Genomic DNA, 203480 nt, shown 5'->3' with positions numbered 1-203480 from the left:
AACCTTTACATTATACAATCCTAATTTATTTAACATAATGTTCATTTTTAATTAATATTTAAGCTTAATTAGCTGATTACGAGGGAGATTAATTTTAAACGAATGTTTAGGGATTAGGTAAGAGGTAGCGGGTAGCAGGTTTTGAGTGGGTGTGTTTGAGGGTATAAGGGTTGGAGAGTGAGAGAATTGGAGGGAGTTTATTGGGGTTGAAGGGATTTTTGAGGGATAAAGTGAAACCTCTTAGGTTTTGGAAAGTTATGAGGTTTGAGTGGAGATGAATAGGATTGGGTAAATGAAAGGTAGAACTTATTATATAGGTAGAATATTATTGAATCGTCTTCAAATAAACCACCTCGTCAAAAATTCTACGAATTTTGACACTCCTCCTCTGGAGGAAAATTTTTATGAAGGTGACACTCTTTTTAAATAATATAGTGTATAAAATAGTGCGGAAGGACAACTTCCCTAGCCCCGATAGAAATGACATCCTTTTTTGTGGCGGGCGGAGCGGAGCGCAGACCGCAACAAAAAAGATATAATGGAGAGCGGGAAATAGCTACTGAAAAAAATTGGAAAGTGGGAGTGTTGGAGAGTTGGAGCGTTTGAGCGTGTAAAGGTTGAAGGGGTTGGAGATTGCTTCGTCGCTACGCTCATCGCAAGGAGAGAAGTTTAGAAAAATCTTTTGATAAGAAATTTGTAAGTATAATAACCGATAAGACAGCCGATGGTGTCTGCGACAATATCTAATGTCTCCATAGATCTGCCGAGCCCCATTTCTTCCTGAAGAATTTCGGTTAGAAAAGCATAGATAAGTATGATCTGGAAGAAGTACGAGAATTTAATTTTTGGAAAAGTGGCGATAAAGCAAAATCCAAGAGCTGCAAATATGCTCAGGTGTAACACTTTATCAAGACCATTGAACATAAACCAATATTCCTGGTTTTCTTCTCCGGGTTTTAGAAGCATATAAGTAAGAAATGCCCAATAAATGGGCAGTATCTTACTAAATATTTTTGAAATTTTATCCAATGATAGCCTGATATTCTTCTGCAGAAAGTAATTCTGATTGATCTGCACCGTCAGCAATTTCTAATTTGATGATCCATCCGTCTCCATAAGGATCTGAGTTTAGTGTTTCCGGAGCATCTTCTAATTCTGAATTAAATTCAATAACCTTTCCTGCAATTGGCAAGAATAGATCGGAAACCGTTTTTACAGCTTCTACACTTCCGAAAACTGCACCTCCTTCTAAATCATCATCTACAGTATCTACATCTACATATACGATATCTCCAAGCTCTCCTTGTGCGAAATCTGTAATACCAATGGTAGCCACATTACCTTCGATCTTAATCCATTCGTGATCTTTAGTGTACTTTAATTCTGATGGTGTGTTCATTTTTAAATTTTTATTTTTACAAATGTATTCAAAATTCTATAAGCTTCAAATACCCCGATATAAAAAATGTCCCTCTACATTGAAGGGACATTTTTTTGATTTAATTATTTGTTTTAGAAACCTCCTCCAGTTTCACCAAATGTGAAGGTTGCGGAGATTCCGGCTCTTACTGTTGATAACGGGAATGCCGTAGAAATCTTGTATTTCGAGGTCATCTGCTCGTAGAATACTCTTAGGTTTAGATTTTCAGAAACGTTATAGTCTGCGGAAACTTTTATGTTTAATAATTTCTGTCCGCCCGTGATCTGAGAATCATCCAACAAAATATTCGTGATGCTCGTTTTGCTATCTCTTAGTGAGAAGTCCCCTCTAATATTAAGATCGCTTCCTTTTCCTCTTCCTCTACCTCTTACATTGGTCATTCCTAATCTGAAGTTACGGATGATATATCCAAGTCTTACCACATATTCTGTATTAGCATCTTCGGTTAACGTATGGTTTACCAATCCTAACAATAGCATTCTGTTTTTGTTGTACTGAATACCAAACTGCATATTGTTTCTCATTGTAACATCAATCCCGATAAGCGGTGAGAATGATTCAACATAACCAACCTGAGAGAATGTGTAAGGATTGATAAAATCTCCATTTACATCTAATCTCTCTCCCGTAGAAGTTGCATTGTAATAATCGATGCTTGATTGAATTCCCGTTGCTGTATACGTTGCATTGTATGAATGTAAAATATCAAACTTGGAGAATTGCCCGCTGATAATCGGAATATTTTTTAAACCTGAATATGTGATCTTCCAGTTTGGAAGTGGCATTCCAGCTTTTTTAGCATTTCCGATAGGTTTTGCAGATTTACCTTCGACCGCAGCTCTAAATGCAGGGATCAATACATATGCATTAGCAATACTGTAGCCTTGTGTGAATCCATTATCACCTGGTATCCCTAACATGCCTTGAGAAATTGCTCTTGCATTTTCTCGGATCGCCTGATAAACCGCCGCCCCATCTTTAAATGAAGTTTTCAGCAACATTACAGAGTTCGAGTACGTCACAATATCACTTGTAAAGGCATTGTTGAAGCCAAGCGTTTCCGGACGGCTAGGATCATCCACAATAGCATCTACATTATACCCCGATTGAGAAAGGTTTCGGTTATAATTATGCAACGCATTAATATCAATTCTAAATTCGGTAAACGGCATCACTTGCAAGCTCGCCCTTAATTCTTTTGTTGACATTTGAATATAAGGATCCGTCATGTAAGCCGAATTACTCAACCATCCGTTTTCAATAGCCGTTCTTCTGATATCTGCCTGAGATCCCAAAAGGAATCCAAGTGTAGGACCTCCCAATGTCTGACCATACCCATAAAAGTTCGGTGCAGAAAGTAGGCCTGGAAGAACCGTACCATTATTTTCAGAATAACTAACATCTAACTGCTTGAATGAAGTTAAGAAGAAAGCCATACTTTGTAAAACGGTAAGCTTATTTTTGAATTTATAGCTCTTATACTTAAATCTTTTCTTCTCCCATTGTTGCGTGTAAACGTTATTCAATGAATCAATTTCCTGCTTACGTTTCTGAAGTTTTGATGAAATATCTTTGAAATATTTAAACTGACTAAAGAATTTCGGAAAATCTGCAGTTGCCGTTGCCTGAATGACATTCGTATTCTGACCAATAGACCCTAAACTCGCCGGCTTGTTGGTATCCGGATCGATGAAACTCAACATTGAAGTAGATCTTGCATTCCAGTTGTACGTAAATCCGTAGCCTACCTCAGCATCAATAAAATCTAAATATGGTAGATACTGGAACGGCAATTTATAATTCAGCTGAACTCTGTGGTTGTAAAGAACCGGCCTACCCGATCTGAATACATTTCCAAAGATTGCGCTGTTATCCATTGTGTTTACATCTACATTATCATTCAACGTTCTGGTTGCCGAGTTGATTTCTAATTTCAGTGATTTTGTAAAGTTGAATCCTAAACCATACTGCCATCCGAAGTAGAAGTTTCTGTTTCTGATCGCTCCGAAATCATCCGCTACATTTCCGCTTAAAATAGATTCAATATTTCTAAATTCAAGCTCGTTGTAATTTCTATCAATTTCAGTTCTGAAAGACAATCTTGTAGGAATTGGGTTGATGTTAAATTCTTTTGCCCACTTCAGATACTTCGTAGACTTCGCCGTATCGCTGATCATTTTATTGAAAGGCTTCAGAACCCAAGGCTTGAACGTATAGTTGTAATCTACATATCCTCTCAGATATTGTCTGTAATTTCTTTTCGTATAAATATCTCTGTAGTAATCATCATTGTAAACTGCCGTTACAGAAACGTTTTCTATATCATAGAACTTGGGTTTCTTATTAGCATTTACTCTTTCTTTATGCATATTCACAACACCGATACTTCTTTGCTGCGTGTACGTTCTTGCTACTTTTTTCAGCTGTTCTTTGTTGGCTGCTTTGCTAAATTCAACATCGGTATCCAAAGGATTGTATTTCGGATCTTCGATGGTTTGTGAATAAGAATAATTCAACGGAATCTTCACCCCTGTTTTTTCAGGAAGCAATTTATCTACATTCACCGCCGCATTAATACTGAAGGCCGATTGTGTAGACTGGCTTCTCTCGGCAGGTTTAGAATCTATATTTCCGAAACCAACCGAAGTATAAGATGCGCTTGTATTAATAACCGCAAAATCTCCTAAGTTGAAATTTAAACTTGCATTTCCTGCGTAACCTCCATCATTTTCAATTTCTGAAAGACGAATTTCGTTTACCCAAAGCGTTCTACGTATTGATGATGTTCCTGCATTTCGAACACCAATCACTATTGTAGTTACATTTCCTAAACTCGGGCGACCTTTAATATAGATTTTCTTAAAATTATCTCCAGAATCAAATGCAGGATCCTCAACCCTTTCAGAAATTTTAGTAGGTTTATCTTTATCTCTTCTGATTTTAGCATCAACAAAGTCTTGAATATTTAGATCAACATTATTTTCTAGTGGCCATATTTCTAAAGGAGTTGTGGCCATTCTTGGAGTAATATGTAAAGCTGCTTCATATTCATAGTAGTTGTCTGTAGCATCATTACCGAAACGGATGAAAAATTTAGTCTTTGGATCGAGACCATTCTCTCTTTCCATTAAATCTTCCGCATGAACAAAAAGTTTTAACTTTTTATATCTTCTCATATCTAAGCTAGTATTCTTAAATACACCACGGGCTTCTGCCTGAGGCAATGGATCAACTTTCATATATAATGAAGATTCATTTTGTCTTTGAGCACCAGCATTTCCACTTAACACCTGTCTGTCAATTCCCGGGGGCAATACATAAGGAGGCTGATTTAAAGCATTTTCCTCGATATTTACACTTCCTATTTCAACTTTTGAATTATCTACAGATGATTGTCCTTCATTTTTAGCTGGATCAGGAGTTATTGAATTCTCTGTAAATTTAGCAATATTATTAGGGTAAGTTCTCCAATCAGATCTTACCAAATCCATTGTTCCGAATCTCAAAGTTGAAGTCTGGTCAAACCCAGTTAGCATCATTCTTGCAAATCTTACATTATTCAAAACCTCATCCTTATGATCACCTTGCGTCTTATCATAATTTTTAACCGGAATTCTGAATAAATACCATTTCACATCCGCAGACTGACCATTTTGGAACTGAGCTTTTACTATTTTTTGATCAACAATTTTATTGTCTAATCCCGATGCTAAACTTGCCTGATCCAGTTTAATTTCATATTCATTATAACTTTCTGTTTGATCTAAGTTGTAATCTTTGTTGATATCTTCTGCATCCGGCGTTTGCGTAGCAACCTCCAGAGAATTTGCCTGCGAGTTTCCTTCCGGGTTTCTAAAGTATTTATATCTCTGCACAACCGACGCTGCCTGACTTCCCGTAAATTTATCCGAAAGATAGAATACAAAGTCATCCACAGCAGGGTCAGCAAGATTAGTAACAGGGTTTACGAAAGTATTTCCGAACCTCATCGCTTCCTGATCTGAGCTTAAACCATCATACCCCAAATCCTGCATCAATCTATCATCACCTTCACTCGAGAAAGCATATAAAATCGGCGGCTGTTTTGGCTGAGTTCCCCAGTTTGAACTTGTCGTAGTAGATGGTGTAGAACCTGTTGGCAATCCGTTTTCATACTGCATATATCCGTCTTTCAAAACATCCTCGGAAACGTTTCCTAAGTGAAGTAATAATTTAGGATCAGCTCCAAGAGTTCCTCCATCCGCATAAGGATCCATCAACCAGAATTCAACATATTCAATATTAGAATTAATAAAGTTTGAAACGCTGATCGGCCTCATAATACCCGCCCATCTCTGCTGAGTCGTTTCGCTGTTCGGATTTACGTTATAAGGACCTTTTTCTTGTGGATAATACGAAATATCGAAAGTATTGGTATACGTTTGTTCACCTGCAACGAAATCTCTGTTGTTATAGATCTCAGAATACATTACCCTTCTCGAAGCGTGGTTGGAAACCGACTGTGGCGTTATACCATTTGGCGCTCTTCCCGCCACTCCCCAGAATCTTGAATCAATATTATACCAAGATAATAATCCTCTTCCGTAACCTTCTGTAAGATCGTTTGTTTTTCCAGCTCCGGCAAAAACACCACCTGATTTTTCAGGCTTTGATGCTAAGCTCCAAGCTAAAGGTTCTTTTAGTGAAATTTTAGAAGTGGTTTGTTCAAAATCATCAATATAAGACTGGTCATTGGTTCCTTTATTCAATCCCGGAAGCAAGTAAGCTGCTTCCATTTTGAAGTTTAGATTCGATGGTGCTTCTGTTTTCACCATCGGAATTTTATTGGTAAGTCTTGTAAGGAAAGGCAACTGATTATTATACATCATGTTGATTCCCGCCATGGTATTGCTTACCGCTTCCTGACCATAATTTACTTTTTGGGTAAGTGGCTGTTCAGAATATCTTACAACCGTTCCACCCAATGTAAAGTTTTCGTTGAACTTTCTTTCTAAGTTGATTCCGAAGAAGCTTTTTCTTTGCGTATTAAAGGTTAACTGATTTTCTAATGAAATATTAATCGCCTGCCCAGACTGTTTTACCTGCTCATTGATAATGGTAACGGTTCCCAGCATATAGTCAACGGTATAGTCAACTCCTTCGGTTAACTGTACGCCGTTTGCTGAAACTTTTACCGAACCTTGAGGCACGTTTACCGCACCTAAAGAAATACCTTGCCCCTGAGTTCCTTTGTAACGTCCTTCAATCGTATATCGCTGAGCCAAATTACTTGAAGAAGCAACCTGCTTTTGTTGGCTATACAAATCTGAGAAAACGTACTGAGGATCATTACTTCCCAAAACCTGAGCCATATACGAACCGAATGGCTGCGCTTTCGTAAAGATCACTCTTCCACTTTCTGGCCTAATGGTAATTCCGTTGACAAAGTCGAAAATACCATCCCCCGTAGTGCTTCCGTTGTTCTGTAAATCTCCATTTACATTCAGACGATCCCAGTTGAAGAGTTTTAACAAGTTAATATCCTTAACGGTAGTATCCGGAAGATAATTTACTTTACCTCCTGTTTTAGGATCTCTGTAGAATACATTCAAAATAAATCCATCCTGATTCACCTGGCTTGCGTCCATAGAATAGATGTTTTTCATCATCAAATCCCACATTGGCGATGCCGTATTGATCGTAGAGTTCGGTCTTAATACTTTCGTAATAAGCACAGGGCTCTCTTCTGAGAATTCCCCAACTTTATAAACCTTTTCACTTCCGCTCATCGTATAAGAGTACGAAACTGCTAAAAGCTGATTGTCATTCAATCTTTGGTTTAATGAAATATACCCTAACTGCGGCTGGAAAATAAACTCGTTTGAATTTAATCTTCTTGCTTTTGTATTGTAGATAAAATGTTCACCATTTTGGTAAGGGTCGGTGCTTCCTGGAAAAGTTTGTCCCTGGAAAGTTCCCGCATAATTTTTCCCCTGCTCTCTCGTTCCCATAGCATTGGAAACAGCTGTATAAAGGCCGTTTTGAGAGTTATCTGGAAAGCCTGCCGCAACTTCACCCAAATCTCTAATCCCGACAATACTTTTTTGGTTCTGCAGATTACTGTTCCCTTGATCGAGTACCCAAACTTCAATTCTTGTAATATTAATTTTAGAATTAAGCTGAGGGTAATTAATTAAAGCATTATCATAGTTTTTTAAGAAATAATGATCTAAGAAGTAGTGCTGATTGTCTTCATAGTCCAAAGCATTGAACTTAAAGGTATTCATCACACCTCCTCCCTGAACAACGATATTTCTAGCCTCCCCTCTTTGTTGGGAAAGCACCACTGTTCCGTAAGTCTTCCCAAGCTGGAATTCAGTTTTAACCCCAAATAAAGACTCAGAACCACGAATCAAACTTGTGGAAAGCGGCATATTCACATTACCGAATTCTACCCTTTTAATAATCTTATCTTCTCCGCCGGCATTGGGTGCATTTACATCATTCAAGCCTTTTTGCTGAAGATCTTTCCAGCTTCCTTTGGCCTGCCAAACGAGGTTCATTCTGTTTTCAAACGCAAAACCACTTTGGGTATCGTAGTTAGCCTTCAATTGCAAATTTTCCCCTACTTTACCCAACAAACCCAACTGAATTCTCTGATCTATATCAAAGGTAAAACTCGTTCTGTTTTGTGGTAAAATAAGCGGATTGTCTATCTTTTGGTAAAGACCTGCGAGATCGAAAGAAGCATATCCTGATGGGATAATTTCAATTTTGTTACTTCCGAAAATGGTTTCAAAAAGCTTATTTCGAATCATTAATGAAGGAATCAAACCTTTTTTGGCAGCATCTCCTTTATCTTTCCTGTAAAGTAAGCTGTATTTGTCTGATTTTTCTTTATAATAAGCCTTTGTTTGCGAGGCCATCATAAATTCTTTATAATCTTCGGGAGACATTGCCGTAGGTGGCCCCGTAATTGTATTACCTACCTTAGGATATACGTAGTACATACCCGTTTTTATGTCGTAAAACGCCTCATAGGTTGTAGGGTCAGCAAGCTGATAATCCTTCTTTATGATTGCAGTATCACGCACTGGTGCTGCTGGACGCCTCTGTGCAAATGTATTGAATGAAATACACAGGAACGACAGGAACAAAAATATTTTCAGATACTTATTATTTTCCACCAAATGTTAAATGTTTTTTAAAATTTGTTTCACCAATTCCTCTACCGAGATACTTGGATTTTGTTTTATTATTCTGTCTGCAAGCTTCTCGCTCATACGTTTCGGAATACCCAAAACTTCTAATGCAGATAACGATTCTTCCTTGATTTTATTATCTACAAACGTAGAAATATTTTCATCCGGATTGCTGAATTTCTGTACCTTATCTTTAAGGTCTACAATAATTCTTTCAGCAGTTTTAGCACCGATACCTTTCGCTTTTTGAATCACTGCGCTGTTCTTGGAAAGTATGGCAGCAGCAATCTCATCAAGACTTAAAGTTGATAGCAAAATAAGAGCGGAAACAGCACCCACGCCATTAACGCTTATTAACAGATTGAACATTTCTTTTTCCGAACGAGTATTAAACCCAAAAAGTAAATGCGCATCTTCTCGAATAATTTGTTGAATAAAAAGGAAAGTCTCCTTATTTAAAGTCAGTGTCTGTGAGGTCATTAGGCTAATACCTACATAGTAACCAACTCCTTGTACGTTGATTACTGCGTAAGTAGGCGTAAGTTCCTGAACATTGCCTTGAAGTGAAAATATCATTATTAATTTTTAAAACTCCCAAATATAGCAAATTAAACTAATTAATATTTTCATTTAACACAGGAATGCTTTTTAACTTAATTTTAGGTGATGATTTTAAAGATTTTACGAAAAAACAAAAGACTTCAAAATTTTGAAGTCTTTTTTGATAGGCTGGAAGTGGGAAGATTGAGGCTGGAAGTATTTTCGGTTATCACAGCCACGCATCGAATGATGTTTTAAAATGAAACCTTTTTAAATTTCAAACCTACTCTCCTTGTCTCTTTTCACTTTTTACTTGCCTCTTTATTTAATTCAAATCAATATTAGTATAATCATGGATTACGAAAGTACAACCGTTGTCCATCAATTCTTCTTCGGAATGCGTAGTTGTAATTCCAACGACTTTTAAACCTGCATCTTTTGCAGATTTTATTCCGCCCATTGAGTCTTCAACGGCTAAGGTATCTTTTCCGTCGACCTGTAATTTTTCAACCGTTTTCAGGAAAATATCAGGATTCGGTTTTCCTTTTAAAACCTCGATTCCGCCTGTGATTTCGTCAAAATAATTTTTGATATTCAATCCTCCTAAAATAAAATCAATACTAGCAGGAATTCCCATAGTGGCAAGACCAATTTTGATGTTATTTTGTTTTAATTTTTGAAGAAAAGGAGTTAATCCATTTACTTCTTTAATGTGTGGTTGATATAAATTCTGATAAGCATTTTCTTTTGCCAATCCCAACTCATGAATTCTTTCTTTAGACAAATCATTTCCAAAAAAACGGATAATCATTTCGTCCAGCGTTCCATGGTTTTGAGCTGAGAAGTTTTCAGGCTCTATCATAATTCCGTATTCCTTTAAAAATACGATCCAGGATTCTTCATGATAAGGGATGTTATTTACCAAAGTTCCATCCATATCAAAAATAATCGCCTTTGCATTAAAATTCATCTTTTTTCTATTTGTATTTAAAGTTAAAATTAAAAACCTTCAAGGTTTTGAAGTCTTGAAGGTTTAATAAAGCTTAATTTATTTTTATTTTTTCTCTCTTCTCTGAGCATCAAGAACAGCAACCGTTGCTAAGTTTACGATCTCATCAACGCTTGAACGCATCTGTAAAACGTGAACCGGCTGACTTAGTCCCATCAAGATTGGTCCGATAACCTGAGCTACTTTCATTCCTCTGATGATTTTGTAAGATAAATTTGCAGATTCCAAATTCGGGAAAACAAAGGTATTTGCCGGAGTATTTCCTAATTTTGAGAAAGGATAATCGCTTAAATGATCTGCATTCATCGCAAAATCTGGCTGAATTTCTCCATCCACAATCATTTTCGGGAATTTTTCGTGAAGAATACTTACTGCTTTTGCTACTTTTTTAGAAGTTTCAGAAATTGCAGAAAAGTTTTCAAAACCTAACATTGCAATTCTTGGTTCAATCGCAAAAGTTTTAACGGTAATCTCAGCCATTTTAGCAATATTTACCAAATCTTCCGCTGTAGGATTTTGGTTGATCGATGTATCGGCGAAGAAAATAGGTTTCTTTTCAGATAAAATCATCATCATTGCCGCTACTTTATCAACTCCTTTATCTTTTTCGATGACTTCTAAAACTGGTCTTAACGTAGAAACATAGTTTTTAGAGAAACCAATGATCAAACCATCTGTATCACCATGTTTCAACATCAATGGCCCGAAATAATCTCTCTGACGAACGAATCTCTTCGCTTTGTACTCGTTCATTCCTTTTCTCTGACGAAGTTTCCAAAGTGTTTCTCTGTATCGTTTTCTGTTTTCTTTTTGATCATCATCGCTTGGATCGATAATCGGCACATCCAACTGGATTCCGAAACGTTCCATTTGCTCTTTGATGTATTTTTTGTTTCCTAGCAAGCTTGGAAAAGCAATACCTTCCTCATAAAGAATCTGAGCCGCTTTTAATACATTATATTCTTCAGCATTTCCTAGAGTGATTCTTTTCGGGTTAGATTTTGCACGGTTCTGCATCATTCTTACCAACTTCTCATCTCTTCCCATTCTGTCAAGAAGCTGATTTTCGTATTCCTCGAAATCTTCGATGGTTTTTCCAGCAACACCACTTTCAATCGCCGCTTTTGCCACAGCGCTTGATACTTTAGTGATCAATCTGTTATCGAATGGTTTCGGAATGAAATACTCTCTACCAAACTGAAGATTCTGAATATTATACGCTAAAATTACAGCTTCCGGCACTGGTTCTTTCGCCAAATCAGCAATGGCGTGAACGGCTGCCAATTTCATCGCTTCATTGATTCCTTTTGCCTGAACATCCAATGCCCCACGGAAAATATATGGGAAACCAAGCACATTGTTTACCTGATTAGGATAATCACTTCTACCCGTTGCCATGATCACGTCTTTACGAGTTTCAAGCGCAAGATCGTAAGCAATTTCCGGATCTGGGTTTGCCAATGCGAAAACGATAGGATTCTCGTTCATGCTTAACAACATTTCAGGAGTCATTACGTTTCCTTTAGACAATCCGATGAAAACATCAGAACCTTTTACGGCATCTTCTAATGTATCGATATCGGTTTCAACAATGAAATCTAATTTTTCAGGCGTAAGGTTTTCTCTTTTATGGTTGATAACTCCTTTACTGTCGCACATCAACACGTTTTCTCTCTTCAGACCTAAAGAAATATAAAGGTTGGTACAAGCAATTGCCGCTGCTCCTGCTCCGTTTACCACCATTTTTACTTCTGCAATATTTTTATTGGCAATCTGCAAAGAGTTGATCAAAGCGGCAGCCGAAATAATCGCTGTTCCGTGCTGATCATCGTGCATCAAAGGAATATCTAATTCTTCTTTTAATCTTTGCTCAATATAAAAAGCTTCCGGAGCTTTAATATCTTCAAGATTGATTCCCCCAAAAGTAGGAGCAATACCTTTTACAATATCGATGAATTTATCCGGATCTTTTTCATTGATTTCGATATCAAAAACATTAATATCTGCGAAGATCTTGAATAAAAGACCTTTCCCTTCCATTACCGGTTTTGAGGCTTCTGCTCCGATATCTCCCAACCCAAGAACGGCTGTACCATTAGAAATAACTGCTACCAGATTTCCTTTTCCCGTGTAATCATAAACTGTTTCCGGCTTGTTGTGGATTTCCATACAAGGAACTGCAACCCCCGGTGAGTATGCCAATGACAAATCTCTCTGAGAAGAGTGTGGCTTTGAAGGGATAACTTCGATTTTTCCTTTAGGTTCGGCTTTATGGTAATCTAACGCGGCCTGATTAAAGTTCTTTTCGTCGCGGTGGGTTTTACTTGACATAGAATTTTATTTTTTGTTTAAAGTATATATTTAATATGGTAATCGACTAAACTTTCTATTGGTTTTTGTACGATTTGCCCCACATTAAGGTTAAGCTCTGCTGCCGCAGAACGTAGAATATTTTCGTAATAATAAGCAATGGAGCCGATAAAACTAACTTCGGCGTCTTTTGATTCTTCATAAGGAAGAACCTGATAATCGAAGAAATTCAGCATTTCTTCGTGCACCATTTTTTGAAGATAAGGATGATCTTTTCTATCGACCACAAATCTGTTGAAGTCTGCAAGAAAGGCATTGGGTCTTGTCTTGTGATACATATTTTTCAGCGCTTCATCAATCGTTAAATTGTATGTTTGGTGAAAATCATCATGAAGATCTTGTGGAAGTTTCTGCATAAAGAATCTTCTCACCAATTGTTTTCCGATAGCGCTTCCGCTTCCTTCGTCTCCCATCAGGAAACCCAATGAAGGTAATTTGATCGTTAAATCTTTACCATCGAAATAGCAAGAATTGGAACCTGTACCCAAAATACAAACGATTGCAGGCTTACCCTGATAAGCAGCATACGCCGCCGCCATAAGATCTTCTCTTACGGTAATTTCTGCATCTAAAAATACTTTGCTTAATTCCTCAACAATGGTATCGCAGTTTTGCTGAACACCACAGCCTGAACCATAGAAAAAGATCTTGGTAATGGAATTTTTAACGGAAGTTAAGCTTGTATTTTTTTCGATTTCCGGAACAATAAGTTCTTTGCTGATAAAATTCGGGTTGAAACCAATGGTTTCCGTTTTCAGGAAAACTTTCTTAAAGTCGTCGAGTATTACCCAATCTGTTTTGGTAGAACCACTATCAACAATAGCAACCATATCTTTCATTTTAGTTTAAGGATGCTAAATTATGAATTTATCTTGTAAGATGTGAGATATTCGACATGACATATATGTTATTTCTGGTCTCGTCGTTGTCTCCTTTATTTTGGAATATTCTTTATTTATTTTAGAAAGCGCTCCTTTTATTTTGGCGCACGTGTGTTTTGGTTTAAATATTTTCATCAGTGTTTTTAAGTTGTTATTATATTTAATTTTGATTTAATATACAAATTTTTAAATTAATGACTAAAACCCTAGCCCCGCTTGAAGCTTTGTTTGAGCTCATTTTTTTGTTTTCGGCTCGGGCTGGCTTTGCCAGCCCGAGCCGAAAACAAAAAAATAGCGAGTGCGGAAAGCGGGAAATAGCTCCTTATAGAGTTTTAGAGTTTTAGAGTTTTATTAAGAAACAAAAAGAAGCACTCGACTGAATGCTTCCATATATTTTAAAATGCATAATGCATTATTAATGTTTTGTTTCAGTTTTTTTATCATTAAACTGTATCAACCAATCTTCGATCTCATCTTCTAAATAAGAGGTCTGAAGTATCATTGCATTGATAAAATCATCCGGCACAGGTTCCCCAGTAGAGTTTTCAAGATTCCAAAGTTCATTGGACATATTTTCATACTCAGAATATACGCGTTTGAAGCGTGTACTTTCTTTTTCTAGTGCTTCAATATTTTTTTGCTGAAGCCGGAATTTTCTGTATTTGTTTTGATTTTTCATACAAATAATGGTAGTTAAGTGGGTAAAAAGCGGTAATAAATTTTTAATTGCAAGACGATGCGCCCAGCTTACAAGATAGAAAAACCAACAGCACAATAAGCTGAAAATGAATTTATTATCAGGTAGTTTCGTTCCGTATTAGTTAGATTAAATTTAGAAATTAATTTTAATTCACAAAAATATTTAACATCTTTTTTTAAGGGTTTAACATATAGTTATAAATTTGCACATCATATATATTAGATGAAAGAATTAGTACTACGTCATAAACAGATTTTATTCTTCATCATTGCAGGAGGACTGAGTGCAGTGGTTGAAATCGGGAGTTTTAAAACCTTCAGCACGCTTCTTCCTCAGATATTTCCGCATGAGCCGGATTATCATGGAATACATTATCCTCTCAGTAATATCTTTTCTACAAGTTGTGGAATCATCACCAATTATTTCCTGAGCATCTGGTTTGTTTTTGAAAGAGGAAAACATTCGAAGAGAAAAGAATTTGCTTATTTTATTTTAGTATCATTTATTTCGACCTTATTTAGTCTTGGTTTCTTCCAGATATTTTACAGTTGGATATTTAAAGATAATATAGATCTTGGGTTTTATACGTTAAGTCCGGAAATGATTAGTAAAATTGCTGCAATTTTATTAGTTTCGGTTCTGAATTATTCGGTGAAAAAGAAAGTAATTTTTAATGGATAACGTGTGGGAAAGATCTTAAATTATTTTTGGAGATTTTGGTTGATATTGTTGGCATTTGTTTTAACAATCATTTTTGGGATTCCGGTTTATATCTTATCGTTTAATAAAAAGCATTATAAATATGCTTATCAATTCATCCGCTTCTGGAGCTACGGAATGTTCTACGGAATGGGTTTACGGTATGAGCTCATCAACCTTTCAGATCAAATGATAGATAAGAACACCCAATACGTTATTATCTCTAACCATACTTCGATCATGGATATTATGCTTACCTGTATTCTGTATCCGCACCACCCGATTTGCTTTGTTGGAAAGAAAGAGTTGGTAAAGATCCCGATTTTTGGAACCATATATAAAAGGATATGCGTAATGGTAGACCGAAGCAGCGCAAGAAGCCGCGCAGATGTGTACCGAAGATGTGCCGAAAAAATGGAGGAAGGGAACAACATCGTTATTTTTCCTGAAGGTGGTGTTCCGGATGATACTTCTGTAATTTTAGATGAATTTAAAGATGGTGCATTTACACTTTCTTCGAAACATAATTCCCCAATCGCAATTCACACTTTTATCGGATTAAAGGAAATTTTTCCGTTTGATAACTCAAAAGGTTATCCGGGTAAAGTAAAAGTATATTTTAACGGAATTTTACCCGCTTCAGATTCCCCGAAAGAACTGAAAACAAGGGCTTTTGACGAAATAAAAAAAACTTTGGTAGATCACATTAATTAAAAGAAATAATATATATTTGTTGTTAAGAAATTTTTAACAAACATGTCAAATTATTCAAAGCAAACTAATTGGGGGCAATTTATTCCATTAGTTACTGTATTTTTTTTCTGGGGCTTTATTGCGGCAAGTAATGACATCCTGATCCCGGTTTTCAAAAAGGCATTTAATTTAACCCAAACCGAAAGTATGCTCGTACAAATATGCTTTTATGTGGCATATACGGTAGGTTCTTTAATTTATATGGCGGTTTCAAAAGGATTGAAACAAGATTTAATTAATAAAATCGGCTACAAAAACGGGCTTATCATAGGTCTTCTTATTTCAGCAGCTGGTACTTTATTGTTTTATCCAGCAGCCAATATGGGATCGTTCCCACTCATGATCGCCGGTCTTTTCATTGTAGGACTTGGATTTTCCTTACAGCAGATTGTTGCCAACCCATTGGCTATTGAAATAGGGCCTGCAGAAACAGGATCTCAGAGATTAACAATGGCTGGAGGTATCAACAACTTAGGAACAACGATAGGACCACTTATTGTTTCTTTCGCCATCTTCGGATCGGCTACCGCAGCCAGTACAGATATAAGTATTGAAAGTGTGAAAGTACCATACCTTATTTTAGGTGCCGCTTTTGTTTTGGTGGCCATTATGTTGAAGTTTTCTTCTCTGCCATCGGTAACGCCAACAAATATTGAAAATACAGAAGATTCTACTCCTGGAGAACACCGAAAATCGGCTTTCCATTATCCACAGTTGATTATGGGGATGATCGCGATCTTTGTTTATGTAGGTGTTGAAGTTTCCACAGCAAGTAATCTTCCTGCTTATATGGAAAAAGATCTTGGCTTTGAAACTAAAGATGTTGCTCCGTACATATCATTATATTGGGCTTCGATGATGATCGGCCGTTGGACCGGCGCTGTTGATGCGTTTGATTTAAGCGCAGGATTTAAAAAGATTTTAAGATTTTTAGCACCTTATCTAGCTTTTGCAGTATTCTTATTAGTAAATGCAATTGCGCATCATGATTTGAAACCTTTCTATGTATATGGTTTAATTATCATCGCCATGATTATCTGTGATATTTTAAGTAAAGGAAACCCTGCGAGAATGTTACTTATTTTCTCTGTAGCCGGAATTGCCGCTTTATTAATTGGTATGTTTACAAAAGGAATGGTTTCCGTATACGCTTTCACAAGTGTCGGATTATTTTGCTCTACCCTTTGGCCATGTGTTTTTGCTTTAGCAATCAATGGTTTAGGAAAACACACCAATCAAGGTTCAGGCTTGCTTGTCATGATGATCATGGGAGGTGGGATTGTAAGTTTGATTCAGGGATATGTGGCAGATTTGGCAACGATTCACGTAAGTTATATCGTAGGTGTTATCTGTTTTGCTTATCTTGCATTCTATGCGATCCGAGTTACCGGAATTTTAAAATCTCAGGGAATTGATCTTGATAAAATCACCAAAGGAAGTGGTCATTAAGAATACAAAAATAATATATAAGAAGAGATTTTGGGCAGGTTTATTACTTGCCCAATTTCTTTTGTTCTTTATCTTCTCCAAACTGAAATTCATGATTTCTTTCTTTGAGTATTTTTTCGAAATTCAGAAGAGTTTTCATCAGATCTTATTTTCATGGATTCCGTTTTCGATGGGCGATGTTTTATATGCTTTATTGGGAATTTTTATTCTCTATTTCATTATTACATCTTTTAAAAAGAAAACCCGAAATAAAAGTCTTTTAAAGTTATTGATTGGCATTAATTCATTCTACTTTATTTATCAGATTTTTTGGGGAATGCTGTATTTCCAAACTCCAATTATTGCTAAACTTAAAAAAGGAAACATTTCAGACACTTCGCTGGAAAGAAGAAAAGAATTAGCTTTAAAGTATCTTGAAAAATGTAAAGCCACTCGAAAACTTGTCAGTCAAGATAAAAACGGGATTTTCATTGTGACAGATTTAAAATCGATACAAAAAGAAATTCTCTATCAACAATCACAACTCCCGAGTTTTATTTCCAGTAAAAAAGCTCCACAGATCAACTCTTTTAAACCTAGTCTGTTTAAAAATATCATGAGCTTTACTGGAATTTTGGGATATTACAATCCGTTCACCGCAGAAGCACAATATAATTCTGAATTACCTTCTACTTTTCTTCCTTTTACTTCAGCACACGAAAGTTCGCATCAATTGGGCTTTGCAAGAGAGCAAGAAGCCAATTTTGTAGGTTATTTAATAGGAGTACATTCTCAAAATCTCGATCTGAGATATAGCACAGAATATTATACTCTGAAAAGTTTGTTGAATTCAATTGCGTATGAAGATGAAAACTTTGTAAAAAATGCTTTAAAAAATTATTCTCAGGAAATGAAAAAAGACAGATTGTACGAAAGAGCATTTATTTACAAACACCAAGGCTTATTAGATGACTTTTTTGGATTTACTAACAATCTGTTTTTAAAGAGTAATCAACAGGAAGGTTCTGTCACTTATTCTTATTTCATTGATTTATTACTTCACTACGAAAAATAGCCTAAAAAACAAAAGAATCGTATCAGGCGATACGATTCTAAAAACACAAATGATGAAAAAAAATTTATTACCTTGACTTGTTCCCTCATTCAAGGCGTTGTAAAAGTACAACATATTTTGTAATTACAAAAACATTTTACTTCTTTTTTAAAACTTTATGAAAACTTTAAGAATTTTTAAGTAGATGTACAACAATCATTGAAAATCTCACAGTTGAATGACATTCTTAAAAACATTATAATTAATGATAAAAAATCATTCGATATGTAAATTTAACTACAATAATTCACAAAATCAAACAAATGTTTGATTTTGTGTTTTTCTTATATACTCAAATTGAGATAGATCGTGAAATTGAAAATATTTTGATCTTAATAAAAATTTAAACTAAATGTTCTTAAATCAATTTAAATTAAAAATCCTACTACAACAATTAAACCTTTAACCAACTCAATTTTGAGTATTTTGAAAGAAAAGGGTTTTATAGTAACGATGTAGATAATCATTTCAAACAATCTCTGATCAGAAACAAATATTCTGTTGACATGCATATGAAATAGGCTTCGGACAATGCTTTCCAGCATTTTGCCTTCTGCTTTAGAAAGGATATTTTGTATTGAGAATTCGCTTTCTTTTAAATTCTTTTTTATTAAATTTTTGAAATCTACAAAATCTTCCGGTTCCAGAAAATCAACATATTTGGGCTTGAAAGTTCTGTATTTATATTCAACCTTAAAAATTGACAAAAAAAGGATTGAAATTGATCATAATATTATTGAATTTGACTTCTCAAGAAAGAAATCACTTTTTTCACTGAACTTATAATTTAAATAACACTTTATTTATCCAACAATAAATAAGCACTTAATTTCCATCAAATCCAAAATAAATACAAATATTCCCCTTACTCACACACCTTAAAACACACTAAAAACATAAAATAAATAAAAAAACACTACACGTTAAACCATTGAAAACAAATGAATTACCTCTAAAACATTTCTAAATTTATAAATCTAGAGTAGCTTTTCTTTTTTCACACAAGAGTGTTGTGTATGTTTGCAATGGGTAAAGACACAACTAATAATTTTTTATTTTTTACACCGGTAAAAAATAATGAAACTCAAATGAATCACAAAACGTGGGAATGCATTTCTAGATTATTTAATAGTTAGAGATGGTTCAACAAAAAGGAGGAATTTTTTCCTCCTTTTATATTTAATTCACGGCAATTTGCAACAAATTATTAACGATTTTAAATAATTTATTAAAATAAGTCACTTGTAAAAGAAAAATATTTGTTTTTTTAAAACATCTGCGTATTTTAGTTGAAAATATTAACATGATCTTCGATAAACTAATACACTACTTAAAACTAGATAAACAGGAGTTTTTGTTCCAGTTTAATTCTCACCCCAATTATCCGTCTGCTTTGGCATTTAGTGATACTTTAAATTTTATGGGCGTACGAAATGACGCCTACGAACTGGAAAAACAATATTGGGATGAACTGCCAGAAGAATTTATTGCCATTGTTGATAATTCTTTTTCGTTAGTAAAAAAAACAGGAAATAATTATTCAATATATTCAGAAAAGGCGAAAACTTTAAACAAAACAGAACTTCATAAAAGCTCAACAGATTTTGTACTTTTATTTGAGAAAACAGAAAATGCAGAAAGTAAATCTGGGCTGAATATAAAACCTCTTCTCTACCTTGCTTTAGCTCTCATCGCTGCATATACTTTATTAACACATACCTGGTATCAAAGTATTTTTAACCTACTTTCTCTTGCGGGAGTTTATATTTCTTTGGAAATTTTTAATCAAAAATTCGGAAATACATCAACGGTTATCGGAAGCATTTGTGGAGATACAGTCGGCGGAAAACAGGCTGTAAATTCTTGTAATAAAATAATCACACAGGATAAAACCAGCATTTTAGGGCTAAAATTTTCCGACTTTTCATTAATTTATTTCATAGGAATTACCATTTTGGGATTATTCCTTCCGTCAACATCATACATCATTAAAGGATTTACCTTTGTTTCCGTTTTAGCTATCGGATATTCACTTTACATTCAAGGATTTGTAGAAAAAACATTTTGCAGAGTCTGTCTATTGATTATTTCGGTGTTAGTTGCTCAACTGGTCATCAGCTTTCTATTGTTTGAAAATGTATTTATTGAAATAAAAACGGTTTTATTAAGCCTTGTTTTATGGATTGCCACTTTTACATCAATCCTTTATCTAAATAATACACTTGAAGAAAAAGAAAAATTACAAAAATCGAATGCTAAAAATTTAAGATTCAAAAGAAATTACGACTTATTCAAAGGGCAATTGCTGGAAAACGAAAAAATTGCTTTTCAGGATAATCAAACATTTTCATTGGGAAATCCTGAAGCTAAACTTCATATTTCGATTGTTTCCAATCCTTACTGCGGTTTTTGTAAAGACGGACACAAAATTGTGGAAGATATTGTAAAGAAATATCCAAACGAAATTTCAGCACAATTAAGATTCAATTATTTTCCAGACAGAAGCCCGGAAAAATACACCGGATTAATATCAGATTTCGTTCACATTTACAAAAACAAATCTCATAAAGAGTTTCTTGAAACTGTTGAAGAATGGTTTGAAACTAAAAATGAAGATCAAATTCATGCAAAATCCGGAAGAGGAGATCATGCTGAAGACCTTAATCCGATTATTGAAATGTCCAAAGACAATACAAATAACGGATTGAATTTTACCCCTATCATTATTATTAATGGTCATCAATTCCCAGATAAATACGATCGCGAAGATATCTGGTTCTTTATTGATGAATTATTGTACGATGATGAATTGTAGAAATTAATTTTTTGTAATTCAAACTAAACTAAATCAAATAACATATAAATTAGAGGCTATATATGTATAGTCTCTAATTCTACAAGAGTTAATGAAGAAAAAATTCCCTAATTACATCCAGCCAGACTCCAAAGATTGCGGACCAACCTGCCTGAGGATTGTAAGTAAATATTATAAAAGAAGCATCTCTTTACAACAGATTCGTAACCTTTCTGAAACCACAAGAGAAGGAAGCAGCTTGCTTGGTTTGAGCGATGCCGCCGAAGATCTTGGATTTCGCTCACTGGGTGTGCAAATCGATTTTACAACACTTAAAGAAGAAGTTCCGATGCCGTGTGTTGTGCATTGGAACAAAAATCACTTTGTGGTCGTTTACGATGTAGATAAAAATGATAAAGTATATATTTCAGATCCCAGCTATGGGCTTATAACTTATACCAAAGAAGAATTCATCAAAAGTTGGATTGGTGAAAATGCCAACGAAAATACCGAAGAAGGAATTGCCTTAATTCTTGAAACAACTCCTGCATTTTTCCAGACAGAATTTGAAGAAGAAGAAAGCAAAGCCAGTTTTTCATTTCTTTCAAAATATTTGTTGAAATATAAAACACTTGTTATACAATTAGCGATTGGGCTTTTGGCAGGCAGTTTACTTTCTTTAATATTCCCTTTTCTTACCCAAAGTATTGTAGACGTCGGAATTCAGAATCAGGATTTAAATTTCATCTACCTTGTTTTGCTTGCCCAAATCATGCTTTTCTTAGGAAGAATGGGAATAGAAATGATCCGCAGCTGGATTTTATTACATCTTTCAGCAAGAATCAATATTTCGATCATCTCAGATTTTTTTATCAAATTAATGAAGCTGCCCATCAGTTTCTTTGATACCAGAATGACGGGAGATATCATGCAGAGAATCAACGATCACCATAGAATTGAACAGTTATTAACGAGTTCTTCTCTTAATACATTATTTTCTTTGGTGAATCTTATTATTTTCAGCATCGTATTGTTGATGTATGATTATCAACTATTTATAGTTTACATCATTGGAGCAGCGCTATACATCGGCTGGATTACTTTCTTCCTTAAAAAAAGAAAAGAATTAGATTATAAAAGATTCTCACAGGTTTCTCAGGAGCAAAGTAAGGTGATTGAGCTCATCAACGGAATGCAGGAAATCAAAATGCATAACGCCGAAAAACAAAAACGTTGGGACTGGGAGTTTCTTCAGGTGAAATTATTTAAGCTTAGAATAAAATCTCTTTCGCTAGAACAATGGCAATCTGTGGGTGGAAATTTTATCAACCAAATGAAGGATATTCTGGTAAGTTTTTTATCTGCTAAACTAGTTTTAAGCGGAAATCTTACATTAGGGATGATGCTTTCCGTTCAATATATTATCGGACAATTGAACAGCCCTTTGCTACAATTAATAGATTTCATCAAACAAACCCAGGATGCTAAAATTTCGTTGGAAAGATTAGGTGAAATTCATGATAAAGATGATGAAGAAAATAAAGATGAACAATACGTTCATGAAGTTCCTCAAAAGGACATTGAGATCTCAAATGTTTCCTTCAGATATATTGGTTCGGATGTTTTTGTTTTTGAAAATTTAAACTTAAATATTCCTTATCAAAAAACCACAGCCATCGTTGGAGCCAGCGGAAGCGGAAAAACCACTCTTTTAAAATTATTAATGAAATTTTATGAGCCCAACGAAGGTGAAATTAAAATTGGCAATACAAAATTAAACAGTGTTTCGCCAAGATTTTGGAGAGATCACTGCGGCGTCGTAATGCAGGAAGGTTATGTTTTCAATGATACTATTGCCAATAATATTGCTATTGGAGAAGATCATATCGATAAACAAAAATTAAGAAAAGCTGTAGAAATTGCCAATATTAAAGACTTTGTGGAAAGTTTACCGCTAAGTTACAATACCAAAATCGGGAATGAAGGCGTAGGTGTAAGCGGTGGTCAAAAACAAAGACTTTTCATTGCGAGAGCCGTTTATAAATCTCCAGAATACATATTTTTCGATGAAGCAACGTCTGCATTAGACGCCAACAACGAAAAAGTGATTATGGAAAATCTAGAACAGTTTTTTAAAGGCAAAACGGCAGTGGTCATTGCGCACAGACTTTCTACTGTGAAGCATGCCGATAAAATCATTGTTTTAGACAAAGGAAAATTGGTAGAAGAAGGCAACCATGCAGAATTGGTAGCTTTAAAAGGTGAATATTACAGACTTGTAAAAAATCAGTTAGAACTTGGAAACTAAAAAAGATATACTCGATAATATAGAACTTCGTTCTGAAAGCGTTCAGGACATTCTTACCCAGCCGCCACATTGGATGATCCGATGGGGAAATAGTGTCATTTTCATTATTCTTATTTTAATTTTGATCATGAGCTACATTATAAAGTATCCCGAATTTATTGCGGCTCCCATTGTGGTTACTTCACAAAACCCACCTGAAAAAATTGAAGCAAGAAACAATTTAAAAATTGAAAAAATTCTTATCAAAGATCATCAGGATGTAAAAAAAGATCAGGTTTTAATGGTAATGCAGTCTACGGCTAATTATACCGATATTTTAGCCTTAAAAAAATATGTGGATAATATGACTCCCAACAACCTTTATTCTTTCCCTGTAAGTGAGGTTTCGCACTTCAAACTGGGCGAGTTGCAGGGAGATTATAATAATTTTGCTAAAGCTTTTCAGGATGAGCAGCTTTTTACAAGACTACAACCTTATGCACCGGAAAATATTGCCGCCAACCAAAGTATTTCCGAATATCGAGGAAGAATTATCAACTTGAAACAACAAAAAATTCTGGAGCAGGCTAAATATGATCTTACACGAAAAAATTATCAACGTTCTCAGGAACTTTTTAACCAAGGTGTGATTGCTTCCGTAGAACTTGAAAACGAAAAAATAAAATATCTGCAGGCTCAGCAAAATGTGGAAAACATTAATATTTCTTTGTCTCAGATGGAAGAGGCTATTTCAAATTTCAACAAAACAAAAAGCGGAGCTGCCATTAATACTGAAAAAGATAAGATTACCTACTCTTCTCAAACACTTCAATTATTTGAGCAGTTAAGAAAATCGTTGAAACAATGGGAGCAAACTTATCTCATCATTTCTTCAACAGATGGGATGGCTAGTTTTCAGCAGTTTTTTGGTGAAAATCAATTTGTAAAAATGGGTGATGCCATTGTTTCTATTCTTCCGAAAAATAAAGATAAATTAGTGGGAAGAATGTCTGTTCCTGCTACCAATTCGGGAAAAGTAGTTCCTGGAGAAAAAGTTTTAATTAAACTAGACAATTATCGTTATCAGGAATTCGGAATCGTTAAGGGTAAAGTTCAAAATATATCTCTTTCGCCCGATAAAGACGGAAATTATTATGTAGACATTGTTCTTCCACAAGGATTAAAAACATCTTACAATAAAAATTTAACTTTTGATAAAGAACTTCGTGGAAGCGCCGAAATTGTAACCCAAGATTTAAGGCTAATTGAGAGGTTTTTCTATCAAATACGACAATTATTAGGCTATCAAGTTTAAACTAGTATAAAGCCCGTAAAATAACTTTTACGGGTTATTTTTTACGCGATAGTTATAGCTTAATTTTTGAAAATTATTTTTTGGGTATTAATAAAACTGTTGTGATTAGTGATATTGATTTTTAGATTTTAGATTAATCACAAAGAGTCATAGAGGTTTTATTTGCAACAAAACTGAGAAACAATATTAATTGCTAATTGCTTTTTATTTATAGCCACAAATAAACCAATATTAATGCAGAAAGTAAATCTCTAAATTTTTGTTTGAATTCTACGTATTGAAAATGAGATTTAGAAAAATTATCGAAATATATAAAAACAAAAAACCGAAACAAATGTTTCGGTTTTTCTCGCTATTGTAGCGAAGACGGGAATTGAACCCGTGACCTCAGGGTTATGAATCCTGCGCTCTAACCAACTGAGCTACCTCGCCGTTTTGGTGGTGCAAATATAGAAAATATATTTGAACCTCCAAAATTATTTTAACTTAAAATATTCTAAAACATCGCCAACATGATCTGGCTTGCTGATTATCTTATTGTTAGCATCTAAAATAAAATACGTCGGAGTTGCATGAACATTGTAAGTTTCCGTATAACTACTGTTCCATCCTCTTAATTCCGAATCATTGATCCATGGGAATGCAGCAATTTTTTTAGTGTAAGAATCTTTATCTACATCTAAAGATAAACCTATAATCTGAATATTTTTTGCCTTCAGATCATTATATTTTTCCAATAATTTAGGTAATTCACTTTCACAGTGAGAACATGTAGATGACCAAAAAACGATGACTTTTTTATCAGCTTTCACATCATAAATTGACTTAGCAGTTGTATTTACAGGAGACTGAAATTTATTGTTCGGGAAAGTAGATCCTATCTGTACGTTTGCATTAGATTTTAATGTAGAAGCCAGTCGATCTGTAATGGTACATTTAAGATTTTTAGCAAGATTAAGATATTTATCTTTAAGATCTTTCATCTCATAAACATCAAATATATCTATTAACTCAGAAAGCACCGTTTGCCCTCTTGGCGTTTCAACCTTTAATTTATCTAATAATTTGTCTACAGATGCCCCAACATTTGCGTTTCCACCGGCATTTAAATAAGCTACTAAAACTGGCCTTAACAAGGAAGAAGTTTCAAGCATATCATTAGACTTATCTATAAAGTTTACGATATCATCCTGAGAAACCTTTTTAGAAGGGTCATTTGCGATATATTTCGCGTAATTGGTATTGTAATAAGAAATAAACGGATGTTTGGCAGGATCGATCTCATTTGACGTTCCTGTTAATCGGCTTATTTCTGTTTTTAATGCTTTACCAAAATCTGTATTATCTTTATAATATTCTTTAATCTGAGTTAAAGCGGGTAAAATAAGTTCTTTTTTCTGAGAACCTTCCTGCTGCTTACTCATTAGATCATTGGCTTCATCCTGATAAACAATATTATTAATTTTATTATTTTGAGCTTCAATCTTGATATTTACATTTTTATTTTCAGAAATAAAGCTGAAAGTATTATTAGATCCCGGAAAATAAATTTTCATCATTCCCGAATAACTTGTAGGATACTTAAAAGTAAGCACACCATTCTTTACTTTTTCTGTGGAAGCTATAATATCTCTCGAACCATTTAAGCTATATAAAATAGCATCTTGGTTGGTAAAATCAGCTGGAGTCTGAACTGTAACTGTAAACTGTGCCTGTATAGAAAATGCAGCCAAAAATGCCGCTAGTATAGAAATCTTTTTCATATAGTAAAAATAAAAAAACTCTCTGACTAAATCAGAGAGTTTATCATATTTTAATAAAAATTTTATATTTTTTGAGTCTTGTATTTTTTTGCAAAAAATACAGTCAACATAATTGCCACAACTCCTAAACCAATGATATACATATCAATTGGTGAAGATGGATTTCCTGGCCCTACCGTACCATCACCTCCATCACCTCCCGGAGCTGGCATAGCCGGCATATCAGAAGCATAACTTAAAGTAATAACAAATAGAAAAAGCGCTGATAATAGTTTATTTATGGTTTTCATATATTTTATTTTAAGATTTTAGTGTTAACAGTTTCACCTTTTTCAGAAACAACTTTTACAACATACGAAGCTTTAATTGCTTTATTCAATTCAATTACAAAGTCCGTAGATGCATCAACTGATTTCTTAGAAAGAACTAGTTTACCGCTCATATCATAAACCTCAATATCTGCTTTTTTCCAGCTAGGGTCGAATCTAACAATATAGTTAGTAATATCCGGGTTATAAACCACGATTGTTTTAGAAGGCTTAGTAGAAGCTCCCGGCTCAACAGCCAATACATTTCTATCAGGCATTCCGTAATATAAGTTATATTTATCAATACTTGATGTAACTGGAATAATATCACCTTGTTTAGCTTCCGTTACGCTTCCGTTTGGAGCTTGATAATAGAAACCAGTACCTGCTGATAATTGATGTTGACCATCATTAATTAAAGCAGCATCTTCACGAATTTCAAATTTATAAGACTTTACTCTATCAGGATTTATTTCTAATACAATATTTTTACCTTTGAAATTTGTTTCGTTAGCTTCATTAATGTATAACCAATAATCATTACTATGATTAGGATCAGCCCCTCCTGTAAGAGCCTCTTCATAAGTACCGATAGGATCAGCAGTATTAGGATTCCCCCCTCTTGCAGTAACTTGTGTTTTAGAGTTACTAGAATACCCACTCACTCCATTAGGATAAACAACATAATATGTTCTTCCCACTTCATTTCCATTAGCATCTAACCCGATAACTCCAAGCTGTTTTACAGTACCAACTTTAGAAGCATTCTTATTGGCTGTTACACTATAATCTGTACTTGCTCCTCTACTGTAATAATTAAATCTTCTTAGATTAGCAAAGTTCAATACATCTGTATTGTTATTGTTATTAAGCTTAATTTGGAAAGTTCCCATAGGTCTGATCATCATATAATCAACATCCCCAGTAGGCACCCCTGCATTAAAAGTAATATATTTTCCTGCTGTCGTAGCACCCGTACCTGAACTATTTGTAGTAACTTGACCTGGCTCTAATCTTACTCCGTAAATATTTGATAGATTAACTCCATCACCGTTAGCTGCAGGCTCGTTATATGCAATATTTCTTAAATCTAAATTCGTCAAGAAAGGGTTGGCAAACTGATAGATATTTCTGCTATAGTTACCTTGCCAAGAGGCACCTCCGGAAGCAATCTCAAACCTATCCTGAGAATAGGTGTTATACTTCTCTCCATACATGTTTTGATTATTACCTCCAGTTCCGAAGTTAATACCATTACCCGCATTACTTAGCGTTACTGACTGTCCAATATCACTTAAAGGACGCCCTTTTAATGTTCTAGTAGTAGTACTTACATCTAATCCTGAAGCTCCTACCATATAATATAGGTAAGCTGGACCTGCTTGTCCCGCAACACTGTTTCCTCCGATTCCTAATTTGTAATTCGTAGGGACAGTATAGCTTACAACAGCACCATTTCCATATTGAAGAACTTCATTTTGAGATCCTCTTACATTGGAGAAATTTTTCCCTAAATCAGCACTTAAGGTAGATACCGTTTTATCATAAAATGGTAGACCTATTTGTTGATAAGTACCATGCTGTATAGATCTGTATTCCTGATCTACAATACCTGTAATGTTAGCTTGTGGAATTCCCGAGATGTAAAGCTGTCCGTAAGTATATGCTGGAGTAGCTGACGAAGAATTCGTGTTTGGAGTAGCATAAGCTGTAGGCTCATTAAGTTTGTTAACAAAATTAGCCGTTACAGAACCTTCTGGCTTGTCTGCGCCGCCAGTAGTGATCGTTTTAAAAGAATCGGTACTAGCACCGCTTACCATGATGTTTCCATGATTTTCGATTACCCCGTTCCCTCTCATTTGTAAGCCCCCGCCGTTATAAACCAGCGTTCCCTTGCTTACATACGTAGTAGCAGCGTCATCTACGTGTAATAGAACATTCTGCGCCTGAACAGAACTAGCTGCTGCTAATAAACCAATAGCAAATAAACTTTTTCTCATTGTATATAATTATTTGTGTGTTAATACAATCTTCACCCGCAAAGGTAGTTTTTTTTTTTGGAAGAAAAAAAAATATTTTATTTATTAACAAAAATATTATCTTCGGTTAATATTATTTCCTTCTCTTCACCTATTGCAAACATATAGTCTTCAAGCACCTTTTCCGTGGTTCCTCGTAATCCTCTGGCGCCTAAACCTTTCTCAATAGTTTCATCCACAATTTTAGCAATTGCACCATCTGTAAACTCTAATTTCGTACCATCCATTTTGAAAAGTTCCACAAATTGATTCACAATTGAATTTTTTGGCTCTTTCATAATTCGGATCATCGTCTCTTTTGTGAGTTTATCGAGATAAGTGATGATTGGAAATCTTCCTAAAAGTTCGGGAATTAATCCGAAAGAACGAAGATCAATTGCATTAATATTTGTTAATACATAATCGTCCTCCTCTACTTTGTTAATCTTTTCTGCGCTGAAGCCTATTGCCTGCTTGTTCATTCTTCTTTCGATGATCTCTTTGATCCCGTCAAAAGCTCCACCGGCAATAAATAATATGTTTTGAGTATTTACCTGAATATATTTTTGGTCAGGGTGTTTTCTTCCTCCTTGAGGCGGAACATTCACAATACTTCCTTCCAACAATTTCAATAAACCTTGCTGAACCCCTTCCCCGGAAACATCTCTTGTGATACTTGGGTTATCAGATTTTCTTGCAATTTTATCAATTTCATCAATAAATACAATTCCTTTTTCCGCTTTTTCAACATCATAATCAGCAACCATTAATAGTCTAGACAAGATACTTTCAACATCTTCTCCTACATATCCTGCTTCTGTTAAAATTGTTGCATCTACGATACAGAAAGGAACATTCAATTCTTTAGCAATAGTTTTAGCTAAAAGCGTTTTACCCGTTCCCGTTTCACCAATCATGATGATGTTCGATTTCTCCAACTCTACTTCTCTGTTTTCGTCCTGAGCATGAAGTAATCTTTTATAATGGTTATAAACCGCGATAGAAAGCTGTTTTTTAGCCTGATCCTGCCCAATAACATATTGGTTCAGAAATTCTTTTATCTCTTTCGGTTTTTTTAGATCGTCTATATTTTCTGCCGGTGAAAATCCGTTCTTAGAAGTTGAGTCTTTTACAATCGTATGTGCCTGCTCAATACAATTTTCACAAATAAAACCAGTCTGACCAGAAATCAACATCTGTACTTCATTTCTTTTTCTTCCGCAGAAAGAACATTGGTTTGAATTCATTTTTTATATAATATATATAAGGTATATGATTAAAGAAACTCGTAAAAGTTAATTTTTACGAGCTTCTGTATTTTTTTAAGAATTAATAATTGAGTTCTGAATCTCGGTGTACTCTTCGCCCGTTAATTTTAATCGTTCATTTCTAAAATTCATATCTTCCATTTTATTGAGAGGAATCAAATGAATATGAGCATGAGGAACTTCTAATCCCACAACTGCCACACCTACTCTCACACAAGGGATTGCATTTTTCACTTTCTTGGCCACCTCCTGAGCAAAACCCCAAAGTTTTTTATACTCTTCGCTTTCCAGATCAAAAATTAAATCTACTTCCTTTTTAGGAACTACCAATGTGTGACCTTTTACCAAAGGCATCGCATCCAAAAATGCAATAAAGTTTTCATCTTCGGCAATTTTATAGGAAGGAATTTCTCCGTTGATGATCTTTGTGAATATTGTGCTCATTTTTATTAGAAATTAGTTTAAAATATCCGTTCTAAAAATTCAATTATTAATTGTTAATCTTTAATTATAGAGTAATGTCTAATACTTCGAAAGACAATTTGTTTCCGTTTGGCAACGTGATGTCTGCAGTTTCACCTACAGCTTTTCCTAGCAAACCTTTTGCAATTGGTGTGTTTACAGAAATTTTTCCTGTTTTAAGATCACTCTCGTTATCAGGTACTAATTTAAATACTTGTTCCTGATTTGTTGCATTATTTTTAAGCTTTACCGTTGTAAGGATTGAAACTTTTGAAGTATCTAATTGACTTTCATCTATGATTTTAGAAGTAGAAATAACATCTTTAAGCTTAGAAATTCTCATTTCAAGCATACCCTGAGCCTCTTTAGCCGCATCATACTCTGCATTTTCAGACAAATCTCCTTTGTCTCTAGCTTCCGCGATTTGCTGGGTGATCTTTGGTCTCTCTACAGTTTCTAACTGTTCCAGCTCAGCTTTCATTTTCTCTAATCCCTCCTTTGTAACATAGCTTGCCATAATTTTCAAAATTTAGTTTTAGTATAAAAAAATAATCCGACATTTGCCGGACAATGTTTTCGTGTTGTAATCGTTTAATTTTTACAAATATATAAAAATTTAAATTCAAATGAAAAAAACTTTTTCAATACTATCTATAATCACTTTATTGATTTTCAATAATTTAGCAATAAATTCTTGCGGAAGCCGAGAAGATACTGTAAGTTGTTTCCCAAGCTCTCCCATCAATGTTACTTTAAATCTAAACCTTCCGGCATACTTTAATCTGAACCAAGTTGGTGGCTGGGTTTATATTGATGAGCAGCAATCCGGAACAAGAGGTTTAATTCTTGTTCGTGCTTCGGGTACAACTTTCAAAGCTTACGACAGAAATGCTCCACATATTTGTCCGGACACCAATACAACGCTGGAGGTGAAAGACAATATCAGCATCCTTTGTCCTAAAGATAATACCAAATGGATTTTACTTACAGGGCAACCCACAGACGGAAGTGCAACAAGTCTTCCTCCCAAAACATATCCTGTAAACTATGATTCTTCGAGTAACACAGTTAATATTTATTTCTAAAAAATGAAGGCAGTAATACAGAGAGTTTCCGAATCGAGTGTAAAAGTTGACGGAAAAATTGTCGGGGAAATCGGAAAAGGATTAATGCTTTTAATTGGTATTGATGAAAATGACGAAAAATCAGATGCCGATTGGTTGGTTCAGAAAGTTTTAAACTTAAGAATTTTCGGAGACGAAGATGATAAATTAAATCTTTCGGTAAAAGACATCAATGGAGAAATCCTTTGTATCAGTCAGTTTACATTAATTGCAGATTATAAAAAAGGAAACCGACCATCTTTCATAAAAGCATCAAAACCGGATAAAGCCATTCCTCTTTTTGAATATTTTAAAGAAGAAATTTCAAAATCGGGTTTAAAAACAGAAAGTGGTATTTTTGGAGCCGACATGAAAGTTTCATTAATAAACGATGGACCGGTAACAATCGTGATGGATTCCATTACAAAAGCTTAAATTTACAACAGAAAAATAATTAATTCAAAAAATGAAAAAAACCTTAATTACTTTAGTTCTTTTAACAGGAGTTAACTTTGCATTTGCTCAAACGGCAAACTATACAGATGAGCAGAAAGCATCTTACTATATTGGTTTAGATATCGCTCAAAACTTAAAAAGACAAGGGTTTACAATAGATGCTAACCTTTTGTCTCAGGCAATAAAAGACGAATTTGCAGGTAAAGCAACGGCTCTTCCGAAAGAAGAAATGGGAACTTTCTTACAAGGCTTCATGCAAAAGCAAGCTGAAAAAAAGCAGGCTGAAGCAAAAGTACAAGCAGAAGAAAACAAAAAGAAAGGCGCTGAATTTTTAGCTAAAAACAAGCAAAACAAAAAAATTGTAACAACTGCAAGCGGATTACAATATGAAGTTTTGAAAGAAGGCGATAAAAAAGCAAAACCAACAGCAGCAAGCACTGCAACCGTAATCTATACAGGAAAATTGATGGACGGAACAGTTTTCGATTCTACTGAAAAACAAGGTGGTAAACCAATCGAGCTAGGTCTTTCCAATGTTATCAAAGGTTGGACAGAAGGTATGCAGTTAATGAGCAAAGGCGCTCAATACAGATTCTATATTCCATCTGATCTAGCATACGGTGATAACGGTGCAGGTGGTGTAATTCCTCCGGGAGCAACTCTTATCTTTGATATTGAATTGGTAGATTTTAAGTAATCAGTAATGAGGCGGGAAGATGGATGAGGGAGGTTTATTATTATTCGTCTTAAAGAAGTTTAGATTAATCTAGATTCCTCTTCGATTTCGAGCTTATCATACAAAATAAAACGTCTTTCAAATTTTTTGAAAGACGTTTTCCCCTTAAATAAACTTTTATAAAAACTATTTTGCAGGCACGCTGCTAAAATTAAGTGCGATTTTTAAGTTCATGTCTGAACTTGTCTGATTTTTTAGTTCATAAACAGTTCTTACCGTTAATCCTGAACTTTTAACCACTGAATCTAAGAACCCTGTATCATTCAGATCAAGATTTAAGCTTGATGAATTTGAAGAAATATTAGATCTTGATGCCACCAATTTTTCTCCCGTTCCGCTGGACGAAATAAATACTTTTATCGATTTTAAAGCGCTTAAATTACCTCCTGAAGGTGAGACTACTGAGATTTTAGCATCCGAAATTCTTACGTCTTTAATCTGTGCATTATTGTTTCCGCCAAACCAAGTTTGAACATTGGAAGCCGTGGACGTAGAAGAAACTTCTTTATCTGCAGGAACTCCCGTAGAAACCAACACATTAGCAGTATAAGGAAATGTATTTTGTACCAGCGACTGCACCGTACCGCAGCTCACAAGAGCAACTGAAGCAACCATAGCGGTCAAAAATATATTTTTCATAATATTTAAATTTAATAGAAAGTACTTTGCAGAAATTATACCAAAATACTTGAAATTATTCTACACTTACTGTAAAACTTCCTGTAGTATTTCCTGAAGCCATATTGCTTTTTCCGATGATTAACCAAACTTCACCTTTTCCTTTCACATCGTAAGTAATTTCTCTGCTGAAAGGCCCGTCATAATCACCGTTTGGCAACTTTATCTGATTAAATCGAATATTGAAATCTTTTTCTTTTGTTGCAATTGAAGCTTTGATCGTTGGTTTTGTATAATTGGTTAATTTCAACACCAACTCCTGACCGTCTTTTGTAAACTGCTCGCCTAATTTGAAAGGAAGTTGTTCAGCATCGGCAGTTCTCACGATTTGTCCCTCTTTTTCGTTTCTCATCACTCCTTTTTTCAAAACTTCTTTGGTTACCGGAGCGTTGTTTACAATAGAATCTCTTTTTCTAATCGCCACAGAATCAATTCCTGAATCTGGATTTTTTTGCTCAGAAACCGCCACAGAATCCTGACTCGGATTTTCTAAAACCGGAGCGTCTTTTTTACATGAAATGATTAGTAATGGGATTAGTAATAAGATTTTTTTCATAATAATTATTTTTTAATGATGAGTCTAAAACTCACGATCCAATTTTACTACCAAAACTGTTCCATTACCTTTGTGGGAACCTATTCTATTGCAGATTTATGAGAGAAATCATTCAATTGTTGATTCTTTCAGATAAAATCAGCTTAATAATGGTTAAAATTTAACAAATTCGTTATTTTACCGTTTGATAATAAATAACTTTTGAAAGAAATTTCTCATTTTTATCAGGCTGAACCTTTTCTAAAATCTCTTTTCTTAATTTTCCGTCATGTTTTTCTTCAGCATATTCTAGCAACTGTTTTTTATTGAAGAAAAATTCTCTAAAGTGATAATCTAAATCAAAATCTTTACGATCCATATTATAAGAAGTGATGATTCCGCCCCAATTGATGAAACTTATAATTAACAATGTTCCGTAAAAATACCACGCCATAGTATTGAACAGAAAAGCATTTTTCTTTTGCTTCTGAATTTTAATAAACGTAAGAATTAAACCAATTAATGATAAAATAAGAAAAGCATACACACCCAATCTTTTATACGTCATTCCATAATTAATAATGTATTCGGTATTTTTTGCCATAGCTGAGAAAACCAAAACCGCATTTAAAACAATCCAGATCTTTGCTAAAAGTTTCATTAAACCTGCTTTCGGATCAAAATTGAAATTCGATTTAAAATAAAACATAATAACCAAAATCGCCATAATAATAGAACCAATCACCGCTCCTACTCTTTCGTGCGTTTCTTCCGACAATTGATTCGGCGTTTTGGTAACTTCATAAAATTGTTCATAATTAAAGGTAATAATGAAAAATATCAACAATACATTTAATGAAAGAAAAGAAATCACACCGCTCATTCTTTCGGAATCTAGATCTAGGAAAGAATAGGTTGGTTTCTGAATTTTATCTTTCTCCTGAAAATGATGATCCAAAATGTGATTTTGTTTGTAGATATATTTTTCTACAACATAATTCCAGTAATTAAAAGCAATGAAAAAACCAATCGCAGAAAGACAAATGACTTCCCAAAGATTAAGATCTAATTCGTAATCACTGAAAAGGCTGGCAAAATGATCGCTTCCTGCCGAATAAATTCCGAAGAAAATACTTACAAAAATTAATGGAATTAAGATGAATGCCAACGTTTTCTGCCAAACGCCCGAGATATTTCTTTTCGGAAGCCAATCATCAAAACTGAAAAACCGGCAGATAAAAGTGAAAAAATTGGTAATAAAAATCGGGATCAACAGTAAAGGTTTTGTTCTTCTGTTTCTCGATAAAAATGACAACAGCAAAAGCGAAAATGCAACTGCCAAAAACGATGGAAAATCACCGTACCAAGCAAACGCAATACTAGACAAAATACTTGTGGTAAACAGAGTAAGAAAAGTTCTTGTCCTGTTTTTTTCGGAAGTTCTGTAAAGCGTGAGACAAGCGTAGACTACGCCAAGAATTCCCAGATTTAAGCCTATACTTTGTTCATAAAATAGTACGGTGACCAACAATGTTGTAAGAAATATATAGTGATGTGTTTTCATGTTTTTTTGTTTAAAAGATTAAAAAATTAGAAGATATTGAGATTCAGTTTAATATAAAACCGGAGATTGTTTTTGTTGAATAAAATCTTTCACATGTTCGAAATTCTGCCAAAGCAAGGCTTCAAAATCCATGTGATGGAAGGTTCTCATATTTTGACCTTTTCGATAAGCTTTCAGATATATTTTGGCATATTCCGGAAGAATAATAGCTCCTAAAACAATAGCTGCCAGCAAATGAGCATTGAGTTTTCCGTTTCCTAACAACAAAAACTGCATGGCAATTTCATCTTCGAAGTTGGTTCCGCAATCCGTCAATAAATGATGAACATCGTGATTTTCTATTTTGGGAATCATTGTAAAACCGTGTTTTTTATAAAATTCGCCAAGCTTTCGACCTAAGGAGTCTTTATGAAATTCCAGCAATTGTTTTTCGTTGAACTGCCATTGCCTTTTCTTCTTTTTAAAATATTTTCTGTATAGTTTTTGAGTTTTATCGTAAACAAAAAGCAAGAATTGAACGCGTATTTTTTTCATCGTTTATAAATTTAAATTGTTACTATACTCATTCCGATTACAATGTAAATGATGGCAATTGGTATATTTAATAATATTATTCCCACAGATTTTAAACAAACATCAAGTTTCGATTTATTAAAAATTCCATAAATAATTAACAGTAAAACTACCGCAAGATTGATAACGAACCCCCATCCTACAACCAAAAGACCACCTACAACGAAATAATCAATTTTTGTAATCAGATATCCAAACAGGCATATATTTCCGAGTATAAATGAAATCCAGAAGAAGAACTTTCCGATATCCATAATTGTTTTATCATTCATCGTTTATAATTTTTAAGCTTGAGTTAAAGTAAAAACTGTAATTTCTGGACGCACCATAAACCGAACCTGAAAAGAATGTCCCAAAGCACGGTTGATGTAAAGCATTCTGCCATCCTTCAAATCTATTTCCCCCGAAACATATCGTTTATTTTTTACCGGAAGAATGGGAGTAACAATACCAGGAATTCTGCATTGTCCGCCATGTGTATGGCCGCTGAGAATCCAGCCTTGATACCCGTTCCAGACATTTTTATCACAAACATCGGGATTGTGACAGAGCACAATATTGGCAATAGAGCGATCATAATCTTTCATCACCTTCATCGGATCAAAATTCGGTGACCACAGATCTTCAAAACCGATAAAATTCAATCCGTGACTTTCCTGTTGTGCATTATTTAACATGGTAATTCCATGATTTTCCAGAATTTCACAGATTTTTTCTGAAGATTTTACGTTTTCCCAACGAGCTCCATAATCATGATTTCCAAGGATTCCAAAAGTTGCTAATTTTCCATGAACGGCATGCTGCATTACTTTTTGCAGATGAAGATGATCTTCTGTACTTCCGTGATTTACAAAATCTCCGGTGTAGACTACAAAATCGGGATTGAAGTTTTTAGCTTTTTTAAAAGAATCAATTAAAAAATTCCAATCAAAACGATTTCCGACATGCAGATCTGAAATTTGCATTAAAATTTTACCATTCAATTCTTCAGGAAGATTTTTGATCGGTAATTTTCTTTCCACAAATTCCAGCCAAAATGGTTCTATCTTCCATGAATACAAAAGCGGGAAAGCTCCGATCACAGAAAGCTGAAAAAGCCGCTTTAAAAATGTTTTTCTATTCATTTCAATTTCATTTAAAACAAAGAACTTTGAATTACAAAGTTAAAAAGCAAAAAAAATCTACTATTTATTTTCCTAATAATTTTTCAAGTGCATTCAGGTGTTCGGTAAAAGCTTCACGTCCACTCTGAGTCACACGATAAGACGTTCTCGGTTTTTTACCTACAAATTCTTTCTTCACTTCAATATATCCTACCTTTTCCAAAGCATTGCTGTGACTCGCCAAATTACCGTCTGTAATTTCTAATAAACCTTTCATTTCTGAAAAATCAACCCAGTCGTTCACCATGAGAACGGACATAATGCCCAATCTTACACGGCTTTCGAATTCTTTGTTGAGTTGATTTATATTTATCATAATAAGGTAATAGGTTGTAGGTTGCAGATACTAGTTCCCACTTACAAAATTTATATTTATTTATACTTTTTATGCATAATTAGGCCATATACAATATGCAAAATTCCAAACCCGATTGACCAAAAAAGCAATCCCCATCCTAAAACGAATAAGGCAATTAAACCTAATACGATCTGGCAATATCCTAAATATTTCACATCTGTCAGCGTATATCTTTCTGCGCTTACCAAAGCTAATCCGTAGAAAATCAAAGTTGCCGGCGCAATCCAGACGAACAAATGATGAAGAATTAAGGCTAAGCAAAAAATACCTCCTGTGGCTAACGGGACTGCAAAAGTAATCAAAAGTCTTTTAGTAGTCGCATCCCAAATCTTCAACCCTTTCTTTTTACTTTTATTGGCGGTAAAAACATATCCACTCAAAACTGCTACTACCAGAACAATAAGTCCGGTAAGAATCAATTCATTGGTAAGATCTGCGTTATAATTTAATCGTCCTTCGTTGATGTAGCTCACTTTTTCCCTTTCCATAGCGTAATATGCATAACCTGCTCCTAAAAGTGCGACCAACCCCGCGACAACACCAGATAATCCGCTCAACGAAATAAATCGGGAAGAACGCTCCATCATGGAACGAATATGTGATAAGTCTTCGTGATAGTTTTTTGAATCCATAAAAAGAACTTTGAATTACAAAGTTATAATTTATTTTTAATCTGCAAAATGTTTTTTTTGAATTCCGATATTTTTTAATTAAATACTAAAGCCTCACAAAATTGCGAGGCCTTGTAAAAAATATATTAAAAATTATTAGAATGTTCTGCTATAAAGGATTTTGCTCAATCAAAGGATTTGCATCAATCTCTTTCATCGGAATTAAAAATTCCCAACGTTTATCTGTATTTGACACCGTCATTACATTATTATCTACTACCGAAGAATGGTTAGCTCCTGTTCTATCTAAGTTTTGATTCAATCTTTTTAAATCTAAAAACCTGAAGCCTTCTCCCCAAAGTTCAATTCTTCTACTATTTAAAACATCATTAACATAAGCCGTTCCAGTATTGGAAGATGCGGTATAAGAAGAGTTTCTATTGAGCATTAATTGGTTAAAAATTAATTTTGACTCAGCTTCATTTCCTTGTCTTGCCTGTGCTTCAGCTTCTATTAAATACATTTCAGCTGCTCGCATGTAAGGAACATCCATTCTACTATCAGAAAGACTCACCGAAAGGAATTTCTGACTGGTATAAGGAAATTTAGAATAGTTGGAAGGCAAGCTCAATGATGTATGATTTCCTGTAGGATCTACCAACTGTCGGCGAACATCTGTAGCAGGGAATAAGCCATACAACTTACTGTTCATCGCCTTTGGGGCCTGACGGATATTGGTAGAATTATAGTTTCTCGACATATATGCTCCAAAATTTCCGAAATAATCGGTCTGATCTGAAACAATAGTTGCTCCCCAGATCCATTCACCATTACTTAAATTATTGAAACCAGCAGCGTAAGTTGCTTTATCCATCAAACCGTAGCCCGCTCTTGCCAATTTTGCTGAAGAAACAGCTAAAGGATAATTTCCTTGTGTTAATGCAACTCTCGCTTTTAATCCAGAAATAACATTCGCATCAAAATGTGATTTCGCAGCTCTTGTAGTTCCAATTAATCTTGTATATGCTTCATCTAAATCTTTATTAACCTGATTATAAACTTCTTCTACTGTATTTCTTTTCATCGGAACCTCATCAGCCAATAATCGTAAAGGAACTCCAAGCTGCGTATTATTTGCTCCTGGAACATATCTTTTGCCATAAATCTGAACCAACATATAATAACAAAATGCTCGGAACGCATAAGCTTCACCAATTGCCTTTTTTATAGTAACATTATCAGCATCTGTAGGTGCAGGAACGCTAGGCCCGTTAGCAATTACCATATTTGCATTTCTAATTAATGCATAGTAAAACTGATAAGGATAAAACGTAACATCACTCGTAGCATTTGCCTGATCCTGCCATCTTACGGTAGAAATGTACCAGCCATTTCCCGTGGAAGGAAAAACAAGATCTTCGCCTAAAGCATCTAGAATAATCATCATTCCACCTTGTCCGTTTTGCCCTTGACTGTTATTTTGACGGTAATACATATCTCGATGCATCCCATTGATAATCGCCATAAGATTGGAAGCACTGGAATATGCCGCACTTTCCGAAACAGCTGTCGTAGGATCTGTCTCTAAATAATCGCTATGACATGAACTTAATGCAAAAGCTAAGAAAAGAGATGAAAAAATGGTAAGTTTTTTACAATGTAATTTTATATTTTTCATTTTGTATTTTTTAGAATGAGATATTAGCACCTAGTGTTATAATTCTTGCCGGCAAGTATCTGTTGGTAGTTGTTCCGTTGAAAGACTGAACAGGTTCCAACCCTTTTCTTGCTGTTTTGCTCCAAAGATTTTCTCCGGAAACTGTAAATCTTAAACCAGACAATCCGTATTTTGAAATGTCGCTCGTATTAAAACTATATCCTAAAGTCAGTTGTCTGAAAGAAATAAAGTCTGATTTTATAAGCCATCTACTGGATCCTGCATTTGAACTTGTATAGGTTGAAGAATTAAGAGCAGGAACATCTGTAATCTGCCCCGGAGTTGTCCATCTGTCTAAAATATCAGTACTCAAAGCTCCTCCTTGCGGATATGCAGACATTAGCGCCTGATAATTTGAATCATACGTTTTTCCTCCGATCTGATAAGTAAACATTGCCGATAAAGACCATTGTTTAAAATTAATCGAGGTTCCAAAACTTCCGAATAAATCAGGAATTGCAGATCCTGAATAATCATATTTTGCTTTATTAAAATTGGTTGTCACCAACGTTCCGTTTACTGTTCTAATATCAGAAGCTGTAGTATTGGCAAATTTATCATCCAACAAAAACAAAGGCGAACCATCGGAAGAATCTACCCCATACCATTGTCTCAACCAATAATCGTAAACAGAATGCCCGACAGAAACTTTTTTCGTTCCGTTAATAATCTGAGTAATTCCGTTTGATAATTCTGTAATTTGATTTTTAAGAGTTGAAGCATTTACGTTGATACTCCATTTAAAATTTTCATTTTTAAGGATATCTGCATTTAATCCTAATTCCCAGCCTCTGTTATACATCGTACCAATATTCTTATTGATAACATTTCCCGGAACTCCGGCAGAAACAGGAAGAGGAACCGGAAATATTAAATCTTTTGTAATTCTGTTGTAGTATTCAATGCTACCGGTAATTCGATTATTAAAAAATCCGAAATCAAGACCTACATCCGTTTGATCATTAGATTCCCAGGTAATCCCCGGATAGGCTAAGAAATTAAATAGTATTCCTGCTTCCTGAGCATTATTATATCCTAAACTATATGTGTTTTGGTACATATAATAAGAATTGGTATTGTCATTCCCAACTTGTCCGTAAGAGCCTCGCAATTTCAATTCATTTACAACTCTTGAATCTTTTAAAAAGTTTTCTTCTTTAATTCTCCATCCCGCACCAACAGACCAGAAAGAATGCCATCTTACATCCTTACTAAATCTCGACGAAGCATCCCAACGAATAGATCCCGATAATAGATATTTCGATTTATAATCATAATTTAATCTGGAAAAAACACTTTCTTTTCGGTAATTATCCGTTTGAGAAGTTAAGGAAGTAGGAGTCACAAAATTGATTAATTCATCATTACCATCTACTACTTGTCCCTGTTTGTAGCCATACATATACTCGTACATATATTTGTAGTTTTCATGGCCGAGTAAGAATTCAAAATTATGAGAATCAAACTTTCTTTTGTAATTTAATAATTGATTAAATGTAAGCGTTTGTTCTATTATAGAAGTTCTGTCTGCCGCACCAGCAGGAGCTGCATCACCAATAATCTTATTTACATATCTGCTTCTCCTGTTGTTTCGTACGTCATATCCTACATTTGTGGATAACGTTAAATAAGGATCAACCTTAAATTCTGCATACGCTCTTGAAATAATATAAAAATTCTTCGAAATATCTTTATTTAATAATGTTTCCTGAATGATGTTTCTTCCCGAAGCCGCATCCGCACCTCTTTGTCCACCATCGTACATTACATTTCCATTTGCATCATATAATGTTGCATTGGTATTTGGATTGTGAGCATATGGGCTGTATATTGGCCCCATCAACCTAATTGCTCTGTAAGGATTGATATATGATGAGTTATTATCAGCACCGTCTACCGCATTATTTCCGTAAGATGAAACTCCGTTGATGCTGGTTCCTAATTTCAACCAACTTTTAAGCTGCGAATCGATTTTTAATCTTCCCGTAAATCTTTCAAAATCTGATTTTGCTAAATACCCCGCTTCGTTGGTATAGCTTACAGAAGAAAAATAAGATGTTTTCTCACTTCCTCCGCTATAATTTAATTCATAATTTTGTCTGAATCCTGTTCTTAATAAAGGTTTTTCCCAATTCAGATCGGTATACTTAAGTTTAGCATCAGGATTCAAAATACCATTAATAACCAACTGATTATCCGGGACATCATAAACATTATTCTTTAAAATTCCTGAAATCAAATTATTGCTTGCATACGCATTCGCATCAGCCAACGTAGAACCCGTTGCCAATCTTCCGTTTCTCATTGCTTCCCAAACCAAAGGATAATATTGAGAAGTACTGACTCTGTTATATTCAGGAATAGACCTTCCAACATATCCTGTGCTCATGCTAAAGTTAAGAGCATCTTTCGCACCTCTTCTCCCCGATTTTGTCGTAATTAAAACAACTCCGTTTGCCGCAGCAGAACCATACAATGATGTGGAAGCTGCATCTTTTAAAATGTTGAAAGATGCAATATCATTAGGATTAAGCGCAGACAAAGCTCCAGTATATATAACACCATCTACCACGTACAAAGGATCTGTAGAAATTCCGTAAGAGCCGATTCCTCTCACCTGAATATTAGGTGCACTCCCCGGCTGTCCCGAGCCCGTACTCACTTTTACCCCAGGGCTTGCTCCATCCAAAGCTTGTCCTATATTCGAAATCGGACGATCGGCAAACTGTTTAGATTTAATTTCGGTGTTAGAACCTACTACTGTTTCTTTTTTCTGAGTACCATAAGCAACAATGACAACTTCGTCTATTTGTTTTTCTTTAGGTAATGTATCCTTTTTCTGGGCTGAAAGATGTTGCCCAATAAAGAACAGGGCTGCTACGCTGAGCGTACAAGCTTTTAGATTCATCATTTAAGTGCTTTTTTATTGGGATCAAATTTGTTAATAATATTTAATTAAACCAAAAAAAATATTAATTCCACAGCAAAGTTTCATCAAAAAGTTCATTTTAACACAAATAAAATAAAATCAATATATATTTACAAAACTGAATATCGAAAACGGTAAAATAAAATGTAAAATATTCTTAATTCTACTTCTACATATTTCAAAAAAGAAACCCGTTGAAAAAACAACGGGTTTTATTATTTTATGATTGAAATTTTACTTCGCTCTCAATCTTTCTTTAATTGCTTCGATATTTTTCTTTGCAGAATCTTCCAAAATTAAGCTTGCACTCATGTGAATTCTTGCTGGCATTAATTCATTGAAATGATCTGTACCTTCCCAAGACACTTTTTTAATTAAAGCTAAAGCTTCTTTACTTCTTGAAGCCAACGTTTGAAGGAATTTTTTCAATTCGGCATCCATCTCTTCGATTGTTGGAGAAACTGAATGATAAATATTATGCTGTTCTGCCCATTCTGCTGATCTGAAGTCGGCGTCAATAGCCATTGCCGAGAATTGAGATTTTCCGATTTTTCTTTCCACATAAGGGCCGATCACGAATGGTCCGATTCCTAAATTAATCTCCGTTAAAGCCAATGCAGAATCTTTTGTTGCAAAACAGTAATCTGCTCCACAAGCAAGACCTACTCCGCCTCCTGTTGTTTTTCCCTGAACTCTTACTGCGACAATTTTACCGCAGTTTCTCATCGCATTCAAAACTTTTGCAAAACCACCGAAAAATTTCGTCGATGCTTCTAATTCTTCAATTGCCAATAATTCATCAAAACTGGCTCCGGCACAGAAAGCTTTTTCACCTTCACTTTTTACTAAGATTGCTTTTACCTCATCTTTTGCGCCTTCATCAAGGATGGTTTGGGCTAATTTTTCAAGAATTGCTCCCGGCAGAGAATTACTTTTTGGGGTTCCGAAAGTGATTTCGGCGATATTGTTTTTAAGTTCTGAAACTACGAATTCGCTCATTTTTAATTTTAATTGGATTTATACAAAAATACGAAATACACTGCTATTCAGGAAAACAAAACCTACAAATTCCTTTATCATTTCAGCCATTACGTAGAAATACGGATCCCTCAATTTGGTATTTTCTACTCTAGTTCTTCCTTTATAGATGTTGTTCCTTTGACTTGTCATTAAGACATAAAAATTTAACCCAAACGGTGATCTCCGAAAAACCGAAAGAGAGTAGGAATATTTAAAACTGAAAAAAATAATATTATGGAAGAAATGTTAGGAGTAATCAAGCTATTTGCAGGAAACTTTGCACCAAGAGGATTTTTGCTATGCAATGGCGCTTTATTAAGCATTGCTCAAAATCAAGCGTTATTTTCACTTTTAGGAACGACTTACGGAGGCGACGGTATTACAACTTTTGCTTTACCAAACTTAAATGGTCGTGCACCAATTGGTCAGGGAAGTTCTACAACGGGAAGATCATACGTTTTAGGAGAAATGGGAGGTACACCGCAAACTACTTTATTAACTTCAAACTTACCTAGCTTTGCAAGCCAACTGAAAATCGCGAACACGAATGCTACGAGTGTAACGCCTTCTGCCACTTCATCTATTGCTATTACAGGTCAGCCAAACGGAAGACAGTTTGATGCTATTCCGAGTTTTGCAGACGCAGCTCCTACCCTGCCAATCAATGCAATGTCTGTTACTTTTACAGGTCAGAATGCACCCGTTAATACAATGCCTCCTTATTTAGGACTTAATTATATTATCTGTGTGGAAGGTATATATCCTTCAAGACCATAATTTACAAAAGTTTTTAACATTAAAAATTAGAATCATGGAAGAATATTTGGGAACCATTAAAATGTTTGCCGGCGTCTTTGCTCCTAGAGGATTTATGTTTTGTAATGGCGCAATATTAAGCGTCAGAACAAATACACCCCTTTTTGCCATATTAGGAAACGCATACGGAGGTGATGGAATAACAACTTTTGCCTTACCTAACCTCAACGGGCGCGCTCCGTTTGGTGCAGGAAATTCAAACACAGGGAAAAATATTGCTTTGGCAGAAGCCGCAGGAACTCCCCAGGCGACTATTTTACCCCAAAATCTTCCAAGCATTGTAAATCAATTAAAAATTTCAAATACAAATGCTACGAGTGTTACCCCTTCTACAAATTCTTCTATTGCAATAACAGGTTTACCGAACGGAAGACAGTTTGATGCAATCCCAAGTTTTGTAGATGAAGTACCTACGACTCAGATTAATGCAAATTCAGTGTCTTTTACAGGGCAAAATGTACCTGTAGATACGATGGCTCCTTATTTAGGAATGAACTACATTATCTGTGTTGAAGGTCTTTTCCCACCAAGAACTTAATATACAAACCTAAATTACTTTAATCATGAAAAGAACTACTATTTTACTAATCTGTAGTCTGCTCATTTCTACTTTTACATTTGCCCAGACGAGTACAGAACATTTTGAAACCGAAACGAACGGAAGCACCAGCTTTACGGATAATGGCGTTATTTTTAACATTTTATCTACCGTTGCAACCTATGACATTCTTACCGCATCAGGATTTGGATGGAACGGGACTACTGCAGATAACAAGTTTATCGACAATACAGGAACTGCTACTTCACAATATGCAGATTCATCGATGAGCATAAAAACAACTTCGAATTTATTTAAAGTTAATAGATTCTGGGTGTATTTATCAGACAGGCTTAACGTACTTTCTGCTCCAGGAACACTTACCATCACAGGGAAACTTTCCGGGGTTACCAAGTTCTCTCAGACAAAAACCACTGGTTTTGCGACTTCATTAGGTTCTACCAACGGATTTACGTTAATTGATATGACCAACCTGAACGGTCAGAATTACTCTAATATCATTATTGATCAGCTTACATTAACCATTGGAGGAGATTTTCGTTATATGGCATTCGATGCCTTTACTTGGGTAAAAGACAGCAATCTTGTTTTAGCAACCAATGATATAAAGGCTTCGAAGAAAGAGTTGAGCATCTATCCGAACCCAACCAATGGCTCTTTACATATAAAAACAGAGCAAAATACAAAGGCTGAAGTTTACAGTATAGACGGTAAACTGGTAAAGGCAATAGATCTGAAGAAAGGTGAAAATGAAACGAATATTTCTGAGCTTACCAATGGAACTTATATTCTTAAAACGCCTTCAGAATCAACAAAAATTATTAAAAAATAAAATTTACACAGCATTATAATCAAACTAAAAAACTAATTATCCATGAAAACTTCTGTGTTTATTTACCCGAAAGATTCTAATGCATAAGTGTGATGAAATCCCCTGATTTGCTTCAGGGGATTTTTATTTTAAAACCAATCATCAAAATATTAATAAAATCATGGAAAATTACGCCACACACAATTGGATGAGCTACATCGATAATGATAAAAAGCTTACAGATTTAACGATTCCTGGTACACACGATAGCGGAACCTATCCCTCAAATTATGGTCCTGCCAAATGCCAGACAATGAACTTTCCAGACCAATTAAATTCCGGCATCAGATTTTTAGATATTCGTTTGAAACGAGGCTATGATGCAGATAAAGACCATGTTTTATGGGTTTATCATGGGATCGCAAGTATGGATATCAGCTTCATCGGTAAAGTATTGGGAGACTGTAATCAGTTTCTTTCTCAGAACCCATCGGAAACCATTATCATGTCTATTAAAAATGAATCTAATCCGGGAAATGATTCGGATATAGAGAAATTTTATGATGATTTGAAAATCGCAATGGCCCAATTTCCCAATCTTTTTTATACTGAAAACAGAATTCCTTCATTAAAAGAAATAAGAGGAAAAATTGTGTTGGTAAGAAGGTTCGGGTTAGGAAGCAGAGCTCCAATCGGACTAAACCTTTATGATAACTGGCCGGATGACTCTTCTAACGGTTTTATAAACAACGGAATCAGCTATTATGTTCAGGATGTATATTACAGCTGGTCATCCGGTACGGATAGAGCCAATAAATTTAATGAATATGTAAAAGATGCCCTAAACATCGCAAAAGATGGAAGCCGAGCAACTCTTTTTTTTAATTTTTCCAGTGCAACGGGAGTTACAGGAGGTGTTTTGCCATTTGCATCTACGCCCAGAGATTTGGCAGATGCCGTAAACCCTCTGTTTATAAAATATATGCAAAATTATCCTAAAGGCAGATACGGAATTATCCCAATGGATTTTCCGGAAACCCCTTCCAACAAAGAGCTTATAAAACAGATTATTGCAAGCAATACTTTCATTGCAGTTGCTCAACCCATATAATGAGAGTACGCTAAAAAGATTCTAATTACATAAATGACTAAATCCTTTGAAATATTTTTTCAGGGGATTTATTTTTTCAACGCCAAAATATACTTATCAATATACAACTCCTTCTCTTTCGATTTATATTGCTGAATATATCGAGGATGTTCCAACACTGTCATTTTATCAAAAAGCTGGGCTTCTTTATTTAATTTTGAAATAAAATCGGCATTCTTTTTACCTAAAATAAAAACTTCTGAAGTATCAACATTTAAACTGAGATGAAACTGTAAAGATTCAATCATAAAATCTTTTACATCGTTGAAAAGTTCTTTATCATCATAATAATTGGCATTCACCGAACCTTTTTTGGTTTCTCTTACAATCGCCAAAGGAAACGGTGAGTTGATATAAACATCATGATAAAATTCTTCCGCTCCGCCATATTCTTCAATCATATCATACATAAAAACGGAAGAAACTTCGTGGGTTCGGGCAGATTCCATTTTTATTCCGCAAACACCTTCCAAACGTTTGGTATCGGTAAACGGAACTCCGGTAACACCTGCTCCGTGGCGACTTGGATTAATTCCGATTAAAAATTTTCTCTGATGAGAATCGTTATAATATTTTTCATAAAACTTTTGCATGACCACTAACGTTTCGGGATTATCCAAATACGGATTAAGCACCTGAAAACCATCGGGAAGATTTCCGGAGTATTTCAAGTTTTTATTGAAATCAATAATCTGATCAGCAAAAGTTTTATTCATATTTACATTTTAACGGAGAAAAATAAAATTTTCGGGTTGATCCTCTTCATTGCCATCTACATCGTCTTCATCTCCTTCTTCACTTAAAGCCAATTCAATATCGATAAACTGAATATACAGACCGCAAATATTATCATTCGCATCATATGCGAAATACACAGGATAGGTTCCATCTCCAAAACCACTGGCAAACATAGGAATCTGAAATTCTGTATTCGGAACCTTCCAATTGATCCAGTCGCCAGCCTCTCTCTGATTGCTAGGATTTTCCTGATAATTTTGGGCGAAAAGTTCCGCAAAATAATCATCGTACATATTATCTACATTTGATTCCTCAACAAATTGATCTACAAAAGGAAGTACTTCTTTATCCGTAATACAGCCTAAGCCGGCATCCACTCCAAAACCGAAATAATCGTCTTCAGTTACGCCTTCGAGCTCTTCAATCCCGATTAAAGCTTCTCTGTAAATAACAGGTTTTTCTTTTGTAAACTCAACTTTTACAACTGCATACCTGTCGCCCCAGTCTTCAGATTTCACTACAGAAACGGTCACCGGAAAATTTCCTTTTGGCGCCTGAATAAAATAAGGAGATTGATGGTTATCCAAAGAAACCAAGGGGTCTCTCACCACAATTTTTCCGGAAGGCAAAGAAACACTTCCGATTTCAATAGTTTCTAGTGGCTGACCTTCAATTTCATTTAAAGTAAAATAAGACTCAAGGTCTGTTGGGCAAATCAAAATATCTTTTACTTCTTCATACTTCTGCATCCAGTTTTCGTTCATATTTAAATATTTTTTTGAATTGATTTTAATTTTTTAAAAATAAGGATGATTTATTCCAAATCAAAATTCAAGACATAAAAAAAGCAGTCTCAAATTGAAACTGCCCATGTCTTTCTATTGAAATGAAAATTAATTAATATCAACATTCATTATGGTTCCAACATAATTCAAATCCATTGTGATTCCACCCGCTACAATATGATTGGTTCCGGCTCCGCTACAGTCGAGTCCTAAAGTATAAGAACCTGTTGGTGTAGTAATGGTAATCTGCTTCCATTCTACCTCATCGGTAATACTTTGATCGATACTTGTTGCAGGAATATTATAAACTGTATTAGTCCCGTCTTTTGCAAGCACTCTCCATTGATTAATCGGGAATGATGCATCATACGTAGAATTATGATCTTTGTAGAATTCTCCTCTCTCAGAAGGTAAAAGAACAGGTACGTCATTGAAAATCATAGGAAGGCATGTTCCTGGATTTTGTGTGTTAAAGCTTTTTAATGTAAAAGTAATGTCTACGGCAGAGCTATTATTTACTTTTACCTGATTTTGTTGAGCATAAGAGAATGAGCTTACCAACAGTAAGCAAAATAATGAGATGTACTTCATGATTAAGTTTTTAATTGATTTTGTGTTTAAAGTAAAATTTTGTGTATAAATTAATTTCTTGAATGACAGAAAACGGACCTTCGCGAATGCAAAAAGTCATAAGATTTGATTTTTTCATGTAAACATTAATTTTTTTGGTGTAATAAAAATAAAAAATTTCAGTCAATATTTCTATTAAAAGTGAAAAATAATATTGATTTTTTAAAATTCACATAATACTATTGAAAAATAATAATCCCTTTCAGTAAAAACCAAAAGGGATCGTAAATTTATATTTTATTTCGAATTAAACTAATCCAAACTGCTCAAAATGATGCGTAAAATGTTTTTTGTGCATCAATTCCCACATTTCTTTATTCAGTTTTCCGAAGACAAAGTTCATGTGTTCTGCATGAGGATTTTCTTTATAATAAATCGAAAATCTCTTTAAATTATCTAAGAAAGACTGTTTCGCAGCATCCAGATTTTTATGTTTCAATTCTAATAGCGTTTCATCTTCAGCCAAAAACGGTGCAGGGAAATCTTTCGGCATTTTTCTGTGATTATACAAAGAATCCTGCCATTTTTCCAACTGCTCTTCCAGAGTGAAACATTTGTCTGCTTCCGGCTCGCCAAGACTTACCAAAACGCCATGTTCCAAATGCTCTATCATTTGCTGAGGAGACATTTTACCCCAATTTGGTTGAGTAGATTCCGTTAAACCATTTAACGTTTTCTGAATATTTTTCACATTTAAATCTATGAAAGGAGAATGTTTTGCCACCAAAGTTAAAATTGTAGCTACACAAACAATCTCATCTCTTTGGTTTACAACCTCAACCAACCATTTCACAACTCCAGAAGGAATATTTCTTCCTTTAACTCCACGGTTGATTTTTTCTTTTGCCGTCAAATAAACCGTAATGGTATCTCCCGCGTAAACAGGCTTGAAGAACGAACAGTTTTCCAATCCATAATTCGCGATAACTGGGCCTTTTTTACCAGAAACAAACAATCCAGCCGCCGCAGAAAGGATAAAATATCCATGAGCAACGGTTTTATCAAATATAGTTCCCGTTAAGCTTGTTGCATCTGTATGTGCGTAGAAATGATCCCAAGAAACATTAGAGAAATTCACGATATCTGCATCAGTTACCGTTCTTCCTGCTGTTTCTAAAGAATCGCCAACCTCAACTTCTTCAAAATATTTCTGGAAAGGATGTTTGTCTGAATATTTTTTCTCAGCACCTTGCTGATAAATTTTAGTAATAGCCGTCAACGTATCCGGAGAACCCTGAATCGCTGTTTTTTGAAGGAAGAAATGAAGACCGCCTAAACCGCCCATTTCCTCACCACCACCCGCTCTTCCGGGACCACCGTGCATCAACGTCGGAAGCGGAGAACCATGACCTGTACTTTCTTTTGCATTGTCTCTGTTTAACACGAAAATTCTTCCGTGTTGAGAAGCCATTTTCCATGAAGTTTCTGCTACAAAATTGTTATCGTAAGAAACAATAGAACCTACCAAACTTCCTTTTCCTCTCTTTGCTAATGCTGCAGCTTCTTCCGCATCTTTGTATGGCATCAACGTAGAAACCGGGCCGAAAGCTTCGACATCATGAGAGATATTTTTTTCGAAAGGTTTGTCATTTAAGAACAACTTCGGGCTCATAAATGCTCCTTTTTCATAGTCCGCATCTACCAATTCATGTTTTCCGTCATAAATCAGTTCTGTTTCAGCCTTTAATAAATTAACTTTTCTTACCACCTCATCATACTGCTGTTTTCCAACCAAAGATCCCATTCTGGTTTCTCTGCTCAATGGATTTCCGATTTTTGTCTGATCCAAAGCTTTAGATAAAGCATTCTGAACATCACCGATTAAGTTTTCCGGAACGATAATTCTTCGGATCGCCGTACATTTTTGTCCGGCTTTCGTGGTCATTTCGTTACGAACTTCTTTGATGAACAAATCAAATTCCGGAGTTCCCGGTTTTGCATCCAAACCAAGAATCGAACAGTTCAAAGAATCTGCCTCCATGTTGAAACGAACCGCATTTCCAGCAATTGATGGTAAAGATTTTAATTTTCTACCTGTTGTCGCAGAACCTGTAAATAACACGGAATCTCCATCCTGAACATAATCCAAAATATTTCCGGGTTCGCCACAAACCAATTGAACAGCACCTTCAGGAAGAATTCCGCTTTCAATCATATCCTGAAAAACTGCGTTCGTTAAATATGAACCAAACGGAGAAGGTTTCACAATTGACGGAACACCTGCCAACAAAGATGTGGATAACTTTTCTAACATTCCCCAAACCGGAAAGTTGTACGCATTGATTTGAACTGAAACTCCTTCACTCGGTGTTAAAATATGAGTTCCCAAGAAAGTACCGTTTGCAGAAATTTTCTGAGTATCTCCATCCACCCAAAACGGAGTGTTCGGAAGCATTCTTTTCGCCAAACCTGAGTAAGTAAAAAAAGTACCGAAACCTCCCTCGATATCTACCCAAGAATCAACATGAGTTGCCCCTGTTTTATATGATAATTCGTAATATTTTTTCTTTCTTTCTAAAAGGTAAAGTGCTACTTTTTTCAACATTTCTCCACGATCGTAGAACGTCATCGAAGAAAGGTTTTTATAACCTACCGTTCTTCCGTAATCCAATGCCTGCTCAAAATTCAGACCTTCGGTGTCGGAAATGGCAACCTGTTCTCCTGTCACTGCGTTGTATAAAGGAATTCCGTTTCCGGTACCTTCAATCCATTCGCCGTGGATATAATTTTTTAACTTTTCCATATAGTTTTTTATTTTTTACTAATATTTTATCTTTTGATCTTTATTTACTTGAGGATGTTTATCCAATAAATAAAGAACTCTGTCAGATTTAGAAAAAGGAATGTTATGAGTAATACAAGCTTCTTTTAAATCAATCAGATACTTTTTATACAATTCAAATTTCTTTGATTTACTAAATGGAATTTTCAAATTTTCTCCATATAAGATTCTGTAAACCCTTTGATCAATAATTTGAAAATAATCCGAATCAATAAATCTTAAAAAAGTCGAAGCCATTGGCAAATCAAAGCCTTTTGAATCTAATAATTTAATTAAAATATTATCTGATAAATCCTCATCATATCCTTTCCTTAAAGCATTAATTTTTACAATTAAATCGTTATCAATTTCCGGGAACCGATTAGTTTTCCAAAGAACAATTTCCAACATAGTTTCATAAGTGAAATCATCTTTTTTATTATCAAGTTTATCCGTTAATCCTTTTTGATATTTAAATTCGGGAAGCTCAAGAAGAAGATCCTGAATATTTTCTAAATTCTTAATACTTTTAATTTCATCGTTTTTCATGAAATAAAATTATTTAGGCTCTTGATACGGAAACAATTTCACCAAACCTTCATACAAACTTCTGTGAAGAATAGTTGCATGATTGTCTGTTTCCATCATTTTATAATCTAAAGTCCAATTTTTCTTGTTGGCTTTTTTCAGAACATCAAATAAATCTTCAGCATCTTTTACCATCACAGGGTGTTCACCTTTTCCGACAGAAACATAAATAAATTTCTTGGAATCCGGAATTTTGGTTAATAATTGAGGCGCCTGTTTTAACAAACTTTCGTCATCCCACCACAAACTCGGACTGATGATAAAATAATGATTGAACATTTCAGGTTTTTTTAGCAAAATTTCAGTTGCTAAAAGTCCGCCCAATGATTGTCCGAATAAATATTTATCAGTTGTTTTAAACTGACTTTCGATATAAGGTTTTAATTCTTTCTCCAAAAAGCTGATGAATTTATCCGAATGTCCCGTCGTAGGATAATCTTTCTGTAAGTCTTTCAAATCTGTATGAAAAGTGAAGTCTCTTTTTCTATCAACATTAGCAATTCCAACCACAATTGTTTCTGGCATGGAATACATTTGATTAAAGAATTGAATCAATCCCGTAACGTGAATAAAATCTTCATTCATGCTTCCATCCAAAAGATAGATAATCGGGTAGGATTTTGTCTTGTCGAAATTTTGCGGAAGATAGATGTTCAAAATTCTGTCTTCATTTAAAACTTTAGACTTTATGGTTCTGATTTCTCCAATAGTCAATGGTTTTACATTTCCTGTCTGGGCAAAAACCACCGATTGAAATGTAAAGAGAATACTGCAGAAAATGAGAAGTTTTTTAATCATAGTTAAATTTTGTCTGGTAATTTATTTCACGTCATCCCAAATGCTGTAATCAACAACCTTCGTAGGAATCTGTTGAACATATTCTGTAAAAGGTTCGCAAGGTAAAATCGCGTCTTTACCTTCTCTTGCCAATTCCTGATACAATCTCGTTCCTTCCGTTTTCCATTTAATCATTTCATCAGAAACATCACGGATAATTTTTGCCGGACTTCCAACAATCAGTTTTCTTGATTCACATTTGAAATTTGCGGGAACGAAAGCCAAAGCTCCGATAATACATTCATCACCGATAACAGCTTTGTCCATCACTACAGCATTCATTCCAACCAGACAGTTTCTACCGATATGTCCGGAATGAATAATTGCACCGTGACCGATGTGTGCTGATTCTTCTAAAATAGTTTCAATTCCCGGAAAAACATGAAGTGTACAGTTTTCCTGAACATTCGCACCGTCTTTGATGATAATTTTACCCCAGTCTCCACGAATAACCGCGTTGGGACCGATATAAACTTCTTCGCCGATTTCAACATTTCCGATGATCACCGCTTGTGGATGAACGTAAGCGGAAGGTTTGATGATGGGACGAATTCCGTGATATGAGTAAATATTCATAAATTTAATTTTAATATTAAATTCTTTTGTCTTGAAACAAAAGAACCAAAAATTCAAGACTGTAAACTTTTATGCTACAAATTGAAAAATTTCCTAAAAAGTTTAAAACTCGCTTTGCTCAAACATAAAACTTTTCTTAACGGCAATTTTGAAATTTGCTTAACGCTAAAAGTTTAGATGTCGTTTTTAGACACGCTCAATTACCATGGCATAACCTTGTCCGACACCAATACAAAGGGTACACAATGCATATTTTTTATCTTGTTTTTGAAGTTCTATAGCAGCAGAACCAACGATTCTTGCTCCTGAAACTCCCAGAGGATGACCAATTGCAATAGCTCCTCCGTTTGGATTCACTCTTGAATCATCATCTTTTAAACCTAAAGTTCTAGTTACCGCCAAAGCCTGAGCTGCAAACGCTTCATTCAATTCAATGATGTCCATATCGTCTAATGAAAGATTCAGTCTTTTTAATAATTTCTGAGTCGCTTCAACAGGTCCGATTCCCATAATTCTTGGTTCAACACCGGCAACAGATGATCCTAAGATCTTAGCTTTTGGTTTTAAACCATATTTTTTTACTGCTTCTTCGCTTGCTAAAATTAAAGCAGCTGCTCCGTCATTCATTCCTGAAGCGTTTCCAGCTGTTACTGTTCCTTCTTTTCTGAAAGCAGGACGAAGTTTTCCTAAACCTTCCATAGATGAGGTTGGCTTAATGAATTCATCTGTATCAAAAATTTTCGGTTCGCCTTTTCTTTGTGGAATTTCAACTTTTACAATTTCTTCAGCCAATCTTCCACTTTCCTGTGCTTTAGTGGCTTTTTGTTGAGACCAAAGGGCAAATTTATCCTGATCTTCACGGCTGATATTGTGCATTTCTGCTAAATTTTCAGCAGTATCTCCCATTGTATCGACACCGTATAATTCTTTCATTTTCGGATTGATGAATCTCCAACCGAAAGTGGTATCAAACATCTGACTGTCTCTACCAAAAGCCGCACTTGGTTTTGACATCACATAAGGCGAACGCGTCATATGTTCTACTCCACCTGCGATGTAAATTTCACCTTCTCCTGCTGCAATCGAACGGAAAGCGTTTGCCACCGCCGACATTCCTGAAGCACAAAGTCTGTTGACTGTTTCACCTCCGATTTTATATGGAAGCCCAGCCAATAAAAGTCCCATTCTGGCTACGTTTCTGTTATCTTCACCCGCCTGATTGGCACATCCGAAAATAACATCTTCAATTTCCTCAACCGGAACTTCTGGGTTTCTTGCTACGACTTCTTTGATAACAATTGCCGCCAAATCATCGGCACGAACTTCAGAAAGTCCGCCAGCCAATTTTGAGATGGGTGTTCTTACATAATCTATGATATATACGTTGTTCATAATTAAATTAATTTAACAATATAGCAATGTAACAGTATAACAATGCTAAATGCCATGGTTTTTATTTAAACTTGTACTTAATATTTTATAAATAATTTTTCCAATCTCCGTAATCTGAAGTTCTAAACTTTCATTGAAAGGATAATTTTTAGAATGCTTACAGAGATAAAGCCAATATTTTGTTTCTTCTAATTCTTTCGCCGCAATTTTAATTTTATTGATAAAATCATTTTTGCTGTGAGGGTTTTGAGCTTCAAATGCATTCGCGCTCCTACACTTGTTCCAGAACACAACAATTGTGTAGCAATAACAAATTTTCTTTTTTCTTCTAACAATTCACAGAATTCAATGATATCTAAAGAAAATTGAACAGTCTTAGTGATTAATGGGTTGTTTTCAAAATTTATTATTTGTGTTAATTATTTTATTTTAAAATTGGTAAACTGTTAGACTGATACATTGCTAGATTGAGCTAAAGCTCTGTTACTTTTTTTCCAATTTTATAAACCGTTCCGACAAACTTTGCTACCTGATCGTTATTTTGATTGGTAATTTTAATGTCGTAAATCGCAGTTTTTCTGGTATTATTTACCAAAACACTTTCTGCTCTGAAAATATCGCCTTCTCTTCCGGCTTTGATAAAATTGATGGTTACACTTAATGCAACGGCTGCATTTCCGTCATTGTTTGATGAAAAAGCAAATGCAGAATCTGCAAAAGCGAATGTTACTCCTCCGTGAACCGTGCCCAATCCGTTGAGCATTTGTTTGGTAATTTCCATTTCAATCAAAGAATAATTTTCTTTAATATCAATGATTTTTATTCCTAAAAATTGGGAGAACTCGTCTTTCTCCATCATATAATCTACAACCTGTCTCGGATTCATACTATTATATATTTGTTATTTGTTCATATAATTCATCAACCAGTTTGTCATAAATACTCATGGTTTTGCCAAGAATTATCTGCTCGTATGTTAGGTTATCTGATGAATTTTCATGGGCATAAAAAGCATTTAAATCAATTCCATCTTCATGGGCGATTCTTTTAATCAGCTCTTTATATTTTTCATTGAATTTCCCTAATAATTCTAATTTTTCCTGATCATCATTAATCAAAGAAAGCTCCTGAATAATATATTCCTTTTCAATGATGAGCCTTGTCTCTAATTCGGCTCTAAATCCGTCAATATCCATGCTATTAATGTAACAATTTAGCAATGTATCGATTTACCAATGTTTTTAAATATTGTTACATTGACAAACTGATACGCTGGTATATTTATAATTTACGCAGCAACGGGCTTTGTCTATATCTTTCTTCCTGATATTCTTCATAAAGATTTTGAAGGGTTTCAGAGATTTTTGCATATCCTATTTCTTTTCCCCAAGTCAATAATCCTTTTGGATAGTTTACGCCTTTCTGCATTGCCAATTCTAAATCTTCATCGTTGGCAACTCCTAATCTTTTGGCTTCAACCGCTTCATTAATCAACATTGAAATAATTCTCAGGAAAATTTGTTGATAAAGCGCATCGTCTTTTTCGGCAACAGGTTTTTCTGCTCCTTCAGAATAATCGTAGAATCCTTTTCCTGTTTTTCTGCCGTGAAGTTTGGCTTCCGACATTCTTTGCTGAAGAAGAGAGGGCTTGTATTTCGGATCGTAGAAATATTCGTTGTAAACCGTTTTTGTTACGGAGAAATTGACATCAACACCAATTAAATCCATTAATTCAAAAGGTCCCATTTTGAAGTTTCCGATTGTTTTCATGGCATCATCAACCTGTTCTACGGTTGCAATGTTTTCTTCAACCAATCTCAAACCTTCACCGTAGTATGGACGAGCAATTCTGTTAACGATAAATCCTGGAATATCTTTAGCAATAACTGGAGTTTTACCCCAATCTTTCATGAGATTGTAGATTTTTTTCGCTAAGCTTTTTTCTGTTAATAAAGAGGGAATAACCTCAACCAAAGGCATCAAAGGAGCCGGATTGAAAAAGTGAATTCCGATGAAACGCTCCGGTTTTTGTAATTCCGCACCGAGAGAGGTGATGGAAATGGATGATGTATTGGAACCAATCACACAGCTTTCTGAAACGTGTTTCTCTAATTCTGTGAAAACTTTGATTTTTATGTCTTTATTTTCGATGATGGCTTCAATGATTAATTCGCAATCTTTGAAGTCCTTCAATTCTGTAGCAATGGAAATATTAGCTAAAATTTCAGTCATTTTCTCTGCTGAAATTTTCTGCTTATCAACCAATTTGGTTAATGTTTTTTCCAGACCTACGGTTGCTGTTTCTACTTGTTTCGGATTGGCATCGTAAACCCAAACCTTGCATCCGTTCGTCGCGGCTACTTGTGCAATGCCGATTCCCATTGTTCCGGCACCGATAATTCCTACATTCGTCATAATGTAACAGTGTATCAATGTAACAATGTAACAATCGTTGTCATGCTGAGCCTGTCGAAGCATTTCACTGGTAAACTGCTACATTGGTACATTGTTATATTAATTCTTATTTTCCTTTATAATTAGGTTTTCTTTTTTCTAAAAAGGCATTTACCCCTTCGATAAAATCTTCTGTTTCTGCTGCTTCCTGTTGAAGATCGCCTTCCAGTTCCAATTGTTCTTTTAATGTATTGTTGTAAGAATTGGCGAAGGCTTTTTTGGTTAATTTTAAACCGACAGTTGGCATATTTGACACTTTTTCAAGAATTTCTAAAGATTTAGAATTGAATTCTTCTTCCGTAAAAACTTCAGCCACCAATCCATAAGATTTTGATTCTTCAGCCGATAATCTTTTCCCTGTAAATGCTAAATAATTGGCCAATTGTCTTCCCAAAAGTTTTGGTAAGAAATAGGTACCTCCCGTATCAGGAATTAAACCTATATTAGAAAATGCCTGCGAGAAATAAGCCTTTTCATTCGCTAAAACGAAATCACAGATTAATGCCAACATCGCTCCAGCACCTACTGCCGGACCATTTACCAAAGCAACAACCGGTTTTTTGCAACGTGTAATTTCCGTTACCAGCGGATTATAATAATCTACCACAATTTTTCTGATGATATCATTATCGTGGTGCTCTTTTCCCGTTACAAAAGCATCATCAAGGTTTTGACCAGAGCAGAACGCTCTTCCTCTTCCTGAAATCGCAACGCATCTTACCGTAGGATCATTGCTACACTCTTTCACAAAGTCTTTTAAATCTGATAAAGCCGGTTTTGTAAGCGCATTCATGGTGTCTGGTTGGTTCAGATAAGCAATTTTTAGCTTTCCGTCGAAATGCGATTCAATATCGAGTTGTGTGTACATGGTTTTTTAATTTAAAGATTAAATTATTTAAAAATTCAAAGATTTAACAATGTTCTAATTTAACAATATTAAATCATGTAGCAATGTATCATTTTAATGACATTTAAAATAGTCAAAAGGCTCTAAACAGTCTAAACACTGATACGAAGCCTTACATAATGTAGACCCGAATCGGCTGATCTGTTTTGAATTCATAGAACCGCAACGAGGACATTTTTTCGGTTTCCCAATGTGATGTTCGTCGGCTCCTTTTTCGGGAGGTGTAATTCCGTAAACACGAAGTTTTTCTCTCGCTTCATCCGTCAACCAGTCTGTTGTCCAAATCGGAAACATTTTGGTCACTACTTTCGCATCCCACCCGTTTTCCTTCATGATTTTCATGATGTCTTCCTCAATGGTAAACATAGCGGGACAGGCAGAATAAGTCGGCGTAATGGTTACTTCACAAGAATTCTCGCTCGTAATTTTCGCTTCTCTCACAATGCCCAATTCCACAATATTGATTACCGGAATTTCCGGATCGGGAACGAGTTCTAATATTTCTAAAGGATTTTTCAATCTTCTTTTTATCTGAAATTTTTTTTAAACGCAAAGTGCGCTAAGTTTTTTTTGACTACTAATTGTTTTTAAGTTCGCAAAGGCGTTTCACTCAACTAAGTCAATAAAATATAAATCTAACAGTTGTAAATCATCTATAAATAGAGTTATCATTCGCATCGACTAAATCGTGAAACTGATGTTCGCAATGCCTTACATAATCTCCAATTATAGCTTTTTCATTTCTCCCAACTTTTCTTCTAGGAATTACTCCTATATAATTGTTTTCATCTTCAAGAAGAAAATAATCATTATAAATCTCTCTACTTCTGATTTTTTTCCTAAATGTTGTTGAATGAAAAACCAGATATTCACCAATTTTTGGTTGTTCTTTGTGACCTATTGGAGAGATTTTATACAGTCTGATGTTTTTTCTTCTCTATTTTTAAGTACTTCGGAACTTAATGGATTTTTAGAATTAATATGTGAAAAAACTATCTCTTCATTATCAAAACGTTTTTCTTCAAGATTTTCAATAATTCTTTTTTCAATTTCCCAAAATAAATTTGAATCTACAGATTTTAAAACCGCTTTTAAAACTGGAAAACCGTTTTCAACATTATCTAATTCTACAATTATCCCATAATTTGCGAGAATGTTTGAATTAATAACTTGATGTTTTATTTTGGAATCCATATTAATCTTACCAAGTACAACCAGGATACGCTCTCTGCATATACTGCAGTTCACAAAGGATAAATCCAAAATATTCTGTGTGATATCCCGTTCTTGATTTTGGCTGCATGAAAGGATTTGTAGGATATTCTAAACCGAAACCTTCAAAATCTTTCTGCGTAATTGAAACAAATTCTTCGTAAAGAGCATCTGAATTCGGAGCAATATTTAAAGCTACCAAATCATCTTCTCCTTCAGTTTTTGCGAATAGACCTTTCGTGTATTCCCAAATATTTTCGATTGATTTTTCTAAACGAGATTTACTTTCTTCCGTTCCCTGAGCAAAAATTTTCATCCAAGATGCAGCGTGAGTATAATGATATCTTACTTCTTTCAACGATTTCTGAGCAATGGCAGAAAGTTCTTCATTCGTAGAATTTGATAATGCTTCGTACATCAATTTCTGATACACCGCGAAAACGTATACTTTTAAAATCGTCTGAGCATAATCTTCGTTTGGAAGTTCTGTCCAATGTGCATTTACATATTCGTGTTCGTATCTTAAAAATGCCAAGTCATCTTCACTTTTACCGTTATCAATCACCCTTGAAGCATAAACATAAAAGTTATTTGCCTGTCCAAGTTCATCCAACGCGATATTCGTTAATGCAATATCTTCCTCTAAATAAGGACCTTCACCGCACCACGCAGACAAACGTTGTCCCATAATGAAACTGTCGTCTGCTAGTTTTAATAAATAATTATATAATGGGTTCATTGTTAATCATTTTGAAGACCAATAGATGATAGACTGATAGAAAATAGATTGTAAAGTCTTTTATCTATTCGTCTATTATCTCCAAAGTCTTAATTACATATTTTTTACATCATTTGGAATCTCGTAGAACGTCGGGTGACGGTATAGTTTGTCATCAGCCGGATCGAAGAAGGCTTCCTTATCCACCCCTTCCGAAGTCACTATATATTTACTTGGAACGACCCAAACAGAAGTCCCTTCTTTTCTTCTTGTATAAACGTCTCTTGCGTTCTGCAAAGCCATTTCTGCTGTTGGCGCCTGCACAATTCCAACGTGTTTGTGAGATAATCCCGGTTTAGTCTGAATAAACACTTCCCACATATCTAAATTTGCCATAGTCAAATTTTAATTTTTATCTAAATTTTAGATTTTGAATTATTTTAAACTTTTATTTTTGAACCATTAAGGACAATTAAGTTGTTAAGAATATTAAGTTTAGCTTTAAAATCAGAATGATTTATCTTAATTAAACTAAACTTCTAAACAAAATCTTAATGGTTTAAATTAAATAATTAGTTAACCTTTTCGTTTTGCTTTTCCGCAAAAGCTGCCGCTGCCTCTTTTACCCAAGAATTTTCTCTCTGCGCTTTTCTCTTGGTTTCAATACGCTTTTTGTTGGCAGGGCCATTTCCTTTTAAAATTTCCATAAATTCATCCCAAGGAAGCTCTCCGAAATCGTAATGTTGTCTTTCTTCATTCCATTTCAGATCTTTATCCGGAATCGTTAATCCTAAAAATTCAGCCTGAGCAACCGTAACATCGATGAATCTCTGACGAAGACTGTCATTACTTTCTCTTTTCACTCTGTAGTTCATAGAAATTTTAGAGTTTGGAGAGCTGTCATCATTTGGACCAAACATCATCAAAGCCGGCCACCAGAAACGGTTTAAAGAAGCCTGAGCCATTTCTTTCTGCTGTTTTGTTCCACGGCAAAGCGCCATTAAAATCTCGTAACCCTGTCTTTGGTGGAAAGATTCTTCTTTACAGATTTTCACCATCGCTCTTGAATAAGGACCATAAGAATTTCCCATTAACATTACTTGGTTCATGATGGCTGCACCATCAACTAACCAACCGATCGCACCGATATCTGCCCAACTTAGCGTCGGATAATTGAAAATACTTGAATATTTTGCTTTTCCTTCCAACATATCTTCATACGTCGCATCTCTATCCGCTCTGATACTTCCGTCTCCTAAAGTTTCAGTTGCAGAATACAAGTATAAACCGTGACCTGCTTCATCCTGAACTTTAGCCAAAAGAGCCATTTTTCTTCTCAATGAAGGTGCTCTGGAAATCCAGTTCGCTTCCGGCAGCATTCCTACAATTTCAGAATGTGCGTGCTGTGAAATCTGACGAACCAATAGTTTTCTGTAATCATCCGGCATTACATCTTTTGGTTCTACTTTATTTTCGTCGTGTACGTATTGTACAAATTTTTCTAAGTCCATAATTTTTAATTTGAAAATTAATTAATTTGAAAATTTGAGAATTAGGCAATCTGAAAATTAAAACACGATAATGGCATATTCAAATTAGCACATTGACTCATTTTCAAATTGATTTAAACATCATAATTAAGCATCACCACATTCGTTGTCGGGTGACATTGACAGGTAAGAACATAGCCTCTGGCTACTTCTTCTTCGGTAAGCGCGTAGTTTTTTTCCATGAAAACTTCCCCTTCCAAAACTTCGGCTTTACACGTACAACAAACTCCTCCTTTACAAGCGAAAGGTACAGGAAGATTGTCTTTCAATGCTTTATCTAAGATACTCTCTTTTTTTGAATTCAGGTGGAACGAATATTCATCATCATCGATGATTACCGTTACCATACTTTCAATGTTGGCAATAGCTTTGAATTCGTCGCTCATTTCCTCCGTATTCTCTTCATCGGGAGCAGTGAAATATTCAAATAAAACCTGAATTGCCGGTACTTTTTTATCTTTCTTTAAATAATCTGCAATCCCTTTAATCATTTCTGAAGGTCCGCAAATGAAGAAAGTAGATTCTTTTACATCGATATCAGCATATCTTTCAAACAAATGATCTAATTTTTCCGGAGAAATTCTTCCTTCAAAAATAGGGTCTTCATGTTTTTCACGGCTTACCAAATAAACAACTTTCAGTCTTCCGTTAAAAGTTTCCACTAACTTATCGATTTCAGCCTTTTTCATCACGTGATTCATGCTTCTGTTGCTGTAGAACAAATAAGCGTTTGAATTCGGCTCCTGATAAAGACTTTCTTTGATATTCGACAAAACCGGAGAAATTCCGCTTCCTGCCGCCAAACCAACGTAAGTTTTCACGTTTGTCGGGTGATAAGACGTATTGAAACCACCCATAGGAGGCATTACCTCAAGAATTTCATCCATATGAAGATGCTCATTGAAATAGCCTGAAACTTTTCCGTTTTCCAATAATTTCACCAATACTTCCAGCGTGTTGCTTTTTTCACTTGGCGCATTGCAGATAGAATAAGAACGTCTCTCTTCGTTCCCGTCAATCATCATTTTAAAGTTCAGATACTGACCTTGTTTGAATCTGAATTTATCTTTCAGCTCTTCAGGAATTTCCACCGCTACATTTACTGCTTCGGGAGTATCTTTCTGAACCTTAACGGTTTTAAGTTTATAAAATGAATTCATTATTTTTTTAGTATTCTATTAATTTTTCCGCCTTCACACTTTGGAAGACTGTCTTGAGCATGGATTTTCACTTTCGTTGTAATTCCTACTCGCTTTTTAATTTCGTTTTCTATGCTTTTTCCAAAATTCCCGACAAAAATAGTATAATCATCGGTATCTTGTTGTAAATTTTGAGTCGTTACCAATTCATCATCAATTTCAACATCAATATCAAGCGCAACACACATCTGCTCTTTCTCGATTGGCGTTAAATAATAATTAGGAATCACCCCTTTTACATGAGAAAACGCTTCTTCAATCTGGCTGGGATAAACATTTACGCCTCTTACGATCAGCATATCATCGGCTCTTCCAAGGATCGGACGCATTTTTACCATCGTTCTTTTTCCGCTTTCATCGTAATAAAGACTTGTAATATCGTTAGTCCAGTAACGTAAAAGCGGCATTGCTTTCTTCGTTAAAGTAGTAATCACCAAAACACCTTCTTCCCCAAACGGAACGGGTTCTTTTGTAATCGGATCTAAAATTTCAGGATAAAAATGATCTTCCCAAATGTAGGCTCCGCCTTTTTCCTCAAAATCTTCCATCGAAACTCCGGGACCGATAATTTCACTTAACCCATAAATATTGGTTGCATGCACACCCAATCTTTCTTCAATATGATGTCTGATAATTTCCGTCCACGGTTCTGAACCTAAAACGGCATATTTTAAACTGATCTCATCTGCAGAAATTCCACGGTTTGCGAATTCATCCGCGATGGTTAATGCGTAAGAAGGCGAACAGCAGATTACTTCCGGTTTAAAATCCATAATTAAATCTACCTGTCTTGACGTCATCCCTCCTGAAATTGGGAGAACGCTCATTCCTAATTTTTCCGCTCCGTAATGAAGTCCAAGTCCGCCTGTGAAAATTCCATAGCCGTACGCGTTGTGCAACTGCATTCCTGGTTTTGCTCCCGCAGCGTTCAAAGATCTTGCTACTACTTCGCTGAATAAATCAACATCCTCTTTTGTATATCCTACTACCGTTGGTTTTCCTGTTGTTCCGCTTGAACAGTGAATTCTTTGTAATTCATCTTTAGGAACCGTGAATAATCCAAACGGATAGTTATTTCTTAAATCTTGTTTATAAGTAATCGGAAGTTTCGTAATATCTTCTATCGACCTGACATCCTGCGGAGATATTCCCAATTCATTAAATTTTCCTCTATAAAATTCTGACTTCTCTCCAAGATAGTCTACCAAATCAGCCAATCGCGTAGACTGAAGCTGTCTCAATTGGTCGAGCTTTAAATATTCAACTGAAAAATCCATATCTTTAACTAACTAACATTTGTTAGGTAAATTTAAAAAGATTTTGGAAGCTGACAAAAATTTTTATGACTTTCGTCATATTTTGAATGATTCTAAATAAGATTTAAGTTGAGGCTAAGGTTTAGACGGAGGGAAATAATAGGTAAGGTAAATATTTTATTGTATACTTCATCACAACAATCAAAATTACTACGAAATGATAAACATTCCGGATAGAATTTATAAAAGTCCCCAATTAACTATCTATCTTGATTTCCAAGTAGTCCAAAAAGGATTTTATCTCTGATTTCATCGGTAATTTCAGTTCCTGAATCAATATTTCTTTTGAACCAGAAATAAGAATTGTTTAAAGTATGAAGAATAAAACGTGTGGTAAAAGCCGGAGATTTGAGTTCCCAATTTTCTGCCTGATAAATTTCAGATATCAAGTTTTCAACTTCCTGCTGATAATTCTTTCTTAATTCCACAAATTCGGGAAGTCTTTCTTCCAAATGTTTCCATTCGTTGGAATAAATGTGAGTGACATCTCGGTTTTTCAACACAACTGATAAATGCTTATCCAAAAAAAGATCAAGTTTTTCTCTCGGCGGAAGATTTGTGTTTTTTACCTCTTGAAGTTCATCAAAAAACTCCTGAGCAATGCCAAAACAAATCCATTCCAGAATTTCTTCTTTCGAACGGATGTGTGCATATAAAGAAGCCGCCTTAATGTTGAGTTTCGTTGCCAAGTCCCTCACAGAACTGCCCAAATACCCTTTCTCTTTGAAAAGTTCAACTGCTACTTCTAATATTTTCTTTTGTTTTTCTTTAAGCTCCATTTGGTAAAACGCAAAAGTACTTATTTTGATTTTAATATTTTGATTTTGAGAGGATGATTTTTAACTCAAGAATTAGAAGCTAAATACTTCATTATACATTTTAAAAATAATAAATCTCAAAAATTTATTTAAACCACTAAGAAAATTTAAGGTATGAAGTTCAATTAAGAAAAAATCAAACAGATTTTTAATAAACCTTTCTCTAAAAGCAAAGCTCATCTTAAATATTGTAAACCTCTTAATGAAAATCTTAATGGTTTAACTCAAAAACAAGAGGAGTTGTATTTTATTAGTTAACCAAATCGGACGGTTCTTCCGATAATTTTTATTCAATTTAAGGATAATCGGAAATTTTGTCTTTTTCAATCGAATTAAAAATACACAATTCGGAAAATTTGTCCAATATTTTTAAAAATTCAACAATTGAACACTTTTTGCGATATACCCATCAGAATTAAATGATTAAATAAGATTGAAGGCATCAGAATTTAGAAAATCAGATTTAAAAATTAACATTTATTTACGTCTTATGGTCTGAAATCTGATGTTTACAATCTAAAATTGAAAACTAAAGATTAAAGAATCAAAAAAAATATAAAATATGAACTTAAATCAATATACTGTAAAATCACAAGAAGCCATCCAAGCTGCACAACAAGTCGCAATGGAATTTGGTAACCAACAAATAGAACCTCAACATTTACTTGAAGGAATTTTTCAGGTGGATGAAAATATATCGCCTTTCTTATTAAAAAAATCTGAAGCAGATGCCACTTTGGTAAGAGAGCGCAACCGTGAAAATTTAGAAAAACTTCCGAAAGTACAGGGAGGAAATATTTACCTTTCACAATCGGCGAATAAAGTTTTGCTTGATGCCCCCAACATCACTAAAAAAATGGGCGACGAATTTGTAACGATTGAACATTTATGGCTTTCCCTATTAGAGACCAATTCAGAAGTTTCAAAAATGCTGAAAGATATGGGTGTTACGAAAAATCTTTTGGAAGGAGCAATTAAAGAATTAAGAAAAGGTTCGAAGGCGACTTCTGCAAGTTCTGAAGAAACATATCAGTCTCTAAATAAATATGCCAAAAACTTCAACGAATTAGCGGCAGAAGGAAAATTAGATCCCGTAATTGGTCGTGATGAAGAGATCAGAAGAGTTTTGCAGATTCTTTCAAGAAGAACCAAAAACAATCCGATTTTGATTGGTGAACCCGGTGTTGGTAAAACCGCCATCGCAGAAGGAATTGCACACAGAATTATCAATGGCGATGTTCCTGAAAATTTGCAGGATAAAACCTTGTATTCACTAGATATGGGTGCGTTGATTGCTGGAGCAAAATATAAAGGAGAATTTGAAGAACGTTTAAAATCTGTGGTCAATGAGGTTATTAAATCAGAAGGACAAATTATTCTTTTCATTGACGAAATCCATACTTTGGTGGGAGCCGGAGGTGGCGAAGGCGCAATGGATGCTGCGAATATTCTGAAACCAGCTTTGGCAAGAGGAGAATTAAGAGCGATTGGTGCAACCACTTTGAATGAATATCAAAAATATTTTGAAAAGGATAAAGCGTTGGAAAGACGTTTCCAGAAAGTGATGGTGGAAGAACCGGATACAGAGTCGGCGATCTCCATTCTTCGTGGAATTAAGGATAAATACGAGGCTCACCATAAAGTAAGAATCAAGGATGAAGCGATTATTGCGGCGGTGGAAATGTCTCAACGATATATTTCGGACAGATTTTTACCGGATAAAGCAATTGATTTGATTGATGAAGCTTCTGCAAAACTGAGAATGGAAATCAATTCAAAACCTGAAGAGCTGGATGTTTTAGACAGAAAACTGATGCAGATGGAAATTGAATTGGCTGCGATTTCAAGAGAAGGAAATCACACGAAAATCGACCATTTAAAAGAAGACATTGCAAAAATTTCTGAGCAGAGAAATGAAATCAATGCGAAATGGCTTAAAGAAAAACAAAAATCTGAAGATTTAACTCAGATTAAAAAAGATATAGAATCTCTGAAACTGGAAGCAGAAAGAGCTTCAAGAGCAGGAGATTATGCAAAAGTAGCCGAAATCCAATACGGAAAAATCAAAGAAAGAGAAGATGCTTTGCAGAAACTGGAATTGGAGATGCAAAACCATCAGAATGAATTAATTAAAGAAGAAGTAACTTCCGAAAATATTTCTGAAGTGATTGCAAAATGGACAGGAATTCCTGTTACTAAACTTCTTCAATCTGAGAGAGAAAAATTATTAAGTCTTGAAAATGAACTTCACCACAGAGTGGTCGGTCAAGACGAAGCGATCATAGCTGTTGCAGACGCCATCAGAAGAAACAGAGCGGGATTAAGTGACGATAAAAAACCAATCGGTTCGTTCTTATTCTTAGGAACAACCGGAGTCGGAAAAACCGAGCTGGCAAAAGCATTGGCGGAGTTTTTATTCGATGATGAAAACAATATGACGAGAATAGATATGAGTGAATATCAGGAACGTCACAGTGTTTCGAGATTGGTGGGTGCGCCTCCTGGATACGTTGGTTATGATGAAGGTGGACAATTGACGGAAGCAGTAAGAAGAAGACCTTATTCTGTCGTGCTTTTGGATGAAATTGAAAAAGCACATCCAGATGTGTTCAATACTTTGTTACAAGTTTTGGATGACGGAAGATTGACAGACAATAAAGGCAGAGTTGTGAATTTCAAAAATTCGATTATCATTATGACTTCGAATTTAGGTTCACATTTAATTCAGGAGCGTTTCGATTCTGCTCAGCGTGACAAGGATGATAACATCAGCCCGGAAGCTTTGGATGAAGCAAAAGATGAAGTTTTTGATTTATTGAAACAGACCTTACGTCCTGAGTTCTTAAACAGAATCGATGAGGTGGTATTATTCCAGCCTTTAAGAAAAAAAGAAATCGGAAAAATTGTGACGTATCAGTTGAGAGGATTCAATGATATGTTAGCAAAACGAAATATCATTATGACCGCAACTCAAGACGCTGTAGATTATCTTATGAATAAAGGATATGATCCTGCTTTCGGAGCAAGACCGTTGAAGAGAGTTATTCAACAGGAAGTTTTAAACAAATTATCAAGAGAAATTCTGGCAGGAACCGTGAATGGCGGCGACAGAATTACTTTAGATTATTTCGAGGAAACAGGTTTGGTTTTCAGACCTGCCGAACAATAAGTAGTTTTTTTCATATATATTATTTTTGAAAAATTTCCGCAGATTTTTGTCTGCGGAAATTTTATTTATAATACATAAGTTGTAAAATAAGCAAACTCCATTGTCGCAAGCCATACAATCAACAATATCTCTATTTTATACCCACTAATTCTACATCAAAAATGATGGTAGCGCCTGGAGGAATTGCTGGTCCGGCACCATTGTCTCCGTACCCCAAATCTGAAGGAATATAAAATCTGTACTTAGATCCTTTGCTCATCAGCTGAATTCCTTCTGTCCATCCTTTGATTACGCTACCCAAATTAATGTCCATCGGTGCGCCTCCATTTTTGTCGGTAGAGTCGAAAACAGTTCCATCCAGAAGCTTTCCGGTATATTTTACCTGTACAACGTCTGCCGCTGTTGGTTTTGTTTTACCATCACCTTCCTGCAATACCTCGTACTGTAAACCAGAAGCTGTCGTTTTCACTTTTGGGTTGCTTTTATTTTTCGTAAGAAACTCCAGACCTTTTTTCTTATTTTCATCTGCTTGTCCCCCCGCTATAGCTTGCTTTTTTTCATGTTGCTCCTGCATAAACTCCTGCATAAAGGCATCCATTTCTTCCGCCGGCATCAACTTTTTTCCTCCATCCATCTCTTCTTTAATAGCCTGAGCCAAAAGCTTTTCATCTACCTTAAAACCTTCTTGTTTCATGTTTTGAGCAATGCTTAAACCTATGTAATAAGAAGCTTTTTGTTCATCTGTATATTTGTTGTCGTCTTGTTTATCATCATTTTTAGCACAAGAAATACTAAATGCTGCTATGCAAAATAATGCGATAGTCTGTCTTTTCATTGGATAATTTTATAATTTTTAAATAATTGATGCAAATCTATCATTTATTACAGAATTTTCCCTGTCACAAAAAAGTTTTCTGTTCTAAAAATTATCATCTGGCATTTAATCAATAAAAATAGTGTAATCTAATAGACTTGGTTTGCAGCACTTATTTTTTATCGATATTTGCAGTTTAATCACAAAATACAAGTATGACTGATTTTATTAAACTAAATTCATGAATCTTCCGCAAATACTTTACGATACTATCACTTGGGTAGAAGGATTTACCGCTTTGATTGCTTTAATTTACTATCCAAAAGTAAAAAACCAATATTGGAAATATTTTTCAATTTACCTCATCATTATATTTTTCTGTGAAGTTTTCGGGAAATGGGGAAACTTATTGATAGAGTATGATCGGCCTAAATTTTTCAATTATTTTGTGATTCCTTTAGAATATATTTTTTTCTATTGGCTGTATGCCGCAAAATCTTTTAAGAAGCCAAAACTGTTTTATGGTTTAACGCTCGCTTATCTGCTTACCTTTATTCCGAACGAACTTTTCTTCAATAAGAATAATTTAATTTTTTCATTTAATTATACCTTCGGCGGATTGATTCTGATGGGACTTGTAATTTATGAATTTCACAAACAAGTCAACTCTAAGGAAATTTTACACTTTAGCAGAAGTAAAATGTTCTTCATCAATATTGGGGTAACATTATTTTATATCGGAACAATGCCTTTTTGGACTTTTCATCCTATTATCAGCGAATATAAAGACATTTGGAATATTTATTACAGCTATTTCCAGCTGTCATTAATTGTGATGTATCTTCTTTTTTCGATCTCTATCATTCGAGGTAAAAATGACTATTAGTTAAATTTGACTACGTATTTTAAAATATTTTTACAATCCGTAAAATCACGGTAAAATAAACAGTATAATTCACATTATATAATTTATTTTTAAAACCATTTTTTTTCGACATTTGCAGATCAATTAACATTTCCCTTATAAAACCTAGTTATGAGTACAGAATTTACTAATGATCGTGACAGCAATGGAGCTAACCAACCAGGAAAAATGCCCAGCGATCTCATCAGAATTTTGGTAGAAAACTATCGTAGAAATCATCTGAGTGCAATTAATTCAACATTAAGTATGGAAGATGCCCATTCTATTTGGTTTGATTTACCTAAACTGAAAAAATTTATTAATTTAGTAGAAAGCGAAGCAAGAGCAGTTAATCCTGACGTTTTAGAAGAGGATCTAGGGATTCGTTTTTATTATGCAGCGTATCCCAAGATTGAAGATTGGGATATCATGAATGCTCATCCTGTTTCAAAAGATTATGCAGGCAAGCATACCTTGGTAATGCTACCTACGTTAAAAGAACAAAATGAAAATGGTGAATTCCTAAATAATGATTTCAATTCTTTATTTGATGGAAGTCAAAATGAAATACAAAGAAAAGGGAAATCGCCTGGAGAAAGCCTTGCAGAAAATCAAGGTGCTTTATTTCCACCCGGAAACCCTTTTCATGAAGGATTTTAATAGAATGATTATTTTCAAAAGATACAATGACTGAACTTCAAAAATTTTTATCCGAATCCATGTATTGGACGGAGGCAGTTGCCGCAATTACTTCCCTTATATATTACAACAATGTTAAAAAACAACATTGGAAGTATTTTGGCTTGTATCTTATTATTATTTTCCTTTGCGAATCTGCTGTAAAATGGGGAGAAGAAATATTGAAAATTGATAAACTCATCTTTTATAATTATTTCGTAATCCCCTTTCAGTTTATATTCTTTTTTTGGCTTTATGCAAAAAAATCTTTGATAAAGCCAAAATTATTTTATATTTTTTCCGGAATATATTTATCATCTTTTATACCGCATGAGATATTTTTTCCTGAGACAAAAATTGTTTTCGCATTTAATTACGTCATAGGTTGCTTATTTTTAATGACACTCGTAGTGATGGAATATTACAAGCAAGTTAATTCTTCTGAGATACTTAATTTCAGTAGAAACAGGATGTTTTATATCAATTTAGGAGTTACGCTTTTTTATATCGGAACCCTTCCTCTTATGACTTTCACATCGCTTCTTTGGGAATATCGAGAAATTTGGAATTTATATTTTCTATACTTCCAGATTTCTGGAGCTGTGATGTACCTTTTATTTTCAATTTCATTCATATGGGGAAAACAGAACTCTTAATAACGATCATTTTATTCAATACATTTTTTTTAATGTTTGTTATTGCTGTAGGTATTTACATACGAAATTACAGACAAAGGAAAAAAGAGCATCAAAAAGAAATTGCATTAAAAAATGAAATGCACCAAAAAGAACTTCTCGCCACCCAGCTAGAAATTCAGCAGGCAACCATGCAGCAGATCGGGCGAGAACTTCATGACAATATAGGGCAGAAGTTGACATTGGTAAGCCTTTATACACAGCAATTATTGTACGAAAATAAAGTTCCCGAAGTGAGCGAAACCATCGATCAGGTTTCACAAATCGTGAACCAGTCTTTGCAGGATCTAAGAAGCTTATCTAAAACATTGACGGATGATAACATCAATCAGAAGGACATTATCACTTTAATTCAGGAAGAGGTAGACAATACGAATGATTTTAAAAGCTGTAAAGTTCATTTTGAATCGAGTATAAAAAACCTTGATTTAGAATTTGTTCAGAAAAATGTATTGTTGAGAATTGCTCAGGAGTTTATTCAGAACAGTATAAAGCATTCACAATGCAAAAATATCTATATTAGCCTCACCACATCCGAAACCGAAGAATGGAAACTTCACTTACAAGATGATGGAAAAGGTTTTGACAGATCAAAAATAACCTCCAACGGAATCGGGCTCACCAATATGAAGAACAGAGCCAGCGTAATTGGTGCAGAATATATCTTGGAAAGCAACGAAGCAGCGGGCACTTCATTAAGTATTATTTTAAAAAGAAATTCATGAAAAAGACTATTGTAATTGTAGACGACCATATCCTTATCGCTAAAGCTATTGAAGGAATTATTCACAATTTTCAGGATTTTGAAGTCATCTATGTTGCGGAAAACGGCAAAGATCTTATTCAGAAATTCGAAAGCAACAACCAAATTCCGGATATTATTTTACTCGACATCAGCATGCCGATGATGGATGGTTTTGAAACAGCATTATGGCTGAAGGAAAATCACCCCGAAATTAAAGTGATGGCTTTGAGCATGCAGGGCGAAGACAAAAGTGTCATTAAAATGATAAAAAACGGAGCTAAAGGATATTTACTAAAAAATACGCACCCGAAAGATCTGGAAACAGCACTTTCAAAACTTAATAGCGATGGTTTTTTCTATCCGGAATGGGCTTCAAAGATTATTTTTTCCAACCTCAGCAATGAAGAAGTTGAAAAAAACATTAAAATTTCGGAACGCGAAAAAGAGTTCTTAAAATATACCGTCACCGAATTAAGCTACAAAGAAATTGCCGATAAAATGTGCTGCAGCCCAAGAACGGTTGAAAGTTACCGAGATCAGCTTTGTGACAAGCTAGACCTGAAAACCCGTGTGGGGCTCGCTGTTTTTGCCATTAAAAACGGTTTCGCAGAATCTTAAAACACACTTAAATATATATCACAAAAAATCCTTTTTCAGCATTTTGAAAAAGGATTTTTGTTTTATTACAATTTTATTTTACAATGTTTTAGAATTGTCATTCGGTGTATAATCCATAAATAGATCACCATCTAGCTGTACAGATTTTACTTTCTTTTTAATAGGAATGGTAAGATTGGTCTGTTTTTGATCTTTTTCCCAAACTGCCGGAGAAAAGTGAAGTTTTTCAACCGTTCCGTCTTCATAATTCAGCACCGCATCAAAAGGAATGGCAAAACCACCAACATTATCAACACCTACGGTCAGAAGATCATTCAGTTGTGTAACTTTTCCTACTTTCAGATCAATATAATTATTGGTGTAAAACCAGTTGTTGAAAAACCAGTTCAGATTTTTCCCGGAGCCTGTATTCATAGAATTAAAATAATCCCAAGGCACCGGATGTTTACCGTTCCAGTTATTCATATAATGATGTAATGCTTTTTTAAACAAATCATCGCCCAGATAATCTTTCAAAGCAAGATAAGACAAAGAAGCTTTTACATAAGAATTGTTTCCGTATCCTGCGCCACTTACCTGCGTACTCATCGAGATAATCGGTTGATCCTGCTCTGCCGAAGGATCATTGATCCATTTTTTAACCCTGAAATTTTTATAGAACTCTTTCGCTTTTGCTTCACCATTTTCATCAATTCCAATTAAATATTCCAGTGTTGTTGCCCAGCCTTCATCCATAAAAGCGTATCGCGTTTCATTGATTCCCATATAAAAAGGGAAATAGGTATGTGCAATCTCATGATCTGCCGTTAACCTTGCATCCTGAAAATTATCCGGAATGCTGCTATCGTTGATCATCATTGGGTATTCCATATCGGCATACCCCTGAATTGCCGTCATTACATTATACGGATATTCTACGCCCGGCCAGTTTTTTGAAAACCAATCCAGATTATAGCGCATCCATTCAGTATATTTTTCAAAATCTTTTGTCCCTGCTTTGTATGCGGCTTGTACGCTTGCTCTTTTTGTTTTCAGCTGAACACTAGAAGCATCCCAAACGTAATGATTGCTTAATGCAAAACAGAAATCGGTGATATTATTTGCTTTAAATTTCCAGACATTCCATTTATTAGCTTTGGTTACTTTACCGGATCTCATCTCCGCTTCCGTAGCCACATGAATTATTTTATCGCTTTTTAATGAAGATTTATATCTGGTTAAAAATTGATTCTGAAGCACGGCTTCCGGATTCAGAAAATCTCCTGTTGCCCAAACCACATAGTTTTTCGGAGCTGAAATGGCAAAAGAATAATCATTAAAATCGTTATAAAACTCCTGTCTGTCAGAATGCGGAAGCATATCCCAGCCGTTATAATCATCGTACACAGAAATTCTTGGGAAGGAGTACGCTACGTAAAAAGTTTCAGGGTCAATTTGCCCTTCTCTTCCACTTTGTACTGATAAAGGATATTCCCACTCTATTTTTACTTCAGCTTTTGTTTTTGATTTTAAAACAGAATTCAATTTTACCTTTTCTACCGTTCCCCAATCATCACTGTTGATATTATATTTTTCACCATTTACGATAAATGATTTAATATGTAAACCCGATGAAAGGAAATCTTTTGAAACAAATCCCGATCTTGGAGATTGCGGCTTGTGAAGGTTATTAACAAATCGAATCGCCAATTCATCCAGATCATTCGGACTATTGTTGGTGTAAACAATTGTTTCTTTCCCCGAAACAATTTTCGTACCGGCATCTACCTTTACCTCAACATTATAAACCCCTTTATTCTGCCAATAATTTTTACCCGGAGCTCCCGACAGATCGCGGGTTCCGTTTTCGTATGCCTTTTTAATATTTCTCGGCATATACAGATCCTGCGCGGATATTTGCCAAGAAGCCATTAAAAATAGACCAACAATAAATCTCTTCATTTTTCTTAATTTAAGACTGGCTCCAAAATTAACAAAAATTGAAGGATAGAGCGTTACATTTATACAAGTTTAAAGAAATTACAATAACGTGTACATTATTCAATTGAAATTATTTTTATGACAGGTAAAATGTTTTGTATCTGATCGAAAATATTTTCACCCGTTTTGAACCCGCGACGGGCAGAATCAATATTAGTTTGACCAAGTTTTGATAGTCGCCAGCAAGAATCAAAACTGATTGAGACTTTCTGAACCTCAGACGAAGCAAACCAATAGTTATTTTGTTAAGTTTATAATGTTTCCGGTAAGAACTAAAAGTGGTTGAAGGTTTCTGAAGTTCAGACGGGGAAAAATTACTATTTGGAATAATGTGGATACTGACAACGGAGATGGTTTTGATTTTTTGCATTAGTTTTTAGGGTTCCGGGGCGACGGCTTCGCCGTCGCCCCGGAACCCTAAAAACCATTCAACATACATTTATTGGATATAGATAGGAAAAATTAAAACCACTTTAATACACTACATCCTATCCTGCTCATCTGCTTTTTTAATCGACTTCGCATTTTTCACCGACTGATTACCAAAATTAAATTTCAATGAAATAATAAAACTCTGGGTATCGCGGTAATCTAAAAAATAATTGTCCTGATTGGCATATTTCGTACTGATTTTCTCTCCGGAAGTTTTAAAAATATCATTAAACATGAGGCTTCCTTCAAGCTTTTTATTGAAGAATTTTTTATTCATCACCAAATATGTTGAAGACGATCCCGAAATCCTGAAAGTCCCCTGAATAGCAGGAGTATTATATCGATTCCCCACTTCCAGCTTCCAATCCGAAGCTTTATCTAAAGTGAAACTTGTTGAAATATCAGAGCCTAAATTCCATACTTTATTTTTGTACAAAATGTTATCAACTCCTATAAAATAGTTTTCATTATGTTCAAGATTTTCAGATACACTAAGGCTCCACCAAGGTTTGATCTGGAAGTTTTTGTATACGCTCAATCCATACGCCTGTCCTTTTTCTATATTGGTAAAATTATAAATCAGATTATTATTGCTGGGCTCCTGATAAGAAATCTCCATCGATGGATTGATTTCTTTTCGATAATAAAAATCGATATTCCACTCTTTCCAGGTGTAGGTAAAATTGAGATTATGAACAATCGTCGCCTTCAAAGCGGGATCTCCCTGGAAATAGGAAAACAAGTTGTAATACGACTTTGCAGGATTCAAACAAGAATAAGATGGTCGACTAATTCGTTTTCCGTAAGACAAACCAAACTGATGATTCCCCTCTGTTGTATATTGAACGTATAATGTTGGGAACAATTTCCAGTATTTATTTTTATTCACTTCATACGGTTCGGAAACGACGCCTTCCAAATCTGTTTTCTCGGCACGTAATCCTGCTTTGAAATTCCACTTTCCAGGGTTATAGGCCAATGAAGAATAAAGGGCAAAGTTGTGTTCCTTATAATCAAAAACATTGCTTTTATCGGCTCTGTATTGCAGCTGACCATTTTCATTATCTGAGAAATCCATCAGGCTGTTGGTCTTTACAAAACTGTATTTGGACCCAGATTCCAATTCCCATTTTTCATTTTTCCATTGATAATCAAATTGCGTGGAATAAAGCTGAACGGCACTTTTATTATGCGTTAAAAAGTTATTTTCTTTAGGCAAATCATTCACAAAATCAAGATGCGTGAGTACATTTTGATCTTTCTGAGCATTGTTTCCTGCAAAATAATTCGTCCACGTCAGTTTACTTTTTTTGTTGAACTTTCGATCCATTTGAAAACTCAAAGAATTATTAATAGAGCGCGAAAAGTGATCGTTGATCGTTCTGTAATTCGACTCTGCAACATCATGATCATTATAAATTAAAGTCGGAACATCATACACTCCATACGACTTCGGACTGAAATATCCGGAATAGTTTAAGCTGGCATTCGTAAGGCTGTCGATCTCATATTCAATATTAAAGTTGACTGTATTCTGGCTTTTATTTTTATCTTTACGATTCATCGTGCTTACCCATCGTTGCTTGTCTTCAACATAATTTACATAGTCCGTACCTTCTCGGTAATAGGTTCCGGTTCCGAAATAATAACTTCCCATTACCGAAAGTTTGTTTTTCTTATAATATTGAGAAATTCCCGCTACCCCTTTTGCATATTGAGTCTGAACATATTTGGAAGAAACAGTACCACGATAGCCTTCTATTTTATTTTTTTTCATGACAATGTTCAGCACGGCACTTCCGGACGCCTCATACTTAGCAGGTGGATTGGTAATTACTTCCACCGATTTCAGTTCGTCGCCTTGAGTGTTTTCCAAAAGGTTTTTCAGTTCATCACCGGTCAGCATAATTCTTTTATCATTAATCGTTACAACAATACTCTGACTTCCTTTTATCGCCAAAACATCATTGCTTGAGGTAACTCCGGGAGTCTTTTTAAGAATTTCCCAGGCATTAAGTGAAGAAATATTAGAATTTTCCACGTTAAATTCCAAGCGGTCGATTTTCCTTTTCACCAAAGGTTTTTGCTTCGTCATCACAACCTCCTGAATATCCTGAATATCTTTCTTCAAAATAATGGCTAAAGGCTGATTTTGCTTTTCAAGATTCAGTTCTTTTTCAAATTTGGCATATTCCAAATCTTTAATGACCAACTTTACAGATTGATCCGAAATTCCTTCCAAAATAAAACTTCCGTTTTCAGAAGTCGATATTGTTTTCAGTAATTTATTTTGAGCATCATATACTTCAATCGCAATCAAAGAAAGTTTTTCATTGTGATCATTCGAAACCGTTCCCTCGATTTTTTTTGTCTGAGAAAAAAGAAAAATAGGAAAGCATAAGAAAAAAAGAATTTTATACCTCATTGTTAGCTTTATTTTATGATGTAAAATTCTAACTTGTTAAGGAAAATTTCGGTTAATGGAAGGTTAATGATCGGTTAACGTCTATTTGGGAAAGGCTAAATTTTTATATTTGTCATTATGATGTTGAAAAGTAAAAATCTCATTGTTCTTTTTACCACGTTGTTCCTGATTCTTTTGGGAATTCAGGGCTATTTTATGTACAAAACCTATCAGGTGAAAGAAAGGGAAATTTACAGAGACATGAACAACCGTCTTTCGACCTATACCGATGATCTGGAAGATAAAAAAGGGTTGAAAAAAGCATCGGATGATGATCTCCAAAACATTTTTGCTCAATACAATGATAAAAAAATTACACAAAAAGAGTTTTTAAATCTTTTTGATCAAAACAGAAAGACAAATCGGAAAAGTTTCAGTGATTATGTTGATAATTTATTCAAAAAAGAAGGTTATAAAGTTGCGGTAAGAATTCAATATTTATCCATTGTTTCGCTTCCTACCAAAGTTCAGCTTCTGGAAAGCCCGATTACGATATTTGAAACACGAAATCAGCTGGTAAAACCCGGAATAACCAACACCGGAAGATGGGAAACCAGTTCAAAATCCACGAACGATAACAACGGGAAACTTGAAAGAGACAACAGTTTTCTTATAAAAAGCCGCACCGATTTTGAGATTTTAAATATTAAAAGTCTTGTTTTCAAAGAGCTTACTTTTCTTTTTCTGAGCTGCATTGCCATTCTGTTTTCGGTATTAATGCTTTATATTTTTACGGTTAAAAATTTAATCCGACAGCAAAAGCAGGTGGAAGTTTTGCACACGGTTGTGGATAACATTTCCCATGAATTCAAAACACCGATTGCCACTTTAAAAATTGCTTCAAAAACATTAAAAAAAGACTATAATCCGGAAACGCTTCATTTGGTTGACCGGCAAATTAACCGTCTGGAAAGTCTGATGTTTCAGCTTCACAAAGACGAATCTGGAGAAAAACTGACGAAAATTCAACCTCAGGACTGGAATTTTTTCATTAAAGATCTCACCTTTACGTATCCTACCATTTTATTTGATCTGAAAAATTCGGTTGATCAGGAAATTCCTTTTGATAAAAATTTAATGGAAACCGTTATTAAAAATCTTTGCGAAAACAGCGGAAAATACGGAGCTTCGGAAGTGAAAATTGAGATAAATAATCCTAAAAACATTCTGGAAATAAAAGTAATCGACAATGGAAATGGAATCGAGAAAAAAGAACTGAAAAATATTTTCGAGAAATTTTACAGAATACAATCCAACAATATTCACAACAGCAAAGGTCTGGGGCTCGGACTGTATTTCGTAAAAAAAATAATCGACGGTTATCACGGAAAAATAGACGTTTCAAGCATGGTAAACGAAGGCACCACTTTTAAAATCATTCTTCCTTATGAAAACTAAAATCCTTTTGGCAGAAGACGATTCTGATTTCGGAATGATCCTTAAACAGTATCTGGAACTGGAAGATTTTGAGGTGACCTGGTTTCAGGATCCGATGGAAATCATTCCACTTTTGACGGCGGAATTTCACTTTCATATTGGTATTTTAGATATTATGATGCCCAATTTGGATGGATTTTCTCTCGCTAAAATGATTTTAAAAGAGAAACCCGACTTTCCTATTTTATTTTTAACGGCTAAAAATCAAAAACTCGATCGACTGACCGGATTAAAAATAGGCGCAGATGATTATCTAGCCAAACCTTGTGATCCTGAAGAATTGGTTTTAAGAATTAAAAATATCCTGAAAAGAATCACCCCAACAACGGTTGAAACACAAATTAAAATCGGCGAATATACTTTAAACACAGAAAAACTGCTGCTCATTCATCCCAAAGAAAAGATCCGGTTAACCATCCGTGAACAGGAATTGTTGATGTACTTTTTAAAACACAATAAAAAAGCATTGAAAAGAGATGATATTCTCGATAATCTTTGGGAAACGAACGACTATTTTACAGGAAGAAGCCTGGATGTTTTTATTAGCCGACTGAGAAAATATTTTCAGCATGACGACCAAATAAAAATCCAATCCCTGCGAGGGATTGGATTTGAAATTGATTTTCCGACTCATTAAATTTTAGAAAGAAAGCTCTGTCAGAACAGGAAAATGGTCTGACGGATACAGTAAATTTTCTCTTCTGTCGTTGATGTGTCTGTGAGATTTTATTTTAAAACCTTTTACGAAAATATAATCTATTCTCTCTTTTGGAACTTCATTCACATCAAAACCAGTAAACGTTCCTTTTGGCCCGTAATGCTTTGTTTCTGAATGATAAAAACTGTCCTGTAAATTTTGAGACATAATTTTAATCGGCTCCGAATCTTCGGTTAAATTAAAATCACCACTCACGGTCACAGGTAAATTTTTAGGATTGATTTCTTTGATCTTCTTTAAAATCAGTTCAGAAGATTTCACTCTCGCAACATTTCCGATATGATCGAAATGCAGATTCAGCGCCATAAATTCTTTTTTAGATTTCTTATCTTTAAAAACGGCATAGGTACAAATTCTGTTCAACGCGGCATCCCAACCTTTTGAAGGTTTCTCAGGAGTTTCAGAAAGCCAGAATGTTCCTGAGTTTACAACCTGAAGCCTGTTGGTATCATAAAAAATAGCGGAAAATTCACCTTTTTCTTTACCATCATCTCTGCCAACACCAATATAATCGTAGTTCTTCAACCCGTTTTTAATATCTTTCATCTGCTCCGGAAGCGCTTCCTGAACTCCGAAATAATCCGGGTGATAATACGTTAATAAATCGGCGACATCCTGTTTTCTGTTTGGCCATGCATTTTCTTTGTCCGAATCTACATTAAGCCTGATATTAAAACTCATCACTTTAAGATCCTGCGAAAAACCTAATGCAAAAAGCAGTAAGAATACAGTTGAAAATCTGAAATTCATAATCATCTATTTTTAATTAACAAAGCCACAAAAATAAAACTTCTCCCGAAGAGAGAAGCCTTGTGATTGTAATTATTATGTTAAATTTTTGGGATGGAAGCTGGAGGATGGGAGAAGGAAGTTCATGACTGACATTTTTAATAGTCAGTCGTAATAAAAAGACTTTCCAAAACTTCTAGCTTCAGACTTTCATCTTCCATCCCAAAAAATCAGTTTGATTTTTTCGCTTTAATCATTGCTTCCAGAGCATCCCACATTTCCTGGGGAATATCTTCCAGCATATTGAATTCTCCCGCACCTTGCAGCCATTCTCCGCCGTCGATGGTTACCACTTCACCATTCATATACGCAGAATAATCGGAAACCAGATAGGCGGCAAGATTAGCTAATTCCTGATGCTCTCCTACTCTTCTCAACGGAACTTTTTTCTTCATATCAAATTTTTCCTGCAAATCTCCAGGAAGTAATCTGTCCCAAGCCCCTTTTGTAGGGAAAGGTCCCGGAGCAATCGCGTTGAAACGGATTCCATATTTTGCCCATTCTACAGCAAGCGATCTTGTCATGGCTAAAACGCCTGCTTTTGCGCAAGCAGAAGGCACTACATATGCAGAGCCCGTCCATGAATAAGTTGTTACAATATTTAAAACCGTTCCCGGTGTTTTAGAATCGATCCAGTGTTTCCCAATGGAAAGCGTACAGTTTTTTGTTCCTTTTAAGACAATATCCAAAATAGAATCAAAAGCCGAGTGGGTTAATCTTTCGGTGGGAGAAATAAAATTTCCGGCAGCATTATTTAATAAAATATCAATTCTACCAAATTCCTTTAAAGTGGCTTCTTTCATCGCTTCCACTTCATCCCAGTTTCTTACGTCACAGACTACACAAAGCACTTTCCCTCCAGTCTCGTCTTCCAATTCCTTTGCCGTTCCCTGTAATTTTTCTAAATTTCTGGAAGTGATCACGACTTTTGCACCTAATTGAAGGAAATATTTGGTCATTGCTTTTCCCAGACCGCTTCCGCCGCCTGTAACAATCGCTACTTTATCTTTCAGTGCGTCTTCACGCAACATCGGTTGTGTATAAAGATTCATACGTTTTATTTTTTCTTAAAAATAATAAATATTGAATGGATTGTCTCTAAATTAATCTGATAAATAATGCAGCAAATAATTATTCATTGAATTTTATTTAATTTTATGCTCCGAAAAAATATAATTCTATATGAAACGGTCAGGAACTTCTGTTTTACTATTTCTTCTATTTTTTAGTTTAAATCTTAAAGCTCAGCAATTCGAAAAACTATATCAGTATGTCAACCCGTTGATCGGAACGGAAAAAATGGGACATACCTATCCCGGAGCCACAGTTCCTTTTGGAGCGGTACAGCTCAGCCCGGAAACAGATACCATTTCCTACGAACTCAACGGAAAATATAATGGTGATGTTTATAAATATTGTGCTGGCTATCGATATGAAGATAAAACGATCGTAGGTTTCAGTTCCACGCACTTTAGCGGAACGGGACATTCTGACTTGGGAGACTTTTTAGTAATGCCAACTGTTGGAAAACTACAATTGAATCCGGGAACCGCAACGAATCCTGAAAACGGCTACAGAAGCAGATTTTCACATCAAAACGAAAAAGCAGAAGCCGGATATTATAAAGTAAAACTGGATGATCACAATATCTTGGCTGAATTAACGGCATCAACAAGAGTTGGTGTTCATCGTTATACTTTCCCAAAATCTGATCAGGCGCATATTATTTTGGATCTGATGGCTGGAATTTACAATTATGACGGCAAAAATGTCTGGACTTATGTCCGTGTGGAAAATGGAAATACGATTACAGGTTACAGACAAACGAACGGCTGGGCAAGAACGAGAACGGTTTATTTCGCAATGAAATTTTCAAAGCCATTTAAATCTTACGGTCAGAAAAATTATGATGGAAAGCAGGTGTATAATGGATTCTGGAGAAAATTTGACCAAACGAAAAACTTCCCTGAAATCGCCGGAAAAAACCTGAAAATGTACTTTGATTTTGATACGAATGAAAATGAAGCCATTGAAGTTAAATTGGCAATTTCTTCTGTAAGCCAGGTCAACGCCATGGAAAATCTGACTCAGGAAGTTGGCAATTTATCCTTTGATCAGGTAAAAGCAAAAGCTCAAGAGGATTGGAATAAAGAATTAAATAAAATCGTCATTAAAGGTTCGGAAACAGAAAAAACGAATTTTTACACAGCTATGTATCATACATTTATCAATCCGACAACGTATACCGATGTGAATGGAGAATATAAAGGTTTAGATCAAAACATCCATAAAGCGGAAGGTTTTACCAATTATACCACATTTTCGATCTGGGATACGTATCGGGCGCTGCATCCGTTCTTTAACATTATTCAACCAAAGAGGAACGGTGATATGGTGAAGTCGATGATGGCTCATTATGAACAGTTTTCCATGAAAATGTTACCGATCTGGTCGCATTATGCGAACGATAACTGGTGTATGAGCGGCTATCACAGTGTAAGTGTGGTTGCAGATGCAATTATTAAAGGAAATTATGACGGAGATGCTAAAGAAGCGCTGAAAGCTTGTGTAGAAACAGCCAACAAAAGAGACTATGAAGGAATCGGACAATATATAGATTTAGGATATATTCCTGCTGAGAAAAACGGAACTTCGGTTTCGAATACCTTGGAATATGCTTATGACGACTGGGCAATTGCTCAATTGGCGAAACATTTGGGTGAAACGGAAATTTATAATCAATTCATCAAACGTTCTGAAAATTGGAAAAATAATTTTGATAAATCGAGTGGATTTATGCGTCCTCGCTCGGCAGACGGAAGTTTTAAGAAAGATTTTAATGCTTTAAGCACTCACGGACAAGGCTTCATCGAAGGAAATTCGTGGAATTACAGCTTCTTTGTTCCTCAAAACCCGGATGAATTAATTACGTTAATGGGTGGAAAGAAAAAATTCGCTGCAAAGTTAGATGAATTGTTCACCATGCATTTGCCAGACGAGTTTTTTGCAGACACCGAAGATATTACAAGAGAAGGAATTATCGGAGGATATGTTCACGGAAATGAACCCGCGCATCATGTAGCTTATTTTTACAATTGGGCAGGGCAACCATGGAAAACGCAGGCGCAAATTCGTCATATTTTAGAAATGCAATATAAAGCAACTCCTGATGGATTGGGCGGAAATGATGATACGGGACAAATGAGTGCGTGGTATATTTTGAGTTCTCTTGGTTTCTATCCTGTTGCTCCAGGTTCGGAAGATTATGCAATTGGAAGTCCGGCTGTGGATCATGCAATTTTAAATCTGGAAAATGGAAAGACATTTGAAATTGAAGCGGTTAATCAAAGTCCGAAAAATGTGTATGTTCAGAAAATTCTTTTGAATGGAAAGGAAATTAAAAATTTCACATTGAAGCATTCTGATATTATGAATGGTGGAAAATTGAGTTTTTATATGAGTCCTAAAGCTAAAAAATAGTTTTGTTTAAACACTAATTACACGAATGTTTTGCACTAGTTTCACAAATTTTAATTAAAGTGGAATTATCATTTTGAACGGAGCTAAAGCGTGTGAAGAATCTATTATAATTTTCTCGCGGATTTTTTTAAACATAATCATCTGTGAAAATCTGTAAAAAAACGACTGTAAATTGCAGTCGTTTTTTGTTTTTTATTAAGTTTTGGCTAAAGCCGATTTGAATTGTTTAAAATGGTTCCTATTGATCTCAATATTTAAATTTAAAATCTAAAAAACATCCTCTCTTATATTCCTTTTATGGCTTTTGCCCCATTCGGAAAGCGACATGATCACAGGTTTCAGCGTTCGGCTGTAATCTGTTGAAATATATTCTACCACAACCGGTGTTTGCTCGGCATGCACTACTCTTTTCACAAAGCCGTTGATTTCTAAATCTTTCAATTCATTAGATAAAACTTTTGCCGAAATTCCTGTTATCATTCTCTGTAATTCATTGAAACGTACGTTTCCCAATTCCTGTAGAACGATAATAATTTTCAGTTTCCATTTTCCTCCGATTACGTAAATAGCATCTTCCACTGCGGAAAGATTTTCGCTACAATTTGCTCTACAAGGCATTTCAGGAGTTTCAATAATAGTATCGAGTGGATTTTGCATATCATTTAATTTTAACAACTAACCAAAAGGTTACTACTAACCTTTAGTTCACTACTAACTTTTCAAAAGCAAATGTACATAATTTTGCTGAAGAAATTTTAATCATCAAAAAAATGAAAAATATCCTTCATATTATTTCAAGTCCGAGAACCAAAGGTTCCGCAAGCAGATCATTAGGAACTGCCGTTGAAGAAAAACTACAGGAAACCTATCCTGATCATTCAATTACCACTTTAGATTTACTGAAAACTCCGTTTCCTCATTTGGGAGAAGAGCAGGTAGATTCTTGGTTTATTCCCGCAGAAAACAGAACTCCTGAACAAAATGAAGCGGTAAAAAGATCTGATGATGCGATTGCTCAACTTCACTCATCTGATTTCATTGTTATTTCTGTTCCGATTTATAATTTTGGAATTCCTTCAGCATTAAAAGCTTACATCGATCACATTGCAAGAGGTGGCATGACTTTTCAATATTCGGAAAACGGTTTTGAAGGTTTAGTGAAAAACAAGAAAGCCTATATCGCCGTGGCCAGTGGTTCTGTTTTTTCAGAAGGCGATTATAAGTCGTATGATTTTGTTGTTCCCTATTTAAAAAGCGTTCTTGGTTTCATCGGCATCACAGATGTGAGCGTTTTCCGTGCAGAAGGATTAGGACTTCCGCATCTTCAGGAAACTGCTCTTGAGAAAGGAATTGAAAGCATTGTGATTGCTTAATTAATTGTTAGATCATTTTCTCTCGCAGATCAAACAGATTTAGCTGATGATTGTGTAAAAAATCTACGTCATCTACAAAATCTGCGAGAGAAATAAATAGGTTTTAGCTAAAGCCAATTTTTTGTTTTAAACTAAGAAAACGGGCTAAAGCCCGTTTCTACTGATATAATTATTCGATTGTCATTTATTCCTGAACTTCAAAAAGCAAACGCTCTCCAAATTTCTGCTCGTATATTTTCCCATTTTCGTAAACCAGATTTCCGTTGACAAAAGTGTGGGTAACTTTAGAATGGAAATTCATCCCTTCCAAAGGACTCCAACCGCATTTGTAAAGGATATTTTCTTTTTCAACCGTCCAATTTTCATTTAAATCAACCAAAACCAAATCCGCTTTATAGCCTTCTTTAATGAAACCTCTTTTTTCAATTCTGAATAAAATCGCAGGATTATGAGCCATTTTTTCCACAATTCTTTCTAAAGAAATTTTTCCGTTTTTATAGTTCTCCAGCATCACCACCAAAGAATGTTGAACCAAAGGCGCTCCGGAAGGGCATTTTAGATAAGTATTTTGCTTTTCTTCCCAAGTGTGAGGTGCGTGGTCTGTTGCAATTACATCAATTCTATCGTCCAACAGTGCTTCCCAAAGTCCGTCTTTGTCTTTTTGCGTTTTTACAGCAGGATTCCATTTTATTAACCCGCCTCTTGTTTCGTAATCTTCATTCGTGAAAGTCAAGTGATGAACACAAACTTCCGCCGTGATTTTTTTATCTTTTAATGGAATATCATTTCTGAAAAGTTCCGTTTCCTTCGCTGTTGATAAATGAAAAACGTGAAGTCTTGCTCCCGTTTTTTTAGCCAACTCAATTGCTTTTGAAGAAGATTTATAACAAGCCTCTTCACTTCTGATCAAATGGTGGAATTTCACGGGAATATCTTGACCATATTCATCAACATATTTTTGAGTATTGGCTTTAATTGTTGCTTCATCTTCGCAGTGAACGGCAATCAGCATTTTTGTATTGCTGAAAATATTTTCTAAAGTTTCAGGATTGTCGACCAACATATTTCCTGTGGAAGAACCCAAGAATAATTTAATTCCGGGAACGTTTCTAGGGTTGGTTTTCAACACTTCTTCCAGATTATCATTCGTTCCGCCCATCATAAAACCGTAATTTGCGTAAGCTTTCTGAGAAGCAGTTTCATATTTATCTGCCAGTAATTCCTGAGTTACAGCGTTCGGAACTGTGTTTGGCTGATCGATAAAACTTGTAGTTCCGCCTGCAATTGCCGCGCGAGATTCGGTTTCGATATCACCTTTGTGCGTTAAACCCGGCTCACGGAAATGCACTTGATCATCAATTACTCCCGGCAAAAGGTATTTTCCTTCACCATTGATAATTTGATCTGCCTCTTCAGAAATCTGGGAATCTATTTTAGAAATTAAATCATTTTCAATTAAAATATCACCTTCAACGATCTTTCCTTCGTTGACGATTTTTACGTTTTTGATTAAGGTCTTCATTTTACTTTAGATTTATATTTGAGATATAAAAAGTTATATTTTAAGTATAACAACAAAATTAAGATTTATGAATGAATTTTTATGTCACCGATAAAAAATCAATTTCTAAATATTTACATTTGCATAAAAATTTCACATTTTGTATAAGAAATTATTAGGACAGACAATTATCTACGGGATTGGAGCAATAGCGCCAAGAATTATTTTATTCATCCTAAATCCACTTTTAATTTATAAGATTCCCAACGAAGGTTTTGCGATTTTCACTCAACTTTATGCATGGATTTCTTTTGTAAATATCATTCTTTCTTTCGGTTTTGAAACAGCCTATTTTAGATTTTCTGCCGAAGAAAACAATGAAAAGAAAACCTTTAATACTTCGTTTTGGTTTCTGTTTTCAACGTCTACCCTTTTCTTAGCATTATGTTATTTATTCAACCAACCCATTGCCGATTATGCAGGTTATCATGACAATCCTGAATACATTAGATGGTTTGCTTTGATTGCATTTTTCGACAATTTATTGGTTATCCCATTTGCATGGCTTCGTTTTCATAATAAACCTATAAAATATTCTGCGGTAAGAATTGTTCAGTCTACATTTCAGGCGATTTTTACGGCAGCATTATTCTTTTGGATTCCTCAAAGTGTTTCGAAAAGCTTTGGCTTAGATCAAAACGTAGATTTCCCGTTCTTTAGTAATTTAGCTGGAAGTGCTTTAGGATTTTTATTGTTGTTTCCTATTATATTAAAGGTAAGGTTTCAGTTTGTGACTTCATTATTCAAAAGAATGATCAAATATTCTTTCCCTTTGATGTTGGCGGGTTTTGCTTTCATGGTTAATGAAAATTTCGACAAATCTATTCAGAGAGGACTTATTTCTGACGAAGAAGCCGGCGCTTATGGAGGTTGTTACAAACTAGCTGTATTGATGACCTTATTCGTGACAGCCTACAGAATGGGGATTGAACCTTTCTTTTTTAAACAAATGGATAAAGGCGATGCCAAAAATACCTATGCTAAAGTCGCTGAATATTTTGCCTTTTTTGCTTGTGCTGTAGCTTTGGGAATTATTGCTAATATTGAATGGCTGAAAGGAGTTTTCATTCCAAATAAATCGTATTGGATTGCCATAGATATTATCCCTATTATTGTTGTTGCTAATCTCTGCTTCGGAATTTATTACAATTTTTCAACTTGGTATAAAGTGACGGACAGAACAAGCGTGGGAACTATAATTTCGTGGATCGGAGCGGGTATAAATATCGCTTTCAACTTCCTGGCATTGAAATATTATCATAGCATGATCGGCTCTGCATGGGCAACTTTCGGAGCCTATGTTATTATGATGATTGTATCTTATATATTAGGTCAAAAGTATTATCCTATACCTTATAGAATGAAGAAAATGTCTTTCTTCTTATTGTTGTTAGGAGTTTTTAGTTTTATTATTGTGAAATACTTAAACTATAATATCCTGACAAGTAACTTACTATTCTTAATTTTCGTTGGAATTTTAGTGTATTCCGAAAAAGACATGATCTTATCCAGAATCCGAAATAATTAAACTTTGGTCTTTGTTTTGCTGCTTAAACAAAGCTGTTCGAATGTAAACAAATATTTAAAAAGATATTAATCATACCACAGCAAAGGTTTTAATTATTATCTTTAACCTAGATATTAAAACTAACTAATAAAAAACTCTTTTTTATAATTTATGAAAATTATTGTTCCTATGGCTGGACGTGGTTCCAGATTACGTCCGCATACATTAACCGTTCCAAAACCTCTTATTCCCATTGCCGGAAAGCCAATTGTACAAAGATTAGTTGAAGATATTGCTAAAGTTGCAGGAGAAGAAATTGAAGAAGTAGCTTTTATCATCGGAGATTTTGGTGATGAAGTTGAAAAATCTTTATTGCAAATTGCTGAAAGATTGGGAGCAAAAGGAAGTATTTATCATCAGGAAGAAGCTTTGGGAACAGCACATGCTATAAAATGCGCAGAACAATCGATGACAGGAAATGTTGTTGTAGCTTTTGCGGATACTCTTTTTAAGGCAGATTTTACTTTGGATACTAATTCAGATGGAGTAATTTGGGTGAAAAAAGTAGAAGATCCTTCTGCTTTTGGTGTTGTTAAATTAGATGATTACGGTTTCATTACAGATTTTATAGAAAAACCTCAAACTTTTGTTTCCGACCTTGCGATTATTGGAATTTATTATTTCAACTCAGGCGAAAAACTGATGTCTGAAATTAATTTTATCATGGATAATGATATTAAAGTTGGAGGCGAATATCAGCTTACAACCGCATTAGAAAATCTTCGTCAGAAAGGAGCAAAATTCTCTCTGGGTAAAGTAGATGACTGGATGGATTGCGGAAACAAAAACGCAACCGTAGAAACCAACAGCAAAATTTTAGCATACGAAACAGAGGAAATGTCTCATTTCCCGGCTTCTGCTGTTATTGAAAATTCTTTGATTATTCAACCTTGTTTTATCGGTGAAAATGTGAAGATTTCAAACTCAAAAGTTGGGCCTGGTGTTTCTTTGGGAAATAACACGGTAGTTGTAAACTCAAATATCGAAAATTCTTTGATTCAGGAAAATACAACGATCAACCACGGAAATCTTTCGAATTCTATGATCGGAAATTCTGCACAGTATTTCGGTGTTGCAAGGGAAATTTCATTAGGTGATTATTCAGTTTTGGATTTTTTATCTAAATAATTGATTATTTTCATTTAATTACCATATATTCAGACCACACAAAACATTTTGTGTGGTTTGGCGTTAATATTGCACCTTATTTTATCAATTGAAAAGAAAAAACACATGAAAAATTGGATACCTTTAGTATTGTTATTGCTCGTTTTATCTTCATGTAAAACCAGAAATGCTGCCAAAAACAACAATGGCAACATTGTCGACAGCACCGTTGTGAATAACAATAACAACAATCCAAAAGATGCAAACGAACCGGTAAGAGATAAACTTACTTTTTACCAAAACGTTCTTATTCCGCCAAAATTCGATCAGATAAAAATCAACAGTAAAGTAAATGTTGAGACGGGAAGTTTTATTCCGACGCTTGATGCTACCATTTATATTGAAAATAATAAAAAAGTTTGGATGAATCTTCAGGCGTTATTCATCAACGTGGCAAGAGGAATTGCAACTCCAGATGGTGTAAAAGGTTTCGACAGAACAAATAAATCTTATATTGATTCTGATTTTGATTATCTAAATAAACTGTTAAATGTAAATTTCATTGATTATAAATCGTTGGAAAAAATTTTAATGGGAAGAACTTTCGTAAAAATCAGCGACTCGCAATTTACTTTGACTAAAAATGCGCAGGGTTACAAAATGGTTTCCAACGGAACTCAAAAAATAGAAACCGATGAAAAGAAAAGAGAGTATAAAATTTCTCTGCAATATGACGAAAATTATGATTTGTTGGACGTAAATTTAAAAGACGTACTTTCCTCAGATGAGCTTGAAATTTCTTACAGCAACTGGGATGTCTTTAATGAAATTCGTCTTCCAAAAAATGTTAAAATAATTATAAAAGGTTCAAAATCGAGCCAAATCTTATTAGAAAATACGAAATTTGACTTTTCGAGGATGGAAACAGCCTATTCTGTACCATCTAGTTACAAGAAAATTGAGATTAAATGATTAAAAAATTTAGCTTTTTAATAGGTATTTTATTGTTTGGACTGAACCACGCACAAAGTGGTAGGAAAGAGCAATTACAAAAACAAAATGCTGATCTTAAAAAACAAATTGCACAAATAAATACAGATTTAGCGAAAACAAGAAGCGAATCTAAACTTTCGGTTGCCTATCTTGACAATGTAAACAAGAAGTTGCAGCTTAGAGAAAAGGTATACAATAATACCCAAAAGGAAAAGAGATTTATCGAAGACGATATTTATCTTAAACAACTTGAAATCAACAAACAAAATAAAGAATTAGCGGTTCTGAGAAAGAACTACGCTGATGTTTTGGTGAAAGCATATAAAAATAAAGGGGTACAAAATAAAGTAACCTTTATTCTTTCTGCCAAAAATATGGGTGAAGCCATCAGAAGAGTACAATATCTAAAGCAATATTCTGATTATCAAGATAAAAAAGCAGCTGAAATTTCGAATGCAGCAGCTCAAATCAAGAAGACCATTGCTCAGAGACAAAACTCAATGAAGGAGAAAGAAAATCTTTTGGTAAACCAACAGAAAGATTTGAAAACCATTAGTGTTGAAAGAGTTCAAAAAGAACAATTGGTCGCTGAATTCAAGAAAAACGAAACAAAATTAGCTGGAGAATTAAAGCAAAAGCAAACTCAGTCTAAAGCTTTAGAAGGACAAATCAGATCTATTATTGCTGAAGAGATCAGAATTGCAAAAGCTGAGGAAGAGGCAAGAAAAAAAACTGAAGCGGAGAAAATTCGTTTAGCAAAAATCGCAGCTGAAAGAGAAAAAGCTAGAATTGAAGCAGAAGCAAAAGCAAGAGCGGAAGCTCTAGAAAAAGAAAGATTATTGGCAGAAGCAGAAGCGAAAAGAGCAACCGAGCTAGCAGCGAAAAGAGCTGAAGAAGAAAGAAAAAGAAATGAAGAGGCAAAAAGAGCTGAAGCAACTGCAAGAGACGAAGCAAGAAAAGTAGCCGCCAAAAAAGCATCTGATGAAGCTAACGCCAGAGCTAAAGAAGCAGCGGATAAATTGGCTTCGGCAAGAGCAGCAGAAGCGGCATTGGCTAAGAAAAAAGAAGATGATAAAAAAGTAGCGGAAACAAAAGCAATGACAAGCTACGGAGTTACAACAGTAGCAGGAAGCAACTTTGCAGATGCAAGAGGAAGATTGGGCTATCCGGCAGATAAAGTAGGGCAAATTACCCACCGTTTCGGAAGACAGCCACACCCTGTATTTAAAAATATCTACGAAGAAAATAACGGTATAAAAATATCAGTGCCTTCAGGTACACGTGCAAAGTCTGTATTCCCGGGAACAGTATCATCTGTATTAGCCAACAGCGACGGAACCAAAACGGTTATGCTAAAACATGGTAACTATTTTACCATCTATTCCAACTTGGGAAGTGTAAGCGTTTCTAAAGGTCAGCAGGTATCAGCAGGCACTCCCGTTGGGGTGATTGGTCAGGATTTCGACGGATCATATACCCTTGATTTCCAGGTATGGAACGGAACTACACCCGTTGATCCATTAGGTTGGGTTTCTTATTAAAAAAAGGATTAACTTTGCAAAAAAATCAGCAATGAATACATTAACAATACTTGCCTTATCTTGGCAACATATCTTAATCGTGGCAATACTTCTTGTATTACTTTTCGGAGGTAAAAAAATTCCGGAATTAATGAGAGGTGTTGGGTCTGGGATTAAAGAATTCAAAGATGCAGTAAAGGAGGAAGACAAACCTGGCGCTGAGAATAAAAATTCTTCAACGAACAATAACAATCCTACTAGCAACTAAAAAAATTCTTTTTACCCGATGAATTTTACTGAGACTGCATGGAAAGTCTTCAATCAAAGTATTGAAGATTATCACGTGTCTGATGACGTTAATACTCTAATTAATAACCCATTCGAAAAAGACAGTTTGGAACGAATTTTGTATGCAAAGAACTGGATTGATACCGTTCAATGGCATTTGGAAGATATTATTAGAGATGAGAACATAGATCCTACTGAAGCTCTTGCATTAAAGAGAACCATAGATGCCTCTAATCAGAAAAGAACTGATTTGGTGGAATTTATAGACAGTTGGTTTCTGGAAAAATATAAAAATAGTACTCCTAAATCTGAAGCAAAGATTAATACGGAAACACCTGCATGGGCTGTAGACAGATTATCGATACTTGCATTAAAGGTTTATCACATGTCATTAGAAGCAAATAGAGAATCTGCTTCAGAAGAACATCGTGCCAATTGCCAGGCAAAGCTCGATGTACTTTTAATGCAAAAAGAAGATCTATCAACTTCTATTAATCAGTTGCTTACTGATATTGAGAACGGTGACGTTAAGATGAAGGTATACAAACAAATGAAAATGTATAACGATGAAAGTCTTAACCCAATCCTTTATCAAAAGGGGCAAAAATGAAACGAATACTTTTTCTCGGAATATTATTAATACTCAGTTATTCTTGTGCATCGGAAAAACCAAATTTTTCTCCGTTGTCGAACAGCTTTTATAGTGAATCTAAAGGAGACTCCAACAGCGGCAAGAAAAGCATTAATATCAATATTAAAGAAAATGTAAATGCTTCTGAGATTTCTAATCTGATCTCTACTTTTCCTAAATTTAAAAATGGCGACGTAAACGAAGAAGTAACAGGCTTAAAATACAGCCTGCAAAATTATCTTTATGCAATCGATGCCGGAAACGTTTCAGGAAAAAACAGAGCAATTAAAAGTTTCGAAAAATCTTATAAAAAGATTCAAAAAATAAGACAGCGTCTTAACAAAGATGACGATGAGGTTCTTAACAGATATTTGGTGAGATTAAAAACCAATATCAATGTTATCGAAGATTCTTTAAAGGGAAATTAAAAACTAATTTAGGCTAATTAATGATTAAAATTCAGGCGGAGGCTAACGTTCCTACGGAACATGGCACTTTCCGAATGATTGCTTTTTCCGAAGACGAAACTGACTGGATGCCGCACATGGCAATTATCGCCGAAAATACAGATTTTTCTAAACCTGTAAATGTACGCTTCCATTCAGAATGTATTACCGGAGAAGTTTTCCATTCAAAAAAATGTGAATGTGGGCAGCAATTAGACGCTGCTATGAAATATATCCATGAAAATGGAGGGATTATCATCTATCTTCGTCAGGAAGGGCGAAATATCGGGATAATAAATAAATTGAAGGCGTATTCATTACAAGAAAAAGGATTTGATACTGTAGAAGCCAATTTAAAGCTTGGTCTTCCTGCAGATGACAGAAACTTCGGAGTAGCGATTGAAATTCTCAACCTTTTGGACGTAAAAGACATTAATCTTTTAACCAACAATCCTGAAAAGGTAAAGTATGTTACAGATAGTAATGTACATCTTAATTCAAGAGTTCCGCTGCAAATTCCGGCTAATGAAATAAGCAAAGGATATTTACAGACAAAAAAAGATTATTTTGGTCATTTATTGGATGAAAATGATAATTAAAAATAATAAAAAGCAAAATCCCTAGAAAAAATTTTCTCTAGGGATTTTTTAATTATAAAAAACTGAAAAGATATACTAATTAATTTGCTTTAGTAACCGGTACATTAGAATCATTTAATCCGTAGTACTTAATTACAGCATTGTAATCGCTTGTATCAACTGTATTGGTACCTTTAGCTGCACTTGCAGGAACTAATACAATTCTGAAAGTCTGACTATTTAAATATGTACTTGCTTCAGCACTAGAAAGTGTACTAGGATCAACACCGTCAGTATAAATTTCTACTTGCTGAGAACTGAAAAGGAAGTTATAGTCTAACTCTCTCCCTCCTGATAAGTAATAAGTCTTAGGAATCAGTTGCCATCCGTTACCTTGTGCAACATCTCTTCTATATACTAAAACAACATCACTATTGCTGATGTTAAGAGGTTCAATATGTCCATAGTTATTTGAGCTGTTTAAATTCACATTTACATCTCTCACTTTAGAATAAGTGTCACCATCCCCAACCACATTATCATCATTATCACAGCTAAATATAAATAAGCTTACAAAAGCTAGTAGTAAAACTGGAAGAAATTTTTTCATTTTATAAAAGTTTTATTTATTATTTATAAACCGTATTCAAATCATATACCAAAAGTTTCAAAAACATTGTTTTCATCAATTTTTTTAATTGTATTTTTGTTCTTATTCAAAAAATTATGAAGAAACTGGTTTATACTTCCCTCTTTATTTTCTTATTGGTAGGTTCAAAGATCAATGCTCAATATCAGCCCAAAAACATTTCTGAAGAAGATTTGAAAAAGGCGAATCAATGGGTAGATAAAACATACAAAAATTTATCTCAAGACGAAAAACTGGGGCAGCTCTTCATTGTAGCTCTTTACACTAACAAAGGTGAAAATGAGATCAATACCGTAAGAAACATCGTTGTCAACGATAAAATCGGTGGATTGATTCTGATGCAGGATGATGCCGCAAGAGAAATCAATTTGGTGAATGAGTTTCAGCAAAAATCCAAAGTTCCGTTAATGATCGGGATGGATGCCGAATGGGGAGTTTTCCAGAGAATTGCAACGGCTCACAAATATCCTTGGGCAATGACGTTGGGAGCCATTCAGGATAAAAATTTAATCGAGAAGATGTCTGCCAAAATAGCAGAAGACTGCCACAGAATGGGCATCAACTGGGATTTTGCGCCAGTTGTTGACGTCAATACAAACCCAAACAACCCGATTATCGGAAACAGAAGTTTCGGTTCTGAAGTGAATAATGTCATTAGTTCCGCCCTATCCTATTCTAATGGACTTCAAAATAATAATATTTTAGCAGCAATCAAACATTTTCCGGGGCATGGCGATACGAATACAGATTCTCATTTAGATTTGCCTGTCGTTTCCCATAATTTGGAAAGATTAAACAATATAGAGATTGCTCCTTTTAAAGCATTGATGGATAAAGGCATCGGTGGTGTAATGGTTGCTCATTTATATGTTCCGACTTTGGAATCAGGAAAAGGAATTCCGGCTTCGGTTTCTAAAAATATTGTTACGGGTTTATTAAAAGATCAATTAGGTTATAAAGGATTAATTATTACCGATGCCCTAAACATGGGCGCTGTAGCCAATAAATACAATCCGGGCGAATTGGATGCAATGGCTTTCAAAGCGGGAAATGATATTATGTTGTTCTCGCAAGGTGTAGCAAGTGGTAAAAAATTAATTCAAAAAGCAATTGACAACGGAGAAATTTCACAATCGAGAGTTGAGGAAAGTGTAAAGAAGATTCTTTTGACTAAATACTATTTAGGTTTAAATCAATACACACCGAAAAATCCTGAAAATATTAATTCAGATTTAAATAATGATTCTCATAAAGTATTGGTTCAGAACTTATATTCAAATGCTTTAACTTTATTGAAGGATGAGAAAAAACTACTTCCATTAAAAGGAAAACAAATTTATTATGTTCCGTTGGAGGAAGCACCTTATCAGACTTTCGCGAATCAGTTAGGTTCAAATGTAATTATCAAAAAAGCAAGTGAAGTCAATACAATTCCTGCAAATTCTACGGTAATTGTAGGTTTGCACAAAGATAATTCTACGGCATACAAGCCTTTCAAAGTTTCAGATGCTTCAAAAAAAGTTTTACGCGATTTAACCAAAAGACAAAATATTATTCTAAATGTTTTCGGCAGCGCTTATGCTTTGAAAGATATTGATATTTCAAAAATTTCGACCGTTTTGGTTTCTTATGAAAACAACGACGACTCTATGAATGCAACAGCCGATGCATTGAACGGAAAAACAAAAATCTGGGGCAGACTTCCTGTCTTGGTAAATGATAAATTAAAGGCAGGAATAGGAATCGATTTGAATCCAACTGCGAAATAACGTGTAAATTCAAAAGTATTTAACACATCAAAACAACAGTAAACTAATGAAAATAGGCATACTTTGCTATCCAACATACGGCGGAAGCGGAATTGTGGCAACCGAACTGGGAATGTCGCTGGCCAATAAAGGCTACGAAGTGCACTTCATCAGCAACGCACTTCCTGCGAGATTAGACATCACCAACCCGAATATTTTTTTCCACAGAGTAAATGTTCAGACGTATCCGCTTTTCCAATATCAGCCTTATGATATTGCGTTAAGTTCGATGATTTATCGTGTTGTGAATCTTTATAAGCTTGATTTACTTCACGCACATTACGCGATTCCTTATGCTTATGCGGCGTTTACGGCAAAGCAAATGTTGCAGGAAGACAACAACGATATTCCTTTGGTGACGACACTTCACGGAACAGACATTACCTTGGTTGGTCAACACCCAAGTTACAAACATGCAGTAGAATTCTCAATCAATCAATCAGATGCAATCACTTCTGTTTCTGAAAGTTTGAAAAGAGATACGTTGCAATTCTTTAAAATCAAGAAAGAAATTCAGGTGATTACCAATTTTATTGATAATTCTGAATTTGACGAATGCAATGAATGTCAGAGAACACAATTTGCCAATCCGGATGAAAAAATCTTAATTCACGTTTCGAATTTACGTCCGGTAAAACGTGTGGATGAAGTTTTACAGATTTTCAAAAATGTTGAGAAAAAGGTAAAATCGAAATTAATCATCATCGGTGAAGGTCCTGATATGGAGAAAATCAATCAGTTTTTGGAAGAAAATCCTGAATTGATTTCAAAAATCCGTTTGCTTGGAAAAGTGAATGATTTATATAGAATTCTTCAGCTTTCAGACGTCTTTTTATTGCCTTCTGAGCAGGAAAGTTTTGGTTTGGCGGCATTGGAAGCGATGGCGGCAAACACTCCGGTTATCAGCTCGAATGCAGGTGGAATTCCTGAGGTAAATATCCAAGGAGAAACCGGATTTTTGGCGGAAATTGGAAACGTGGAAGCGATGAGTAATTATTGCATCAAATTATTGAGCAATGAAGAACTTTTAACCGAAATGAAGAAAAACGCGAAAGAACAAGCGATAAAATTCGATTTAAAAAACATTCTTCCTATATATGAAGAAATGTATAGAACAACGATCGAAAACTTTAAAAAAGAGTTGACAAAAGTATAGCAGTTCTGCTATATTTGTGTTAAACTCATGACGGAAAAATTACTTCAATATCTTTGGAACTTTAAGATTTTCAAACATTTTGACTTCAAGGATATTGAAGGGAATTCCGTTGAAATAATAGATTTCGGAAAATGGAACACCAATTCCGGTCCGGATTTTCTATCAGCAAAAATCAAAATCAACAATATTATTTTCGCTGGTAATATTGAACTTCATGTAAAATCTTCCGATTGGATTTTTCACAATCATGCTCTTGATCCTAATTATCAAAACATTATTCTTCATGTTGTTTTTCAAAATGATTGTGAGATTGATGAACTCAACAATAAAAATATCCCAACATTAGAATTAAAGGATCATATTGATGAAAAGGTTTTTTGGAAATATGAAAAATTGATAAGCGGAAATCAGTTTATTCCTTGTGAAAGTATTTTTGATTCAGATAAAATTCCTATCAACTTTCATGAAGAAAATGTCCTGAAAAAGCTGGAAGAAAAATCGCTGGAATTTGAGAGTAATTTAAAACAGTTTAAAAATAATTTTGAAGCCGTTTTGTTTCATTCTCTCGCCTACTCTTTTGGTTTAAAAGTGAATGCTTTTATTTTTAAACAAATTGCGGAAAGCATCGATTTTAATATTATTCTAAAAATTCAACAAAACCAAACCCAGCTTGAAGCTTTATTTTTTGGAATTTCCGATTGGCTGGAAAATCCTCAGGATGAACAAATGAAAATCTGGAAACGCGAATTTGATTTTATTAAAGCTAAATTCAATATTTCCGATTTAAAAATTCATCCTAAATTTTTACGATTACGACCTCCGAATTTCCCGACGATTCGTTTGTCACAACTGTCAAATCTTTATTTTCAGCATCAGAATTTATTTTCGAAAATTATTCATGTAAAAAACTCGGAACAATTATTTGAAATTTTTAAAGAAATAAAAGCTTCGGAATATTGGGATAATCATTATAATTTCGGTAAAATTTCGCCCGTCGATCAACCTAAAATTCTGACTAAAGATTTTATTGAGTTAATTATTTTAAATACGATTTTACCTTTAAAATATACCTATCATAAATATCACTACGAAGAAATCGCTGATGAAATTCTGAACTTTTATAAAAATCTTTCCGCTGAAAAAAATTCAGTTATTGATGATTGGAAAAAATTAGGTTTAAAATTTAAAACTGCTTTGGAAAGTCAGAGCTTGATTTATCACTTCAAAAATTCATGTGAAGAAAAAAATTGCTTAAATTGCGGTATTGGATTTAAACTTTTAAAAGAATCTTCAAATGCTAGATAATATCCGCCACAAAATGGAAAGAGAATGGTTTGGTGTTCTTACGAGAACGGGCGCTAAACTGGGAATTCCTGTTTCGAAATTGAGAATATTTTTCATCTATTCTACATTTGCAACGGCTGGTTTTTTCTTTTTAATTTATCTTGGTTTAGCGTTTACACTGTGGATCAAAGATATGTTTATCACAAGGCGCCCTAACGTTTTTGACCTTTAATCATGGAATTTTTACAAATTACTTCTCCTGATGATTACAGAGTTCAGGAAATTTTTGACTCTTATTGTTCGACTTTTCCGGAAGATGAGCGACGAGATTGGAATAAATTATCCACCCTTTTTGCAAATCCGAAAGTGAAAATAATTTCGATTCTGCATGAAGCTCAAAACGTTGGTTACCTCATCATTTGGGAATTATCAGATTTTACTTTTGTGGAACATTTTGAAGTTTTCCCACAATTCAGAAGTCAGAAATTGGGTTCTTATATTACTGGTTATTTATTTGAAAATTATGCGAGAATTATTTTAGAAATCGAACCGGAACATTTGGGCGATGATGCGAAAAGACGATATGCTTTTTATCAACGAAATGGATTTAATTTAATTGATAAAATGTATGTTCAGCCGAGTTATGGCGAAGGAAAAAAGCCTTTAGACCTATGGTTGTTAGCCAATTATTCTCCTGAAAATTTAGAGGAAATTAAAGATGAAATTTATGATGTTGTTTATCATTAAAATTAAACCTTCAACGTTTTAAAAACCTTGAAGGTTTGTGATATATTAATTCACTTCATATTCCAACTTAATTGTAATACTCGCTTCTTTGTCTTTCGAAGCCGTATTAAAAGTTCCGCCATAAGAATAATCTTCATTAGAATTCGGAGCGGTGATTTGGATAACGCCCATTGTTGCTTTTTTCAGATTTCCTAAGCTACTTCCAGAGTTTTCAGCAATTTTTTCAGCACGTTCTTTTGCATCCTTTGTGGCAGAAGCGATCATTTCCTGTTTTACCGTCGCCAGTTTTGTATAAAAATAACTTGGGGAAGAAGAGGTAAATTCAATTCCGCGATTGATAATTTCTGTGATATTTCTGGAAAGATTTTCTATTTTCGCGACTTCTTTACTTTCAATAGAAACTGTTTGGGTTAAATTATATCCAGAAAACTCGTTCTGAATCGTATTACCGTTAGCATCCGTACTATTTCTGAATTGTTTCTGAATGTCAACCGAAGAAAAAACAATTTCACTTTGCTTCACACCTTTTGACAGCAGGTAATCATTAATGGTTTTTCGATCTAAAGCCAACTCGTCGTAGGCAGATTTAAGGTCGTAATTATTTTTAGAGAAACTTCCAGACCACGTAATCAGATCGGAAGTAAATGGTTTGGTTCCCAAACCCGTCACAGAAATTGTATTTTCAGATTTATTTCTGTTTTTAATGGCGCTTCCTAACAGCCCCAGTCCAATGACAAAGCCAAGAGCTGCGATGGCAATAGCGATGATATTTTTGTTCATTATAACTTTGTGATTTGTTTGTAATTACAAATCCATATCAATTTCTATTCCAAATTTTAAGATTTTATTAACATTTAGCTATTGGTTTGTTTTTAGTCTTTCAACAAACTTTGGAATTGTTTTGTCTATCTCAAAAATAGCGGCATTAATATTTTTCTTTTTAATATTTAACAAGATTTGAGAATTTTCACCGAAAGAATATCCTAAGAATTCTTTTATTCTTTCCTGAGGAATTCCTGCTTCCGTAAAATAATCTGCAGAAATCCTATCGGTAAGCCACTTTATATTTCTTTCTCTATCATCAAATTTATATATATTTTTCATTCTTCTGGCATCTCCGCTTATTAATTTATATATGACATCTATATCAATAGAAGCACTAAAAATATAATAGGTAAAAATATCATGAATTGTAGGAACTTTCTCCCTCATAATCTCCGGAGGTTTGGGAAGCCCAATAGCCCTTTGAATTTCCCAAGCTTTATCTTCTTTTGCAAATTTTTGCGAGTCTTTAGAAAGGTCTCCACTTAATTTTACAATTTTTACCTCTTCAATCACCTTTGGTGTTTTAGTCATCACAATATGCTGATTGATGACATTCCCATCCAGTACAACTCTTACTGAAATTCTTTCATAATTGTCTTTTATGAACCTTATTTGATCATTTTTTGAAGCTTCAATAGAAAACTCTCCTACAGAATTGCTATAAGATTGTTTGTTTTTAGTAATATTAACTACTAAAACAGAAGGAATCCGGAAGTCATTCTCATCCGTTATTTTTCCGGAGATTTGCTGTTGCGAAAATACGCTCTCAAAGAAAAAGAGCGCAGTTATTGCGAATAAAAGTTTCATCATTTTTTGTGTGTTTTTTTATTTCATCATATTCTAAATTTCAAAGGTTTAAAATTATTGTTTTCTGGTTTTTAATCTATCAATATATACAGGAATTACTTCTTCCATCTTTAGAAGTACTCCTGATAAATTTTTCGCTTTTACATACGTTCTTACGAAAGGTTTTTCCACAAAAGAAAACTCGATAAATTCGGAGATTTTATCCTGCGGAATTCCTGCTTTTACAAAATAATCATCATCTACCCGATCCCGAATCCATTTGATATGCTCCTGAAGATCATCATATCTGTACTGCCGTTTTTGCCGCCTTGCTTTTCCGCTGATTAAATCATAAGCACCTTGCACGTTGAGCTGACCTAAAAGAATAGGTAAAAGAACCTGTTTCACCTCCGCAGGTTTTTCACGCATTTTTCCTTCCGGTTGCGGAAGTCCTACTGCATCACGCACCGCTTCCCCTTTATTTACCCTCGCAGCTGATCTCGAATCTGTTTCCAAATCACCTGTCGGTTTTTTGGCAACTTTTACCTCTTCAATCACTTCAGGAATTTTAATGAGAACAATCGATATGGGAGTGCTCATACCACCGACGGGAACTCTTCCAGAAACTCTTTCATAACCTTCCTTTACAAATCTGATTTCATCATTTCCCGAGGCTTTCAAAGAAAATTCACCGGCAGCATTACTATAGGATTTGATATCTGTTTTGATATTGATCACGGTGACATTGGCCAGATTAATTCCATTATCATCCGTAATTTTTCCAGTGATTATTTCCTGACAAAAAATAAAATTGAATACAAAAAGCAGGAAAAGAAAAATAAATTTTCCTCCTAAATACGATCGATATTTTATATTAAAATTCAATTAATTTTAAACTTTATTGGTTCTGTTATACAAAGCAAACGCGGTTTTCAGCTCCGATTCAATTTCTACAATATTAAAAGTTTTCCTGTATTTTTTTGCCAATTGACGGGTATCATTTGCATAAACAAGAAAATGATCAATCTGTTCTTCGTTAAGCCCGTAAGATGTCAGAAAATTTAAATTTATTTTTTGTTTTACCTCATTAATAAAATTCTGAGTTTCGTTGTAGGTTGCTTTGGTTATTTTAGGCTGTTTTGCCTTTTTAACAAGCCCTTTTGCAAGGTTAAAAACACCTATCAAATCTACTTGCCCTACAGAATAATCATGCCCTTTAAAAGTTTTAGAGACCTCATTTGTTGGCAAAGGCTCATTTAATGGACTTCTCATATAATCACCCAAGCCGGCTTTTACTTTCACCAAATTTTTTGCATCACCAAATCTTTTACTATCCAACGCTAAATTTCCAGTCATTTTTTTCTCAATTTTAACCTCCTGAATTAAAGTCTCTGCACGAAGCAGCAAAACATTCATTAGATTAGAAAGATTATCTTTTGTGATTTTTCTGTCGGTTCGATAATAAGAATCTTTTACAAACCGTACTTCATCATTTTCATTCGCCTCGATTGTAAAATTTCCGAAATTATCCGAATAAGAATTCTGATTGGTTTTTATATTTTTAATTAAAACAGAGCTCAGTCCTATGCCGTTTTCGTCAATAATCTTTCCGGTAATTTTCTGTTGAGAAAATATATTAATACAAAACAGGAGTAATATAAATAGTATACATCTTGATTTCATGGCTATCTTTTGTCTAAACAAATATAAGTCTATTTCTGCGTTTTCGGAGCTCTGTACGAGGCAATTCTTGTTAAAACGGCTCTTTGAAATCTCATTAAATCCTGATCGCTACAAAATCCGTATTTTAAGATTTTTTTCCTTTCAAATCCTACCAAAGCATATCGTATAAAGTTTTGAATTTCTGCTTTTTCAAGCTGCAGATCTATAAAATATTGTTCACCAAGGCTTTCAATCAAATAATTGGTAAGGTCAATATCGTCCCATTTATTTTTAACTTTTCCGATTGAAAATCCCTGACCTTTAGGCTGAACAAATTCTCCGGCTTTTGCTGCAAGAACTCTAGGATCCGACTTCTGAACAATATATCGATCGATATCATTACGCAGCTTCTGGACTTTTTGAGGCGTACTGACCGTTTTAGAATCTATTTTCAAATCTCCGGTAAGCCCTTTTTTAACTTCCACTTCTTCTATTGTTGCTAAAGATCTGATAAGCGTAATATTTAAAGGAGAAGAAATATTTTCTGAGCTGATTCTTTTATTCATACGTTCATACCCGTTCTTCACAAAGCGAAGTTCGTCACCCAATTTTGCCAAGATCATAAAATGACCTTCTTTATTGGTAGTTGCCCGTTCATCCGTTCGAATATTGATTACAATAACATCCGGCATTTCTATTTTTTCTTCGGTAGTCACTTTACCGAAAATATAATCCTGAGCCGAAATATTAATGAATAATATGTTAAATAAAAGAAAAAGTAGTTTATATTTCACAGATAGTTTTTATTACGCAAAACTAAAGCAATTTTCAGACGCTCATTGAAGTTTAACCACAGTTAACGCGTTTTGGCAATTCTTTTAGAAATTTACCGCTTCAAGTGTTAAATAGTGAATCAAAATTGTTAAAATTTACGTCAAATTTTAGCTAACTTGCACCTTCAATACTATCAAAAAATGCAAAATTCTTATACAGTTATCAATGCTTCTGCGGGCTCTGGGAAAACCTATGCGCTTGTACAAAGGCTTTTGATGATCTGTCTTCGATATCCTAATCAGCAACATTCCATCAGAAATATTCTGGCGCTTACGTTTACTAACAAGGCGGCGAATGAGATGAAGGAAAGAATTTTATCCTGGTTAGGCAACTTTTCTGCCGATAATTTCGCTGAAAACGGAGATCTTAAGAATATTCAGAAAGCGTTTGAAGAAGAAGGTTTAAAAATTACGATTGATGAACTTCATCACCGTTCCAAAAAAATGCTGGATTATATTCTCCACAATTATTCCACATTAAATATCGGAACGATCGATCGTTTTAATTCCCGTTTGGTAAGAAGTTTTTCCTACGAATTAGGTTTAGCGAAAAATTTCAATCTGGAAATTGAAGCAGAACCTTTCTTGATTGAAGCTGTGGATAAAATGCTTGATCAAATTGGTGAAAATGAAACAATCTCCAATTCTTTCATGGATTATGTAGATTATAGTCTTGAAAATAATGAAAGAATTAATTTAAATAAAAACCTTTACGATTCGGCGAAAGAATTTGTAAAAGACATTCATTATGAACATCTTAAAAACAATAAAGATTTCGACAATACGAATTATGAAAACATAAAAAACCTGCTTCGAAAAGAAATTGTTTCCAATAAGAAGCAATCTGTTGAACTTTCAACAAAATCTATTGAATTATTTAAATCCAGAAATATTGAAATTGAAGATTTTGCACAGGGAAAAAACGGAATTGGAGGATTTTTTACTAAAGTTTTAGACTTTTACAATCAAAAAAGAACAGGTTTTCCTTTCCCGACAACCGCTGAAGAATCTGTTTTGAATAATTATCGCAAAGGAACTTCCGCAAAATCTAAACATAAAGAATCTGAAGTTTTTGAAATACTTGATCAGTTGCTCGAAAACCGTATGGAATTGATTTTTTTATACATTGAAATTCAAAAACAGGAAAAGATTTTAGCCGCGCTTCTTCCTTTGAAAGTTAATAAAGACATTCAGGATGAACTGAAAAAAATTGAAGAAGAAAATGACCTTGTTTTACTTTCAAAGTTTAATATTTTAATTAATGAAAATCTAAAAAATGAACCTTCTTCTTTTATTTATGAAAAAGTAGGTGCTCAGTTTCAACATTTTTTCTTTGATGAATTTCAGGATACTTCAGAATTGCAATGGCAGAATTTTGTTCCTTTAAGAGATCATTCTGTTTCTTCTGAAAACACTTCGTTTACTTTGGTTGGCGATCCTAAACAGAGTATTTACCGTTTTCGTGGCGGCGAAAGTAAGCTGATGCTCGATATTATCAACAAAAAAGAATTTTCTCCAAAACAAGCCGATCTTTTAGTTTTAAAGGATAATTGGCGAAGTGCAAAGAATATTGTTCATTTTAATAATGAATTATACCAATATCATTCAGCAAAGTTAGAAGAAGAGCATAAAAATATTTTCGGTGAAGATGCCGAACAAAATCCAAAATCAGGCATTGACGGACGTGTAAAAGTGAATCTTATTGAAAACTTGACCAATGAAGATTTTTACAACGACACTTCCGAAAGAATGCGAAAAGACATTCAGGAAAGCTTGGATAATGGTTTTAAATTTTCCGACATTACGATTCTTTGCCGTGGAAATTTCGACATTTTCAGTTATTCACAAAAACTGGGAAACCTGAAAGTAAATTACAGAAGCGAAGAGACGAATATTAAAACGATTTCTGACAAAGGTCTAACTTTAGAATTATCTAATACGCTGAAGGCTGTTATTGAGTTTCTGCGATGGGAAGTCAACCCAAAGAATAAACCGACTTTGATCATGATGATGTATTATCTGAACAAATTGGGGAGAATTCACATGGCAGATTTCACATTAGAAATGAAAGAAATTCTTGAAATAGAAAATCATGAAGAAATTTTACAATTTATTCGGCAGAAATACGCTTTAAAATTAAAACAGGAAAACCTTCCGAGGTTTAATTTATACAATTCTGTAGAATATTATATCAACGAATTTTCTGTTGAAAATAAAGAAACTGATTTCCTGTTGAACTTTCTGGAAATGCTTTTTAATTTTACCCAAAATGCAGGAGCAAGTACCAAAGAGTTTTTAAAATATTGGGACGAAGAAGCTTCTAAATATACCATTCAGGCTTCTGAAAACATCGATGCGATACAGATTATGACGATTCACAAAGCAAAAGGTCTTGAATTCCCGATCGTTTTTATTCCAATGATCAATAAAAATCGTGACGCAGAATTTACCAATTGGTTTGAAACCAGCAGCGATGCGCCTTTGAAATCTGTAAACATTAATCAATTCAGTAAAAATCTGGAAGTTTACGATCCCGAAATTGAAAAATTCAACAAACAGAATTCCTATAAAAATTTTATTGACAGACTATGTCTTCAATATGTTGCGACCACGCGACCTGTTGAACAATTATTTTTTTATATTCAAAAAGCGAATAAGACATCAAATAATCTGGAGTTGCTGGAATTTCTTCAAACTAAAAATGTGGAAAACCTTGATGAGTTTGATTTGTATGAAGTTCGCCCCGAAATGCTTAAAAAACATTCAAAAGATAAAACTTCACATTTTGAAACTAAAGATATCCACAATCTGAAAAATAGTAATGAAAAGAATACTTCCATTAAAATTGCTACCCCTTCAAAAAACTATCAGGTTCGGAATGAAAAAGTAAGAATTGGGCTTTTTGTGCATGAATTGCTTTCGAAAATCAACACCGAAAAAGATATTAAAAAAGTGGTTGAAAGTTATGTTTTGGACGGACAGATAACCATTGAAGAACAGCATGATATTCAGGAGACATTGGAACAAATTATCACAGATTATGCTGAATTTTTCGATGAAAAATGGGAGGTTATTAATGAAAAAGACATTATGATTTCTGAAAACGGGGAAAGTAGAATGTATCGTCCGGACAGAATTTTAAAAAGCAATGACGGTTATATTATTGTTGATTTCAAAACAGGAGAAGAAACTGCAAAAAATGATCGCCAAATCGAAAATTATAAAAAAATTCTGGAAAGCTTAGGAAGAAAAGTTCTTAAAACGCAACTTATTTATTTGTAAATCTGGCATTTAATTTGTTAATTCGTTGTTGTAAAAAACAAATGAATGAAAAAATTAACAAACGTATTGCTAGTCGCAGTTCTAGTATCTTGTAATCAACAAAAAAGCGAGATTTCAAACTCTTCAAAAGAAAACATCTCTGTATCTGAAACTCCAATTGCATCAACTGTAGAACAAATTTCCGGAAGCTGGATTTCCAAAGCTTATATGGAAAATATTCAGAAAACAAAATCTATTTATCCGCATAGAAATGCTGCTATCCCCTTATTCATAACTATTGATAAAAATGAACTGCTTAAAGGAGAGGCTAATTTACGTGGTTTTACAGCACATGAGGGCGGCTTTGATGCACCTATTAAATTTGATGAAAGCAAAAAAGAATTTTTAGCAAATGGAAAAAGTACAGATCCTAATCTAAAAGATTTTTTAGGGTTAAAATTGGGCGGTCAAAATCTGGAAATGGTTTATCAAAATAAAACCGAAACTTATCAAAAATTTGATGGAGACACCCAGAAAGATTTAAGAAAAATACTTTTTGACGGAAACTACTCAGAGAAGGGATCTTCTTCCACAATAACGTTCAGTAATGACGGTAAAGTAAATTTTAAGGATTATACCAAATATGAAATTGTGTATGATTTTGCCGATGGAACTCAAAATTTCGACGGAATTTTACTTGAGAAGAGTTCTGTAAAAGATTTGTACCAGTTTAAAATTACCGGAAATACCATCGAACTACAAAAAATGAAGGAAAGCGAAGAAGGGTTTAAACCTGAAGGAGAAAAATATATTTTGACTAAAAAATAGTAAGTTAAAATGTTTCGGCGGTGGCTTTGCCACCGCCGAAACTATATCTTAACAATAAAAATTAAATTAAGCTGTTGGATCTGGAGTAAAAACTCTCTGGGCCAATTCCTGATCAAAAAGATATAAAGCCGATGGATTATCGCTTACCATTTTGATTTTAGTTACATATTGCGATGCGCTTGCTTCTTCTTCTACTTGCTCGTTGATGAACCATTGTAAGAAAGAAGTTGTTGCAAAATCACCTTCGTCGTTCGCATTTTTTACGATGTTGAAGATACTTTTTGTCACTTTTTTTTCGTGTTCTAGAGCCTTTTCAAAAATATCGATCGCACCTACGAATTCATGAGGTGGCTTTGCAATTTCTCCGATGATAATTTCGCCTCCTACATCATTTAAATAATCAAACATTTTATCTGCGTGCATCAATTCTTCTTTGCTTTGCACTCTGAAATAATTGGCAATTCCGTCAAGATCTTTTGCAGAAAACCATGCAGACATAGAAAGGTAATATTGGGCAGCGTATTGTTCGTGAGCTATTTGTTCGTTAATTAATTTTGCAATTTTCTCGCTAATCATAAGTAATAAATTTATAGTCAAAATTAGGGAATAAAAGCCCGAAATCAAAAGTTTTAATGAAAATTAATACAAAAAGAGCAGAAAATCATCTGCTCTTTCAACATTAAAAAATCAAAAAAATAAGCTATTAATTCGCTTGCGGAGCTGCCGTCTCCATGTGTTTCTTCATCATTTTTCCTCCCTTCATTCCTTTGTCTTTCATCGCCACCTTTCTTGCTTCCATCTTCGCTTTTCTGTCTGCCTGCCATTTATCATACTGCGCTGGCGTTAAGATCTTCTTCATATCAGCATCCATCTGCGCTCTTTTAGCTTTCATTTCTTCCATTTTAGCCTGTCTTGCTTCTTTATTTTTAGCAAAATCAGCCTTCATATCATCTTTTCTTTTTTCATGAAGAGCTTTAATCTGCGCTACCTGAGATTGATTTAAATTTAAATCTTTCTGCATCTGAGCCAAATGCTCCTGCTCTTTTTGTTGTCTTTTTTGTTGAAATTCCGCTCTTTTGGCGTCTTTATCCTGTAGAGTTGTAGTTTGTGCCATTGCAAAACTTCCCATTCCAATAAATGCTATTGCTAAAATTAACTTTTTCATCTTTTTTAAATTTTTAATTAATTGTTATACATCTTTTTGATTATTAGTTAAAACTAAAGTTAAATGATAATATTCATAAAAAATGTTAAATTTAAATATCAATATTTTAATTTTTAAAACAAAAAAAGGACAGATCAAAAATGACCTGCCCTTCACACCACTTAAATATAATATATGAAAATTAATTATTCGCTAATTTGTTTCTGAATCCACCACGATTCTCGTTTCCATTTCCTCGGTTTTCCTGTCTTGGAGCAGCATTTTCACTTCTTTGTCTAAATCCACCGTTATTGCTGTTTCCACGGAAACCATTGTTATCATTTCTTTTCGGCTCCTCTCTTCTTGCTTCATTATTTCCACCTCGGAATCCCCCATTATTTCCTCTGAAACCATTGTTGTTATCAGCTCTTTCACTTCTGAAACCTTCATTGTTTCTATTTCCTCGGAAGCCTTCGTTATTATTTCTTACCGCATTATCGTTGTTATTTCTGAAACCGCTGTTATTTCTCACATTGTCGTTTCTGAAACCGCCAGAATTATTATTTCTGTTATTCGACTGATTTCTAAATCCTCCGGAATACGTATTATTTCTCACAATATTAATTGTCGGATTATCCATTCTGCGGAATTTCGCTCTGTCGACTCTGTAAATATTAATATCCACATTTCTGTAACGAGGCATTGGTCTGCAGATCGAAGCGTAATGCGTTCTTCTGTAATTTTGGAAATAAACCACCGGACTGCTGTATCCTCTATAATAATTGTTTTGGAACACAACGAAAACTCTCGGTCCCATGATTCTTTCCAGTGCATAAAAACGATCATAATACCATCTGTCTGGGTTGTATCTGTAGAAATTATTCCATGTTGAAAAACTTGAATACAGATTATTTAATTGTAAAATCTGATCTATTTGCCAACGAGACAATCTGTTTTGGGTGAAGAATACATTCCAGTTTACGTTTACAATACTGTTCCTGTAGTCGTTATAATTACTTTGGTAGTAATTGCTTGGGTAATAATCCTGAGGATAATTGTAATAATAATCATCCGGGAAATAATTCTGGTCATCCTGATCGCTGTAATATCCATTGTCATTCTGATAATATCCGTCATCATCCCAGCCATTGTTTGGATACTGCTGAGCAAACGATAAAGTCGCCATACTCAAAGCAAAACCGATTAATATTTTTTTCATTTTATAGTCGTTAATTGGTTAATATATAGTAGAATATCTTTATTCTATCTTTTGGATATAAATAAAAAAAAGAAGTTAAATCTTTCGATAAAACTTCTTTTAATTTATTGTCAAGTAATTGATAATCAAATGTTAAATTTATACTCTTCCGCTATCTTTTACCCAGTTTGCAATTTTTTGATTGAAATTGGTCTGCGTTTTTAGATCTTCTAAATTCAAATGCATTCTGTATCTCCAGTAATGTGGGAAAACCGCCGGATTATTGATTCTCTCGTTATCCATTTTCGGATTTTTAAGCGCTTTATCCGTTGCTAAAAATTCCTGAATCGGGAAAATTGCTAACATCGAATCATTGTAAAGATGCTGCTTCATAATGATTTCAGCTAAATTTTCATCCAATTCATCAGGTGCTTTTCCGTACTGAACCAATTGTTGATTAAAATATTTCTGCGTTAAAGCCGGATCTTCTTTCCACCATTGTCTCAACGTCGAACTGTCGTGCGAAGAAGCCGTTACCACATTCAGATAACTTGCATTTTTAGGATTATAAAACGGAATATTATCTGATGGCATTCTTTGAACTTTCAATGCAATAATCGCCAATTCATCCATCACCACAGGAACACAATCCGGAACCAGACCAAGATCTTCTCCACAAATCAACATTTCAGTGGCATTCAAGATCATTGGAAGTTTTTCCATCGCCTTTTCGTGCCAAAGACCATCCTGTCTCTTGAAGAAATAATCGTGATATAAATCGTAGATTGCCTTTTTTTCCCAATCCGAAAGATGTTTATAAGATTCTGTATTGTAAACATTAAATCTTGGATGATAAACAATTTGCCCGTTTCTTTCTTCAATTAAAAATAAAACATTGGCACAAAGTGAAATTAGTTGCTCTTCAATCGAACCTCTTGGGTTTTTCTTGAAGAAATCTGATAATTTTCTTTGAGTATTAAATTCATCCTTAAATGAATACGTTCCGTCCTGATTATTGTTGATAAATTCAAGTGCTTTTCCACTATTTTCACCAAAATATTTCCAAAGAATCTGGTCGTTGATAAACGGTTTGCAATATCTGTCAAAATTAAAAGGAATATGCCAAGCGTTGAATTCCTCCAAAGTAATCGGAACCGCAGGATAAAAATATCCCAAAATACCTTGTGTTGCAGAGATCGGCATTCTCCAGATTCTAAAAAATCCTAAAATATGGTCGATTCTCATCGCATCAAAATACTGTTCCAATGCTTTGAATCTGTTTTTCCACCACTTATAATCGTCGGCCTTCATGGCTTCCCAATTGTACGTCGGGAATTCCCAGTTTTGTCCCAATTCTGTAAACTGATCTGGCGGTGCTCCAGCTTGAAAATCCATTCCGAATAATTCAGGTTCTGTCCATGCTTCTACCGAATATCTGTAAATTCCGATTGGCAAATCTCCTTTTACAGAAACGCCTAAACTATGGGTATAAACAATCGCATCTTTCAACTGCTTATGAAGTTGATATTGTACCCAGGCATGAAGCATTGAAGCATCGTAATCTTTACTTTTCGCGGTAAAAAACGGAGTAATTTTTCCTGCGATATATTTTTTGTGCGTCTTCCATTCATTGAAATTCGGAGTTTTGTATTTATCTCTCAAAACACAAAACGCAGAATATGGAAGCAACCAACTTTCGTTGTCTTTTATGAACTTTTTAAAGTTTCTATCTTTATAAATTTTCTCTTTACCTTCATTAAAAACTGCTTTCAGATATTTCCATTTTCCGGAAATCATCTTTTCGTAATCGATTAATTCTAATGAATTTAATTCCGATTTTTCAGCTTTATATTCTTCAACTAAATCTTTAGGTAGTTTAAAATCAAGATTTTCAAGAGAAATATATTGCGGATGCAAAGCGTAAACAGAAACCGCGGCGTAAGGATAAGAATCCGTCCATGTATAATTAGCCGTTGTATCGTTGATTGGTAAAATTTGAATGATTCCCAAATTAGTTTCATTCGTCCAATCTGCCAATTTTTTCATATCAGAAAATTCTCCTACACCGAAACCGTCTTCCGTTCTCAAAGAGAAAATAGGAACGGCAACTCCCGCATCGTGATACATCTGATATAATTTGAACTTAAAATAATGATTCGAAACAATCTGCAAAACATCCTTAGCCTGATTTGGCAAAGCAAAACGGTTTTCTCCAGTTTCAACATCGATTACTTTACCTTTTTCGGTATCGTAAAGACAATATTTATATTGAATAATTTCGTTCTCAGGAATTTCAAGCGAAGTTTCCCAGATTCCAAAATCGGTCTGAGATAAATGGATCGCTTTTTCGTAATCCCAATTTCCTAAAGAAGCCGTGTTTCCAAACAAAACGATTTTCCAGCTCGGATTATAAATCGGCGCTTCAATTCGGAATAAATGCGTATGTTTTTTCAACACTGAAATTTTCTCAGGCGAGAAGGTATTCAGCTTGTTGTAAAGAATTTTATTGTTTAAATAATTTTCAGGAAAATTTTTATTATTCCACTCATCAAAAATTATAAATTCCTTGTAGTTGTGCGGAAAATTAAGATGATGCGGAACAAATTCTTCTCTTAGAACATTTCCTTTTTCATCTATCAATTGATATTGATATGAAATCGTTTTTGAAAAAAAATCAACCTCAGATTTCCACAATCCGTTTTCTGCATAAAACATTATATGCTTTTGCGGAACAGCTCCTTCTTCATTGATAATCAACTGCAAAGATTCTCCTATTTTTGCATTGTATCCTACATTAAAGTATAGCTTCATTTATATTTTTTTATAAAAATACATTATAATCTTGAAAAACAAAACTTATTGAATATCAAATATTCATTAAAAAAACCTTCCCAAAAAATTGAAAAGGTTTCTAAGTTTTAAACAAAGTTAAAGATTATTCTGTAACTAAAATTTTCTTGTTTAATAATATTTTTCCGGATTCGTCGGTAATACTTACCAAATAAGCTCCGCTCACTAAGTTTTTAAGATAAATCTGCTGATTCAAAGAACCGTCTTTTACAGATAAATTTTCCTTCATTACATTTTTACCAGATAAGTCGAAAACATTCATTTTAATGTTCCCTTTTACTGATTTATCGTTCACATTTACATTGATGAATTTTTCATCAACTCTCGTCGGATAAATATCTAAGTTGGCAAAAACGTTATTTGAAATTGTTCTATCATACGCGAAATATTTACTTGCCAAATCGTAAATGTGAAGGTTTTGTTCCCCCGGAATTTGTTTTGCCTGTAAAGTATTCAAATCAACTTCATATAAAGAAGCTCCTTTTGCACTTGCAATCACTACTTTTCCTTTTGAATTTACAGCAGAACCGTTCACTGAATAATTTTCAGGAATGCCGGAAATTTTACCCATAAATTTCGCTTTCAGTTCTTTCGTAGAAACTTTAAAAACATTTCCAGAAGTGGAAAAAACAAAGAAGTTATTCTCTGTATCGGCAATCATATCGCCTCCAAAACCAGTTTCTATGGCTGTGAAAGAGTTTTTTCCGTTAGAGGCATCATCTTTAATAATTCCAAGATCGTTTACAGTATATTGACTTCCTTTTTTGCTAATCTGCAAAAACTGAGTTCCGGCATTGTTTATAGCATAAATGTTTCCATCATAGCCAGTTGCCATTCTCGTAATATGAGAATTGATGTCGCATGAAGTGACTCTTGCCACATTGTTTTCCACCAAAGTAATATCTTTAGTTTTTGCATTTAAAACATAAATATTAGAAGAAAACATTGGCATATACACCAAATTGTTATTGAATGAATCAAAAGCCAATGTCGCCATTGTAGTTGCCTGAGCATTATTGTAGGTATTTTTATCCTCAGTTACAACTCCTCTGTTTGTTTGCGAAAAAACTCTTGCAGAAGAATCAGCAGTTAAAATTTTCTCTCCGGAAATACCATTTTCTACGTCAATTGCACGGAAATCATTGAAAGTAATGCTTGGTGTATCTTTTCCTACCAAGGCGAAAAAATCTTGTTGCGCAGAAGCGTTCACTCCAATTAACAACAAGAATAAAGGGAATAAATGTTTTTTCATAGTCTGTAAATTTTATTTTTAATCATTTTATTATGACTAAGTTACGTAATTTATAGATTAAATTGTAATTTTTTTTAGGTTGAGATTAAGGTTTAGACTAAGATTTGAAAATAAATTTCTTCTTAGAAATAATGGTTTTATGCATAAAAAACTCTCGCAGATTTTATGGATTTGGCAGATGATTGTATTTAAAAATCTGCGTAATCTGTAAAATCTGCGAGAGATATAGTAAAAGAAAATTTTATTCTAATTCAAAACGTAAGTCGTTCCGTCTCTTCCGTCTTTCAGTTCGATGCCTTCTGCAAGGAGTTTATCACGGATTTGGTCTGACAAATCAAAGTTTTTAGATTTTCTTGCCTGATTTCTCAGTTCAATTAAAACCTGTAATGTCTGATCTAATTTTTCATTGTTGTTTTCCTCAATTGCCTGAAGTCCTAAAACATCGAAAACTAAAGCATTTAAAGTAGATTTTAAATCTTCTAAATCTTTCGTTGAAATCGTTTCTTTAGCATCATTTAAAGCAAAAATATATTTTACAGCTTCAAATAAATGCGCAATCAAAACCGGAGAGTTGAAATCATCTGTTAAAGCATCATACGCTTTATTTTTCCATTCCTCAAGATTGAAGCCAGATTGTTTTTCATCATTCGGAGTAATAGAGTTTAAAACTTTAATCGCTTCCATTAATCTGATGAAACCTTTTTCACTTGCCAACATCGCATCATTAGAAATATCTAAAACACTTCTGTAATGAGCTTGCAGGAAGCAAAAACGTACAATCGACGGATGGAAAGGCTTTTCAAAGAAATCATTTTCACCAGTCATTAATTGCATTGGCAAAATATAATTTCCTGTTGATTTGCTCATACGTTGAGAATTCATTGTCAACATATTAGCATGCATCCAGTAATTTACCGGAGAAGCATCATTACAAGCTTTTCCTTGTGCAATTTCACATTCGTGGTGCGGGAATTTCAAATCCATTCCACCTCCGTGAATATCGAAAGTTTCACCTAAATACTTAGTACTCATCGCGGTACATTCAAGATGCCATCCAGGAAAACCTTCTCCCCAAGGCGAATTCCATCTCATGATATGTGCAGGAGAAGCTTTTTTCCACAATGCAAAATCCTGTGGATTTTTCTTTTCGCCTTGTCCGTCTAAATCACGGGTATTGGCGAAAAGTTCTTCGATATTTCTTTTTGACAACTCACCATAATTCAAGCCTCTTGCATTATATTCCAACACATCGAAATACACAGAACCATTGCTTTCGTAAGCGAATCCTTTTTCAATTAATATTTGAGTTAATTCAATTTGCTCAACGATGTGACCTGTTGCAGTCGGCTCTATATTCGGTGGCAATAAATTGAACATATCCAAAACTTTATGGAAATCAACTGTATATTTTTGTACGATTTCCATAGGCTCCAATTTTTCAAGACGAGTTTGCTTTACGAATCTATCGTTATTCACATCTCCATCGTCGGTAAGGTGACCAGCATCGGTGATATTTCTTACATATCTTACCTTGTAACCAAGATGCGTTAAACTTCTGTAAATGAAGTCAAAAGAAAGGAAAGTCCTCACATTTCCCAAATGCACATTGCTGTAAACCGTTGGTCCACAAACGTACATTCCCACATTTCCTTCTAAAATTGGTTTAAATATTTCTTTTTCTCCCGCAAGCGAGTTGTATATTTTTAGTTGCATTTTTTTATTTTGATTTAATGATTTTAAAATTTAGTTTAAAGTTTTAATTATTAAAAGACTTTCACTTTTTAATAACAGCATTTACAGCAACAACAAATAATTGTGGCTACAAAAATTTTATCTGAAACTTTTTTAAATTTTATCATTATTAAATTGCTTTTAAATGATGTTGTAAATGACTAATGTAATCATTAATAATAAATTCTAATGTGAAAATCTGAGGTTCTGTTTTTGTCATATCACAGGTTCTTTGCAAAGCTTCGTCCGGAATATTTTCAACAATATTCACAATCTGAAAATTAAGAAATTTCCAAAGATTGATAATATCCGACGTCGGAATATTCTGATAATTCTGAGCTGTTACCCACAAATTCTGATCATAAACAATATTCTCGTTTTCTTTATATTGAGTAACTACAAATCTCCTTACATTCGTGAAAGCACTATCACAAAGATGACCTAAAATTTCTTTTTTCGACCATTTTTCAGAGGAAATTTTATACGACCAATCTTCTTCATAAATTTCTTCAAATCTTAGAAGTTCTTCCTCAACAATATTTTTAAGAATCTGATAATCCACGAGTCATGACTTTAATAATCCAATTTCGCATGACTTCCTACATAATGAAGGAATTCCTGTCTTGTAATAGGATTTGTTCTGAAAATCCCACTCAATTCTGCTGTAATAGTAGAACTTGCCGTATCTTTGATTCCTCTGCAATTTACACAAAGATGCTTTGCATCGATGATACAAGCAACATTTTCTGTTCCCAAAGCTTCTTTCAAAGCATCTACAATCTGCATCGTCAATCTTTCCTGAACCTGAGGTCTTTTCGCATAATAATCAACAATTCTATTGATTTTTGAAAGACCAATCACCTCACCGTTCGAAATATAAGCAACATGTGCTCTTCCGATAATCGGCAAAAAGTGATGTTCGCAGAACGAATATACTGTAATATCTTTTTCCACCAACATCTGGCGGTATTTATATTTGTTCGAAAAGGTGGAAATTCCGGGTTTGTTTTCTGGAAGAAGTCCTCCGAAAATTTCGTTTACATACATTTTGGCAACACGTTTTGGAGAATCTTTCAACGAATCATCAGTCATATCAAGTCCCAGCGTTTCCATAATCTCACCGAATAGCTCGGTTATTTTCTCAATCTTTTCCTGTGGCGATTTTTCAAAAGCATCTTCCCTTATAGGCGTATGTTCTTTTCCAGTGAAAATATCATCGTCGTTATCAGTAAAATCAACCATTTTTATTTAATTTGCACAAAAATACGGATAAAATCTGTTCGTCATATTTAATTTGGTTGAAAAACATTATCTTTCAATCTTCACTCTCATTTTAAGTCATGATTATTGTTGAAGAAGTACAAAACGAAACCCAGAAAAAGGAATTTTTAGAATTTCCAGCCACACTTTATCAACATGACAAAAATTACATCAGACCTTTAAACAAAGATATTGAAGAGGTTTTTAATCCACAAAAAAACAAATTTTTCAGAAACGGAGAATGTGTAAGATTTCTCTTTAAGAATAAACAAAATCAATTAGTTGGGAAAGTTGCTGTTTTTGTTAACGAAACTTATCAACAAAATCAGCCAACAGGAGGAATTGGTTTTTTTGATTGTATTAACGATCAATCAACCGCAAATTTTATTTTTGATCATTGTAAAAATTGGCTTCAGCAAAGAGGAATGGATGCGATGGACGGGCCGATTAATTTCGGAGAACGCGATAAATTTTGGGGACTTTTAATTGATGGTTTTATAGAACCTTTGTACGGGATGAATTATAATTTCCCTTATTACAAAGAGCTTTTTGAGAATTATGGTTTTAAAATTTATTTTGAACAACTTTGCTTCTCAAGATCTATTTTTGCTGATGTTTCAAGAGTTTTTACCGTAATGCATGCTAAACATAAACGAAATCCTGAAATTTCCGCCATCCCGATGACGAAAGATAAACTGGAAAAATTTGCGAAAGATTTTACGGAAGTTTATAATAAAGCATGGGCATCGCATGGTGAAGGGAAACAAATGGAAGAAGCGAAAACTTTGAAAATGTTCAAAAAAATGAAACCGATTATCAATGAACATATTTCGTGGTTCGTTTATGAAAATGAAAAACCGATTGCGATGTGGATGAATATCCCCGATACCAACCAGTGGTTTAAATATTTGAATGGAAAATTCGGTTGGTTTGAAAAACTTAAATTTCTTTTGGTGAAAAGGTTTAAGAAAAATGAAAAAATGATTGGTTTGGTTTTCGGCGTTGTTCCAGAATGGCAAAGAAAAGGAATCGATGGTTTTATGATTTGGGAAGGAACTCAGCATCTAAGAAAACATACTGATTTTAGAACTACAGAGCTCCAATGGATTGGCGATTTTAATCCAAAAATGATAAAGATTGCTGAAAATCTGGATACGAATGTGACTAGAAAATTGGCAACATATCGTTATCTTTTTGATCGAAATAAAGAATTTGAAAGACATCCTATGTTGTAAGATATAATTTCGGCGGTGGCTTTGCCACCGCCGAAACATTTTAACCTAAATAAATTGTATTGAAAATTATCTTAATCTTTGAATCAAAATCAAACTTCTGTAGGAGTTTCCAGTTCCCGGAGTTTGTTGAGATGCAGTTGTAAATGTATTTGTTCCTGGACTGATAGTAAAGTCTACTGTTTGTGCAGTTCCTGTGATATTAATAAAATCATCAAAATAATAAGTTGTTGTTTGATTGGAATTATTGGTAAAATTAACTAAAGAATATTCGCTGTTATTCACAATACTTTTTAAAAATACAGAATTCGCAGAACTCGTACTAGCAAAATTACCTACTAATCTTACTTGCACCTTGTAAGTTCCTGGCTGAAGGGTAATCTGGTCTGTTGTTCTTGCTGGTGATCCTTGGCCAGCAGCTACACTAACTCCCGAAGCAATAGTAGCCCCAATAATTGTATTAATAAAATTTGGAGCCCCATTTGGAGCATTGGCCATTAGAGCAGAAGTATTATTCTGATTTGATCTTAGCCCGGCTTCCACTCCAACAGCATAGGTAGCAGCATTTAATCCTATTCTCAAGATTTGCCCCTCTACAGATACCGTATTATTTCTATAAATATCACCATTAGCATCAATTACCAAACCTGTAGAAGCTGTATTGGTAGGGAGTGTAGCTAAACTTTCAAATCTTACAGCAGCCGAATTTGCATTTACATGAAATCTTCTTGCTGGTGCATTGGTGCCAATTCCCACATTTCCGGCAGATGTGATTCTCATACGTTCAAGTAAAGTTCCGCCTAATGAATTTCCAAAATAAAAATCCTCTTCAGAACCATTTGTTACAGTTGCACCAGTTCTTATCGATCCAATTCCCCAATTTCCACCGCCCGAGGTAGGTCCGCTATTGGTAAAATTTAATAATGAAAAATTTCCGGTTGCTAATGCTGAGGTATTTCTTAATGCTAAAATACCATACTGATTGGTAGAAGCATCAGCATCCATCAAATTAAACCGATTAGCCGCTGCGGCATCCGAAACCACATGTAACCTATGCCCAGGGGTAGTGGTACCGATACCAACGTTTCCAGCGCTCGTAACCGAAACTCTTGCTGTATTATTGGTACCAAGCGTGAGAGGAGTAGTATTGGTTGTAAATAAGTTCATACCTGTAGAGGCACCGGTAGTCGTAATTTGAGCCACTCCTGCATTATCCTGAAAAAGATTCAAAATAGACGTTCCTGAAGATAAAGCTAAAGATCCTCTATTTGCACCTGAAGCCAATAAACGACCTTCAGTAGCATTAGTAACTATAGCAACACTACTGTTTGAAGCGTTATTAAAATTTAGCTGATTTCCACCAGTGGTAACTGTTCTAGGTCCGGAAAGTACTCCATTTGAATTATAAATATTAACAGCGTTGTCGTTTACGTTTTTCCAAACTGTACCGTTAAAAAAATAGTAGCCAACACCTGTAATCTCTACTGTTTGTGCTAAACTAGGCGTAGTTCCTGTCGGAGTTGTAGAATCGGTAACATATACCAAAGCTCCTGCTTGTGCTGCAGCGTAATTTCCTGCGACTTTTGAAGCTAATTGTTGTCTTGTTACCCTTGGAGCCGAAATGCCATCTTTTGAGGAAGTAGAAGCTGCATTCCCGACTACATCTAATGAAGTTTGGGGAAGAGGTGTATTAATACCTACCTGCGCGTATAAGTTTACTGATAGCGCAAGAACCCCGATAAGTAATGTTATTTTTTTCATATAAAGCAGAATTTAAAATGAAAATAAAAAATAAAAATCACTAATTGTGTTAAAATATTATTTTTAACACACTAAAATTGAAAATTTAATTCATTAACGAAATTTATTGAAAAAGAGACGAATCTATTATGAAAAATTCTTAATTTAATAAGCTTTTAATACAAAAAAGCCCTGTCTTTCGACAAGGCTCATCAAATATCACTTTTACTTTATTAGAATAGCTCTCCGGCTACTTTTTTTATGTTGTCGCTTTTTCCCATGGAATAAAAATGTAATACAGGAACTCCAAAATCAAGCAACTCTCTGCACTGATTAATAGCCCATTCAATACCAATCTGCTTTACCGCTTCGTTATTTTTGGCATTTTCAACTTCATTGATAAGCTCTTCAGGCAAATCAATTTTAAAAATCTGAGGTAAAATCTTCAAATGCTTCTTCGTCGCAATTGGCTTAATTCCCGGAATAATCGGAACTGTAATTCCCATTTCACGAGCTTTTTTCACAAACTCAATGAACTTTTTATTATCGAAAAACATCTGTGTTACGATATAATCTGCTCCTGCATCAACTTTTTGTTTTAACCATTTTAGATCGTAATTCATTGAAGGCGCTTCCATGTGTTTTTCAGGATAACCGGCCACTCCAATACAGAATTTATTATGCTCTTCACATTCTTCATCCTGATTATGAAGATATTTTCCGCGACCTAAATCATTGATCTGATGCACCAAGTCCATTGCACTGGCATGACCTCCCTGAGTGGGTTCAAAATATTGGTGACCTTTCATGGCATCACCTCTCAAAGCCATGATGTTATCGATTCCCAGATACATACAATCTACCAAAAGATATTCTGTTTCCTCTTTGGTAAAACCTCCGCAAAGCAAATGCGGAACCGTATCAACATTATATTTATGCTGAATGGCTGCGCAAATACCCAATGTTCCGGGGCGCATTCTTGTGATACGACGCTCCATCAAGCCGTTTCCTTTATCAATGTAAATATATTCTTCTCTAGAAGTCGTCACATCGATAAATGGTGGTTTAAATTCCATCAAAGGATCGATATTCTTATATAAATCTTCAATCCCGATTCCTTTTTGTGGCGGAACAACTTCGAGGGAGAACAATGTTTTTCCGTTAGCGTTTTTTATATGATCAGTGATTTTCATTATTAATTATAATAGTAAGTTTTTATTTGAATTAAATTCCATCCGCCAAATTAGGATTCAGCCATTTTTTTGCTTCCTGCAGAGAAATCCCTTTTCTTTTCGAATAATCCTTCAACTGGTCTTCTGCAATTTTTCCCAACCCGAAATATTTCGCGTGCGGACTTCCGAAATAATATCCGGAAACGGCTGCAGTCGGGAACATGGCTAAACTTTCCGTCAGGTAAACTCCGATTTCTTCTTCAACTTTTAACAAATTCCAAATCGCATGTTTTTCCAAATGATCTGGACAAGCCGGATAACCTGGAGCAGGACGAATTCCTTTATATTTTTCGGCAATTAATTCTTCATTGCTTAAATTTTCCTGATTCGCATAACCCCAATATTCCGTTCTTACTTTTTTATGTAAAAATTCGGCGTAGGCTTCTGCAAAACGGTCTGCCAAAGCTTTTACCATGATGGCGTTATAATCGTCATTCGCTTTTTCGTATTCCTCTGACAATTCATCTGTTCCGAAACCTGTCGTTACACAGAAAGCTCCCATATAATCGGTTTTTCCTGAACTTTGAGGTGCAATAAAATCACTTAAAGCCAAATAATCTTTTCCTTTTGAACGTTGAGCTTGTTGTCTTAATGTTAAGAATTTTACTTTCTGCTCATTATTTTCATCAAAGATTAAAATATCATCCGTTTCATTAGAGTTCGCTTTAAAAATTCCAAAAATGGCTTTTGCAGTTAATAATTTTTCATCTAAAATTCGATTTAAAATAACCTGCGCATCTTTAAATAATTCCTTTGCCTGAGCTCCAACAACCTCATCTTCCAAAATATTCGGATATTTTCCATGCAGATCCCAGCTTCTGAAAAAAGGCGACCAGTCGATAAAAGGCAATAATTCTCTCAAATCCTGATTTTCAAAAACCTGAATTCCTAATTGATTTGGTGTAAAAATTTCTTCATTTTCCCAATCGATTTTAAATTTGTCTTTTCGGGCATCTTCAATGGATACATAGTCTTTATCAACCTGTCTGTTCAGGAATTTTTCTCTGAAATCCGAATAGTCACTTTTTAAATCTTCAACATATTCTTTATTTCTGTCACCCAACAATGAACTCACAACGTTTACCGCTCTAGAAGCATCATTAACGTGAACAACGGCATTTTTATATTTTAAATCGATTTTCACAGCGGTATGTGCTTTTGAAGTCGTCGCACCACCAATTAACAAAGGAAAATCTAAATTTTGTCTCTCCAATTCTGAAGCGATGTATACCATTTCATCCAAACTTGGCGTAATCAATCCACTCAATCCGATAACATCTACTTTTTCTTCAATCGCCGTCTGGATAATTTTTTCGGCAGGAACCATCACCCCCAAATCAACAATTTCGTAGTTGTTACAACCCAAAACAACGCTCACAATATTTTTACCGATATCATGAACATCACCCTTTACCGTTGCCATTAAAATTTTTCCGTTGGCAGGTTTCGAACCGTCTTTTTCCGCTTCGATGTAAGGCTGTAAATAAGCAACTGCTTTTTTCATTACCCTTGCCGATTTTACAACTTGTGGCAAAAACATTTTTCCGCTTCCGAATAGATCTCCGACAACGCCCATTCCGGTCATTAAGTTGATTTCAATAACGTGAAGTGGCTTCGCAGCCTGTTGTCTTGCTTCTTCCACGTCTTCTTCGATGAAACGGTCGATCCCTTTTACCAAAGCATGAGTGATTCTATCCTGTAATGGTTTTGTTCTCCATTCCAGATCCTCTACTTTTTCTTTTTTAACCGATTTATGTTTTTCAGAATAATCAAGAAGTCGTTCTGTGGCATCTTCTCTCTTATCAAGAATTACATCTTCAACTAATTCTAGGAGTTCTTTATTAATTTCATCATAAACCTCCAACATCGCAGGATTTACGATTCCCATATTCATTCCCGCCTGAATCGCATGATATAGGAAAACTGAGTGCATTGCCTCTCTCACCGTGTCATTTCCACGGAACGAGAACGAAACATTGGAAACTCCCCCACTCACAGACGCATACGGAAGATTTTGGCGAACCCATCTTGTCGCTTCGATAAAGTCGATGGCGTTTCTTCTGTGTTCATCCATTCCCGTAGCAACAGGGAAAATATTTAAATCGAAAATAATATCTTCTGCAGGGAAATTTAATTGATTAACCAAAAGATCATAAGAACGCTTTGAAATTTCAATTCTACGTTCATAAGTATCGGCCTGTCCTACCTCATCGAACGCCATAACGATCATCGCCGCCCCATATCTTTTAATCGCTTTTGCATGTTTGATAAATTCTTCCTCGCCTTCTTTTAAGCTGATAGAATTGACCACACATTTTCCCTGAGCTACCTGTAATCCGGCTTCCAGAATTTCCCATTTCGAAGAATCGACCATAATCGGAATTCTTGCGATATCCGGTTCGGAAGCAATTAAATTTAAAAATTTAATCATCGAAGCTTTTCCATCAATCAATCCGTCATCGAAATTGACATCAAGAATCTGCGCCCCACCTTCAACCTGATGACGCGCAATATCAAGAGCTTCAGAATATTTCTCCTCTTTTATTAATCTTAAAAATTTCTTTGAACCGGCAACATTGGTTCTTTCACCAACGTTGATGAAATTACTTTCCGGCGTAATAATCAAAGGCTCAAGCCCCGACAATCTTAAATACTTCATAGTTTAATTTACCAATGTATCAATGTAACAGTCTATTAATGTAGTAGTTCACCAATAGATTCTTTAAGAAGATTGTTACCTTGATAAATTATTATATTGTTACATTAACCTTTCTTGGTTCATATTTTTCAACAAGATCGGCTATTGCTTTGATATGTTCCGGCGTTGTTCCGCAGCAACCTCCGATAATATTGATTAATCCTTTTTCAACATATTCCTTGATCTGGCTTGCCATATCGTCAGGAGTTTCGTCGTACTGACCGAAAGCATTCGGTAAACCCGCATTCGGATATGCCGAGACAGCAAATTCTGAATTATGAGCTAAAGTTTCCAAATACGGAGTTAATTGGTTTGCACCCAACGCACAGTTGAAACCCACACTTAATAAATTCAAATGCGAAACGGAGATTAAAAATGCTTCTGCCGTTTGTCCGCTCAATGTTCTTCCCGAAGCATCGGTAATCGTTCCTGAAACCATGATCGGGATTTTTATTCCTCTTTCATCCTGAATTTCATCAATCGCAAATAAAGCAGCTTTTGCATTTAAGGTATCAAAAATAGTTTCAACCAATAAAATATCTGAACCTCCGTCTAATAAAGCTTCACACTGTTGTTTGTAGGCAACTCTCAATTCTTCAAACGTAATGGCTCTGTAACCCGGATCGTTTACGTCTGGACTTAAACTTGCCGTTCTGTTGGTTGGCCCGATAGAACCTGCTACAAATCTCGGCTTATCCGGATTTTGAGCGGTGAATTCATCACAGACTTTTCTTGCAATTTTCGCAGATTCATAATTCAGTTCATACACCAACTCTTCCATGTGATAATCTGCCATTGCAATCGTCGTTCCGGAAAATGTATTTGTTTCCAAAATATCAGCTCCAGCTTCTAAGTATTTTCTGTGAACTTCTTCAATAGCGTGAGGCTGCGTTAAAGAAAGTAGATCGTTGTTTCCTTTTACCGGATGTTCCCAATCTTTGAAACGCTCGCCACGATAGTCTTCTTCCTCGAATTTGTATCGCTGAAGCATGGTTCCCATCGCTCCGTCGAGAATTAAAATTCTTTCGGATAATGCTTTGTATAGTTGTTCTGAATTTTTCATTTTTTATATTTTTTCCCATAGGTTACACCTACGGTTATTATTATTGAACCCTTCGGGTTCGCCATTAATCCAATGCCTGTTTCAAATCTGCAATAATATCATCCACATTTTCTAAACCAACCGAGCAACGAACCAAGCCTGCTGTAATTCCCACTTCATTTCTTTCTTCGTCTGACAATTTAGAATGCGTTGTAGAAGCCGGATGCGTAACGATTGTTCTCGTATCACCAAGGTTTGCAGAAAGGGAACACATTTTAATTTTATCTAAAAAGTTTCTCCCGCCTTCAATTCCGCCCTTGATTTCAAATGCGACGATATTTCCACCTAATTTCATTTGCTTTTTTGCCACTTCATAACTTGGATGAGATGGCAGGAAAGGATATTTCACCAAATCTACATTTGGATGACTTTCTAAAAACTCAGCTACCTTTAACGCATTTTCACAATGTTTTTCAACACGGATCGCTAAAGTTTCCAAGCTTTTTGACAATACCCAAGCATTGAAAGGTGACATTGCAGGACCTGTATTTCTTGCGAAAAGATAAATTTCACGAATCAGATCTTCTCTTCCAACTGCTACTCCACCCAACACACGGCCCTGACCATCAATTAGTTTCGTTGCAGAATGTACAACAATATCGGCTCCATATTTAATCGGCTGCTGCAAATATGGTGTTGCGAAACAGTTATCCACAATGAAAATTAAGTTATGCTTTTTTGCTATTTTTCCGAAAAATTCTAAATCTAAAACCTCAATCGCAGGATTTGTTGGTGTTTCCAGATATAAAATTTTCGTATTCGGTTGTATATATTTTTCAACATTTTCCGCATCTTCGGCTTTGAAATAAGTTGTTTCAATATTCCATTTCGGGAAATATTTTGTAAACAATGTGTGCGTAGATCCGAAAACCGACTGACAGCTTACGATATGATCGCCAGCATTTAACAAAGTCGCAAATGTTGAATAAATCGCTGCCATTCCCGTTGCGAAAGCATAGCCTGCTTCAGCACCTTCCATTTTAGCAATTTTATCTGTGAATTCCGTTACATTTGGATTTGAAAATCGGCTGTATAAATTCTTCGGTTTTTCTTCTGCAAAGCTCGCTCTCATATCTTCCGCATCCTGAAAAATAAAACTGGATGTTAGATATAATGGCGTTGAATGCTCGTCAAACTGAGTTCTTTCGGTTTGGGTTCTGATGGCAAGCGTTTCAAAATTTGAAAGTTGCTCGTTGTTAGTTTCTGGTTGAAAATTTTCGCTCATAAACTTATTTATCTTTTTAGAAATATATTAATTTAAAATCTTATTATTCAAACTGATACATTACTTTACTGTTATATTTTTATTTTTTCCATAGGTTTCACCTACGGCTATTGATATTGAACCCTTCGGGTTCATTGATTATTTCGTTTCGCTTACTCTTAAAATATCTCCGAAAACACCTCTTGCCGTTACTTTAGCTCCGGCTCCGGCTCCCATGATTACGATTGGATTTTCACCATAACTTTCGGTATAGATCTCGAAGATAGAGTCTGAACCTTTTAACTGTCCTAAAGCAGAGGTTGCAGGTACAGAAATCAATTTTACATCCAACTCACCTTTTTCTTTCTGCAAATCTCCGTGAAGATCTCCAACATATCTTAACACATGATCCGGTTCTTGATCTTCTTTAATTTTTTGATATTCTTCGTCTAATTCTTCCAGTCTTGAAAGGAATTCTGATTTTGAAACAGAAAGTAAATTTTCAGGAACCAAATTCTGAATGTTAATATCTTCAAATTCATTAATCAGATCTAATTCTCTTGCCAAGATCAATAATTTTCTGGCAACATCGCTTCCAGACAGATCTTCTCTGGGATCCGGCTCTGTATATCCTTTTTCCAGCGCTTCGTTGATGATTGTGGAAAACTTATCCTCTCTCAACGAAAAATTGTTGAAAACATAGCTCAATGTTCCTGAGAAAACTCCTTTAATTCTTGTGATATTCTCTCCCGAAAGGTGTAGCAATTTAATCGTATCAATTAATGGCAAACCTGCACCAACATTGGTTTCGTATAAATATTTCTTTTTATTTTTCTCTAAAGATTTTCTTAAATTTCTATAAGTGGCAATCGGCAGCGTATTATAAATTTTGTTGGAAGAAACAATATCAAAACCGTTATCTACAAACGCATCATAATGCTTCACAAAATCTTTACTCGCCGTATTATCTACCATTACCAGATTTTCCAGATGGTGCTCTTTTGCATATCCGATCAGGCTTTCAATGCTGGAATCTGTTTGAGAATAATTAACCTTCTGTCTCCAGTCGCTTCCAAAACCGCCTTTGTTCAAAGCCATTTTCTTTGAATTGGCAATGGCTACAATTTTCAACTGTAATCTTTTACGTTTCAGAATATCATGTTCAGAATCTAAAATCTGTTCCACCAACGTTCCGCCCACATTTCCGTGACCGATCAATGCTAAATGAACGACTTTCGGTTTTCCGTAAATTTCAGTTTCAACAATATTTTTTGCAATTTCTGTCTGATTATCGGTTACCACGATATTTACTCTTCCCGCCGAAGCAATTTGATTCAACAAAAGCGGAAATATTTTATTTCTCTGAAGTTCAGAAAGTATTTTGCTATAATTTTCCGAAACGAAACCAATAACCGCCACATTACTGATATTGTAAATATTGCTTACCGCCCCGTTCGATTTTTCTTTTTTAAATTCTTCCTGCAGCACACGCACTGCATCTTCCGCATCTTTTTCATCTACCAAAACAGAAATTCCGTTTTCAATCGCCTGCTGAGAAATTACGCCAACGCTTATTCCTTCTTCATTTAATACTTTGAAAATTCGGGAATCGATGCCGATGTGTCCTAAAAAGTCTTTCCCTTCAAAGTTTACCAGCGCTTTGTTTCGATAAATGTTTATCGTATCTGATGTTGTCATATATTCAGAATAAGTTTTATGATATTATTTAATTGTTTATATTCCATTAAAAAGGCGTCGTGCCCATGAATTGAGGTGATCTCGTGATAAAAAACATTTTCCTTTTTCTCTTTCAGCTTTTCAAAACACCTTCGAATTTCAGAAGCCGGGAAAAACAAATCTGTATCTACAGAGATCATGTGCATTCGTGCCTGAATTTTTTCCAATTGAGATTCATCAACATTCAAATTCATCAGTAAATGATTCATCAGCTTGTAAGACTTTAAACTAAATCGTTCGTTTAAAGAATTTCCGTGATAAATCAGCCAATCTTCTGATTCCAATCTTTGTTTTTCCTGATTGTATTTATTTTGAAATCTATCATTTAACGATTCCGGTGTTCGGTAACACAACATGGCATGAATTCTTGCTTTTTGCAAAGGTTCATTTTCTTGATTTAATAAAAATTTCTGAACCAGACATTGTGCGTGAAGCCAATCGTGGGTTTTATAATCACAGGCAATAGGAATGAAAATTTCGGCAAGATTTGGCTTTTTCACCAGCATTTCCCAACCGATTCCTCCTCCCAAAGAGCCCCCAACAATGGCGTATAAACTTGTAATATGTAAACTTTCAAGTCCTTGTAAAAAGATATTAGCAATATCTGAAGGCGCGAAATCTTCGTATTCATCAATTAAAAAATCATCAAATCCGTTTCCGGGAATATTGAAGCACAGAATCGTATATTTATTTGTATCAATAACCTGACCTTCACCAATTAATTGTTTCCACCAGCCTTTATCACCGGAAACATTAGAATTTCCCGTTAAAGCATGATTAACTAAAATGATAGGTGACGAAAACAATTCTTGCCCGAAAAGCTGATAGCTCAACAAGATATGACATTCCTTACCGGAATTTGTTTGATACGAAAGATTAATATAGTTTAATTCTGTTTTCAATTCTATTATACTTTTTGATAATACAATTGAAAATGCCACAGGAAATGGCTGAAAAAAGATTCAGTAGTTATCTGTCCAAAATAATTTTGGTAGAACGTAGCACCTTCTTCGCTTGCGCAAAGGGTTGCTAAGGTTTCACAGGGTCTAATCCCTCAACCTTTCTTGATAACATTTTCAATATTTGAATGATCGAATGGTGCAAAGATAAAACATTTCTTTTAAATATTTATAAAAATTTAATTTAATATTCGAAACACTGATAAACAAAAGGTTTTCAAAGCAATGTTAACTATTTTTCAGATTCGTAAAGTTGGAATTTTTTATCAAAAAAACTAACTTCGTATAGAAAATTGATGAAATATGATTGCCGAAAAACAAAGATTACAAGATAAAAACTGGAAAAACTGGGGACCTTACGTAAGCAACCGCCAATGGGGAAATGTACGGGAAGACTACAGCTCCAACGGCGATGCATGGAATTTCGCCAATCATAATTCCGCAGAAAGCTACGCCTATCGTTGGGGGGAAGAAGGCATTGCGGGAATCTCTGATGTGAAACAGCTTTTCTGTTTTGCCCTATCCTTTTGGAACAAGAAAGATAAAAGGGTAAAAGAGCGATTCTTCGGGCTGAGCAACCCTCAGGGAAATCACGGAGAAGACATTAAGGAAATTTTTTATTATCTGGATAATACGCCTACCCATAGCTATATGAAGCTGGTGTACAAATATCCTATCAACGCATTTCCTTATGATGATATTCGTGCCGAAAATGCCAGAAGAAGCAAAAAAGAACCTGAATACGAGATTATCGACACAGGAATTTTTGATAACGATGAATATTTTGATATTTTTATTGAATATGCCAAGGCTGAACATAATGATATTTTGGTTCGCGTTACGGTTTGCAACAGAAGTCAGATGGATGCGCCTATTGTGGTGATACCTACGATTTGGTTCAGAAATAACTGGAAATGGGGCTATAACACGTATAAAGGACAAACCAATGCTGCTCAGGAAGGTTGTATCAATATTAATCACGACAGTATTTCCATCAAAAAACTGTATTCGCGAAATATGAATGCGGAAAGTGTTTTCTGTGATAATGAAACCAATGCTCCGAAATTATATGGTTCCCCGTATCCCGGAAATACCTATTATAAAGACGGAATTAACGATTATATCACTTACGGAAGCAATACCGTAAATCCTGAAAAAAGAGGTTCCAAAGCTTCATTTATAGTAGATGAAATAATTGCTGCGGGAGCATCTAAAACTTTTGATTTCAGATTGTCGCCCGACGAACTGGATGATCCTTTTTCTCAGTTTGATGAAATTTTAAACAACAGAATTGATGAAGCCAATGAATTTTATAATGAAATTCAGAATGATGTAACGAACGACGATGAAAAAAATGTACAAAGACAGGCTTTTGCAGGTCTACTTTGGAACAAACAGTTTTATCATTACAATGTCGGAAAATGGCTGAAAGGTGATCCGAATTTCGAAGCTCCGAGAGACTTCAACAATTATGTAAGAAATACGGAATGGAATCATCTTCATAATAAAGATATTATTTCCATGCCCGATAAATGGGAATATCCTTGGTATGCGACCTGGGACTTAGCCTTCCACTGTGTTCCGTTTGCAATTATTGATGCTGAATTTGCGAAAGGACAGCTCCTCTTATTAACAAAGGAATGGTATATGCACCCGAACGGGCAACTTCCGGCTTACGAGTGGAATTTGAGTGATGTCAATCCGCCAGTTCATGCCTGGTCTTGTTTCCGAGTTTTTAAAATTGATGAAAAGCAAAACGGAAAGCCCGATCTTTTATTCTTAGAGAAAGTTTTCCAAAAATTATTGCTGAATTTCACTTGGTGGGTCAACCGAAAAGATAAAAACGGCAAAAATATTTTTGGTGGAGGCTTCCTTGGACTCGATAATATCGGTGCTTTTGACCGAAATACAGTTTTACAAGACGGACAACACCTGGAGCAAGCGGACGGAACAAGCTGGATGGCGATGTACGCGCTGAACATGATGCGAATCGCCATGGAACTCGCTCAGTATTATCAGGTGTATGAAGATATGGCGATCAAATTTTTTGAGCATTATCTTTATATTGCCGAAGCCATGGAAAATCTGGGTGACGGAAAAGAAGGTCTTTGGAACGAAGAAGACGGATTTTTCTACGATGTACTTCAACTGGGAAATGGAGACAGCGTTTCTTTGCGATTGAGAAGTATCGTTGGTTTAATTCCCATGTTTGCAGTAGAAATTGTAGACCATCATTTATTGGAAAAAATGCCGAATTTCCAAGCAAGAATGGAATGGGTTCTAAAGAATAAACCTGAATTAACAAAACTTGTTTCACATTGGGATGAGGAAGGTCACGGAAGAAAGCACCTGATGAGTATTCTCCGTAAGAACCGTTTAACAAAAGTATTAACAAGAATGCTTGACGAAAACGAGTTTTTAAGTCAATATGGAATTCGTGCGATGTCAAAAGTATATGAAGAAAATCCGTTTGTATTTTCAGTTCATGGTAATGAAAATGTGGTTTATTACACGCCTGCAGAAAGTGACAGCCGAATGTTTGGCGGAAATAGCAACTGGCGCGGACCGATTTGGTTCCCAATCAACTTTTTAATTGTTGAAAGTTTGCAGCGTTTTCATTTTTATTACGGAAACAGCCTGAAAGTAGAACTTCCGACGGGAAGTGGAGACAAGAGAAATCTTGATGAAGTCGCTCATGATATCAGCAATAGATTATGCTCTATTTTTCTGAAAGACGAATTTGGACAGAGACCTTTCAACGGTGGAAATGCAAAATTTAATTATGATGAAAACTTTAAAGATTATATCACATTCTTTGAATATTTTCATGGAGATAACGGTCGCGGAGTCGGTGCTTCCCATCAAACAGGATGGACGGCAACAGTCGCCAAATTGATGAAACCAAGATTAACAGTATAGATATAAGCCTCTTTTTAAAGGGGCTTTTTTACGTTTATATTTTATCATTTTCAAATTTATTAACTTAAAAGTGAGATATTTAAATGTATGTATATTTTCAAAATAATAACAGAAAAAGAAACTTTCACGAAGAAAGTCTTTAAGAATTAATCATTGGGTTAATTTCAATCTTCATGCAGCTCACAAGTTTTTGTGGGCTGTTTTTATTTTCTCAGTATGACTTTTATAACAAGACATACTATAATTTATTAGCAATTCAGCTTATATCATTAAAATTTAACATCAATTTAAGTTATATATTGAAATATTTACATGAAAACGCTTATATTAGCGCTATAAAACTAAAAAAGTATTTTATGAAAGGAAAATTACTACCTCTTTCAGGCTTACTTCTTACCAGCCTGTTTATCAACACCATGAAAGCTCAGGAATATCAACCCATCGGAATCCAGTCAGGATTTAATGCTGATGTGATTGCTAACGGTGTTGGAGCCGCTTCTACTTCAACAAGTACCGATGTAGATGGTGTGAGCTACGCCTTTATTTCAAGAGATTTTCAACTTACTTCAAGCAGTACTGCACTTACGTACGGTCTTCCTATAAGCGGAAACTTTACTTCCGCAGTAGCTTCAACACCGGGATTGACTTATCAGTTAGCTTCTTACAGCTCAAACAATTCTCTAAGATTAGAGGCATCAGGTGATTCAGGAACATTAATATTTGCAACTCCTCTTAAAGCCATAAGCCTTTATATGTTGGCAACAGGAGGAAGTGGTGCTTGTACGGTAGACGTTACGGTAAACTTTACCGATAATACCACACAAACCCTTAGCGGAAATAGTATTTCTGACTGGTATGGAGGCACCAACTATGCTATTCAGGGAATTGGCAGAATTAACTTAAACAACAACGTACTTGAATCAGGAAGCGGAACGAATCCTAGATTATATCAAATTCCTTTAGCAATTGACGCTGCAAACCAAAACAAGGAAATACAAAGTGTTACGGTAACAAAATCCGGAACAGGAGGAATTCCTAATATTTTTGCGTTTTCGGCAGACGCTTTCAACCCTTGTCTTGCGCCTACCAATATTTCAGCAACCACAACGCCTACAAGTGCTACCGTAAACTGGACGGCATCTGCGAGTAATCCATCTTCAGGATATCAGTACTACTATAGCACTTCGCCAACTCCACCTACAACTACAACGAATCCTTCTGGAAGTGTAGCAGCAGGAACTACGTCTGTTACTTTAGATAACTTAACAACAGGGCAAACCTATTATTTTTGGATAAGATCAAATTGTGGAGGTTCATCATATGGATTCTGGAAGTCACAATCATTTACCACTGGTGAAGTTCCTGTAACATTTACATTAGGAGACATTAATACAGAATACGTTGGTGATAATAATCCTACCAATACTTCTACATCCAGTTGCCCAGGAACTCTTACGGTTAACGTACCGACAGGTTATAAAATAAAATCTACAAAAGTTTCATATACCATGACCGCGCAATCTGGAGCATGGATGTCTGAACAAAGAAGTCTTTTGGTATGTACTACCAACGGTACAGCAGAAACAGATGTGGCAGCGGGGGTAAGCAGCAACGCAGGAACATATTCTTACAACAGATCAGATTTAACATTGGCAAATGGTCTTACAGGAGCTGTTAATTTTGAATTGAGAGCATGGAGAAAATGGGGTGGAGAAAACCTTGGCTGTGATGCATCTTATAATAAAGTAAATGATGGCAGCTGGAAGGTAACTGTCATTTTAGAACCTCTTAATTTATCTACAAACGAAGCAAAAGCAGAGAAGAAAATTGTAGCATACCCTAATCCTTTTACAGATGTTTTACGCATCGAAAAATCTGAAAATGTAAAGCGTGCAACGCTTACAGATCTTTCGGGAGTAACGGTAAAAGTAATCGACAATCCTTCTTCAACATTACAATTAGACGGAATAAAAACAGGCGTTTATATTCTATCATTGAATTTAAAAGACGGTTCTGTTCAAACACAAAAAGTAATCAAAAAATAACCATAAACTTTATAATTAAACAGAAATGCCGGACAGTAATTGTCCGGCATTTTTTTATATTGAATTTAAAAAAATTAAACTTTTTCTCCGTTCACAAAAACTTCGTACCCAATTTCTACATTCGGTTCTAAAGTTTTAGAAACAGAACAATATTTTTCGAAAGACAACTGAGCGGCTTTCTGGGCTTTTTTAGGATCAATATTTCCTTCCAGAAGAAATTTTACATTAATTGCCTTGAAAGGCTTTGCATCTTCCACCTGCACTCTCTCCCCTTCAACCTCAGCTTTGAAATCTGTAATTTCCTGTCTTTGCTTTTTCAAAATAGAAACCACATCTATCCCACTGCATCCCGCAACTGCCATCATCACACTTTCCATTGGTGAAACACCTTTTGCCCCCGGCTGCGAAGTATTATCTAAAAGAATTGAATTTCCCTGAGAATTGGTACATTCAAACAAAAAATCATCGTTGATTCTATTAAGTGTTATTTTCATTTTTGAAATTATATTTAAAGTGCTTCGACAGACTCAGCATGACATTCTAATTAACAGTTTTTAAACAGCAAATTTTTAGCGATGTCATGCTGAGCGGAGTCGAAGCATTTATTGTTAATAAACCTTTTGCAAAATTATAAAATTCCTCTCGCTTTTATCTCCAGATATTTATTGATAACGTCGATATTTAAATTTTCAGGGAGCGTATACACCGTATAAATACCGTATTTACGAAGTTCCTGAATAATGAGTTTCTTTTCAAATTCAAATTTTTCAGCAATAATTTCATCATAAATTTCCTGCATACTTTCAGGGTTTTGATGAATCAACGTTTGCAATTCCGCATTTTTAAAGAAAACAACCACCAGCAAATGATTTTTGGCAATTCCGCGAAGATATTTTAGCTGACGGTTTAAGCCATCCAGTGTTTCAAAATTGGTAAAAAGTAAAATCAAACTTCTCTGATTGATGGAATATTTCACATCCTGATACAATCTGTTGAAATCACTTTCAAAAAAATTGGTATTGATATTATAAAGCGCCTCAGAAATTTTCTTCAATTGTCCCGATTTGTTTTCCGCCGCAATTTTATTCTCCGTTTTCTTTGAGAAAGTCATCATTCCTGCACGATCTCCTTTTTTCAGGATAATATGTGATAAAGCCATTGCTGCATTGATGGAATAATCGAGCAAACTCAATCCTTTAAAAGGCATTTTCATCGTTCTTCCCGTATCGATCAACATAAAAATACGCTGTGATTTTTCATCCTGAAACTGATTTACCATCAAACGATTCGTCTTGGAAGTTGCTTTCCAGTTGATAGTTCGAATGTCATCGCCCGGAACATATTCTTTGATCTGCTCAAATTCCATCGTGTGACCCAGTTTTCGGACTTTCTTGATTCCACCTAATAGAAATTCACTCTGAACAGCCATCAATTCATACTTTCGAAGATGAATGAAAGACGGATAAGAAGCCAAACTTGCATCCTTCTGAAACCTGAACCTTTTTGAAACCAAACCAATCGGCGATTCCACATAAATATTGAGGCTTCCAAAACTGTATTCTCCTCTTTCTTTCGGTGCTAAAATATATTGGAAATACGTATTTTTTCCGGAATCGATTTGTTTTGAAATGACAAAATCCCTTTTCTGAAACTGAAACGGAATTTCATCAATAATTTTAACATTAATCTTAAACCCGTAATTATTTTTAACATCAACTTTCACCGGATTTTCATCCCCATTGGATAATTTTTCAGGTAAAATTCGCTGCGCTAACACCGTATCTTTCGGATTAAATAACAGTAAATAATCTACCATCGCCGCCAAAAAGCACAACAGCAAAACGATATGAGCCACCCACATCAAAAAAGGGAAGAAAAATGCAAAGACATATAAAATCCCCACACCGATGAGCGTGAAGAAAAAACGGGTATTGATGTATAAGTTTTTCATTTATATAGGTTGCAAGTAGAAGATTTTAGGTTGCAGTTTTTGTGAGCGTTTTATTTTAGAGAATTAATAAGTCCGTTTAGCATTTTCGAAATTTCGATAATATCATTATTTAATTTTAAATATTCTTCTTCATTTAAAAATTTGAGGTTCTTAGAAATAATTAATTGAGTTTCAACTTCCGCACAGCTTCCTCTTGAAATTTTTAAAAACTGTAAATAATCAGGTTTACTTCTTCTGGAATTTCCTTCAGCAATATTGGATGGAATCGAAACGGAAGCTCTTCTTACTTGAGATTTTAAACCAAAGGTTTCATCTTTAGGAAAGGTATCAGTTATCTTGTAGATTTCGGTTACAAAATCAATAGATTTTTGCCAAACTAAAAGTTCTTTAAAATTAGCCATATATAAAATTTTTAAACACAGAATTGCAAACTATAACCTAACACCTCTAACCTGCTACCTGCAATCTAATAACTGCAACCTACCTCGGAATCTCTATTCCCTCTAAAATTTGTCTGATAATTTCGTCTGCGGTTAAGCCTTCCATTTCTCTTTCCGGCGATACAATTACTCTGTGTCTTAAAACCGCGTAACTTGCCTCTTTGATGTCTTCCGGCGTAACAAAATCTCTTCCTCTTAATGCCGCAAAAGCTTTCGATGCCGTTAATAATGCCAAACTTGCTCTTGGCGAAGCCCCTAAATATAAGAACTGATTTTCTCTTGTGTTAATGATGATTTTTGCAATATATTCCATCAACTGAGCTTCAACAATGATTTCTTTTACCAATTGTTGATAACTTTTCAGTTGATGTGAAGAGATCACACGATTCACTACTTCTGTTTTATCTTCTTTCTTACTTTCGTGCTGATTTTTGATAATGGCAATTTCCTGCTCAAGATTAGGATAGCCTACGTTTATTTTGAACAAAAAACGGTCGAGCTGTGCTTCCGGGAGTCTGTATGTTCCTTCATGCTCAATCGGGTTTTGCGTTGCCACAACCAAGAAAGGCTCTTCCATGATATAACGCGTTCCATCCATCGTGATCTGGCGTTCTTCCATCACTTCAAATAAGGCTGCTTGCGTTTTTGCGGGCGATCTGTTAATTTCATCAATCAAAATAAAATTTGAGAAAATAGGACCTTTTTTAAATTCAAACTCAGAATTTTTTACGTTAAAAATTGAGGTCCCAAGAATATCAGAAGGCATCAAATCCGGTGTAAACTGTATCCTGCTGAAGCCTACGTCAATTGTTTTCGCGAGTAACTTTGCCGTAATCGTCTTCGCAACTCCCGGAACGCCTTCAATCAAAACATGTCCGTTTGATAAAAGAGCCGCTAAAAGATGTTCAACCATGTTTTCCTGACCGACAATTACTTTTGCGATTTCTGTTTTTACTTTATCTAAACTCGTACGAAGTTCGATCATATCAATCCTTGACTGAAATTCGTCTTCTTTTTTATTGAATTGAATAGAATTTTGATCTTCTATATTTGGGTTATCAAAGTTTTCCATATAATATAATTTAACAATTTATCAATGTAACAGTTTACCAATAAACAGAGAATTATTACAATGATATTTTTAAATACTACCTATTCATATAATTGGATTTTCATCCAATCCTTTTTTAAGTCGTCCCTTCGGGACTCTCCTTTTTTATTTTAGAATCTCATCTAAAATTTTATTCATTCGAACCAGATCTTCCTGCATTACATTTGCATAACGATCCTGACCTTTTTTAATCAGATCAATCGCTTCCTGAATAAGTTCGATTGGTTTTCCTGTTTTCAGTTGAAGTTTTTTCACAAACTCTTCATCTAAATTTTGAGTATCAATTAGCAAATCCATTCTCACTTTATTAAGGAAATATTGTGCTTTTTTTGCCATCATATCATGAAAATCGCCTTCCTGAAGATACAGATTGCCAATACTTTTCACGAAATCTACCGAGGTATTTTTCAGCGGTTCTATCTTTGGAACAATACGCTGCTTTCGTTTCGCATTAAAGAAAATAAACAGCAATAATCCACCTAAAAACACCCACCAAGCATACTTTAAAGCTGGATTTGAAAGAATAAACCGCATGAAAAATCGCGATTCGCTGGTTTTACCTTTTACAAACCAAAGCGTTTCTTTATCATCAAGATACGAAAAAACATCCTGCGTATATTTTATATTTCCGGGCTTCAGCAAATAATAATTGGTGATGAAAAGTGGCTCGCTGTGAACATAAATCTTCCCTTTTCCGAATTTCACTTTTATAAAATTAGCCTGATCCTGATTATTTTTTTCAACCGTTTTTCCTAAGACTTCAACATTGGGCTTAATATAAGTAAAACCTCTTCCTGAAGGAAATTTATCGAGTTTTATAAAATCATTCCGGAATTTTTTATCCGTAAGTTTTAACACATTTTGCTCTTCAAACGAAATTTCAGAATCATAATATCCGATGCTGTCTGAAATTTCTTTCGGGATATCAGAAACCATTATCATCGCATCCGAACCTTTTGAAACTTCACTTAAAATTTTCGACCAAGATTCGCTGTCAATATCGCTTTCAATAACTAGAATATTATGCTTTTCTTTTGTATGCTCGTTATAATAATCAAATGGCGATTGATCTATTTTTACTATTTTATTCTTAAAAAGCCCTTTCACTTCTTCATTAAAAACAAAGAGCCCGAAAGGAGATTTTTGGGTAACATTAAAGTTTTTTCGCCAATCTACAACCTCCTTTTTGTTAACTTCAAGCAATGCCAGAATCACCATAACGATGATGAAAATTGCAGCATATATTTTGAAAGTTTTGTTCATTTTGAAAAAATTTAATTACGGTTGAAAAGATTGAAACTGATTTTTAAATTTAAGATAGCTCTGCTGATCGATCTTGAATTCCCCATACCATACATAATCGAAAATATAGGCAAGATTGGAAAAATCGTTCTTCAGATGAGCTGCTTTTAATTCAGCAATATAATCTTTATTGGTTTTTTCGGGATTCCAATTGATTACCTTTTTATCACTTAATTTTTTCAGGATAAATAAAAACTGATACCGAACTGCTGAACGGTAATCTCCAGAATTTTCAAATTGGGCAATACTTTGAGGAAAATTGATTTCATGGATATTTTCATGAAGTTCCTGCTCATTAATAACCACTTTTTTATTCTTTTTGCCAAAGAAAAAACCACCATTTTGATTCATTAAAAATTTGATGATAACATACAGCAGAAAACCGACAAGAAGAATACCCAACAAACGAACTACCAGCCAAGCGACATTTGATGAAGTATTGAAAACAGACGTGCCGAAAATCGTTTGTATGATCTTCGATATCTTACGCTGAAGCTTCTGAAGAAAAGATTCTCTAGGTTTTGACGTAGAATAATCAAATTCTTTGTCTTTATATTTTGAGTTAAAATTTTCCTTGAATTTTTTCGGATAGGTTGAATTTTCCGTCACCGGATTTTTAAGTAAAACAGAATCTGCACGAAGCATATTTCTGTAATGTCCCGTGTTCAGCGTATCTACATATTCTTCCACAACGGGCTCATCATAGCCGTTCTGTGCAAAGGTAGATCCTACAGAAAAAAAGATCAGAAAAAAAATAAGAATTTTATTCATTGATGCCGATGGTATCTATTTCTGCAAGTTCAACTTTTTGGTGAAGGTCTGTTCTGCTGTCGTAATACATTAATCCAGCATTAATGTACATTAAATTGGAAAGTAATAACGAAACCAACATGGAAACTCCGTACATCACGAAAAATAAAATCCCGACAGTTCCCGTAAAAGGATTTTCTTCATATTGCGCCGATGACGGAGAAGTGAGTAATGATCCGTAAAAAAACAGCATCGGAATCATCGTAAAAATCGTGGTGATAACATACATAATGACGAAAATCACCAATGATGATCCCCAATATTTCCAATATGGAGAATTTTCTCTCCCATTGGGATAAGAAAACTGCGCGCGCATCGCATAGCTAAGGCTTTCAAAGAATCCTTTTTCCGTGTTGAAATAATCAAACATTAAGAAAGTAACCACATTAAAAACCGTAGGATATACTAAAAAGATCAGAACAATTCCAATAAAAATTAAAATAAGCGCGTATGAAATTCCCAGAACAATTAATGCTAAAGGAGTCACCAAAAACGTCATTCCCAGACAAAGAATGGCAATTCTTCCTAAATTATTTTTAAGATCGCTAAAAATTTCATCTGTCTTTACTTTCGTACTTCCCTGTGCCACTCTTTTCATGTAAAATACCGGATACAGGTAATTGATAATCATTAAAACGATGAAAAGCAGAAATGTTAAAATGCCGACTGTAATCAACATTCCTAAATTATCTTCAAAATAACTGTCCAGATAATTGGCTTGTCCGTTTATGTTGGAACCAAACATCGTGGAGAATAATTCTTTAAAACCGAAAATAAAAATCGCAACCATCAGAATCAACAGCAAACCGTTGATAAAAAGGTAATTCTTAAAGTAATTTTTTCCGTATAATTTGAAAAAAGCGAAACTGTCACTTATAAAAGTTCCAAAATCTCTTTTTTTATAAAACTGCATCATTGATTTGGCTATTAATGTTTTTATTGACAATATAAGGATAAACAAAATAATAAAATCCGATAATTCCCAGACATCCGAAGATGATTATTAAATTTAGAATTAAAGGCATTTTTAGGGCATGTCTGGTGACGTAACCTTCTATGATTCCCGCACAGATTGTAAATGGAATGGTGCTTAAAAATATTTTAAATGAATTTTTGAATCCGTTTTTAAAAGATTCAAACCTTGAATAGGTTCTTGGAAACAAAATAGAAGCTCCCAAAATCAATCCGCACATCGCTTCTACCACCATCGCAAAGATTTCAAAAACACCGTGAAGCCAAATTCCTCTTGCGCTGTCTTTCAAAGCTCCGTAATCATAGAAAAAATATTGAAAAGATCCCAACATCACAGAATTGGAAAGCAAAGCATATAAAGTCCCAACTCCGCCAAAAATTCCGTAAATATAAAGCTTGGCACCAACTCCGATATTGTTGAAAATAATCCCAATCGTGCTTCCCCAAGTTGAACCGCTTTGGTAAACACCAACCGCATTTCCTTTTTTAATATTATCGATGGTATCATTTACATAACCTTCGCCGAGAATAATATTGGCAAAACCTTTATCATAAACGCCTGAAAGAACGCCAATAGAGGTAAAAAGAATGAAAAACAAAAAGGCATACAGTAAATATCTTCTGTATTCATACACCAACATCGGGACTTCCGTTTTGAAGAAATAAAGCAGTCTGTTCTGCTCTACCCTTTTGGTTTTATAAATTTTCTGGAAAATCTGAGAAGATAAATGATTCAGGTAAACCGTTGTATTACTTTTCGGATAATAGGTCTGGGCAAAGGCAAGATCGTTGACAAGATTAATATACAACGAAGACAGGTCATCAGGATTTTTTTTAATTTTCCCTTGAATAACCTGTTCAATTCCCAACCATTTTTCTTTATTTTGTTTAATAAAATAAACTTCTCTCATAATTGTAAGGCTAAAATAATAAAAATTATGTCTCAAATTGCGATTAATACCTCACAAAATGTAAATATTAACTTCAACATTGCCAGTGTGGGAGACAGGATACTTGCATTTTTTATTGATCTGGCGATCAAGATCGCTTACGTCATTGTTACGCTTTACATTTGTTTTGAATTTCTCGGATTGGGACTGATTATGAACGGGCTTGATCAATGGTCGCAAATGGCAATTTATATTGCGATCACATTTCCTATTCATATTTATACTTTAGTTCTGGAAAGCCTGATGGAAGGGCAAACGCCGGGAAAAAAAGTCATGAAAATACGTGTGGTGAAAATTGATGGTTATCAGGCGAGTTTTGGGGATTATCTTATCCGTTGGATCTTTCGATTAATTGATATTTTGATGATGAGCGGCATTATCGGACTTATTTCAATGATTGCTTCTAAAAACAACCAACGTTTGGGAGACATTGCATCCGGAACGGCAGTTATTTCTTTAAAAAACAATATCAATATTTCCCATACGATTCTCGAAAATATTTACGACGATTACATTCCAACTTTTCCACAAGTTATTGCGTTGAGTGATAATGATATGAGAATCATTAAAGACAATTATATAAAAGCTTTACGCGTTGATGACCGACAGATCATTACCAAACTTTCTAACAAGATCAAAAGCATTTTAAAGCTCGACATAGAGCATACAAAAATGACGGAAAGGCAATTTATTGGGGTGGTGATTAAGGATTATAATTATTATACGGGGAAAGATATTTAAAAGTGAATGGTCAATTTTGCTTTGCAAGTTAATGGTGAGTTTGATTCCTTCCAAAATTCACGAATGAAATGAATTGACTTATTCACTATTCACCAATTCCCTTTCTTGATGTACATCAAAATCGCTGCGGTGCGGTTTTTGTATTTTTACTAATCATTAAAACTTAAATTATGAGATTCGAAAATAATAAATCAGGAAACGGCGGAGTCATTACTTTAAATAACGAAATCAAAGAAATCGGTAGATTAACTTATACCATTTTTCCTGAAGACAATAAATATATTATTTCTTTCGTTTTGGTACATCCTGAATTTGAAGGTCGCGGAATGGGCAAATATCTGGTTGAAGAAGCCATAAAATTTGCACGAGAAAACCAATGGAAAGTGTATCCTCACTGCTCTTATGCAAGAGCCGTTATGACAAGAATGAATGATGTGGAAGATATTTTTCTAAAGAACTAATACTTCATTCAGCAGGATTTCTTCAATATCGTTGGGATAATCCACTTGAAGATGATGATCGGAAGCTACCCAATCCTGAATTTCTTTCAGATCTAAAATTTTAGAATTCGGAATTCCCATTTTGTCTAAAGCACAGGCGTTACATTCCTGTTCATATTGATTATGAATAGGAATCACGAATAATTTTTTATCCATAAATAGCGCTTCGGCGGGTGTTTCAAAACCGGCATTGCACAAAATTCCGTCACAATTTTCAAAAGATTTCAAATATTGAATTTCATCAATTGGGAAAATTTCAACATTGCTTTCTTTATGCTGAAGCTTGCTGTATTTTGAAAACACTTTCCATTTGACGGAAATTTGTTTTAAAACTTTAATAATATTTTCATCAGAAAAACTCGGAAGATAAACCACATAATATCCTTTTTTATCAGGATTTAAATCTCTTATTTTTTTTCTGATCACCGGTTTTTTAATCTGGGGATGATAATTTTCAAAATGAAAACCAATCTTTCGGTCGCTCGGCACATAATATTTCAAGATCATCTCTCCGAAAAAATCTTTCTTTTCAGGTTTTGGTGTTTCCTTAAAAAGCATCGAAGCCTGATGACTCAGTTCAATCATCGGCAGCTTTCTCATTTTACATGCCCAACCCGTCAATGGTTCATAATCATTAATAATGAGATCGTATTTTGATAAATCTAAATTGTTGATATTTTTTATGGCTTCAAGAAATTTATTCTCCGTAAATGTTTTCCAATAGGATAATCCACCAGTTTTATCGTAAAGCAGCGAAATACCTTTATATTGATAATCAAGGTCAAAAGTGGCTTTTAACTGCGACTGGTGACCGCTGATAAGGGTATCAACAGAAACATGTTTTTTAAGAATAGGAATAATCTCCTGCGCTCTTGCAATATGACCGTTTCCTGTTCCCTGAAAGGCGTATAGGATTTTCATTTTGTGAAGTTGGTTACAATTTTCAGCAGTTCAGAGTTATCGATATCCTGAATTTCTTCCGCTTCATCGTCTTTCAGCAAATGTTTATGCTCATCGTAATAAAAAATTTTCCATTCATTATTATGATATTCCAGAGCAGAAAGGTTTTCGATCCAATCTCCGGAATTCATATAAGTACAGGAACCTTTTTTATTCACGACCTCACGAATCTGCGGTTGATGGATATGCCCGCAAATTACATAGTCGTAATGATTATCAATCGCCAGTTCAGAAGCCGTTAATTCAAAATCACCGATATACTTTACCGCTTTTTTTACGTTGCTTTTAATTTTTTTTGAAAAAGAGTATTTCTCTCTACCCATTTTTTCTAAAAACCAATTTACAACATTATTTATTACAATTAATAAATCGTAACCCTTTCCACCCAATTTGGCAATCCATTTTGAATGTTGAACAGATGCATCGAAAACATCTCCGTGAAAAATCCAGGTTTTCTTTTGATTAAGATCGAGGCAAATTTTATTACAAACCTTCAGCTTACCCAGTTCGAAGTCGGTAAACTTTCGGAACATCTCGTCGTGATTTCCGGTAATGTAGTAAACATCTGTATTTTTGGTAGCCAGTGAAAGAATTTTTTTAATTACTTTCAAATGAGGTTTAGGGAAATAAGACTTTTTAAATTGCCAGATATCGATAATATCACCATTCAGCACCAAGGTTTTTGGCTGAATGGAATTGAGATATCGTAATAATTCTTTAGCCTTACATCCATAAGTTCCCAAGTGAACATCCGAAATGACAACCAATTCAACGTTTCTTTTCATTTGCAGATATTTATCAAACGATCAAATGTGATCGCCATTACTGTAAGTATTTTAATTTACCACTGATGGCGATTTCACAATTGATTCTTATGCAAAGAAACTAATTGAAAATAAACTGTATATGAATGGAATGTTATTTTTATTATTATAATATACAAACATAAAAATAGCCACGAATACTCGAATAAATTACCAAAGTTTCTTTAAAAAACTTCCTTGATAAAAACTCGTGTATTCGTGGCAAAGTATTGGAGCTGCTGCAAGCAGCTACGTATCTTTTATAAAGAGTTCAAAAACTCTTCTGTGATTTCCATATTATGATAAACATTTTGTACATCATCATCCTCTTCAAAACGCTCAAGCATTTTCATATTTGCTTTAAACTGATCTTGTGTAACTTCTTTTGTATTGTTTGGAATTCTCTGAAGTTCTGCGCTTTTAGCTTCAATTTTAAGTTCATCTAACTTGTGAGATAAAGAACCGAAATCTTCAAAAGCCGTTGTGATCATCACCTCCTCATCATCTTTTTCTACATCTTCAGCACCACCATCGATCATTTCCATTTCAAAATCATCCCAATCCATTTTAATTTGTGCTAAATCGATTGTGAAAATTCCTTTTCTGTCGAAGATAAATGCCAATTCACCATTTTTACCAAGGTTACCATCAAACTTGTTGAAAACAGCTCTTACGTTCGCTACAGTTCTTGTAGTATTATTTGTCGTACATTCCACGAAAAAAGCAACACCACCTTGTCCGTACCCTTCATAAGTAATCTCTTCATAGTTTTCCGCATCCGCACCACTTGCTTTCTTGATCGCTCTTTCAACATTATCTTTTGGCATGTTGGCACCTTTAGCATTCTGGATACATCTTCTCAATGCAGGATTCGATTCGGGATCTGGTCCGCCGGCTTTTACTGCTAAGGCAATATCCTTTCCTATTTTAGAGAATGTTTTGGCCATCTTATCCCATCTGGCCATTTTAGAAGCTTTTCTATATTCAAATGCTCTTCCCATTTTTATTTTTAAATTTTCAACAAAATTAATTAAAAGTCTACAAAAAAAAAATACCCCCAGAAAACTGGAGGTATTTATATTTAGAAAAATTTAATTATTTTTTCTTTTTAACTACTTTTTTAGCAGGAGCTTTTTTCTTAGTAGCTTTTTTAACTTTTACTGGAGTTGGATCTGCATAATCTCTTTTTTGGATAGCATTCCACTGAGCCATATCTTCAATAGCAGTTACAACAACTTTTCTGTCAACTTGTCTTTCAGCATCAGAAGCTGTTGCAGGAACAGTAGCTTTAGCTTTACCAACACCGATAGATTTAAGAGCATTAGCATCAACACCTCTTGCATCTAAAGCAGCAACTACAGCAGCAGCTCTTTCTCTAGATAATTTCAAGTTGTAAGCTTCAGCACCTTTAGCATCAGTTCTACCTTCTAATAGATAGTTACCTCCGTCTTTTTTAATTAAGTCAGCAGCAGCATCTAAAGCTCCTTTAGACTCAGACTTAATAGTAGCTTTGTTGAAATCAAAGAATACACTTCCAAAGTTTTTCTCTAATTCTTCAGCTGTTACTTTTTTAGGTTTAGGACATCCGTTGTATTCTGGAAGACCTGGAACTGTAGGACAAGCATCATCTTTATCTAAGATACCGTCACCATCTGTATCTGGCCAAGGACAACCATTGTTTTCAGCAGGACCTGCAACAGTAGGACAAGCATCATCTTTGTCGATTACACCATCACCGTCTGTATCTGGCCAAGGACAACCGTTGTTTTCAACTGGACCAGCAACATCTGGACATTGATCGTCTTTATCTGGAACTCCATCACCGTCAGTATCAGGACATCCTTGGAATTCTGGTAGACCTGGAGTATCTGGACATAAATCGTCTTTATCTAAGATACCATCCTTATCTCTATCTCTGTTACCAAATCTGAAGTTCAATGAAGCTGAAGCCTGCCAGAAGTTAGCAACTGAAGATTTATCTCCAGGAGTCGATACATAATCTCCTTGAACACCAAAACCGAAGTTTTTAGTCAACCAGAAGTTAACACCAGCACCTGTAGAAACTGTAAAGAAGTTAGCTTTACCATTTTCGTTACCATTTTCACCGTTACTTACTACTTCCCCATTAACATCAGTTCTTGGGAATGTAAGTGCAGTATAATCATGTCTTAAATAGTTAGCACCAACTCTCAAATATGGATCAAACCAAGATTCTTCGTTCCATAAAAGACCAGCAGCTTTAACTTGTAAACCAAGACCAGTCATTAAGAAGAACTCTTTCCCCATATCAAATCTCTTGTTAGCAACATTACCAACAGAAGTTTGCCAATCTACTACAAAACCTTTCGCTACGTTTCTAGCAACTGTAAGTTTAGATAGTGGAGGTGTAATAGAGAAGTTGTTCATATTGAACATATTCTTCGTCAAATTTTTTGCAGCAAAAGTATTACTGAAGTTGTTTCTCTGAGCTGTGTGGTTCTCAGCGTGAGCACCAACTCCGATCATCCACGGATTGTTGGTAGTCTGAGCGAACACAGTAGAAGCAACAGTAAGTGCCAATGCTGAAATTCCTAATTTTAGATTTTTCATAGAATTAAATGATTAAATAATTGATAATGCAAAATAAATATAATTTTTCTTTATATACAAAGTTTTTCAAATGATTTTTAACTTTTCTTTAATATTCTGTCCAGGTTTCGTTTATTTTCTCTATCTTTTATGCTCTCCCTTTTATCGAAAAGCTTTTTACCTCTACCCAGCGCAATTAAAACCTTTGCTTTCCCTCTGTCATTAATATATAGTTTTAAAGGTATTACAGTATTACCTGCATCTTTTAACTTTTTTTCGAGTTTTTGCAATTCTTTTTTGTGCAAGAGCAATTTCCGTTCCCTTTTTGTTTTGTGATTATAAAATGTTCCCAATTTATATTCATCAATTGTCATATTAATAATGTATAATTCCCCATCAATAAACTGACAGAACGATTCTGTAATAGATGCCTTGGAAGAACGCAAAGATTTTATTTCCGTACCCGTCAAAACCATTCCTGCTTCGTATTCTTCAAGAATTTCATACTCGAATCTGGCTCTTTTGTTAAATATATTGACTGTCTTTTCAATCTTCATTGTAAAATTTCTTTAATGAAATATATAAAAAATACCCCACATTTAAAAACCTGACTATTACATTATTGCGAAATACCCAAATTCTTTTCGTATTTTTGCGCCAAATTTACAAAACTATATGTTAACAGTATCTAACTTATCTTTACAATTCGGGAAAAGAGTTCTTTTTGACGAGGTAAACATTATGTTTACGAAAGGAAACTGCTACGGGATTATCGGAGCAAATGGTGCAGGAAAGTCTACATTCCTTAAAATATTGACTGGAAAACAAGACCCAACCACAGGACACGTATCTTTGGAACCTGGAAAAAGAATGTCTGTTCTTGAGCAGGATCACTTTGCTTACGATCAATTTACGGTACTTGAAGCGGTTTTGAGAGGTAACAAAAAATTATTCGAGATAAAAGAAGAGATGGACGCGCTTTATGCGAAAGAAGACTTCTCGGACGAAGACGGAATTAAAGCCGGAGAACTAGGTGTAATCTATGACGAAATGGGAGGTTGGACTGCAGAATCTGATGCACAAACAATGCTTTCAAACGTTGGTATTAAAGACGATATGCACTGGCAAATGATGAGCGAGCTTGAAAATAAGGACAAAGTAAAAGTTCTATTGGCTCAGGCGCTTTTCGGAAACCCAGATGTATTAATCTTAGATGAACCTACGAATGACCTTGATATTGATACAATTTCTTGGTTAGAAGATTTCTTGGCAGACTACGAAAACACGGTAATCGTTGTATCTCATGACCGTCACTTCTTGGATACAGTTTGTACGCACATCGGTGACCTTGATTATGCTAAACTAAACCTTTACACAGGTAACTACTCTTTCTGGTATCAGGCTTCTCAATTAGCGACAAGACAAAGAGCTCAGGCTAACAAGAAAGCGGAAGAAAAGAAGAAAGAACTTCAGGATTTCATCGCAAGATTTAGTTCAAACGTTGCAAAAGCTAAACAAGCAACTGCAAGAAAGAAAATGATCGATAAATTAAACATCGATGATATCAAACCATCTTCAAGAAGATATCCGGCAATCATTTTCGAAATGGAAAGAGAAGCGGGAGATCAAATTTTAGATGTAAAAGGTCTTGAAAAAACAAAAGACGGAGAATTACTGTTCTCAAACATCGATTTAAATCTTAAAAAGGGTGATAAAGTTGCTGTTTTGTCTAAAAACTCATTAGCTATCACAGAATTTTTCGAAATTTTAGCTGGAAATGTTGAAGCAGACAAAGGAACTGTTGCTTGGGGGGTTACAACTAACCAATCTCACATGCCTTTAGACAACACAAACTTCTTCCAAGAAGACTTAAGCTTGGTTGATTGGTTGAGACAATTCACTAAAAATGACGAAGAGCGTCACGAAGAATTCGTAAGAGGATTCTTAGGAAGAATGCTTTTCTCAGGTGATGAAGCGTTGAAATCTTGTAAAGTACTTTCAGGAGGTGAAAAAATGAGATGTATGTTCAGCAGAATGATGCTTCAGAAAGCGAACATTCTTTTATTAGACGAGCCTACAAACCACTTAGACCTTGAAAGTATCACAACGTTGAACAACTCATTGTCTAACTTCAAAGGAAATCTTTTATTGGCATCTCATGACCACGAAATGCTTTCAACTGTCTGTAACAGAATCATCGAGTTGACTCCAAACGGAATCATCGACAGAGAAATGACTTACGATGAATATCTTGCTGACAAAAAAGTGAAAGAATTAAGAGAAAAAATGTATTCTTAATTTTTAAAGAACAACATTAAAATTCATATATAAAGGCTGCCTTTCGGGACAGCCTTTTGTATTTTAAAAATTTTGAAATTTACAGACAACGAATCGTTCCGCCATCTACTCTTAACACAGAACCACTAATGTAATCTGCAAAACGACTGCAGAGATATACCACCGCGCCAGCAATTTCTTCAGGCTCTCCAAATCTACCTGTATCATTCGGAATAAGCTCTTGCACTGCTTTATATTTAATTTCTTCAGGATCTGTTCCCCAATTAAATTTCGGAGCTGCATTTTTAAGCCATTCTTCAACCATGGGGTTCATGATGGCTCCGGGAGAGACTACATTAGAAGTAATTCCTGTTTCTTTAATAGATCTGGCAAGAGAAACAGACATATTGTGTCGGGCTGCCAACGTCGCATTATAATGAGGTTGTTCTTTGATAGGCTGTATGCCAAGACCTCCCCCAATATGAATCACTCTACCCCATCCCAAATTTTTCATCTGAGGAACAATACGCTGTATCATACGAACATAAGAAACCACGTTGGTGTTATACAAATCCAGCCAATCATCGGCCGTAGCTTCTCCCCAAGATTTATGAGAAGTTGCTCCAGCATTATTAACAAGAATATCAATCTGTCCGGATTTTAAAGCCATTTCTGAAACCTGATCTGCACCTTCATCTGTAGAAAGATCGCCGATCGCAACTTCTGCAAAACCTCCTTCTTTTCTTATTAAATCGGCTACTTTCTCAGCTCGATTTTTATCTCTTCCGTGAATAATTACCTCGGCGCCTTCTTCAGCAAGCATTTTCGCAATTGCTTCACCAAGCCCAGAGCTAGAACCCGTAATGAGCGCTCTTTTTCCTTTTAACTGTACATCCATTTTTTTTTAATTTAAAATATTTTGATTTTACTGATTCAATTTTTTACGAGGAGCATAGCCGAATGTTTTTTTGTAGGCAAAAGAAAAATGAGAAAGATCTTCAAAACCAAGATCCAAATAAACTTCAGAAGGTTTTTCCAGCTTCTCTTCAATCCGAAACTTTGCTTCTGCCAATCTTTTTTGAACAAGCCATTTTCCGGGACTCATTTCAAAAATCTTTTTGAAATCTCTTTTAAAAGCAGAAAGACTACGACCGGTGAGGAAAGCAAACCTATCCAGAGGAATATTGTATCTGTAATGGCTATTCATAAAACCCTCAAGATCTATCTTGCACGGATCGCTGAAATCAAAAAGAATATTTTTAATTTTCGACTCATTTTGGATTAATAACAAAACAAGCTCCTGAGTCTTTAACAAGGCAATCCTTTCGTCTAAATATGGTTTTTGAAGATAAGCTAAAAGCGATTCGGCAAAGCTTTTCAGATTTTCATCAGGTTTTATAAGAATTGGATCTCTGCTATCATAAAATTCATCTGCCACAATTTTATATTGACTGCTCATTTCTCTTAAAGTAGCCTGATCAATATGCACCGCCACCGATCTAAAACCTCCGTTATTGGTATTTTTCACAGACTTTGTTAGCTGATTTCGTTTAAAAAACCTGAAATCACTTTCTTCGAACGAAAACTTTTTATTGCCAATCCATACATCATGCTTTCCTTTAATTATATAGCTGAATATATGATCCGTCACCAATACTTCTCCTTCGATACTTTTGTCTGAGTAAGAATTCAATATCAACTTTGGATGTGAAACTGAAAGTTTATTCATGATGATTTTGGGTATCATTTTACTTTATTATTACAAAGCAAAATTACACCTCAAATAAGGATGAGATTTTGTTGAAAAGCTCAAAAAACTTTGTTGAAAAGTCCAATTTTAAATATATTGGAATGAATTATTGTTAGAAAAGAAAAGAAAAGTAAAATAAATTAGAATCAAAATGTTGATAAAAAATCACAAAAAAACCTTCCGCAATCAATACAATGATTTTGGAAGGTCTTTATTTATTTCAATTATTTAGCCTAAAACTATTTCGTCAATTTAGATGTTGGCAAAGCAACGGTTCCCGGATCTTTCCACAAACCGTCTTTCTCAGCTCTTTTCTTAACAGCTTCTGCCCTTTTATTGCTATCTGGATGAGAATTAAACATCTTTTGGAATCCAGACTGAGCCGCGCCACCTTCGGAAAGTAACGCTAGTTTTTTAAATGCTGTATAAGCACCCACAACATTATATCCGTTTGATTTCATAAAATCATAAGAATACGTGTCTGCCTCAGATTCCTGCTTTTTGCTGTGAGAAGCATCAAGAAAAGCATTCGCCATTTTTCCGACTTGGCTGTCATTCAAAGTTGCAACAGTATTTGAAGCCGAAGAAGCCGCATCCAAAGCCGCCGCTTTTAAATAAGCCGACTTCATGGCATCTTTCGTATCCTGATTTTTAACGTGACCAATTTCATGACCAATTACCGCCAGCAATTCATCATCCGTCATAATATCCATCAACGATGAAAATACACGAACACTTCCGTCAGCACAAGCAAAAGCATTGATATCTTTTACCAAATACACCTTGTAATTAAGGTTAAGACCGTCCTGAGATTTGTGTTTCCCGAAAAGTTTGTTCAGTCGAACCGTGTAAGGATCTTTTGGGCCAGCCACTTTATTATTTTTATCCATCCACTCTACAGATTCTTTGGATAATTTAATGGCATCTTCATTGGTGAAAGATAAAGCTTTTGCACCGCTAGAAACTACGCTAGCAGCTTTTCCAAGATTGATTTTCTGTGCATTCACAATATGCATAGCGCCTAATAGAATAAGGCAAACAGTAATTTTTTTCATACTATAATATTTAAAATGATTTGGATCGCGAAGATAATAATTTTGAAGATAATTTTAAAGTTAAAATTTTGAAACAATGATTTGAAAGGGATTTTTTTATCTTAGGCTTTTAGAAACTTTTTCCCTATTTTTGTGAAATGAGTCAAAAATGGATTTACAAGCCCGAACCCGATGAAGAAATTGTGGATGGATTAAGTTCGTCTCTTGGTTTTGGAACTTTTGAATCTAAACTCCTCGTTTTGAGAGGAATTGACAATTATCAAAAGGCCAGAGAATTTTTCAAACCCAACCTTAACGATATACACAATCCTTTTTTAATGGCAGATATGCAAAAAGCTGTAGAGCGAATTGCCACTGCGATTGAAAATGGAGAAAAAATATTGGTTTACGGCGACTACGATGTAGACGGAACTACTGCCGTAGCCTTAATGTACCTTTACCTCAGCAAAATTGTTGAGAAAAAATATTTAGATTACTATATTCCGGATCGAAATTCTGAAGGATACGGAATTTCAACAGAAGGAATCGACTTTGCCAAAGAAAATGATTTTTCGTTAATCATTGCTTTAGACTGCGGAATTAAGTCACTCGATATGATTAATTACGCCAAAAGTTTAGACGTTGATTTTATCATTTGTGATCACCACTTACCTGGAGATGAAATTCCTGATGCCATTGCTGTTCTTGATCCCAAAAGAAGCGATTGCCGATATCCTTTTAAAGAACTTTCGGGTTGTGGCGTTGGTTTCAAACTTTGCCAAGGTTTAAATACCATTTATAAACTTCCCGATGCCGAACTGTTTGAACTCACAGATTTGCTGGCGATTTCTATTGCGGCAGATATTGTTTCGATGACTGGCGAAAACAGAGTTTTGGCTAAAATGGGACTTAAAATTTTAAGAAAAACTAGAAATTTAGGTTTAAGATTATTAATTCCTGAAGACAAACTTTCTCATTTTGAAATTTCAAACATCGTTTTTGAAATTGCTCCTAAAATTAATGCTGCCGGAAGAATTTCTCATGGTAAAGCTGCGGTTGAATTGATGGTTTCAGACAACCTGAAGCACGCCAATCAAATTGTAAGCGACATAATGAATCTTAATGATGAAAGACGAGAACTTGATATGAACTCTACCCTTTCCGCGTTAAACCAAATTATTGAATCTCAACAGGAAACAAAATTTTCCACCATTGTTTATCATCCTGAATGGAACAAAGGTGTAATTGGAATTGTGGCTTCAAGATTAATTGAAACGTATTACAAACCGACCTTGGTTTTCACCGACGGAAATAATGGTGAAATGGTAGCTTCTGCAAGATCTGTTTCAGATTTTGATGTGCATGAGGCGCTCGATATGTGTTCGGAATATTTTCTGAAATTTGGAGGGCACCACGCCGCTGCCGGACTTTCTATGGAGAAAGACAAGTTTGCAGCTTTCAAGGAAAAGTTTGAAAGAGTGGTTTCTGAAAAAATCAAAGAACATCAAAAAGAACCTTCCATAACGATAGATTCTGAAATTGAAATTGAAGAAATTAATCGTGAGTTTATCAACTTTCACAGAAAATTAGCACCCTTCGGGCCGCATAATATGAAGCCTATTTTTGTATTAAAAAATCAGAAATTAGCGGGCTATGTAAAAACGATGGGGAAAGATAATAATCATCTTAAATTCTACATCAAACAGGAATCTACCGGACGAAATATTGAATGTGTCGGCTTTAAACTCGGTCAGTTTTCCGAAGATTTTAAAAATAAAAACTTTGATTTAGCCTTTACTTTAGAGGAAAATCATTGGAAAGGAAATGTGACACATTATCTGAATATTAAGGATGTGAAGTTTAGTGAGTAAAACTGCAACCTTGCCCCTACAATCTGCTACCTCAACATGAAAAAAATAGGTCTCTTCTTCGGTTCTTTTAACCCAATTCATATCGGACATCTTATTTTGGCGAATTATATTCTTGAAAATTCGGATATGGATGAATTATGGTTTGTGGTGAGTCCGCAGAATCCTTTTAAAGATAAAAAATCATTGCTGAACGATCACAATCGATTGGATATGGTAGAACTTGCCGTGAAAAACTATCCGGGAATGCGCGCTTCGAATGTAGAATTTTCTTTGCCTAAGCCAAGTTATACGATTGATACATTAACGTATCTTCATGAAAAACATCCTGACTATTCGTTTAGCTTAATTATGGGCGAAGACAACCTAAGCAATCTTCATAAATGGAAAAATGCCGATCTTTTGATTAAAAATCATCATATCATTGTTTATCCGCGAGTTTTTGAAGGTGAGAAAAAAGAGTCGGAATATCTTCAGCATGAAAATATTTCTCTGATAAAGGCTCCTATCATTGAGCTTTCTGCAACTGAGATCCGAAACATGATAAAAGACAGTAAGAATGTGCGCCCGATGTTGCCGCCGGAAGTCTTTGAATATTTGGACGGAAGTAGTTTTTATAAGTAAATTTGTGTCTAATTTTAGGCTTGAAGTTGGAAGATGGAAGTTTTTACCACTCTTTTTGTACTATAAGCTTGAAAATGACAACTTGACAATTATGGATTTCATCTACAAATTTTTCTCAAAATATTCTCAGGAAAAAATCATTAAGTGGTTTAAACAAATCTGTTTGGCAGAGGCGATTTCCTGGTTTTTTCTTTTTACTGCGATGACGTGGATTCGTATTGATCCCGAAGGTATTTTACCCATCGTTTACATCAGTACTATCGGAAGTATTCATGGATTTTTTTTCACACTATATCTTTTGTTTCTTCCTTCCATCAGAAAAATTTATGTTTGGGACGATGAAGACAGTGTTTTTGCACTCATCGCCGCATTTTTCCCTTTTGCAACAATCTGGATTGATAAAAAACTCGCTCGCTTTGACAGAGAATAAAATATAAGAACCTTTTTCAAGGTTCTTTTTTTTACCTTAAATTTCAGATAAATTACCTTTTTCAAATTTCAACTGACATTAAATTTAAATATTTGATGTAACATATTTTGGGTTACGGTTGTCTTATTATTGTAGAAAATCAAAATACATAAAAAATTAATTGAAATTTTAATCACTGATAATCAATCGATTAAAATAAATTTAAAAACATTTTAAGTACTTTGTATTGCATAATACTAATTATATTATATATCTTTGCAATGTTAAATAATAACAAATACAAGCTATTAAATAAAAAAAAGTCCACTCTAAATACTAAAGTCATGAAAACTCAAATTCTTATAGCAGCCCTTTTCTTCAGCGGATTCACTTTTGCACAACAAAAAAAATCTGATTCAGTAAAAACTCAAAGCATAGAAGGTGTAACCTTAACCAAGCAGGTTTTCAAAAAACAAAGCGACCGTTTTGTGTATGACGTTGCTGCTTCGCCCGTTACAAAAGGAAATACAACGTTTGATATTTTAAAGCAAACGCCCCTACTTTCAACAACTGACGATAAAACGTTGAAGATTGCAGGAAAAAATAATGCTCTGATCTACATCAATGGTAGAAAAACGAATATGGATTCGGAATCTTTAACGCAGTTTTTGAAAAACACTCCGGCAGAAAATATTCAGAAAATTGAAGTGATTACGGTTCCGGGAAGTGAATTTCAGGTAGAATCTTCAGACGGAATCATCAACATTATTCTGAAGAAAAAAATGAGCGACGGAACCAGCGGAAACATGAGAATGTCTAATACTCAGAATAAATACAACGCAAGCAATGCAAGCTTCTCTGTAAATTACAGAAAAAACAAACTGGGAATCAGTGCTAATTTGAGTGGTGGTGAAAATATTCAGCCACAGAGTTATGTTTTAAGAAACGGAACTGATTTGGTTAAAAATGAATCTGTGGGAGATATCGACGATCCAAATAAAAACATTGGAGGTTATTTAAATATTGATTATCAATTAAATGACAAAAGCAATTTAGCCTTATCTTGGAATTCTTGGGCCAATAAAAGCTATAATTCAACCATTAATCTTTTCAATACATTAACAGAATATAATACAGACGGAAGCCTGAAAAAGACAACTTACACCAGAACGAGCAACAAAGAAGATGCGAGAAATTATAACAACTCGGTGAATTTGAATTATGAAATTAAGCTTGATTCTTTGGGAAGTAAATTGAATGCCAATGCAGCGTATTTAAATTACAGAAGATTCCAGTATTCTGATAACAGAACGTTGGTTCCAGGTGATTTTAATGATTACTCAACCATTGGGAAACAGATTATTCAAAATATTCCTCAGGTAATCAATAATTTTTCGGGAACGGTAGATTATATTCAGAAATTTAAAAATGACTTCACAGTTTCTATCGGAGGAAATTATAACAAAACAAAAACAGATAACGATACCAAAAACTTTACTACCGTATTCACAGATGAAGATCAAAAACCTCTTCCTACTGCGATATATTCAGCAAGTCCTAACCACTTTATCTATGACGAGAATATTTATGGAGCTTATTTAACGCTTGAAAAGAAATTTTCAGATAAATTTTCAGGAAAAATAGGGGCAAGATATGAGATTACCAATAGTTTAGGAACTTCAGACAACGCTTCCCCGGAATACAGCAGAATTGAAAGAAATTATAATAATTTACTTCCTTATTTAAGCTTAAATTATGCAATTAATGATAAGAATAATATTTCATACTCATTTTCAAGCAGAATGAGAAGACCAAGTTTCTGGGAACTAAATCCGGTAAGAAACTATATTTCTGAATACAATTATACGCAGAACAATCCGTTCGTAAAGGCTTCTTCTACTTACAATCAGGAATTGACGTATATGTATAAAAATTCTTATTTCTTGATTTTGAATCACTCTTATGTAAAAGATCAAATCACCCAGGTTCCTTTGCAGGGATATGTGAAATCTTTAGACGGAACAGTAAGCGAGCAGAATATGCTTCGTTACATTAGAACCAATTTTGGAGATAAGCAGGAAATGTCTGCAATGGTTGGAGTTCAGAGAACTTTCTTCAAGCAATATTTAACATTGAATTTCAATGCAGGTTTTCAGCACAATATCAACAACGGAACATTGGCTGTAGACCCAACAACAGGAGATACTTTTGTAGATATTGATGGCAAAGAATTGGTATACACCAACAAAGTAAAATCTACCAGTTTGGTGATTACAAGTAACAATACTTTACGTCTTGATAAAAAGAAAACTTGGTTTTTAGGTGCTAATTTTTTCTATGTTGATAAGCAGCAAATCGAGCTTGGAATGTTGAAAAACCTAATGAGTTTAGACCTAAGCATCAAGAAAAACTGGAACGACTGGACGTTTGCAGTAAATGTAAACGACGTTCTAAGAACCAATGTTGTGGAAATTGAAGATTACCAAGCCAACGGAAATTACAATTATGTAAAAAATGACATGTACAGAAGAAGTGTAACCGTGAGTCTTACTTACAATTTCGGAAACCAAAAAGTGAAAAAAGTAAGAGACATCGAAGGTGCTTCAGATGCTATAAAAAACAGAACGAGATAACATCTCCTTCTTCATATTTAATTATTTTTGTACAAACTCATCGATGTATCGGTGAGTTTTTTATCTTTATTATCTATGAAAAAACTACCTCTTCTTTTTCTGTTTTTGATTCTTTTTCTTTCAGGTTGTAAAGAAAAAACGTTGAACTTGAAAAATAATATCTCATTCGATTTTCAAAATGATATTTATTATGGCAAATATGCTGAAGAAAAACTAGATTTATATATTCCTAAAAATATAAAGCAAAATCAGGAGGTTTTTATCATCATTCATGGTGGCGGATGGCGGGCAGGAAGCAAATCAGACCTTACTTTTTTCACAAGAAATCTGATGGAAAAATTTCCCAACAGTGTTTTTGCTAATATCGAATACCGATTGGCTTCCAAAGATCGTTTTGCGCTTCCGAATCAGACAGAAGACATTCATAATGCGATGGAATTTTTAGAAAAAGAACTGAAGTACAAATCACAGTTTATTTTATTGGGAAACAGCGCGGGCGGGCATTTATCGATGTTGTATGCTTATCAATTTAATAAAAATAAAACAATAAAAGCGGTGGTGAACATTGTAGGGCCTGCTGATCTTTCCGATAAAAGTTTTAAAACATACACCGACTATTCGTTTGTGGAAAACCATTTAATCGACCCAAAAATCATCAACAATCATCTTCCGAAAGAAAAATTTGTAAGTCCGGTGTATTGGATCAACGAAACCTCATCTCCCACATTATCTTTTTATGGAACTCAGGATCATGTGGTTCCTATCTCACAAATGAAAATATTAGATTCAACTCTAAATCAATATAAAGTCAATCATCAGTCTTATGAATTTAACGGTGACCATATGGGCTGGATGAGAGAACCAAACGATCAGTTTTTAATTCAAAAAATTTCTGATTTTATTAAAAATTTAAATCATAAAAAAGCTCACTGATTTCTCAATGAGCCTGATTTTTAATATCCTAAAGCTTTCTTGGCTTCCAGACCTGTTGTATTTAAAGTCATAATACATTTCTCAAAATTGGCATCGCTTCGCAAATCCCAGAACGGAAGCAAAACAATGATGGAAACATCTGTATCAGGATCATAAGTCATTAACGAAAGATAGCCTTCGGTGGCACCGTTGTGACCATAGCCAATTCCAGGGAAATAGCCACATCCCAAGCCGTAGTTATTTGTGGTTGCAGGGCCTTTGCTTGTTCTCATCAGCTGAGCACTTGCTGAAGTTAGCACATTTTCACCTTTCATTACACTTCTGATATATTGAGAAAGCATTTCCATAGAACCTACTCCATTTCCTTCCCCAATGTGTGCGCTGGCATTTTTCTTATCTGTAATTTCAGAGTGGTCGGTGTATTTTATAAAACCGTTAATATACGACACTGGCAATTGCTGTTCAGTTCCCAGTTCAGGAAATTTAATATCCAAAGGAACTTTGGAAGATGGACCTACAATTCTATCATACATATAATTGCCATAAGTTTTTGTAGTACCTGATTTCTGAGTATAAATTCTAGCAATGATCTCGCTTAAAATTGTAAATCCCGTATTTGAATAATGATAAACCGTATTTGGCGGACCGTAAGAAAGATTATTATTCGCCAACACTTTCACATAATCTGCTGCTGAAAACTGGAAATTAGGCGAAGTTTCCAATTTATTGTCTGCATATGTTTTTCCTCCTACACTGTATTGCGAAGTATCGTTGGTGAGATCATAAATCCCTGCATTATGCTGCAATAGCTGGCGAATTGTAATATCATTTTTATATTTGATTTCCCAATCTGCGCCTGTTGGAAGGTAAGGAACACTCGTTCCCGGAATATTGGCAGTTATTTTATCATCAAGATTCAGCCAACCGTCCTCCATCATATTTAAAATAGCAGTTGATGTGAAATTTTTGGTATTACTCGCAAATCGGAAATACGTTTTTTTATTCACCGCAGATCCGTTGGAACCCATTACGGAACTGAAAAAAGTACCTTTTGGCGAAACCACATACACACTCAGCGAAGGAATATCGGTATTTAATTCTTTCTGAAGATTGGTATGGATATTTTTAATTGAATTATCAAGATTATTCTGATAATCGTCTGCCTCGTTATTATTCTTACAACTTAAAGAAAGCAGCAAGACCAGAGATAGGGTTATAAATTTAAGTTTTTGCATGGCTGTTCAGTTATTTATTCGGTGAGGTAAATTTCGTTAAATTTTATCAATTATTTTAAATAAACTTAAATGGCAGGAAGAGGGAGGCTTGAGGCGGGAAGTTTAGTCTAGCAAGATTATCTTAAACTCTCAATCATATTCTTTACCTGCATCCACTTGGCTCTTTTTACTTTTCACCTTTAACTTAAAAATTACTCCGCTTTAGAAATCTCCGTTCTTTCTGAAATTCCGTTGGCATTGAAAGCTTCAATCTGGAAATAATAAGGATCCGTTCTGTCGGCTCCGGTGAAATAATATTCATTTTTACCATAGACCATAATACTTCCATACAATTTATCCGGAGATTTTCCCCAATAGATCACATATCCATCGGCATCCGAATTCTGTTGCCATTTCATCCAAATACTTCTTCTTTCTCCATATTTTTTAGCATCAGCTCTCAGCGGAACGAAATTCTGAACTTTTGCAGGAACATTTCCCGCTCCTTTTCCGAATACTCTGAAACCGCTCAGCGCAAATTTTCCTGTCGGCATTTTCAGATTTTCCATTTTCAGGAATCTTGCTTTTGCAGGTTTTTCCAATTCTACATAATCGTGAGGAACGTCTTTTGTATTTTTGCTTTTATCCACAATTACGTTCCATTTTTTACCATCGTTGGAACCATAGATTTTATACTGATGCATTTTGCCTAAAGTTTTTCCCATAAATTCTACATCCTGATCCGCATAATTGATTTGGATGGCATTGATGGTTGAAACTTCGCCTAAATCTGTCTGAAACCACTCACCAGAATTCCCTGTTTTAGCACTCCAATACGTTTTAATGTCTTCATCTACCGCCAAATTGGGTTGATAACCTCCCAATGTTGACGAAACCTGAACCGGCTTATTATAATTCAGCAACATCCAACCGGAGAATAAACCTTTTGTGAAGTCTTTCCCCTGCGCATATTGCGGAAGATAAGTCGGATAATCGCCATACGCCGTATTACAATACATCACATCATCTTTATCAAATCCGGCAGGCCAGATTCCCAGTCGTCTTTCAAAATTATTTTTTGTGGAAATAAATATCGTCGAAACGTGCCACCAATTTTTGTAATTATCTTCGAAAGTTGCTCCATGCCCCGCTCCTCTTGCAAAACCTCCCGGCTTATAAGAAAACGGATTGTGCTGCTGATATTCAAAACCTTCCAAAGGATCTTTGCTTACGTACACACCATCCGAATATCCGCTGAATTCTGTTGCCGGAGCACCATATTGCATATAATATTTTCCGTTATGCTTCGTCATCCACGCGCCTTCTACAAAAGGCTGCAGGAAAACGTTATCATTATATTCTCCAAACCTTTCCCAACCGTGATCTTCAGGTTTTAACCTTAAAATAGGTTTTACAAAACCTTCAGACTGCAATGTTTTAGTTTTGATTTCTGTTCCCAGCAAAGGCCATTCATTGCTTGAACCCCAATACAGGTACAATTTATTTTTATCTTCATCATAATGAAAAGCAGGATCCCAAGCGCCAACCTTTAAAGTATCAACGGCAATTTTCCAGTCGTCTTTTGTGGGGTTTGTACTTTTCCAGATCGGGAAATCCTGTTCCCAGGTAGAACCAAAAACATATAGCGTATCTTTCATCGCCCAGACTGCAGGCGCATTCAGATCATGGATATATTTGTTGTCTCTTAAGAATTTTCTCTTCACAAATTTCCAGTCCAGCATATCATCACTATACCAATATCCTTCCTGATTGGTGGAAAACAAAAACATTTTGTTCTGAAAATTCACAATCACCGGATCGGCTGTTGCGCGGTGTTTTCCCTGTTTTGAAAAAACCTCAAACGGGGTATATCCGTAATCGATATTAATGGGGTTACAAAATGTTTTTTGCTGTGCCTGCAAACTAAATCCAAACAAAATAGCTACCCAGAAAAAGTACTTCTGCATCTTCATATTTTTTACTTTAAAGGCAAATTTAGTTAACTTTTTAAGAAAGTTTTATATAAAAACTGTTTTTCCAGATTTGATTAAAAAGTTATTCTTAAAATTTGAATTAATATTTTTATTTAGGCGAAACACTTCGACTTCGCTCAGTGTGACAATGCTAATACTAAACGTATAATTATCACTGCTGTCAGGCACCTCAGAAATAATCCATAAAAAAAACCGGAAAATCAGCATATTCCGGATTAGTATTTTAATGAATAAATTGTAAATCTATTTTAGGACTTGCCATTTTTTATGAAAATCCTTTCTCTTTAACAATTACTTCTTTGGCAAGAAAACCTCAGCCAGCATGCAACGTGCACTTCCACCGCCGTTTACTTCAATTGTATTTAAATCTGAATAGATGATTTCGCAGTATTTTTCTATCGAAGAAATCTGATCTTGATTTAAGGATTGATAAGCCGTCTGGCTCATTACTAAAAACTTTTCACCTTCTTTATTCTGAACCTGAAGCATATTTCCTGCAAATTGCTGCATTTGCGCTTCTGAAATTTCAATGATTTCTTTTCCTGAATTTTGAATGGTTTCAACCACGTGAGCTCTTTCTGTTTCATTATCGATACAGTCTAGACAAATCACGACAAATTTATCTGCGACACACATCATGACATTCGTATGATAAATCGGAAGTCTTTCTTCCCCAACCGTCTGGAAAGAGTGAAAAACGACTGGCGTAAAACCATATTTCTCACAAAATTGTCTGAATAAATTTTCATTCAATCTCAAAGAAACAGATCCATAAGCGATTTTATTATCGTGATCGAAAATCATACTTCCTGTTCCTTCCAAAAAATGCCCTTGAATTTCAGGAAGTGACCAATCATCAATTTCATCAACCTCAAATCCTTGATTTTTGATGGTTTCGATAATATCTTCTCTTCTTTCGACCCTTCTATTAGAGGCAAACATCGGGTATAAAACTACTTTTCCATCTTTATGAAAACTCACCCAGTTATTTGGAAAAATGGAATCCGGCGTATGAGGGTCGATCGTATCTTTAACGGTAATCACATTGATACCTTTGCTTCTTAGTTTTTCAACAAAAATCTTGAATTCTGCCAATGCTTTAGACTGAATATCTGCTCCTTTTTGTTCAACCTGAAAATAATTATTCTTCGCCGTCTCTGCATTGTATCCGAATGCAATCGGCTCTATCATTAATACTGTATCTGTTGTTTGCATAGTTTTGAATTTTAGTGGTGTTGGGTTTGAGAGTCTGAGTGTTTTAGTGTTTTAGTGTAAAATTAATTTTCATCTTTATTATTCGATAAAAAATTGCACCAACTTTGCGACTGACTCATCATGTTGACCAACATCCCGATTATTTGATTGTATTGATTGTTTAAACTAATAAACTGTTCTTCATTTATATAATTACATTTCCAAGAGTATAGAAGCCAAGTTTGGGTTTCTCTTGCTTCCCCTTCAGAATCTGTAAGCTTAGCTACAAAATATTTTTCGTATTTCCTTCTTCCCCAAGCTTCGCTGATGTTTGCCGAAACCGATCTGGATGATCTCCTGATTTGATCTGTAAGTGAATAGCATTCTTCTTTGGGAAAAGATTTTGTGAGTTCGAAAATCATCATAGAAAATTCTATGGACTTTTGAAACACCTTTAAGTCTTGGTGAATTTAATTGTTGACATCTTTGTATTTTTAAACTAAAATAGAAAAAATAACAACAACTCCACATCAAAACTCTCAGATACTCAAACTCTATTACTCTCCCAATCAATTACTCTCTAATAAGCGGCATCGTAGAACACCTCAGCAATCCTCCCATTTTGGAAATTTCTCGGTAAGGAATTTCTTCCACGGTCATTCCCCATTCGTTTCTCAGGTGATTGTTCATTCTGGTGAACGCTTTATCGGAAACTACAACTTCCGGAGAAATAGAGAAAATATTCGGAAACATTTCAAACATTTCTTCTGCATTGACGTGGAAACAGTTTTCTTCGCCAAAAATATCAATGATTAAACGATAATCACTCTCATCCACAAAACCATCTTTATAAATGATACATTTATCTTTACCAATAGGATTGAAAGTACAGTCTAAATGTAAAATCCCTTCATACGGAATCTTATCATTTTTCTTTAATTCAAGATCTATAATTCTTTTCTTTGGAAAATATTCTTTCAGAATTTCTATCGCGTATTCGTTGGTTCTTGCCGTTTTATAGCTTCTGTAATCTTCGCTAAAGCAAGTTCCGATAAAAATAAAATCGTCCCAAACAATCACATCACCGCCTTCAATATGAGCTGTTTCGGGAAGATTGATGATATTTCTCCAGGCAACCTCTTTAAAAACTGTTTTATAAGCTTCCTGCTCGTCGGCTCTGTCTGCGATTACATTCGAGATAATCATTTTATCATCAATCACAAAAGCAACATCTCTTGCAAAAACCTGATTATAATCTTTAATAATATCAGGACGAAGAACTTCTACATCATATTTTTTCAACACTTCCTCAAAAGCATTCATCTCATTGATGATGTCTGATTCTTTTGGATAAATATTGTGTTCTATTGAGTAATACGACTTTGCGTCATAGCTTTCTTCCAGCGTAGGAACCGCTCCTATAGAATTGGGCTGCCCTAAAACCACTGATCTCAGCCTTCCCGTTTCATTTTTAATGTTTAGTTTCATAAAGATTTATGCAATGCTACAAATATAAGTAAAGGGCGTTATTTAAGAAACTTTTAACGGTTTTTTAGCAGCAAACAGCAGTTTTCTTCTAGAGAAATCACTTTAGGCAGTTGTTCGCTCATTCTTTATTTTTCATTCATAAATTTAATTACTGAAAAACATCGATTTTAAAGATATTTTTAAATACAATCTATTGTTTATGATTAATTTACAATTAAAATTTGATTAACATTAAAATAATATTCATATATTAGTGATATAAATTTTAGCTAAAATTTAAACTTAACTATTAACAAATCAAATCACAAGAATCATGAACAAGAAAAATCCGGTGCTGAAAAACGCACAAAAATTAGGAAGAGAAGAGCAAAAAACTATTCAAGGAGGTATTGGAGTTGTCAACAGACGCTGCTGCGAATGGGACGATTCCGGAAAATGCTTTATCTGGACTTGCGACAGATGTCAATGTCCTTAATAAAATTGAAAAACCTGCTTTTATAGGCAGGTTTTATTTTTTTATTCATTTCCTCGCTTTCTATTTACTTATCACCAAATCAAATACAAAACTTGGGGACTACACAAAAAATTGTATCCATAAAGTTTGTCATCCTTGTAGGGATCTGAGCATAGTATTGGAAAACAAGACTGAGACAATTTTTTTATTTTCTTTTATCGCTATCGATCGCTAAAGTTTTGTACCTTATTTTAAATATTTTCGCTCGCAATGGCGTTATACTCAGCAAATGATAGCAATACTTAGCTAGCTTAACTATAAAATTCAAAGTCTTAAACTTTGAAGACAAAGCCCACAAAGTTTTTGTGAATACCACTTGTTTTAAGCCTCACAAAGCCGTTCCACTTATAAAAAACAGTGAAAAATTTATTTATTTTCTCCCAAGTTTTGAGACTTAACCTTATCATCCTATTAGAATTTAAAAACTTTCGTATTTTCGATATGCTTTAAATTAGTAATGAAAAAATCAGACACATCCATCCATAGTATTTGTATTGCTAAAATTAAAAGAAGTACTATAAAACCTTACGACTTTAAATGGACATTATTTTATGAGAATGACTCAAAAGTTTTATTTCAAAATTATCCTTTTGAATTACATGCTGAAGAGTTGATTATTTGTTCTACCATAATTGATTTTGATAATTTCAGCATTTTAACAACGAGAAAATTAATTACTTCAGAAAACGGGAAAGTGAATTTTGGCAATTTAATTAATGCTAAAAACCTACTTTACGGAGAATTTAAAAGTGAAAAAGACGATTTTACTTTTGGAAAAATAGAACTTGAAAATGGTGAAATCTTGAAATATTTTATTGAAACAAGAAAAGCTTCAATGGTGATGGTTCAAGGTGTAAAAACAGCCATTGATATTCAACAAATGAAAGAAAATCAGATGGAAAAAGTTACTAATATTTGGGATAGACACACAGAAAAATTTAATAAGAATAAAAATTAAAACAAAAAAAACTTAACCAAAAATAAAAAATCCCAAAGCTATTCACTTTGGGATTTAATTTATGATAAGATAATGATTATCTGTTCAGCAAATCAACGTAGTCTCTTTGTTGAGCACCTTGATAAACCTGTCTTGGTCTTCCGATTGGATCTCCTTTCAGTCTCATTTCTTTCCACTGAGCAATCCATCCCGGAAGTCTTCCTAATGCAAACATTACTGTGAACATTTCTGTAGGAATTCCTAATGCTCTGTAGATGATTCCTGAATAGAAATCTACGTTTGGATATAATTTTCTTTCTACGAAGTACTCATCTTCCAATGCTACTTTTTCTAACTGCATTGCAATATCAAGCGCTTTGTCTTGAATTCCAAGTGCGTTCAATAAATCGTCAGCCGCTTTTTTAATGATTTTTGCTCTTGGGTCGAAGTTTTTATACACTCTGTGCCCGAATCCCATTAGACGGAAGCTATCGTTTTTGTCTTTAGCTTTAGCAACATATTTAGATACATCACCACCATCTTTTTCAATTAATTCAAGCATTTCGATTACTGCCTGATTTGCACCACCGTGAAGTGGCCCCCAAAGTGCAGAAATACCCGCAGATACTGAAGAGAAAAGACCTGTATGAGCAGAACCTACCATTCTTACTGTAGAAGTAGAACAGTTTTGCTCGTGATCTGCGTGAAGAATTAATAATTTATCTAAAGCATCAATTACCACAGGATTCATATGGAATTCTTCATTTGGTAATCTGAAAGCCATTTTGTAGAAGTTTTCTACGTAGTTTAGGCTGTTATCTCCGTGGTTAAGCGGAAGACCTAATGTTTTTCTGTATGTCCAAGCCGCAAGGTGAGCAAATTTAGCGATAAGCAACTCAGCTGCGATATCCATTTCCTCTTTAGAGTTTACGTTAACCGCTTTAGGGTTGAAAGCCGTTAAAGCTGAAGTTAAAGTAGATAAAACTCCCATAGGGTGAGCAGAACGAGGGAAAGCATCGATGATTTTTTTCATCTCCTCTGCTACGAAGTTATATTTTTTGATATTACCGTTGAAGGTATTGAATTGATCTGAAGTTGGTAATTCACCGTGTAATAAGAGATACATTACTTCTGTGAAGTTAGATTTCTCAGCAATCTGCTCGATTGGGTAACCTCTGTAGAATAATTCTCCTTTATCTCCGTCTAAGTAAGTGATGTCACTAAGTGTAGCTCCGGTGTTCTTGTACCCTAAATCTAGAGTGATTAAACCTGTTTGGTCTCTTAATTTTGAAATATCGATTCCTCTGTCTCCGATAGTACTATCCACGATAGGATATTCATACGAATTACCTGCGTAATTCAATATTACTTTGTTGTCTGACATTATTTATTTATTTTTTCTTAAATATACTACATTATATAAAATACGGCAAACAAAAAAATTCGCTTGCCGTAATTTATAATTTCAATTAATTATCTTTTAATTTTAAAAGTATCCAACCCTGGGAAAATTGCAGTTTCGCCTAAAGCTTCTTCAATTCTCAACAATTGGTTGTACTTCGCCATTCTGTCTGATCTTGAAGCAGATCCAGTCTTAATTTGACCACAATTCATTGCTACTGCAAGGTCAGCGATCGTAGAATCTTCAGTTTCTCCAGATCTGTGAGACATTACTGAAGTAAACTTGTTGTGCTGAGCCATTTGTACTGCAGCCATTGTTTCAGAAAGAGATCCGATTTGGTTTACTTTCACCAAAATTGAGTTAGCAATACCCTCCTGAACTCCTCTAGACAATCTTTCTACGTTGGTTACGAATAAATCGTCACCTACTAACTGTACTCTGTCTCCGATTTTATCAGTAAGCATTTTCCAACCTTCCCAGTCATTTTCCTGCATACCATCTTCGATAGAAATGATTGGATATTTGTTTGCCAATTCAGCTAGGTAAGAAACCTGCTCGCTGCTTGAGAATTGCGCTGCATCCGGAGTCTGGAATTTTCTGTAGTCATAAATTCCGTCTTTGTAGAATTCAGAAGCTGCACAGTCTAGCGCGATCATAATATCGTCACCAGGCTTGTAACCTGCTTTTTCGATAGCTTGAAGTAAAGTATCCAATGCATCTTCCGTTCCAGCGAAAGTTGGTGCGAAACCACCTTCATCACCTACTGCAGTAGATAAACCTCTTGAATGAAGAATAGATTTTAAGTTGTGGAAGATCTCAGTTCCTTTTCTCAAAGCATGAGAGAAAGAATCTGCCTTTACTGGCATAATCATAAATTCCTGGAAAGCGATAGGCGCGTCAGAGTGAGAACCACCGTTGATAACGTTCATCATCGGAACAGGAAGTGTGTTTGCATTTACTCCACCCACATATTTGTATAATGGCATTCTAAGTTCCGTAGCAGCAGCTTTTGCAGCAGCTAAAGAAACACCAAGAATAGCATTTGCTCCTAGATTTCCTTTATTTTTAGTTCCGTCTAGATCGATCATGATCTGATCTAAAAGGTTTTGGTCATACACTGGAAGACCTACCAATTCCGGCGCTATTACTTCTCTTACATTTTCAACAGCTTTCAGAACACCTTTCCCCATGTATTCCGAACCACCGTCACGTAATTCCACTGCTTCATGTTCTCCTGTAGATGCTCCAGAAGGTACCGCTGCACGTCCCATTGCTCCGCTTTCTGTAAATACATCTACTTCAACTGTAGGATTTCCTCTAGAATCCAAAATTTGTCTCGCTTCTATGTAAGAAATGTAACTCATTGTTCTTTTTTTATAGTTTATACAAATTTAATCAAAATTTCACTTTTTAACCTAATTTTAGGCTATTTTATAGGGTAATTTCAAGTTAAATTTTAGTTAATTTTAAAAATGTGTCAATTTGTCTTTTCTGTAAATATTTAAAACAAATTAAAATATTACTTCAAAAAGAAGCGTTGTTCCTTTTTTTATAGGTAATATTTTCAGCGAACCATTACATTCCTGCATTCTGCGGTGCATATTATGAAGCCCGTTGCCTTCTTTATTCTCATGATTAAGTCCAATTCCGTTATCTGAAATCTGAATTAAAAATTTTCCTTCAGTTTGTTTAAACGATATTTTTAGTTGATCTGATTTGCTATGCTTATAAGCATTGTTTAATGCTTCTTTCAGACATAAAAATAAATTCCTCCTCCATTCGGTAGAAATCGGGAAATGATCAACAATATTTTCTTCTTCAAAATCAATTTGCATTGTTGTTTTTTTAAGGAAATTTCCGGAGTATATTTTAGCATAATTAATAAAACTTCCAATGGTATCATTTCCTGAATGTAAACTCCACAGCATTTCCCGCATGGAAAGATTCATCTCTTCCGAAGTTTTCAACAATTCATCAATATCAGTCTGAAATTCTTCATCCTGCAATCTTTGTTTCAAGAATTCTGCCTGAAGTTTTAAGGCGGAAATTCCGGCGCCCAAATCATCGTGCATATCGTGAGAAATTCGTTCTCTTTCTTTTTCGATTAGCTTTTGTTTTTCGAGTTCTTTTTGAAGAAGCTGATTTTGGTGTTCGGATTGTTGGAGTTGTTTTTCTTTTAAATAAAGTAATTGTCTGCGATTGTACATGAGAACGACGAATATGATGAAGCAGACGAAAAACATCATTACAATTGTGATGATAATGTATGTTAGTTTTATCTCATCGAAATTATATTCTTTCATCATTGCTTTTATTATATTTAATAAGAGAAACAAAAAATAATGAATAGAAAATACAATTGACTATAAAGAAAAACGATTGAGAGACGATTAAAACTTCAGCATCTATTTTACTAAATAAATACCTCGGAATAATTCTTAGAATAAAAAATACCCCCCAAAATAATAAAGCAAAGGATACCCAAAATTTAGGATCGTTGGTAATACTTTTTAGATTTGGATATTTAATTTTCCCGTAAAACCATATCAAACTGTAGAAAATATAAACTAATGCAAAAGCAATCCCGATTACCTGATTAACTTTTTGATAATTTTTAAAAATGAAAAATAAATAGACTAACAAAAACAAAGTCAAAACTGCAGTATTTATTTTAGCTAAATTTCTATTTTGATTTCGATTAAAATATTTTAGAAAAAAAATTGAACAAAACAAAATGTAAAGGTTGTAGAGAAATCCAAAATTTGCACTGCTTTTAAAAATGAGTTGAAATACATACATTAAAAATTCGAGCAGAAAACTTATTCCTAAATAAAAACATAAAAATTCCTGATGCTTCTTTCCTCTCTTAAAACAGAGAAATAAAGAAAAAGAAGCAACAAGAAATAAGATTGTAAGATATATAAATTGTAATGAGGAATACATATTATGGTTGCATGTTTCCTATATCAAAATAATTTTCGTCCGGACTTTCTTGTGTTTGTTGAAATGCTAATGACAACCTTTGTTGATTTTCTGGCCTTCTAAAATATTCGTCAATTTCATTATTTTCTATTCCTTTGCCGGCACATCCATCTTGGATACAAATCACTTTAACTTTCATTTTACCATCTGCTCCTTCCAAATATTTAGCAAATAACTCCCACATCCAATTTTCAAAAGTAATATATTCAGTTATCTTTTCAGTTGATTCATACTTTATTTCATTTCCAATACCTTTAAAAAAATCTTTTCGTAAAGACTGATATTTATTAAAGTCAATTGTTAAAAGTTGTAATTCCTGTTTTTCATTTACAATATAAGATTCACAATTATTAAAACTATCTTCTGAAATTCTTTCAAAATTATTAACAATGATTAAATAATATAAATCGTGTTTATAATCATTAATAGCTGCATTAAGTTTCCATAAAAATCTCCTATCAACAAAAACAAAATGTATGAACTCATAATCTGTCTTAAAATTTTTGAAACTCTCGATATTAATTTCAAAATCATACTTTATTTTTGAAATGATTTCTTTCGCTCTGTCATGAGTACATATTAATTGTTCTTTACTAAGTCTTTTATTGATAAGTTTTTCATCAATTTTTAACTCTTTTTCTAGGTTTTCCATAATTTCTTAGTTTTTAAAATGGTTAAATTTATTTATCGCTTCTACCTTATTATTCACTTGAAGTTTTCGGTAGATGTTTCCAACGTGTTTTTTTACGGTATCGAGGGTGATGAATTTTTGGTCGGCAATTTCTTTGTATAGCAAACCTTGCGAAAGAAGTTCAAGAATTTCTTTTTCGCGTTGCGTTAATTCATCGAAACCCTTTATTTCAGGAAGTTTTCTTTCAAAATGCTGTAAAACGCGTCTGGCAATAGAAAAGCTCATTGGTGCACCACCATTATAGACATCACGAATCGATGCCAGAATTTTATCCATGCTTTCACCTTTGATGAGATACCCCATCGCTCCCGCCTTTAAAGAATGGAAAATTTTTTCATCATCTTCAAAACTGGTACACATAATAAATTGTGTATTGGGCAATTCTTTTTTGAGCTTTTCAATGATTTCAATACCCAACATATCCTGTAGCTGAATATCCATCATCACAACATCCGGAGAAAAGTCTGATAAATTTTGGAGCGCATCCTTCCCATCAAAAAACTGAGCGACAACTTTCATGTCTTTTTGGTAATCGATTACCTTCTTCAACGCGTTGTTGTAGTTTTTCTCGTCTTCTACTATGGCTATGGAAATACTCATGCTCTTTTGTTTAAGACAAATCTCGACAGAAAACAAAGCAGAGACAATTACACCTTTGTGTAATCTTACGTTTTGAGTTCTAGGTTATTATTATATTTTAGTTTTGATTAAATTTAATCAATTTTTCATTTACAATTATCAATTATGAAGAATAATTTACAATTAATTTTAGTTAATATTAAAATAATGACAATTCGAAACTGCATTTATAGATTTAATTGATCTAAAATCGGATGATCTAAAGTTTTTACACTTGTGTTCGAGTTTAGCTGTTCAAAAATCTGAATTATATTTTTACTTTTTTTCAACCAAACTCCGGGAACATATAATGTTTGCTGCGGACCCACTTTCCAGTATCGTCCAAGATTTTTACCGTTGATAAAAACAATTCCTTTTCCGAAATTTCGGGTGTCTAAAAATGTATCTCCTGTTTCATTCAAATTAAATTCGGCTTCCTGAATAACTGGTGAATTTTTAGGAATACTTTTAATTTTAAAATGATGCTTTGGAAATTCATTAAAAGCCAAAGGAAACATCTGCCAATTTCCTGAAATTTCACTGTCGTTGATTTTTATAGGGCTAATAATCCCCTTTAAATTATGATTAATTTCTGCTCCGTAATTGATTCTTCCCATATTTTCAACCAAAATATCCAGCTGGTCTCCTTTTTTAATGTCAATGTCAAGATCATACTTTTTATTCATTCGGTTCAGTTCGCCAATTCTATTTTTATTGATGTAAATCGTCGCATAATCCCGCAGACCTTTTATTTCTAATTTTCCGTTGTGATCTTTATCAAATATTCTTCGGTACAAAACGTAACCATTGCCAATATTTAAATCTTCAAAAGTCAAAGGCTGATTATTGATAATGGGTTTCATTCCGTCAATTACATCAAACAAAGAAGCCGTTTTAGTTATCTTAAATTCAGGAATGGTAATCACTTTTATGGGTTTTGGAACTTCAGGAAGCTTACTTTTTGTATTTCTCTGAAAAACTTCTCGCAATGCCTTATATTTTGGAGTTGCCCATCCGGCTTCACTGATCGGCGCATCATAATCATAACTCGTAAGGTCGGGCTGAATATCGTGATCTTTATCGTAATTTGCACCACTTGTAAAGGCAAAATTGGTTCCGCCGTGAATCATATAATAATTAAATGAAACTCCGTTTTTAATATACAGCTCAGTCTGTTTTACCACATCTTCGGTGGCCACTTTCACAAAAGATTCTGCCCAATGATCCAGCCAGCCGGGATAATATTCGGCAACCATGTAAGGGCCTTTGCCTTCGTGATAATCGTTCACACTTTTTTTAAGAACATCAATATCACTTTCACCATTTGCTGTGGTAAGCGCACCTTCAATAGAACCGCCTTTGAAAAGACTGCTTGCATCAGAAGTAAATAACGGAACGGTAATTCCGTGTTTTAAAAGCATATCTTTTATTTTATGGTTGTACTTTCTGTGGTTTTCCAGTGAAATATCTTTCCGCTGACTCACATAAGATCCAAATTCATTTTCCGCCTGAACCATAATGACGGAACCACCGCGATCAATCTGTAAAGGGACAATCTGTTTTGCTAATTGAGCTATATATTTCTCACACTCCTCAAGAAAAGCTTTATTATCTGTTCGGATTTCTACATCTTTATTTTTCTGTAACCACCATGGATAACCCCCGAATTCCCATTCGGCACAAACATAAGGTCCCGGACGAATAATGACATACAAACCGACTTCCTGAGCCGTTTTAATGAATTTCTTCAGATCTTTTTCTCCCGAAAAGTTCCATTTTCCGGGCGATTCTTCATGATAATTCCAAAAAACATACGTCGTAACTGTATTCAAGCCCATTGCCTTCATCATTTGCAAACGATGTTTCCAATATTCTTGTGGCACTCTCGGATAGTGCATCTCGCCAGAATAAATAGTAAAAGGTTTTCCGTTTAAAAGAAAACTGCCGTTCTTTATTTCAAACGTTGAAGCTGCATGCTGAGAAAATGCAAGACTGCTCAAAAAAATCAAAAGAATTGTACTGAATTTTTGAAATATTTTTTTCATATTGTATGGTGTAATTCAGATAAAATTAAAGAATAAAAATCAATCAAAATATCAAACTGTAAGAATCATGAAAAAAACTGTATTAGTGCTAAATGCCATCCTTACATTAGCGGTAGTTAGCTGTAAAAAATCAACAGAAAGCGGAAATAAAAGTGTGATGAAATCTGATGGTTCGGAGCCTGTATTAGCAGATAATGGCAAAGTAGATTCCACCATTCAGTACAATACGGATGTTAACGGTAAAAAATCTGTAAAAACAGATTATGTTTACAAAGCTACGGACGGCAATCTGGTAAAAGTTACTTTCAATTATGATGAAAATACGATGAGCGTGAGAAGTAATAATAAAACTTTTATCCTTAATAAAGTTGAATCTAAAGGTAACGAAACCACGTATGAAAAGATGGATATGAAAGCTACCGTAAAAGGCGACAGCCTGATTCTGGATCAGGGAAATAATCTGATACAACTTGTAAAAACAAAAATTTAATTCAACATAAATCCTGCTATTTTTCAACAGCAGGATTTTTTTTATTAATTATCGTGTTAAATCATTTAGAATTGGTTTATCTAAAGTATTGACAGAATTCTGTACTCGCCCGTTCAGCTGATCAAAAATAACAATTTCATTCTTTCCCTGCTTCAGCCAAACTCCGGGAATGTATAAAGTTTGCTGAGGCCCCACTTTCCAGAATCTTCCCAGATTTTTTCCGTTAATAAAAACGATTCCTTTTCCCCAATTCTGCATATCAATAAAAGTATCTCCGGCTTCCTTCAAATTAAATTCTCCCTGATAAATGGTCGGCATATCTTTCAATGTGTGATACTCTTCCTGAGATAAAGGTTTTGTTTTCATGTTTGTCGAAAACTGATCAGGAAAAGGAAGCTTTATCATTTCCCAAGTTCCTGTAATATTTTTATCATTGATTTTTATAGGTGAGATAATACCTTTTGTATTTTGATTGATTTGAGCATCATAATTAATTCGCCCACAGTTTTCAACTAAGATTCTTAAATCAGAATTTTTAGGAATATCAATTGGCAACGTATAACTGTTGTAAAATCTATTAAGTTCGCCCACTTTTTTGCCATTTACATATACCGTTGCAAAATCTCTCAAGCCAGTAACATCCAATTTTCCTTTAACGGCTTCATCAAAATGATGTTGATACAAAACATAACCATATCCTTGATTCAATTCTTCAAAAGTGAGTGGTTTTTCCGCCTTTACTTTCTCCTGATTTTGAGCATAACTAAAAGCATTATATAGTTTATTAAATCTGATATTCTCTATCTTAATAACTTTAATCGGAGCCGGAACATCGGGAAGTTTCTCTTTAGTATACTTGGCCATCACCAGACGGAGCGAATCGTATTTTGGAGTTCGCCATCCCGCTTCGGAAATAGGGGCATCGTAATCGTAGGAAGTTAAATCAGGCAGAATATCATGTTCTTTATTATAATTGGCTCCCGAAGTAAAGCCAAAATTAGTTCCGCCGTGAATCATGTAATAATTGAAAGATATTCCGTTGCTCAAAAAATCTTTGGTTAATTTTACAATATCTTCCGTTCTGGTTCTAGGAAAACCTTCGCCCCAATGCGTCAACCATCCCGGATAAAACTCAGCAATCATATAAGGCCCCTGATTATTATGAAATTTATCTACAACCATTTTTAGTTTGTTGATATCTTTTTCACCATTTCCTCCCGGTAAAGCACCTTCCACATGACCTCCACCAAAAAAATCAGTCACATCGGAAGTATACATCGGAACATCAAATCCAACATCTTTTATCTGCTTAACGATTTTACCTAAATAAGATTGATGAGACTGATCCGAAATATCTTTTCGCTGGAAAGCAAAAAGCCCGAATTCATTCTCTGCCTGAACCATAATAATAGGACCACCTTTGGTAATTTGCAAATCCTTTACCTGATTGTACAATTCCGTAAGATATTTTTTATTGGCAGATAAAAACGGTTCATTATCTTCCCGAATTTTCAATCCTTTAATATTTTGAAGCCACCAAGGATAGCCACCAAATTCCCATTCAGCACAAACATAAGGACCTGGTCGTAAAATAACATATAACCCTACCTCTTCAGCAGTTTTGATAAAAGCTTTAAGATCTTTCTGACCAGACCAATCCCATTTTCCGGGAGTCTCTTCATGATAATTCCAAAAGACATAAGTAGCAACGGCATTCAGTCCCATAGCTTTCATCATTAATAAACGATGCTTCCAATATTCTTTGGGCACTCTGGGGTAATGCATTTCTCCAGATCGGATTTCAATAGATTTTCCGTTAAGTAAAAACTGACCATTTTTCACTTCAAAACTTTTCTTTTGATTTTGTTGGGCAGATAACATCGCACAAAAGAATACAATAACGGAACAAAATAATTTTATTTGTAATTTAATCATCGTAATGTTGTTTTATTGCTAATTTAAAAAATAAAACACACAAATAATTCAACAAACAAATAAAATTAAACAATTAAGAATAACATTCATAAAACAAAAAACCGTTCAGAAATCTGAACGGTTTTTTTATATATCTGATGAATATTATTCTTCAGTTTTTTCCTCTGTAGAATCTGCAGCTTCAGCCGTTGGCTCAGCAGCTTTTTCTTCTACTACAGGAGCTTCCGCAGCTACAGCAGTTTTAGCTGTTGTAGATCTTCTGCTTCTTCTTGTAGTTTTCTTCTCTTCAGCATTAGGATTGTAAAGCTCGTTGAAGTCTACCAATTCGATAAGAGCAGTATCAGCAGCATCACCTGGTCTGAAACCTGTTTTGATGATTCTTGTATAACCACCGTTTCTCTCAGCGATTTTAGGAGCTACAGTTCTGAATAATTCAGTAACTGCCTCTTTGTTTTGAAGATATGAAAAAACAATTCTTCTATTGTGTGTAGTATCTTCTTTTGCTTTTGTTAATAGAGGCTCAACATATACTCTCAAAGCCTTAGCTTTAGCTACAGTAGTGTTGATTCTTTTATGCTCAATTAGAGAACAAGCCATATTAGAAAGCATAGCGCTTCTGTGAGAAGCTGTTCTTCCTAAGTGATTGAATTTTTTACCGTGTCTCATTATTAATTAATTATCAGCGTCTAATTTATATTTTGCAACGTCGAAACCGAAGTTAAGACCTTTTGAATGCACTAATTCTTCTAGTTCTGTCAAAGATTTTTTACCAAAATTTCTGAATTTCATCAAATCAGACTTACTGTAAGAAACCAATTCTCCAAGAGTTTCTACTTCAGCAGCTTTAAGACAGTTAAGGGCTCTTACAGAAAGATCCATATCTGCTAATTTAGACTTAAGTAGTTGTCTTGTATGAAGAGTTTCCTCGTCATATTGGATAGATGCTTTCACCGCTTCCGTTTCAAGAGTGATTCTCTCATCAGAGAACAACATGAAGTGATAAATTAATATCTTAGAAGCTTCAGTTAAAGCGTTTTGAGGGCTGATAGAACCATCAGTCTCTATATCTAATACAAGTTTTTCGTAGTCTGTTTTTTGCTCTACACGATAATTTTCAATGCTGTATTGAACTTTCTTGATCGGCGTGAAAATAGAGTCGATAGCAATAGTACCTACTGGTGCATTGTTCGACTTATTTTGTTCTGAAGGAACATATCCTCTACCTTTTTCAATGTTGAAAGTAATTTCGAAAGTTACATCACTGTTTAGGTTACAAATCACTAAATCAGGGTTTAGAACCTCAAATCCGTTGATAGATTTACCTAAATCACCAGCAGTAATAACCGTTTGTCCCGAAACTTTAGCAACAACCTGCTCGTTAGATTGGTTTTCTGCCGTAGCTTTTAATCTTACCTGCTTAAGGTTAAGAATAATTTCGGTAACATCTTCGATTACTCCTGGAATAGTTGAAAATTCGTGCTCTACACCTTCTATTTTGATAGATGAAATAGCGTATCCTTCCAGAGAAGAAAGCAACACTCTTCTCAAAGCATTACCGATTGTAAGCCCGAAACCTGGTTCTAGTGGTCTGAATTCGAACTGACCTCTAAAATCATCAGAGTTAAGTAAAATTACCTTATCGGGTTTTATGAATTGTAAAATTGCCATATTATTGGGTTGAGCAAAAATTTGATTAAAAAATTATTTAGAGTAAAGTTCGACGATAAGGTTCTCCTTGATGTCTTCCGGGATTTGGATTCTCTCAGGAGCAGAAATGAAGGTACCCTCTTTCTTCTCATCGTTGAATTGTAACCACTCATAATTTGCTTTAGAAGCCAATGCATTAGTAACAACTTCAAGAGACTTAGATTTTTCTCTTACAGCGATTACATCACCAGCTTTTACCAAATACGAAGGGATGTTAAGAATTTCTCCGTTCACAGTGATGTGTCTGTGAGAAACCAATTGTCTAGCCCCAGATCTAGTTTTAGAAAAACCTAATCTGTAAACAACGTTATCTAATCTAGACTCGCAAAGTTGCAATAGAACTTCACCAGTTACACCTTTACTTCTGTGTGCTTTATCGAATAAGTTAGCAAACTGTCTTTCTAAAATACCGTAAGTATATTTAGCTTTTTGTTTTTCAGCCAACTGAACTGCGTATTCAGATTTTTTAGCACCTCTTCTTTTGTTAGGACCGTGTTGTCCTGGCGGTTGGTTCTTTCTTTTTTCGAAGTTTTTATCATCTCCGTAGATTGCAGCACCAAACTTTCTAGCAATCTTAGTTTTAGGTCCAATATATCTTGCCATAATGGGTAAATTCTAAAAATTAAACTCTTCTTCTTTTTGGTGGTCTACATCCGTTGTGTGGCATAGGCGTCACGTCAACGATTTCTGAAACTTCAATTCCTGAATTGTGGATAGATCTGATAGCAGATTCTCTACCTGCCCCAGGACCTTTCACAAACACCTTTACTCTTCTTAAACCAGCTTCGTGAGCTACAGCAGAGCAATTTTCAGCTGCCATCTGAGCAGCAAATGGAGTATTCTTTTTAGAACCTCTGAAACCCATTTTACCGGCAGAAGCCCAAGAGATAACCTCTCCGTTTTTATTTGTTAAAGAAATGATGATGTTATTGAAAGAAGCCTGAATATGAGCTTCACCAATAGCTTCAACTTTTACTTTTCTTTTCTTAACTACTTTAGTTTGTTTTGCCATAATTCCTAACGATTATTTACTAGCTTTTTTCTTGTTAGCAACAGTTTTTCTCTTTCCTTTTCTAGTTCTAGAGTTGTTTTTCGTTCTCTGGCCTCTTAAAGGTAATCCAAGTCTGTGACGTATTCCTCGTTGGCATCCTATGTCCATCAATCTCTTGATGTTCAATTGCACTTCAGATCTTAATTCTCCTTCTACTTTTACGTTTTCTGAGATATACGTTCTGATTGCAGCCAATTCATCGTCATTCCATTCGTTGACTTTTTTGTCTTCGCTGATACCGGCAGCCTTAAGGATTTCAGAAGAAGTACTTCTTCCAACACCATAAATATAAGTTAAACCGATAACTCCTCTTTTGTTTTTTGGTAAATCAATACCTGAAATTCTCGCCATAATTTAATTTTAGCCTTGTCTTTGTTTAAATTTTGGGTTCTTCTTGTTGATTACGAACAGTACACCTTTTCTGCGTACGATTTTGCAATCAGCACTTCTTTTTTTAATTGATGCTCTTACTTTCATTTTGATAGTATTTATTTTTTAACAATAGCCAAATGGAACGAGTGCTCCATTTGGCAGATTGTTTTTAATATCTAAATGTAATTCTCCCTTTCGTTAAATCGTAAGGAGACATTTCTAATTTTACCTTATCTCCGGGTAAAAGTTTAATATAATGCATTCGCATTTTACCAGAAATATGAGCGATAAGAATATGCCCATTTTCTAGTTCTACACGGAACTGAGCGTTCGAAAGTGCTTCCGTTATAACGCCGTCTTGTTCAATATGTTTTTGTTTCGCCATAAATTAATATCCAGTCGTTCTTGATAATTTAGACTGCATTAAGCCATCATAATGATGGTTCAGCAGATATGTATTAATCTGTTGAACGGTATCTAAAATAACACCCACCATAATCAATAGTGATGTTCCCCCGAAAAATAGGGCGAACGCATCTGTCTGAACAAAGGTTCCATGCACAATTGCCGGAAGGATTGCAAAGATAGATAAAAATATTGCACCAGGCAAGGTAATTTTTGATAAAATATCATCTAAATAATCAGCGGTTTCTTTCCCTGGTCTTACTTTCGGTACTAAACCTCCGTTTCTCTTCAAGTCATCAGCCATTTGGTTTACCGGAATTGTAATCGCAGTATAGAAAAACGAGAAGATAATAATTAGTAGCGCAAACAATACATTGTATTGCCAGCTAAAAACATTCTTGAAACCTGCAAGAAAAGTATTAGACTCATCGAACTTTGTTAATAAACCAGGAACGAACATCAATGCCTGAGCAAAGATAATCGGCATTACACCTGCAGCATTAACTTTCAACGGAATCCATTGTCTTGCTCCTTGCATAAGATTTCTGTTTACACCTCCTCTTGCTTGAGCTCTGCTTACATACTGAATAGGAATTTTTCTAACGGCAACCGATAAGATTACTGCTAAAAGAACCACCAACATCCAGAATATCACTTCAATAAGGATCATGATTGATCCCATTCCTCCTTTTCCGTTCTGCACGGCCATTTCCTGAACGAATGCTTCTGGCAATCTTGAAAGAATCCCCACCATAATAAGGATAGAGATACCGTTCCCGATACCTTTGTCGGTGATTTTTTCACCTAACCACATTGCGAATACTGATCCTGCCACCAAAATAACAATACTTGGTAACCAGAACATAATAGAATTTGGCTCTACATAGTATGCAGACTGGAATTGAGCATATGGTAAGAATAATTGAGTAATAGAAGTTAAATAAGAAGGTGCCTGTACTAAACAAACTCCGATAGTTAACCATCTTGTAATTTGGTTCAATGTATTTCTACCTGACTCTCCATCTTTCTGAAGCTTCTGAAGATAAGGGATAGCCATCCCCATCAACTGAACAATAATAGAAGCAGAAATATAAGGCATGATACCCAACGCCATTACGGAAGCGTGGCTGAAAGCTCCCCCCGTAAACGACGAAAGCAAGCCAAGGAGACCTGCTCCTTGCTTGTTACCGCCTTGATTTTTATAATGCTCTAAGAGATCTCCCACCTCTGCAAGGTTAATTGCGGGAAGTGAGATATAAGATGCGAATCTATACACAAGGATAATACCTAAAGTAAAGAGAATTTTATCTCTAAGTTCTTTAAGACTCCAAATATTTTTAAGTGTTTGTATAAATTCTTTCATTAGTTACTATTATAAGGTAATTGCTTTTCCACCTGCTTTAGCAATAAGCTCTTCAGCAGATTTAGTGAATTTGTCAGCAGAGATTGAAACCGCAGATTTCAATTCTCCTCTACCCATAATTTTCACTAATTCGTTTTTAGTAATTAAACCGTTTTCAATTAGAACTTCTCTTGTAATATCTCCAGTGATAGATTTATTCTCGATTAAAGTTTGAATTGTATCAAGGTTAATTCCTCTAAACTCTTTTCTGTTTACGTTTTTGAATCCGAATTTCGGTAATCTTCTTTGTAAAGGCATCTGACCTCCTTCAAAACCGATTTTCTGAGAATAACCAGCTCTTGCTTTTTGTCCTTTGTGACCTTTCGTAGAAGTACCACCTTTTCCAGTACCCTGACCTCTACCAATTCTTTTTGAATTGAAAGTAGATCCTGCAGCTGGTTTTATGTTGTTTAAATTCATTTTAAAATTATTTTAAAAATTATTTTTGAACTTCAAGTAAATGACTAACTGCAGCTATCATTCCTAAGATAGAAGGAGTAGCTTCGTGTTCTACAACTTGGTGAAGTTTCTTTAATCCTAATGCTTCAAGCGTTCTCTTTTGGGTTTTTGTTCTTCCAATAGCGCTTCTTACTTGCTTTACTTTGATTGTTGCCATTGTATATATATTAACCGTTAAACACTTTACTTAGTGAAACTCCTCTCATTCTAGCAATTTCTTCAGGTCTTCTGATGTCTAATAACGCTTTGAAAGTAGCTTTCACCACGTTGTGAGGGTTAGAAGATCCTTTAGATTTTGAAAGGATATCGTGAATACCAGCAGACTCCAATACCGCTCTTACCGCACCACCGGCGATAAGCCCTGTACCGTGAGAAGCAGGTCTCAAGAAGATATCTGCACCACCGTATCTAGCAGTAGTTTGGTGAGGAATAGTGTGGTTCATTACAGGAACTTTCACAAGGTTTTTCTTAGCATCTTCAACTGCTTTAGCAATTGCAGAAGCAACCTCTTTAGATTTTCCTAATCCGAAACCGATGATACCTTCTTCGTTACCTACTACAACAATAGCAGAAAATCCGAAAGCTCTACCCCCTTTTGTTACTTTTGTTACTCTGTTAACAGCTACGAGACGATCTTTAAGTTCTAATCCTCCCGGTTTTACTCTTTCTATATTATCTAGTCCTAACATATTTTCCGAAATTTAAATGATTAGAATTTAAGTCCTCCTTCTCTCGCACCATCAGCTAGAGCCTTAACTCTTCCGTGATATACGAATCCGTTTCTATCAAAAACAATAGTTTCGATTCCTGCAGCGATAGCTTTAGCAGCGATAGCTTTACCTACAGCAGCAGAAACTTCAGTTTTAGTTCCGTTTGCGTCTACTCCTTTCTCTCTAGAAGAAGCAGAAGCTAAAGTTTTTCCACTGATATCGTCGATTAACTGAGCGTAAATTTCCTTATTACTTTTGTATACAGATAATCTTGGCAATTCAGAAGATCCAGAGATTTTTCCTCTTACTCTTCTTTTGATTCTTATTCTTTTTTCTACTTTACTTAATGCCATAATACTTATAATTTATTAAGCAGATTTACCAGCTTTACGTCTAACAATTTCTCCTACGAATCTTACACCTTTTCCTTTGTATGGTTCAGGCTTTCTGAAAGATCTGATCTTTGCAGCTACCATCCCTAGAAGTTGGTTATCGTGAGACGTTAAAGTAATAATTGGGTTTTTACCTTTTTCAGTCAATGTATCAACTTTTACTTCACCTGGAAGTTCTAGTACAATACCGTGAGAGAATCCTAAAGCCAACTCAAGTTTTTGTCCTGAGTGAGAAGCTCTGTATCCTACCCCTACTAGTTCTAGTTTCTTTTCGAAACCTGTATTAACACCAACAATCATGTTGTTGATTAACGCTCTGTATAAACCGTGAAGCGCTTTGTGTTGTTTAGCATCAGATGGTCTGTTTACGTTCAGTTCTCCATCTTTTTGTTCAATAGTAATTCCTGCTGTAAGCTCCTGAGAAAGTTCTCCTTTAGGACCTTTTACAGTTACCACACCGTTGTTTTCAGTGATTGTAACTCCTGCTGGAACTGTTATAATTGCTTTACCAATTCTTGACATTTTCCTTTGATTAAAAATTAATAAACATAGCAGATTACTTCACCACCTACTTTTTCTTCTCTAGCTTTCTTGTCAGTCATTACTCCTTTAGAAGTAGAGATGATAGAAATACCCAAACCGTTTAGTACTCTTGGAAGCTCAGCTGAACCTTTGTACTGTCTCAAACCTGGTCTAGAAGCTCTTTGGATAGACTTGATAGCCGGTTTGTTAGTTTGCTTATCGTACTTCAAAGCGATTTTGATCGTACCTTGAACAGCGCTATCTTCAAACTTGTAGTTTAAGATATACCCTTGATCAAATAAGATCTTAGTAATCTCCTTTTTGATTTTCGATGCAGGAATTTCCACCACTTTGTGGCCTGCGCTTTGTGCGTTCCTTACTCTAGTTAGGAAATCTGAAATTGGATCTGTTACCATTTTTCTTTTATAAATTATTGGTTAAAGAACAATCAGTTTTGTAAAGACTTGAAGAATAAAATATCAGACTTCAGAAATCTTCGGTCTGATATTTTTTATCTTTAGTTTCTGAACAACTTAATTGTCCCGAATTTTTTAATTAGTAATTAAATTACCAACTCGCTTTTTTAACACCCGGGATAAGACCGTTGTTTGCCATTTCTCTGAAAGTTACTCTGGAAATACCAAACGTTCTCATGTATCCTCTTGGTCTACCTGTTAGTTTACATCTGTTGTGTAATCTTACAGGAGAAGCATTTTTAGGTAATTTCTGAAGACCTTCATAATCACCAGCTTCTTTTAAAGCTTTTCTTTTGTCAGCGTATTTAGCAACTAGTGCTTCTCTTTTGCGCTCACGCGCTTTCATTGATTCTTTAGCCATTTCTTAGTTCTTTTTAAATGGTAAACCGAAGTGAGTTAATAATGCTTTAGCTTCTTTATCTGTTTTCGCAGTTGTAACGAAAGTGATGTCCATCCCTTGGATTTTTTTCACTTTGTCAATCACGATCTCAGGGAAGATAATTTGCTCAGTAATACCTAAGTTATAATTACCTCTACCATCGAAACCATCAGCCTTAATACCAGAAAAATCTCTAATACGTGGTAAAGCGGAAGCAGTAAGTCTATCTAAGAACTCATACATTTTATCAGCTCTTAAAGTAACTCTAGCACCTACAGGCATACCTTTTCTCAATTTGAAAGCAGCTTCGTCTTTCTTAGAGATAGTACCCACAGCCTTTTGGCCAGTGATGTTTGTAAGTTCTTCTACAGCATAATCGATGATTTTTTTATCAGCAGTAGCATCTCCTAAACCTTGAGATAAGATAATTTTCTCAAGCTTTGGTACCTGCATTACTGATTTGTATCCGAATTCTTCCATCATTGCAGGAACAATCGTTTCTTTATATGCTTTTTTGGGTCTTGCTATATATTCCATGTGTTATTTAAAATTATAAAGTTTCACCCGTTTTTTTGTTGATTCTTACTTTCTTATCTCCTTCGATTTTGTAACCTACTTTGATAGCTTTTCCGTCTTTACCAACTAAAGCTACGTTTGAGATATGAATAGAAGCTTCCTTCTCAGTGATTCCTCCTTGAGGGTTAGAAGCTGAAGGCTTAACGTGTTTTTTAACGATGTTAAGTCCTGCAACGATAACTCTAGGGTCTCTTCCTTCTTTTTTGATCACTTCAATAACTTCACCAGTACTACCTTTAAGACCTTTCTTACCTGTAGTTACGATTACGTTATCTCCTCTTTTTATTTTTAACTTTGACATTTTTTTTAAAATTTTAAATATTAAAGTACTTCAGGAGCTAATGAAATGATTTTCATATATTCTTTGTCTCTCAACTCACGAGCAACTGGTCCGAAAACACGTGTTCCTCTCATTTCTCCCGCTGCGTTTAGTAATACACAAGCATTGTCTTCGAATTTGATGTATGAACCATCTTTTCTTCTCACTGCTTTTTTAGTTCTTACTACTACAGCTTTAGATACCTGACCTTTTTTAGCGTTTCCTGATGGTGTAGAATCCTTGATAGTAACAACGATTTTATCACCAACTGAAGCATATCTTCTTCTGGTTCCTCCCAGAACTCTAATAACTAGTACTTCTTTAGCACCTGTGTTATCAGCAACTTTTAATCTTGATTCTGTTTGTAACATTATTACTTAGCTTTTTCAATGATTCTTACTAATCTCCATCTCTTGCTCTTGCTCAAAGGTCTAGTTTCAGAAATTAAAACTGTATCTCCTTCGTTGCACTCGTTGTTCTCGTCATGTGCAGTATATTTTTTCGTTTTCAAAACGAATTTACCGTACATCGGGTGCTTTACTCTTGTAGTTTCGCTAACAACAATAGTTTTTTCCATTTTATTACTGGAAACCACTCCGATTCTTTCTTTTCTTAAATTTCTATCCATTGTAAAATGAAATTATTGTTTGTTAGTTAACTCAGTATTTAGTCTAGCGATTGTTTTTCTCAAATCTCTGATTTGGATCGGGTTTTCAATTGGGCTGATTGCATGAGCCAATTTCAATTTAGAATATTGAGCTTTTGCTTCAGTTAATTGAGCTTGAATATCACCCGCGCTTAAATTTTTAATATCAGCTTTTTTCATTGTATTCAAAGATTAAAGAGGTTTAACGAAATCGTTAGCAACGATGAATTTAGTAACTACTGGTAATTTTTGTGCCGCAAGTCTTAATGCTTCCTTAGCGATATCGTAAGGTACACCACCGATTTCGAACATAATTTTACCTGGCTTTACTACAGCTACCCAATATTCCACAGCACCTTTACCTTTACCCATACGTACTTCCGCAGGTTTTTTAGTAATTGGCTTATCTGGGAAGATTTTGATCCATAGTTGACCTTCTCTCTTCATATATCTTGTCGCAGCGATACGAGCAGCTTCAATTTGTCTTGCAGTGATCCAAGCACCTTCTGTCGCCTTAATCCCGAAAGTTCCATAAGCAAGTTGACTACCTCTTTGGGCATTCCCCTTCATTTTCATCTTATGAACTCTACGGAATTTGGTTCTTTTTGGTTGTAACATAATTTCTAAATTTTAGATTTTAGATTTTAGATTTTAGATTTTTTTTATTTTAAAAAAGTAACGGTAATTTAAAATTCAAAATTTCTAATCTAAAATTTTAATTATTATTGTTATTGTTGTTGTTTTTTCTAGGTCTTCTATTGTCTCTGTCTCCTCCTCTGTTTCCTCTGTCTGACTGACCTCCTTTTTTCTGTTGTCCCACTAGTGGAGAAAGTTCTCTTTTACCGTAAACTTCACCTTTCATGATCCAAACTTTTACACCTAATTTTCCGTACTGAGTAAGTGCTTCACCGATGTGGTAATCGATATCTGCTCTGAAAGTAGACAAAGGAATTCTTCCGTCTTTGAAAGATTCTGATCTTGCCATTTCAGCACCGTTCAATCTACCAGAGATCTGAACTTTGATACCTTCTGCACCCATTCTCATTGTACCTGCCATCGCCATCTTCACAGCTCTTCTGTAAGAGATTCTGTTTTCGATTTGCTTAGCAATGCTATCAGCAACTAATACTGCATCAAGCTCAGGTCTTTTGATTTCGAAGATGTTGATTTGAATATCCTTTTTAGTCAATTTTTTCAACTCTTCTTTCAGTTTATCAACTTCCTGACCTCCTTTACCGATGATAAGTCCCGGTCTAGCAGTAGTAATTGTAACTGTTACTAATTTTAATGTTCTTTCAATATAAATTCTTGAAATCCCACCTTTAGATAATCTAGCCTCAAGGTATCTTCTGATTTTGTAGTCTTCAGCGATTCTGTCTCCATAATCGTTTCCACCAAACCAGTTAGAATCCCATCCTCTGATGATACCTAATCTGTTACCAATTGGATTTGTCTTCTGTCCCATACCTTGATTTAGTTTTCTTTATTACCTAAGATTAATGTAACGTGGTTAGATCTTTTTCTGATTCTATACCCTCTACCTTGCGGAGCTGGTCTTAGTCTCTTCAATTGTCTTGCGCTATCCACGAAGATTTCTTTAACGATAAGGTTTGCTTCTTCGATATCCGCTCCTTCGTTTTTAGTCTGCCAGTTTGCCATAGCAGAAAGAAGTAATTTCTCTAACTTGTTAGATGCTTCTTTTTTAGAATATTTTAGGATATAAAGAGCTTTATCTACCTGCTCTCCTCTAATGATATCAGCAACTAATCTCATTTTTCTCGGAGATGATGGGCAGTTATTTAATGAAGCTTTAACAACGTCTTTGTTAGCTTCTTTTCTTGCGATTGAACTATCTTGTTTTCTAGATCCCATGATTATCTGCTTCCTTTGTTTTTGTTACCACCATGACCTCTGAAAGATCTTGTTGGAGAAAATTCGCCTAACTTGTGACCAACCATGTTTTCTGTAACATAAACAGGGATAAAAGATTTCCCGTTGTGTACAGCAATAGTTTGTCCTACGAAGTCCGGAGAGATCATAGATGCTCTAGACCAAGTTTTGATAACTGTCTTCTTACCAGACTCTATATTTGCCTGAACCTTCTTATCTAAAGTATGATGAATGAACGGTCCTTTTTTAAGTGATCTTGCCATAATTATTTTCTTTTAGATACGATGTAACGGTTAGACACTTTGTTTTTCTTTCTAGTTTTGTAACCTTTAGACGGCTTACCGTTTCTAGATCTTGGGTGACCTCCTGAAGAACGTCCTTCACCACCTCCCATTGGGTGATCTACTGGGTTCATTACTACCGCTCTTGTTCTTGGTCTTCTACCTAACCATCTGCTTCTACCAGCCTTACCTGATACAGTTAACTGGTGGTCAGAGTTAGAAACTGATCCAATCATTGCATAACATTCAGTAAGGATCATTCTAGATTCTCCTGAAGGCAATTTAATGATTGCATATTTTCCGTCTCTTGAAGTTAATTGAGCTGAAGAACCAGCACTTCTTGCCAAAATTGCACCTTGACCAGGCTTCATTTCAACACAAGAAATTACAGTACCTAATGGAATGTTTTTCAACTTCATTGCGTTCCCTACATTTGGTTCTACGCTTTCACCAGAAATTACTTTCTGATCTACTTTGATACCGTTTGGAGCGATGATATATCTCTTCTCTCCGTCTGCGTACTCTAATAAAGCGATAAATGCAGTTCTGTTTGGATCGTATTCTACAGATTTTACAGTTGCTTCAACGTTTGCTTTGTTTCTTTTGAAGTCAATAATTCTGTATTTCTTTTTGTGTCCACCTCCGGTGTAACGCATGGTCATTTTACCTGTTTGGTTACGTCCACCTGACTTTTTAATACCAACTGTTAGAGATTTCTCTGGTTTGTTGGTAGTAATTTCCTCAAAATTGTTTACAATTCTGAATCTCTGTCCCGGGGTGATAGGTTTTAATTTTCTAACAGACATTACTATTATTTATAATTAATAATTAATTTACAGCAAAAATATCGATAACCTCACCTTCAGCAAGTTTAATTACCGCTTTTTTCAATTTGTTTGTCTTTCCTACTTGAAGACCTTTTTTAGTGTACTTTGAAGAAACCTTCGGAGCATAAATCATTGTGTTAACGTCTGCTACTTTTACACCGTAAGCTGCTTCAACAGCTTTTTTAATCTGGATTTTATTCGCCTTAGTATCAACTAAGAAAGAATAAGAACCTCTTAAATCTGTAAGGTAATTAGCCTTTTCTGAGATAACTGGTTTAATAATAATAGACATGACTTATTTCTTTAAATTTTCTTGGAATTTCTCGATAGCACCTTCTAAGAATACGATCTCACCTGCGTTGATTAGGTCATAAGAGCTAATTTCGTTGTAAGCAACAACTTTAGTCTTAGGTAGGTTTCTTGAAGACAAATAAACATTTTTGTTTGCTTCATCTAAGATGTAAAGAGATTTTTTACCTTCGAATCCTAAAGCGTTATTGATATTGATAAACTCTTTAGTTTTAGGAGTTTCGAAATTGAAAGCCTCTAATACTTTAATGCTGTTATCTCTCAATTTCTGAGAAAGAACAGATTTTTTAGCTAATCTCTTAAGAGCTTTGTTCAATTTGAATCTGTAGTCTCTAGGTTTTGGCCCGAATACTCTACCTCCACCTCTGAAAGTTGGAGATTTAATATCACCATATCTAGCAGATCCAGATCCTTTTTGCTTCTTAAGCTTTTTAGTAGAAGCAGTAATTTCGCTTCTTTCTTTTGATTTATGAGTTCCTTGTCTTTGTGCAGCAAGGTACTGTTTAACTTCTAAGTAAACCGCGTGCTGATTTGGCTCAATTCCGAATACTGTTTCGTCTAGAGTTACTTTTCTTCCGGTCTCTTTTCCTGATGTATTTAATACTACTAGTTCCATTTTCTGATAATTACATAAGAATTTTTAGCTCCCGGAACAGCACCTTTTACTACTAAAAGATTTTGTTCTTGATCCACTTTTAATACTTGAAGGTTTTGCACAGTTACCTGCTCACCTCCCATTCTTCCAGCCATTCTCATCCCTTTGAATACTCTTGAAGGGTCAGATCCAGCACCGATAGAACCTGGAGCTCTAAGTCTGTTGTGCTGACCATGAGTTGCCTGCATTACACCTCCAAATCCGTGTCTTTTAACAACACCTTGGAAACCTTTACCTTTAGAAGTTCCTGTTACATCTACATATTCACCTTCGATGAATAGATCAACTTTTACTTCCTCTCCTACTTTAGCATCTGTGAATCCGTCGTGGAATTCAACTAATTTAGCTTTAGGAGCAGAACCAGCCTTTTTGAAATGACCAGCTAACGCTTTACCAACGTTCTTCTCACTCTTGTCATCGAAACCTAATTGAACGGCAGAATAACCGTCAACTTCTAAGGTTCTGACCTGTAAAATCGCACATGGACCTGCTTGAATAACTGTACAAGGAATATTTTTCCCTGCTTCGTCAAACAAAGACGTCATACCGATTTTTTTACCAATAATACCTGACATTGTTTATGTTATAATAAAATTTATCCTTTATTTATCGTCATTTTTCGGAAGTCTGAAGTAATTTCTACTTTTGATATAGGCATACTACGCCCCTAAAATGAGTGTGCAAATGTATGAATAATTTTCTAACTGACAAATATTTCAAGCAAAATATTTTGATTTTTAATCATTTAGATAATTTTGGAAAAATTCGGGCGAAATTTCAGGTAAAATATTTTTGAATTACAGATAATTTAAAAATGAGTTGATTTTTACTTAATAATTACACTCACTCCAATTTCTTCAAGATTATTTTTGTCTTCTTCTAAAATATCCTGATCCGTAATCAAGTAATCTATTTTATCTAAAGAAGCAATTTTTCCGAAGCCTTTTTTATTGAGTTTTGAAGAATCGGCAAGAATAACAACTTTGTCAGAACATTCAATCATCAATTGATTTAAATGAGCCTCTGCTGCATTCGACGTACTGATCCCAAAATCCATATCAATTCCGTCTACACCAAGAAATAATTTATTACAAGAAAACTGCTTCAAAATACCTTCAGAAATAGAACCTACAATAGAAGTTGAGCTTTTCCTCACCTCTCCTCCTAACTGTATAATATTAATGTTAGGATTATTACAAAGTTCGATCGCCACGCGTAAAGAAGAAGTAAGCACTGTCAACGGCCCGAAGTTTACCAGCATTCTCGCCAAATAATGCATCGTTGTTCCGGAAGCCAAAATAATACAGTCGTTTTCCTGAATTAAAGATAAAGCCGCTTTTGCAATTCGCTGCTTGGCTTCCACATTTATGCTTTCCTTTTCATCCACATTTTTTTCGTACGCATAACGAACATGCTTACTCGCACCACCGTGATTTCGGAAAAGCAAACCTAAACTTTCAAGATAGTTCAGATCTTTTCGGATCGTAACCGAAGAAACATTGAATTTTTCACACAAATCCTGAACAAGAACGTGATCTTTCTCTTCTATTTCCTTTAAAATATCATTATGTCTTGTCAGTAATTTTTCCATGTGAAATTAATTTCACCAAAATTACTATTTTTTTTTATATTAAAAATTTCATTTAATTTCTTTTTAGTTTCATTTTTAATTTTTACATTTGAAAACGAAACATAACGAAATATTATGAAACGAAACGAAGAACTCAGCAAACTCACCACCGTAAAAGAATGGGACTTTATCGTCATTGGCGGTGGAGCAAGTGGTTTAGGTTCGGCATTAGATGCTACCAGCAGAGGGTTTAAAACGTTATTACTCGAATCTCATGATTTTGCTAAAGCCACTTCCAGCCGAAGTACAAAGCTCGTACACGGCGGTGTAAGATATTTGGCGCAGGGCGATATTGGTTTAGTTAAAGAAGCTTTGAAAGAAAGAGGCTTGTTGGCTAAGAACGCAGCTCATGTGGTAAAAAATCAGTCTTTTATCATTCCGAATTATACTTGGTGGGGCGGAATCTACTATAAAATAGGACTTTCGATCTATGATTTTCTTGCAGGGAAATTAAGTTTAGGTAAAACGAAATACATCAGCAAAGCAAAAACAGTTGAAAAACTTCCGACTATTGAACAAAAAGATCTGGCGAGCGGTGTTGTTTATCAGGACGGACAATTTGATGATGCCCGATTAGCAATCAACTTAACTCAAACAATTATTGAAAAAGGCGGAACTGCTGTTAACTATGTCAAGGTCATTAATTTAATTAAAAACGATTCAGGAAAGACCACAGGCGTAATTGCTGAAGATCAATTCACCAAGCAGCAATTTGAAATTAAAGCGAAAGTGGTCATCAACGCAACCGGAGTTTTCACCAACGACATATTAAATATGAATAACCCAAAACATGGAAAACTTGTTGTTCCAAGTCAGGGAATTCATTTGGTTTTAGATAAATCTTTCTTAAAAAGTGATGACGCGATCATGATCCCTAAAACATCGGACGGAAGAGTTCTATTTGTCGTTCCTTGGCATGACAGAGCTTTAGTTGGAACCACCGACACGCTTTTGGAAAACGAAAGTTTTGAACCGAGAGCGTTGGAAGATGAAATTAAATTTGTTTTAAATACAGCAAGACAATATTTAGCTAAAAAACCAACCCGCGAAGATGTAAAATCAGTTTTCGCAGGACTTCGACCGCTAGCCGCTCCTAAAGACGGCTCAAAAAGCACCAAAGAAGTTTCCCGAAGTCATAAAGTGATTACTTCTGAAACCGGATTGATTTCCATCATTGGCGGAAAATGGACAACCTACCGAAAAATGGCCGAAGATACCGTTGATGAAGCGATGAAAGTTCACAAACTAGGAATTACCACTTCAAAAACCGAAAACCTTTCAATCCATGGAAATGTGAAGCCTGAGACTGTAGACAGAACTAATCATTTATATGTATACGGTTCGGATATTCTTGAAATTAAAAAATTACAGCAAAGCAATTCTGAATTTGCAGAAAAAATACATCCAGAACATCCTTTCACAATAGCGGAAGCGGTTTGGGCAGTACGAAATGAAATGGCAGAAACCGTTGAAGATATTTTGGCAAGACGCGTAAGATTATTATTTTTAGACGCGAGAGCTGCCATCGATAGTGCCGAAAAAATCGCTACAATTATCGCAAGAGAAAATGGGCATTCCCAAGAATGGATTTACGAACAAACGAATGAATTTATAGAATTGGCAAAAGGATATTTGCTGACACCTTATTCTCCAAAAACAATCAACCTTAATAAATAGACACAACATGAGCGAAAAATTAATTCTTGCTTTAGATCAGGGAACCACTTCGTCCAGAGCAATCCTATTTAATCACAAAGGGGAAATTAAATACATTTCCCAAAAGAGTTTTGAACAAATCTTCCCGACGCCAGGTTGGGTAGAACATGATCCGAACGAAATCTGGTCATCGCAAATTTCCGTGGCCGCAGAAATTATCGCCAAAGCCGGAATTTCAGGTTTGGAAGTCGCCGCAATCGGAATTACGAATCAACGAGAAACAACTGTCGTTTGGGACAGAGAAACGGGCGAACCTATTTATAATGCGATCGTTTGGCAAGACAGAAGAACGTCTAAATATTGCGACGAATTAAAAGAACAGGGACATACAGAAATCATCAAAGAAAAGACAGGCCTTGTTTTGGATGCTTATTTTTCTGCCACAAAACTAAAATGGATTTTAGATAATGTAGAAGGAGCACGAGAAAAGGCTGAAGCCGGAAAACTATGTTTCGGAACTGTCGATACCTGGCTGATCTGGAAACTTACCCGTGGAAAAATGTTCATCACCGATGTTTCGAATGCAAGCAGAACGATGCTTTTAAATATTCATACTTTAGAATGGGATGAAGACCTTCTGAAATTATTTAATATTCCTAAAAATATATTGCCCGCCGTAAAGCAAAGCAGCGAAGTGTATGGTGAAACGGCTACTACTCTATTTTCAACCAAAATTCCCATTGCGGGAATTGCGGGAGATCAGCAAGCCGCTTTATTCGGGCAAATGTGTACAAAACCAGGAATGGTAAAAAACACTTACGGAACCGGATGTTTCCTTTTAATGAATACCGGAACTGAAGCCGTTTTATCAAAAAACAATCTGCTAACAACTGTTGCTTGGAAAATTAATGGTGAAGTGAATTATGCCTTGGAAGGAAGTGTTTTCGTCGGCGGTGCAGCAATTCAGTGGTTGAGAGATGGGTTGAAACTTATCAACTCTGCAGAAGAGATCAATACTTTAGCTAAAACTGTCGAAGATAATGGCGGCGTGTATTTCGTTCCTGCCTTAACGGGATTGGGAGCGCCTTACTGGGATCAGTATGCCCGTGGAACTATTGTCGGCGTTACCCGCGGAACAACCAACGGACATATTGCAAGGGCTACTTTAGAAGGTATTGCTTTTCAGGTATATGATATTGTGAAAGCAATGGAAGCTGATTCTGGAAGAGAAAGTTTGGAATTGAGAGTAGATGGCGGTGCTTCGGCGAGTGATCTATTGATGCAGATTCAATCGGATTTATTTGGTTTTAAAATTACCAGACCAAAAACATTAGAAACAACCGCTTTAGGTGCCGCTTATCTTGCCGGATTGGCGGTTGGTTACTGGAAAAGTATTGATGAAATTCAATCGCAATGGATTGTTGATAAAGATTTTCATCCGCAGCTCGAGCAGGAAAAAGTGGAGAAAATGGTAACGACATGGAATAAAGCCGTGCAACGTTCTCAAAGCTGGATCGAAGATTAATTTCACCTTATAAAAACTAAGATATGACTCCATTTATAGCAGAACTTATCGGAACCATGCTGATGATCTTATTAGGAAACGGCGTGGTGGCCAATGTAGTTTTAAAAGGTACGAAAGGAAATAATTCGGGCTGGATCGTGATTACGACCGCTTGGGCATTAGCTGTTTTTGTCGGAGTAACCGTTGCAGGTCCGGTGAGCGGTGCCCATTTGAATCCCGCAGTAACCTTAGGATTAGCCTTCGCAGGAAAATTTTCGTGGGATCTCGTTCCAACGTATATTGCCGGAGAAATGATCGGGGCAATGTTAGGCGCTTTTCTTGTATGGCTTTTTAATAAAGATCATTTTGAAATCACTGAAGATGAAGGTGCTAAACTCGCTTGTTTCAGCACGGGACCAGCTATCCGAAAACCTTTATCAAATTTAATAAGTGAAATTATCGGAACCTTCGTTTTGGTATTTGTGATCTTCAATTTTGTGGATGCCAGCATTTATGTAAACGATGCTTCGGAAGCCAAAATTGGGTTGGGAACCGTTGGCGCATTGCCGGTAACTCTATTGGTTTGGGCAATCGGATTGTCTTTAGGCGGAACCACTGGTTATGCCATCAATCCTGCCCGTGACTTGGGACCGAGAATCATCCACTCCATTTTACCTATCAAAGGAAGCAGCGACTGGAGCTATGCATGGATTCCTATTTTGGGACCTGTTATTGGTGCTGGTCTTGCTGCCTTATTACATATAAGCTTAAACTAAAATTTTAAAACTATATGAAAGAGCCATTCCAACTTTGGGATGGTTCTTTTTTTAAACACAAATTACATGAATACTTTTTCCATATGAAAATCCTTAGAATGTAAAATAATTCTAATATTTTAAACCATTAAGATAGGGTTAAGAAGTTGAGAAAAATTAAGTTGAACTTCGTTATTAGGGATGATATTTATCAAAAATTAATTTAAACGTTTTTGCTTTTTATCGGCAGAATTCAATTTCATCAACGATAAAATCTTTGTGCCTTAAAAACATTCATTATTTAAAAACATCTTTGCGACTTTGCGATTAACCCACAAACAAAAATTCTTCCCAAATTAAAATTAAGTTTAAATTTTTCATTAAATCGCAAAAACTCATTAATCACCGTGATTTTACGGTTCAATTTTTGCTTGGATATTTTTAATTTTGAAAAAAATTTTAATTATGAAAAAGCTTTTTTGTTTATTGATTCTATGCATCGGCTTCCTATCTTTTGCACAGTCGAAAGTACCTTTTGTCGGGAAAAGATTTTATGATATTGTAGAAGGCTTCAGCGGAAGCGGAACTCCGGCGTATTATGTAGACATCAAGAAAAACGGAGATGTACATTTCGGATATGTTCAGGTGAATCAGGCGGACGGAACCGAAACTGCAGAAGACATTAACGTAGGAAAATACAATCCTAAAGTAATGACCGTGCATTTTAAGAAGTTCAACGAAACTTTTAATCTTAAGCTTGAAAAAGATAAAATTTATTTAACCGATAAAAACGGGAATATTCAAAAAACTTCAGACTGCTGCTCAGTAGCAGAAAGCACAGATCCTGACACAAAATGTTCTTGTGAAAGCGAACTTTTTAAACCATGAGGTATATAAGACCATTTCTTTTTCTAATCCTCTTATCTTTTATTTCGTGTGGAAAAAAAGACAATCCCCCCTATACATTTTATTACTGGAAAACGAAACTGGCTTTAGACAAAACCGAAAAAGATGCTCTGCAAAAAGCCAGCGATCCCGTTTTATACACGCGTTTTTTTGATGTTGATAAAATAGATGGAAAGTTTCAACCCGTTGGGGTCATTACAAAAGATAAAAGTTTTGAAACCAATAAGCAAATCGCGCCCACGGTTTTTATTACCAACCGTACTTTTCTTTATATTAAAAAAGACGACATTCCATTTTTGGCGGAAAAAGTTCATCAATTGATTCAGAAAAAAACATCTGAATATCATTTAAAAATAAATAATGAAATTCAGATTGATTGTGATTGGACAGCCGGAACTCGGGATGATTATTTCACTTTTTTAAAAGAATTAAAAAGAATTTCGGGAAAAGAGATTACCTGTACGCTTCGGCTACATCAGGTAAAAGATAAGGCACAAACAGGAATTCCGCCTGTTGCAAAAGTTTTTTTGATGTGCTATTCTACTTCTTCGCCGTTGGAAAATTCAGATAAAAATTCAATTCTGGATGTTAATATTCTGAAAAGCTATCTTTCGAAACTTGAAGAGTACCCAATTAAAAAAATTGAAGTAGCCCTTCCTATTTATTCATGGGGAATTGTGACAAATCACCTGGGAAAACACAGATTGATTAATGCGCTATCTCAAAAAGACCTGAACAATCCGGACTTCAGAAAAATATCAGAGAACGAAATTGAGATTCAAAAAGACGGATTTTATTTTGGGAATTTCCTGAATAAAGGTTTTAAAATTAAGATTGAAGAAATTTCCGATCAGCAGCTTTTAGACGTTATTCATTTCCTTGATAAAAAAATCCCGCAATACAATATCATTTATTATCAATTAGATAGTAAATTTGTTATCAACCAAAATTTTAATTTCTAAATTAAAAACACCACAGCTAATATGAAAAAGTACCTACTTTCATTTGCCGTACTCTCACTTTTTTACACAAAATCTGATGCCTGTGCATGGGCTGATCCTGATTATGATTATTTCAATCTTTTCACGCAGACCATTATAAAAGATAAATCTTATTTGCCGTTTTTACACAGCTATTCCACAAGATTTTATACCGATTACAGCCCTTCGCTTCTGGCTCAAATCCCGGATGAGAATATTGAAGCATGGAGAAAATACTTTAACAATCAGCTCAGCTACTCCGAAACCTTGTTTTTGGTGAATAAAATGAGCATGAATGATTTAAATGAATTAAAAAAAGGAAATCCAAACAACCAACTGCTTAAAAAACTGGGAACGGGTTTCTACACAAAATATACAGAAGGAATTGATTATCTGATTGAGGCTAAATATCTGGAGCCTTATATGAAAATCAATTATATTGAAAGTTCGGATTCATTTTATTACCGCGAAAATCAAAAAGATGTAAACGCTACGAACCTTGATTACAATAAAACGATTGCTGCATTAACATCACTTTATAACGCTGCCAAAAATCCGGAAATTAAGCAACGTTACGGTTTCCAGCTCGTGCGTTTTAATCATTACACCCGAAATTACGATGCCGCGGCTCAGGCTTTTAAAACGTATGTTGCTCCCATTAAACTGAAAGGTGCACCTTATATTATGGCACTCGATCAGCTTGCCGGCGCACAACGCGGGATGGATATGAATAGCGAAGCCAACTGGAACTTTTTTCAGGTTTTTAAAGACAGTAAAAGCCGTAAAGAGTCTGCGTTTGTATCGATGCAGCTGTCTGATACCGCTTCATTTAATAATATTTTAAAAAGAGCGAATACGAACGACGAAAAAAATATGGCATATTTTCTTTTAGGCTATCAGGATTTTACCAATCCGATTCCTTTGATGGAAAAAATGTACGACATTAACCCTGATTCGGAAATCCTGAAAGTAATGGCGGCAAGAAGCATTAATGAAATTGAAAGAAGTTATCTTCCGACCTACTATTATGCTTCAGCTGAAAATGGAACTGCAGTTAAAAATTCCACACAAAACAATTCAGATAAAACAAATACTGAAAATACAGAACCTAAAAAAGAAGAATTATCTTTTTGGCAGAAAATTGTGAGATTCTTTAAAAATCTTTTCGGAGGTTCAAAATCGAAAGGTGAAACAGGAAATAAAGCCGATCAAAGTGATGATGAATTGCTGGATAACCCGAACAGAATTCCGGTTTATTCTAAAAAAGATTCATATTACGGGTCTGAAAATGATCTGCAGAAAGACTTTCTGGATGATCTGCAAAAATTTGCTTCTAAAACCAAAGAAAAATCGAAGGATGAATATTGGCAGATCGCCGATGCTTACCTGATGTTTTTGAAAAAAGACTATAAAGCGAGCACCGAGATTTTAGAAGATATTAAAACCACCAATCCGGAATATCTTGAGGAAATTAAAAGAATGAAAGTTCTAAATGATATTGTTTCTCAGCCTAAAATTGATGCAAAATATGAAGATCATCTCATGAAAGATTATGCCGAATATTTTGTGGAAAAATCGGTAAAAAAAGACAGCACGAATCAGTATGATGAATATGGAACTGCACCGTCAACCGCAGATTTCTTAAAGGATGTTTTGGCTAACCGTTATTTCTTACAAGGTGAAGATGGAAAATCTTACCTGATGAATAATAAGCTGTCGTATCTTCAGTACAATCCGAACTCCAGCTTGGTTAAAAGTGTGGAAGAATTTTACAGAAAACCGAATAAGACCCAGTTTGAGCAACAGATCATTTCTAAAAATATGGATAATGTGGGGAATGTGGATGCATTTTTCAGTGTGATTTATGGTGACAGGGCGATGCGAACAGCCGACTTTGCCAAAGCGAAATCGTATTATGAAAAAGCGCAGACCTTCGCGGGAATTCCACGAGAAAACTATGAGCGCTATAATCCACTAACCGGAAATTATGAAAAACTCGTCTATGACGGCAAAAATTATGACGGATTCCATAATATTTCAAATCTGATTTTCGGTCATAATACTTGGGAAAGTTTTGAAAGTCCGCAAGACCAAAGTATGAAAGCAGAAGATTACAGCCTCTTCCCTTTCATTAAACCCAATATGAATAAACTGGAACTTGCAAATGCTCTTGTTCAACTTAAACAAATCGGAAACGGGAAGGATGAAAAGTCGGCCAAAGCCAATCAGCTCATCGGAAATGTTTTGTATAACACTTCTGTTTTAGGATATTTCAGACAGGTTTTCGTGATGGATGTCGACAATAGCAATGGTGGAAAGTATGATTTCTGGCGAACTGACCGAAAAAATCCGTACCAATATTATTATAAAAACTTTTTGGATACTACGTATATTGAACCCGATAATTTTGATCTGTCAATTAATTATTATCAAAAGGCACTTAATACCTCCAACAATAAAGAGGAAAAAGCAAGAATCCTTTTCCAAATGGCCAGCGCCGAGCAAGGAAAGTATTATCAGTATGAAGCAAAAAACCCAGCTAATATTGATTATTCTGATCCTAAATGGTCTGAGAAAAATGCCGCTCACGATCTGCAAATGACCACCACCAAACATGAAAAATACAAAACGTATTTTGCTATTTTAAAGAATCAGTACTCGGATACCGAAACCGCAAAAGGGCTGATGGGTAGCTGTATTTATTTTGAGTATTTTATGAAGAAGTAGGTTGTTTCATTTTGAGATATTTATATAAATCAGGCTGTCTATAAAAAGACAGCCTGGTTTTTTTATTTGAAGTCACGAGCGAGACGCTCGCGCCAGCTGAGGATTTTCTAAAGTTATCGAACTTGATTACTTTATTTTAAATTACATTCCCCACGCTAGGCTATTTTTCAATTAACATTTAATGTATCATCCAATATGATTTGATTAATTCCCAAGGCATTTTCTTTTTTAGAATATTCTGAAAAAGACCCTATCATATTAAATGTTTTACCCTCTTGATACTTTGAAATATCAAGAGAATAAATATATCTCCCATTTTTTATTCTTTTACAATTAAAAATAGTAGGATAAAGCAATGGTTTTTCATTAGAGATTATACCTATGTTAATTTGTGCAGAATATACATCGTCTGAACTTATAGGGCAGTAAAAATTATATATAAGAATTTTTTTATTAATATATTCTTTAGTATAAAATTTACTTTTCATTGTATCTATTTTATTTTTTTTATACAAAAGAATTTGATTGAATGATTCTTTGGAATTATGTAAATCTTTATAAAATTCAATATCAACATACTTTTCATCAATTTGTCTATCATAAGAATACCACCATCCAGTTTTATATTTCTTAATATAGTTATATCGTCCTTTTATTAGAAAGCGATCATTTTTCCCTTCATACTGATAAATGGAATCATTAATCTTTTTTTGAGTATAAATTTTGTAATGATTCAAATTAAATAAATTATATATATCATCTTTTATTACTACCTCTTTTTTTTGCTTACAGCTATTAAAAAAAATACATATTAAAAAAAAAATAATTACTTTGTTTATCATCTTTTATTATTTATTCTATATTGGCTAGGAACTCTACTATTAAAATTTCTAATATCTCTATTATAAGATGTATCTTGAACAGGTTTATAAGCTTTATCAAAATCCCCAGGTCGATTTCCATAAAAAATAGTAGTATCTTTTTGATATGTAAAACCTGTCTGCTTAATCGAATCTAAAGATGTAACTTTAACCCCCATCGAATTTTGCAGCTCCTCTTTTTGCATACCTTTTTCTGCAGTTCCATAGAGCATGGAAGTGAGATCACCAACTCTACTCATTGCCTGAGCAAAAGCGTATAATAGTCCTCCTCCTACTTTCTCTGGAAAAGTACTTGGTGAAACAAAATCATCGAAGTTAACATTCAATACTTTATCATCTGGTAACTTTTTACTCCAACTACCTGCATCGAAATCTCTACTCATAAGACTTGTTGTAAATGATGGAAAGTCTTCTGCTGGCCAAGTTGTCCACGTACCTCCTGCAAACATTGGCATAGCACTTTGAAAAGCATTTATTGCCCCATACATTGGTTCATAACTAGCCTTACCACCTTCACTTAATCTCACATAGCCAGCTTCTCCATTAGCCCCAATTTTGGCATCAGCCAAAACTGTCCCATTTTTAGCAAACCCATCTACACCTGATATTTTTTGTGCCTGTTCCACTGTTGTAACGGACGCATTAAATTGCCATTTCCCGTCTTTTCTAATCCAATCGCTTTCTGATCTTCCATCGGGATCAATAAATCTTAAAGGATTATTAAACGCATACCTATATGGTGACCAGGCTCTATTTACTTCCGCCAGCGGATCCACCACACCCCATCTTCCAATATCCGGCATGTAAAATCTCGCCCCATAATCATACATACCAGTCTCCTGAAGCTCTTTTCCGTTATACTTATAAGAATAAAAACTACCAAAAGTAGAGGAACTTGTACCTCCAATATGATTTAGCCCAAAAGGATAATAATTATTAGTGTCTATTGTTTGAATATCTTGTCCTGTATCTTTTGCAAAACTAACTCTGGCATTGCCTAAGTGATCTTTATATTGGTAAATATAACGGTTTTCGGCAAAACTATAAAAACCTTCTGATGTTGCCACGAAGTCTAGTATCCAAATGGGTTCTATATCCGGAAAGGAAGGAATAAGTTTATCTTTATAAGCCTGTTCTTCGTAGGCGGTGCTCGTTCTACAAGTTATACATATTCCACCACCCTCTCTATATTTATATTGAAAACCATCAAGATAATCTGTTATATTAGTAGTTGTTAAACCTCTAGGTGGCCTGGTAGAATAATATTTTCTTAGTTTTTGACCGTTTGCACTATACAGGTGACTGATATTTATAAAATTTATTAATCCAAACGCATTTTGTTCAATGTAAAAAGAATTTGGTAAACTTAAACTATTGTAAGCGATGGACTGAATTCCTTTATCTTTCATATTTATCATGTTCCCGTTCAGATCATAATCTATGATATTATTCCCACCTTCATAGCCAGTATCATTAAGAGAATTTTCAATAATTCTATCTAACCGGTTTCCGGTGTATTGATATACCAGATCATCTACCTGGAGAGAAGTAGTCCCTGAAAAGGGTATAGCATTCCTTTTAAGCGTAGCAATGTTTCCGTTTACATCGTACGTTAGATGCTCATTAAAATTATAATTAAACGGGATGGTTGAGAAAGGCTCTGTGTAGATGGCATCTTTCAGTCTGTTGAGCCCGTCATAAGAGTAGGTGTATCTCTTCAGTACATCTTCAGAAGCATTTTTCCATTCAACTTCTGCAATATTTCCGTTATACCTTGCGCTACCAAAACTGTTGTATATAGGATTATTGTACTTTATTTCATATCCAAACAGTTTGCCGTTTAGGTTCAGGGGATCATTAACTTTCGTCATCCACCCATGAATATTGTATGCATAATCAATACTTTGAAGCGGTGAACCAGCATTGGTTCCACCCACTTTTTTGTTTCGAAGTTGGGAAAGCTCATTATAATCATTTTGAGCTAAATATTCAACAGGATTACTATCTACCTGATGGGTATGCGTTAATAATCTGTTTTGATGGTCATAGGTAAAGTTTTCAGTAATTACTTTATCGGTATCAGTATCCAGTCTTTTATGCTTCGTGATTGATTGCTGAACGGCTCCTGAGAAATCCAATTTAGAGAAAACCTGAGTTCGCCCTCCCAAATGATTGATGGAATACGAGCCAATCGCCCTTCCTT

At 34.8% G+C, this 203480-nt stretch carries 192 protein-coding genes, 1 tRNA gene and 1 riboswitch; of the genes, 58 read left to right on the top strand and 135 right to left on the bottom strand.

Annotated elements, in window-relative coordinates; genetic code table 11:
- Positions 1-669: 669 nt before the first annotated feature.
- From OXQ85_RS16810 to OXQ85_RS16775, 8 genes are all read right to left on the bottom strand, one after another.
- Positions 670-966: a VanZ family protein gene (locus OXQ85_RS16810; RefSeq protein ID WP_267405958.1), complete on the bottom strand. Its 297-nt coding sequence runs from the start codon at positions 964-966 to the stop codon at positions 670-672.
- A gap of 55 nt (positions 967-1021) precedes the next feature.
- Positions 1022-1399 carry a glycine cleavage system protein GcvH gene (gene gcvH, locus OXQ85_RS16805; protein ID WP_267405957.1) on the bottom strand — a complete coding sequence of 126 codons (378 nt, stop codon included), beginning with the start codon at positions 1397-1399 and terminating at the stop codon, positions 1022-1024.
- A 113-nt stretch (positions 1400-1512) separates the two neighbouring features.
- A complete protein-coding gene (gene sprA / locus OXQ85_RS16800) occupies positions 1513-8607 on the bottom strand; it encodes a cell surface protein SprA (RefSeq protein ID WP_267405956.1) in 7095 nt (2364 codons plus the stop codon).
- A gap of 6 nt (positions 8608-8613) precedes the next feature.
- Entirely contained in the window at positions 8614-9198 is a 585-nt protein-coding gene (gene ruvA, locus OXQ85_RS16795; protein ID WP_267405955.1) for a Holliday junction branch migration protein RuvA, read from the bottom strand.
- 289 nt (positions 9199-9487) lie between these two features.
- Complete coding sequence (locus tag OXQ85_RS16790) at positions 9488-10132, bottom strand: HAD family phosphatase (RefSeq protein ID WP_267405954.1); 645 nt, start codon at positions 10130-10132, stop codon at positions 9488-9490.
- A gap of 84 nt (positions 10133-10216) precedes the next feature.
- Positions 10217-12502 carry an NADP-dependent malic enzyme gene (locus OXQ85_RS16785; RefSeq protein ID WP_267405953.1) on the bottom strand — a complete coding sequence of 762 codons (2286 nt, stop codon included), beginning with the start codon at positions 12500-12502 and terminating at the stop codon, positions 10217-10219.
- A 17-nt stretch (positions 12503-12519) separates the two neighbouring features.
- A complete protein-coding gene (locus OXQ85_RS16780) occupies positions 12520-13371 on the bottom strand; it encodes a BadF/BadG/BcrA/BcrD ATPase family protein (RefSeq protein WP_267405961.1) in 852 nt (283 codons plus the stop codon).
- A gap of 466 nt (positions 13372-13837) precedes the next feature.
- Positions 13838-14101: a hypothetical protein gene (locus OXQ85_RS16775; protein WP_267405952.1), complete on the bottom strand. Its 264-nt coding sequence runs from the start codon at positions 14099-14101 to the stop codon at positions 13838-13840.
- 243 nt (positions 14102-14344) lie between these two features.
- Here OXQ85_RS16775 and OXQ85_RS16770 point away from each other — a divergent pair, with 243 nt between their 5' ends.
- From OXQ85_RS16770 to OXQ85_RS16755, 4 genes are all read left to right on the top strand, one after another.
- Positions 14345-14803 carry a GtrA family protein gene (locus OXQ85_RS16770; RefSeq protein ID WP_267405951.1) on the top strand — a complete coding sequence of 153 codons (459 nt, stop codon included), beginning with the start codon at positions 14345-14347 and terminating at the stop codon, positions 14801-14803.
- A gap of 3 nt (positions 14804-14806) precedes the next feature.
- Positions 14807-15535, top strand: coding sequence for a lysophospholipid acyltransferase family protein (locus OXQ85_RS16765; protein ID WP_267405950.1), 729 nt, complete (start codon positions 14807-14809; stop codon positions 15533-15535).
- A gap of 42 nt (positions 15536-15577) precedes the next feature.
- Positions 15578-17023, top strand: coding sequence for a sugar MFS transporter (locus OXQ85_RS16760; RefSeq protein WP_267405949.1), 1446 nt, complete (start codon positions 15578-15580; stop codon positions 17021-17023).
- Between the two features lie 91 nt (positions 17024-17114).
- Positions 17115-18077: a DUF3810 domain-containing protein gene (locus OXQ85_RS16755; RefSeq protein WP_267405948.1), complete on the top strand. Its 963-nt coding sequence runs from the start codon at positions 17115-17117 to the stop codon at positions 18075-18077.
- A gap of 407 nt (positions 18078-18484) precedes the next feature.
- On the opposite strand, the gene OXQ85_RS16750 is transcribed toward OXQ85_RS16755, so the two are convergent.
- Positions 18485-18823 (bottom strand): lantibiotic dehydratase C-terminal domain-containing protein, encoded by a 339-nt coding sequence (locus OXQ85_RS16750; protein ID WP_267405947.1) that lies wholly within the window; start codon positions 18821-18823, stop codon positions 18485-18487.
- Between the two features lie 596 nt (positions 18824-19419).
- On the opposite strand from OXQ85_RS16750, the gene OXQ85_RS16745 reads away from it, so the two are divergent.
- From OXQ85_RS16745 to OXQ85_RS16735, 3 genes are all read left to right on the top strand, one after another.
- Complete coding sequence (locus tag OXQ85_RS16745; protein WP_267405946.1) at positions 19420-20931, top strand: thioredoxin domain-containing protein; 1512 nt, start codon at positions 19420-19422, stop codon at positions 20929-20931.
- 91 nt (positions 20932-21022) lie between these two features.
- On the top strand, positions 21023-23218 hold the full coding sequence (locus tag OXQ85_RS16740; protein WP_267405945.1) for a peptidase domain-containing ABC transporter: 2196 nt from the start codon (positions 21023-21025) through the stop codon (positions 23216-23218).
- Positions 23208-24512 carry an HlyD family efflux transporter periplasmic adaptor subunit gene (locus tag OXQ85_RS16735; protein ID WP_267405944.1) on the top strand — a complete coding sequence of 435 codons (1305 nt, stop codon included), beginning with the start codon at positions 23208-23210 and terminating at the stop codon, positions 24510-24512. Before OXQ85_RS16740 ends, OXQ85_RS16735 begins: the two co-directional genes overlap by 11 nt.
- A gap of 358 nt (positions 24513-24870) precedes the next feature.
- Here the strand turns inward: OXQ85_RS16735 and OXQ85_RS16730 are convergent.
- From OXQ85_RS16730 to greA, 7 genes are all read right to left on the bottom strand, one after another.
- A tRNA-Met gene (locus OXQ85_RS16730) sits at positions 24871-24944 on the bottom strand.
- A gap of 44 nt (positions 24945-24988) precedes the next feature.
- On the bottom strand, positions 24989-26275 hold the full coding sequence (locus tag OXQ85_RS16725) for a TlpA disulfide reductase family protein (RefSeq protein WP_267405943.1): 1287 nt from the start codon (positions 26273-26275) through the stop codon (positions 24989-24991).
- Between the two features lie 62 nt (positions 26276-26337).
- The gene (locus OXQ85_RS16720; RefSeq protein ID WP_267405942.1) at positions 26338-26565 is read right to left on the bottom strand and encodes a signal peptidase; all 228 of its coding nucleotides are present in this window, start codon (positions 26563-26565) and stop codon (positions 26338-26340) included.
- A gap of 5 nt (positions 26566-26570) precedes the next feature.
- A complete protein-coding gene (locus tag OXQ85_RS16715; RefSeq protein ID WP_267405941.1) occupies positions 26571-28583 on the bottom strand; it encodes a T9SS type A sorting domain-containing protein in 2013 nt (670 codons plus the stop codon).
- A 77-nt stretch (positions 28584-28660) separates the two neighbouring features.
- The gene (clpX, locus tag OXQ85_RS16710; RefSeq protein ID WP_267405940.1) at positions 28661-29848 is read right to left on the bottom strand and encodes an ATP-dependent Clp protease ATP-binding subunit ClpX; all 1188 of its coding nucleotides are present in this window, start codon (positions 29846-29848) and stop codon (positions 28661-28663) included.
- A 75-nt stretch (positions 29849-29923) separates the two neighbouring features.
- Positions 29924-30313 carry an HIT family protein gene (locus OXQ85_RS16705; RefSeq protein WP_267405939.1) on the bottom strand — a complete coding sequence of 130 codons (390 nt, stop codon included), beginning with the start codon at positions 30311-30313 and terminating at the stop codon, positions 29924-29926.
- A 64-nt stretch (positions 30314-30377) separates the two neighbouring features.
- A complete protein-coding gene (gene greA / locus OXQ85_RS16700; RefSeq protein WP_267405938.1) occupies positions 30378-30848 on the bottom strand; it encodes a transcription elongation factor GreA in 471 nt (156 codons plus the stop codon).
- A 109-nt stretch (positions 30849-30957) separates the two neighbouring features.
- Between greA and OXQ85_RS16695 the strand changes: the two genes are divergently transcribed.
- The 3 genes from OXQ85_RS16695 to OXQ85_RS16685 are packed head-to-tail and all read left to right on the top strand — an operon-like array spanning position 30958 to position 32587.
- Positions 30958-31416, top strand: a complete 459-nt coding sequence (locus OXQ85_RS16695; protein ID WP_267405937.1) for a hypothetical protein — start codon at positions 30958-30960, stop codon at positions 31414-31416.
- Between the two features lie 3 nt (positions 31417-31419).
- Complete coding sequence (gene dtd / locus OXQ85_RS16690; RefSeq protein WP_267405936.1) at positions 31420-31869, top strand: D-aminoacyl-tRNA deacylase; 450 nt, start codon at positions 31420-31422, stop codon at positions 31867-31869.
- A 31-nt stretch (positions 31870-31900) separates the two neighbouring features.
- Positions 31901-32587, top strand: a complete 687-nt coding sequence (locus OXQ85_RS16685; protein WP_267405935.1) for an FKBP-type peptidyl-prolyl cis-trans isomerase — start codon at positions 31901-31903, stop codon at positions 32585-32587.
- Positions 32588-32752: 165 nt separating this feature from the next.
- Here the strand turns inward: OXQ85_RS16685 and OXQ85_RS16680 are convergent, their stop codons facing one another.
- The 11 genes from OXQ85_RS16680 to OXQ85_RS16630 form a co-directional block, all read right to left on the bottom strand.
- The gene (locus OXQ85_RS16680; protein WP_267405934.1) at positions 32753-33265 is read right to left on the bottom strand and encodes a hypothetical protein; all 513 of its coding nucleotides are present in this window, start codon (positions 33263-33265) and stop codon (positions 32753-32755) included.
- A gap of 55 nt (positions 33266-33320) precedes the next feature.
- Positions 33321-33860: a hypothetical protein gene (locus OXQ85_RS16675; protein ID WP_267405933.1), complete on the bottom strand. Its 540-nt coding sequence runs from the start codon at positions 33858-33860 to the stop codon at positions 33321-33323.
- Positions 33861-34032: 172 nt separating this feature from the next.
- Positions 34033-35403 carry a DUF4173 domain-containing protein gene (locus tag OXQ85_RS16670; RefSeq protein ID WP_267405932.1) on the bottom strand — a complete coding sequence of 457 codons (1371 nt, stop codon included), beginning with the start codon at positions 35401-35403 and terminating at the stop codon, positions 34033-34035.
- Between the two features lie 48 nt (positions 35404-35451).
- Positions 35452-35937 carry a Coq4 family protein gene (locus OXQ85_RS16665; RefSeq protein WP_267405931.1) on the bottom strand — a complete coding sequence of 162 codons (486 nt, stop codon included), beginning with the start codon at positions 35935-35937 and terminating at the stop codon, positions 35452-35454.
- A gap of 11 nt (positions 35938-35948) precedes the next feature.
- On the bottom strand, positions 35949-36230 hold the full coding sequence (locus OXQ85_RS16660; protein WP_267405930.1) for a hypothetical protein: 282 nt from the start codon (positions 36228-36230) through the stop codon (positions 35949-35951).
- A gap of 30 nt (positions 36231-36260) precedes the next feature.
- Positions 36261-37100: a metallophosphoesterase gene (locus OXQ85_RS16655; protein ID WP_267405929.1), complete on the bottom strand. Its 840-nt coding sequence runs from the start codon at positions 37098-37100 to the stop codon at positions 36261-36263.
- Between the two features lie 64 nt (positions 37101-37164).
- A complete protein-coding gene (locus tag OXQ85_RS16650; protein ID WP_267405928.1) occupies positions 37165-37455 on the bottom strand; it encodes a transcriptional regulator in 291 nt (96 codons plus the stop codon).
- A 56-nt stretch (positions 37456-37511) separates the two neighbouring features.
- The gene (locus OXQ85_RS16645; RefSeq protein WP_267405927.1) at positions 37512-38129 is read right to left on the bottom strand and encodes a hypothetical protein; all 618 of its coding nucleotides are present in this window, start codon (positions 38127-38129) and stop codon (positions 37512-37514) included.
- A gap of 148 nt (positions 38130-38277) precedes the next feature.
- Entirely contained in the window at positions 38278-39786 is a 1509-nt protein-coding gene (locus OXQ85_RS16640) for a RagB/SusD family nutrient uptake outer membrane protein (RefSeq protein ID WP_267405926.1), read from the bottom strand.
- A gap of 10 nt (positions 39787-39796) precedes the next feature.
- Positions 39797-42736, bottom strand: a complete 2940-nt coding sequence (locus OXQ85_RS16635) for a SusC/RagA family TonB-linked outer membrane protein (RefSeq protein WP_267405925.1) — start codon at positions 42734-42736, stop codon at positions 39797-39799.
- Between the two features lie 252 nt (positions 42737-42988).
- Positions 42989-43753 carry an enoyl-CoA hydratase/isomerase family protein gene (locus OXQ85_RS16630; protein ID WP_267405924.1) on the bottom strand — a complete coding sequence of 255 codons (765 nt, stop codon included), beginning with the start codon at positions 43751-43753 and terminating at the stop codon, positions 42989-42991.
- Positions 43754-44008: 255 nt separating this feature from the next.
- Between OXQ85_RS16630 and OXQ85_RS16625 the strand changes: the two genes are divergently transcribed.
- From OXQ85_RS16625 to OXQ85_RS16610, 4 genes are all read left to right on the top strand, one after another.
- Positions 44009-44551, top strand: coding sequence for a tail fiber protein (locus OXQ85_RS16625; protein WP_267405923.1), 543 nt, complete (start codon positions 44009-44011; stop codon positions 44549-44551).
- A gap of 34 nt (positions 44552-44585) precedes the next feature.
- Positions 44586-45128: a tail fiber protein gene (locus OXQ85_RS16620; RefSeq protein WP_267405922.1), complete on the top strand. Its 543-nt coding sequence runs from the start codon at positions 44586-44588 to the stop codon at positions 45126-45128.
- A 25-nt stretch (positions 45129-45153) separates the two neighbouring features.
- Complete coding sequence (locus OXQ85_RS16615) at positions 45154-45981, top strand: T9SS type A sorting domain-containing protein (protein ID WP_267405921.1); 828 nt, start codon at positions 45154-45156, stop codon at positions 45979-45981.
- Positions 45982-46141: 160 nt separating this feature from the next.
- Positions 46142-47071, top strand: a complete 930-nt coding sequence (locus OXQ85_RS16610) for a phosphatidylinositol-specific phospholipase C (RefSeq protein ID WP_267405920.1) — start codon at positions 46142-46144, stop codon at positions 47069-47071.
- 68 nt (positions 47072-47139) lie between these two features.
- Here the strand turns inward: OXQ85_RS16610 and OXQ85_RS16605 are convergent, their stop codons facing one another.
- From OXQ85_RS16605 to OXQ85_RS16505, 21 genes are all read right to left on the bottom strand, one after another.
- Positions 47140-47826 (bottom strand): SMUG2 DNA glycosylase family protein, encoded by a 687-nt coding sequence (locus OXQ85_RS16605; protein WP_267405919.1) that lies wholly within the window; start codon positions 47824-47826, stop codon positions 47140-47142.
- 9 nt (positions 47827-47835) lie between these two features.
- Positions 47836-48612, bottom strand: coding sequence for a DUF4241 domain-containing protein (locus OXQ85_RS16600; protein WP_267405918.1), 777 nt, complete (start codon positions 48610-48612; stop codon positions 47836-47838).
- A gap of 129 nt (positions 48613-48741) precedes the next feature.
- Complete coding sequence (locus tag OXQ85_RS16595) at positions 48742-49224, bottom strand: hypothetical protein (protein ID WP_267405917.1); 483 nt, start codon at positions 49222-49224, stop codon at positions 48742-48744.
- A gap of 286 nt (positions 49225-49510) precedes the next feature.
- Positions 49511-52006, bottom strand: a complete 2496-nt coding sequence (paaZ, locus tag OXQ85_RS16590; protein ID WP_267405916.1) for a phenylacetic acid degradation bifunctional protein PaaZ — start codon at positions 52004-52006, stop codon at positions 49511-49513.
- Between the two features lie 18 nt (positions 52007-52024).
- Entirely contained in the window at positions 52025-52573 is a 549-nt protein-coding gene (locus tag OXQ85_RS16585) for a hypothetical protein (protein WP_267405915.1), read from the bottom strand.
- 9 nt (positions 52574-52582) lie between these two features.
- The gene (locus tag OXQ85_RS16580; RefSeq protein ID WP_267405914.1) at positions 52583-53410 is read right to left on the bottom strand and encodes an alpha/beta hydrolase-fold protein; all 828 of its coding nucleotides are present in this window, start codon (positions 53408-53410) and stop codon (positions 52583-52585) included.
- Between the two features lie 21 nt (positions 53411-53431).
- Positions 53432-54025 (bottom strand): transferase hexapeptide repeat family protein, encoded by a 594-nt coding sequence (locus OXQ85_RS16575; RefSeq protein ID WP_267405913.1) that lies wholly within the window; start codon positions 54023-54025, stop codon positions 53432-53434.
- A gap of 186 nt (positions 54026-54211) precedes the next feature.
- Positions 54212-55417, bottom strand: coding sequence for a 3-oxoadipyl-CoA thiolase (gene pcaF, locus OXQ85_RS16570; protein WP_267405912.1), 1206 nt, complete (start codon positions 55415-55417; stop codon positions 54212-54214).
- A gap of 45 nt (positions 55418-55462) precedes the next feature.
- Entirely contained in the window at positions 55463-55708 is a 246-nt protein-coding gene (locus OXQ85_RS16565) for a four helix bundle protein (protein WP_346659716.1), read from the bottom strand.
- Between the two features lie 181 nt (positions 55709-55889).
- On the bottom strand, positions 55890-56303 hold the full coding sequence (gene paaI, locus OXQ85_RS16560) for a hydroxyphenylacetyl-CoA thioesterase PaaI (RefSeq protein WP_267405911.1): 414 nt from the start codon (positions 56301-56303) through the stop codon (positions 55890-55892).
- 4 nt (positions 56304-56307) lie between these two features.
- On the bottom strand, positions 56308-56613 hold the full coding sequence (locus tag OXQ85_RS16555; protein ID WP_267405910.1) for a hypothetical protein: 306 nt from the start codon (positions 56611-56613) through the stop codon (positions 56308-56310).
- An 85-nt stretch (positions 56614-56698) separates the two neighbouring features.
- Positions 56699-57832, bottom strand: a complete 1134-nt coding sequence (locus OXQ85_RS16550; RefSeq protein WP_267405909.1) for a 3-hydroxyacyl-CoA dehydrogenase NAD-binding domain-containing protein — start codon at positions 57830-57832, stop codon at positions 56699-56701.
- Between the two features lie 106 nt (positions 57833-57938).
- Positions 57939-58739 carry an enoyl-CoA hydratase-related protein gene (locus tag OXQ85_RS16545; RefSeq protein WP_267405908.1) on the bottom strand — a complete coding sequence of 267 codons (801 nt, stop codon included), beginning with the start codon at positions 58737-58739 and terminating at the stop codon, positions 57939-57941.
- Between the two features lie 93 nt (positions 58740-58832).
- Complete coding sequence (paaD, locus tag OXQ85_RS16540) at positions 58833-59297, bottom strand: 1,2-phenylacetyl-CoA epoxidase subunit PaaD (RefSeq protein ID WP_259110621.1); 465 nt, start codon at positions 59295-59297, stop codon at positions 58833-58835.
- A gap of 378 nt (positions 59298-59675) precedes the next feature.
- Positions 59676-59972: a hypothetical protein gene (locus tag OXQ85_RS16535; RefSeq protein ID WP_267405907.1), complete on the bottom strand. Its 297-nt coding sequence runs from the start codon at positions 59970-59972 to the stop codon at positions 59676-59678.
- Between the two features lie 7 nt (positions 59973-59979).
- Positions 59980-60729 carry a 1,2-phenylacetyl-CoA epoxidase subunit PaaC gene (paaC, locus tag OXQ85_RS16530; protein ID WP_267405906.1) on the bottom strand — a complete coding sequence of 250 codons (750 nt, stop codon included), beginning with the start codon at positions 60727-60729 and terminating at the stop codon, positions 59980-59982.
- Between the two features lie 93 nt (positions 60730-60822).
- Positions 60823-61104: a 1,2-phenylacetyl-CoA epoxidase subunit PaaB gene (gene paaB / locus OXQ85_RS16525; protein WP_002981782.1), complete on the bottom strand. Its 282-nt coding sequence runs from the start codon at positions 61102-61104 to the stop codon at positions 60823-60825.
- A 176-nt stretch (positions 61105-61280) separates the two neighbouring features.
- The gene (gene paaA, locus OXQ85_RS16520; RefSeq protein WP_267405898.1) at positions 61281-62219 is read right to left on the bottom strand and encodes a 1,2-phenylacetyl-CoA epoxidase subunit PaaA; all 939 of its coding nucleotides are present in this window, start codon (positions 62217-62219) and stop codon (positions 61281-61283) included.
- 113 nt (positions 62220-62332) lie between these two features.
- The gene (locus OXQ85_RS16515; RefSeq protein ID WP_267405896.1) at positions 62333-63418 is read right to left on the bottom strand and encodes a 2Fe-2S iron-sulfur cluster-binding protein; all 1086 of its coding nucleotides are present in this window, start codon (positions 63416-63418) and stop codon (positions 62333-62335) included.
- Positions 63418-64734 carry an AMP-binding protein gene (locus OXQ85_RS16510; RefSeq protein ID WP_267405895.1) on the bottom strand — a complete coding sequence of 439 codons (1317 nt, stop codon included), beginning with the start codon at positions 64732-64734 and terminating at the stop codon, positions 63418-63420. Before OXQ85_RS16510 ends, OXQ85_RS16515 begins: the two co-directional genes overlap by 1 nt.
- 239 nt (positions 64735-64973) lie before the next feature.
- Positions 64974-65552, bottom strand: a complete 579-nt coding sequence (locus OXQ85_RS16505) for a TetR/AcrR family transcriptional regulator (protein ID WP_267405894.1) — start codon at positions 65550-65552, stop codon at positions 64974-64976.
- A 601-nt stretch (positions 65553-66153) separates the two neighbouring features.
- Here OXQ85_RS16505 and clpB point away from each other — a divergent pair.
- Positions 66154-68760 (top strand): ATP-dependent chaperone ClpB, encoded by a 2607-nt coding sequence (gene clpB, locus OXQ85_RS16500; protein ID WP_267405893.1) that lies wholly within the window; start codon positions 66154-66156, stop codon positions 68758-68760.
- 130 nt (positions 68761-68890) lie between these two features.
- On the opposite strand, the gene OXQ85_RS16495 is transcribed toward clpB, so the two are convergent.
- Positions 68891-69595, bottom strand: a complete 705-nt coding sequence (locus OXQ85_RS16495) for an FKBP-type peptidyl-prolyl cis-trans isomerase (protein WP_267405891.1) — start codon at positions 69593-69595, stop codon at positions 68891-68893.
- A 220-nt stretch (positions 69596-69815) separates the two neighbouring features.
- Here OXQ85_RS16495 and OXQ85_RS16490 point away from each other — a divergent pair, with 220 nt between their 5' ends.
- From OXQ85_RS16490 to OXQ85_RS16475, 4 genes are all read left to right on the top strand, one after another.
- The gene (locus tag OXQ85_RS16490; RefSeq protein ID WP_267405889.1) at positions 69816-70460 is read left to right on the top strand and encodes a hypothetical protein; all 645 of its coding nucleotides are present in this window, start codon (positions 69816-69818) and stop codon (positions 70458-70460) included.
- A gap of 150 nt (positions 70461-70610) precedes the next feature.
- On the top strand, positions 70611-71138 hold the full coding sequence (locus OXQ85_RS16485) for a hypothetical protein (RefSeq protein WP_267405888.1): 528 nt from the start codon (positions 70611-70613) through the stop codon (positions 71136-71138).
- Positions 71139-71844: 706 nt separating this feature from the next.
- Positions 71845-72576, top strand: a complete 732-nt coding sequence (locus OXQ85_RS16480; protein WP_267405887.1) for a histidine kinase — start codon at positions 71845-71847, stop codon at positions 72574-72576.
- Complete coding sequence (locus OXQ85_RS16475) at positions 72573-73214, top strand: response regulator transcription factor (RefSeq protein WP_267405885.1); 642 nt, start codon at positions 72573-72575, stop codon at positions 73212-73214. Before OXQ85_RS16480 ends, OXQ85_RS16475 begins: the two co-directional genes overlap by 4 nt.
- A gap of 78 nt (positions 73215-73292) precedes the next feature.
- On the opposite strand, the gene OXQ85_RS16470 is transcribed toward OXQ85_RS16475, so the two are convergent.
- A complete protein-coding gene (locus tag OXQ85_RS16470) occupies positions 73293-75155 on the bottom strand; it encodes a M1 family metallopeptidase (protein WP_267405883.1) in 1863 nt (620 codons plus the stop codon).
- 520 nt (positions 75156-75675) lie between these two features.
- Positions 75676-78051, bottom strand: coding sequence for an outer membrane beta-barrel family protein (locus tag OXQ85_RS16465; RefSeq protein WP_267405882.1), 2376 nt, complete (start codon positions 78049-78051; stop codon positions 75676-75678).
- Between the two features lie 117 nt (positions 78052-78168).
- On the opposite strand from OXQ85_RS16465, the gene OXQ85_RS16460 reads away from it, so the two are divergent.
- A complete protein-coding gene (locus OXQ85_RS16460) occupies positions 78169-79488 on the top strand; it encodes a HAMP domain-containing sensor histidine kinase (RefSeq protein WP_267405881.1) in 1320 nt (439 codons plus the stop codon).
- Positions 79478-80164 (top strand): response regulator transcription factor, encoded by a 687-nt coding sequence (locus tag OXQ85_RS16455; RefSeq protein ID WP_267405880.1) that lies wholly within the window; start codon positions 79478-79480, stop codon positions 80162-80164. Before OXQ85_RS16460 ends, OXQ85_RS16455 begins: the two co-directional genes overlap by 11 nt.
- A gap of 3 nt (positions 80165-80167) precedes the next feature.
- Here the strand turns inward: OXQ85_RS16455 and OXQ85_RS16450 are convergent, their stop codons facing one another.
- Both OXQ85_RS16450 and OXQ85_RS16445 read right to left on the bottom strand, forming a co-directional pair.
- Positions 80168-80995 carry an endonuclease/exonuclease/phosphatase family protein gene (locus tag OXQ85_RS16450; protein ID WP_267405879.1) on the bottom strand — a complete coding sequence of 276 codons (828 nt, stop codon included), beginning with the start codon at positions 80993-80995 and terminating at the stop codon, positions 80168-80170.
- Between the two features lie 209 nt (positions 80996-81204).
- Positions 81205-82086: an SDR family oxidoreductase gene (locus tag OXQ85_RS16445; protein WP_267405878.1), complete on the bottom strand. Its 882-nt coding sequence runs from the start codon at positions 82084-82086 to the stop codon at positions 81205-81207.
- A gap of 130 nt (positions 82087-82216) precedes the next feature.
- Between OXQ85_RS16445 and OXQ85_RS16440 the strand changes: the two genes are divergently transcribed.
- Positions 82217-84514: a GH92 family glycosyl hydrolase gene (locus tag OXQ85_RS16440; protein ID WP_267405877.1), complete on the top strand. Its 2298-nt coding sequence runs from the start codon at positions 82217-82219 to the stop codon at positions 84512-84514.
- A 267-nt stretch (positions 84515-84781) separates the two neighbouring features.
- Here OXQ85_RS16440 and OXQ85_RS16435 read toward each other — a convergent pair whose 3' ends face one another.
- Positions 84782-85171 carry a helix-turn-helix domain-containing protein gene (locus OXQ85_RS16435; protein WP_267405876.1) on the bottom strand — a complete coding sequence of 130 codons (390 nt, stop codon included), beginning with the start codon at positions 85169-85171 and terminating at the stop codon, positions 84782-84784.
- Between the two features lie 113 nt (positions 85172-85284).
- Between OXQ85_RS16435 and OXQ85_RS16430 the strand changes: the two genes are divergently transcribed.
- Positions 85285-85887 carry an NAD(P)H-dependent oxidoreductase gene (locus OXQ85_RS16430; protein ID WP_267405875.1) on the top strand — a complete coding sequence of 201 codons (603 nt, stop codon included), beginning with the start codon at positions 85285-85287 and terminating at the stop codon, positions 85885-85887.
- A 184-nt stretch (positions 85888-86071) separates the two neighbouring features.
- On the opposite strand, the gene OXQ85_RS16425 is transcribed toward OXQ85_RS16430, so the two are convergent.
- Complete coding sequence (locus OXQ85_RS16425) at positions 86072-87409, bottom strand: dihydroorotase (RefSeq protein ID WP_267405874.1); 1338 nt, start codon at positions 87407-87409, stop codon at positions 86072-86074.
- A gap of 139 nt (positions 87410-87548) precedes the next feature.
- Here OXQ85_RS16425 and OXQ85_RS16420 point away from each other — a divergent pair, with 139 nt between their 5' ends.
- The 8 genes from OXQ85_RS16420 to ribA all read left to right on the top strand — a co-directional run bounded on the left by OXQ85_RS16420 (position 87549) and on the right by ribA (position 94599).
- Entirely contained in the window at positions 87549-88976 is a 1428-nt protein-coding gene (locus OXQ85_RS16420; protein ID WP_267405873.1) for an oligosaccharide flippase family protein, read from the top strand.
- Positions 88977-89126: 150 nt separating this feature from the next.
- Positions 89127-90143, top strand: coding sequence for a sugar phosphate nucleotidyltransferase (locus OXQ85_RS16415; protein ID WP_267405872.1), 1017 nt, complete (start codon positions 89127-89129; stop codon positions 90141-90143).
- Between the two features lie 105 nt (positions 90144-90248).
- Complete coding sequence (locus tag OXQ85_RS16410) at positions 90249-91094, top strand: DUF4292 domain-containing protein (protein ID WP_267405871.1); 846 nt, start codon at positions 90249-90251, stop codon at positions 91092-91094.
- Entirely contained in the window at positions 91091-92656 is a 1566-nt protein-coding gene (locus tag OXQ85_RS16405; RefSeq protein ID WP_267405870.1) for a peptidoglycan DD-metalloendopeptidase family protein, read from the top strand. Before OXQ85_RS16410 ends, OXQ85_RS16405 begins: the two co-directional genes overlap by 4 nt.
- A gap of 31 nt (positions 92657-92687) precedes the next feature.
- A complete protein-coding gene (locus OXQ85_RS16400) occupies positions 92688-92903 on the top strand; it encodes a twin-arginine translocase TatA/TatE family subunit (RefSeq protein WP_267405869.1) in 216 nt (71 codons plus the stop codon).
- Positions 92904-92921: 18 nt separating this feature from the next.
- Positions 92922-93533 carry a DUF4254 domain-containing protein gene (locus OXQ85_RS16395; RefSeq protein WP_267405867.1) on the top strand — a complete coding sequence of 204 codons (612 nt, stop codon included), beginning with the start codon at positions 92922-92924 and terminating at the stop codon, positions 93531-93533.
- Positions 93530-93982, top strand: coding sequence for a hypothetical protein (locus tag OXQ85_RS16390; RefSeq protein WP_267405865.1), 453 nt, complete (start codon positions 93530-93532; stop codon positions 93980-93982). The genes OXQ85_RS16395 and OXQ85_RS16390 overlap by 4 nt, the downstream gene beginning before the upstream one ends.
- A gap of 20 nt (positions 93983-94002) precedes the next feature.
- Positions 94003-94599: a GTP cyclohydrolase II gene (gene ribA / locus OXQ85_RS16385; protein ID WP_267405864.1), complete on the top strand. Its 597-nt coding sequence runs from the start codon at positions 94003-94005 to the stop codon at positions 94597-94599.
- A 79-nt stretch (positions 94600-94678) separates the two neighbouring features.
- Here ribA and OXQ85_RS16380 read toward each other — a convergent pair whose 3' ends face one another.
- On the bottom strand, positions 94679-95113 hold the full coding sequence (locus OXQ85_RS16380; protein ID WP_267405863.1) for a hypothetical protein: 435 nt from the start codon (positions 95111-95113) through the stop codon (positions 94679-94681).
- A gap of 191 nt (positions 95114-95304) precedes the next feature.
- On the opposite strand from OXQ85_RS16380, the gene OXQ85_RS16375 reads away from it, so the two are divergent.
- Genes OXQ85_RS16375 through OXQ85_RS16355 form a run of 5 tightly spaced genes read left to right on the top strand, consistent with a single transcriptional unit; the run spans position 95305 to position 100222 of the window.
- Entirely contained in the window at positions 95305-96996 is a 1692-nt protein-coding gene (locus OXQ85_RS16375; protein ID WP_267405862.1) for a glycoside hydrolase family 3 N-terminal domain-containing protein, read from the top strand.
- 46 nt (positions 96997-97042) lie between these two features.
- Complete coding sequence (bshA, locus tag OXQ85_RS16370; RefSeq protein ID WP_267405861.1) at positions 97043-98191, top strand: N-acetyl-alpha-D-glucosaminyl L-malate synthase BshA; 1149 nt, start codon at positions 97043-97045, stop codon at positions 98189-98191.
- 27 nt (positions 98192-98218) lie between these two features.
- Entirely contained in the window at positions 98219-99496 is a 1278-nt protein-coding gene (locus OXQ85_RS16365) for a DUF2851 family protein (protein ID WP_267405860.1), read from the top strand.
- Positions 99486-99707 (top strand): PspC family transcriptional regulator, encoded by a 222-nt coding sequence (locus OXQ85_RS16360; RefSeq protein WP_267405859.1) that lies wholly within the window; start codon positions 99486-99488, stop codon positions 99705-99707. Before OXQ85_RS16365 ends, OXQ85_RS16360 begins: the two co-directional genes overlap by 11 nt.
- A 2-nt stretch (positions 99708-99709) precedes the next feature.
- Positions 99710-100222 (top strand): GNAT family N-acetyltransferase, encoded by a 513-nt coding sequence (locus OXQ85_RS16355; RefSeq protein ID WP_267405858.1) that lies wholly within the window; start codon positions 99710-99712, stop codon positions 100220-100222.
- A 45-nt stretch (positions 100223-100267) separates the two neighbouring features.
- Here OXQ85_RS16355 and OXQ85_RS16350 read toward each other — a convergent pair whose 3' ends face one another.
- From OXQ85_RS16350 to OXQ85_RS16330, 5 genes are all read right to left on the bottom strand, one after another.
- On the bottom strand, positions 100268-101002 hold the full coding sequence (locus OXQ85_RS16350; RefSeq protein ID WP_267405857.1) for an SIMPL domain-containing protein: 735 nt from the start codon (positions 101000-101002) through the stop codon (positions 100268-100270).
- Between the two features lie 78 nt (positions 101003-101080).
- A complete protein-coding gene (locus OXQ85_RS16345; RefSeq protein WP_267405856.1) occupies positions 101081-101857 on the bottom strand; it encodes a carboxypeptidase regulatory-like domain-containing protein in 777 nt (258 codons plus the stop codon).
- A 51-nt stretch (positions 101858-101908) separates the two neighbouring features.
- Entirely contained in the window at positions 101909-102718 is an 810-nt protein-coding gene (locus OXQ85_RS16340; RefSeq protein WP_267405855.1) for a carboxypeptidase-like regulatory domain-containing protein, read from the bottom strand.
- 6 nt (positions 102719-102724) lie between these two features.
- On the bottom strand, positions 102725-103516 hold the full coding sequence (locus tag OXQ85_RS16335; RefSeq protein WP_267405854.1) for a hypothetical protein: 792 nt from the start codon (positions 103514-103516) through the stop codon (positions 102725-102727).
- A 29-nt stretch (positions 103517-103545) separates the two neighbouring features.
- Entirely contained in the window at positions 103546-104289 is a 744-nt protein-coding gene (locus OXQ85_RS16330; protein WP_267405853.1) for a hypothetical protein, read from the bottom strand.
- A 180-nt stretch (positions 104290-104469) separates the two neighbouring features.
- Between OXQ85_RS16330 and OXQ85_RS16325 the strand changes: the two genes are divergently transcribed.
- Positions 104470-107610: a UvrD-helicase domain-containing protein gene (locus OXQ85_RS16325; RefSeq protein WP_267405852.1), complete on the top strand. Its 3141-nt coding sequence runs from the start codon at positions 104470-104472 to the stop codon at positions 107608-107610.
- Positions 107611-107655: 45 nt separating this feature from the next.
- Positions 107656-108417, top strand: coding sequence for a hypothetical protein (locus OXQ85_RS16320; protein ID WP_267405851.1), 762 nt, complete (start codon positions 107656-107658; stop codon positions 108415-108417).
- A 66-nt stretch (positions 108418-108483) separates the two neighbouring features.
- On the opposite strand, the gene OXQ85_RS16315 is transcribed toward OXQ85_RS16320, so the two are convergent.
- From OXQ85_RS16315 to folE, 8 genes are all read right to left on the bottom strand, one after another.
- Entirely contained in the window at positions 108484-108993 is a 510-nt protein-coding gene (locus OXQ85_RS16315) for a ferritin (RefSeq protein WP_267405849.1), read from the bottom strand.
- 127 nt (positions 108994-109120) lie between these two features.
- Entirely contained in the window at positions 109121-109582 is a 462-nt protein-coding gene (locus tag OXQ85_RS16310; protein WP_267405847.1) for a hypothetical protein, read from the bottom strand.
- Between the two features lie 181 nt (positions 109583-109763).
- Positions 109764-110780 carry a hypothetical protein gene (locus OXQ85_RS16305; protein ID WP_267405846.1) on the bottom strand — a complete coding sequence of 339 codons (1017 nt, stop codon included), beginning with the start codon at positions 110778-110780 and terminating at the stop codon, positions 109764-109766.
- Positions 110781-110918: 138 nt separating this feature from the next.
- Positions 110919-113570 (bottom strand): 4-alpha-glucanotransferase, encoded by a 2652-nt coding sequence (locus OXQ85_RS16300; RefSeq protein ID WP_267405845.1) that lies wholly within the window; start codon positions 113568-113570, stop codon positions 110919-110921.
- Positions 113571-113694: 124 nt separating this feature from the next.
- Positions 113695-114861: a T9SS type A sorting domain-containing protein gene (locus tag OXQ85_RS16295; RefSeq protein WP_267405844.1), complete on the bottom strand. Its 1167-nt coding sequence runs from the start codon at positions 114859-114861 to the stop codon at positions 113695-113697.
- A 246-nt stretch (positions 114862-115107) separates the two neighbouring features.
- Complete coding sequence (gene cysS / locus OXQ85_RS16290) at positions 115108-116574, bottom strand: cysteine--tRNA ligase (RefSeq protein WP_267405842.1); 1467 nt, start codon at positions 116572-116574, stop codon at positions 115108-115110.
- A 148-nt stretch (positions 116575-116722) separates the two neighbouring features.
- Positions 116723-117154 carry a DinB family protein gene (locus tag OXQ85_RS16285; RefSeq protein ID WP_267405840.1) on the bottom strand — a complete coding sequence of 144 codons (432 nt, stop codon included), beginning with the start codon at positions 117152-117154 and terminating at the stop codon, positions 116723-116725.
- 11 nt (positions 117155-117165) lie between these two features.
- Complete coding sequence (gene folE / locus OXQ85_RS16280; RefSeq protein ID WP_267405838.1) at positions 117166-117834, bottom strand: GTP cyclohydrolase I FolE; 669 nt, start codon at positions 117832-117834, stop codon at positions 117166-117168.
- A gap of 98 nt (positions 117835-117932) precedes the next feature.
- Here folE and OXQ85_RS16275 point away from each other — a divergent pair, with 98 nt between their 5' ends.
- Positions 117933-119087, top strand: a complete 1155-nt coding sequence (locus OXQ85_RS16275) for a hypothetical protein (protein WP_267405837.1) — start codon at positions 117933-117935, stop codon at positions 119085-119087.
- 66 nt (positions 119088-119153) lie between these two features.
- Here OXQ85_RS16275 and OXQ85_RS16270 read toward each other — a convergent pair whose 3' ends face one another.
- The 7 genes from OXQ85_RS16270 to OXQ85_RS16240 all read right to left on the bottom strand — a co-directional run bounded on the left by OXQ85_RS16270 (position 119154) and on the right by OXQ85_RS16240 (position 129699).
- Positions 119154-120845, bottom strand: coding sequence for a hypothetical protein (locus OXQ85_RS16270; protein WP_267405836.1), 1692 nt, complete (start codon positions 120843-120845; stop codon positions 119154-119156).
- Positions 120846-121057: 212 nt separating this feature from the next.
- Entirely contained in the window at positions 121058-122017 is a 960-nt protein-coding gene (gene metF, locus OXQ85_RS16265) for a methylenetetrahydrofolate reductase [NAD(P)H] (RefSeq protein ID WP_267405835.1), read from the bottom strand.
- 31 nt (positions 122018-122048) lie between these two features.
- On the bottom strand, positions 122049-124715 hold the full coding sequence (metH, locus tag OXQ85_RS16260; protein ID WP_267405834.1) for a methionine synthase: 2667 nt from the start codon (positions 124713-124715) through the stop codon (positions 122049-122051).
- A 91-nt stretch (positions 124716-124806) separates the two neighbouring features.
- Complete coding sequence (locus OXQ85_RS16255; RefSeq protein ID WP_267405833.1) at positions 124807-125817, bottom strand: homocysteine S-methyltransferase family protein; 1011 nt, start codon at positions 125815-125817, stop codon at positions 124807-124809.
- Between the two features lie 64 nt (positions 125818-125881).
- Positions 125882-127081, bottom strand: a complete 1200-nt coding sequence (locus tag OXQ85_RS16250; RefSeq protein ID WP_267405832.1) for an O-succinylhomoserine sulfhydrylase — start codon at positions 127079-127081, stop codon at positions 125882-125884.
- A 138-nt stretch (positions 127082-127219) separates the two neighbouring features.
- Positions 127220-128758, bottom strand: coding sequence for an ACT domain-containing protein (locus tag OXQ85_RS16245; protein ID WP_267405831.1), 1539 nt, complete (start codon positions 128756-128758; stop codon positions 127220-127222).
- Complete coding sequence (locus tag OXQ85_RS16240; protein ID WP_267405829.1) at positions 128755-129699, bottom strand: alpha/beta fold hydrolase; 945 nt, start codon at positions 129697-129699, stop codon at positions 128755-128757. The genes OXQ85_RS16245 and OXQ85_RS16240 overlap by 4 nt, the downstream gene beginning before the upstream one ends.
- Positions 129700-129763: 64 nt before the next feature.
- A riboswitch (SAM riboswitch) is annotated at positions 129764-129871 on the bottom strand.
- Between the two features lie 188 nt (positions 129872-130059).
- Between OXQ85_RS16240 and OXQ85_RS16235 the strand changes: the two genes are divergently transcribed.
- Together OXQ85_RS16235 and OXQ85_RS16230 are read left to right on the top strand one after the other, a co-directional pair.
- Complete coding sequence (locus OXQ85_RS16235; protein WP_267405827.1) at positions 130060-132675, top strand: glucosidase; 2616 nt, start codon at positions 130060-130062, stop codon at positions 132673-132675.
- A gap of 356 nt (positions 132676-133031) precedes the next feature.
- Positions 133032-134720, top strand: a complete 1689-nt coding sequence (locus tag OXQ85_RS16230; RefSeq protein WP_267405825.1) for a T9SS type A sorting domain-containing protein — start codon at positions 133032-133034, stop codon at positions 134718-134720.
- Between the two features lie 74 nt (positions 134721-134794).
- Here OXQ85_RS16230 and OXQ85_RS16225 read toward each other — a convergent pair whose 3' ends face one another.
- The 8 genes from OXQ85_RS16225 to OXQ85_RS16190 form a co-directional block, all read right to left on the bottom strand.
- On the bottom strand, positions 134795-135214 hold the full coding sequence (locus OXQ85_RS16225; protein WP_267405824.1) for an OsmC family protein: 420 nt from the start codon (positions 135212-135214) through the stop codon (positions 134795-134797).
- Between the two features lie 134 nt (positions 135215-135348).
- Positions 135349-136671 (bottom strand): DUF58 domain-containing protein, encoded by a 1323-nt coding sequence (locus OXQ85_RS16220; RefSeq protein ID WP_267405823.1) that lies wholly within the window; start codon positions 136669-136671, stop codon positions 135349-135351.
- Positions 136672-136721: 50 nt separating this feature from the next.
- Positions 136722-137072 (bottom strand): four helix bundle protein, encoded by a 351-nt coding sequence (locus OXQ85_RS16215; RefSeq protein ID WP_267405822.1) that lies wholly within the window; start codon positions 137070-137072, stop codon positions 136722-136724.
- Positions 137073-137151: 79 nt separating this feature from the next.
- Positions 137152-138096 carry a MoxR family ATPase gene (locus tag OXQ85_RS16210; RefSeq protein ID WP_267405960.1) on the bottom strand — a complete coding sequence of 315 codons (945 nt, stop codon included), beginning with the start codon at positions 138094-138096 and terminating at the stop codon, positions 137152-137154.
- 231 nt (positions 138097-138327) lie between these two features.
- Positions 138328-139485 (bottom strand): DUF4350 domain-containing protein, encoded by a 1158-nt coding sequence (locus tag OXQ85_RS16205; RefSeq protein WP_267405821.1) that lies wholly within the window; start codon positions 139483-139485, stop codon positions 138328-138330.
- Positions 139486-139500: 15 nt separating this feature from the next.
- Positions 139501-140295 carry a DUF4129 domain-containing protein gene (locus OXQ85_RS16200; protein WP_267405819.1) on the bottom strand — a complete coding sequence of 265 codons (795 nt, stop codon included), beginning with the start codon at positions 140293-140295 and terminating at the stop codon, positions 139501-139503.
- Positions 140288-141250, bottom strand: a complete 963-nt coding sequence (locus tag OXQ85_RS16195; RefSeq protein WP_267405818.1) for a DUF4013 domain-containing protein — start codon at positions 141248-141250, stop codon at positions 140288-140290. The genes OXQ85_RS16200 and OXQ85_RS16195 overlap by 8 nt, the downstream gene beginning before the upstream one ends.
- Positions 141234-142217 (bottom strand): stage II sporulation protein M, encoded by a 984-nt coding sequence (locus OXQ85_RS16190; protein WP_267405817.1) that lies wholly within the window; start codon positions 142215-142217, stop codon positions 141234-141236. Before OXQ85_RS16190 ends, OXQ85_RS16195 begins: the two co-directional genes overlap by 17 nt.
- Positions 142218-142244: 27 nt before the next feature.
- Between OXQ85_RS16190 and OXQ85_RS16185 the strand changes: the two genes are divergently transcribed.
- Positions 142245-142997 (top strand): RDD family protein, encoded by a 753-nt coding sequence (locus tag OXQ85_RS16185; protein ID WP_267405816.1) that lies wholly within the window; start codon positions 142245-142247, stop codon positions 142995-142997.
- A 170-nt stretch (positions 142998-143167) separates the two neighbouring features.
- Entirely contained in the window at positions 143168-143458 is a 291-nt protein-coding gene (locus OXQ85_RS16180) for a GNAT family N-acetyltransferase (protein WP_267405815.1), read from the top strand.
- On the opposite strand, the gene OXQ85_RS16175 is transcribed toward OXQ85_RS16180, so the two are convergent.
- The 5 genes from OXQ85_RS16175 to smpB form a co-directional block, all read right to left on the bottom strand.
- Positions 143447-144418 carry a glycosyltransferase family protein gene (locus OXQ85_RS16175; RefSeq protein WP_267405814.1) on the bottom strand — a complete coding sequence of 324 codons (972 nt, stop codon included), beginning with the start codon at positions 144416-144418 and terminating at the stop codon, positions 143447-143449. The genes OXQ85_RS16180 and OXQ85_RS16175 overlap by 12 nt on opposite strands.
- Positions 144415-145242 (bottom strand): UDP-2,3-diacylglucosamine diphosphatase, encoded by an 828-nt coding sequence (locus tag OXQ85_RS16170; protein WP_267405813.1) that lies wholly within the window; start codon positions 145240-145242, stop codon positions 144415-144417. Before OXQ85_RS16170 ends, OXQ85_RS16175 begins: the two co-directional genes overlap by 4 nt.
- 278 nt (positions 145243-145520) lie before the next feature.
- Positions 145521-146261 (bottom strand): YebC/PmpR family DNA-binding transcriptional regulator, encoded by a 741-nt coding sequence (locus OXQ85_RS16165; RefSeq protein ID WP_267405812.1) that lies wholly within the window; start codon positions 146259-146261, stop codon positions 145521-145523.
- Between the two features lie 94 nt (positions 146262-146355).
- The gene (locus OXQ85_RS16160; RefSeq protein WP_267405811.1) at positions 146356-147849 is read right to left on the bottom strand and encodes an OmpA family protein; all 1494 of its coding nucleotides are present in this window, start codon (positions 147847-147849) and stop codon (positions 146356-146358) included.
- A 77-nt stretch (positions 147850-147926) separates the two neighbouring features.
- Complete coding sequence (gene smpB / locus OXQ85_RS16155; protein ID WP_267405810.1) at positions 147927-148385, bottom strand: SsrA-binding protein SmpB; 459 nt, start codon at positions 148383-148385, stop codon at positions 147927-147929.
- 118 nt (positions 148386-148503) lie between these two features.
- Here smpB and OXQ85_RS16150 point away from each other — a divergent pair, with 118 nt between their 5' ends.
- Positions 148504-150126: an ATP-binding cassette domain-containing protein gene (locus tag OXQ85_RS16150; protein WP_267405809.1), complete on the top strand. Its 1623-nt coding sequence runs from the start codon at positions 148504-148506 to the stop codon at positions 150124-150126.
- A 79-nt stretch (positions 150127-150205) separates the two neighbouring features.
- Here the strand turns inward: OXQ85_RS16150 and OXQ85_RS16145 are convergent, their stop codons facing one another.
- The 3 genes from OXQ85_RS16145 to OXQ85_RS16135 form a co-directional block, all read right to left on the bottom strand.
- Positions 150206-151003, bottom strand: a complete 798-nt coding sequence (locus OXQ85_RS16145) for an SDR family NAD(P)-dependent oxidoreductase (RefSeq protein ID WP_267405808.1) — start codon at positions 151001-151003, stop codon at positions 150206-150208.
- A gap of 27 nt (positions 151004-151030) precedes the next feature.
- Positions 151031-151834, bottom strand: coding sequence for an AraC family transcriptional regulator (locus tag OXQ85_RS16140; RefSeq protein WP_267405807.1), 804 nt, complete (start codon positions 151832-151834; stop codon positions 151031-151033).
- A gap of 260 nt (positions 151835-152094) precedes the next feature.
- A complete protein-coding gene (locus OXQ85_RS16135) occupies positions 152095-152910 on the bottom strand; it encodes a M48 family metallopeptidase (protein WP_267405806.1) in 816 nt (271 codons plus the stop codon).
- Between the two features lie 137 nt (positions 152911-153047).
- Between OXQ85_RS16135 and recJ the strand changes: the two genes are divergently transcribed.
- The 5 genes from recJ (at position 153048) to OXQ85_RS16110 (ending at position 159356) form a co-directional block, all read left to right on the top strand.
- Positions 153048-154760 (top strand): single-stranded-DNA-specific exonuclease RecJ, encoded by a 1713-nt coding sequence (gene recJ, locus OXQ85_RS16130; RefSeq protein WP_267405805.1) that lies wholly within the window; start codon positions 153048-153050, stop codon positions 154758-154760.
- A gap of 36 nt (positions 154761-154796) precedes the next feature.
- Complete coding sequence (gene nadD / locus OXQ85_RS16125) at positions 154797-155381, top strand: nicotinate (nicotinamide) nucleotide adenylyltransferase (protein WP_267405804.1); 585 nt, start codon at positions 154797-154799, stop codon at positions 155379-155381.
- Positions 155382-155472: 91 nt separating this feature from the next.
- On the top strand, positions 155473-155811 hold the full coding sequence (locus tag OXQ85_RS16120; protein WP_267405803.1) for a DUF3817 domain-containing protein: 339 nt from the start codon (positions 155473-155475) through the stop codon (positions 155809-155811).
- Between the two features lie 323 nt (positions 155812-156134).
- Entirely contained in the window at positions 156135-158423 is a 2289-nt protein-coding gene (locus tag OXQ85_RS16115; protein ID WP_267405802.1) for a TonB-dependent receptor, read from the top strand.
- Between the two features lie 147 nt (positions 158424-158570).
- On the top strand, positions 158571-159356 hold the full coding sequence (locus tag OXQ85_RS16110; protein ID WP_267405801.1) for an alpha/beta hydrolase: 786 nt from the start codon (positions 158571-158573) through the stop codon (positions 159354-159356).
- A gap of 20 nt (positions 159357-159376) precedes the next feature.
- On the opposite strand, the gene OXQ85_RS16105 is transcribed toward OXQ85_RS16110, so the two are convergent.
- The 5 genes from OXQ85_RS16105 to OXQ85_RS16085 form a co-directional block, all read right to left on the bottom strand.
- Positions 159377-160591, bottom strand: coding sequence for a serine hydrolase domain-containing protein (locus OXQ85_RS16105; RefSeq protein ID WP_267405800.1), 1215 nt, complete (start codon positions 160589-160591; stop codon positions 159377-159379).
- 191 nt (positions 160592-160782) lie between these two features.
- Entirely contained in the window at positions 160783-162537 is a 1755-nt protein-coding gene (locus tag OXQ85_RS16100) for a discoidin domain-containing protein (protein WP_267405799.1), read from the bottom strand.
- A gap of 318 nt (positions 162538-162855) precedes the next feature.
- Positions 162856-163779 (bottom strand): arginine deiminase-related protein, encoded by a 924-nt coding sequence (locus tag OXQ85_RS16095; protein WP_267405798.1) that lies wholly within the window; start codon positions 163777-163779, stop codon positions 162856-162858.
- A gap of 62 nt (positions 163780-163841) precedes the next feature.
- Complete coding sequence (locus tag OXQ85_RS16090; protein ID WP_346659715.1) at positions 163842-164210, bottom strand: four helix bundle protein; 369 nt, start codon at positions 164208-164210, stop codon at positions 163842-163844.
- A gap of 121 nt (positions 164211-164331) precedes the next feature.
- Positions 164332-165246, bottom strand: coding sequence for an arginine deiminase family protein (locus OXQ85_RS16085; RefSeq protein ID WP_267405797.1), 915 nt, complete (start codon positions 165244-165246; stop codon positions 164332-164334).
- A 313-nt stretch (positions 165247-165559) separates the two neighbouring features.
- Here OXQ85_RS16085 and OXQ85_RS16080 point away from each other — a divergent pair, with 313 nt between their 5' ends.
- The gene (locus tag OXQ85_RS16080; protein WP_267405796.1) at positions 165560-165721 is read left to right on the top strand and encodes a hypothetical protein; all 162 of its coding nucleotides are present in this window, start codon (positions 165560-165562) and stop codon (positions 165719-165721) included.
- A gap of 496 nt (positions 165722-166217) precedes the next feature.
- Positions 166218-166718, top strand: coding sequence for a hypothetical protein (locus OXQ85_RS16075; RefSeq protein ID WP_267405795.1), 501 nt, complete (start codon positions 166218-166220; stop codon positions 166716-166718).
- Positions 166719-166794: 76 nt separating this feature from the next.
- Here OXQ85_RS16075 and OXQ85_RS16070 read toward each other — a convergent pair whose 3' ends face one another.
- From OXQ85_RS16070 to OXQ85_RS16045, 6 genes are all read right to left on the bottom strand, one after another.
- A complete protein-coding gene (locus OXQ85_RS16070; protein ID WP_267405794.1) occupies positions 166795-168081 on the bottom strand; it encodes a citrate synthase in 1287 nt (428 codons plus the stop codon).
- Between the two features lie 89 nt (positions 168082-168170).
- The gene (eno, locus tag OXQ85_RS16065) at positions 168171-169463 is read right to left on the bottom strand and encodes a phosphopyruvate hydratase (protein ID WP_267405793.1); all 1293 of its coding nucleotides are present in this window, start codon (positions 169461-169463) and stop codon (positions 168171-168173) included.
- 147 nt (positions 169464-169610) lie between these two features.
- Positions 169611-170405, bottom strand: coding sequence for a histidine kinase (locus OXQ85_RS16060; protein WP_267405792.1), 795 nt, complete (start codon positions 170403-170405; stop codon positions 169611-169613).
- A 638-nt stretch (positions 170406-171043) separates the two neighbouring features.
- Positions 171044-171733 carry a hypothetical protein gene (locus OXQ85_RS16055; RefSeq protein WP_267405791.1) on the bottom strand — a complete coding sequence of 230 codons (690 nt, stop codon included), beginning with the start codon at positions 171731-171733 and terminating at the stop codon, positions 171044-171046.
- A 6-nt stretch (positions 171734-171739) separates the two neighbouring features.
- Positions 171740-172372 (bottom strand): response regulator transcription factor, encoded by a 633-nt coding sequence (locus tag OXQ85_RS16050; protein WP_267405790.1) that lies wholly within the window; start codon positions 172370-172372, stop codon positions 171740-171742.
- Positions 172373-172578: 206 nt separating this feature from the next.
- Complete coding sequence (locus OXQ85_RS16045; RefSeq protein ID WP_267405789.1) at positions 172579-174435, bottom strand: beta-galactosidase family protein; 1857 nt, start codon at positions 174433-174435, stop codon at positions 172579-172581.
- A gap of 67 nt (positions 174436-174502) precedes the next feature.
- On the opposite strand from OXQ85_RS16045, the gene OXQ85_RS16040 reads away from it, so the two are divergent.
- Positions 174503-174925, top strand: a complete 423-nt coding sequence (locus OXQ85_RS16040) for a hypothetical protein (RefSeq protein WP_267405788.1) — start codon at positions 174503-174505, stop codon at positions 174923-174925.
- Between the two features lie 48 nt (positions 174926-174973).
- Here the strand turns inward: OXQ85_RS16040 and OXQ85_RS16035 are convergent, their stop codons facing one another.
- From OXQ85_RS16035 to OXQ85_RS15890, 30 genes are all read right to left on the bottom strand, one after another.
- Complete coding sequence (locus OXQ85_RS16035; RefSeq protein WP_267405787.1) at positions 174974-176860, bottom strand: beta-galactosidase family protein; 1887 nt, start codon at positions 176858-176860, stop codon at positions 174974-174976.
- Positions 176861-177004: 144 nt separating this feature from the next.
- Entirely contained in the window at positions 177005-177526 is a 522-nt protein-coding gene (rplQ, locus tag OXQ85_RS16030; RefSeq protein ID WP_267405786.1) for a 50S ribosomal protein L17, read from the bottom strand.
- Positions 177527-177532: 6 nt separating this feature from the next.
- Positions 177533-178528, bottom strand: coding sequence for a DNA-directed RNA polymerase subunit alpha (locus OXQ85_RS16025; RefSeq protein WP_267405785.1), 996 nt, complete (start codon positions 178526-178528; stop codon positions 177533-177535).
- Positions 178529-178561: 33 nt separating this feature from the next.
- Positions 178562-179170, bottom strand: coding sequence for a 30S ribosomal protein S4 (gene rpsD, locus OXQ85_RS16020; RefSeq protein WP_267405784.1), 609 nt, complete (start codon positions 179168-179170; stop codon positions 178562-178564).
- Between the two features lie 19 nt (positions 179171-179189).
- Complete coding sequence (gene rpsK / locus OXQ85_RS16015; protein ID WP_034694697.1) at positions 179190-179579, bottom strand: 30S ribosomal protein S11; 390 nt, start codon at positions 179577-179579, stop codon at positions 179190-179192.
- 12 nt (positions 179580-179591) lie between these two features.
- Positions 179592-179969: a 30S ribosomal protein S13 gene (gene rpsM / locus OXQ85_RS16010; RefSeq protein ID WP_007839478.1), complete on the bottom strand. Its 378-nt coding sequence runs from the start codon at positions 179967-179969 to the stop codon at positions 179592-179594.
- Positions 179970-179978: 9 nt separating this feature from the next.
- Complete coding sequence (rpmJ, locus tag OXQ85_RS16005; protein ID WP_007839480.1) at positions 179979-180095, bottom strand: 50S ribosomal protein L36; 117 nt, start codon at positions 180093-180095, stop codon at positions 179979-179981.
- 64 nt (positions 180096-180159) lie between these two features.
- Complete coding sequence (gene infA / locus OXQ85_RS16000; RefSeq protein WP_034684855.1) at positions 180160-180375, bottom strand: translation initiation factor IF-1; 216 nt, start codon at positions 180373-180375, stop codon at positions 180160-180162.
- A 3-nt stretch (positions 180376-180378) separates the two neighbouring features.
- Entirely contained in the window at positions 180379-181758 is a 1380-nt protein-coding gene (gene secY / locus OXQ85_RS15995) for a preprotein translocase subunit SecY (protein WP_267405779.1), read from the bottom strand.
- A gap of 9 nt (positions 181759-181767) precedes the next feature.
- Positions 181768-182217, bottom strand: coding sequence for a 50S ribosomal protein L15 (gene rplO, locus OXQ85_RS15990; protein WP_267405778.1), 450 nt, complete (start codon positions 182215-182217; stop codon positions 181768-181770).
- Between the two features lie 19 nt (positions 182218-182236).
- Positions 182237-182413: a 50S ribosomal protein L30 gene (rpmD, locus tag OXQ85_RS15985; RefSeq protein ID WP_029297759.1), complete on the bottom strand. Its 177-nt coding sequence runs from the start codon at positions 182411-182413 to the stop codon at positions 182237-182239.
- 10 nt (positions 182414-182423) lie between these two features.
- Entirely contained in the window at positions 182424-182945 is a 522-nt protein-coding gene (gene rpsE, locus OXQ85_RS15980) for a 30S ribosomal protein S5 (protein ID WP_045491132.1), read from the bottom strand.
- 20 nt (positions 182946-182965) lie between these two features.
- Positions 182966-183319 (bottom strand): 50S ribosomal protein L18, encoded by a 354-nt coding sequence (gene rplR / locus OXQ85_RS15975; protein ID WP_267405776.1) that lies wholly within the window; start codon positions 183317-183319, stop codon positions 182966-182968.
- 15 nt (positions 183320-183334) lie between these two features.
- A complete protein-coding gene (rplF, locus tag OXQ85_RS15970) occupies positions 183335-183880 on the bottom strand; it encodes a 50S ribosomal protein L6 (protein WP_267405775.1) in 546 nt (181 codons plus the stop codon).
- A gap of 17 nt (positions 183881-183897) precedes the next feature.
- A complete protein-coding gene (gene rpsH / locus OXQ85_RS15965; protein ID WP_039364085.1) occupies positions 183898-184296 on the bottom strand; it encodes a 30S ribosomal protein S8 in 399 nt (132 codons plus the stop codon).
- A 151-nt stretch (positions 184297-184447) separates the two neighbouring features.
- Positions 184448-184717, bottom strand: coding sequence for a 30S ribosomal protein S14 (rpsN, locus tag OXQ85_RS15960; RefSeq protein WP_027387207.1), 270 nt, complete (start codon positions 184715-184717; stop codon positions 184448-184450).
- Positions 184718-184720: 3 nt separating this feature from the next.
- A complete protein-coding gene (gene rplE / locus OXQ85_RS15955; protein WP_267405768.1) occupies positions 184721-185272 on the bottom strand; it encodes a 50S ribosomal protein L5 in 552 nt (183 codons plus the stop codon).
- Between the two features lie 13 nt (positions 185273-185285).
- Positions 185286-185612, bottom strand: coding sequence for a 50S ribosomal protein L24 (rplX, locus tag OXQ85_RS15950; RefSeq protein ID WP_072953568.1), 327 nt, complete (start codon positions 185610-185612; stop codon positions 185286-185288).
- Positions 185613-185632: 20 nt separating this feature from the next.
- The gene (rplN, locus tag OXQ85_RS15945; protein ID WP_007839504.1) at positions 185633-186001 is read right to left on the bottom strand and encodes a 50S ribosomal protein L14; all 369 of its coding nucleotides are present in this window, start codon (positions 185999-186001) and stop codon (positions 185633-185635) included.
- Positions 186002-186003: 2 nt separating this feature from the next.
- Positions 186004-186258 (bottom strand): 30S ribosomal protein S17, encoded by a 255-nt coding sequence (rpsQ, locus tag OXQ85_RS15940; RefSeq protein WP_034678021.1) that lies wholly within the window; start codon positions 186256-186258, stop codon positions 186004-186006.
- Between the two features lie 12 nt (positions 186259-186270).
- Positions 186271-186456: a 50S ribosomal protein L29 gene (gene rpmC, locus OXQ85_RS15935; protein WP_027381309.1), complete on the bottom strand. Its 186-nt coding sequence runs from the start codon at positions 186454-186456 to the stop codon at positions 186271-186273.
- Positions 186457-186468: 12 nt separating this feature from the next.
- A complete protein-coding gene (gene rplP, locus OXQ85_RS15930) occupies positions 186469-186894 on the bottom strand; it encodes a 50S ribosomal protein L16 (protein WP_029297776.1) in 426 nt (141 codons plus the stop codon).
- A gap of 97 nt (positions 186895-186991) precedes the next feature.
- Positions 186992-187741 (bottom strand): 30S ribosomal protein S3, encoded by a 750-nt coding sequence (gene rpsC / locus OXQ85_RS15925; RefSeq protein WP_267405757.1) that lies wholly within the window; start codon positions 187739-187741, stop codon positions 186992-186994.
- Between the two features lie 8 nt (positions 187742-187749).
- Complete coding sequence (rplV, locus tag OXQ85_RS15920) at positions 187750-188148, bottom strand: 50S ribosomal protein L22 (protein ID WP_007839512.1); 399 nt, start codon at positions 188146-188148, stop codon at positions 187750-187752.
- Positions 188149-188150: 2 nt separating this feature from the next.
- A complete protein-coding gene (gene rpsS, locus OXQ85_RS15915) occupies positions 188151-188429 on the bottom strand; it encodes a 30S ribosomal protein S19 (protein ID WP_002983209.1) in 279 nt (92 codons plus the stop codon).
- A gap of 2 nt (positions 188430-188431) precedes the next feature.
- A complete protein-coding gene (rplB, locus tag OXQ85_RS15910) occupies positions 188432-189253 on the bottom strand; it encodes a 50S ribosomal protein L2 (RefSeq protein WP_103246794.1) in 822 nt (273 codons plus the stop codon).
- Positions 189254-189275: 22 nt separating this feature from the next.
- Positions 189276-189566 (bottom strand): 50S ribosomal protein L23, encoded by a 291-nt coding sequence (rplW, locus tag OXQ85_RS15905; protein WP_042720941.1) that lies wholly within the window; start codon positions 189564-189566, stop codon positions 189276-189278.
- Positions 189567-189569: 3 nt separating this feature from the next.
- Complete coding sequence (rplD, locus tag OXQ85_RS15900; protein ID WP_267405752.1) at positions 189570-190199, bottom strand: 50S ribosomal protein L4; 630 nt, start codon at positions 190197-190199, stop codon at positions 189570-189572.
- Complete coding sequence (gene rplC, locus OXQ85_RS15895) at positions 190190-190813, bottom strand: 50S ribosomal protein L3 (protein WP_267405751.1); 624 nt, start codon at positions 190811-190813, stop codon at positions 190190-190192. Before rplC ends, rplD begins: the two co-directional genes overlap by 10 nt.
- Before the next feature lie 251 nt (positions 190814-191064).
- On the bottom strand, positions 191065-191829 hold the full coding sequence (locus OXQ85_RS15890; RefSeq protein WP_267405750.1) for a DeoR/GlpR family DNA-binding transcription regulator: 765 nt from the start codon (positions 191827-191829) through the stop codon (positions 191065-191067).
- A 114-nt stretch (positions 191830-191943) separates the two neighbouring features.
- Here OXQ85_RS15890 and OXQ85_RS15885 point away from each other — a divergent pair, with 114 nt between their 5' ends.
- The 6 genes from OXQ85_RS15885 (at position 191944) to OXQ85_RS15860 (ending at position 200396) form a co-directional block, all read left to right on the top strand.
- On the top strand, positions 191944-193545 hold the full coding sequence (locus OXQ85_RS15885; RefSeq protein WP_267405747.1) for a glycerol-3-phosphate dehydrogenase/oxidase: 1602 nt from the start codon (positions 191944-191946) through the stop codon (positions 193543-193545).
- A gap of 7 nt (positions 193546-193552) precedes the next feature.
- Positions 193553-195049 (top strand): glycerol kinase GlpK, encoded by a 1497-nt coding sequence (gene glpK, locus OXQ85_RS15880; RefSeq protein ID WP_267405746.1) that lies wholly within the window; start codon positions 193553-193555, stop codon positions 195047-195049.
- 23 nt (positions 195050-195072) lie between these two features.
- The gene (locus OXQ85_RS15875) at positions 195073-195804 is read left to right on the top strand and encodes an MIP/aquaporin family protein (protein WP_267405745.1); all 732 of its coding nucleotides are present in this window, start codon (positions 195073-195075) and stop codon (positions 195802-195804) included.
- Positions 195805-196248: 444 nt separating this feature from the next.
- Positions 196249-196671 (top strand): hypothetical protein, encoded by a 423-nt coding sequence (locus OXQ85_RS15870; RefSeq protein ID WP_267405744.1) that lies wholly within the window; start codon positions 196249-196251, stop codon positions 196669-196671.
- Positions 196668-197651, top strand: coding sequence for a hypothetical protein (locus OXQ85_RS15865; RefSeq protein WP_267405742.1), 984 nt, complete (start codon positions 196668-196670; stop codon positions 197649-197651). The genes OXQ85_RS15870 and OXQ85_RS15865 overlap by 4 nt, the downstream gene beginning before the upstream one ends.
- A gap of 21 nt (positions 197652-197672) precedes the next feature.
- The gene (locus OXQ85_RS15860) at positions 197673-200396 is read left to right on the top strand and encodes a hypothetical protein (RefSeq protein WP_267405740.1); all 2724 of its coding nucleotides are present in this window, start codon (positions 197673-197675) and stop codon (positions 200394-200396) included.
- A gap of 167 nt (positions 200397-200563) precedes the next feature.
- Here the strand turns inward: OXQ85_RS15860 and OXQ85_RS15855 are convergent, their stop codons facing one another.
- A complete protein-coding gene (locus OXQ85_RS15855) occupies positions 200564-201238 on the bottom strand; it encodes a hypothetical protein (protein WP_267405739.1) in 675 nt (224 codons plus the stop codon).
- The coding region (locus tag OXQ85_RS15850) for an RHS repeat-associated core domain-containing protein (protein WP_267405737.1) at positions 201235-203480 on the bottom strand (2246 nt) is incomplete at its 5' end. The genes OXQ85_RS15855 and OXQ85_RS15850, both read right to left, overlap by 4 nt.

This window comes from Chryseobacterium sp. GM_Chr_2 (assembly GCF_026540445.1).
GTDB lineage: Bacteria > Bacteroidota > Bacteroidia > Flavobacteriales > Weeksellaceae > Chryseobacterium.
This window is presented reverse-complemented; position numbering and strand designations above follow the sequence as displayed.

What these genes read in the sequence shown, in the direction of transcription:
- OXQ85_RS16320 (WP_267405851.1), top strand. Translation starts at nt 107,656, where the DNA reads ATGAAAAAATTAACAAACGTATTGCTAGTCGCAGTTCTAGTATCTTGT.
- rpsQ (WP_034678021.1), bottom strand. Translation starts at nt 186,258, where the DNA reads ATGGATAGAAATTTAAGAAAAGAAAGAATCGGAGTGGTTTCCAGTAAT.
- OXQ85_RS16545 (WP_267405908.1), bottom strand. Translation starts at nt 58,739, where the DNA reads ATGTACACACAACTCGATATTGAATCGCATTTCGACGGAAAGCTAAAA.
- clpB (WP_267405893.1), top strand. Translation starts at nt 66,154, where the DNA reads ATGAACTTAAATCAATATACTGTAAAATCACAAGAAGCCATCCAAGCT.
- OXQ85_RS16035 (WP_267405787.1), bottom strand. Translation starts at nt 176,860, where the DNA reads ATGATTAAATTACAAATAAAATTATTTTGTTCCGTTATTGTATTCTTT.
- rpmC (WP_027381309.1), bottom strand. Translation starts at nt 186,456, where the DNA reads ATGAAAAAAGCTGATATTAAAAATTTAAGCGCGGGTGATATTCAAGCT.
- OXQ85_RS16180 (WP_267405815.1), top strand. Translation starts at nt 143,168, where the DNA reads ATGAGATTCGAAAATAATAAATCAGGAAACGGCGGAGTCATTACTTTA.
- OXQ85_RS16095 (WP_267405798.1), bottom strand. Translation starts at nt 163,779, where the DNA reads ATGCAAACAACAGATACAGTATTAATGATAGAGCCGATTGCATTCGGA.
- OXQ85_RS16350 (WP_267405857.1), bottom strand. Translation starts at nt 101,002, where the DNA reads ATGAACAAAAATATCATCGCTATTGCCATCGCAGCTCTTGGCTTTGTC.
- OXQ85_RS16405 (WP_267405870.1), top strand. Translation starts at nt 91,091, where the DNA reads ATGATTAAAAAATTTAGCTTTTTAATAGGTATTTTATTGTTTGGACTG.
- OXQ85_RS16665 (WP_267405931.1), bottom strand. Translation starts at nt 35,937, where the DNA reads ATGAAAAAAATACGCGTTCAATTCTTGCTTTTTGTTTACGATAAAACT.
- OXQ85_RS16620 (WP_267405922.1), top strand. Translation starts at nt 44,586, where the DNA reads ATGGAAGAATATTTGGGAACCATTAAAATGTTTGCCGGCGTCTTTGCT.
- OXQ85_RS16695 (WP_267405937.1), top strand. Translation starts at nt 30,958, where the DNA reads ATGAAAAAAACTTTTTCAATACTATCTATAATCACTTTATTGATTTTC.
- OXQ85_RS16105 (WP_267405800.1), bottom strand. Translation starts at nt 160,591, where the DNA reads ATGCAAAAACTTAAATTTATAACCCTATCTCTGGTCTTGCTGCTTTCT.
- OXQ85_RS16145 (WP_267405808.1), bottom strand. Translation starts at nt 151,003, where the DNA reads ATGGATGTACAGTTAAAAGGAAAAAGAGCGCTCATTACGGGTTCTAGC.
- OXQ85_RS16535 (WP_267405907.1), bottom strand. Translation starts at nt 59,972, where the DNA reads ATGGATTCCAAAATAAAACATCAAGTTATTAATTCAAACATTCTCGCA.
- OXQ85_RS16495 (WP_267405891.1), bottom strand. Translation starts at nt 69,595, where the DNA reads ATGAAAAGACAGACTATCGCATTATTTTGCATAGCAGCATTTAGTATT.
- OXQ85_RS16505 (WP_267405894.1), bottom strand. Translation starts at nt 65,552, where the DNA reads ATGGAGCTTAAAGAAAAACAAAAGAAAATATTAGAAGTAGCAGTTGAA.
- OXQ85_RS16245 (WP_267405831.1), bottom strand. Translation starts at nt 128,758, where the DNA reads ATGACAACATCAGATACGATAAACATTTATCGAAACAAAGCGCTGGTA.
- OXQ85_RS16475 (WP_267405885.1), top strand. Translation starts at nt 72,573, where the DNA reads ATGAAAAAGACTATTGTAATTGTAGACGACCATATCCTTATCGCTAAA.
- OXQ85_RS16205 (WP_267405821.1), bottom strand. Translation starts at nt 139,485, where the DNA reads ATGAACAAAACTTTCAAAATATATGCTGCAATTTTCATCATCGTTATG.
- OXQ85_RS16670 (WP_267405932.1), bottom strand. Translation starts at nt 35,403, where the DNA reads ATGAAAACACATCACTATATATTTCTTACAACATTGTTGGTCACCGTA.
- rplB (WP_103246794.1), bottom strand. Translation starts at nt 189,253, where the DNA reads ATGTCTGTTAGAAAATTAAAACCTATCACCCCGGGACAGAGATTCAGA.
- OXQ85_RS15875 (WP_267405745.1), top strand. Translation starts at nt 195,073, where the DNA reads ATGACTCCATTTATAGCAGAACTTATCGGAACCATGCTGATGATCTTA.
- rplV (WP_007839512.1), bottom strand. Translation starts at nt 188,148, where the DNA reads ATGGGATCTAGAAAACAAGATAGTTCAATCGCAAGAAAAGAAGCTAAC.
- OXQ85_RS16410 (WP_267405871.1), top strand. Translation starts at nt 90,249, where the DNA reads ATGAAAAATTGGATACCTTTAGTATTGTTATTGCTCGTTTTATCTTCA.
- OXQ85_RS16175 (WP_267405814.1), bottom strand. Translation starts at nt 144,418, where the DNA reads ATGAAAATCCTATACGCCTTTCAGGGAACAGGAAACGGTCATATTGCA.
- OXQ85_RS16415 (WP_267405872.1), top strand. Translation starts at nt 89,127, where the DNA reads ATGAAAATTATTGTTCCTATGGCTGGACGTGGTTCCAGATTACGTCCG.
- folE (WP_267405838.1), bottom strand. Translation starts at nt 117,834, where the DNA reads ATGGTTGATTTTACTGATAACGACGATGATATTTTCACTGGAAAAGAA.
- OXQ85_RS16200 (WP_267405819.1), bottom strand. Translation starts at nt 140,295, where the DNA reads ATGAATAAAATTCTTATTTTTTTTCTGATCTTTTTTTCTGTAGGATCT.
- OXQ85_RS15865 (WP_267405742.1), top strand. Translation starts at nt 196,668, where the DNA reads ATGAGGTATATAAGACCATTTCTTTTTCTAATCCTCTTATCTTTTATT.
- rplF (WP_267405775.1), bottom strand. Translation starts at nt 183,880, where the DNA reads ATGTCAAGAATTGGTAAAGCAATTATAACAGTTCCAGCAGGAGTTACA.
- OXQ85_RS15855 (WP_267405739.1), bottom strand. Translation starts at nt 201,238, where the DNA reads ATGATAAACAAAGTAATTATTTTTTTTTTAATATGTATTTTTTTTAAT.
- rplX (WP_072953568.1), bottom strand. Translation starts at nt 185,612, where the DNA reads ATGTCAAAGTTAAAAATAAAAAGAGGAGATAACGTAATCGTAACTACA.
- rpsK (WP_034694697.1), bottom strand. Translation starts at nt 179,579, where the DNA reads ATGGCAAAACAAACTAAAGTAGTTAAGAAAAGAAAAGTAAAAGTTGAA.
- OXQ85_RS16170 (WP_267405813.1), bottom strand. Translation starts at nt 145,242, where the DNA reads ATGAAAAGAAACGTTGAATTGGTTGTCATTTCGGATGTTCACTTGGGA.
- rplW (WP_042720941.1), bottom strand. Translation starts at nt 189,566, where the DNA reads ATGTCTATTATTATTAAACCAGTTATCTCAGAAAAGGCTAATTACCTT.
- OXQ85_RS16345 (WP_267405856.1), bottom strand. Translation starts at nt 101,857, where the DNA reads ATGATGAAACTTTTATTCGCAATAACTGCGCTCTTTTTCTTTGAGAGC.
- OXQ85_RS16305 (WP_267405846.1), bottom strand. Translation starts at nt 110,780, where the DNA reads ATGAAAAAAATATTAATCGGTTTTGCTTTGAGTATGGCGACTTTATCG.
- OXQ85_RS16190 (WP_267405817.1), bottom strand. Translation starts at nt 142,217, where the DNA reads ATGAGAGAAGTTTATTTTATTAAACAAAATAAAGAAAAATGGTTGGGA.
- OXQ85_RS16785 (WP_267405953.1), bottom strand. Translation starts at nt 12,502, where the DNA reads ATGTCAAGTAAAACCCACCGCGACGAAAAGAACTTTAATCAGGCCGCG.
- OXQ85_RS15890 (WP_267405750.1), bottom strand. Translation starts at nt 191,829, where the DNA reads ATGGAAAAATTACTGACAAGACATAATGATATTTTAAAGGAAATAGAA.
- OXQ85_RS16195 (WP_267405818.1), bottom strand. Translation starts at nt 141,250, where the DNA reads ATGATGCAGTTTTATAAAAAAAGAGATTTTGGAACTTTTATAAGTGAC.
- OXQ85_RS16040 (WP_267405788.1), top strand. Translation starts at nt 174,503, where the DNA reads ATGAAAAAAACTGTATTAGTGCTAAATGCCATCCTTACATTAGCGGTA.
- OXQ85_RS16275 (WP_267405837.1), top strand. Translation starts at nt 117,933, where the DNA reads ATGATTATTGTTGAAGAAGTACAAAACGAAACCCAGAAAAAGGAATTT.
- OXQ85_RS16325 (WP_267405852.1), top strand. Translation starts at nt 104,470, where the DNA reads ATGCAAAATTCTTATACAGTTATCAATGCTTCTGCGGGCTCTGGGAAA.
- OXQ85_RS16160 (WP_267405811.1), bottom strand. Translation starts at nt 147,849, where the DNA reads ATGAAAAATCTAAAATTAGGAATTTCAGCATTGGCACTTACTGTTGCT.
- paaA (WP_267405898.1), bottom strand. Translation starts at nt 62,219, where the DNA reads ATGGACTTAGAAAAATTTGTACAATACGTACACGACGAAAATAAAGTA.
- OXQ85_RS16140 (WP_267405807.1), bottom strand. Translation starts at nt 151,834, where the DNA reads ATGAATAAACTTTCAGTTTCACATCCAAAGTTGATATTGAATTCTTAC.
- OXQ85_RS16060 (WP_267405792.1), bottom strand. Translation starts at nt 170,405, where the DNA reads ATGATGAAAGAATATAATTTCGATGAGATAAAACTAACATACATTATC.
- rpsS (WP_002983209.1), bottom strand. Translation starts at nt 188,429, where the DNA reads ATGGCAAGATCACTTAAAAAAGGACCGTTCATTCATCATACTTTAGAT.
- paaZ (WP_267405916.1), bottom strand. Translation starts at nt 52,006, where the DNA reads ATGGAAAAGTTAAAAAATTATATCCACGGCGAATGGATTGAAGGTACC.
- OXQ85_RS16355 (WP_267405858.1), top strand. Translation starts at nt 99,710, where the DNA reads ATGGAATTTTTACAAATTACTTCTCCTGATGATTACAGAGTTCAGGAA.
- OXQ85_RS16150 (WP_267405809.1), top strand. Translation starts at nt 148,504, where the DNA reads ATGTTAACAGTATCTAACTTATCTTTACAATTCGGGAAAAGAGTTCTT.
- OXQ85_RS16685 (WP_267405935.1), top strand. Translation starts at nt 31,901, where the DNA reads ATGAAAAAAACCTTAATTACTTTAGTTCTTTTAACAGGAGTTAACTTT.
- OXQ85_RS16250 (WP_267405832.1), bottom strand. Translation starts at nt 127,081, where the DNA reads ATGAGCGAAAATTTTCAACCAGAAACTAACAACGAGCAACTTTCAAAT.
- OXQ85_RS16445 (WP_267405878.1), bottom strand. Translation starts at nt 82,086, where the DNA reads ATGAATCTTTATACACAACCGATGTTGCGTGAAGACGCACTGAAAGAT.
- secY (WP_267405779.1), bottom strand. Translation starts at nt 181,758, where the DNA reads ATGAAAGAATTTATACAAACACTTAAAAATATTTGGAGTCTTAAAGAA.
- gcvH (WP_267405957.1), bottom strand. Translation starts at nt 1,399, where the DNA reads ATGAACACACCATCAGAATTAAAGTACACTAAAGATCACGAATGGATT.
- rplE (WP_267405768.1), bottom strand. Translation starts at nt 185,272, where the DNA reads ATGGAATATATAGCAAGACCCAAAAAAGCATATAAAGAAACGATTGTT.
- OXQ85_RS16215 (WP_267405822.1), bottom strand. Translation starts at nt 137,072, where the DNA reads ATGGCTAATTTTAAAGAACTTTTAGTTTGGCAAAAATCTATTGATTTT.
- OXQ85_RS16360 (WP_267405859.1), top strand. Translation starts at nt 99,486, where the DNA reads ATGCTAGATAATATCCGCCACAAAATGGAAAGAGAATGGTTTGGTGTT.
- OXQ85_RS16470 (WP_267405883.1), bottom strand. Translation starts at nt 75,155, where the DNA reads ATGAAGAGATTTATTGTTGGTCTATTTTTAATGGCTTCTTGGCAAATA.
- OXQ85_RS16515 (WP_267405896.1), bottom strand. Translation starts at nt 63,418, where the DNA reads ATGAATTCATTTTATAAACTTAAAACCGTTAAGGTTCAGAAAGATACT.
- OXQ85_RS16550 (WP_267405909.1), bottom strand. Translation starts at nt 57,832, where the DNA reads ATGACGAATGTAGGAATTATCGGTGCCGGAACAATGGGAATCGGCATT.
- OXQ85_RS16610 (WP_267405920.1), top strand. Translation starts at nt 46,142, where the DNA reads ATGGAAAATTACGCCACACACAATTGGATGAGCTACATCGATAATGAT.
- OXQ85_RS16745 (WP_267405946.1), top strand. Translation starts at nt 19,420, where the DNA reads ATGATCTTCGATAAACTAATACACTACTTAAAACTAGATAAACAGGAG.
- OXQ85_RS16075 (WP_267405795.1), top strand. Translation starts at nt 166,218, where the DNA reads ATGAAAAAATCAGACACATCCATCCATAGTATTTGTATTGCTAAAATT.
- OXQ85_RS16050 (WP_267405790.1), bottom strand. Translation starts at nt 172,372, where the DNA reads ATGAGTATTTCCATAGCCATAGTAGAAGACGAGAAAAACTACAACAAC.
- metF (WP_267405835.1), bottom strand. Translation starts at nt 122,017, where the DNA reads ATGAAAATCACTGATCATATAAAAAACGCTAACGGAAAAACATTGTTC.
- OXQ85_RS16725 (WP_267405943.1), bottom strand. Translation starts at nt 26,275, where the DNA reads ATGAAAAAGATTTCTATACTAGCGGCATTTTTGGCTGCATTTTCTATA.
- OXQ85_RS15860 (WP_267405740.1), top strand. Translation starts at nt 197,673, where the DNA reads ATGAAAAAGTACCTACTTTCATTTGCCGTACTCTCACTTTTTTACACA.
- OXQ85_RS16645 (WP_267405927.1), bottom strand. Translation starts at nt 38,129, where the DNA reads ATGGATTCAAAAAACTATCACGAAGACTTATCACATATTCGTTCCATG.
- OXQ85_RS15870 (WP_267405744.1), top strand. Translation starts at nt 196,249, where the DNA reads ATGAAAAAGCTTTTTTGTTTATTGATTCTATGCATCGGCTTCCTATCT.
- rpsE (WP_045491132.1), bottom strand. Translation starts at nt 182,945, where the DNA reads ATGTTAGGACTAGATAATATAGAAAGAGTAAAACCGGGAGGATTAGAA.
- nadD (WP_267405804.1), top strand. Translation starts at nt 154,797, where the DNA reads ATGAAAAAAATAGGTCTCTTCTTCGGTTCTTTTAACCCAATTCATATC.
- OXQ85_RS16580 (WP_267405914.1), bottom strand. Translation starts at nt 53,410, where the DNA reads ATGATTAAAAAACTTCTCATTTTCTGCAGTATTCTCTTTACATTTCAA.
- eno (WP_267405793.1), bottom strand. Translation starts at nt 169,463, where the DNA reads ATGAGTTACATTTCTTACATAGAAGCGAGACAAATTTTGGATTCTAGA.
- OXQ85_RS16655 (WP_267405929.1), bottom strand. Translation starts at nt 37,100, where the DNA reads ATGAATAGAAAAACATTTTTAAAGCGGCTTTTTCAGCTTTCTGTGATC.
- OXQ85_RS16480 (WP_267405887.1), top strand. Translation starts at nt 71,845, where the DNA reads ATGTTTGTTATTGCTGTAGGTATTTACATACGAAATTACAGACAAAGG.
- rpsC (WP_267405757.1), bottom strand. Translation starts at nt 187,741, where the DNA reads ATGGGACAGAAGACAAATCCAATTGGTAACAGATTAGGTATCATCAGA.
- OXQ85_RS16585 (WP_267405915.1), bottom strand. Translation starts at nt 52,573, where the DNA reads ATGAAAAACGATGAAATTAAAAGTATTAAGAATTTAGAAAATATTCAG.
- rpmJ (WP_007839480.1), bottom strand. Translation starts at nt 180,095, where the DNA reads ATGAAAGTAAGAGCATCAATTAAAAAAAGAAGTGCTGATTGCAAAATC.
- OXQ85_RS16210 (WP_267405960.1), bottom strand. Translation starts at nt 138,096, where the DNA reads ATGATCGAACTTCGTACGAGTTTAGATAAAGTAAAAACAGAAATCGCA.
- OXQ85_RS15885 (WP_267405747.1), top strand. Translation starts at nt 191,944, where the DNA reads ATGAAACGAAACGAAGAACTCAGCAAACTCACCACCGTAAAAGAATGG.
- OXQ85_RS16485 (WP_267405888.1), top strand. Translation starts at nt 70,611, where the DNA reads ATGAGTACAGAATTTACTAATGATCGTGACAGCAATGGAGCTAACCAA.
- OXQ85_RS16120 (WP_267405803.1), top strand. Translation starts at nt 155,473, where the DNA reads ATGGATTTCATCTACAAATTTTTCTCAAAATATTCTCAGGAAAAAATC.
- OXQ85_RS16025 (WP_267405785.1), bottom strand. Translation starts at nt 178,528, where the DNA reads ATGGCAATTTTACAATTCATAAAACCCGATAAGGTAATTTTACTTAAC.
- OXQ85_RS16460 (WP_267405881.1), top strand. Translation starts at nt 78,169, where the DNA reads ATGATGTTGAAAAGTAAAAATCTCATTGTTCTTTTTACCACGTTGTTC.
- OXQ85_RS16755 (WP_267405948.1), top strand. Translation starts at nt 17,115, where the DNA reads ATGATTTCTTTCTTTGAGTATTTTTTCGAAATTCAGAAGAGTTTTCAT.
- OXQ85_RS16315 (WP_267405849.1), bottom strand. Translation starts at nt 108,993, where the DNA reads ATGATTAGCGAGAAAATTGCAAAATTAATTAACGAACAAATAGCTCAC.
- clpX (WP_267405940.1), bottom strand. Translation starts at nt 29,848, where the DNA reads ATGAATTCAAACCAATGTTCTTTCTGCGGAAGAAAAAGAAATGAAGTA.
- rplC (WP_267405751.1), bottom strand. Translation starts at nt 190,813, where the DNA reads ATGTCAGGTATTATTGGTAAAAAAATCGGTATGACGTCTTTGTTTGAC.
- OXQ85_RS16080 (WP_267405796.1), top strand. Translation starts at nt 165,560, where the DNA reads ATGAACAAGAAAAATCCGGTGCTGAAAAACGCACAAAAATTAGGAAGA.
- rplQ (WP_267405786.1), bottom strand. Translation starts at nt 177,526, where the DNA reads ATGAGACACGGTAAAAAATTCAATCACTTAGGAAGAACAGCTTCTCAC.
- OXQ85_RS16395 (WP_267405867.1), top strand. Translation starts at nt 92,922, where the DNA reads ATGAATTTTACTGAGACTGCATGGAAAGTCTTCAATCAAAGTATTGAA.
- OXQ85_RS16600 (WP_267405918.1), bottom strand. Translation starts at nt 48,612, where the DNA reads ATGAACGAAAACTGGATGCAGAAGTATGAAGAAGTAAAAGATATTTTG.
- OXQ85_RS16625 (WP_267405923.1), top strand. Translation starts at nt 44,009, where the DNA reads ATGGAAGAAATGTTAGGAGTAATCAAGCTATTTGCAGGAAACTTTGCA.
- rplN (WP_007839504.1), bottom strand. Translation starts at nt 186,001, where the DNA reads ATGTTACAAACAGAATCAAGATTAAAAGTTGCTGATAACACAGGTGCT.
- OXQ85_RS16310 (WP_267405847.1), bottom strand. Translation starts at nt 109,582, where the DNA reads ATGAAAAAGTTAATTTTAGCAATAGCATTTATTGGAATGGGAAGTTTT.
- OXQ85_RS16760 (WP_267405949.1), top strand. Translation starts at nt 15,578, where the DNA reads ATGTCAAATTATTCAAAGCAAACTAATTGGGGGCAATTTATTCCATTA.
- OXQ85_RS16235 (WP_267405827.1), top strand. Translation starts at nt 130,060, where the DNA reads ATGATTGCCGAAAAACAAAGATTACAAGATAAAAACTGGAAAAACTGG.
- OXQ85_RS16450 (WP_267405879.1), bottom strand. Translation starts at nt 80,995, where the DNA reads ATGAATTTCAGATTTTCAACTGTATTCTTACTGCTTTTTGCATTAGGT.
- paaC (WP_267405906.1), bottom strand. Translation starts at nt 60,729, where the DNA reads ATGAACCCATTATATAATTATTTATTAAAACTAGCAGACGACAGTTTC.
- rplD (WP_267405752.1), bottom strand. Translation starts at nt 190,199, where the DNA reads ATGGAACTAGTAGTATTAAATACATCAGGAAAAGAGACCGGAAGAAAA.
- OXQ85_RS16435 (WP_267405876.1), bottom strand. Translation starts at nt 85,171, where the DNA reads ATGCAAAATCCACTCGATACTATTATTGAAACTCCTGAAATGCCTTGT.
- rpmD (WP_029297759.1), bottom strand. Translation starts at nt 182,413, where the DNA reads ATGGCAACAATCAAAGTAAAGCAAGTAAGAAGCGCTATTGGAAGAACA.
- OXQ85_RS16220 (WP_267405823.1), bottom strand. Translation starts at nt 136,671, where the DNA reads ATGAAAAACTTATACATCAATACCCGTTTTTTCTTCACGCTCATCGGT.
- OXQ85_RS16400 (WP_267405869.1), top strand. Translation starts at nt 92,688, where the DNA reads ATGAATACATTAACAATACTTGCCTTATCTTGGCAACATATCTTAATC.
- rpsH (WP_039364085.1), bottom strand. Translation starts at nt 184,296, where the DNA reads ATGGTAACAGATCCAATTTCAGATTTCCTAACTAGAGTAAGGAACGCA.
- OXQ85_RS16085 (WP_267405797.1), bottom strand. Translation starts at nt 165,246, where the DNA reads ATGAAACTAAACATTAAAAATGAAACGGGAAGGCTGAGATCAGTGGTT.
- OXQ85_RS16780 (WP_267405961.1), bottom strand. Translation starts at nt 13,371, where the DNA reads ATGGTTGCTATTGTTGATAGTGGTTCTACCAAAACAGATTGGGTAATA.
- OXQ85_RS16775 (WP_267405952.1), bottom strand. Translation starts at nt 14,101, where the DNA reads ATGAAAAATCAAAACAAATACAGAAAATTCCGGCTTCAGCAAAAAAAT.
- OXQ85_RS16045 (WP_267405789.1), bottom strand. Translation starts at nt 174,435, where the DNA reads ATGAAAAAAATATTTCAAAAATTCAGTACAATTCTTTTGATTTTTTTG.
- OXQ85_RS16365 (WP_267405860.1), top strand. Translation starts at nt 98,219, where the DNA reads ATGACGGAAAAATTACTTCAATATCTTTGGAACTTTAAGATTTTCAAA.
- rpsD (WP_267405784.1), bottom strand. Translation starts at nt 179,170, where the DNA reads ATGGCAAGATATATTGGACCTAAAACTAAGATTGCTAGAAAGTTTGGT.
- OXQ85_RS16810 (WP_267405958.1), bottom strand. Translation starts at nt 966, where the DNA reads ATGCTTCTAAAACCCGGAGAAGAAAACCAGGAATATTGGTTTATGTTC.
- OXQ85_RS16555 (WP_267405910.1), bottom strand. Translation starts at nt 56,613, where the DNA reads ATGGATATTGACGGATTTAGAGCCGAATTAGAGACAAGGCTCATCATT.
- infA (WP_034684855.1), bottom strand. Translation starts at nt 180,375, where the DNA reads ATGGCGAAACAAAAACATATTGAACAAGACGGCGTTATAACGGAAGCA.
- OXQ85_RS16790 (WP_267405954.1), bottom strand. Translation starts at nt 10,132, where the DNA reads ATGAATTTTAATGCAAAGGCGATTATTTTTGATATGGATGGAACTTTG.
- OXQ85_RS16770 (WP_267405951.1), top strand. Translation starts at nt 14,345, where the DNA reads ATGAAAGAATTAGTACTACGTCATAAACAGATTTTATTCTTCATCATT.
- OXQ85_RS16575 (WP_267405913.1), bottom strand. Translation starts at nt 54,025, where the DNA reads ATGAATATTTACTCATATCACGGAATTCGTCCCATCATCAAACCTTCC.
- OXQ85_RS16375 (WP_267405862.1), top strand. Translation starts at nt 95,305, where the DNA reads ATGAAGAAACTGGTTTATACTTCCCTCTTTATTTTCTTATTGGTAGGT.
- rplO (WP_267405778.1), bottom strand. Translation starts at nt 182,217, where the DNA reads ATGAATTTAAACAACATAAAACCAGCTGCAGGATCTACTTTCAATTCA.
- OXQ85_RS16650 (WP_267405928.1), bottom strand. Translation starts at nt 37,455, where the DNA reads ATGATAAATATAAATCAACTCAACAAAGAATTCGAAAGCCGTGTAAGA.
- ruvA (WP_267405955.1), bottom strand. Translation starts at nt 9,198, where the DNA reads ATGATATTTTCACTTCAAGGCAATGTTCAGGAACTTACGCCTACTTAC.
- OXQ85_RS16715 (WP_267405941.1), bottom strand. Translation starts at nt 28,583, where the DNA reads ATGAGAAAAAGTTTATTTGCTATTGGTTTATTAGCAGCAGCTAGTTCT.
- paaI (WP_267405911.1), bottom strand. Translation starts at nt 56,303, where the DNA reads ATGAATCCGAGACAGGTTGTAGATTATATGATGGAGAAAGACGAGTTC.
- OXQ85_RS16390 (WP_267405865.1), top strand. Translation starts at nt 93,530, where the DNA reads ATGAAACGAATACTTTTTCTCGGAATATTATTAATACTCAGTTATTCT.
- rpsN (WP_027387207.1), bottom strand. Translation starts at nt 184,717, where the DNA reads ATGGCTAAAGAATCAATGAAAGCGCGTGAGCGCAAAAGAGAAGCACTA.
- OXQ85_RS16705 (WP_267405939.1), bottom strand. Translation starts at nt 30,313, where the DNA reads ATGAGCACAATATTCACAAAGATCATCAACGGAGAAATTCCTTCCTAT.
- ribA (WP_267405864.1), top strand. Translation starts at nt 94,003, where the DNA reads ATGATTAAAATTCAGGCGGAGGCTAACGTTCCTACGGAACATGGCACT.
- OXQ85_RS16335 (WP_267405854.1), bottom strand. Translation starts at nt 103,516, where the DNA reads ATGAAATCAAGATGTATACTATTTATATTACTCCTGTTTTGTATTAAT.
- OXQ85_RS16465 (WP_267405882.1), bottom strand. Translation starts at nt 78,051, where the DNA reads ATGAGGTATAAAATTCTTTTTTTCTTATGCTTTCCTATTTTTCTTTTT.
- OXQ85_RS16070 (WP_267405794.1), bottom strand. Translation starts at nt 168,081, where the DNA reads ATGTCAGACAACAAAGTAATATTGAATTACGCAGGTAATTCGTATGAA.
- cysS (WP_267405842.1), bottom strand. Translation starts at nt 116,574, where the DNA reads ATGCAACTAAAAATATACAACTCGCTTGCGGGAGAAAAAGAAATATTT.
- OXQ85_RS16630 (WP_267405924.1), bottom strand. Translation starts at nt 43,753, where the DNA reads ATGAGCGAATTCGTAGTTTCAGAACTTAAAAACAATATCGCCGAAATC.
- OXQ85_RS16135 (WP_267405806.1), bottom strand. Translation starts at nt 152,910, where the DNA reads ATGAAAAAAATTACTGTTTGCCTTATTCTATTAGGCGCTATGCATATT.
- OXQ85_RS16615 (WP_267405921.1), top strand. Translation starts at nt 45,154, where the DNA reads ATGAAAAGAACTACTATTTTACTAATCTGTAGTCTGCTCATTTCTACT.
- OXQ85_RS16440 (WP_267405877.1), top strand. Translation starts at nt 82,217, where the DNA reads ATGAAACGGTCAGGAACTTCTGTTTTACTATTTCTTCTATTTTTTAGT.
- OXQ85_RS16300 (WP_267405845.1), bottom strand. Translation starts at nt 113,570, where the DNA reads ATGAAGCTATACTTTAATGTAGGATACAATGCAAAAATAGGAGAATCT.
- rplP (WP_029297776.1), bottom strand. Translation starts at nt 186,894, where the DNA reads ATGTTACAACCAAAAAGAACCAAATTCCGTAGAGTTCATAAGATGAAA.
- OXQ85_RS16270 (WP_267405836.1), bottom strand. Translation starts at nt 120,845, where the DNA reads ATGAAAAAAATAACATTACTTATCGGGGTTCTTGCGCTATCAGTAAAC.
- OXQ85_RS16740 (WP_267405945.1), top strand. Translation starts at nt 21,023, where the DNA reads ATGAAGAAAAAATTCCCTAATTACATCCAGCCAGACTCCAAAGATTGC.
- dtd (WP_267405936.1), top strand. Translation starts at nt 31,420, where the DNA reads ATGAAGGCAGTAATACAGAGAGTTTCCGAATCGAGTGTAAAAGTTGAC.
- bshA (WP_267405861.1), top strand. Translation starts at nt 97,043, where the DNA reads ATGAAAATAGGCATACTTTGCTATCCAACATACGGCGGAAGCGGAATT.
- OXQ85_RS16165 (WP_267405812.1), bottom strand. Translation starts at nt 146,261, where the DNA reads ATGGGAAGAGCATTTGAATATAGAAAAGCTTCTAAAATGGCCAGATGG.
- OXQ85_RS16115 (WP_267405802.1), top strand. Translation starts at nt 156,135, where the DNA reads ATGAAAACTCAAATTCTTATAGCAGCCCTTTTCTTCAGCGGATTCACT.
- OXQ85_RS16640 (WP_267405926.1), bottom strand. Translation starts at nt 39,786, where the DNA reads ATGAAAAATATAAAATTACATTGTAAAAAACTTACCATTTTTTCATCT.
- OXQ85_RS16230 (WP_267405825.1), top strand. Translation starts at nt 133,032, where the DNA reads ATGAAAGGAAAATTACTACCTCTTTCAGGCTTACTTCTTACCAGCCTG.
- paaB (WP_002981782.1), bottom strand. Translation starts at nt 61,104, where the DNA reads ATGGCAAATTTAGATATGTGGGAAGTGTTTATTCAGACTAAACCGGGA.
- OXQ85_RS16225 (WP_267405824.1), bottom strand. Translation starts at nt 135,214, where the DNA reads ATGAAAATAACACTTAATAGAATCAACGATGATTTTTTGTTTGAATGT.
- OXQ85_RS16100 (WP_267405799.1), bottom strand. Translation starts at nt 162,537, where the DNA reads ATGCAGAAGTACTTTTTCTGGGTAGCTATTTTGTTTGGATTTAGTTTG.
- OXQ85_RS16425 (WP_267405874.1), bottom strand. Translation starts at nt 87,409, where the DNA reads ATGAAGACCTTAATCAAAAACGTAAAAATCGTCAACGAAGGAAAGATC.
- OXQ85_RS16185 (WP_267405816.1), top strand. Translation starts at nt 142,245, where the DNA reads ATGTCTCAAATTGCGATTAATACCTCACAAAATGTAAATATTAACTTC.
- OXQ85_RS16595 (WP_267405917.1), bottom strand. Translation starts at nt 49,224, where the DNA reads ATGAAGTACATCTCATTATTTTGCTTACTGTTGGTAAGCTCATTCTCT.
- OXQ85_RS16055 (WP_267405791.1), bottom strand. Translation starts at nt 171,733, where the DNA reads ATGGAAAACCTAGAAAAAGAGTTAAAAATTGATGAAAAACTTATCAAT.
- greA (WP_267405938.1), bottom strand. Translation starts at nt 30,848, where the DNA reads ATGGCAAGCTATGTTACAAAGGAGGGATTAGAGAAAATGAAAGCTGAG.
- OXQ85_RS16490 (WP_267405889.1), top strand. Translation starts at nt 69,816, where the DNA reads ATGAATCTTCCGCAAATACTTTACGATACTATCACTTGGGTAGAAGGA.
- rpsM (WP_007839478.1), bottom strand. Translation starts at nt 179,969, where the DNA reads ATGGCGAGAATTTCAGGTATTGATTTACCAAAAAACAAAAGAGGAGTT.
- pcaF (WP_267405912.1), bottom strand. Translation starts at nt 55,417, where the DNA reads ATGAACAACGTATATATCATAGATTATGTAAGAACACCCATCTCAAAA.
- OXQ85_RS16680 (WP_267405934.1), bottom strand. Translation starts at nt 33,265, where the DNA reads ATGAAAAATATATTTTTGACCGCTATGGTTGCTTCAGTTGCTCTTGTG.
- OXQ85_RS16255 (WP_267405833.1), bottom strand. Translation starts at nt 125,817, where the DNA reads ATGAAAAATTCAGAACAACTATACAAAGCATTATCCGAAAGAATTTTA.
- OXQ85_RS16510 (WP_267405895.1), bottom strand. Translation starts at nt 64,734, where the DNA reads ATGGATTTTTCAGTTGAATATTTAAAGCTCGACCAATTGAGACAGCTT.
- OXQ85_RS16635 (WP_267405925.1), bottom strand. Translation starts at nt 42,736, where the DNA reads ATGATGAATCTAAAAGCTTGTACGCTCAGCGTAGCAGCCCTGTTCTTT.
- OXQ85_RS16720 (WP_267405942.1), bottom strand. Translation starts at nt 26,565, where the DNA reads ATGAAAACCATAAATAAACTATTATCAGCGCTTTTTCTATTTGTTATT.
- rplR (WP_267405776.1), bottom strand. Translation starts at nt 183,319, where the DNA reads ATGGCATTAAGTAAAGTAGAAAAAAGAATAAGAATCAAAAGAAGAGTA.
- metH (WP_267405834.1), bottom strand. Translation starts at nt 124,715, where the DNA reads ATGAAGTATTTAAGATTGTCGGGGCTTGAGCCTTTGATTATTACGCCG.
- OXQ85_RS16660 (WP_267405930.1), bottom strand. Translation starts at nt 36,230, where the DNA reads ATGGATATCGGAAAGTTCTTCTTCTGGATTTCATTTATACTCGGAAAT.
- glpK (WP_267405746.1), top strand. Translation starts at nt 193,553, where the DNA reads ATGAGCGAAAAATTAATTCTTGCTTTAGATCAGGGAACCACTTCGTCC.
- OXQ85_RS16295 (WP_267405844.1), bottom strand. Translation starts at nt 114,861, where the DNA reads ATGAAAAAACATTTATTCCCTTTATTCTTGTTGTTAATTGGAGTGAAC.
- OXQ85_RS16455 (WP_267405880.1), top strand. Translation starts at nt 79,478, where the DNA reads ATGAAAACTAAAATCCTTTTGGCAGAAGACGATTCTGATTTCGGAATG.
- OXQ85_RS16605 (WP_267405919.1), bottom strand. Translation starts at nt 47,826, where the DNA reads ATGAATAAAACTTTTGCTGATCAGATTATTGATTTCAATAAAAACTTG.
- recJ (WP_267405805.1), top strand. Translation starts at nt 153,048, where the DNA reads ATGAGTCAAAAATGGATTTACAAGCCCGAACCCGATGAAGAAATTGTG.
- smpB (WP_267405810.1), bottom strand. Translation starts at nt 148,385, where the DNA reads ATGAAGATTGAAAAGACAGTCAATATATTTAACAAAAGAGCCAGATTC.
- OXQ85_RS16675 (WP_267405933.1), bottom strand. Translation starts at nt 33,860, where the DNA reads ATGAAAAAAATCTTATTACTAATCCCATTACTAATCATTTCATGTAAA.
- OXQ85_RS16430 (WP_267405875.1), top strand. Translation starts at nt 85,285, where the DNA reads ATGAAAAATATCCTTCATATTATTTCAAGTCCGAGAACCAAAGGTTCC.